This is a genomic window from Bacteroidota bacterium, assembly GCA_023957335.1.
Taxonomy (GTDB): domain Bacteria; phylum Bacteroidota; class Bacteroidia; order NS11-12g; family UBA955; genus JALOAG01.
Genome location: JAMLHC010000004.1, coordinates 115,343 through 344,810, shown reverse-complemented (window position 1 = coordinate 344,810; position 229,468 = coordinate 115,343). Strand labels below are relative to the sequence as shown.

The 229,468-nt window shown below is 36.3% G+C and carries 204 protein-coding genes, 2 tRNA genes, 1 pseudogene and 1 riboswitch (1 of these 208 only partly in view); of the genes and pseudogenes, 93 read left to right on the top strand and 114 right to left on the bottom strand.

The genetic code is table 11. The features are described 5' to 3' along the window. Positions 1-5: 5 nt before the first annotated feature. The 11 genes from M9892_09770 to M9892_09720 form a co-directional block, all read right to left on the bottom strand. Complete coding sequence (locus M9892_09770; protein ID MCO5254637.1) at positions 6-1,031, bottom strand: hypothetical protein; 1,026 nt, start codon at positions 1,029-1,031, stop codon at positions 6-8. After that, complete coding sequence (locus M9892_09765; protein ID MCO5254636.1) at positions 1,024-1,992, bottom strand: hypothetical protein; 969 nt, start codon at positions 1,990-1,992, stop codon at positions 1,024-1,026. Before M9892_09765 ends, M9892_09770 begins: the two co-directional genes overlap by 8 nt. A 2-nt stretch (positions 1,993-1,994) precedes the next feature. After that, on the bottom strand, positions 1,995-4,460 hold the full coding sequence (locus M9892_09760; protein ID MCO5254635.1) for a hypothetical protein: 2,466 nt from the start codon (positions 4,458-4,460) through the stop codon (positions 1,995-1,997). 1 nt (position 4,461) lies between these two features. Continuing rightward, a complete protein-coding gene (locus tag M9892_09755) occupies positions 4,462-4,680 on the bottom strand; it encodes a hypothetical protein (protein ID MCO5254634.1) in 219 nt (72 codons plus the stop codon). 2 nt (positions 4,681-4,682) lie between these two features. Continuing rightward, on the bottom strand, positions 4,683-4,895 hold the full coding sequence (locus M9892_09750; protein MCO5254633.1) for a KTSC domain-containing protein: 213 nt from the start codon (positions 4,893-4,895) through the stop codon (positions 4,683-4,685). Then, complete coding sequence (locus M9892_09745) at positions 4,892-5,938, bottom strand: DNA cytosine methyltransferase (GenBank protein ID MCO5254632.1); 1,047 nt, start codon at positions 5,936-5,938, stop codon at positions 4,892-4,894. Before M9892_09745 ends, M9892_09750 begins: the two co-directional genes overlap by 4 nt. After that, positions 5,908-7,347 carry a DUF3883 domain-containing protein gene (locus M9892_09740; GenBank protein MCO5254631.1) on the bottom strand — a complete coding sequence of 480 codons (1,440 nt, stop codon included), beginning with the start codon at positions 7,345-7,347 and terminating at the stop codon, positions 5,908-5,910. Before M9892_09740 ends, M9892_09745 begins: the two co-directional genes overlap by 31 nt. Beyond that, a complete protein-coding gene (locus tag M9892_09735) occupies positions 7,344-8,384 on the bottom strand; it encodes a DNA cytosine methyltransferase (protein ID MCO5254630.1) in 1,041 nt (346 codons plus the stop codon). The genes M9892_09740 and M9892_09735 overlap by 4 nt, the downstream gene beginning before the upstream one ends. Continuing rightward, positions 8,377-8,715, bottom strand: coding sequence for a helix-turn-helix domain-containing protein (locus M9892_09730; protein ID MCO5254629.1), 339 nt, complete (start codon positions 8,713-8,715; stop codon positions 8,377-8,379). The genes M9892_09735 and M9892_09730 overlap by 8 nt, the downstream gene beginning before the upstream one ends. Before the next feature lie 434 nt (positions 8,716-9,149). Beyond that, positions 9,150-10,172, bottom strand: a complete 1,023-nt coding sequence (locus M9892_09725) for a PD-(D/E)XK nuclease family protein (protein MCO5254628.1) — start codon at positions 10,170-10,172, stop codon at positions 9,150-9,152. Between the two features lies 1 nt (position 10,173). Further along, entirely contained in the window at positions 10,174-10,398 is a 225-nt protein-coding gene (locus M9892_09720; protein ID MCO5254627.1) for a hypothetical protein, read from the bottom strand. A 490-nt stretch (positions 10,399-10,888) separates the two neighbouring features. On the opposite strand from M9892_09720, the gene M9892_09715 reads away from it, so the two are divergent. Next, entirely contained in the window at positions 10,889-12,973 is a 2,085-nt protein-coding gene (locus M9892_09715; GenBank protein ID MCO5254626.1) for a gliding motility-associated C-terminal domain-containing protein, read from the top strand. A gap of 11 nt (positions 12,974-12,984) precedes the next feature. Here M9892_09715 and M9892_09710 read toward each other — a convergent pair whose 3' ends face one another. The 4 genes from M9892_09710 to M9892_09695 form a co-directional block, all read right to left on the bottom strand. Next, entirely contained in the window at positions 12,985-13,341 is a 357-nt protein-coding gene (locus M9892_09710; protein MCO5254625.1) for a translation initiation factor, read from the bottom strand. 3 nt (positions 13,342-13,344) lie between these two features. Continuing rightward, positions 13,345-13,998, bottom strand: a complete 654-nt coding sequence (locus M9892_09705) for a sigma-70 family RNA polymerase sigma factor (GenBank protein ID MCO5254624.1) — start codon at positions 13,996-13,998, stop codon at positions 13,345-13,347. 162 nt (positions 13,999-14,160) lie between these two features. After that, positions 14,161-15,948, bottom strand: a complete 1,788-nt coding sequence (locus tag M9892_09700) for a PDZ domain-containing protein (protein ID MCO5254623.1) — start codon at positions 15,946-15,948, stop codon at positions 14,161-14,163. A 1-nt stretch (position 15,949) separates the two neighbouring features. After that, positions 15,950-18,586 carry a zinc-dependent metalloprotease gene (locus tag M9892_09695; protein ID MCO5254622.1) on the bottom strand — a complete coding sequence of 879 codons (2,637 nt, stop codon included), beginning with the start codon at positions 18,584-18,586 and terminating at the stop codon, positions 15,950-15,952. A 337-nt stretch (positions 18,587-18,923) separates the two neighbouring features. On the opposite strand from M9892_09695, the gene M9892_09690 reads away from it, so the two are divergent. Then, positions 18,924-20,585 (top strand): DUF885 domain-containing protein, encoded by a 1,662-nt coding sequence (locus M9892_09690; GenBank protein ID MCO5254621.1) that lies wholly within the window; start codon positions 18,924-18,926, stop codon positions 20,583-20,585. Between the two features lie 7 nt (positions 20,586-20,592). Here M9892_09690 and M9892_09685 read toward each other — a convergent pair whose 3' ends face one another. Both M9892_09685 and M9892_09680 read right to left on the bottom strand, forming a co-directional pair. After that, positions 20,593-21,339 (bottom strand): phosphatase PAP2 family protein, encoded by a 747-nt coding sequence (locus M9892_09685; GenBank protein MCO5254620.1) that lies wholly within the window; start codon positions 21,337-21,339, stop codon positions 20,593-20,595. Position 21,340: 1 nt separating this feature from the next. After that, positions 21,341-21,967, bottom strand: coding sequence for a Crp/Fnr family transcriptional regulator (locus M9892_09680; GenBank protein ID MCO5254619.1), 627 nt, complete (start codon positions 21,965-21,967; stop codon positions 21,341-21,343). Positions 21,968-22,056: 89 nt separating this feature from the next. On the opposite strand from M9892_09680, the gene M9892_09675 reads away from it, so the two are divergent. Next, positions 22,057-22,425 carry a DMT family protein gene (locus tag M9892_09675; protein ID MCO5254618.1) on the top strand — a complete coding sequence of 123 codons (369 nt, stop codon included), beginning with the start codon at positions 22,057-22,059 and terminating at the stop codon, positions 22,423-22,425. A gap of 74 nt (positions 22,426-22,499) precedes the next feature. Here M9892_09675 and M9892_09670 read toward each other — a convergent pair whose 3' ends face one another. The 4 genes from M9892_09670 to M9892_09655 all read right to left on the bottom strand — a co-directional run bounded on the left by M9892_09670 (position 22,500) and on the right by M9892_09655 (position 31,643). After that, the gene (locus M9892_09670) at positions 22,500-24,590 is read right to left on the bottom strand and encodes a dipeptidyl peptidase 3 (GenBank protein ID MCO5254617.1); all 2,091 of its coding nucleotides are present in this window, start codon (positions 24,588-24,590) and stop codon (positions 22,500-22,502) included. Between the two features lie 192 nt (positions 24,591-24,782). Beyond that, positions 24,783-27,560, bottom strand: a complete 2,778-nt coding sequence (acnA, locus tag M9892_09665; GenBank protein ID MCO5254616.1) for an aconitate hydratase AcnA — start codon at positions 27,558-27,560, stop codon at positions 24,783-24,785. A 122-nt stretch (positions 27,561-27,682) separates the two neighbouring features. Further along, on the bottom strand, positions 27,683-28,999 hold the full coding sequence (locus M9892_09660) for an NAD-dependent succinate-semialdehyde dehydrogenase (protein ID MCO5254615.1): 1,317 nt from the start codon (positions 28,997-28,999) through the stop codon (positions 27,683-27,685). 298 nt (positions 29,000-29,297) lie between these two features. Beyond that, positions 29,298-31,643, bottom strand: a complete 2,346-nt coding sequence (locus M9892_09655) for a T9SS type A sorting domain-containing protein (GenBank protein MCO5254614.1) — start codon at positions 31,641-31,643, stop codon at positions 29,298-29,300. 240 nt (positions 31,644-31,883) lie between these two features. On the opposite strand from M9892_09655, the gene M9892_09650 reads away from it, so the two are divergent. The 3 genes and pseudogenes from M9892_09650 to trxB all read left to right on the top strand — a co-directional run bounded on the left by M9892_09650 (position 31,884) and on the right by trxB (position 34,264). Next, positions 31,884-32,360 (top strand): hypothetical protein, encoded by a 477-nt coding sequence (locus M9892_09650; GenBank protein MCO5254613.1) that lies wholly within the window; start codon positions 31,884-31,886, stop codon positions 32,358-32,360. 14 nt (positions 32,361-32,374) lie between these two features. Beyond that, positions 32,375-33,082, top strand: a pseudogene (locus tag M9892_09645) (VIT family protein). Positions 33,083-33,316: 234 nt separating this feature from the next. Beyond that, complete coding sequence (gene trxB / locus M9892_09640; GenBank protein ID MCO5254612.1) at positions 33,317-34,264, top strand: thioredoxin-disulfide reductase; 948 nt, start codon at positions 33,317-33,319, stop codon at positions 34,262-34,264. Between the two features lie 60 nt (positions 34,265-34,324). Here the strand turns inward: trxB and M9892_09635 are convergent. Next, positions 34,325-34,408: transfer RNA gene (locus tag M9892_09635), tRNA-Leu, on the bottom strand. 53 nt (positions 34,409-34,461) lie between these two features. Here M9892_09635 and M9892_09630 point away from each other — a divergent pair. The 7 genes from M9892_09630 (at position 34,462) to M9892_09600 (ending at position 44,026) form a co-directional block, all read left to right on the top strand. Further along, positions 34,462-36,312 (top strand): sulfatase-like hydrolase/transferase, encoded by a 1,851-nt coding sequence (locus tag M9892_09630; GenBank protein MCO5254611.1) that lies wholly within the window; start codon positions 34,462-34,464, stop codon positions 36,310-36,312. Between the two features lie 42 nt (positions 36,313-36,354). Further along, complete coding sequence (locus tag M9892_09625; protein ID MCO5254610.1) at positions 36,355-36,582, top strand: hypothetical protein; 228 nt, start codon at positions 36,355-36,357, stop codon at positions 36,580-36,582. A gap of 2 nt (positions 36,583-36,584) precedes the next feature. Next, a complete protein-coding gene (locus tag M9892_09620) occupies positions 36,585-37,658 on the top strand; it encodes a histidine kinase (GenBank protein ID MCO5254609.1) in 1,074 nt (357 codons plus the stop codon). A 7-nt stretch (positions 37,659-37,665) separates the two neighbouring features. After that, positions 37,666-38,394: a LytTR family DNA-binding domain-containing protein gene (locus tag M9892_09615; GenBank protein MCO5254608.1), complete on the top strand. Its 729-nt coding sequence runs from the start codon at positions 37,666-37,668 to the stop codon at positions 38,392-38,394. Continuing rightward, positions 38,395-39,171 (top strand): nucleoside triphosphate pyrophosphohydrolase, encoded by a 777-nt coding sequence (mazG, locus tag M9892_09610; protein MCO5254607.1) that lies wholly within the window; start codon positions 38,395-38,397, stop codon positions 39,169-39,171. A gap of 261 nt (positions 39,172-39,432) precedes the next feature. Then, the gene (locus M9892_09605) at positions 39,433-41,235 is read left to right on the top strand and encodes an ABC transporter ATP-binding protein/permease (protein MCO5254606.1); all 1,803 of its coding nucleotides are present in this window, start codon (positions 39,433-39,435) and stop codon (positions 41,233-41,235) included. A gap of 190 nt (positions 41,236-41,425) precedes the next feature. Next, entirely contained in the window at positions 41,426-44,026 is a 2,601-nt protein-coding gene (locus M9892_09600) for a lamin tail domain-containing protein (protein MCO5254605.1), read from the top strand. Positions 44,027-44,075: 49 nt separating this feature from the next. On the opposite strand, the gene M9892_09595 is transcribed toward M9892_09600, so the two are convergent. After that, positions 44,076-44,582, bottom strand: a complete 507-nt coding sequence (locus M9892_09595) for a DinB family protein (GenBank protein MCO5254604.1) — start codon at positions 44,580-44,582, stop codon at positions 44,076-44,078. 18 nt (positions 44,583-44,600) lie between these two features. Further along, entirely contained in the window at positions 44,601-46,115 is a 1,515-nt protein-coding gene (locus M9892_09590) for a peptide MFS transporter (GenBank protein ID MCO5254603.1), read from the bottom strand. Positions 46,116-46,342: 227 nt separating this feature from the next. Between M9892_09590 and rpmH the strand changes: the two genes are divergently transcribed. The 3 genes from rpmH (at position 46,343) to yidD (ending at position 47,125) form a co-directional block, all read left to right on the top strand. Continuing rightward, entirely contained in the window at positions 46,343-46,501 is a 159-nt protein-coding gene (rpmH, locus tag M9892_09585) for a 50S ribosomal protein L34 (GenBank protein MCO5254602.1), read from the top strand. An 83-nt stretch (positions 46,502-46,584) separates the two neighbouring features. After that, positions 46,585-46,923, top strand: coding sequence for a ribonuclease P protein component (locus M9892_09580; protein ID MCO5254601.1), 339 nt, complete (start codon positions 46,585-46,587; stop codon positions 46,921-46,923). Beyond that, positions 46,898-47,125 (top strand): membrane protein insertion efficiency factor YidD, encoded by a 228-nt coding sequence (gene yidD, locus M9892_09575; protein ID MCO5254600.1) that lies wholly within the window; start codon positions 46,898-46,900, stop codon positions 47,123-47,125. Before M9892_09580 ends, yidD begins: the two co-directional genes overlap by 26 nt. A gap of 104 nt (positions 47,126-47,229) precedes the next feature. Here the strand turns inward: yidD and M9892_09570 are convergent, their stop codons facing one another. The 3 genes from M9892_09570 to M9892_09560 all read right to left on the bottom strand — a co-directional run bounded on the left by M9892_09570 (position 47,230) and on the right by M9892_09560 (position 50,842). Next, positions 47,230-48,009, bottom strand: coding sequence for a thioredoxin domain-containing protein (locus tag M9892_09570; protein ID MCO5254599.1), 780 nt, complete (start codon positions 48,007-48,009; stop codon positions 47,230-47,232). Between the two features lie 96 nt (positions 48,010-48,105). After that, complete coding sequence (locus M9892_09565; protein MCO5254598.1) at positions 48,106-49,476, bottom strand: tryptophanase; 1,371 nt, start codon at positions 49,474-49,476, stop codon at positions 48,106-48,108. 214 nt (positions 49,477-49,690) lie between these two features. After that, a complete protein-coding gene (locus M9892_09560; GenBank protein MCO5254597.1) occupies positions 49,691-50,842 on the bottom strand; it encodes a glycosyltransferase family 4 protein in 1,152 nt (383 codons plus the stop codon). 225 nt (positions 50,843-51,067) lie between these two features. Between M9892_09560 and M9892_09555 the strand changes: the two genes are divergently transcribed. Both M9892_09555 and M9892_09550 read left to right on the top strand, forming a co-directional pair. After that, entirely contained in the window at positions 51,068-52,003 is a 936-nt protein-coding gene (locus tag M9892_09555; GenBank protein ID MCO5254596.1) for a radical SAM protein, read from the top strand. 23 nt (positions 52,004-52,026) lie between these two features. Continuing rightward, positions 52,027-52,212, top strand: coding sequence for a hypothetical protein (locus M9892_09550; GenBank protein ID MCO5254595.1), 186 nt, complete (start codon positions 52,027-52,029; stop codon positions 52,210-52,212). Between the two features lie 76 nt (positions 52,213-52,288). On the opposite strand, the gene M9892_09545 is transcribed toward M9892_09550, so the two are convergent. The 49 genes from M9892_09545 to M9892_09305 form a co-directional block, all read right to left on the bottom strand. Next, a complete protein-coding gene (locus M9892_09545) occupies positions 52,289-53,470 on the bottom strand; it encodes a glycosyltransferase family 4 protein (protein MCO5254594.1) in 1,182 nt (393 codons plus the stop codon). Positions 53,471-53,590: 120 nt separating this feature from the next. Further along, a complete protein-coding gene (locus M9892_09540; GenBank protein ID MCO5254593.1) occupies positions 53,591-53,968 on the bottom strand; it encodes a GxxExxY protein in 378 nt (125 codons plus the stop codon). Positions 53,969-54,289: 321 nt separating this feature from the next. After that, entirely contained in the window at positions 54,290-55,261 is a 972-nt protein-coding gene (locus tag M9892_09535) for a hypothetical protein (protein MCO5254592.1), read from the bottom strand. An 86-nt stretch (positions 55,262-55,347) separates the two neighbouring features. Continuing rightward, positions 55,348-56,565 (bottom strand): ATP-binding protein, encoded by a 1,218-nt coding sequence (locus M9892_09530; protein MCO5254591.1) that lies wholly within the window; start codon positions 56,563-56,565, stop codon positions 55,348-55,350. Between the two features lie 295 nt (positions 56,566-56,860). Beyond that, complete coding sequence (locus tag M9892_09525; protein MCO5254590.1) at positions 56,861-58,117, bottom strand: glycosyltransferase; 1,257 nt, start codon at positions 58,115-58,117, stop codon at positions 56,861-56,863. Positions 58,118-58,129: 12 nt separating this feature from the next. Next, positions 58,130-59,683, bottom strand: a complete 1,554-nt coding sequence (locus tag M9892_09520; GenBank protein MCO5254589.1) for a hypothetical protein — start codon at positions 59,681-59,683, stop codon at positions 58,130-58,132. Continuing rightward, the gene (locus M9892_09515; protein MCO5254588.1) at positions 59,680-60,369 is read right to left on the bottom strand and encodes an acylneuraminate cytidylyltransferase family protein; all 690 of its coding nucleotides are present in this window, start codon (positions 60,367-60,369) and stop codon (positions 59,680-59,682) included. Before M9892_09515 ends, M9892_09520 begins: the two co-directional genes overlap by 4 nt. Continuing rightward, entirely contained in the window at positions 60,366-60,995 is a 630-nt protein-coding gene (gene hisH, locus M9892_09510) for an imidazole glycerol phosphate synthase subunit HisH (GenBank protein MCO5254587.1), read from the bottom strand. Before hisH ends, M9892_09515 begins: the two co-directional genes overlap by 4 nt. Next, positions 60,992-61,750: an imidazole glycerol phosphate synthase cyclase subunit gene (locus M9892_09505; GenBank protein ID MCO5254586.1), complete on the bottom strand. Its 759-nt coding sequence runs from the start codon at positions 61,748-61,750 to the stop codon at positions 60,992-60,994. Before M9892_09505 ends, hisH begins: the two co-directional genes overlap by 4 nt. An 8-nt stretch (positions 61,751-61,758) precedes the next feature. Continuing rightward, positions 61,759-62,955 (bottom strand): N-acetyl sugar amidotransferase, encoded by a 1,197-nt coding sequence (locus M9892_09500; protein MCO5254585.1) that lies wholly within the window; start codon positions 62,953-62,955, stop codon positions 61,759-61,761. Positions 62,956-62,965: 10 nt separating this feature from the next. After that, positions 62,966-64,120 (bottom strand): UDP-N-acetylglucosamine 2-epimerase, encoded by a 1,155-nt coding sequence (gene neuC / locus M9892_09495; protein ID MCO5254584.1) that lies wholly within the window; start codon positions 64,118-64,120, stop codon positions 62,966-62,968. Between the two features lies 1 nt (position 64,121). Then, a complete protein-coding gene (gene asnB, locus M9892_09490; GenBank protein ID MCO5254583.1) occupies positions 64,122-65,765 on the bottom strand; it encodes an asparagine synthase (glutamine-hydrolyzing) in 1,644 nt (547 codons plus the stop codon). A 64-nt stretch (positions 65,766-65,829) separates the two neighbouring features. Further along, positions 65,830-66,837, bottom strand: coding sequence for an N-acetylneuraminate synthase family protein (locus M9892_09485; GenBank protein MCO5254582.1), 1,008 nt, complete (start codon positions 66,835-66,837; stop codon positions 65,830-65,832). Positions 66,838-67,068: 231 nt separating this feature from the next. Beyond that, positions 67,069-68,730 (bottom strand): putative DNA binding domain-containing protein, encoded by a 1,662-nt coding sequence (locus M9892_09480; GenBank protein ID MCO5254581.1) that lies wholly within the window; start codon positions 68,728-68,730, stop codon positions 67,069-67,071. 49 nt (positions 68,731-68,779) lie between these two features. Beyond that, complete coding sequence (locus M9892_09475) at positions 68,780-70,111, bottom strand: glycosyltransferase (protein ID MCO5254580.1); 1,332 nt, start codon at positions 70,109-70,111, stop codon at positions 68,780-68,782. Positions 70,112-70,113: 2 nt separating this feature from the next. Beyond that, positions 70,114-71,664, bottom strand: a complete 1,551-nt coding sequence (locus M9892_09470; protein ID MCO5254579.1) for a glycosyltransferase family 39 protein — start codon at positions 71,662-71,664, stop codon at positions 70,114-70,116. A 6-nt stretch (positions 71,665-71,670) separates the two neighbouring features. Beyond that, positions 71,671-72,807: a dTDP-4-amino-4,6-dideoxygalactose transaminase gene (gene rffA, locus M9892_09465; protein MCO5254578.1), complete on the bottom strand. Its 1,137-nt coding sequence runs from the start codon at positions 72,805-72,807 to the stop codon at positions 71,671-71,673. Positions 72,808-72,811: 4 nt separating this feature from the next. Continuing rightward, a complete protein-coding gene (locus tag M9892_09460; protein MCO5254577.1) occupies positions 72,812-74,149 on the bottom strand; it encodes a putative DNA binding domain-containing protein in 1,338 nt (445 codons plus the stop codon). 51 nt (positions 74,150-74,200) lie between these two features. After that, positions 74,201-74,839 (bottom strand): acetyltransferase, encoded by a 639-nt coding sequence (locus M9892_09455; protein MCO5254576.1) that lies wholly within the window; start codon positions 74,837-74,839, stop codon positions 74,201-74,203. Next, positions 74,836-75,759, bottom strand: coding sequence for a glycosyltransferase family 2 protein (locus M9892_09450; GenBank protein MCO5254575.1), 924 nt, complete (start codon positions 75,757-75,759; stop codon positions 74,836-74,838). Before M9892_09450 ends, M9892_09455 begins: the two co-directional genes overlap by 4 nt. A gap of 2 nt (positions 75,760-75,761) precedes the next feature. Continuing rightward, positions 75,762-76,391, bottom strand: coding sequence for an HAD family hydrolase (locus M9892_09445; GenBank protein ID MCO5254574.1), 630 nt, complete (start codon positions 76,389-76,391; stop codon positions 75,762-75,764). Between the two features lies 1 nt (position 76,392). Continuing rightward, positions 76,393-77,373: an ATP-grasp domain-containing protein gene (locus M9892_09440; protein ID MCO5254573.1), complete on the bottom strand. Its 981-nt coding sequence runs from the start codon at positions 77,371-77,373 to the stop codon at positions 76,393-76,395. Continuing rightward, positions 77,352-78,182, bottom strand: a complete 831-nt coding sequence (locus tag M9892_09435; GenBank protein MCO5254572.1) for an NAD(P)-dependent oxidoreductase — start codon at positions 78,180-78,182, stop codon at positions 77,352-77,354. Before M9892_09435 ends, M9892_09440 begins: the two co-directional genes overlap by 22 nt. Positions 78,183-78,442: 260 nt before the next feature. Continuing rightward, entirely contained in the window at positions 78,443-79,573 is a 1,131-nt protein-coding gene (locus tag M9892_09430; protein ID MCO5254571.1) for an acyltransferase, read from the bottom strand. A 331-nt stretch (positions 79,574-79,904) separates the two neighbouring features. Then, positions 79,905-81,083 carry an ATP-binding protein gene (locus M9892_09425; protein ID MCO5254570.1) on the bottom strand — a complete coding sequence of 393 codons (1,179 nt, stop codon included), beginning with the start codon at positions 81,081-81,083 and terminating at the stop codon, positions 79,905-79,907. Between the two features lie 382 nt (positions 81,084-81,465). Continuing rightward, positions 81,466-82,677 carry a hypothetical protein gene (locus tag M9892_09420; protein ID MCO5254569.1) on the bottom strand — a complete coding sequence of 404 codons (1,212 nt, stop codon included), beginning with the start codon at positions 82,675-82,677 and terminating at the stop codon, positions 81,466-81,468. 190 nt (positions 82,678-82,867) lie between these two features. Next, positions 82,868-83,479 carry a nucleotidyl transferase AbiEii/AbiGii toxin family protein gene (locus M9892_09415; protein MCO5254568.1) on the bottom strand — a complete coding sequence of 204 codons (612 nt, stop codon included), beginning with the start codon at positions 83,477-83,479 and terminating at the stop codon, positions 82,868-82,870. Beyond that, a complete protein-coding gene (locus M9892_09410) occupies positions 83,472-83,747 on the bottom strand; it encodes a hypothetical protein (GenBank protein ID MCO5254567.1) in 276 nt (91 codons plus the stop codon). The genes M9892_09415 and M9892_09410 overlap by 8 nt, the downstream gene beginning before the upstream one ends. Before the next feature lie 135 nt (positions 83,748-83,882). Next, a complete protein-coding gene (gene asnB, locus M9892_09405; GenBank protein MCO5254566.1) occupies positions 83,883-85,766 on the bottom strand; it encodes an asparagine synthase (glutamine-hydrolyzing) in 1,884 nt (627 codons plus the stop codon). Positions 85,767-86,010: 244 nt separating this feature from the next. After that, positions 86,011-86,322 carry a GIY-YIG nuclease family protein gene (locus M9892_09400; GenBank protein ID MCO5254565.1) on the bottom strand — a complete coding sequence of 104 codons (312 nt, stop codon included), beginning with the start codon at positions 86,320-86,322 and terminating at the stop codon, positions 86,011-86,013. A 131-nt stretch (positions 86,323-86,453) separates the two neighbouring features. Then, positions 86,454-87,602: a pyridoxal phosphate-dependent aminotransferase gene (locus tag M9892_09395; protein ID MCO5254564.1), complete on the bottom strand. Its 1,149-nt coding sequence runs from the start codon at positions 87,600-87,602 to the stop codon at positions 86,454-86,456. A gap of 178 nt (positions 87,603-87,780) precedes the next feature. Continuing rightward, on the bottom strand, positions 87,781-88,998 hold the full coding sequence (locus M9892_09390; protein MCO5254563.1) for a glycosyltransferase: 1,218 nt from the start codon (positions 88,996-88,998) through the stop codon (positions 87,781-87,783). Continuing rightward, a complete protein-coding gene (locus M9892_09385) occupies positions 88,986-90,122 on the bottom strand; it encodes a hypothetical protein (GenBank protein ID MCO5254562.1) in 1,137 nt (378 codons plus the stop codon). Before M9892_09385 ends, M9892_09390 begins: the two co-directional genes overlap by 13 nt. 195 nt (positions 90,123-90,317) lie before the next feature. Then, entirely contained in the window at positions 90,318-90,950 is a 633-nt protein-coding gene (locus M9892_09380) for a class I SAM-dependent methyltransferase (protein MCO5254561.1), read from the bottom strand. Positions 90,951-90,991: 41 nt separating this feature from the next. Next, positions 90,992-91,858: a hypothetical protein gene (locus M9892_09375; protein MCO5254560.1), complete on the bottom strand. Its 867-nt coding sequence runs from the start codon at positions 91,856-91,858 to the stop codon at positions 90,992-90,994. Beyond that, positions 91,855-92,886, bottom strand: a complete 1,032-nt coding sequence (locus M9892_09370; GenBank protein MCO5254559.1) for a DegT/DnrJ/EryC1/StrS family aminotransferase — start codon at positions 92,884-92,886, stop codon at positions 91,855-91,857. Before M9892_09370 ends, M9892_09375 begins: the two co-directional genes overlap by 4 nt. Positions 92,887-92,892: 6 nt before the next feature. Further along, positions 92,893-93,702 carry a phytanoyl-CoA dioxygenase family protein gene (locus tag M9892_09365; protein MCO5254558.1) on the bottom strand — a complete coding sequence of 270 codons (810 nt, stop codon included), beginning with the start codon at positions 93,700-93,702 and terminating at the stop codon, positions 92,893-92,895. Between the two features lie 12 nt (positions 93,703-93,714). Then, on the bottom strand, positions 93,715-94,902 hold the full coding sequence (locus tag M9892_09360; protein ID MCO5254557.1) for an ATP-grasp domain-containing protein: 1,188 nt from the start codon (positions 94,900-94,902) through the stop codon (positions 93,715-93,717). A gap of 14 nt (positions 94,903-94,916) precedes the next feature. Further along, positions 94,917-95,870: an NAD-dependent epimerase/dehydratase family protein gene (locus tag M9892_09355; protein ID MCO5254556.1), complete on the bottom strand. Its 954-nt coding sequence runs from the start codon at positions 95,868-95,870 to the stop codon at positions 94,917-94,919. Positions 95,871-95,874: 4 nt separating this feature from the next. Next, positions 95,875-96,975: a DegT/DnrJ/EryC1/StrS aminotransferase family protein gene (locus M9892_09350; GenBank protein MCO5254555.1), complete on the bottom strand. Its 1,101-nt coding sequence runs from the start codon at positions 96,973-96,975 to the stop codon at positions 95,875-95,877. Positions 96,976-96,986: 11 nt separating this feature from the next. Continuing rightward, complete coding sequence (locus tag M9892_09345; GenBank protein ID MCO5254554.1) at positions 96,987-98,276, bottom strand: ABC transporter ATP-binding protein; 1,290 nt, start codon at positions 98,274-98,276, stop codon at positions 96,987-96,989. Between the two features lie 33 nt (positions 98,277-98,309). Further along, positions 98,310-99,146: an ABC transporter permease gene (locus M9892_09340; protein MCO5254553.1), complete on the bottom strand. Its 837-nt coding sequence runs from the start codon at positions 99,144-99,146 to the stop codon at positions 98,310-98,312. Positions 99,147-99,250: 104 nt separating this feature from the next. Continuing rightward, positions 99,251-100,447, bottom strand: coding sequence for an AAA family ATPase (locus tag M9892_09335; protein MCO5254552.1), 1,197 nt, complete (start codon positions 100,445-100,447; stop codon positions 99,251-99,253). Positions 100,448-100,800: 353 nt separating this feature from the next. Further along, on the bottom strand, positions 100,801-102,108 hold the full coding sequence (locus M9892_09330) for a nucleotide sugar dehydrogenase (protein MCO5254551.1): 1,308 nt from the start codon (positions 102,106-102,108) through the stop codon (positions 100,801-100,803). Between the two features lie 29 nt (positions 102,109-102,137). Beyond that, positions 102,138-103,778, bottom strand: a complete 1,641-nt coding sequence (locus M9892_09325; protein ID MCO5254550.1) for a sulfatase-like hydrolase/transferase — start codon at positions 103,776-103,778, stop codon at positions 102,138-102,140. Between the two features lie 164 nt (positions 103,779-103,942). Then, a complete protein-coding gene (locus tag M9892_09320; GenBank protein MCO5254549.1) occupies positions 103,943-104,485 on the bottom strand; it encodes a UpxY family transcription antiterminator in 543 nt (180 codons plus the stop codon). Between the two features lie 97 nt (positions 104,486-104,582). Further along, positions 104,583-105,113: an ArsR family transcriptional regulator gene (locus M9892_09315; protein ID MCO5254548.1), complete on the bottom strand. Its 531-nt coding sequence runs from the start codon at positions 105,111-105,113 to the stop codon at positions 104,583-104,585. A gap of 66 nt (positions 105,114-105,179) precedes the next feature. Continuing rightward, the gene (locus M9892_09310) at positions 105,180-108,989 is read right to left on the bottom strand and encodes a DUF5723 family protein (GenBank protein MCO5254547.1); all 3,810 of its coding nucleotides are present in this window, start codon (positions 108,987-108,989) and stop codon (positions 105,180-105,182) included. 94 nt (positions 108,990-109,083) lie between these two features. Then, complete coding sequence (locus tag M9892_09305) at positions 109,084-111,597, bottom strand: hypothetical protein (GenBank protein ID MCO5254546.1); 2,514 nt, start codon at positions 111,595-111,597, stop codon at positions 109,084-109,086. 169 nt (positions 111,598-111,766) lie between these two features. Between M9892_09305 and M9892_09300 the strand changes: the two genes are divergently transcribed. Continuing rightward, positions 111,767-111,841 (top strand) — tRNA-Val (locus tag M9892_09300). 54 nt (positions 111,842-111,895) lie between these two features. On the opposite strand, the gene M9892_09295 is transcribed toward M9892_09300, so the two are convergent. Both M9892_09295 and purD read right to left on the bottom strand, forming a co-directional pair. Next, positions 111,896-112,465: a DUF502 domain-containing protein gene (locus M9892_09295; GenBank protein ID MCO5254545.1), complete on the bottom strand. Its 570-nt coding sequence runs from the start codon at positions 112,463-112,465 to the stop codon at positions 111,896-111,898. Between the two features lie 5 nt (positions 112,466-112,470). Beyond that, positions 112,471-113,748: a phosphoribosylamine--glycine ligase gene (purD, locus tag M9892_09290; protein MCO5254544.1), complete on the bottom strand. Its 1,278-nt coding sequence runs from the start codon at positions 113,746-113,748 to the stop codon at positions 112,471-112,473. Positions 113,749-113,816: 68 nt separating this feature from the next. On the opposite strand from purD, the gene crcB reads away from it, so the two are divergent. The 4 genes from crcB (at position 113,817) to M9892_09270 (ending at position 116,367) form a co-directional block, all read left to right on the top strand. Then, entirely contained in the window at positions 113,817-114,230 is a 414-nt protein-coding gene (crcB, locus tag M9892_09285; protein ID MCO5254543.1) for a fluoride efflux transporter CrcB, read from the top strand. A 66-nt stretch (positions 114,231-114,296) separates the two neighbouring features. Beyond that, positions 114,297-114,623: a multidrug efflux SMR transporter gene (locus M9892_09280; GenBank protein MCO5254542.1), complete on the top strand. Its 327-nt coding sequence runs from the start codon at positions 114,297-114,299 to the stop codon at positions 114,621-114,623. Positions 114,624-114,652: 29 nt separating this feature from the next. Next, positions 114,653-115,402 carry a 23S rRNA (guanosine(2251)-2'-O)-methyltransferase RlmB gene (gene rlmB, locus M9892_09275; protein MCO5254541.1) on the top strand — a complete coding sequence of 250 codons (750 nt, stop codon included), beginning with the start codon at positions 114,653-114,655 and terminating at the stop codon, positions 115,400-115,402. A gap of 5 nt (positions 115,403-115,407) precedes the next feature. Continuing rightward, positions 115,408-116,367, top strand: coding sequence for a glycosyltransferase (locus tag M9892_09270; GenBank protein MCO5254540.1), 960 nt, complete (start codon positions 115,408-115,410; stop codon positions 116,365-116,367). A gap of 57 nt (positions 116,368-116,424) precedes the next feature. On the opposite strand, the gene M9892_09265 is transcribed toward M9892_09270, so the two are convergent. The 3 genes from M9892_09265 to M9892_09255 all read right to left on the bottom strand — a co-directional run bounded on the left by M9892_09265 (position 116,425) and on the right by M9892_09255 (position 118,965). Beyond that, on the bottom strand, positions 116,425-116,844 hold the full coding sequence (locus M9892_09265) for a DUF3127 domain-containing protein (GenBank protein MCO5254539.1): 420 nt from the start codon (positions 116,842-116,844) through the stop codon (positions 116,425-116,427). Positions 116,845-116,933: 89 nt separating this feature from the next. Beyond that, a complete protein-coding gene (locus tag M9892_09260; protein MCO5254538.1) occupies positions 116,934-118,148 on the bottom strand; it encodes a 3-deoxy-D-manno-octulosonic acid transferase in 1,215 nt (404 codons plus the stop codon). 1 nt (position 118,149) lies between these two features. Continuing rightward, positions 118,150-118,965 (bottom strand): hypothetical protein, encoded by an 816-nt coding sequence (locus M9892_09255; GenBank protein ID MCO5254537.1) that lies wholly within the window; start codon positions 118,963-118,965, stop codon positions 118,150-118,152. A 206-nt stretch (positions 118,966-119,171) separates the two neighbouring features. Between M9892_09255 and M9892_09250 the strand changes: the two genes are divergently transcribed. The 3 genes from M9892_09250 (at position 119,172) to M9892_09240 (ending at position 123,295) form a co-directional block, all read left to right on the top strand. After that, positions 119,172-120,644 carry a glycosyltransferase family 39 protein gene (locus tag M9892_09250; GenBank protein ID MCO5254536.1) on the top strand — a complete coding sequence of 491 codons (1,473 nt, stop codon included), beginning with the start codon at positions 119,172-119,174 and terminating at the stop codon, positions 120,642-120,644. A 540-nt stretch (positions 120,645-121,184) separates the two neighbouring features. Beyond that, positions 121,185-121,622: a hypothetical protein gene (locus M9892_09245; GenBank protein ID MCO5254535.1), complete on the top strand. Its 438-nt coding sequence runs from the start codon at positions 121,185-121,187 to the stop codon at positions 121,620-121,622. Further along, complete coding sequence (locus M9892_09240; protein MCO5254534.1) at positions 121,619-123,295, top strand: hypothetical protein; 1,677 nt, start codon at positions 121,619-121,621, stop codon at positions 123,293-123,295. Before M9892_09245 ends, M9892_09240 begins: the two co-directional genes overlap by 4 nt. A gap of 163 nt (positions 123,296-123,458) precedes the next feature. On the opposite strand, the gene M9892_09235 is transcribed toward M9892_09240, so the two are convergent. Next, positions 123,459-123,728 (bottom strand): AAA family ATPase, encoded by a 270-nt coding sequence (locus M9892_09235; GenBank protein ID MCO5254533.1) that lies wholly within the window; start codon positions 123,726-123,728, stop codon positions 123,459-123,461. 227 nt (positions 123,729-123,955) lie between these two features. Between M9892_09235 and M9892_09230 the strand changes: the two genes are divergently transcribed. Together M9892_09230 and M9892_09225 are read left to right on the top strand one after the other, a co-directional pair. Next, positions 123,956-124,516 (top strand): NifU family protein, encoded by a 561-nt coding sequence (locus tag M9892_09230; GenBank protein ID MCO5254532.1) that lies wholly within the window; start codon positions 123,956-123,958, stop codon positions 124,514-124,516. Positions 124,517-124,534: 18 nt separating this feature from the next. Continuing rightward, a complete protein-coding gene (locus M9892_09225; GenBank protein ID MCO5254531.1) occupies positions 124,535-126,373 on the top strand; it encodes a tetratricopeptide repeat protein in 1,839 nt (612 codons plus the stop codon). 72 nt (positions 126,374-126,445) lie between these two features. On the opposite strand, the gene M9892_09220 is transcribed toward M9892_09225, so the two are convergent. After that, on the bottom strand, positions 126,446-127,186 hold the full coding sequence (locus M9892_09220; protein ID MCO5254530.1) for a site-specific DNA-methyltransferase: 741 nt from the start codon (positions 127,184-127,186) through the stop codon (positions 126,446-126,448). A 77-nt stretch (positions 127,187-127,263) separates the two neighbouring features. Here M9892_09220 and M9892_09215 point away from each other — a divergent pair, with 77 nt between their 5' ends. The 3 genes from M9892_09215 (at position 127,264) to M9892_09205 (ending at position 129,262) form a co-directional block, all read left to right on the top strand. Further along, entirely contained in the window at positions 127,264-127,491 is a 228-nt protein-coding gene (locus tag M9892_09215) for a helix-turn-helix domain-containing protein (GenBank protein ID MCO5254529.1), read from the top strand. Further along, a complete protein-coding gene (locus M9892_09210) occupies positions 127,488-128,231 on the top strand; it encodes an MvaI/BcnI family restriction endonuclease (protein MCO5254528.1) in 744 nt (247 codons plus the stop codon). The genes M9892_09215 and M9892_09210 overlap by 4 nt, the downstream gene beginning before the upstream one ends. 182 nt (positions 128,232-128,413) lie before the next feature. After that, a complete protein-coding gene (locus tag M9892_09205) occupies positions 128,414-129,262 on the top strand; it encodes an urea transporter (GenBank protein ID MCO5254527.1) in 849 nt (282 codons plus the stop codon). Positions 129,263-129,413: 151 nt separating this feature from the next. Here M9892_09205 and M9892_09200 read toward each other — a convergent pair whose 3' ends face one another. The 3 genes from M9892_09200 to pheS all read right to left on the bottom strand — a co-directional run bounded on the left by M9892_09200 (position 129,414) and on the right by pheS (position 132,561). After that, entirely contained in the window at positions 129,414-130,277 is an 864-nt protein-coding gene (locus M9892_09200; GenBank protein MCO5254526.1) for an RNA polymerase sigma factor RpoD/SigA, read from the bottom strand. A 97-nt stretch (positions 130,278-130,374) separates the two neighbouring features. Next, positions 130,375-131,523: a 5-(carboxyamino)imidazole ribonucleotide synthase gene (locus tag M9892_09195; GenBank protein MCO5254525.1), complete on the bottom strand. Its 1,149-nt coding sequence runs from the start codon at positions 131,521-131,523 to the stop codon at positions 130,375-130,377. Between the two features lie 24 nt (positions 131,524-131,547). Next, positions 131,548-132,561, bottom strand: a complete 1,014-nt coding sequence (gene pheS / locus M9892_09190; GenBank protein ID MCO5254524.1) for a phenylalanine--tRNA ligase subunit alpha — start codon at positions 132,559-132,561, stop codon at positions 131,548-131,550. 498 nt (positions 132,562-133,059) lie between these two features. Here pheS and M9892_09185 point away from each other — a divergent pair, with 498 nt between their 5' ends. After that, positions 133,060-133,749, top strand: a complete 690-nt coding sequence (locus M9892_09185; GenBank protein MCO5254523.1) for a hypothetical protein — start codon at positions 133,060-133,062, stop codon at positions 133,747-133,749. 16 nt (positions 133,750-133,765) lie between these two features. Here the strand turns inward: M9892_09185 and M9892_09180 are convergent, their stop codons facing one another. Continuing rightward, positions 133,766-134,479 carry a YggS family pyridoxal phosphate-dependent enzyme gene (locus M9892_09180; protein MCO5254522.1) on the bottom strand — a complete coding sequence of 238 codons (714 nt, stop codon included), beginning with the start codon at positions 134,477-134,479 and terminating at the stop codon, positions 133,766-133,768. A 136-nt stretch (positions 134,480-134,615) separates the two neighbouring features. Between M9892_09180 and M9892_09175 the strand changes: the two genes are divergently transcribed. From M9892_09175 to metF, 11 genes are all read left to right on the top strand, one after another. After that, positions 134,616-135,263 carry a DUF47 family protein gene (locus tag M9892_09175; protein ID MCO5254521.1) on the top strand — a complete coding sequence of 216 codons (648 nt, stop codon included), beginning with the start codon at positions 134,616-134,618 and terminating at the stop codon, positions 135,261-135,263. Beyond that, entirely contained in the window at positions 135,263-136,324 is a 1,062-nt protein-coding gene (locus M9892_09170; GenBank protein ID MCO5254520.1) for an inorganic phosphate transporter, read from the top strand. Before M9892_09175 ends, M9892_09170 begins: the two co-directional genes overlap by 1 nt. Positions 136,325-136,415: 91 nt before the next feature. After that, positions 136,416-137,567 carry a glycosyltransferase gene (locus M9892_09165; GenBank protein MCO5254519.1) on the top strand — a complete coding sequence of 384 codons (1,152 nt, stop codon included), beginning with the start codon at positions 136,416-136,418 and terminating at the stop codon, positions 137,565-137,567. Between the two features lie 88 nt (positions 137,568-137,655). Continuing rightward, the gene (rplM, locus tag M9892_09160) at positions 137,656-138,105 is read left to right on the top strand and encodes a 50S ribosomal protein L13 (GenBank protein ID MCO5254518.1); all 450 of its coding nucleotides are present in this window, start codon (positions 137,656-137,658) and stop codon (positions 138,103-138,105) included. 9 nt (positions 138,106-138,114) lie between these two features. Next, entirely contained in the window at positions 138,115-138,501 is a 387-nt protein-coding gene (gene rpsI / locus M9892_09155; GenBank protein MCO5254517.1) for a 30S ribosomal protein S9, read from the top strand. A 10-nt stretch (positions 138,502-138,511) separates the two neighbouring features. Then, a complete protein-coding gene (rpsB, locus tag M9892_09150) occupies positions 138,512-139,273 on the top strand; it encodes a 30S ribosomal protein S2 (protein ID MCO5254516.1) in 762 nt (253 codons plus the stop codon). A gap of 53 nt (positions 139,274-139,326) precedes the next feature. Beyond that, complete coding sequence (gene tsf / locus M9892_09145; protein ID MCO5254515.1) at positions 139,327-140,163, top strand: translation elongation factor Ts; 837 nt, start codon at positions 139,327-139,329, stop codon at positions 140,161-140,163. A 75-nt stretch (positions 140,164-140,238) separates the two neighbouring features. Then, positions 140,239-140,949, top strand: a complete 711-nt coding sequence (gene pyrH / locus M9892_09140; protein MCO5254514.1) for a UMP kinase — start codon at positions 140,239-140,241, stop codon at positions 140,947-140,949. Positions 140,950-140,960: 11 nt separating this feature from the next. Continuing rightward, positions 140,961-141,638: a uracil-DNA glycosylase gene (gene ung, locus M9892_09135; protein MCO5254513.1), complete on the top strand. Its 678-nt coding sequence runs from the start codon at positions 140,961-140,963 to the stop codon at positions 141,636-141,638. Between the two features lie 91 nt (positions 141,639-141,729). Then, positions 141,730-141,834, top strand: a riboswitch (SAM riboswitch). A 58-nt stretch (positions 141,835-141,892) separates the two neighbouring features. Next, positions 141,893-145,573 carry a methionine synthase gene (gene metH / locus M9892_09130; protein MCO5254512.1) on the top strand — a complete coding sequence of 1,227 codons (3,681 nt, stop codon included), beginning with the start codon at positions 141,893-141,895 and terminating at the stop codon, positions 145,571-145,573. Between the two features lie 18 nt (positions 145,574-145,591). After that, positions 145,592-146,548: a methylenetetrahydrofolate reductase [NAD(P)H] gene (gene metF / locus M9892_09125; GenBank protein MCO5254511.1), complete on the top strand. Its 957-nt coding sequence runs from the start codon at positions 145,592-145,594 to the stop codon at positions 146,546-146,548. A 72-nt stretch (positions 146,549-146,620) separates the two neighbouring features. Here metF and M9892_09120 read toward each other — a convergent pair whose 3' ends face one another. The 14 genes from M9892_09120 to M9892_09055 form a co-directional block, all read right to left on the bottom strand. Further along, positions 146,621-147,073, bottom strand: coding sequence for a GNAT family N-acetyltransferase (locus M9892_09120; protein ID MCO5254510.1), 453 nt, complete (start codon positions 147,071-147,073; stop codon positions 146,621-146,623). 143 nt (positions 147,074-147,216) lie between these two features. Next, the gene (locus tag M9892_09115) at positions 147,217-147,732 is read right to left on the bottom strand and encodes a hypothetical protein (protein MCO5254509.1); all 516 of its coding nucleotides are present in this window, start codon (positions 147,730-147,732) and stop codon (positions 147,217-147,219) included. 10 nt (positions 147,733-147,742) lie between these two features. Then, positions 147,743-148,060 carry a hypothetical protein gene (locus M9892_09110; protein MCO5254508.1) on the bottom strand — a complete coding sequence of 106 codons (318 nt, stop codon included), beginning with the start codon at positions 148,058-148,060 and terminating at the stop codon, positions 147,743-147,745. Beyond that, on the bottom strand, positions 148,053-149,450 hold the full coding sequence (locus M9892_09105) for a hypothetical protein (GenBank protein MCO5254507.1): 1,398 nt from the start codon (positions 149,448-149,450) through the stop codon (positions 148,053-148,055). Before M9892_09105 ends, M9892_09110 begins: the two co-directional genes overlap by 8 nt. Beyond that, the gene (locus M9892_09100) at positions 149,443-151,431 is read right to left on the bottom strand and encodes a hypothetical protein (protein MCO5254506.1); all 1,989 of its coding nucleotides are present in this window, start codon (positions 151,429-151,431) and stop codon (positions 149,443-149,445) included. Before M9892_09100 ends, M9892_09105 begins: the two co-directional genes overlap by 8 nt. Further along, positions 151,428-152,231, bottom strand: a complete 804-nt coding sequence (locus M9892_09095) for a nucleotidyl transferase AbiEii/AbiGii toxin family protein (GenBank protein MCO5254505.1) — start codon at positions 152,229-152,231, stop codon at positions 151,428-151,430. Before M9892_09095 ends, M9892_09100 begins: the two co-directional genes overlap by 4 nt. Further along, positions 152,228-153,049 (bottom strand): transcriptional regulator, encoded by an 822-nt coding sequence (locus M9892_09090; GenBank protein MCO5254504.1) that lies wholly within the window; start codon positions 153,047-153,049, stop codon positions 152,228-152,230. Before M9892_09090 ends, M9892_09095 begins: the two co-directional genes overlap by 4 nt. Before the next feature lie 437 nt (positions 153,050-153,486). After that, positions 153,487-155,055 (bottom strand): IS1182 family transposase, encoded by a 1,569-nt coding sequence (locus M9892_09085; protein ID MCO5254503.1) that lies wholly within the window; start codon positions 155,053-155,055, stop codon positions 153,487-153,489. A 195-nt stretch (positions 155,056-155,250) separates the two neighbouring features. Next, entirely contained in the window at positions 155,251-156,177 is a 927-nt protein-coding gene (locus M9892_09080) for a site-specific DNA-methyltransferase (protein MCO5254502.1), read from the bottom strand. Then, positions 156,174-156,695 carry a hypothetical protein gene (locus tag M9892_09075; protein ID MCO5254501.1) on the bottom strand — a complete coding sequence of 174 codons (522 nt, stop codon included), beginning with the start codon at positions 156,693-156,695 and terminating at the stop codon, positions 156,174-156,176. Before M9892_09075 ends, M9892_09080 begins: the two co-directional genes overlap by 4 nt. After that, entirely contained in the window at positions 156,692-157,606 is a 915-nt protein-coding gene (locus M9892_09070) for a DNA adenine methylase (protein MCO5254500.1), read from the bottom strand. Before M9892_09070 ends, M9892_09075 begins: the two co-directional genes overlap by 4 nt. 252 nt (positions 157,607-157,858) lie before the next feature. Continuing rightward, the gene (locus tag M9892_09065) at positions 157,859-158,599 is read right to left on the bottom strand and encodes an NYN domain-containing protein (protein ID MCO5254499.1); all 741 of its coding nucleotides are present in this window, start codon (positions 158,597-158,599) and stop codon (positions 157,859-157,861) included. 72 nt (positions 158,600-158,671) lie between these two features. After that, the gene (locus tag M9892_09060) at positions 158,672-159,016 is read right to left on the bottom strand and encodes a hypothetical protein (GenBank protein ID MCO5254498.1); all 345 of its coding nucleotides are present in this window, start codon (positions 159,014-159,016) and stop codon (positions 158,672-158,674) included. Between the two features lie 171 nt (positions 159,017-159,187). Then, positions 159,188-159,754 carry a hypothetical protein gene (locus M9892_09055; GenBank protein ID MCO5254497.1) on the bottom strand — a complete coding sequence of 189 codons (567 nt, stop codon included), beginning with the start codon at positions 159,752-159,754 and terminating at the stop codon, positions 159,188-159,190. 735 nt (positions 159,755-160,489) lie between these two features. Here M9892_09055 and M9892_09050 point away from each other — a divergent pair. Genes M9892_09050 through M9892_09040 form a run of 3 tightly spaced genes read left to right on the top strand, consistent with a single transcriptional unit; the run spans position 160,490 to position 162,089 of the window. Further along, on the top strand, positions 160,490-161,359 hold the full coding sequence (locus tag M9892_09050) for a transposase (GenBank protein ID MCO5254496.1): 870 nt from the start codon (positions 160,490-160,492) through the stop codon (positions 161,357-161,359). 45 nt (positions 161,360-161,404) lie between these two features. After that, a complete protein-coding gene (locus M9892_09045) occupies positions 161,405-161,806 on the top strand; it encodes a hypothetical protein (protein ID MCO5254495.1) in 402 nt (133 codons plus the stop codon). After that, a complete protein-coding gene (locus M9892_09040) occupies positions 161,715-162,089 on the top strand; it encodes a transposase (protein ID MCO5254494.1) in 375 nt (124 codons plus the stop codon). Before M9892_09045 ends, M9892_09040 begins: the two co-directional genes overlap by 92 nt. Before the next feature lie 105 nt (positions 162,090-162,194). Here the strand turns inward: M9892_09040 and M9892_09035 are convergent, their stop codons facing one another. The 5 genes from M9892_09035 to M9892_09015 form a co-directional block, all read right to left on the bottom strand. Further along, positions 162,195-162,725 carry a hypothetical protein gene (locus M9892_09035; protein ID MCO5254493.1) on the bottom strand — a complete coding sequence of 177 codons (531 nt, stop codon included), beginning with the start codon at positions 162,723-162,725 and terminating at the stop codon, positions 162,195-162,197. 166 nt (positions 162,726-162,891) lie between these two features. Next, positions 162,892-163,380: a hypothetical protein gene (locus M9892_09030; protein ID MCO5254492.1), complete on the bottom strand. Its 489-nt coding sequence runs from the start codon at positions 163,378-163,380 to the stop codon at positions 162,892-162,894. Next, on the bottom strand, positions 163,377-164,507 hold the full coding sequence (locus M9892_09025; protein ID MCO5254491.1) for a hypothetical protein: 1,131 nt from the start codon (positions 164,505-164,507) through the stop codon (positions 163,377-163,379). Before M9892_09025 ends, M9892_09030 begins: the two co-directional genes overlap by 4 nt. Then, positions 164,470-165,480 carry a hypothetical protein gene (locus M9892_09020; GenBank protein ID MCO5254490.1) on the bottom strand — a complete coding sequence of 337 codons (1,011 nt, stop codon included), beginning with the start codon at positions 165,478-165,480 and terminating at the stop codon, positions 164,470-164,472. The genes M9892_09025 and M9892_09020 overlap by 38 nt, the downstream gene beginning before the upstream one ends. A 137-nt stretch (positions 165,481-165,617) precedes the next feature. Then, a complete protein-coding gene (locus tag M9892_09015; protein ID MCO5254489.1) occupies positions 165,618-166,652 on the bottom strand; it encodes a site-specific integrase in 1,035 nt (344 codons plus the stop codon). 38 nt (positions 166,653-166,690) lie between these two features. On the opposite strand from M9892_09015, the gene M9892_09010 reads away from it, so the two are divergent. The 9 genes from M9892_09010 to M9892_08970 all read left to right on the top strand — a co-directional run bounded on the left by M9892_09010 (position 166,691) and on the right by M9892_08970 (position 178,420). Beyond that, a complete protein-coding gene (locus M9892_09010) occupies positions 166,691-166,984 on the top strand; it encodes a hypothetical protein (protein ID MCO5254488.1) in 294 nt (97 codons plus the stop codon). Positions 166,985-167,072: 88 nt separating this feature from the next. After that, complete coding sequence (locus M9892_09005; protein MCO5254487.1) at positions 167,073-168,320, top strand: insulinase family protein; 1,248 nt, start codon at positions 167,073-167,075, stop codon at positions 168,318-168,320. Continuing rightward, positions 168,317-169,600: an insulinase family protein gene (locus M9892_09000; GenBank protein ID MCO5254486.1), complete on the top strand. Its 1,284-nt coding sequence runs from the start codon at positions 168,317-168,319 to the stop codon at positions 169,598-169,600. Before M9892_09005 ends, M9892_09000 begins: the two co-directional genes overlap by 4 nt. A 23-nt stretch (positions 169,601-169,623) precedes the next feature. Continuing rightward, on the top strand, positions 169,624-171,360 hold the full coding sequence (locus M9892_08995) for a gliding motility-associated C-terminal domain-containing protein (GenBank protein MCO5254485.1): 1,737 nt from the start codon (positions 169,624-169,626) through the stop codon (positions 171,358-171,360). Position 171,361: 1 nt separating this feature from the next. Then, positions 171,362-171,790, top strand: a complete 429-nt coding sequence (gene ybeY / locus M9892_08990) for an rRNA maturation RNase YbeY (protein ID MCO5254484.1) — start codon at positions 171,362-171,364, stop codon at positions 171,788-171,790. 23 nt (positions 171,791-171,813) lie between these two features. Beyond that, positions 171,814-173,679 carry a tRNA uridine-5-carboxymethylaminomethyl(34) synthesis enzyme MnmG gene (gene mnmG, locus M9892_08985; protein MCO5254483.1) on the top strand — a complete coding sequence of 622 codons (1,866 nt, stop codon included), beginning with the start codon at positions 171,814-171,816 and terminating at the stop codon, positions 173,677-173,679. Between the two features lie 2 nt (positions 173,680-173,681). Next, positions 173,682-175,301 (top strand): Ig-like domain-containing protein, encoded by a 1,620-nt coding sequence (locus M9892_08980; protein ID MCO5254482.1) that lies wholly within the window; start codon positions 173,682-173,684, stop codon positions 175,299-175,301. A gap of 139 nt (positions 175,302-175,440) precedes the next feature. Beyond that, positions 175,441-176,940 carry a lysine--tRNA ligase gene (gene lysS, locus M9892_08975; protein ID MCO5254481.1) on the top strand — a complete coding sequence of 500 codons (1,500 nt, stop codon included), beginning with the start codon at positions 175,441-175,443 and terminating at the stop codon, positions 176,938-176,940. 94 nt (positions 176,941-177,034) lie between these two features. Beyond that, entirely contained in the window at positions 177,035-178,420 is a 1,386-nt protein-coding gene (locus tag M9892_08970; GenBank protein ID MCO5254480.1) for an SLC13 family permease, read from the top strand. Positions 178,421-178,436: 16 nt separating this feature from the next. Here M9892_08970 and M9892_08965 read toward each other — a convergent pair whose 3' ends face one another. After that, the gene (locus M9892_08965) at positions 178,437-179,510 is read right to left on the bottom strand and encodes a tetratricopeptide repeat protein (GenBank protein MCO5254479.1); all 1,074 of its coding nucleotides are present in this window, start codon (positions 179,508-179,510) and stop codon (positions 178,437-178,439) included. A 163-nt stretch (positions 179,511-179,673) separates the two neighbouring features. Between M9892_08965 and M9892_08960 the strand changes: the two genes are divergently transcribed. Next, a complete protein-coding gene (locus tag M9892_08960; GenBank protein ID MCO5254478.1) occupies positions 179,674-180,222 on the top strand; it encodes a hypothetical protein in 549 nt (182 codons plus the stop codon). Positions 180,223-180,310: 88 nt separating this feature from the next. On the opposite strand, the gene M9892_08955 is transcribed toward M9892_08960, so the two are convergent. Next, entirely contained in the window at positions 180,311-181,963 is a 1,653-nt protein-coding gene (locus tag M9892_08955) for a T9SS type A sorting domain-containing protein (protein ID MCO5254477.1), read from the bottom strand. Between the two features lie 130 nt (positions 181,964-182,093). Here M9892_08955 and M9892_08950 point away from each other — a divergent pair, with 130 nt between their 5' ends. The 6 genes from M9892_08950 (at position 182,094) to M9892_08925 (ending at position 189,938) form a co-directional block, all read left to right on the top strand. Further along, a complete protein-coding gene (locus M9892_08950; protein MCO5254476.1) occupies positions 182,094-183,269 on the top strand; it encodes an IS4 family transposase in 1,176 nt (391 codons plus the stop codon). 147 nt (positions 183,270-183,416) lie between these two features. Beyond that, the gene (locus tag M9892_08945; protein ID MCO5254475.1) at positions 183,417-186,014 is read left to right on the top strand and encodes a hypothetical protein; all 2,598 of its coding nucleotides are present in this window, start codon (positions 183,417-183,419) and stop codon (positions 186,012-186,014) included. Between the two features lie 15 nt (positions 186,015-186,029). Further along, a complete protein-coding gene (locus tag M9892_08940; GenBank protein ID MCO5254474.1) occupies positions 186,030-186,665 on the top strand; it encodes a hypothetical protein in 636 nt (211 codons plus the stop codon). A gap of 58 nt (positions 186,666-186,723) precedes the next feature. Then, positions 186,724-187,359 carry a hypothetical protein gene (locus tag M9892_08935; GenBank protein MCO5254473.1) on the top strand — a complete coding sequence of 212 codons (636 nt, stop codon included), beginning with the start codon at positions 186,724-186,726 and terminating at the stop codon, positions 187,357-187,359. Positions 187,360-187,454: 95 nt separating this feature from the next. Continuing rightward, positions 187,455-188,480, top strand: coding sequence for a hypothetical protein (locus tag M9892_08930; protein ID MCO5254472.1), 1,026 nt, complete (start codon positions 187,455-187,457; stop codon positions 188,478-188,480). A gap of 282 nt (positions 188,481-188,762) precedes the next feature. After that, the gene (locus M9892_08925) at positions 188,763-189,938 is read left to right on the top strand and encodes an IS4 family transposase (protein ID MCO5254471.1); all 1,176 of its coding nucleotides are present in this window, start codon (positions 188,763-188,765) and stop codon (positions 189,936-189,938) included. Between the two features lie 157 nt (positions 189,939-190,095). Here the strand turns inward: M9892_08925 and M9892_08920 are convergent, their stop codons facing one another. Then, complete coding sequence (locus M9892_08920) at positions 190,096-190,800, bottom strand: SDR family oxidoreductase (protein MCO5254470.1); 705 nt, start codon at positions 190,798-190,800, stop codon at positions 190,096-190,098. Between the two features lie 50 nt (positions 190,801-190,850). Here M9892_08920 and M9892_08915 point away from each other — a divergent pair, with 50 nt between their 5' ends. The 13 genes from M9892_08915 (at position 190,851) to M9892_08855 (ending at position 203,710) form a co-directional block, all read left to right on the top strand. Then, positions 190,851-191,597, top strand: coding sequence for an ABC transporter permease (locus M9892_08915; protein ID MCO5254469.1), 747 nt, complete (start codon positions 190,851-190,853; stop codon positions 191,595-191,597). Positions 191,598-191,611: 14 nt separating this feature from the next. Next, positions 191,612-192,349 carry an ATP-binding cassette domain-containing protein gene (locus M9892_08910; GenBank protein MCO5254468.1) on the top strand — a complete coding sequence of 246 codons (738 nt, stop codon included), beginning with the start codon at positions 191,612-191,614 and terminating at the stop codon, positions 192,347-192,349. A gap of 77 nt (positions 192,350-192,426) precedes the next feature. Continuing rightward, positions 192,427-193,428: a bifunctional oligoribonuclease/PAP phosphatase NrnA gene (locus M9892_08905; GenBank protein MCO5254467.1), complete on the top strand. Its 1,002-nt coding sequence runs from the start codon at positions 192,427-192,429 to the stop codon at positions 193,426-193,428. Continuing rightward, a complete protein-coding gene (locus M9892_08900) occupies positions 193,425-194,306 on the top strand; it encodes an FKBP-type peptidyl-prolyl cis-trans isomerase (protein MCO5254466.1) in 882 nt (293 codons plus the stop codon). The genes M9892_08905 and M9892_08900 overlap by 4 nt, the downstream gene beginning before the upstream one ends. 49 nt (positions 194,307-194,355) lie before the next feature. After that, positions 194,356-194,796 (top strand): hypothetical protein, encoded by a 441-nt coding sequence (locus M9892_08895; protein ID MCO5254465.1) that lies wholly within the window; start codon positions 194,356-194,358, stop codon positions 194,794-194,796. A gap of 75 nt (positions 194,797-194,871) precedes the next feature. Then, a complete protein-coding gene (gene rfbB, locus M9892_08890) occupies positions 194,872-195,927 on the top strand; it encodes a dTDP-glucose 4,6-dehydratase (protein ID MCO5254464.1) in 1,056 nt (351 codons plus the stop codon). A gap of 25 nt (positions 195,928-195,952) precedes the next feature. Beyond that, entirely contained in the window at positions 195,953-196,828 is an 876-nt protein-coding gene (rfbA, locus tag M9892_08885; protein ID MCO5254463.1) for a glucose-1-phosphate thymidylyltransferase RfbA, read from the top strand. After that, the gene (locus tag M9892_08880; GenBank protein ID MCO5254462.1) at positions 196,819-197,607 is read left to right on the top strand and encodes a polysaccharide biosynthesis/export family protein; all 789 of its coding nucleotides are present in this window, start codon (positions 196,819-196,821) and stop codon (positions 197,605-197,607) included. Before rfbA ends, M9892_08880 begins: the two co-directional genes overlap by 10 nt. Position 197,608: 1 nt before the next feature. Continuing rightward, on the top strand, positions 197,609-200,014 hold the full coding sequence (locus M9892_08875) for a polysaccharide biosynthesis tyrosine autokinase (GenBank protein ID MCO5254461.1): 2,406 nt from the start codon (positions 197,609-197,611) through the stop codon (positions 200,012-200,014). A gap of 62 nt (positions 200,015-200,076) precedes the next feature. Further along, complete coding sequence (locus M9892_08870; protein MCO5254460.1) at positions 200,077-200,757, top strand: capsular biosynthesis protein; 681 nt, start codon at positions 200,077-200,079, stop codon at positions 200,755-200,757. 19 nt (positions 200,758-200,776) lie between these two features. Next, the gene (locus M9892_08865; GenBank protein MCO5254459.1) at positions 200,777-202,252 is read left to right on the top strand and encodes an oligosaccharide flippase family protein; all 1,476 of its coding nucleotides are present in this window, start codon (positions 200,777-200,779) and stop codon (positions 202,250-202,252) included. Further along, positions 202,249-202,683, top strand: coding sequence for a dUTP diphosphatase (dut, locus tag M9892_08860; protein ID MCO5254458.1), 435 nt, complete (start codon positions 202,249-202,251; stop codon positions 202,681-202,683). Before M9892_08865 ends, dut begins: the two co-directional genes overlap by 4 nt. A gap of 25 nt (positions 202,684-202,708) precedes the next feature. Beyond that, positions 202,709-203,710, top strand: a complete 1,002-nt coding sequence (locus M9892_08855) for a sugar phosphate nucleotidyltransferase (protein ID MCO5254457.1) — start codon at positions 202,709-202,711, stop codon at positions 203,708-203,710. Positions 203,711-203,718: 8 nt separating this feature from the next. On the opposite strand, the gene M9892_08850 is transcribed toward M9892_08855, so the two are convergent. Next, entirely contained in the window at positions 203,719-204,018 is a 300-nt protein-coding gene (locus tag M9892_08850) for a helix-turn-helix domain-containing protein (GenBank protein ID MCO5254456.1), read from the bottom strand. A 126-nt stretch (positions 204,019-204,144) separates the two neighbouring features. Here M9892_08850 and M9892_08845 point away from each other — a divergent pair, with 126 nt between their 5' ends. Together M9892_08845 and M9892_08840 are read left to right on the top strand one after the other, a co-directional pair. Further along, positions 204,145-204,846, top strand: a complete 702-nt coding sequence (locus M9892_08845; protein MCO5254455.1) for a hypothetical protein — start codon at positions 204,145-204,147, stop codon at positions 204,844-204,846. Between the two features lie 28 nt (positions 204,847-204,874). Further along, positions 204,875-205,222, top strand: coding sequence for a hypothetical protein (locus M9892_08840; GenBank protein ID MCO5254454.1), 348 nt, complete (start codon positions 204,875-204,877; stop codon positions 205,220-205,222). A 262-nt stretch (positions 205,223-205,484) separates the two neighbouring features. Here M9892_08840 and M9892_08835 read toward each other — a convergent pair whose 3' ends face one another. After that, the gene (locus M9892_08835) at positions 205,485-205,712 is read right to left on the bottom strand and encodes a helix-turn-helix transcriptional regulator (GenBank protein ID MCO5254453.1); all 228 of its coding nucleotides are present in this window, start codon (positions 205,710-205,712) and stop codon (positions 205,485-205,487) included. A 203-nt stretch (positions 205,713-205,915) separates the two neighbouring features. On the opposite strand from M9892_08835, the gene M9892_08830 reads away from it, so the two are divergent. The 16 genes from M9892_08830 (at position 205,916) to M9892_08755 (ending at position 223,678) form a co-directional block, all read left to right on the top strand. Further along, the gene (locus M9892_08830) at positions 205,916-206,401 is read left to right on the top strand and encodes a hypothetical protein (protein ID MCO5254452.1); all 486 of its coding nucleotides are present in this window, start codon (positions 205,916-205,918) and stop codon (positions 206,399-206,401) included. Positions 206,402-206,500: 99 nt separating this feature from the next. After that, positions 206,501-207,646 (top strand): hypothetical protein, encoded by a 1,146-nt coding sequence (locus tag M9892_08825; GenBank protein ID MCO5254451.1) that lies wholly within the window; start codon positions 206,501-206,503, stop codon positions 207,644-207,646. Then, positions 207,619-208,068 carry a hypothetical protein gene (locus M9892_08820; GenBank protein MCO5254450.1) on the top strand — a complete coding sequence of 150 codons (450 nt, stop codon included), beginning with the start codon at positions 207,619-207,621 and terminating at the stop codon, positions 208,066-208,068. Before M9892_08825 ends, M9892_08820 begins: the two co-directional genes overlap by 28 nt. 150 nt (positions 208,069-208,218) lie before the next feature. Beyond that, positions 208,219-208,725, top strand: a complete 507-nt coding sequence (locus M9892_08815; protein ID MCO5254449.1) for a hypothetical protein — start codon at positions 208,219-208,221, stop codon at positions 208,723-208,725. Between the two features lie 331 nt (positions 208,726-209,056). After that, positions 209,057-210,046: an NAD(P)-dependent oxidoreductase gene (locus M9892_08810; GenBank protein ID MCO5254448.1), complete on the top strand. Its 990-nt coding sequence runs from the start codon at positions 209,057-209,059 to the stop codon at positions 210,044-210,046. Positions 210,047-210,113: 67 nt separating this feature from the next. Next, complete coding sequence (locus tag M9892_08805; GenBank protein ID MCO5254447.1) at positions 210,114-210,881, top strand: MBL fold metallo-hydrolase; 768 nt, start codon at positions 210,114-210,116, stop codon at positions 210,879-210,881. Next, entirely contained in the window at positions 210,871-212,163 is a 1,293-nt protein-coding gene (locus tag M9892_08800) for an adenylate synthase (GenBank protein ID MCO5254446.1), read from the top strand. The genes M9892_08805 and M9892_08800 overlap by 11 nt, the downstream gene beginning before the upstream one ends. Next, positions 212,141-213,136: a beta-ketoacyl-ACP synthase III gene (locus M9892_08795; protein MCO5254445.1), complete on the top strand. Its 996-nt coding sequence runs from the start codon at positions 212,141-212,143 to the stop codon at positions 213,134-213,136. Before M9892_08800 ends, M9892_08795 begins: the two co-directional genes overlap by 23 nt. Before the next feature lie 4 nt (positions 213,137-213,140). Further along, on the top strand, positions 213,141-214,259 hold the full coding sequence (locus tag M9892_08790; protein ID MCO5254444.1) for a sterol desaturase family protein: 1,119 nt from the start codon (positions 213,141-213,143) through the stop codon (positions 214,257-214,259). 244 nt (positions 214,260-214,503) lie between these two features. Beyond that, positions 214,504-215,100, top strand: coding sequence for a hypothetical protein (locus M9892_08785; protein ID MCO5254443.1), 597 nt, complete (start codon positions 214,504-214,506; stop codon positions 215,098-215,100). 1 nt (position 215,101) lies between these two features. Beyond that, positions 215,102-216,280: a beta-lactamase family protein gene (locus tag M9892_08780; protein MCO5254442.1), complete on the top strand. Its 1,179-nt coding sequence runs from the start codon at positions 215,102-215,104 to the stop codon at positions 216,278-216,280. Positions 216,281-216,632: 352 nt separating this feature from the next. Beyond that, positions 216,633-217,727, top strand: coding sequence for a Fic family protein (locus M9892_08775; protein MCO5254441.1), 1,095 nt, complete (start codon positions 216,633-216,635; stop codon positions 217,725-217,727). A 352-nt stretch (positions 217,728-218,079) separates the two neighbouring features. Beyond that, positions 218,080-218,481 carry a hypothetical protein gene (locus tag M9892_08770; protein ID MCO5254440.1) on the top strand — a complete coding sequence of 134 codons (402 nt, stop codon included), beginning with the start codon at positions 218,080-218,082 and terminating at the stop codon, positions 218,479-218,481. A 430-nt stretch (positions 218,482-218,911) separates the two neighbouring features. After that, positions 218,912-220,729, top strand: coding sequence for an FAD-dependent oxidoreductase (locus M9892_08765; GenBank protein MCO5254439.1), 1,818 nt, complete (start codon positions 218,912-218,914; stop codon positions 220,727-220,729). A 53-nt stretch (positions 220,730-220,782) separates the two neighbouring features. Continuing rightward, positions 220,783-222,603: a 2-oxoacid:acceptor oxidoreductase subunit alpha gene (locus M9892_08760; GenBank protein ID MCO5254438.1), complete on the top strand. Its 1,821-nt coding sequence runs from the start codon at positions 220,783-220,785 to the stop codon at positions 222,601-222,603. 22 nt (positions 222,604-222,625) lie between these two features. Continuing rightward, on the top strand, positions 222,626-223,678 hold the full coding sequence (locus M9892_08755; GenBank protein MCO5254437.1) for a 2-oxoacid:ferredoxin oxidoreductase subunit beta: 1,053 nt from the start codon (positions 222,626-222,628) through the stop codon (positions 223,676-223,678). A 117-nt stretch (positions 223,679-223,795) separates the two neighbouring features. Here M9892_08755 and M9892_08750 read toward each other — a convergent pair whose 3' ends face one another. The 3 genes in view from M9892_08750 to M9892_08740 are tightly spaced (at most 19 nt apart) and all read right to left on the bottom strand, a layout consistent with a single transcriptional unit that may run on beyond the window. Then, complete coding sequence (locus M9892_08750) at positions 223,796-225,214, bottom strand: TolC family protein (GenBank protein ID MCO5254436.1); 1,419 nt, start codon at positions 225,212-225,214, stop codon at positions 223,796-223,798. Between the two features lie 19 nt (positions 225,215-225,233). Continuing rightward, positions 225,234-228,368, bottom strand: coding sequence for an efflux RND transporter permease subunit (locus M9892_08745; protein ID MCO5254435.1), 3,135 nt, complete (start codon positions 228,366-228,368; stop codon positions 225,234-225,236). A gap of 18 nt (positions 228,369-228,386) precedes the next feature. Next, positions 228,387-229,468, bottom strand: partial view of an efflux RND transporter periplasmic adaptor subunit gene (locus M9892_08740; GenBank protein MCO5254434.1) — the 3' portion only. Its footprint extends 37 nt past the window's final position; the window shows 1,082 of its 1,119 coding nt (coding positions 38-1,119); its start codon lies off the right edge, out of view; it ends in the stop codon at positions 228,387-228,389.

Here is a 229,468-nt window from a genome sequence, read left to right as displayed (position 1 = left end):
CCTCTCTATAGTTCATTAATTTCCTTTTCAATTAAACGATACTTGTCTTTTACATCTTCTCCAGAATAGAAGCCTAGCAAGTCTTTCTTGGTTAATGTTCCTTGACTTAAAAAGCGTTTTAAATATTCTTGGTTGAACTCCATTAAAAGAATGGATTTTTCCAATTGTTTCAAAATTGCTTTGTTGTTTTCAATGTTGTTTTGAACCAAAGATTTTATTGTCAATACTTCGTTGATGTCTTTGATGATTCGGTTTACCATCATTGCTAATATGTCTTTGTCGAGTTCGATTTCTTTTGCGTTTAAAGCAATGTCTCTCGCTAACATATACGCAATAGCCAAATTGCTGTAATCTCCTTTTTGAGAATTTATAATTGCAACAAAACCAACACCAGGAATGTACCCTACATTTTCAAAATTCTTAAGAATGGAGTTTTCTACTAAGGAAATGTCAAAAACAATCAAACTTACTTTACTGTCTCTGTTAGCTTGTGCCTCAATTAGCTGACTCCAAGCAGTATCAGATTTTCGAGTAAAAACATCTTTGCTTTCAATGTCTCCTAAACGAACACTTTTGTCAAACTTGCATTCAATAGCTATTTTCAAATCAGGCGAACCATTTACTTCACAAATAATATCACCCGTTTTGTTATTCGGTAAATTCCCTGCTGTATTACCCGTTAAAAACGCTCTATCTTTTAGTTTTTTGTCTGCAAAATATTGGTTTAAAAACTCTGCAATTTCATCTTCTGCTAAAACGCCTTTGATGGTTGATTTATAGAAAAGTTCTTTCTTCATTTCAAAAATCATTTTCAAGCTTTCGAGTTCTGTTCCCAACTCATTGGATGTTTTTGATAGAAAAGAAGAAATTCTATCTTCCATTAAAGCCAACACACCAATGTAAATTGCTCTTAGCAATTTTTCATCTCGTTCGTTTGCAGGAAGATTATCAAAGTAATTGAAAACGATTTGATTTTCGATTTCAAATTCCTTGATTTCTATTCGTTTGAGTTGTTGATTTATTTTAAGCATTTTTAATCTGTTCTATTAAGTTTTCTATTTGACTGCATACTTTTTGATAGTTCTCAGTTTCATTTTCAATGGTTGAATTTGATAATTGCTTCAAACTTGCGGATAAATTAGTATAGTTATCAAGAATTTTACGACTGTCTAAAAATGTGTTGAACTGTGTTTTTTCATTCACTAACATTTCTGAAAAATCATTTAATGTATCACGAAACGAAGTACTGCTATGTATTTTGTGTTCCTGATTTAAATTACATTTGTTTAGTTCTTGTTTTATGTTCTCAAACAAACTCGAATAGAGCGTAAAATCCCCATTTCTAGAAATCTTTGTAATTGCAGATGGACTTAAATTAAAAAGTCTATTGATGGCTATTTGAAGAGTTATAGTTGAAATTTCTGGGTTTAGTTTATTCAGGTCGACTTGTATATTTTTTAAAGTTTCCTTTACGGTATCTATTGCTTCACTTTTTTCTAAGGCTATTTTAGTATTAGATATCAATGAATCAATAGTTTCTTTAGGTGGCATTTCTTTTAATTTTTCCCTTAAATCATTAACACTAAGTAGATTAACCAAGATAGGAACAAATATGCCAAAAAGCGTCATAAAGCCAATCCCAACTGCCATATATAAATTTAACCTATCAATATCTTTATCAATTATACTTTCAGCTCTATTTCTTTCATTAAAAATTTCTTCGGCTAATAAATTCAGGTTATTATTTATTTCTATTATAGCTTCCTTATTAAGTACCATTAATGAGTCCTTTTGCTCAATTTTGTCAACATCAATCAGGTTGGTTTTTATTTTGACTAAATGATTATATTGCTTATCCTTTTCAACCTTATATGAATTTAGATTGTCGGTGCTTTGCCACCAAAAAAATGTAAAAAGACATACAAAACAGAAAGCAAACCCAACAAATATTTTGGATTGCAAATCAAAATTTATTTTTTCCTTTGAACTCATAGTTAGTTAAATATTTTTATTTCTTTTGGAAGAGTATAAATTAGGTTCCAATATTTAGTTCCATCATTCATTGTTTCAGGCATATCTTTATCCTCTAGGCTGAACATCCTTGCTAATAATGTCTTTTTGTTTAGATTGATTTTATTTTCGGCACAATAATCTATGTCAGTGCTTTTCAAGTTGAATTCATCAATTGCATCTAATGCACTTCTAAAAATTAAATCATCGTGTGAGAATAATATAAATTGAAGAGGCATATCGGGTGTGTATTTATAGAATAGTCCAATAATTTTTTGTAAGAATATTGAAAATGAATTTTTACTAATAAAATCACTCGCAAAAAATAAGTCATCCATTACTAATGGTAAATTTACTTTGTATCTCATTCGTGTTGATAGAGCAATACTCAAGCTAATCATTAAACAAAATACTTTGTATCGAAAGGTATTGAAATAAATATCGGGAGTTGTAGATTTACCATTTTTCTGAACAATTTTCGCCATTATTACTTCTGTTTGAAATATTTCACCATCAATATTTCTGTCAATTTTTTCTAAACTTAGTACTAAGTTTATGGACTCTTTTTCGTCAATGAAATCATTCATTATTTCTTCGACAACTTCCTTAATTGATTTAAAGTAACTAGTAACGATTCTGTCCTTTTCTTCAATAAGTTTTAAATTGAAGAATTTAATCTCTTCTTTAATTCTTTTAAAATTTTGAACTTGTACATCCGCTGATTTTAATTGCAATTCCAAATCTTTGATTGCTTTTTCAATATTTGGTATGGATGCTTTATTTTCATTTATTTCTTTTTCAAGTGCTTTGATTTTTTCGTTGATAGTCAAATCAGAAGTATCACTTAATGTTTCAATGACTTTTTGAATCTGTTCTGCTCTATCTTTAATGAAAAAATTAATTTCGTCTATTTTCGATGGTATAAATTCACAAATGAGTTCTTTGTTGTCAATCAAAAAAATTGAAAGTTTACTAAATTCATTATCTGCAGGGAATTGTTTGTCAGATAATTGTTTTAAATAATCAAATAATTCATCATCAAGTAAATGAGGGGTTAATAACATCATCAATTCACCTTCTTTGTTTATTAAATTATCCAAACTCGTTTGTTTAGATAATATCGAGCGTTGATTAAAAAGTATTTCACTCAATTGCTTTAAAGATATTAATGAATCAAATAAATTATTTGATAGGTTTCTGTATGCAAGTTTTATTTTTCTTTCAGTTTCTTCGTGTTTTTTAAGGTTATCTATTCTTAATTTAACACTTCCCTTTATTTCCTCAATTGTCCTTTTTGAATCTTGGCAAAATGGACAATCATCTTTATTTTCAGATAAACTTAAGCCTTGTTCTAGAAATCCTTTTTCAATATTAATATCTTTAATACCTGAAATTGAAATGTATTCTTGAAATGATTTTTGAAATTCCTCAATATCTTCTTTCAGTTTTGATGAATCTAAGTTCCTTACGGATGATTCTTCAATAGTTTTCTTGAGTTCGTTTATTACTTCAATTTTATTTATTGAATTTGGTTTTATGTCTTCCCCCTTTTTAAATTCATCTAGTTCAATTTGCTTTGACTGAATTAAGGCAAGCCTATTTTTTTTAGTTTCCTCATTCGCTTTGATTTCAGTAGATAGTTTATTTAGTTGATTCAATTCTTTTCGTCTTGAATAAGTTGGTATTTGTTCAGTAATTGCCAATAGGTCTAAAAACTCATTTAACCCTAATGCTTTTGCAATTATGTTATGAAAAGAATAATCTAATTTTTGATCTGATGTTTCGTAATCAATCCTACCGTTTTCAATTATATCATATTCAGTAATAAAGTGGCTTATAGGGTTAAATATTTCAATGTAATCTTTGGAAAAAATTTTATTATCCAAGGTGTATTCACCTTCAAAAGTTTCAATTTTGCAGTTAGGTTTTCCTAAAAGAGGAAATCTTTTTAAGTAGTCCAAAAACTCACTTTCGCTTATATTATTTTTTTTAGTTCTTAATTTTTTTTCTCCAATTTCATTGGCAAAAATCATTTCTAAACCTGCAAAAAGAGAGGATTTTCCTGTGCCATTATTAGCTAAAACGATAGCATTATGACAAATTTCATCATCAATTAAGTTGATGCCAAATGGAATGTTTTCGCTTTCTTGAAGTGAAGGTATTCCTCTAAGATTTGAAATTTCGATATTTTTTATTCGGTAGTCCTTGTTTTTATATGTATCTGGATTTACGATACTTTGATTGGCTTCAATGTCTTCTTCTAATTTTCTAAAATCAAAGTCTTGTTTATCAGAAACATTAAGCAAACTCATTAAACTATCGAAAAAGGTGCTTTTGTCCTTTAAATCAAGACGAGGGTAATAAAAAGCTATTATTTTTGATACTACTCTTTCAACAGAATCTTTCTGAGCAATATCGATAAGAGTTTTTCTGAAATTTGCTGTTTCCATATTAAATAAATTTATCCCTTACATTTTTATTTATATAAGCACTTAAACCTTTCCCTCTTTGTGCATTTGATTTGAGTTGTGCCATATGACTGCTACCAGTTAAATATTCAGGATAAGTATATGCTTTGGGATTACCCTTAAACCAAACAGTAAGACTATCGGCATTAATTTGGTAATGGCTTATTGGTGAATTTCCACTTCGATTTAAGTATTTTTCCATAATTACATTTTTTGAAACTGATATCCTGCCTTTTTAATATTTCTGTCAAAATATTGACCGTGTGAATCTGCATTCATCAATTCTTCATAAACATTTTCGGGAACATCAAAATATTGATAAACACCACCGTGGTTAAATTCTATTTCAAGAACTTCGTTTTCTGCATCATATCCAATAGATGCGAGGTTTGAGGATTCTACTGATTGTCTGTTCATATCTCTTGATTTAAAAGTTCTTCTTTTTTCTCTTTTACTTCCTTTGGTTTTTCAACCGTACAACATTTTACCAAAGCGTTAGCAACGTGCCACATCAAAACTGGTGGAACTGCATTTCCGATTGCTCGATATTGTCTGTTTTCTGAAACCACATCTAAATTGAATGATTCAGGGAATGATTGAATATTTGCCGCTTCTCTCGGTGTAAATCTTCTGTATTTTCCGTCAACCATTAAAACGGGGTCTGTTCCGTTTAAACTAACTTTTGCCAAATGTGAACTAATGGTGTTACAAGGTTGCTCCAAATCTTGAACTCTACCTTTATTCATTTTTTCACGAACTCGAAGCATTCCGTCAACTGCTCTTTGACTGAAAAACCATTTATCATCAAGGTCTGCTTTGGTGTCAATCACTTGTTTTAGTTTAACTTTTGAGCCATTGAGTGTATTGGGTTGCGGAAATCGAAAATTGAAATAATCATCAAATTCTCTGAATCCAACAATAAACACTCTTTCTCGCTTTTGTGGCACACCAAATTCAGAAGCATTTAAAAGTTTGTGATGAATGTAATATCCTGCTTTTTCAAATTCTTTTACAATCATTGGAAATGCCTGTCCTTTGTTTGCTGATAAAAGACCTTTTACATTTTCGCCAATAAAAAAACGAGGTTTTTTTTCTTTTAAAACATTAACCATTTCAAAAAACAGTTTTCCTCTATCGTCTTTGTAGCCAAGTCGTGGCGGATTTTGAGCACTTATTGAAAATGATTGACAAGGAAAACCACCAAGTAAAATATCGTGGTCAGGAATTTTATTCGGCTCAATATCTCTAACATCTTTGGTTTCACATTTATGCTCAAAATTGCTGTTATAAATGGCGGTTGCATAACTGTCATTATCGGCTGCATATACAACTTCATACGGCAATTCAGCAAAGTGTTTTCCAAGGAAATTAAAGTCTCCTTGAATTCCTAAATCCATTCCTCCGCATCCGCAGAATAATGAAGTTACTTTTAGTTTCTTATTTCTAATAGCTTTTCCCATTGTCCTGATGTTTTAGAAAATTCAACAACTAAATTTTTATCAACTTTCAAATTACCTTGTTCATATTGTTTAACAGGGTTTTGAATCATAAATATGTTTTTGGTATCATCATTTACTACTAAGTAATAAATGAAATAATTATCGCCCATTGTTTCGGCTGTGTCCCATTCGTTTGGTGTAAGTTTAAAGCGATTGTTGTTAATGGCTTTTCTTGATTTTGTAGTTTTTACTTCGATATAGCGTTTCTTTTTTTCTAATTCAACACTTTGAATATCGTAACCAACCCCAAGCGGAGTAGGGATTTTATTTATCAAATGTTGTCTGTTTGATTTTTCTTTTGTTCTCAAATATTCGTGAGCCAAAATCAAACTTTCTCCATAATCTCCAATGATTTTTGTTGGCACTTTTCTATCGCCAGTCATTCGAGAATAATATTCTTGAATTAGTGCAGAAATATTCTCTTGCTCTGCTTGGTCAAGGTGTGGAGCAAAGGCTTCTATACCATCAAACTGATTAACAAAAGAAAACCAAGTTTCTTCAACTGCTGAAATTTCAGAATTTGAAATTTCTTGTTGTGTATAAAATCTGTAGTATTGGTTAAACCAAACGGCATTTCTCAAATGATAATCAATCGCTTCTTTGTTTTCGGTATTTATGTAGTAGTAATAACCAGTTCCTTTGTGTTGCAGAAGGTTTGCTAAAACCATATAATCCAAAATATCACCTGCATATCTGCAAACATCACCATTTGAAGGATATGCTCCCGTTTTTTCGTTTATTAATTGGTCGTAATGGTGGTCATATTCAATTTTATCAGCTCTGTGTTTGAGAATCATTTTAGCAACATCTTTTGGATGTTTTCCGTCTCGTGTAACTCTCAAATCAAAGTAAGCACATTGAGTTAATTCCTCTGCGGTAATGCTAAATGGCTTTCCTGTGAGTTTTTCGCCTTCAATTAATAACTGCAAAATAAAATTGCAAGGTTTAAATTTTACACCTGCTTCAATTTGCTTAATAATGTTGTGGGATTTAATGTGTCCGCCTGGATATTGGAATGAGTAAAGGAAGTAATTAAAGAACTCGTCCAAATATTGATTGTTTGCTAGTCTGATTGCCATTTTGCTTGGTTGAAGATGTTTATTTTCTTCTTGTATAAAAGCAAAAAGGGCTGAAATTTCAGTTCTCCAATTATCAATAGTTTTTTGAGTCGAAGAAGCATTTTTCTTAAACCCATAAAGTACATTGTTTAAAATTGCATTAAACTCTTTTTCGGGCAATACTTCCATTTCAGAAATAGAGGTTGCCACATAAAGTAAAACTTCTTCAACATCATTTTTAAAACGTGGTCTTACGTGATGCAAACGAAAAAAGTATTCGTCAGGAATTTTATATTTCTGTTGTTTACTCATAAATATTTTTTCAATGATTTTGCTAATACCTCTGCCAATAGGGGAGGAACAGCGTTACCAACTTGTTTATATTGACTTGTTTTGCTTCCTAAAAAAATGAAAGTGTCAGGAAATGATTGAATCCTTGCACTTTCTCGAACTGTTGGCACACGATTAAATTTATAATGGAAATGATGTCGGTGCCCTGTATCTATTGTGAAACTTGGTTTTTTACTGTTTAGCCTAGTCCAAGCAATATTTACATTTCGTGTTTTGTGAAGATGTTCGGGTAAGTTTTTGTAATTACCACCATCAGGAACCATAGAAATAATTTCAATTGTTTGGTCATTGTGGTTTGTAATTTCGTGATTAAACAAACCTTTTGAGCCTTCACGAATTTTTTCTTGAAATTCAGATTTTGCTTTTAGTGGATATTTCGCTCCGTCTGAAATTGACTTTTCGGGTAAATCAGAAATTGCTTCACTTGATGAAACAAATTCAAGTTTTTTAATTTCAGGGAATTTGAAATTTTCTTTTCCTTTTGTTCCTATAAAAAAAGCTCTTCTCCTGTTTTGGGGAACGCCAAATTCCGAAGCCAAAAGCACTTTGTAAACTACATTGTAACCCAATTTTTCAAAATCTTCAATGATGTTGTCTTTTACTACACCTTTGCCCATTGAAACAATGTTTGGCACGTTTTCCATTAGGAAAACTTGCGGTTTGTAAAACTCCACAAAACTCACAAATGATTTATAGAGCTTGTTTCTTTCGTCATCTACAATTCTTTTTCCTGCAATTGAAAATCCTTGACAAGGTGGACCTCCAATAATTATATCAGCTTTTTTTATTCCTGTCTTTTTACTTATTTCTATTGGTGTTTCGTTAAAAAGGTCTGCAACTAAACCTGTTGAGCCTTTGTGATTGTGTTCAAAGGTTTTTATGGCATCTTGCCAATGGTCAATACCAAGTACAACGTTATAACCAGCCTCAATAAAGCCATACGAAAGCCCTCCGCAACCGCAAAATAAATCTATGACTGTCGGTTTCACTTTACTCATTCGTGTTAAACTTTATTTCTCCTTGTTTTACATTTTTGCTTTTAAGGTAATTTACCTTTTCCTCTGCTACCATCAGCGTTTCCATTGAGCAATTATTTTCGTAAATCTTTTTGGCGAAAAGGTCGCTGAAAAATTCTGTTTTGATGTCGTCAAGTTTTAGACTGAAAACTATTGCAAGTTTTTCAAGTCGTTTTTCGTCAAACTCTCTTTTTCCGTTCTCAATCTTGCTCAAATTAGCTGAGTCCAATTCTAGTTGAGCGGCTAACTGTGTTAAAGTCATACCGTTCTCTGTCCTTAATTTCCTGATATATTCTCCAAAACTGGTTTTCATTCGACTTGTTAATTTAGACTTGTCAATATTTGACAAATATAAAACACTTTTTTGAAAGTGAATTAAATTTTTATTCTTTTTTTTGAGCGTTGGGAAATTGGCTCTTTTGCAAAACTTGGGTCGTGTGTCGGCTTGTGCGGTTTTGCAAATGTGCCATTGTGCGGCTGGTTAAAATTATTTTTTAAAATGTGCGGTGGGAAAAATTTTTAAAACATTCGGGTCGGAATGTGTGTCGCCAAAGTCAGTCCGTAAGTTCTTTTCAAGATGTCAAAGTTCGTTTTTCAGATGTCTGTTTTTTCGGAGTAATGTCGTTCTCTAGGCTTGCTTACAACGGTTTGCGGCTTTGCGATGGCGGGGATTTTTAGCACTAATGTTCATACGAATAACAAATGTTGAACTTTGCACAAACTTTCATACGAAGCACGTCAGCCCCGCTATTGCAAAACCGCTGTTACCTGCTGTGTTTCTTTGTCTTTGCAGTATTCGTCAAGAGTTTTTTCTAAGTTTTTTAACGTCATAATAAATTTATCAAGTTCAATGTTTCCGTCATTGTCAACCGTAAAAGCGTTTTGAACAATTGCTAATGTTGATGTCGAACCAGCTCGGTATTTGTCAGGTTTAGTAATTGTAAGTCCGTTTTTTTCTGCGTATGGTTTTATTTCATTTAATAAACGATACAAAGTGTCTGTGCTTGGTTCCCAGTCAGCAATTTTTATTACGAGTTTGATGCCATATTCAAAAGCATTTTCAATTTGAATATAAATCTCACCAATTTCATCAGTTCCTGTCCAGTGATACCAAAAGCCTAAAAAACCGCCCATTTGATTGGCAACATATCGCCAGTCTGTCCATTCGCTTATATGTTCTTGGAGCTTAATGTAAAAACCTTCACCTGCTTTCCATTCTGAAGTGATGTTGTCAAACTTGGTGAATGAGTTTGTTGCATTTTCAATTACGGTCAAATAGTCTTTGAAGTCATTAAATATTTCATTTGTTACTGGTCTTTTGTTTAGAACACTTAAAATGGTTTTTCTGTCAACTGTTGAGTAGCCTTTTTCAACGATTTTTTTGAGAGTAGATAAACTTTCATTGCCAGTTTTGAGGTAAACAAAAACAAGTTTGTGATTTTTGTCTTTGTAGTGATTGGTAGCAATGTCCTTGTAGCGTTCCAATTGTTCGGAGTGTTCCCCAGTATTTGTTTTGTCTTCAATACCGATGAAATACTCATCATTAACTTCTGCCCAAATGTCAATGTTGTTCCATTGTCTGCCAGCTTCAACTTTGTTGACTTGGTAGTCAGGTGTCTGCCCAAGTAACAACCTTACAAAGTCTTTTGCGGTTTCATTTAGATTTTGGTCGTGTTGTTTATGGTTGTTGTCTGCCCACTGTAAAAGCCAAGTAAAGAAGCCGTCTTGCGACAGCTCCTTTGTTGCAAGTCTAAATATGTTTGGTTTCATTTTACAGTTTTGTCCAAGTGTGCATACTGCCAGAAGGGCAATTAAATGAAGATGGCGAATTTTTGGATTTTACAAGCGTTCCGCACTTTTTACATTGATAGTTGTTGGGTCCGACTTCTCCCAAGTCTGTCCAAGTGTGCATTCCACCACCTGGGCAATTAAAACTGCTTGGTGATTTGTCATTAGTAATGTGTGTCTTACATTTTTTGCATTGGTAATTTTTCATTTTACTTTATTTTTTTGTTTGTGCTTACTCTGGTCGGTTTTCAGCTTCCCCGTTTTCTGCAAAGTTAGTTTGTCTGTCCGCCAAAGTATGTCGTTGTGAACGTTCGTCCTAACATAGCAGGTAACTCCTAAATATCTGCAATACTAAACTAAACTTTCCATTCACGCAAGCGAATGTATTTTTTGACACCAGTCTGTATTCAGCTTCATTGTTCTTGATTATCTTTGCAGATACTTTTTAAGAGAATAGAATTAGATATTAAATAATCGAAAGAATATGAATATTCAGAAAACGAAGATTGATTTGTTAAACCCCAATAGAATTGGAGTTGTTTTTTAGTCAGAAAAACACACAGTAGTTGGGGTGCATTTTTTAAATAAATTACTGTTTGAATTACCCGGTGAAGGATATCCGGACTAAGAGAACAGCCCTGCTTTCGGATTTTTTTTAAATATTATTAACAAACCTTTAAGCAAATTATCTTTGCAACGTGTTCAAAAGAGCAATCATGTCATACAGTGTTACTTGCCTATTCTTGCTGACCGGCATATCACTATTTGCTCAAAATCAGACCTCCAATACCGGCAAAGCCTTTTGGGTTGGGTTTATGGAAAATGCATCTACCCCGTCATCACTGAATCTGCATTTTGCAAGCCGTTATCCTTCCAACATCAACATTTCAGTACCTGTTCTGGGTAACATCAGTTTTTCGCTCAGGTCGAACAGAGACACCTTGGTTTCCCTTCCAGTCGCTCTTGTGTACGTTGCAGGGTCAGAGAGTGCTCAAAACAAAGGTATTTATATTAGTTCAGACACAGCTATCAGTGTCCTTGCCATAAACAATGCACCTAACAGTACTGATGCTATCAGTCTGGTACCGCTGGAATTTATACCACGGGGGGGGCGCTACATTATCAATACTTTCAGAGGCTCCAATTCTTTTTCTTCAGAGTTTATGGTGGTTGCAGTTGAAGACAACACTTCGGTGGAAATTACTCCTACACATGACACTCGATTGGGCAAAGTTGCCGGAATACCTTTTACCGTCATGCTGCAACGAGGAGAAACGTACCAAGTACAGAGTAAAGACAGCAATAGTATGGCAGGAACATTGATTCGAGTTGCCAATGGATGCAAAAAGTTGGTGGTTTTTTCAGGCTCGCAGTGTTCACAAGTCAATTACAATGTGGGTTGCTCAGGTTGCGACCATTTGTGGGAACAAGAGTTGCCCATAAGTTTTTGGGGTACGGATTTTTACAGTGTTCCACTTACGGGCATGTCCGGGTATATGTTGAGTATTGTCGCAAAAGAGAATGGCACAACGGTCAGCATTGACGGAGTGCCCACCTATACGATGAATAAAGGAGAGCAAGTTACACCTGACTACAGTACCAACAATGTTAGATGTATTCATGCTGACAAGCCTATTTCGGTGGTGCAACTGATTAAATCAAGCGAATGTAACGGGCATCCTCAACACATGGCAGATCCTTCAATGTTCAGACTTGTGCCCGAAGGACAGGAAGTGAAATCCACATTTTTGCGTGTTCCGCTTACTACCAATATTGCGTATGCTTTCTTGAGTGTGATTTGTATCAATCCTGCATATGTTTTACTGGATGGAGTCGCAATTAACAGTATTACAGGCAATACGGTTGCTGCAACGTGTGCGGGCAAACAAGTTGTTACCGTTCCGGTTTTGTCGCAATTCCATACTTTGGAATCTATTGACCCTTTTAGTGCTTATTTGTATGGTTACGGAAAAGATGAAAGTTATGCGCTGGCTATGGGTTCTGCCTATGAAAATTTAGAACTTAATTTTACCCTCAACCCTGCTGATTTTATGTATTGCAACACTCCTCAGAAATTTGATTTTACTGCCATTAACAAGGGTTATACAAATCTCAAATGGGACTTTGAGAATGGCAATACCGCAAGTGGAAATACAGCTTCTTTTACATTCACAAAATCCCGCAGATATGAAGTAAAACTCATGGGTAGCAAGCCGGACAGCGATTGTCCGGAAGATACGGTTTCAAAATTTATTACCCTATTCAGCCCGCCAGAATTAGACTTGGGGAATGATACTATTATTTGCAAACAACCGGACTATTTGGTTGTACCCAAAACCAATCCTAATTATGATTTTGAGTGGCATACAGGTTCGCACGCCAAAAACTATTTGTGTTCTCAAAATGAATTGGTAACACTCACAGTTACTGATGAACATGGTTGTCAGGCAACAGACTCTGTTGAGATTACGTTTAGTGAATGTTTAAAAAAGAAACTGGAATTCCCGAATGTATTTACGCCCGGCAAGGACGGTGTGAATGATGAGTTTAAAATTACGTTGGAGGTTTTTAATAATGCGCAATGTATCATATACAACCGTTGGGGAGTAGAGTTGTATAAGTACAATCCACAAGTGGACAAACCTTGGAATGGGGGCGTTTCCAATGACCCAAACCAGCCTTGTCCGGATGGTACCTATTATTTTTTATTGTATTATTCTGACCCGATTGATGGAAAGGATTATAGGGAAACGGGTGTCATCACGCTGATTCGCGAAAAATAAGGAGCTAAGAATTAGAGTGCTTTATTGGTTTTATATCCAAGTTTTTGCAAAAAATCCATGACTTTCTTTCTGTGTTCGCCTTGTATTAAGATTTCTCCTTCCACAATACTACCTCCAGCGCCACAATGTGTTTTGAGTTTTTTGCAAAGTGATTGCAACTCATCATCAGAGCCTTTAAACCCTTCTATCAAGGTTGCGGTCTTGCCTCCACGTCCTTTGTTTTCCATACGGATATTGAGTTTTTGTTGATTGGGTTTTACATTATCTTCGGTTTGCAGTTTGGCAAACAAGTCTGCAAATACAAAATCAGGTTCGGTGGAATATACGATTCCGTCTGTTTCTCTTTTGATTTTTTTGGGTTTAGACATAAATTAATGCTCGTTTATTATTTTCATAAGTTTGGCGGTGAATGGATTGCAATGAACCGCATGGAAGGTATAGAGTTCTTGAATATTATACGATTTCATCAGTTGGTTTTTGAGCATGGTCTTAGCTCTGTTGAGTCTGACTTTAACGTTGGACTCACTCAATCCGGTAAGTTCGGCTGTTTCGGATACGTTGAAACGATTCATTTCCCTGAACATAAATACCAAGCGATATTCGTTTGGGATACTGTGCAATGCCTTATGTAAAATGTTACTCAGTTCGTGGTTGTAAACTTGAGCATAAGTGTCATATTCTGCATGAGCAAACATGGGTGTTGCACTTTCTTTTAATTCATCGTATGCCTGTTCTTTGATAAAACTATACTTCTGTTTTCTATGGTAACAGTTATTCAGCATTATCTTCACTAACCATGTCTTAAAATTAGATTTTTTTTCAAACTGTGCTAAATTTTTGAATGCATCCAAATAGGTATCCTGCATCAAATCTTGTGTGTCATCGTGATTGTATCCATAAGCCATTCCTACTTTATAAAGATAGGAGTTGTATTTATTGACTAAAACTTCATATACAGATCTTTCGCCTTCCAAAACTTGTTCAATAACGCTCAAATCGTCTAATTTCTTTGCTTTACTTTCCATTTTTTTCTAATTCGTTTTAGTTCCAAAACAAATGAAACTATGATACGTGCAAAATAACATTATTAATATTGATTCGTGATTTAAGCGAAACCCAAAATAGACTGATGCTGCTTGCAAGTCCATCAGAAACAAGCGTCATCACTATTCTCCTTTTACACATTGCTACCCCGCTCTCTGCACCCATTTGTCAAACAACTTTTGCTGATTTGGAGTGATTTGAGCAGAAGGTGTCAATTTGAAAACTTTGTTGGGGTTTTCTTCAAATTCAAGCTTGAATTGCAACTCTTTGTCACCTCTTTTTATCTTCAATGTGAGTGTTTGCTTGGGTTCAAATACATTAAGAAACTCAGTAAAATTGTCGGCAGGTTCTATATCATTGACTGATAAGATGACATCGCCTGCTTCCAACCCTGACAAGGCTGCATTTGAATTTCTTAAAATGCTGCTGATTACGGTTTGCAACCCTTTTCTTGCAACCACCAATCCCAGATAAGGGTCTTGATTAGGTGTTGCACTGAAATCTATGCCGAAGGAGGCAAACAGTTCGGCATAGTCGGGTGTAGCAGTTCCATAAACTATTTGTTCAAAATACGAGTCCAAACTCATGCCCGCGACCTTTTCTGCGGCTGCTTTGAACTCTTGTTCGGTGAAACCTCGTTTTTTGTTCAGGTAATATTCTGCATACAGATATTGAAACAAATCATCCAAACATTTTTGACCGGAAGTGGCTTTGATAATGGTCAAATCAAGCAACGCTCCGGCAAGTGAGCCTTTTGTATAGTATGAGATGGACGAGTTCACACTGTTTTCGTTCGGTCTGTATGCCTTTATCCATGCGTCAAAAGAAGATTCTGCCAGGCTTTGATACTTGGCTCCCACTGTATTTTCTGAATATGAAATCATCCCTGCCACTCTTCCCAAAAATTCATCTTGAGTCAGAAATCCTGCGCGGTAGGACAGTTTTTTGTCATAGTAACTCGTAAAACCTTCTGCAATCCACAGTTGTTGCGTATAGTTTTCATTGTCATAATCAAAAGGACCCAATTCAATAGGACGCACTCTTTTTACATTCCATACATGGAAATACTCGTGTGCTACCAAGCCAAGAAACCCTTTGTATTTGACAGGGTCAGCGTAGTTATGGGGAGACATCCCAACCGAAACAGAGTTTCTGTGCTCAAGACCTCCTCCTGCATTCTCAACATGTTGAATAAAAAACCAATATTTATCCATGTCTGCTTTACCCACAACCTTAAAAGCCGCATTGCAAATCTTCTGCATATCCTTAGTCAATTGTTTTTTATTGGCATTATTGTCGCCAATCAACGCCACATAGTGAGGAATTCCCTGTACATCAAAGTTCAGTATATCAAAATTTCCTATTTGTATGGGACAGTCCACCAATTCATCATAATCAGAAAATGCAAAACAATTTGGCTCACCTTTGATTTCTTTCAATCCGGAAGCCATATTTTTCCAATGCTTAGGGCGTACAATCTCAATTTTACCCGCAGTTTTTTCAAAGCCTTCTACCGACATCAGCAGGCTTGTTCCCAATAAAAATGCAGTTTCGCTGTTGACAAAAGAAGTTCTGACCGATACTTCATTGGCATAAACACGATAGCGGATTACAAAATCCTTTGTGTTCCCGTTTTTTACCAACCATGCGTTTTTCCGGTCTTTTTTCCATTCCAAAGCATTCCCTTCGTTGTTATATGCACCAAAGGATTCAACATTTCTGGCAAACTCTCGAACCATATAAGAACCCGGAGTCCAAACAGGCATTTTTAAATGAGTTTCAGTTCTTGTGCAGTTTTTTACTTCAATCTGCACCGTTGCATAATGAGTTTGCGGATTTTCTATACTTACTTTATATACTATATCCTGCGCCTGACTTATCATGACAAAATTAAATACTAAAAAGGTTGATATGAGGGTGTGGCGCAACATTTTACTTGTTATAATCCAAAATACGGTCTATTCTGTACAACAAATATTTCTTGTGATTTTTGCTTTCTTCATTACCTGAATTCACGCCAGCTTGAACCATCTTTTTGATGTCTTGCAAAGCAATCGTCATGCGGGCAATAGACAGATTATCATAATACATTTTATAAATTGAGTTAATATTTCTGTCGAGCAAATCAATATAATAAATCTGCAAATTTTGTCTTTGCAAATTCACATTTCCATTGATATCCGCCTTAAAAATAGCGTTGTTCAAGTCGTTGAACAAATCATTAAGTGTATATTCATTTCCATACATTCGGGAATCTGAAATCCTTTTGAGCGTAGTGAAAGCGAGCAGATGTTCCAAGGGCATCGCCTGCATAGCGAGGTGTCTATCCAACAGTTTAGGGTCTTCGGTATTGGAGAAAAAACCGAATCCGCGTCTTTGGGGTTGTAAAAATGGCAACAAAGAGTCCGGAACGGGCAATGCATTGGGCACAAAGACATAATCCGTAAGCAGTTTCATGGCTCGTTTCTGGTCTTGCAAAGCAACCGGTGTCAAGGGTTTTGAGCCGGGTTTTTGTCCTGCCATAAATCTTTCAGCATATACTCCTCCAACATATCGTGAAATGACATCGCCTTGTTTGGCATATTCTCCTGTGAGCAACATATAGGCATTGCGCAATTCATGATAACTTTTTCCCTCTGATACATATTTTTGTTTAACACTTTCGAAAACTTTGTTTACCAACTTCATTCGGTTTTCGGCATACAGCATGGCATCGTTACTCTGGTCAAAAATATTTACGCGAGGGTCAATTCCTTTACCGGGTGAACGCATGTCATCCGCATCATTTCCATAAGCAAGGTCTTTTTCGATTGACCGCGCGAGTATTTTTTCTAACCTAGCTTCTTCTGCCGCTTCATCGTTCAGTCCTTGTGAATATCCGTATGTAATTGCCCAAATATCATAAGGACCGGGTTGGGTGTTGTACTGCTGTACTTCTTGTCCGGATACATTGGCAAAATTCATGGAAGGATAATCCATCACAGAAGCTGCAGTTCCTTTGATACGTGTAATATTAATATTTTGTAATTCCTCGGGCGATAACATTTGCGTAGCTCTCATGTTGTGCGTGAGTCCGAGCGTATGACCAACCTCATGCAACACAAGATAATACAAAGCTTCTTGTGAGAATCTGTCAATCTGTACTTGTGTTCCGCCCATGGCTCTGAGTGCTGTGATTCCAAACAAAGTTTGTTGTTGCAATATTTCACCCAAATTACAATGTGTAGTACCAAAATCATGGTCATGGTGGGTATGGTGCAACGAATCCATTAACATTTCAAGATATTCGGAAGGGTTATTGGTTGGCATAGCAGTAAGTTTAAAAAGTCTGTCACTGCTTAAACGGTTGGTCATAAAAACAAACTCAAACATGATGTCCGCACCTAAGATTTCACCCGTAAGTGGATTAACAAAACTGGGTCCATAGCCTCCAAAAGCAGGGTTTGGTGAGCTTGTCCAGCGCATCACATTATAGCGGATGTCACCGGCATCCCATGTTGCGGTGTCGGGTTGCACATAGACTTCAACAGCATTTTTGAAACCGGCTGCTTCAAATGCAATATTCCACTCCAAAATAGCTTTTTTGATAGTTTCTCTGTATTCGATGGGAGTAGTGTTCTCAATCCACCATACAATAGGCTTGACCGGCTCTGATACAGCAGCATTGGGGTCTTTTTTCTCAAGATTCCAACGATGGATATAATCGCGATAATTTACCGCTTCAAAAGTGGTCATATCATTTCTTTGGGTAGTAAAATAACCCACCCTCTGGTCATCACGTCTGGGTTTGAAATTGTTTTGCGGAACCTTAATAAAACTGTGTTGAATCACTGTCTCTGTATATCTTCTTTCAGTTGTGCCTGCACCTCCTACAGATTTTGGAAACGGGTCGTCATATACATATTTTACAATTATATCACTATTCTCCGGATAGCTTCTTACATTGACATATTTGGTCTTGGTGGGACTTAATGAACCTAAGGAATAACCCATAGGCAATGGTGTGGATTTGATTTGTTCAAGTGTTTCTTTCAAAAAAATATTATCTGCAGAAATCAAAAATTTGCTGAAATCTGTATTTGCCGCAATTATTTTTTCACTTGCCATCATACCCGGCACCACGTTAGCATCTCTAGCATGACTGAGCGCAGAGAGTGTGTCAAAATAAAAGCTGTTGTTTTGGGTATTAAATTCAATCTGATTGTAGTATCTGTCAATCTGAAAAACCTTGCTTCCTCTATACATTCCACGAATTAACCCTACACTGGCAGGTCCATTCTCAGAATAACTAAAATAGATAAACTTTTGTCCAATCTGATTATTATCAATGGACATATACATCGCACCTGTGGTTGTGTCTCTGTAAAAAGTAAATAAGCCTTCAATCTTTTGCATCCCTTTGACTTTTTTGTCAAAATTTTCATAACCGGGTCGGGATGCGGGGGCTTCTGCTACAGCTGCCGGTTTCTTTTTCTTTTTGAATAACTGAGCTTGTGCATCATGGCTCAATAACAGATTGATAGCGATGGCAAATCCTAGTGCCAATACATGCATAAAACGAAATTTCATGGTTCTGATTTATTAATTTGGCAAAAATGCATTAATTAAATGAATGTAAAAAGGGCTTAGGTTATAATGCTGTTTGGTACTGATAAACAGTAACATTATAGCTTATAGCCTAAATTCAAATAAAACACATGGGTGCCACTTTTTCCAATGGAAGAAAATGGAGTTTTTATTACATTTATATAACCCAATTCAAATTTTAACTTGGGCAACAAATGGTATTCTATAAAATAGATTTAAAAAAATTTGCTTTAGCTTTGTCTGCATGTTGAAACCCTTATGCATAAGCACGGTTGCCTTATTGATTGCAGCCTGCAGCAATCACAAAACAACAAATGAAATGAAAAACAATGTGGCTTTTGATGACTATCAAAACAAGTTTATAGAGCAGTTTTGGATACAGTACCCCGAATGGGCAACCAATGTAGGATATCACCACAATGATACACTACTCCAAATTCCTAATGAACAAACACGCCATGCACAAAGGCAATTTGCACAAAGTAATCTCGACAGTTTGCATGGTTTTGAATTAAACTCACTCGATAATTCTCAGAAAATTGATTATCACTTGATTGAAAATCAACTCAACAGAATCATTTGGCAAATAGATGAAGAAAAATCATATCAGTGGGATCCCTCACAATACAATGTGAGTGGACTAATTGCTTTTATGTTGTCAGAAAACTATGCTCCGTTGGATAAGCGTTTGCAAGATATCCGCCACCGATTGTACAAAATACCGGCTTATTATGAGGCTGCCAAAAGCAATTTGAAAGACCCTGTTATTATTTTGACTACACTTGCCAAACAACAAAATACAGGCGGCTTATCAGTTTTTGAAACCGACCTCAAAGATTCTGTGCAACACTCAACCTTGTCTGATGCTGACAAACAAACCATGTCAGACAATATTGCTAAAGTTGTTACTGCCATCAAAGACTTCATCCATTATTTGGATACCATGCCCAACCCCACTCCACGAGATTTCAGGATGGGAAACACACTTTATGAAAAGAAATTTGGATTTGATATACAGTCAATCTATACCGCTCAGCAGATTTATGATTCAGCCCTCATTCGCAAGAACTTCCTACATGAAGAAATGTTTAAGATTACACAACAATTGTGGTCAAAGTATTTTGGCAACAAACCCATGCCTGAGGACAAACTCAAAGCCATCCGTCAGATTATAGACACAATATCCCTCAACCATGTCCAAGCTTCTGAATATCAAGAATCCATTGCAGCACAACTGCCGTCATTAATTGCTTTTATTAAACAAAAGAATTTACTCTATATTGACGAATCAAAACCCTTGGTGGTCAGAAAAGAACCTGCATACATGGCAGGGATTTCAATAGCGTCTATCAGCGCTCCCGGTCCTTATGACAAGGGTGGCAACACATATTACAATGTCGGCAACATTGAAGCATGGACACCCGCAAGGGCAGAAAGCCATTTGAGGGAATACAACCATTATATTTTGCAAATTCTCAATATACACGAAGCCATTCCGGGACACTACACTCAGCTTGTTTATGCCAACCAAAACCCAAGTCTTGTCAAGAGTATTTTTGCAAACGGAGCCATGATAGAAGGCTGGGCAGTTTATACCGAACAGATGATGTTAGAAAACGGATATGGAAACAATGAACCCGAAATGTGGCTCATGTGGTACAAATGGCATCTGAGAACCGTTTGCAACGCTATTCTGGATTATAGTGTTCATGTAAAAGGAATGACCGAGCCGCAAGCATTGCATTTGTTAATGGATGAAGCATTTCAGCAAGAAGCAGAAGCACGTGGCAAATGGACGCGTGTAAGTGTTAGCAGTGTTCAGTTAATGAGTTATTTTACCGGATACAAAGAGATTTATGATTTGCGCGAGTTTGTTAAGAAAAAAGAGGGAAAGCATTTTGAATTGAAATCTTTCAATGAGAAATTCCTTAGCTATGGCAATGCTCCTGTAAAGTATATCCGAGAGATGATGTTGGAATAATTTGCACTCAAAACACAAAGCCCAAGCCTACACCCGGATGGTTGTGATTGTAAAAAGGTTTGAGGCTTATTCCCTTGTTGGCATGCAACTTTTTACTGATATATGGAAAAAGCCAATATACAATTTCAGTTGACAAAATCCCTATTCCTGCACCTGCAGCCACATCTCCCAACCAATGTCGGTTGTTTACCGTGCGCATCAGTCCGGTAGCAAAGGCAAAAGGATAACCCATCATTCCCAGCCAAATATTCTTGTCTTTGTATTCTCTGAACATTAAGTGAGCAGCCGAAAACGCGGTTACAGTGTGCCCTGAGGGAAATGAAGTTGTGCCGGTAGCATCAGGACGTTTTTCTCTGACAGTATGCTTGGTGGGTAATACCAATGCAGCCGAAACCATTTGTGTCATGGCATAGATAACAGTCAAATCCAATAATTTATGTTTTCCTTTGATACCCACAAGGTTGAGTCCATAAACTGTTATAATGGGAGCAAACTGGAGTCCATTATCTATTTTGGATTGATAAGGCAAATGCTGTTGAACATAAGATTGCCATTGCATATTGACTCGCTCTAACTTGCCAATCGTGAGACTTCCCACTCCATAACCTATTCCGATGGCGGGTATAATGAGTTTTGTGGCTGAAAAATGATATGCACTTGAATGTGATTGCAAAGTATCCGTATGAATGCTTGCATGGGTTGACAAAATGCCCAAGAGAAAAACAGAGAACAAGAGCATAGCTTTGTGTGCCATATTAGGAAAGCAGTTCGATTTTGTTTCTGCCGAGTTTCACAATGCCGGAATCTTCTAATTGCTTCAAAAGCCTTGATACTACGACTCTGGCAGTACCCAATTTTTGGGCAAGTTGTTCGTGTGTCATGACAATGGTATGAGAGCCGGTTACTTCAGCAGTTTTTTTGAGTAAATCAAACAACCTTTCATCCACTTTTTTAAATGCAATGTCATTTACCACTTCCAAGAGTTCTTCAAATCTTTTGTGATACAATTTAAAGATATAATCCAACCACTGAGGGAATTCTTTTATCAGAAAGGAAATTTTTTCAATCGGAATAAACAGAATCTCGGCATCTTCTTCAACCTCTGCCCTGACTTTGCTTGTTTCGTTATGTAATCCTCCTAAAAATGACATGATACAACTTTCTCCGGCTTTGATATAATAAAGCAGAATTTCGCGTCCGTCTTCTTCTTCTCTAAACACTTTGAGAATCCCTTGGGTTACAATCGGAATAGAACTGATGTGGGCATTGTCATCCAGCACAATATCCCCGGCTTTGAAATGCTTTACAATTCCGTATTGATATAGTTTTTCCACTAATTGCGGTGATGCCCTGAATGCTTCTATCTTGTCGAGAGTTTGCACGTAGCAAAGATAGTGGATTAGCTTAGTAAGGGAAAAAGTCGATTGGCTGAATAATTCCGATACATTTGTTGCCCATTATCCAAAATTATATGCGAGGAGTTTATACTATTTTGCTGCTACTATTGTCCAATATTTTCATGACCATTGCTTGGTATGGACATTTAAAACTGAAAGAATATTCGTGGTTTGCCAATATTGGTCTGGTCAAAGTAATTCTATTGAGTTGGTCAATCGCATTATTAGAATATTCTGCCCAAGTACCGGCAAACAAACTCGGATTTGAAGGCAACGGAGGTCCTTTCTCTATATGGCAACTCAAGGTGATTCAAGAAGTGATAACACTGATTGTGTTTACAGGTTTTACTCTCTTGGTTTTTAAGGGCGAATCATTGCGATTGAACCATCTCATCGGGTTTATTTTTTTGGTGCTTGCCGTTTATTTTATCTTCAAAAAATAACAAGCTTGATTTACGCTCATAAAAAAAGGGTTTTCGGAAAACCGAAAACCCTTTTTGTTCAATTGATTAAAGACTTAATTCATAATAGGCAGAAGAGAATAATCTCTGGCATATTCCATCATCTGACCGTAAAAAGATTCGGGATATTCTAATTTTACATCTATGATTTTATCTCCTTGCAATACCGGAACAAGTCTGGGTTGAATAAACCCTTTATAAGGTTTCAGATTGAGTTTGGCATATCTATCCAACACTTCTTTATGAAGTTCTTGGTTCACCTTAACACCATAAGTTTCAACAAGATTTTTACCTGCATTGTAATCTCCTTCTGATTTAATTCTTTGAATTTCACGCAACAACTGTCCGAACAAGTCTCTTAGTTTGTTGTAATCATTGATTCTCACATAAGTTTTGCCGTTTACTTTGTACATTTCAACCACATTGTCTGCTTTGCCTTTTTCATAGCACCAATAAGCAACCAAAGCCCTGTTACGCATGTGTGCTTCTTCGATTTCATCACCTAACTTAAGTCGGGTCAATTGGGTCATCAAGCCGTTTCTCATGTAGGAATCATATTCGGCTTTGCCCACTTCAATGGTTTCCATCACACCAATTTCAACTAATTTAGGGTCAATGGCATAATACAAACCTACCAAGTCAGCGCGAGCTTCTTCCAAAGTGGATGCATAATTTTTCAGAGTCTTGTCAGGAGTGGCAATACCCGGATTGATTTGACCCGAAGCATGTCCTATACATTCGTGCATATCAGTGTGAAGGTTACTTGCCAGTGTTCCCCATTTTTTGGCTCTTGCAATTTCTGCCGTATCAATCACAAATTCTTCAAGAAATCCACTGCTTTTGCTGCTTAGGTCATAAGCATCCACAATATTACCGAGCGATACAGATTTAGAACCATAGTCTTTACGCAACCAGTCTGAATTGGGAAGGTTGATACCTATAGGGGTGCTGGGTGCAGCATCTCCTGATTCAACTATGGTAGTAATAACTTTGGCACTGATTCCTTTTACCTCTTTTTTCTTGTGTTCGGGCATCAAGGGTGAATTGTCTTCAAACCATTGTGCTTGATCAGAAATGGCTTTGATTCTCTTAGTAGCTTCAAAATCTTTTAATGAAAGGACGGATTCAAAACTGCCTTTTTTGCCGAGCGCATCACCATAAACTTCAATAAAACCGGTAGTGAAATCGATAGTACTCTCTGTGTTTGCAACCCATTCAATGCTATACTCATCCCAAAGTTTCAAGTCACCGGTTTTGTAATATTGAACCAAAATCTCAAGTGCCTTTTTTTGATGTTCATTTTCGGACACAGGAATAGCTCTTTCAATCCAATAAATCATTTTTTCAATAGCAGCACCGTACATACCGTCTAATTTCCAAACTTTTTCAACTACTTTGCCATTCTCTTTGGTTGTTTTGCTGTTCAATCCCCATTCAGGGTCTTTGCCGGTATGAGGAAATTTGCTGTAATATTTTTCTACTTCTTTTTCTGTAACCCCTTCATAGAAATTGTTGGCAGATTCAACCACATGGTCAATACCTTCCTTGAGATTTACCATTTTGGGCATAAATGATTTGTCAAAGATAAGCTGGTTGAGAAAATCCAATAGATTATCAACGGTCTGTCCTTCTTGCAAAGGCAAGGTATTTGGGTTCACTTTCTTAACCAAACCTGCAAAATATTCATAAGAAAATTCCGGTGTAAATTTATCATTGGAATAATGGTGATAGATACCATTGCTAAACCAAACCTGACCTGCATAGGTTGCAAAATGCCCCCAGTCTGCCCCTGTTCTTTGAATAGTGGAATCAGCCCAAATTGCTTCAATTGTTTTTCTTAGTAATAGATTGTACTTTCCTCTCTGGTCATAAATAATATCTCTTCCACAAAGTGCAGCCTGATATAAATAATAAGCAAATTCTTTTTGTTGAAGTGTGAGTTTGTCCCATCCAGGAACTTGATAGCGTAATAATTGCAGGTCTGCAAAAGCTTCTGCATTCACATTAAAGGTGGAATCCTTAGGTGTAACTTGTGTTGTTTCTTTCATGTTTTTTTCTGATTTGTTTCCTGAGCAACCCGATAATACTCCCAGTCCAATCAATGAGCCGGAGAGTAAAATCAAGGCGGTTTTAGTAGTTTTTTTCATAACGCTTTGTCTTAATCGAGTGGCAAATCTAAGTGATATGATTTTGAATTGGTAAGAAGATTTTATGGAGAGTGGTTTTATGACTATTAACGAGAGAAACCCTAACAAGTATCATAACAGCGGGTCTTTTCAATCAATAAAAAAGCCCGACTTCATTCAGTCGGGCTTTAAATCTATATTGTACGAAACAGATTAGTTCTCTTTCAGATAGCTTCTCAACACATATTGAAGAATACCGTCATTTTTGTAATATTCAATCTCTATGTCAGAATCCATTCTGTTCATCACTTTGAATTGAGTTACTTTTCCATTAGAATGAGTAGCAGTAACATCAAGCAATTTGTGTGGAGTCAAGTTATCAGCCAGACCTTTGATATCAAAAGTTTCTGAACCATCTAACCCAAGACTTTGCGCATTTTGTCCATCCACAAAAGTCAAAGGAGCAATGCCCATTCCAACCAGATTACTTCTATGAATTCTCTCAAAACTTTCGGCAATTACCGCATGGATTCCAAGCAAGTAGGTTCCTTTTGCAGCCCAGTCACGAGAAGAACCGGAGCCGTATTCCTTGCCGGCAAGCACTACCAAAGGTGTTTTGTCTTTCATGTAGTCCATAGCTACTTCATATACGGTTTTCACTTCGCCTGTAGGTTGATAGATACTGTATCCGCCCTCTTTGTTTACGTTTGGAATCATGTTTTTGATACGAACATTAGCAAAAGTACCGCGCATCATCACCTCATGGTTTCCTCTGCGTGAACCATAAGAGTTGAACTCGGATTTTTCAATTCCATGAGCCAACAGATATTTACCGGCAGCACTTTCAGGTTTAAAACCGCCCGCAGGTGAAATATGGTCAGTAGTAACAGAGTTACCAAGGAATAGCAGTGCTTTTGCACCCATGATGTTTTTAATTTCTTTGGTGGCAGCACTGATATTTTCGAAGAAAGGAGCTTCTTTGATATAGGTTGAGTTTTCTCCCCATTTGAAATTTTCGTCCAAAGATATTTCCAGATTCTTCCAATCTTCTGAGCCATCAAAAATCACATCATATACTTCTTTGAAATCACTTTGTTTCACACATTCATTAATCGTGTCGGTAATTTCTTCTGTGCTGGGCCAAATATCTTTCAAATAAACAGGCTCTCCATTGGGGTCATAACCAAGCGGATCGTGAATTAAATCTACATCCACTCTACCCACCAAAGCATAAGCGACTACAAGCATGGGCGACATTAGAAAGTTCATTTTAACTTGTGGGTGTACCCTTGCTTCAAAGTTTCTGTTTCCTGACAATACAGACGCAGTAACCAGATTTCCTTTGTCAACTGCTTCTGCGATATGCGGAGGCAGCGGACCTGAGTTTCCTATACAAGAAGTACATCCATACCCAACGGTGTGGAATCTCAAAGCATCCAAATCTTTGTTTAATCCGGAACGCTCAAGGTAGTGTGTTACAACTTGAGAACCGGGAGCCAAAGATGTCTTAACCCATGGTTTGGTTCTCAGCCCTCTTTCAATTGCATTTCTTGCCAACAATCCTGCACCCATCATCACAGCAGGGTTAGAAGTGTTGGTACAACTTGTAATGGCGGCAATTACAATGCTTCCGTCACTCAACAAATATTCTTCATTTTTGAATTTAATTCTCACCGATTTTAATCCGTCTTTGATTACCTCTTTGTGGCTGGAATCATGGATTTCGTTGTAAGTAAACTCAGTGCCTGAACCGCCTTCACCAAGCCATGCACATTCTCTTCTTTCTAACAAGTCTTTATAATCTCTGGAGAACTCATCTTTGAGTGAGATAGAAAATTGGTTTTTAAGGTCTTTTACAAAAATTTTGTCTTGAGGGCGTTTAGGACCTGCCACAGTAGGCTCAAGTGTTGCTAAATCAAGTTCTACTATCTGTGAATACTTGATATTTTCACTACCTGTTCTCCACAATAAATTTTGTTTGCTATATTCTTCTACAATCTTTATCTGTTCTTCGCTTCTGTTGGTTTTGTGCATGTACTCCAGTGTGCGTTCGTCAATTGGAAAATAGGTTACGGTACAGCCAAACTCAGGTGACATATTTCCGATGGTTGCCCTGTCAGTAACTGATAGGTTTTTGAGTCCGTCACCAAATACCTCCACAAATTTTCCAACTACACCGGTGTCTCTGAGCAATCTGGTAATAGACAGTACAAGGTCAGTAGCAGTACAAGCAGCGGGGATTTTTCCGGTTAGTTTCAAACCGATTACCTCCGGACATGTAAAGAAACTGGGCTGTCCAAGCATGGCTGCTTCGGCTTCAATTCCGCCTACACCCCATGCAATCACTCCAATTCCGTTTACCATTGGGGTATGTGAGTCGGTTCCTACCAACGTGTCCGGAAACAACCATCCATCACGTGCAATCACCCCTTTGGACAAATATTCAAGGTTTACTTGGTGGCAGATTCCCATGCCCGGAGGCACAACGGTGAAGTTTTTCAATCCTTTCTGAGCCCATTTCAACAATTCATATCTCTCTTTGTTTCTGTGAAATTCAAGTTCTACGTTTTTATCAAAAGAATAATCTGTCCCATAGTAATCAACCTGTACAGAGTGGTCAATCACAAGATCCACAGGGATAGCAGGGTTAATTTTTTGACCGTCTTTTCCATGTCTGATAAATTCAGAACGCAGAGAAGCCATGTCCACCACCGCAGGAACTCCGGTGAAGTCTTGCATAAGAACTCGAGCCGGCATAAAGGGGATATCCTTGTCTGTTGCTTCAGGCGACCAATTCATCAATGTGTTTATATGATCGTCAGTAACGGTAAAACCGTCATGGTTTCTGAGCGCATTTTCTAATAAAATTCTGATACTGAAAGGCAGATGCTCGATGTTCTTTCCACCCGGCAAATCCTTGAGTGAACAATAGTTATAACTTTTCCCGTTAATACTGATTGTTTTTACTGATTGGGGCTTTTTATTACTCATGTCTGTTACAATTATTTTTTTAATGGGGTTGCAAATGTATTGATTTCTATGGTCTTTTAGGGATGAATTTAGTCCAATATCTAAATTAAAAAGATTCTATATAATGATTTATTGAGGTCATTTTATTTAGGGAAAAAAATTGTTTTTGTATTCACAAATTCACGTATTCCGTCTTCGGAAAGCTCTCTGCCAAATCCCGAATGTTTAACACCTCCAAAAGGAAGTCGGGGGTCTGAGCGCACCAACTGATTAAAAAATACAGAACCTTCTTCAAACAAATGTACTTTTTGCGCAATCTCTTTTACATTGCGTGTACAGATTGATACTCCCAGTCCAAAATTGGTTTGATTGCTCAGTTTGATAGCATCTTCAAATTTTTTAAATTTTATTATTGCAGCCACCGGACCAAATATTTCTTCTTTGAAAACCGGCATTTCGGGTGTAATTTCAGTAAGGATAGTGGGTTCGTAGAACCTATCTCCTCTGTGTCCGCCCACCCATACTTTGGCACCCATTTTAACCGACTGATTGACTTGTGTCTCCAATTTTTCTGCTAAATCTATTCGCGCCAAAGGTCCTATATCCGTTTCGGGGTCAAGCGGATCGCCCATTTTGAGAGCTTTGACTTTAGCTGCAAATTTTTCTAAAAACAGATTGTAAATACCTTCTTGAATCAGAAATCTTTTAGCAGCTATACAGCTTTGTCCAGCGTTGCGGTATCGGGCATTTACAGCTTTTTCTATGGCATTGTCCAAGTCTGCATCGTCCAACACAATGAAGGCATTACTTCCACCTAATTCCAAAACTGATTTCTTGATTACTTTGGCTGCCTGAGAAGCCACGATTGAACCGGCTCGTTCGCTACCGGTCAGAGAAACGGCTTTAACAAAGGGATGTTCTATGATTTGTACCACATTTTTTTCCTCTAAAGGCAGATTTTGAAACACCCCTTCGTCAAAACCGGCTTTGAGAAAAATCTCTTCCAGTATGCGTGCGCATTGAGGTACATTGTCTGCATGTTTAAGCAAAACGGTATTGCCCGCAAGAATTGTGGGAACAGCAAACCTAAATACTTGCCAGAAAGGAAAATTCCAAGGCATAATTCCCAGAATAACTCCCAGCGGCTCATATCGTATAATGGCATGGTAGTTATCAGTGTCGTATTCTCTGTCCTGAAGAAACTCATCGCAGTGGTCTGCATAATAATTACAGTTAAGAGCACATTTTTCAATCTCTGCGTTTGACTCTGAAACGGGTTTGCCCATTTCGGTAGAAATTATTTTGGCAAACTCTTGTTTGCGAGCTAACAAAATTTTTCCTGCTTTTCTGATTTGTGCAATGGGTCGTTTCTGAAATGAATTTAGGTTCTTGCGGTATGTATGATGGGCAATTTCAACTTTATGAATGGCTTCACGCGTTGATATATATTCGATTGACATGATGAATGTAGTTTATGTTATGGGTGTTCTAACACCACGGCAAATGTATTAAAAGACTTAGGCTATTGTTTTGAAATTGGACTAAAAGCATTTGTGAGCGGTAAGCACTTTTACTTATTATTGCTACATTATTCTGACATTCAAAAACAATAACTTGAAATGATTTTATTTTTGTTTTTTAAAAGCACACTGAAATAGTGGGGTACACTAAGTCAGACACAGATGTCCGGGTAATCATTGGTTTTGATTAAACTCATGCTTCGCTAAGGACACAATAATGCTGATACTGTTACTGTATTTACAGTTTAATAAATCTACCGTGATAATTACCAAAGTCTGTGCTTAGTATAATGGTGTAGGTGCCTTGCGGGAGTGTAGTTATACTAATCTCTGAGCTTGTCCTTACGTCTTCTATGTGGAATATCATTTTGCCATCAACAGCATAAATCTTCAATTCTCCCTTTTGTACTTGCAAATTGGCAGGAAGAATGAGTTTAATATTGTCTGCTGCGGGATTGGGGAAAATAGTAAGTGTGGTCAAAGAAGGATTGAAAACTCCGCCTTGTTGAGGAGCCTCTACCAAAGTATCAGACCACTCAGACCAACAATAATTATTGCTGACTCTCAAACTATAGAGCGTTGTATAGGCAAACCCGATAGTTCTTTGGCTGCCGGAGAACGTAGCACCATCCACCTTCCACTCGTACAATTCATTCACAGACAAAGAGCTGATACTGTCCTTGTCATTTGAAATCAGGAATAAAGGGGCATCGGGTATAGGGTGAAAGACAATCTCCACCGTATCATTCAGATTGCTTGGACAACCGTTGTAGTTCATAGTTTGGACAAAATAAACACCGCTTTCAAAGATAGCAATGACCGAATCTGCTTTGCCATTAGACCAAAGAATTGAATCCGCTGAAGACTGGCAATGTAAAAATGCTGTATCGCCATCACAAAAATGTTGACCACCGGGACTGGAAACAACCGGGTTGGAAGGTCGTGTCAAAACGTTTGTAATAATTTCGTTTGACCAATCGCTTACGCAATCATTACCATCAATGAACCGGTATTTAAAACTCCCTGATTGATACACATATCTTATAGCTTCATCAAACCCATCATTCCACTCCACAGATTTGATGTTAAATTGCATGGTAGGAGAGAGAGAAATACTATCTCCTGCACAAAAATCAGAACCAGGGAAAGCCACAATTTCGGGTTGTTCAGGTTTTGGAAAAACGCTGAGTGACACACTGTTTGAAATCGGGCTTGAACAACCGTCATTGCTGGTAACAAATAGGTTATAAGTTCCGGGTATAATGGTTTTTAGAATTTGACCTCCCTGACCATTACTCCAAGTATAATTTGTAAATCCCGGAGTACCGGTGAGTACAAAAGTATCGCCTTCGCAAAGTTTAAGTGCATTGGCTACAACCGTTGGTTTCTTTGGATTTTGATAAATCACAACCTTTACCGTATCATATCCTGCACATCCTAAATCAGAAGTCATGACTACGGCATATTGTCCGCTACTGCTTACTTCTATTCTATTCGCAGTTGAAATAATAGTACTTGACGGCAGATTTCTCCATTCATAAGTATGACCGGCTGGCAATCCGGCACTAAGTTTATATGTCAATCCTGAATCAAGACAAAGTGTGGTATCTATGCCCAGATTGGGTTTAGGAAAATCTTTTATCTGCAATTTGAAAGTGTCGCTCTTAGTACATCCATAAACGTCCGTGGCTTCTGCCCAAACAATCTTATTAAAAACCCCACGTGTGCTTAGGCTAAATGTAACATCAGCAGTAGTGTCTCCTGTACTCCATCTATAAGAATAAGCAGGATTAAGTGACTTGTTCACAGTCTGATTGCCACAAATGACGGTATCACTGCCTAACTCAATGTCAATCGGAAATGCTATACAAGGTTCAATAGTACCCAACGAAGCCACCTGAACCGGAGTATAGCAAGTGTCAAATATGGCGACAGAACTTACGTTGATAGGTCCATCTTCTCTATTGTTATCTCCAAAAAACAGAATATTATCAAAGAGTGCGTAGCGGTCATCTTTTATATCAGGCTTGCACGTGTGTACCAAATTTCCGTTTATATAAACTCTATAAAAAGAGTCGTTGCACACAGAAAGTACCATGCGGTACCACACATTAGTTGACAAAACGTGTGAAGAATAGGTTAATTGAGCTGTCCCAAAAGTACCCGGATTGGACTCTGTTATTGCTTTAATAAAAAACTCTCCATCATTGGAGTTTGTGGTATCTGTTTGGTAAAAGGTTGTCCAATTATTTATATTGTCAACCATAAAATCAAAGAGTAATGTATATCGATTCACCCTAGTCCCATTGCCATTAGGAGCAATATTGTGATAGCTTCTGTAAAAAGAACCGGTATCAATTTTTACCCCCCTATCACCATAATATGCGCCCGGCACAGATTGGTGTGTTCCAACGAGTAGTAAGTCATTGCCAACTGTGGCTTTGGTAAGGTTGTTGGTATCTTGAAATTGCCAATAACCTGTCAAATGGGGATGCAAAGCAGGATTAATATCTTGGGCTTGAATAGAAGGAATAACAAACAAAGTCAAGATAAAGCAGAGTGCATGATAGTAATGTTTATTCATTTTTTTGGTTTTAAGTGATTAACAATAACTTCAAATTGTTTGCAACAAACATAAGAAAAAAGCAAATTAGAATATTGCTGCGCAATATTTTAAATAACTATTCAAGCAGATTTTAACTATAGAGTGAAGCAAACAACTCATCGATCAACCCTAACAAGTATATTCAACATTTTTTCACGCTGTTCTTTACATCATATTAATTGCTTAATTTGCATATCAATTTAAAATAATATCCTTAAAATGAAAAAAACAGTTTTAGTCCTAACAACAGCCATTAGCTTTATGTTTTTCAGTTGTTCAAATAATGCTAATCAATCCTCCGAACACGAGCATGAAGTTACAGAAGAACATACAGACGACCATCATCATGACGCGGACGATAGTAGCGAAGCAATCGAACTCAACGATGGTGAAAAATGGAAAGTGAATGAAGAGATGAAACCCTTTATCATAAACGGAGAAGCATTAGTTGATAAGTTTATAACAGACAAAAGCACAGACTATAAAAAACTTGCCAAAGACCTTAAAGAACAAAATCAAAGCCTTATAAGCAGTTGTACAATGGATGGAAAGAGCCATGATGAACTACATAAATGGTTACACCCTCACTTAGAATTAGTTGATGAATTGGAAAGCGAGGATAATCAGGCAGAAGCCATCGCATTAGTGCATAAACTCCATGCTTCCTATATTCAATACCATGAATATTTTCAATAAAAAAATATTTGCCGGTGGAACAACTAAACATAGATAACTATTTAGACTCACATTATATTCAGCGCAGCAATTGGTTGCGTGCGGCAGTAATTGGAGCCAATGACGGTATTATTTCCGTTACCAGTCTTGCCATTGGGGTGGTAAGCGCAGGCGCGAGCCATGAATCTATTATGTTGGTGACCCTTGCCGGAGTAGTTGCAGGAGCATTGTCAATGGCGGCAGGTGAATATGTGTCCGTGAGTTCACAAACAGATATTGAACAATGTGACATTGCAAGGGAAAAAAAGGAATTGGAAGAAATGCCCGCGATGGAGATGCAGGCTCTGGCGCATATATATGAAAAACGCGGTTTAAAGAAAGAAACAGCCTTGCAGGTTGCCCAAGAATTGACCGAACACGATGCCCTAGCAGCCCATGTGAGGGACGAGTTAGGTATCACCTAAATCAATAAGGCAAATCCGTTTCAAGCTTCATTGGCTTCGGGCGCATCTTTTATTGCCGGAGGTGCTCTTCCCTTGTTGGTAACAATTTTTGGCACCACCACCAACCTTGAGTTTATGCTTTATGGCATCACTATCGTAGCTTTGATTGTTTTGGGCATTGTTTCTGCCAAAGCCGGTGGAGCCGGAGTAGGCAGAGCCATCTTGCGTATTGTGATTTGGGGCACGGTTGCAATGGGTTTATCCGCAGCGGTAGGATATATTTTTGGTGTGAATATGTAATCTACCCCGGTTCATTTTTAAATTAATCAAGAACAAGCTTCCACTGATTACAGTGTTTTTCTCATAAGTGCCCTGCGCAATGAATTGTATAGAAACGACTGTATTTATGGTACTTATCAGATAAGGATAACATCTCGGCAACTCACTATCAATAGGTTTATTTCAAAGACCAAAAACAACAAAATGGGCTTAATATTTAGTACCTTTGCATATTAAAAAATAGACAAAAAAAGTATGGCAGAAAAAGTAGAATGTTTGATTATCGGCTCAGGACCCGCGGGCTACACAGCCGCGATTTATGCAGCAAGAGCAGACTTAAAACCCGTTCTTTATGAAGGGCTTCAACCCGGAGGGCAATTAACAATTACTACGGAAGTGGAGAACTTCCCCGGCTTTCCTGAAGGGATAATGGGACCTGAAATGATGACTCAGTTTAAAAAACAAGCAGAAAGGCTTGGTACAGATGTTCGTTATGGTATTGTGACCAAAGTGGATTTTACAGGACCGGTACACAAAGTATGGGTTGATGAAAAAACGGAGATTCATTGTGACACCGTCATTATTTCGACCGGAGCTTCCGCCAAGTGGCTGGGCATTCCATCCGAGCAAAGACTGAACGGGAGTGGGGTGTCTGCGTGTGCGGTTTGTGACGGTTTTTTTCACAAAGGCAATGATGTAGCCATTGTTGGTGGTGGAGACACAGCGGCTGAAGAAGCCACCTATCTTGCTAAATTCTGCAATAAAGTTTATATGATAGTGCGTTCGGAGCTGAGAGCTTCCAAAGCCATGCAACACAGGGTCAATTCTATGCCCAATATAGAGGTTTTGTTGCATACAGAAACAGATGAAATATTAGGCGAACTTGCCGTTGAGGCAGTGAGAGTGAAGAACCGACAAAATGGTTCAACCCGTGAGCTACCCATCAGCGGTTTTTTTATTGCAATCGGACACACACCCAATACAGACATTTTCAAAGGTTGGATTGATATGGACGAACAGGGATATATCAAAACAATTCCCGGAACATCCAAAACCAATATACCCGGAGTATTTGCAGCGGGTGATGCACAAGACAAACATTATCGCCAAGCAGTTACTGCCGCAGGAAGTGGTTGTATGTCCGCGCTGGATGCCGAAAGGTATTTAGCCGATATCAAGAGTGGGTTAGTAGCAGAGAGATAATCCCCCCAATCACTTATTAATAAAAAAAGAGCCGTCAATACTGACGGCTCTTTTGCTTTGTGCCCGGGACAAGATTCGAACTTGCACACTCGTAAGAGCACCACCCCCTCAAAGTGGCGTGTCTACCAATTTCACCACCCGGGCTTTTGAAAGCGGGTGCAAATATAACCCGAGATTTCAAATATTTTTGCCGACAGATGAAGAGGAATTTTACTTTTTTTCTTATCCATTACTTTGTTATACTCATTGGTGCTGCCATAGCCCGTACCGCTTTTTTGCTTAGAAATATCCGCTTTGCCGATAATACCGGAGAAACATTAGCGAGTTTTTGGCATGGGCTTCCTTTGGACATTGCGCTTGCATCTTATGCTTTCGTGCCTGCTTTGATTCTTTTCAATCTCTTGAACAAGAAATACATAAAAACTGCATTGACTCTCTTTTATATCATTGTTCAATCACTGAGTTTTTTTATCAACTCCTTAGACGCAGAGCTTTTTGTGCATTGGGGCACAAGGGTTAATATGATGGCTTTGTTCTATTCACAACACCTTGGCGATGCATTTGCTTCGGTTGATTTGTCTATTTTAGGGATGTTTATACTAACACTGACGACTCAAATGGTGGTGTTCAATATATTTATTAAAAATGTATTTGTATATATCGCCAACTTATGGTCACAAGACAAGCGTTTTAATTGGTTATCAACCTTGACAATATTAGTTCTTTTGATGTTTTCTGTGGTGTTGATGCGAGGAGGAGTTGGCAAAGTGCCAATCAACCAGAGTCGCGTTGTCTATTCTTCAAATCCATTCCTTAATGCAGCTTCTATCAATGGTTTGTGGAATCTTTTTTATTATGTGTTAAACAAGTCAGACAGGGTAAAATATGAGGATTATAAGTTTGTTGATGATCGTACGTTAGAGGGTTTCTGCGAAACTCATTTTCAAACCGGACAACCCATTGAACCTGCTTTGTTTGATTCAAAGATAAAACCCAATATTATTTTGCTGATGATGGAAAGCTTGTCAGCAGAAACACTGCCCGGAATAGGTGGCACTTATGATTGGTCACCCAACATAAACCGGCTTATGGACAGTGTCTGGGTTTTTTCGAGGATGTATGCAAGCGGAAACCGAACAGACAAAGGGCTTGCGGCATTACTGAGCGGTTTTCCTGCACAACCTAGCACCTCTGTACTGCTCGAACCGGAGAAAGCAAGTGCACTCCCTTCTATCTCTTGTATGCTATCAAAACAAGGATACCACAACACTTTCATTTATGGCGGGGACATTTCATTTGCCAACATGGGATACTATCTGCAAAATATCTGTTTTGATGTAATTATTGACAAGGATAACATTTCATCCAAGACAGCCAAAGGTGCATGGGGCTATCACGATCAAGATATTTTTGCTGCACTCAAAACACAAATTCAACATCAAAGAAGTAATTTCTTCATTTCCACTTTGAGTTTAAGTGTGCACGAACCTTATGATATTCCGGTAAACAAATCTGGAAACAAAAAGATGAAAGCTGCCTATAAATACTCAGATAGTTGTGTTGCCGACTTTGTACAATGGTTTCAACAATCAGAATATTATGCAAATACAATACTAATCATTACAGGTGATCACGGACGCGATGTGGGAATTGATTACGGGCAATTTTTTGCTAAACAAAAATTTCAGATACCGGCAATTGTGCTGGGGGGGGCATTAAACCCATTTTACAAAGGGAAAAAAATGGCAAATCTTACTTCTCAGACAGCATTAATGCCATTCATTTTGCAAAACCTTCATTACTCGGTCAGCGCATTTCCATTTTATCACAATCCTGTTTCGGGACATCCCTTTGCAATCTATTTTTTTGACAATGGATTTGGACTGATTACCCCGGACGAATTTGTAGCATGGAATAATCCTACTCAGGAGTTGACCTCGTATGAACCCAAAACGCAAGCACTTGAGGAGTTCGAGAAAGAAGCAAATTTTGGAAGAACTTATCAGCAGATTTTAATGAAAAAATTTTTTGATTTAATCAGAAAATAGAATACCTTTGTCGTTGGAAAAAGAACTAAGCAGTATTGTACTATGCAAAGGTTTAGAATTAATAAAAGATTATTACCTATTCTATTAATCAGCTTGTTGATGGTTTTGAATTTTATTGCATTCAAAGTTACAAAATCATATTTTTCTAAATCCGGTTATCAAGAAGTTGAAGTACTCACAGAAAACAGCCAAAATGAACATAAGCCAATGCATATTCTTTCATGGACTTATGAATTATTCAAAAGTTTTCGTAGTATGAATAACCACTGACCTTGCATTCATTTATTTCATCTTCGATTTCTTCATTCAACACGGTAAAAGAGCAATTCTTTAAACTCAAGATTTACCGCTATTTATTTTGGGTCTTTTTTCTGTTTATTATAAATCGGCTGATTGGAGCGGATACGGGATTTGAAAAAAATCTACTTCCTGCACTCCTCTTTACTGTCATTCATATCATGGCATCCTACATAAATATTTATCTTTTTATCCCATTTCTGTTGTACAAGCGAAGATATCTATATTACCTGTTAGTATCCGGTCTTACGATTTTATTTTTCTGCTTTCCCTTAGCCATTCTTACCAATACTTTTTTCTTAGATAATAAGTTTCTGGCAGCTAATATATGGACACCTATGTTCTTCTTTATTAATTCCATGTACTTGTTGCTGACGGTTTCTATTACCTCATTTTTTCATATTTTCTCAGAATGGTATTCACAGGATAGAGAAAATAAATCTTTACAAGAACTCAATATCAGCAATGAACTCAAGCTTTTGAAAGCTCAAATTAACCCTCATTTTCTGTTTAACAGCTTGAACGGTCTATATGCATTGACCTTAAATAAGTCTGACAAGGCACCCGAAATGGTGATGAGTTTATCCAATATTCTGCGCTATCTTTTATATGAATCAAGTGAATCCAAGGTGCCATTAGAAAGAGAGGTTGAGTATTTGAATGACCTGATTAATTTGGAAAAAATCAGAATGGGAGACAGAATGTCAGTAGATTTTCAGGTTAATGGAGACATATCTGCCATAATGATTGAGCCTTTTTTGTTTATTAACTTTGTAGAAAACAGCATTAAACATGGTGTCAGTGCGCAAAATGAAAAATCATGGATTCACATCCTTTTAAAAGTAGAAAACGACCACAAAAAACTATACTTTGAGATAGAAAACTCAATGCCTGACGAAAATAAAACTCAGAAAAACGAAATACCGGGTGGTATAGGACTACAGAATATTAAAAAAAGACTAAAATTGCTCTACCCAAATAAGCATACCTTAGATATAACAGAGAATAATGGCACGTATTCTGTCATATTAAAGTTAGATTTAAAATAATATAATCATGGAAAAAGTAAAATTGATTCTTGTTGATGACGAACCATTAGCAACCGAAGTATTAAACTCACATATAAGTAAGTTTTCTCATCTGGAAATAGTAGGAAGATTCAGAAACACGCATGAAGCATTAGAATATATCGAAAATGAGCCGGTAGATGCCATTTTCTTGGATATACAAATGCCGCATGAAACCGGTTTGGAATTTATCAAGAAGATTGATAATAAGAGAATTCCTGTCATTTTTGTAACTGCCTATCCCGAACATGCCGTAGAGGCATTTGATTTAGATGCACTCGACTATCTGGTGAAACCCGTTTCTCTTGATAGATTTAAAAAATCACTGGATAGATTAGAAGAGTTTCTGAGAATCAAAAAATCCAAAGAAGAAGATAATACTAAGTTAGAAGACGGTCACATATTTGTAAAAGCTGATTTTAAATTTGTAAAACTCAATTATGAAGACATTATTTTCATTGAAGCATTTGCTGATTATGTAAAAATTCATATCCCCGATGACAAGCGTATTATTACCCTTCAAACCATGAAAAAAATGGAAGCAACCCTGCCCAAAGATAAATTTGTGAGGGTACACCGCTCATTCATTGTAGCAATCAATAAAGTTACATCCCTATCCGGAACCCATGTAACCATTGGAAACAAACATATTCCAATAGGTAAGAACTACAAAGAAGCATTCATGCAGGTAATGAATCAAAACAATTTTTTAAAGTAAATGGACCATAACAAAGCCAAAGAGGCTTTTGGAAGACTTTTAGAGATTATGGATGAACTGCGGGTAAAATGCCCGTGGGACAGGGAACAAACCATAGAATCTATTCGGCATTTATCAATTGAAGAAGTCCACGAACTGTCGGACGCCATATTGGTTAACAAGCCGGACGATATTAAAAAAGAAATAGGTGATTTGCTGTTGCACATTGTGTTCTATGGCAAAATTGCCGATGAACTCAAATGGTTTGACACCACAGACATTATAAACACACTTTGTGAAAAATTAATCAGAAGACATCCCCATATTTACGGGGAAGTTCAGGTCAATAATGCCAATGATGTCATGCATAATTGGGAGCAAATCAAACAGCAAGAGAAAGGTGCAAATGAGCCTAAATCATTCTTGTCTGGCGTACCTTCTTCTATGCCAAGTCTGATTAAAGCACTCCGAATGCAAGAAAAAGCCGCGCGAACCGGTTTTGACTGGAATAACAAAGAGGATGTATTAAAGAAAGTTTGGGAGGAATGGGATGAGTTTCAAAATGCATCCACAAGTCAAGAAAAACAAGCCGAGTTCGGTGATTTTATCTTCTCTTTGGTTAATTATGCACGATTTGAAGGGATTAACCCCGATGATGCTTTGGAAGCTACCAACAAAAAGTTCAAAAAGCGTTTTGAATATATAGAACAAAAGGCACGTTTGCAGGGTTTTAAATTAGAAGATTTGACCTTACAAGAAATGGACGTCTGGTGGAATGAAGCTAAAACTATTGAGTAGCACTTATATATCACGAGTTCTGATTCTATTTTTTCTTTGAGATTACATACCCAAAACATCCAAACTAAACCGGTTAAACAGTAATTTGACGTTTGATTTACCACCAATGACGGTGCATTGAACAAATGATGAGTTGTGGGGAGTAAAATGTTGTTGAATCTTCCGTTTTACCCTATGTATAAATATATACTATGTTCGAGAAAAAATAATTTTGCAATCTGATTAGTGCTAACTTAGCAAGCGTCATAATACTAAAACAATATGGCAAAAGATAATAAACCCTTTAGAGGACAAGACATCCCTAAGGCAAAAATCAATAAAGACTCACTCAAGCGACTGCTGAAACTCTTTAATTTTATGGGTAAACAAAAATGGCTGTTCTATTTTGGAACATTATTCTTGTTGGTGAGCGCAGGCACATCTCTTATTTTCCCAAAATTAACGGGAGACTTTGTGGATGCGAGCAGTATTTCCAAAGATCAAATCAATAAAATAGGCTACCTATTTGCCATCTTATTCATTGTGCAAGCCATCTCATCATATTTGCGTGTCTGGACTTTTGTAAAAGCTACGGAAGGAATGGTTTGGAGATTACGCAATCAACTTTACAGCAAAATTATTTCACTTCCCATGCACTTTTTTCATCAGAATAGGACTGGTGATTTGCTGAGTAGGTTTGGCAGTGATATTACACAGGTACAAGAAACCTTTGTTACATTTTTAGCTACTTTTATACGCCAGATATTAATCGGGATTGGAGGAGTGATATTGTTGTTTTTTACATCACCGGATTTAGCCTTAGTAATGTTATCCATCATTCCTCCGGTAGTCATCATTTCTCTTTTCTTTGGCAGGTATATCCGAAAAATATCAAGGACGATTCAAGACGAGACTGCGGATGCAGGGACTATCCTCGAAGAGAGTATTTCCGGAATTCAGATTGTAAAATCATTTGCCAATGAGTTATACGAAACTGTTCGATTTGGCAATAAAAGCATTCGTATTCGAGATATTTCCATTCGAAGAGGTATATACCGCGGGCTTTTCAGCTCGTTTATCATCATGTGTCTGTTTGGCGGCTTGATTTTTATTGCATGGCGCGCATTTCAGCTACAAGCGGAAGGTGTTTTGACCATTGGCGATATTTTAAAATTCATGATTTATACCATGTTTGTCGGGGCTTCAATTGGCGGAATTTCTGATCAATATGCACAGATTCAAAAGTCGGTGGGAGCAGCAGACCGCATTTTGGATATTCTTGAACAAGAATCAGAAACAGATTTGGCGACAGAAGAAAGCAGCAAACCCGTTCAGCACCTATTGAAAGGGAATCTGACAGTTAGTAATCTTGTTTTTGCCTATCCTTCAAGACCAGATTTGAATGTGTTGCAGGATATTTCTTTTGAAGCAAAAAGTGGTGAGAAAATTGCGATTGTAGGTGCAAGCGGTGCTGGAAAATCAACTATTGTTCAGTTGTTACTTGGTTTCTATACTCCTCAAAAGGGGGCTATTTTATTTGATGAAACTCAAATTACGGATATAGATTTTTATGATTTGCGAAAGCAAATAGGATTAGTGCCTCAAGACATAGGCTTGTTTGGAGGAACCATTTATAACAATATTCTCTATGGCAATACACAAGCGACTGAAAATGAAATCCATGAAGCTGCAAAACAAGCTAATGCATTAGAGTTTATTGAACGTTTCCCAGACAAGTATCAGACAGTAGTGGGTGACAGAGGAGTTCAACTCTCGGGTGGACAACGCCAAAGGATAGCCATTGCACGTGCTTTTCTTAAAAAACCTGTTTTTCTTATCCTTGATGAAGCTACCAGTTCATTAGATTCCGAATCCGAGCTTGTGGTTCAGGATGCGTTGGAAAAATTGATGGAAGGGCGTACTTCTATAATCATTGCACACCGTTTGAGTACTATTAAAAACTCAGATAAAATCATTGTGCTCGAAGCAGGTAAAATCATAGAGACAGGAAGCCCCGCAAGCCTATTGGACAATCCGGACAGCAAGTTCTATACGATGTGGAAGACACAGTTCGAATTGAGGTAAACTCATTCTTGAACAGATCCACACGCAGTCAACCTGCAAGTATTATTACCGACAACATTGGTTTATAAGAAATTATGACATCTTAATAATTTCTCTTTTGTGTTTTATTAATTCTTTTTCTGTATCATTGCGTAACTGTTATTGTACCTATTTAAATTGAAACTTATTTATAATTCAAAAAAGGGTTACTATGAAACATGCAGGGAAGATAGTATGGTTATTACTTCTGTGCTCTCAAGGGTTAACAGCTCAGATTGATGATAAATTTGATTATGACAGTCTCAACCAAAACCCAGCATGGACAGGAAATACAAATGATTTTATTATTGTAAATCATAGTCTTCGTTCCAATCTGGAACAAACCAACAGCAATTTTTATATCAGTCGCCCTACTTTTTTCAGTGACTCCACCGAATGGCTTATTACAATGGAATTGCAACTGAATACTTCATCTGCCAACTATGTGGACTGGTTTCTGATGGCGGATTCCGTTGATTTACTCAATACACAAAATGCATATTATGTAAGGATAGGTAACACGGCAGATGAAGTGAGTCTTTACAAAAAAATAAAGGGACAAACGCCTCAAATACTGATTAATGGAACAGATGGGATTTTGAATAGAAGTAATAATCCTTTGACAATTAGGGTATTGCGATATCCAAATGGAAAATGGTCAATGGATATTAATACACAAGGCTTGCTCGAACCCCTTATACACGAAGGGGACACAATAGACACGGAGTTAGAAAATCTTCCTTTTACGGGTTTGCTCATCCGTCAATCTACTGCTTCATTTTTTCAGAAACATTTCTTTCATCTGTATTACATGGGCAAGGAAATCAGAGACAGTATTCCGCCAAAACTCATTGCAGGGCAATGGATAGGAGATGACAGCATACACTTGATTTTTGATGAAAAAATAGATTCTGCTTCGGTTTTTGATTTGTTAAACTATAATTTCTCACCTTCTCTATCAATAGCTTCTATTGACTTTTCAGACACCAAAACTGAAATAGGATTGCGCTTCGTTTCTCCTCTCGTTTCGCTCACACACTATATCTTAAATCTTAGCGGTATCAAGGATTTGGAAGGCAACAAAATGTTGGACACAAGCCTGTCATATTTCTTTTTGCGCCCCGAACCCGCACAACCCTTCGATTTGGTTATAAATGAAATCATGGCAACCCCAACTCCATCTGCGGGATTGCCTGAATATATGTATGTTGAAGTCTATAACCGTTCAGACAAAGTCATTGAGTTAAATGGGTTTTCCCTGTCAGATAAGAGTATTACCGCTCAACTTAAATCTTTTCTCTTGCTTCCGGACAGTTTTATAGTGCTTTGTCCCAACAATGCCGTACCTGCTCTGTCTGCCTTCGGAACATGCATGGGAGTGAGTAATTTTCCTACATTCAACAAGACATCAGACGATGTGTATCTGCGAAGTGCTGATGGAACCTTGATACATGCAGTATTTTATTCGGACACATGGTACAAGGATGCTGTTAAAAAGAATGGTGGCTTCAGCCTCGAAATGATAGATATGGAGAACCCTTGCACGGGATACGAAAATTGGTCTGCAAGCAAGCATCCCAATGGAGGAACTCCTATGACTCATAATTCAGTAAAATCTAATAATGCAGACCAAGCTCCTCCTATATTACTCAACGCATACGCATTGGCACCCGACCTGATAGAACTACGTTTTAATGAATATATAGACTCCTTATCCGGTTTGGATTTGGACAACTATCACTTTGCAGAAGCTGAATTAAATCAATCCATTCCGCTTACAATCTCACTAAACAAAATACAACTCCGCCTGCCCAAGCCAATGGAATTGAACAAAGTCTATACACTGACCGTAAAAGGTTTGACCGATTGTTCAGGAAATTCCATGAATGAAACTACCATTATCATTGGTTTGCCGGACAAACCCGAACGAGGCGATTTGCTCATCAACGAAATTCTATTTAATCCCCCTACAGGATTGACAGAATTTGTTGAAATATATAACTACAGCAAAAAAATCCTTGATTTGAAAGATATCCGAATCGGCAACTTAAAAGATGATGGTTCGTTGCGTGACTTTGTAAATCCTGCTGCATCAGGATATTTGATTTTCCCCGGAGAATATCTTGCCTTTTCAACTTCGGGTGCAGGGTTGTGTAGATATTATGATTGCAAGAATCCTAAGGGAATTTTTCAAATAAATTTACTTCCCTCATATCCCCAAAAAAGCGGTGGCGTTGTGCTTACTGACTATGCAGGTGTAGTCATTGACAGTTTCTTATATAACGAAAAAATGCATTTTCAACTCATCACAGACCGCAAAGGAGTGAGCCTTGAACGCATAGAATTTGCAAGACCTACCACAGACCAAGGGAATTGGGCTTCTGCCACCGGAAGCGCTGGGTATGCAACACCCGGATACAAAAACTCACAAGCCTATACTCCCACAGTACAAAACCAGTTAGTCTGGTTAGATTCTGATGTTTTTTCTCCTGATGGGGACGGGATTGACGACAAACTCAATATCAGGTTTGACCTAAAAAATAACAACTTTGTTGCAAACGTTTATATATACAGCTCATCAGGTGTATTTGTTGCACAGCCAATAGCTAACCTCACCCTCAACAGCACAGGTGTTGTAAGTTGGGATGGTTTTTATAAAAACTCCAGCGAGCATCTTCCCTTCGGTATTTATATTGTGATTTTTGAAGCTTTTAATGACAAAGGTGAAGTTGTGAAGAAGAAATTTGCATGTACGCTGGTGGGGAAATACTGACAATGAAATACTTGGTTTGTCAACATAACCAATATGTTTGCATGAGGTATTACAAATACCTTTCTTTCAGAAAATTCACATGGTGTTGCCAATGCCCAAGTAAAAAATAAAACAATGCTCTGGCACTCACACTCTTGTTGGAAGCGGTTCCAATATGCAGCAAATCTCCGGGTTTGAGGGTTTTGTAGAAACTTATGACACTTTTTCTGAGCCAAACAAACTCATCCAGTAAATCACTCATATCTCTATCATTAAAATCTGTAGCCGCCACATACGCATCTTCATCAAAACCGGGTAATGGAGTTGTGTCCTTGCGTGCAATTCTAAAAGCTCTGTGAAACATAATCCTCTCAGTATCAGTAATGTGTCCAATCACTTCTTTTACTGTCCACTTGCCGGGTGCATAACTAAACAGTTCTTTTTCCTTGGAGATAGAATTTATAAATTTTGAATATGATTCAAGTTGAGTATTCAATTCTTGTAATATGTCTTTGTCCACCAATTTCAAATACATCTCAAAATAGGCAGGACATTCATTTATAGGTAGTGTAACCATGATATTTAAATGATAATTTTATTTAACGTCACCCATGAGTTTTCTAACCAAAGGAGAGATTAGTATAATCAAGGCTCCTGCAATCAGCGCATAGATAGCAAATTGCTGATACCCGGTAGAATAAATTGCTAATTTTTCAGCAGATGTGGCGGTTTCGCTGGGAGAAATAGATGCCCCAAATAACCCTGCTACATATTGTCCATAAGCACTTGCCAAAAACCACATTCCCATCATAAATCCTTGCAGTTTTGGTGTTGCCAACTTGGTCATCAAGGACAAGCCTATGGGCGACAATGCCAATTCACCGAAAGTAACAACAAAATAACCGAGTGTAAAGATGTTCAAAGAAGCTAAACCGGGAACAGAACTAAAGAACTGTCCAGTAAAGAAAGTATAAAATCCCAATCCCAACAACAAGAATCCGATTCCGAATTTGACAACTCCGTTGGGTTCCATTTTCCTTTTTCCCAACAGTAGCCATAATATTCCAACTAATGGTGCGAATATTATCACAAACAGCGAGTTGGCAGAGTTGTTCACTATATTAGGATCTACTCCATTAATACCCAAAAGACTTTTGTTGAGATGTTCTGCAGCATATAAACTCAAAGAACCTCCCGCTTGTTCAAAAATTGCCCAAAAAACCACCGAGAACACAATTACAATCAAAGCTGCAATGAGTTTGTTTCTTTCTTCAATGCTAACCTTGGTCATTTCATAAACCAAATACAAAATACTAAAGGGACCAATGAAATACATGAAATAATCAGTATATAATGTATTCGAAACCATTATTTCAATCAATGGAACTGCAAAAATGGCACCCACATACACTGCGTACATATACCATTTTTTGTTTTTAAATCGGTCATAGTCAATAGGAGGAAGTCCGATAGGACCCAGTGTCCTTTGAGTGAAAACAAAAATGAGCAAGCTTATTGTCATTACCAATGCCACCAATCCAAATGCCACGTTCCATCTCAAGCTCTCAGGAATTAACTCTACCAAAATCTTTCCTTTTCCAACACCAATCATCAGCATGCCACCAAAAAAAGCACCTATGTTGATACCAGAATAGAACATAGAAAAACCGGCATCTCTTCTGTTATCTCCGGAGCGATAAAGTTGACCAACCATAGAAGAAATATTAGGTTTGAAAAACCCGGTTCCTATAATCAAAAATGCAATTCCTATAAAAAAGAATGAGTGCGGGTCAATCATTAGAATAACGCTCCCTGTAATCATCAATAATCCACCCCAGAACAAAGATTTTCTAAATCCTAAAATCTTATCAGCAAACATTCCTCCAATAAAAGTAAAAGCATAAACCCACGCTTGCGTAGCACCATATTGAAGATTGGCAAGATCTTTCTCCATTCCGAGTTGGTACACCATGAAAAAAGTGAGCATTCCTCGCATTCCATAGAAGCAGAAACGCTCCCACATTTCTGAGAAAAATAAAGACCATAGTTGCTTAGGGTATTTACCCTCAAAATCGTGGATTTCGTCTATTGTAAGTTCTTTGTGACTCATATAAATTGTTTAGATACTTGAAAATCAGCCTTGTAGTGATTTTTTTCGCATTGCTAAATAACATCTTAATTTTGAGAAATCAGGATTTTTTTAAGTTATTTTGAGATAAATACCCAGTCTAAGGACAAGCTCAAACTATCTTGTTACAACAAGAATGAATATTTGAGAAAAAAGTTTTTTATACAAAATAAAAGTTTACTTTTGCAGTCCTTTTTTGAATCATAGTCATGAAAAGAACATTTCAACCCTCCAATAGAAAAAGAAGAAACAAGCACGGTTTCAGAGAAAGAATGGCAACAGCTAACGGCAGAAAAGTGCTTGCCGCCCGCAGAAAAAGAGGCAGAAAGAGACTTACAGTTTCTTGCGAAGCCAGACACAAAAGATAATTAACGGCTCTTTATGAGAATGGGTCGTGGATTTTTCTTTTTCCAAAAACGAGAAGCTTTGCAGTAAAAAAAATATTCAAACAGTGTTTGAAAAGGGTGAGAAGTTTACTTCTTACCCTTTCTTTTTTGTATATATATTAAATGCTCATATTGAGCCAACCCCTCCCGTCAAAGTGCTGATATCCGTTTCCAAAAAGAAATTTAACCGAGCCGTTGACCGCAATCGAATCAAACGTTTGTGCAGAGAAACATACCGACTCAACAAACATATTCTATTTGACGGCATCAAAGGAACCGAACAAGAAGTACATCTAACTATTCACTTCATTGCAACTGAAGAAAAACCTTTTGCTTTTATCCATGAACAAATGAAGAAAGCGCTCACACAATTGGTAAATGAAATTAAAAAACATCTTAGCTAAACCTTTTATCGGGTTGGTAAGGTTGTATCAACTCCTGCTTTCTCCGCTATTACCCAACGCTTGTCGGTTTGACCCAACCTGCTCTGAGTATAGCATACAGGCTTTCAAAAAACACGGGGTTTTCAAAGGATTCATTCTTTCCATCAAACGAATTTCACGTTGTCATCCATGGGGAGGACATGGGCATGACCCGGTGCCATAATCACACTTTTTATTGCAAAAAAAAAGATTGTTCATGGAACAATCTTTTTCAATATTACCATCAGAGATAAATCTGAAAGTTAATTAATTCTAAGCAGTTGTAGCTTAAAGATATTTATTTATCTCTTTAGTCAAATCTTCTTTGGAGATTATACCATTATGTTTCCACACTTCTTTTCCGTTTTTGAAGATAATAAATACAGGAACACCACTGATATTATTGGCTTTGCCTACTTCTTTGCTTTGGTCCACATCAATCCTTTTTACAATCGCTTTTGTGCCAAATTCATCCTCGATTTGGTCAACAACTGGAGCCATTTTGATACATGGTGCACACCAAACTGTGTGAAAATCAATCAACACCGGCTTATCTGTTTTAATTAATTCATTAAAATCATTCAAAGTCATAGCTTTGATATTGGGGTCAGGTTTGGAAGTAGGTGCCGTTACGGGATAGCCCATATTTTGCCAAGCGCCTATGCCTCCCTGCAGATTATATACCCTGTCAAAACCATTTTGACTCAGCATTTGTGCTGCTTGTGAACTTCTTGTACCGGAACGGCAATAGACATAAATAATCTTGTCCTTTTGCATCAGGTTAATTTTTTGGGCAAAGTCAGGATCATACAAGTTAATAGTACTTGCATTGGGGATTTGCCCTTCTGCAACCTCTTGTGGCGTGCGCACATCCAAAATGATTCCGTCACCTTTTTCAATGAGATTTTTAAAAGTGGCGGCATCAATGTTCTTGACAAATTTTTCTGTTGGAACTTGAACAGTTTCAACAGGTGCACTGGTTGGGGCTGTTGGTTGAGCGGTGTTTTGGCTGCTCCCACAACCGTAGAATACAAGAGCAGCAACGAAAGTTAAATTAAGGTATTTCATTTGATAAATATATTTGAGTAGCGTAAGTGATCTCATTCGCAAGTTTTGTGTCGGCTCAAAATTGATTTTTGATCAATATATTGCTTGTATTCAGCCTTATAAAGCCTCCATGTGAGCCGTGAAGTGCCTTAGCAAAGGTGATTCATAAGTGATTTTATAGCCTTTGTATTGTTCTCGTTTTTTATAAACATCAATAATCACATCACACATATAGTCCATGTGACTTTGAGTATATACCCTTCTTGGAATAGCTAATCTAACCAATTCCAATGTTGCCGGCACATAATCTCCGTTTTCATCATATTTTCCGAACATTAAAGAACCAATTTCTACTCCTCTAATGCCACCCTCAATATAAAGTGCATTTGTCAGTGCAATTCCCGGTAGTTCGTGTGGAGGGATATGCGACATAAATGCTTTTGCATCTAAATAGACAGCATGACCACCTGTTGGTTTCAAAATCGGCACACCGGCAGCAGTGAGTTTTTCGCCAATATATTTCATGGTACCTATTCTGTATTCAAGATAATCTTCTTCTAAAACCTCTGTCAAACCTTGTGCAATGGCTTCTAAATCTCTGCCGGCAAGCCCTCCATAAGTTGGAAATCCTTCCATGATAATAAGCAGATTTTTTGCCTCCATTGCCATCTTATCATCATTCATGCAGAGAAAACCACCAATATTAACCAATGCATCTTTCTTTGCACTCATAGTACATCCGTCTGCATAAGAAAAGGTTTCACGGCAGATTTCAAGTATTGATTTGTTCTCATATCCTTTTTCACGTGTTTTGATAAAGTAAGCATTTTCTGCAAAACGGCAGGCATCAATGAAAAATGGAATTCCATATTTTTTGCAAACAGCAGAAGTCTCTTTAATATTCTGCATAGAAACAGGTTGTCCTCCACCGGAATTGTTGGTGATGGTGAGTACACACATGGGAATATTTTGAGCTCCGGTTTCTTGAATATATTTTTCGAGAGCCGGTATGTTCATATTGCCTTTAAAATCTGCAATCAGAGCAGGCTGTTTGCCTTCATCAGTTAAAAAGTCAACGGCTTCTGCCCCCGAAAATTCTATATTTCCGCGGGTGGTATCAAAAAATGAATTGCTTACAAATGTTTTACCTTTTCCACCAAAAAGAGAGCCTATGATTTTCTCCGCTGCCCTGCCTTGGTGTGTAGGAATCACATGTTTGAAACCCATGATATTTTGCACAGCTTCTTCAAAATGATAATAACTTTCTGCTCCCGCATAAGACTCATCTCCTATCATCATTGCCCCCCACTGCTGTGAACTCATGGCAGAAGTGCCACTATCCGTCAAAAGGTCAATCAATACATTTTTGGCTTTAATCAAAAACACATTGTTATGTGCTTCTTTAAGGTATTTGACTCTGTTTTCTTTGGTTGTAAACTTAATGGGTTCAACAGATTTGATTCTGAAAGGTTCAAATATTCTGGTCATATCAATAAAAGGTTGGTCTAAGTGGTTATTTTCTAAAATGAGGTGCAAAGTTAGGAATTCAAAAGCTATATTTCAGACATTACTTGTGTTAAAATACCGAGAGGGTTTGAACCTTTATTTTTTCATACCTAAAGTATGAGATAGCAAGCAAAATTTAATACACACGGATCTCCCAGCTCGGTTACACCGAGTAAACAATTTTTTCAAGAAAAACTTACTTTACTTCAAATGCTTGAAGTGTTTTCCGGGCTACAGAAGACCAGAGAAAATTCTGTTGAATCTTTTCAAAAGAAGAGGTTTGAAACTGAGATAACTCCTCTTCTGAAATGGAAAGAATCTTTTTGAAAGCGAGCTCAAATTCAGCAATATTTCCTGGTGAAATTAAAATACCATTTTCTGCACCCACCAATTCACTCACTGCTCCTACATCCGTTGCAATAATAGCACACCGGCAAGCCATTGCCTCCAAAATAACGGTTGGCATCCCTTCTGAAAAACTAGGACATACCAAGACATCGGATTGAATGAGTATTTCTCTGATTTTTTTAGGTTCTGAAATTGAACCTAAATAAGTAATATCAACGGATTTATCCGTAGTTTGAATTTGCTTTTCCTTAGGAATATCACCAATAAATGAGAAGGAAAACTCAAAACCGGAATTCAAGAATTTATTTATTACCTGATTGATTAATTCAATGCCTTTTCTCAACTCATATCTACCCACAAAAACAAAATTTCTTTTTCCATTTGATGGAAAGTCTATGTCATTTTTTTGAATCCATTCTGCATCTATGGCATTAGGAATTTCTATGACTGAACTTGGCTTTGCTCCTTGTTCATTCAAAATTGACGTTAATTTTCCTCCTAAAGAAATCTGTCTAAAGGAGTTTTTAATAATAAAATCTGAGGCAATTCTCAGTAGTTTATGCTCCAGCTTATTTTTGGAGTTGACCGACCATTGATACATTTCCAATCCATGCAAATTAGTTATAATCCTCTTATCAAAAGGATTTTTTTTGAGAAAATACCAAGCTGTAAATCCCTGAGCATAAATCCTTTCACACGGTATTCCTTTCAAATGCAGGTAAATATTTTTTGCATAGCGAAAACTATTATACAAATAATGTCCGGGGAATTTTGGCGAACTCGGAAACTCTACAAACTGAAAATCAAGATACTGTAATTCCTCATGGCTAAAAGCTCTGTTCCGCTTATTTTTTGTAATTTTATGCGGATGGATTACTGTTACCGAAACTTGCTGTCTTGCCCATTCTTTGGCAAGATGATAGCTATGTTTCTGCATTCCTCCGATAGAAAAAGGGAAAATGCCATCGGTGAGAAGGGTGATATGTTTAGCAGAAATCACTGAGATATTGGTTATTGGCAATGAGTAATCAAGGGGTATTAGGCTGTAAAATAAAAATAATATCTTTGCGCCAACCTAACGAGCGTTAGTTTTAGTTAAAATAATATAGTGAGAACCCTATCTGTTTATAAAAAATATGCATTCTACTTTTACAAGTACGGGAGCATTCATAAGTTTCAGAACATCATTCTGAACAACAAAGAATTTAAAAAGAAAGTGGTTAACATGAAAAGTTTACCATATAAAATCACCATTGACCCGGGGAATGTATGCAACCTCAGATGTCCCGGCTGCCATACAGGAATCAAACACCCTGAAATGATTCAACCCCAAATGCTTTCTTTTAAGAATTACAAAACCTTCCTCAAGAATTTTGAAAATCATGCACTAAGTATCGCCCTTTACAATTGGGGAGAGCCTTTTTTGAACAAAGATCTCTTTAGTATGATTGACCTTACAAGAGAGAAAAGAATTGGAACAACACTTCACTCCAACTTCAATTTGTTCAGTGAAAAAATGGCGGAAGATTGTGTAAAGTCCGGATTGACTCACGTTTATTTATCCATTGATGGAAATACACAGGAAGCATATAGCCAATATCGAGTTAAAGGCAATATTGACACTGTTTTTGATCATGTAAAAATGCTCATTGCTGCTAAAAAAAGGCTCAAAAGCAAGTATCCTATTGTTACATGGAAGTTCTTAGTTTTTGAACATAATAAACATGAGGTGGAAGATGCACGAAAACATGCACACGAATTAGGAGTGGATTCATTTGAAGTATTTATGGCAACTCCAAAAATTATGGATATTTATGATATAGCTCAAGAGAATAGAAATAATCCAAACTTTGTGCAAGATGAAGACGGTTGCAAAAGCTTATGGTCAAGTATTTATGTTAATGCAAACGGGATGGTATTGCCATGTTCTCTTTCTTATAGAAATGAAGAGAGTTTTGGGAATCTTTTAGAAAATGATTTGCAGACTATTTGGAATAATAGAAACTATACAACTGCCAGAAGAATGTTCACGGATGATGTCCCCGATGAAGTTCCTTTGGCTTGCGCAGGTTGCTCATACTCTATCGGAAAGAAATGCCATAAAGAAATTATTCCGGGAGTTCCTTTGTCAAAACAGTTGGAAGGAACTATGGTGAAGTAAAGAGTTGTTTCACCACGGAGGACATGGAGAAGGTTTCACGCAAAGAACGCCAAGAGTTTCTCGCAAAGGGCGCAAAGAGAAAACTTACGCAAAGAAGGATTGAGAGTAGTTATTTTTCTTATATTTCTTTGTTTAACCACAGAAGACACAGAGAAGGCACGGAGGGCGCAAAGAGAAAACTTACGCAAAGAAAGAATCATCCAATATAAAACTCAGAATAATCTTATCGAGTGAATGCTGAACGACTTGCCCTGAGCGTAGTCGAAGGGTAGTCGAAGCGCCCGCCTAATCCACAATCATCTCTGCTGCATGTTTCCACTGATATTCTCTTATTATTTTTTCTTTAAAAGATTGACCTAGTCTTTCACGGTAATCTTTATCAATAATCAGTTTCTCTAATGCCTGAGCAATATCTTTTTTATTTTGTTCAACCAAAATGCCATCTACACCGTCTGTCATCACTTCTGAAACCGGTTCTGTACGTGGTGCAATAACCGATTTCCCTAAAATACCATATTCAAAAATCTTGATTGGAGAGCCATACCAATTCGAACCGGACATTACACAAATATCCATACAATTAATGATAGCCGGCACCTGCTCAAAGGGTACTTTCCCGGTAAAAATCACCCTGTCTTCTACCTTTCTTTGCTTGACCAATTCCTGAAGAACATCCCTGTGAGTTCCTTCGCCCACTATTAAAAGATTAGCTTCTAAACCTTTATGAATAATCTCTGCAAAACCTTCAATTAATAAATCTAAATGATGGTGTGGCAAAATAGAACCAACAAATCCAATGATAGGTGCTTCATTCCTAAAATTGACTTCGAAAGACAGCGGGAGTGCAGCTCTTTCTAAAAACTTCTCTTTGTTTATTCTATTAGGAGATACTACAATTTTGTGTGAATCTACCTTATATCGTCTTATCAGAAAATCTTTGAGGCCAGTGGAGACCACAAAGATTTTGTCTGCTGCTTTGTATTTCTTTCTTTCCTTACGGTGTCCCAGCCACAACCAAATGCTATAACCTTGCATGGCTTTCATTTCCTCTACAAAAGGGGCATTGACTTCCAAATAATATTTAATTCTGTGTTTCTGAGCAGGTTTGATTCCGCTGTCTTGCAGATACTCAGAGCGTTCATAAATCAAATCCGGCTGGAATTCTTGAATTGCTTTTTCTAATCTTTCACCCGCATGTGTGTCATGTCGCATCACCAATAAATCCCGAATACTAACCCAAATAAAGGATGGAAGCAATCTTTTTAGAAATCCTCTAAACCCGGAAGGGTCAGATGCTTTACCACCTTCATATAATAAATCCTCACGCGTTGCACCACCCATTATCACAGGCAGAACTTCATGCCCTAATTGTTCTAGAGCAATAATAGTTTCACGTTGGTGAGTGGCATAGCCGACTTCTGAGACTATGTCATGAGTTGGGTGGGGGGAGTAATATAAGATTTTCATTTTTATTTTCTCGCAAAGACCGCAAAGGATAATTTAGCGCGAAGACAGACAATACCTATAAAATTTCTCGCAAAGAACGCTAAGGTTAATGAAACGCGAAGAACGCGAAGATGATTTAGCTTATAAATTATTTACTAATCTATGAATCCCATCTTTGAGATATTTAGAATTAAAATTGATAAGTAAACCAAGTTTAATTCCCGATAATTTAAGATAGGTAAGAGTTTGGGCAAAATGTACTGGAGCTAAATTCTCTATAGATTTAATTTCAATCAATACTTTATCTTCTATTAATAAATCTATTCGATAACCTACTTCTAAACGGACTTCTTTATAAATAAAAGGTAATTCAACTTGCTGCAAAACCTTCAAACCTGCCTCCCTTAAATCATAAGCAAAGGCACTTTCATAAGCAGATTCTAACAGACCTGCTCCAACTGATTTATGCAGTTCAATAGCAACCCCAATTATCTTATTTGAAAGTTCATTCTCTGTCATCATTATTTAATTATAAAGCTTCTACAAAATTATTACTGTAAAGCCTAAGTAACAAATTATCATATTCAACTTGCAACCGTTGTGTTAAATAACTTTGCGGTCTTTGCGTGAAAACAGCTTCGTGTGAAACAACTTTGCGCTCTTAGCGACAATTGCCTCTCTGCGGTCTTTGCGTGAAAACAGCTTCGTGTGAAACAACTTTGCGCTCTTAGCGACAATTGCCTCTCTGCGGTCTTTGCGCGAAAACAGCTTCGTGTGAAACAACTTTGCGCTCTTAGCGACAATTGCCTCTCTGCGGTCTTTGCGTGAAAACAGCTTGTATTAAGCCTGCTCTATATCCTCTCTAAAATACGTCTTCTGAGGTACATTAATTACTGTTCTGTGATAAACATCCGAAATCTGTTCTCCAGAGGCACACATATCTATAAACTTATGATAATAACTTGGGATAATATTTATGTGTTCTTTAAAGAACTCTTCATCAAACAATCCTGCTCTCTGTATGAATGCAAATATCATTTGTGCAGAATACTCATCTACCTTAGGACCTTTATCCGCTTTGGTTGGTGCAAAATATTCTCCTTCTTCTATTCCCTTAAAACCTTTTCCATTAGGATTTGGATAAAACTGATACGTTTTTTCTGCCGCTAACCCAAAAGAGTTTGTCAAACCAACTTTGTGAATGAGCCAACGCAAAGGAGCTTTTACAGATTTTAACAATGGATTTTGTCTTAGGGTATCTGTAGTTCTTTTTTTATCCGGTGACCAAATAATCAAGGTTGCAGAAAGTACCTTGGGAATAAATACTACATGGGGCTCCCAGCTATCTACCATACTTGGATTCCAATCTTTTTGATGGAAGTGTTTAGTGATTTTCAAGTCCACATCCAATGTTTTGGGGTCGGTTATTGGATTCTTTTCAAAGAGAAAACTTTCATAACCGGTTCCAAAGAATGCATTGGTGGTGATAATGTAATTATTGTGGTGATGAATACAATGTGCTGCCACGTTATCGCGACCGTCTTTTTCCGGTGGGAAAAGGTGTACTTTGAGGTAGAAATTCTCATTTTCATACACATAAAGGAAAGGAATATTGTATCCGGACCAAACCTGTTTAAGATATCCTTCGTCCGAGAAATTTCTTTTGACAATATCTTTCATAAACTCTTTGTCTGCCGTCATTTCTAATAAAAGAGGAGATAGCATTTTATGAAATTCCCTGCGATCAGGATAATCTCTATCCAGCTTGAGTAGCTTTTGGATATGTTCGTATTTTTCTAGTAAGTGTTGCATGTTATTTAATTTTAAAATTTTTTCCTTTTGTTTAACCACGGAGGGCACGGAGAAGGCACAGAGGAGTTTTAGACTCATTAAAACCCTCAATACAATTCATTTTGTAAAAAATCAATTATATGCAAATGCCTTACACCTTCGATGGATTCTTGCCAAAAATCATCCATAGTTATTACCATTTTGGGATATTGATCATGAATCGCTAATAATGGCGAAAACTCTCTTTCTACTACCTGCTCATTATCAAGCTTATAAGCTACTTGTAAATATATTTTTTCGGATTGTTTTTCAGCGATAAAATCTATCTCTCTCGAATCTAATTTACCTACATAAACCTTATATCCCCGTCTTCTTAATTCAAGAAAAACTATATTTTCTAAAATACCTGAAATCATTCTATTTCGGAAACCCATCGTTGCATAGAGCAATGATACATCACTCACATAAAACTTCTCTTGCGTTTTAAGAATCTCCTTACCTCTTATATCATAACGAGGAACACGATATAATACAAATGCACCTTCTAAAGCATGCAAATAATTATATACGGTGTTTAAATCAATCTTCCTTTGCTGACTTTTAAAATAGTCCGCCACATTTTTACCAGAAAATGTATTCCCTACATTATCAAAGGCATATTTAACAACGCGTTCCAACAATTCAATATCTCTAATTTTATACCTTTGTACTGTATCGCGTAGTATAACCGATGAATAAATATCATATACAACCTTGTAGGCTGTTTCCTCCGTATAATGAGCTGTATGAATAACAGGAAAGCCACCTAAATGCAAATAAGACAAATAACTTTCTTGTGTATTTGTTACTTCACCTTGAGAATAATGAGCCTTAAAATCCAAAAATTCATTAAATGAAAGAGTAAACACAGGTATCTCTATATATCTACCAGCAAGATAAGTCGCTAATTCAGATGATAGCAGATGAGAATTAGACCCCGTTAAATAAATATCTACATCAAAATCCACTAGAAATGAATTAATTGCCTTTTCCCACTGATCAACTTCCTGAATTTCATCTAATAATAGATAATACTTCTTATCAGCTTTAATTTTGTCTTTTATAAAATCATAAAAAGCTGTGGCAGAATTAATTTCAGAAAATGAGAAACTTTCAAAGTTCACATATAATATATTATCCTGCTTAATACCTTGTGCTATCAGCTCTTCTTTGAGTAACTTTAGAACTGTGGATTTGCCACAACGTCTAATACCTGTAAGAATCTTGACAAAGGGTTTGTCTATAAACTTACTTAGTTCTTGAATGTAACTTGCTCTTAAAATCATTTATATGGTTACAACCGCAAATTTAATATTTTAAAGCAATTTTTTATGGATATAACCGTAAACTCTCAATTACTTCATTTAACCACAGAGGAGGCACGGAGAAGAAGCTTTCTCGCAAAGAACGCAAAGAAAAGAAACGCAAAGAACGCAAAGAAGGATTGAGAGTAGTTACTTTGTTTAACCACAGAGGACACGGAGAAGGCACGGAGAGCGCTGAGAATTTCTCGCTAAGAACACAAAGTGAAAACAGACGCTAAGATAGAATGAGTAAGCACAAAGTAATTTCTTTCTCGTATTATTTTAATAAAGGAATTAGTTCCTCTACAGTTATTCTCTCTATATCATGTTTTTCTATATCGTATGCAGGATTGAAAACTAGGTTGTCTGTCTCCCAATCTTGAAAGATTTTTACAATCTTATTTTTCATCTCCTCTATGGTACAATTATATCCAATTCCATTAGCTTGAACATACTCTCCGGTTTTGCCACCGCTTGAAAAAACTGCAATTGGGGTTTTAAAGGAAACATATTCATGAAACTTTGTGCTAAAAGAATAAGTTATATCATCTGTCAAGATTAACATTGCCACCTGTGAGGACTGTATTTCCGTTAATGCAGTTTCCTTGTCAACTTCTCCATTGAAACAAATACATTCAATTTCTCTCGCTAAATTTTTAAACTCTTGTGGTGCATGTCCATAAAAATCAAATTGAAGCTTAGAATAGATATTTGAATTAGTCTCTTTGATTTCTTTTAACACTTGACATAATTTCTCGAATACATGTATTGCCTGATTATACAATGTGCCGGCATAGATAAAGGTTAACTTGTCTTCCTTCTTATTTTTATCTTTAGAATTGACTAGTTGAATATCCTCTCTATCAAAACCATTCTGTACGGTTAGAAAAGTATTATCGCTATTTGAAAGGCTTTTAAATCTTTGCGTCATCTCTTCCGAAACAGAAAGTATGGTATCATACTGATTTACTACCATTCTTTCTACTTCCTTTTCTATTTTCAGTCTTTTGGAAGAAATAGTAGTAAACCCAAAACTAGTTTTGTTATCTGTCCAAGGGTCTCTAAAATCCAAGATGAAATTTACTTCCGGATATTTATTTTTTAATTCAATCACAAATCGAGAACTAGCAAAGGGTGCGCAAGATACCACTACATTATTATACCCTTGTTTTATCTTCTGTTCTACTTGATTTACTAAGGTATTAGCCCACAAAGAAGAGTGGTCGAAATAATTCCCTTTTACCTTTGCTTTCACATATTGTAAAGCAATTTTATATCGAATCTTTTCTAAAAGTGTTTGAGGAATCCGGGTTAGAATATCAGGGTAATGAGAAGGCAGAAAATCTATTTTGTTAACAAACTCTTGTATGTCCTTCTCCCATAAGGAACGTGAATTTAGAGACTTCTTGGCAGCAATGACAGCAACATCTACTCCCTGTCTATTTAGATACTTTGCAAATTTTGCCCATCTCCGACCTCCAATACCGGGATAAGGAGGAAAAGTATAACAGATGATTAGGACCTTTTTATTCAAACTATCTCTTTACTAATTAGGGTTCAACATTGAAGAAAGCATAATCTCACTAACAAGTTCCTTTCTACTTTGCCTTGCTTGTTTGTCTTTATTTAACAACTCGTGAATCATTCTTTTCTCCAAAACCTCTGTCTTTACTATCATTTCTCCATCCACTGCATAAATCAAGCTTTCAGGTCTTTTTTCTACTGTTATGCATGGAACTCCAAACCATTTGCTTTCTAAAGCAATCGTAGAGCCAAAGCAAATACTCAAATCACTGATGCTTAGTTGGTCATATAAAGTGGTTTTTGAATTTTCAGGCGTTGAATTTATCCAATAAACATTTTTCAATTCAGCAGAAGACATAATCTTTTCTTCTTCAGTTTCGGATGGGTGTGGACGTAAGAGAAATACTAATTCAGAATCTAATTCAGCTAATTTGTATATAAAGTTAAATGTTTGACGCTTTTCTTCACATAGTTCAGGGATTGAAAAAACAGATATTACTGTTTTGCCTTCTAATTGTATTTTGTCAATTCCTAAACTGTTTTGAAATTGAAAATCTCTTACTTCATCTTCCATTAAGTGCCCTGACACCAATAGTTTTGAAGAATCCAATCCACACTTATCTCGCAAAAGTGATTTCAATTGCTCATCCCAAACAAACCAATAATCAAAGTTAATAAAAGCATCTTGCGCTTGTCCCGCTTTCATTCCGTTCATGGTATTAAAAGTCTTAATTCCATTTTTACCAAGCACTTCTCCCATTACTGCTCCAAAAACTCCATTTTCTGCTTCATTCATTAGAAGACTAGAAACACCTGATTTAGTAATAGTCTCAGCAATTTCAACCCATTGCCCGAACTCCTGCCAATGAATCAATAACTGATTTAGTACAAACCAATCTTCATTTTTGAGTTTAATAAGATTTACATGCGGAAAAGTAAAAGTTATATTCTGTTGTTCTATAAAAACCAAGTTCTCACTATGCCAACCCATATCAGAAAGCCGGTTATAACAATCTTTATCTAAAGTCAGCACCTTGTAATCATCAATATTCTTTAAGGCTTCCTTCATAACATGTTTGTACAATTTAAGCTGAAAGGTGTTTTTAATAAAAATTCCCTTTTGTTTTGACTTTGGAAAATTATTGAGTTCCTCTACTTTTCGTGATGATTTGAGCCTTTGTATTGTATATTTCAGCTTTGTTTTCCATTTATTATACGGGTGCATAGGCTCCATATAAAGAACCTTTTCTTCACTAAAGTATTTTTCTTTTGTATAATGTAAAAATCCGGTTTTTTGATTTGACCAATACAAAGCTTTTTGATAGGCTAAGGTCATATCATATTTACCCCATTTAAAAAAAGAAGGGAATTTCTCTTTAAAGGATATCAGCACTTTATTATTGACTTTCCATGTAAACCAACTGCTGGCAATTCTATTATCAGAACAATTAATAAATGCTATTTGAGCTATATTCTGAAAATCTATTTTGGTTTCACAAAACAAGATAGAATCAACCTTATTTCTTAAAGCAAATTCTATTGATTCCTTATCAAGAATAGTTTTAGCAAAAATCATTTTGATGAAATTATTCTCTCAGCCTTAACCCAGTCCTCCATAGTATCAATATTTACAAATTCTTGGCTTTTATTAATCCAATAGCTGATTGTCTCCCCATATAGAGTTTTTTTCTCTTTCAACACCATACTATTAACCATATAAATAGCACCGTCTCTATAGTATGCTCTCGGCAAATCTTGTCTTCTTTTTATGATTTCTTTTTCTCCGGTAGCAATTGATAAAAATCCTATTGACTTTTCTTCAAAAACCCAATGTGGATTAAACTCATGCGGTACTTCACGAACAGAGATGAGGGAATCAGAATCTGAATTATTAAACTTATTTATACATTCATTTATATCTTTATAAGTTCTGAATGGGGTTGTTGGTTGCAACAACATGACCGCTTCATAATCATTCATATCGTCTTCAACTTCTGTTAAAGTATGTAAAACAACATCAATCGATGAAGCGGTATCGGAGGCTAACTCCGCGGGACGCATAAAAGGTACTTCTGCTCCATATTGTCTAGACACTTCAGCAATTTCTTCGTCATCTGTGGAAACAATCACTTTAGTTAGTTGGGATTGCAAAGCTGCTTCAATCGTATAAGCAATTAAAGGTTTGTCTCCTAATAGTTTAATATTTTTTCTTGGAACTCCTTTTGAGCCACCTCGTGCAGGAATAACTCCTAAGATTCTCATAATGTAAGAAAGGTTTTTAAAAGGTTAAGTCCTTCTTTTCCGCTTTTTTCAGGATGAAATTGTGTGCCAAAAACATTGTCTTTCTTGATGGCAGAAGCGAATCTAAAACTACCAAACTCTGTATTTGCTAAAACTTCATTGTTATGTTTCGGTTTGGCAAAAAATGAATGAACAAAATAGAAGCATGCATGAGGATTTGTATTGTGTAATATTGTTTCCTTCCATTTATTCTCAGATGGTTCTTCTATCTCATGCCAGTTGATATTAGGAACCTTACAATCCTCTAATCCATCAGGGAGAAGCAAAACATCTCCTTCAATCAACCCCAATCCTTTTGATTCTTCAAATTCATATCCTTTTGTCAACAGCATTTGCATTCCAAGGCAAATTCCCATAAATGGTTTCCCGGTATTTACATAGCTATCAATTCCTTCTTTAAATCTCTTTTTGTTAAGCATTGCCATACCTGTGTGAAATGCTCCGACTCCGGGTAGAACCAACAAGTCTGTATTTGCTATTTGCTCCGGTTCTGATATGGTTATCACTTTCGCACCCACATATTCCAATGCTCTGCTAAGGCTTAACAGATTCCCCATACCATAATCTATAATACCTACTTTAATCATTCTGTCTTTCTTACCTTTATGTTTGAAGCCAAAGCAACTGATTTAATTTCTTTTACGGAGGTTTTCCCATAGTGCAAAGCCTTTGCTATAGCAACCGCATCTGCTCCGGATTGAATTGAGCGCACAAAATCTGAAGGATTTGAAAAGCCACCACAGGCGATAACAGGGACTGTTACTGCCTTTGATACTTTCTCAATCAATTCTGTGTCCATTCCTTTTTCTGTTCCCTCCCTGTCCACTGATGTCAATAATATTTCTCCTGCACCCAACTCTTCGGCTTCCTGCACCCATTCTACAACATCTTTTTCCGTTTTTTCCCTTGCTACATCATACCAAATCTTATAGTTTCCTGCTTGGTCTTTTTTTGCCTGAACAGACAAAACCATACATTGTACACCAAACTTCTCTGCCACCCTACTGATGATTTCGGGGGTTCTCACCGCCTGAGTACAAATCGCTATTTTGTCTGCACCGCAACGTAATATTTCCTTAGCATCTTCGATTGTTCTGATTCCACCTCCAACCGTAATGGGAATAAAAACATTATCTGTTGTCCTTTTAATAATCTCTCTCAAAGAGTTTCGATTGTATAGACTTGCTACTGCATCTATATAAATAATCTCATCAATTCCCTCTGTGTAATATTGGTAACAATATTCATTTGGACTATGAGGCAAGAATCTCCATCCCTCTAGGTGAATCCCCTTGACAAGCCTATTCTCTTTTATGTCTAATCGAGCAATTACTCTTTTCATAAAAACTCTTAGCTTACCTTATGCTTCAACACCCACTCTCCATTTTTTTGTTCCCAAAGGTGAGGCGACCTTGCATTATTTATCACTTCCCAATACTTTTCTTCTGTGATATCTAAATATTCAAGAACTTCCTTAAAGTATTTCTTGGGGAACTCACCATCATATTTATTTATTAACTCTACACCTTCTTCTCTTGTAATAAAACCGTCCCGTATATCTCTGTTTACATCATTCATGGCTCTACCCTGTCCAAACTTAATGAACATGGTATAATAATGTTGTCCGTCTATTTTGTCATCTAAGCTGGCAAACTTTGTATAAGTTCCTTCGCTTCTTCCATCCGGGTTAGACTTAAAGCCTGAATGTTCCATTGCATAGTAGTAGTTTTCTTGTGGAGACCAGTTATTATAAAAACTAAAGAAATGTACCTCTATCCCCGCCTCTCTAATGTGTTTTTCATCTAAAGGCTTGTATAGATACATATCCTTATCCTCAATTCCATATTGACCCAAATCTTTGATATTTACGCCTCCGAAATAAAGTTCTTCTCCCTCTTTTTTACAAAAATGTTTTATATCCATTAGAGGGCTTAAGTTTTCATCAAACTTATTATGTGCTTCTGCTTGGTTTTCACCATACATTATTAATTGAACCCCATATTGTAAAGCTGCTCTTGGAGCAACATTCTTCTGACCAATAATAAAAGGTTGAAATGGATTCACTAAATTTTCAAATGCTAAACGCGTGAGTTTTCTATGTACTTTGCCATTAGGAGTAACCAAAATATTATCAAAGCCATTATCATTCATACTTTGAAAATTCTCCCAACCAATCTGAGTGTACTTATGGGGTGCCCAAGTAACGGTTAATGGATTCATATTATATTTATGTTTCAGTATATGTGCCACATAAAAACTATCTTTTCCTCCACTTGAAGGGATAATGACATCATACGTGCCATCATTTCTTCTAAATCGATTACAAAGTTCCTCTAATTGTTTTTCTCTTGCTACCCAATCAATAGTCTTTTTGTATTCAAACCATTTGCAAGAATCGCAAATGCCATCTTCTCCAAACCCCACTGTTTCTGTATCTGCACTCGTTTTCTTTGAAAACTCCCTTTTGGTGCTAGGACGTTGATTTGAGATACAACATTTCTTACAAAAAATAACTTCTTCCGGTAGTCCGTGCAATGTTTTTGTCATATTCTTTTTTTTAATAACTAATTACTTTTCTTACTTCCAATTTAACTTTTGCTAATACATCTGCAATATTTACCCCAGCATTTCCATCTCCATACAGTTTTTCTTTCTCAAACTTCCCATGATTCATTTGAGTACGAATTGCATTTTTTAATTCTTCTTCTTTAAAATCTATGTCTATTACATTTTTACCTCTTAGCCTTCTGTTTTGTCTAGTACCAATATTCACGACCGGTACTCCAAGATAAGAACACTCTCTTATACCCACACTGCTATTTCCTATAATGCATCTGGAATGAACCAATAGCCTAAGGAAATCTTTTCCTTCCATATTTTTAAAAAAACGAATTTTATTTATTGGATTCTCTTCTCTATAGGTTCTTAAGGCACCGCTTGTTCCATCACTCCCTGCATCAGGATTTGGCCAAAACCAAAAAGTTGGAATATCTAATTGGTGGATGATATTAACCAACATGGCTGCCTGTTCTCTCGACTTTTGGTATTCTGTTGTAACCGGGTGTTGCATCACAACCAAATAAGGTTCTTCTGGGTTAATTTCATACCCTACTCCACCATATTTTTCACAAGGGTTAAAATCCAATTCGGGATTTTCTGCCACCTCTCGAGCAATATCAATGCTGGGACAACCTGTAATATGAATTTTATCCTCATACTCTCCCATTTTAATCAACCTCTGCCGAGCATCTTCATTGGAAACCAAATGCACATCTGCTAATTTACTAATGGCGTGTCTCACCTTCTCATCAATATTTCCTGTCACCTCTCCTCCCTGTATATGAACAAGGGGAATATTCATATAACTCGCTGCAATTGCAGTTGCCATCGTTTCATACCTATCTCCAATAGTACAAACCACATCTGGTCTTAGATTATCGAAAGTTGTAGAAAGTTCCATGATTCCAATTCCAGTTGTTTTGGCAGAAGTCGTCAGAGTAGCTCCTTCTATTACCATATACACTCTCTCTGCAATCGTAAATCCATCTTCTTCAATATAGTTAACTGCTGAACCATATCTCTCTAACAAAGCACTTGCTCCAATTACTAATTGCAATTCCAAATCAGGATGGTCATGGATTGCTTTTAAAGCAGTTTTAACTCTGCTATAACTTGGTCTTGCCGTAACAACAACACAAACTTTTCTTTTCATTTTACTTTAACATTAATCCTATATTAACCCATTGCCATATATAAAAACTATTGCTATGGTCTCTGGTTAAGAAATTGTCTAATTCTTTCCTTACTTCTTTCCTATCCAACCAATTAGATTTAACTATTGCAACATTTGTCATTTCAACAACCCATTCCTTTAAATTACTACTCAACCACTCTCTTTGTGGTGTTTGAATCGGCCTCTTAGGGGCTTGCGCTATTGCCTTGCCTATATACTGTAAAAGGATTTCCCTCATTATCCATTTAGTTCGATTATTTCTATATTTAAAATCATCCGGTAGAGAAAAACTCTTTTCGACCAAGTTGTGATTTAAGAAAGGCTCTCTCATCTCCGTACTAAATGCCATAGAAATTCGGTCTGTCATCCTCAAATCTCTTGGTAATTTAGTATAAAATATATCTCTAAATTGTAAATTCTGTAGATTTGAAGTAAATGGTTTCGGAAACTCTTTTTTTGAAGCTAATTTTCTAAAGTCTGGATTTATCGCATTACCTCTAAGCGGGCTTGAATTTACACCTTGAACAATACTATCGTTATTATTATAATAATAATCATAACCTCCTATCTGTTCATCCATTCCACTACCATCTAAAATCACTTTATACCCTTGCGACCTCGCACTTTCAAAAGTTTTAGCGTAAGCTAAAGTTGCTATTCCCGAATATGGTTCATCTTGAAAATATTGTATCTTTTCTGCATAATCCGGAATATCAGAAGATTTTAACAGACATTGTTCTAATTCAAATTCAGAATCCTTTATAATTTGCTTCACCCAGTTGATTTCATCATATCTTTCATCATTACAATAAAAGGTAAATGCTTTAGTATCTGCTGGACTTAGTTCATTTCTAATAAGAGAAAACAACAAGGTAGAGTCCATACCTCCACTCAAATTGAAGCCTCTTTTTACATCTGCCAATAATCTGAGTCTAATACTGCTTGTCAACTCCTTTTTCAGCTCTTCTTCTATACTTTGCTGATTTCTGTTCTCCCAGCTATACTTTCTAACTCTCTTGGAGAAATCATAGTATTGATGTTGGGTATAATTCTTATCTTTAAGGTTATAAATGAAATAATTACCTGCCTCCAATTGGTAAATTTCTTTATAAAAAGTTAATTTATCGGACGGGTAATAACCAAATTCTAAGTAGTTTGCCCAAACCTCATTGTTCCAGCTCTTCTCAACATATCGACTTGCTAAAATTGCTTTTATTTCACTTGCAAAAACAAACCCTTCGTTAAAAATATGATAATAAAAAGGCTTTACTCCAAATCTATCTCTTGCTCCAAATAATATTTCTTTTTTAATATCATAAACTGCAAATGAAAACATCCCATTAAGTTTATCCAAGCAAGATATCCCCCATGTTATATATGCTGCCAACAATACCTCTGAATCACTTGAAGTAATAAAGGGATAATCTATTTGTTTCCTTAACTCCTGATAATTATAAATCTCACCATTAAATGACAAAATATAATTTCCACAATGCGAAACTAAAGGTTGATTTGACACATGGGATAAATCAATTATACTCAACCTATTATGTCCAATAGAATAAGTATCACCTTCGGATTTTCCTGTAAAATCCGGACCCCTATGCTTTTGACTTTCTAACATTTGAGTCAAGCGCATTGTTCTTCCTCCTTTTATATTACTAATAATTCCCGCTATACCACACATATTATTCTAAATCTTCTTTTCTTAAAAAATCCCATTTACGTTTGGGGTATTTCAGTTTTTTTCCAATTACATTTTTAAAATCTCTGGCCGATATTCCCTCGTTTGCAGGTTTTTTGGATTCTAAAAAATCAAATTGTATTCTTTCGCCTGCTTCCAGGTCTTTATTAACCGCAAGAGACTTCCCAAACATTGTTTTTAATTCTTGTTGTGATGTACTAATTATCTTCTGAACCGGATTTTGCCTTGCTTTTTCAATGGCTCTCACACCTTTAACCAACTCTTCTATTTGTGAAATAGTCAAAGAACTAGTGGCATCGGGACCGAACATTCTTTTATCAAAAACAGCGTGAAACTCTAAAATCTCAGCTCCTAATGCAGAAGCTGCGAGGCAAGCATATATTTCTCCGGAATGATCCGAAAATCCAATTTTTACACCAAAGCTTTCTTTTAATTCTTGTAGCACATTCAATCCCCAACTTTCGGGTGGAGCAGGATAAGAAGTAGCACATTGCAATACAGAAATATCAATTTTTTGTTCTTTTAGAAAATTGACAGCTTGCTCCAATTCAGACCAGTCACTAAGTCCGGAGCTTAAAATCACAGGTTTCCCGGTTTTAGCAATTTTTTCGAGTAATAAAAGATTACTTACCTCTCCGGAACCAATCTTATATCGCTTCACTCCAAGTTCTTCAAGCAAATCCACCGCCTTCAACGAAAAAGGAGAGGACATAAATTCCAAACCTTTTTCATCGCAATGTGCTTTGATTCCCTTCCATTGTTCCGGTGAAAACTCCATTCTTTTCCAATAATCGTATCGCGTTCTATCCTCATAAGAGAAGTTCACTCTAAAAGGTTCTTGTGCACTACTTTCTGCTTCGGCAATATGGGTTTGAAATTTTATTGCATCTACCCCAGTATCTGCTAAAGCATCAATATAGGAATGAAGAATACCCAGACTACCATCGTGTGCCTGAGCTATTTCTGCTATTATAAATGTGGGATTTGTCATTGTTTATTCTTTTTTTTCACTGTCTAACACAGCAATGTATTTCTCTTAAATTTGTCATAATACTCGTAATTCCTCAAACAACCTCTTATAATTTTATTATCCCCTATACTAAGAGCATTTCTGCTTCCTCTTCTCGCAACTAATAATTCTCTTAGACCACTATGTAACACTGTGTAAAACACCGAGTAACGCTGTGGAATCAGTACAATATCAATCTCTAAATACTTACTTTTACTCTTTCAAAAAATATCCTCCCGTTTTGGGAGCTCCTTTAAATTCGATTTTCCCTTCATTTCGTAATTGTTCTATCCAACGCTCCACCGTTCTTTGAGTAACATCAAAATTGAAAGAAATTCCTTTTGAATTTATCCCCGGAGTTTTCTCTATGATTTCCAAAACATTATTTACACCGACATTTATTCCGACATCCACACCGACATTTACACCGACATTCGATTTGTCATTAGTAATAGGTTTAACATAGTATCCTCCCGTTTTGGGAGCTCCTTTAAATTCGATTTTTCCTTCATTACGCAGTTCTTCTATCCAACGCTCCACCGTTCTTTTAGTAACATCAAAATTGGAAAAAATTCCTTTTGAATTTATCCCCGGAGTTTTCTCTATGATTTCCAAAACATTATTTACACCGACATTTATTCCGACATCTACACCGACATTTTCGTCATTAATAACTTCGTCAATCTTCATTTTTATAATTACAGAATCGAAGTCAATATTATATTCAGGTTTTGTATGGTTATAGCGTTTCCAATTACTTTCAATTTTATCAAAACCATAACCTGCATTTTCAGCTAATTTTACCATGCGAAAAAGTTTTGCTAGGATGGGATTTCGAGGAATTGATAAATCTTTTTCCTTTAGTTCTTTCAATGGTTTTGGCAATCCCCCCGGATTATAAAATTCTATATGATTGGTAAAAATACGTATTCTTGGGCAACTCGTTGAATAATAATCGGCATGCATTAACATATTTACTAATACCTCACGTACTGCATTCAATCCCGGAGACAATTCTTCTCCAAAACCTTCGGAAGTTAATTGAAACTGAATATCTACTGTTTTTCTTAAACGTCTAAAACATTCAAAATAAGCTTCCCATAAATTTTCATAATCATCCTCATTTAAGCGAAAGGTATATCGTGAAGAAGAACTATTATATGATATTCCTGGTATTTCTAATAAATCTATTCTAAAATCAGGAAAAAACTGCTCTATTTGTTCTCTTTGTCCGAAGAAGAGCAATCCAGCAACTGTACAATGCTCGGTTTCTTTATCTATAATGCGCAAACTAGTCAAGAAATCATTTAATTCTTTTTGATTATAACCTACTGTAGGATTAAATCGAGACATATAATCCCTGTATTCATGAACTGATTTTACTTTTAAAGAGGAGGAACTTGTATCTTCTAATATTTCAGAAGTTCTAACTCCAAAAGTCTGATCTCTATATAGGTAATCAACTTCAGATTTTGACGCTCTTAAATCGGCACTTCCTTTTCGAATGAAAGTATTGTGTTGATTGTTATTAAAATAAATTGGTTTTTGTCCTGATGGAGAAATATAAAACCCAAGTACTGTTTTATCCTCAAACTTATATCGTTTGCATTCTGGAGTAATTATTGTGTTAAACTTCTCTCCGCTACGTAGTGTTACCAAAAAGTCTTGTTCAATTTTTTCTGAATTATGAACGCCTGTAATATTAAATTTCTTACCTATTTGCTCAATTCCAAAAATTAACCAACCACCAGACGAATTTGAAAAAGCACTAACAGATTCCCAAGCCGATTTTGGAACAGAAGATTCTGCAGTTTTTACTTCAAAATCTTCCCATTCTAAGTCAACTATTTTTTGTATGAGCTCTTGTTTAGTCATCTAAAACTTATTCTTTAGTTCCACAGTGTAACACTGTGATATTTCTCCTTTATCCAACTATCTCCTCAAACAATTTCCCGTAATTCTTATCCGCATCAAAATGTTCCTCCCAAAATCTTCTTACTCCTTCTCTAAATTCAATTGTATTTTTTGAAGAATCCTTGAATTCCGTTATAATCTCTGCTACCTCTTTCATAGAAGTTTCCAAAGGTATTAAGACTCCAGTTTTTTCATTTACAATTTCTTTGCAGCCTCCTACATCTGTTGAGAGTATGGGAATCCCAAAACTAATCGCCTCCATCATACTGACTGGAATACCCTCTGCTTCTGACAAGCTAATAAACAGATTGATTGGAGTATTTTTATACAGATTTAAAACTTCTTGATTATTCATCAAACCTTGGGTCACAACAGTAACATTAGGATTCTGGTTGAGTTTTTCTTTATTCTTTAGATAAATGGAAATGGTCGGGTCATTCTTTGCTTCCAAGTTTTCCGAACCAATATGAATCCATGTTATAGGAAAGGAAATAAATTGAAGCATCTCCGCTATTTTATGTATGCGCTTAATATTACGCACTCTCGCACAACTTACTATTGTAAAACTTTTTTTTTCAAATGGATTCTCTCCGGCATCTTGGCTTCCCAGAAATACAGTCTTAATCTTGTTTTTTGCTTTAGGATACCTTTTTTTAAGGTATTCTGTTCCTTCATCTGAAACAGATAAAACAGCATCAAGGTATTTAGTTTGAAAGTTTCTCAATAAAGTTTTCCCATTTAATGAACCTCTTTCTTCAAATAAATCTCCTCCATGTGCCCGTGTAACTGCTTTATCAATCCATCCTTTCTTTCTCATCCAAGCTAGGTAGATGCAGTCGTAGAACCAGAAGGAGTAGTAGGCGGGCGCTTCGACTACGCTCAGCGACCGCGGTGTAGGTTTGCTCAGCGATTGTGATGTAACTTCCGTTTGAGCATATAGACCACTATTAATGCTCGTGAGTTCGTACCCTGACCGTAGTTCGTACCCTGAGCGTAGTCGAAGGGTACGAACTATATCTAAAATTTGTTCTGCTTTGAAAATATTAGAACTTATCAATGCAATTGTTTTCTTGAAAGGCAGAAACTTTTTTAATGCCCAAGATTCTGAAATGTAAATCCCTAAGATAGAAAACAAATTCTTTATGACAATCTGCATAGGCTTAAACTGTTTCCAATCCAAGAAATCCTCATACACAATTACATTCTCGGGTAGATTTTCTTTCCCTTCTAACTTTTCTACAGAAAACAAATAGACCACTTCAAAACGAGCGGCTATTCTCCTGATGTCCTCTGCAACAAAAGGAGTTCGGATTTCATCAACGAAGTAATGGATAATTCTCAAGTTTATTTCTTAAAGTATAAACCTATATCTTTTAGTCTTGGATCATTAGAATAAAGTAATATTTCATATAATTCAAATCCGTTATCCTTCATAGCCATTTCAATTGTATCACTATAATCGTATACAGAACCCTTGGCTTTGAGAGTTTTATTAGAATCACGCATTAACTTACTTTCAATATCGCCTTTATTATAGAAAGAATATTTATTTAACGTTGGTATTATATCATTATACAAGGAAAAAGAATAAGACCAACCCCCAACAAATATTTCATTATCATATTCTCTTAGTTTTATCATTGCTTCTTTATGGTTAAATGTGGGTATCGAATATACATACAAATAATCTTTCTTCAAAGAGTCAATTGCTGAAAACACAAACAAAATAAATAGTGGGATGAATAACAAAAATTTTAGTCTAATACTGTAATTTAAAATTAAATCAAAACAATGAATCAATATGTAAACAACCAGTGGCAAAATAAAAACAAGTTTACGTAGTCCATAGTCATTAATGAATGCAGTCTGAATAAAAAATAAAGTTATAAATAAAAATACTAGAATATCAGCATGTTTGCCCAACTTTCTTACACAAGATTTCAATATGTCAAAAATAAAAAGTAAATATGCTAAAACAAAAAATAAGAAGAAAGGTAGATTGCCAAAGAAATAGGAAGCACCATATATACCTTTAAGATTATGAATCATTTTGCCAAATAAAGATTGTTCTGTTTGACCTACAGCCGTTCTAACAAAATATGAAGAAAGAAAATACTTAAAATCAATGGTATCAGAAACAGCAATAGCAATAAGTATAAAAATCAAGACCGCAACTAGTAATCCAAGAATAACATAAAGAAGGTTGTAAAAAGATATGCTAAAGTTATAATCGTCTTGTTTTAAAGATGGAATAAAAGGCAATAATAAAGTCACTAAGATTAAAAAGGCATTTGTTGGATAAATATAAATAAAACAGCTAGTACCGATAAGACCGACAATGAAATACCTGTACTTTGATCTATGGGTGTTAACCCTTTTTAAAAGATAATATAATAAAATAAACATTGCCATCATTCTGAATATTGTTGGTTCGTTAATTCTTGAAGCCAACAAAAAATTAAAATTAACCAACAAAAATAAAGCAGATATCACAGCCCATATCCCTCCAAATCTATCTTTAACTATAGAAAAGAATAAAACCAACACTATTAACCCAGCAAAAACAGATGGCATTCGCAAACCATAATAGTTTTTGCCAAATATTTTTAAAGATAAAAAAACCGAATATTGTTGAAGTAGGTTAAGTGGTGCCAAGTAATCATTCTCAAAATATTCTTTATCTTTAATCTTTAATTTAGATTTGTTAATTAGCTGAATTGCTTTTATAGCGTAGTATGCCTCATCATTTTGTGTGTATTCTGCAATATTTTTAGGAGGGACATCGCTCTCTAAATATGCTATTCTAGTAGCGAGAAAGGTAAAAACTATAACACCTAAAATATACTTAGAATAAGAATTAACAAATACCTCCAGTTGTTTTATTTTTTCAATCATAAAAAATTACTTATATCCCGGTATCAACTTACAAATCCTCTCCACATCTACCTCATTCAACTCATAATACATAGGCAATCTCAACAAGGTTTCTGCATAGGAATCTGTTAAAGGTAATACTCTGCCATCATGTTTATCGGTATAGAAAGGGCTTTTGTGCAAACTCAAATAGTGAAACACCGCATGGATTTCGTTTTCTCTAAGTTGGTTGATAATTGCAGTCCTCTCTTCAATATTTCTGCAAATCACATAAAACATGTGGGCATTATTGGTTGCATAGTCCGGAACAATAGGCAATTGCAATATTCCTTTATCTTGCAAAGGTTTTAGAAGTTTATAATATTGCTCCCACAGTGCAATTCGCTTTTGTTGGATATCATCCAAATTCTCTAATTGTGCCCAAAGAAAAGCAGCCACAATCTCTGAAGGCAAAAAGGAAGAGCCCATGTCCACCCAGCCATATTTGTCTATTTCTCCTCTGAAAAATGCAGAACGATTTGTTCCTTTTTCCCAGATGATTTCTGAACGTTTTACAAATTGCTCATCGTTTACAACTAACATTCCTCCTTCACCGGAAATGATATTTTTGGTCTCGTGAAAGCTAAAAGCTGCCAAATGACCAATACTGCCCAAAGGTCTTTTTACTCCATCTTTTCCGGTATAAAAACTATCTATAGCCTGTGCAGCGTCTTCTACCACAAAGAGATTATGCTTATTTGCAATCTCCATCACCCTATCCATATCACAAGCAATTCCCGCATAATGCACCACCACAATGGCTTTGGTTTTAGGCGTAATCAGGCCTTCCAATTGCTCAGCGTCAACGTTTGGGTTTTGTTCCATAGAATCAGCAAATACAATTCTTGCTCCTCTCAACACAAAAGCATTGGCAGTACTCACAAAAGTGTAAGAAGGAATGATGACCTCATCTCCTTCCTTAATATTCAACAGAATAGCTGCCATTTCCAAAGCATCTGTACAAGATGTAGTAAGTAAGCATTTTTGAAAGCCGTATTTCTGCTCAAAGACTTTTTGGCAGAGTTGGGTGTATTTACCGTTGCCGGAAATTTTTCCAGAGTTTACTGCATCGGCAATATATTCGTATTCTTTGCCTGTTACATAAGGTTTATTGAAGCCTATCATTATGTTATCTTTTTGTTTTTTTTGTGATTTCCCAAAAACCTCCTTTTGCCGATCCTACACGTTTTATTAAGCCCAATTTTTTTAGTTTATTGGTATTATTCGTGATGGCGCGTCTTGATATCCCTACTTTGGCAGCCATTTCATCTACTGTAACGGTAGGTTTTCTTTTTATCAGTTCAAGTATTTGTTTCAGGTTTTCAGTGAAGTTTTCAGTGAAGTTTTCAGTGAAGTTTTCAGTGAAGTTTTCGTTCGTTCTGTGAAAGAGTATAGAGAAAAAGTGGTCGTTGGCTGTAAATTCAGGTTCTTTCAATCCCGCCCTAACACAATCCTCTACTATTTTGAGTGTTCCCCTGCCCCAGCTTTCTATTAGCCCAGCCTTGTAAAAAGTATCAGCAAGCAACCTGTTTTGCGGTTTGGACAAATGCGGTTTCTTTAAGTCTTGTACATTCAGGGTATCAGACATATTACATTCGTTCATTATTTCTACTTCCTGCTCTGTAATACGGATTTGTATGGTAGATGTAGTGGAATAAACGCGGTGTATCAAGGCATTAATAACAGCTTCTCTGAGGGCTGTAAAGGGTATTTCGAGTTTTTCCCTTCTGTGAACTCCTTCATAAGAAACAGGGCTTAACAGGTATTTTGTCCGCAGAATTTCCAGTGTTTGCTCCATTTGTTGAAACAAGTTTCCCTCTATCAAATCAACAGACAGCATATCTGTATGGGAGGTAAACAACCCGATTTTTACCCGTGCCTGCAAGAAAAACCGTTGCACATTGTTGCCAAAGAGCAAAATAGCAGCACGTTTCAGTTTTCCTGCTTCGCTCAGGTTCAGTTTTTCCAAAACTGCCATGTCATCATTTTCTGAACGAATAAAAGGCAATCTGTCAGCAGCCATACTCTTAAAGCGTTCTATTGTTTTGGGGTCAATATCTTTGCCGGAAAAGTTGGGTTCGATGACACCGTCCCAAGACCTGCCCATTTTCTTCAGTATAAAGTCATTCAGCGCGGAGCCTTTTAATTCCTGTAAAGTGCTGCCCGACCTCAAATAATATTTACCCTTGTATGAAATGGGAATTTCGTGCTGCAAAACGCTGATTTCAAGATAATGCAGCCCCTTGTAGTCAAGAAGGTTTATCTCTGCATATATTCCCAATAAATCCCTAAATTTATTAGGCAACTGTTCCAACAATAAGGTGCTGTTGTCAATTCCACAAACACTTCCATCGTCTTTAACACCAACATACAATTTCCCTCCTGAGGCATTGGCAAAACCACAAAGACCTTTCAGGTATTCGTCTTTCCAGATTGTTTTGTATTCTATGTTCTGGTGTTCGGGCATATTGCGGTTACTGTTGGGACTTATTAAGAAAGGTTTATAAAAGTAATCATATTAAAATCTTTTTTTAAGTTTTGCAGGAACACCTGCATACATACCTGAAATAGTTAAATTTTCTATAACCACAGTACCGCCTGCTATTTGAATAAATGGCTCAATGGTAATATTATCAATAATGGTTGAGTTTATTCCTATTATACAACATTCTTTTATATGTGTCTTTCCTGCTATACTTACTGATGGAGATAGGAAACAATGATTATCAACTTGAGTATCATGTGAGATCACTGCTCCAACATTTAATAGAACATTTGCTCCAATTTTTACATGTTTGTCAACAATGCATCCCGGCAGAATGAAACAACCTTCTCCTATCTCTGCTGAATTGTCAATATAAGATGAAGAGTGTATTAGCGTTGCAAATGGGATTTTACCACTCAATTTTTCATAAAGTTCTTTTCTTACTTGCATATGTTTATAGCCAATCCCAATCATTAAGCAATCAAAATCTCCTTTTCTAAACATGTCCTCAACTTCGGCAATTGCACCCAAAATAAGGATTTGATTCTTAAGCGTTCCTTTGACTTCATAATCATCAAAAAAACCAACAACTTCATGTTTCCCATCTTGAACTGCATGATGAGCGATGTGTTGTCCTAAATCTCCTGAACCAATGATTGCAAGTCTTTTCATAAGTTTGTTAAATCTTTAATAGAATACAGAGGTCTTCTTTTGCTCTCTTTGTATATTTTTCCGATATAAATAGCAGCGATACCAATAAAAAAGAGTTGGATGCCAAAACCCAAAATAATAGCACTAATTAACGAAGGCCATCCAAGTTCAAAGTCAATGAAAAATAATTTTAAAATAACCAACAGTACAAGGGCAACTAAACCAAACAATGAGAAAAACATTCCTAATTTCACTGCAAGTTTCAATGGTAATTCCGAAAAATCAAAAATAGCGTCAAATGCTAATTGCATTTTTCTTTTAAAATTAAACTTACTTCTTCCGGCAAATCTTTTTCTCTGCGAAACTTCAATCTGCGTTCTTTTCATACCAATATGAATAAAAATACCTTCTATAAATCTATTTTGCTCTGCATATTCCAAAAATTTATCTGCAAATTTTCTGTTAAAAATCCGCATTACAGCCAAACCTTTGGGTATTTCTAATCCCGTAAATTTATTGAGAGTTCCCCAAAATATCTTTGAGTACAGCTTGTTTAATGTACTGTCAATTTTTTCTTTTCGAACACCAAAAACCAAATCATATCCTTGTTCTATTTCTCTTACAAAATGAGGAATTTCGTCAGGTGGGTCTTGCAAGTCCGGATCCATATACAGCAAATAGTCTCCGGTGGCATAGCGAATACCGGCACTTACAGCAGCTTGCTTTCCTTGGTTATATGAAAACTCTACTAATTTAATCCTGTTTTCTTTTGTTGCTTCTTCCTTGATTAATTCTACCGTTTTGTCTTTGCTTCCATCATCCACAAATACTATTTCCCAATCTAAACCCAGTGCTGATAATACAGGAATGGTTTCTTTGAGGTATTGAAGAATACATTCTTCCTCAAAATACACTGGGACAACTAATGATAATTTCTTCATTTTTATAAGAGTTCTTTTAGTTCGTATAACGAGTTAAGCCTTTGGGAACAATACGGATAATCATTATATCTATCTATCAAATAAGCGTTCATGCCCACTAATAAAGCAGGCTCTAAATCCAGTTTTATAGAATCTCCAATATATATTATCTCTTTAGGGTTTATTTTTAGTTTGCTAATTGCTCTTAAATAAAATTCAATATCAGGTTTTCTTAGTTCCTCATTCTCTGAAACTAATAATTCCTGAAATAAAGAACCAAAATGTTTTTCCAGAATTGAATTTAATCCTCCATGAAAATTAGATAAAACTGCATATTTATTATCAAGTTCTTTAAGGACATCTGTATCTTCAAACTTTTCCCATGGCAAATAAGAACAAGCAGAATAAATAGCATCCAACATCGCTTTGGGAGTAATAATACCAAGAGAATTAAGCCATTCTTTATTGAATGTCATATAAAATTCTTTTGAGGTTCGGTCTGGAAATATAATGAGTTCGGAAATCAATTTATGATTCTTTCTAAGATTTTCTATTTCAACCCTAAACCCAAATTTGCTCAATACTTCCTTTACTTTTGTAAACAAAAGAGGCTTATGTATCAATGTATTTGCGGCATCAAATAAAATAACCATACTAAAATAATTTAAAATTATCTTGATTAGTTCCTTTTAGACCTGAATTTTCAGGATAAATCACATCTGACAAATATCTATAAGCAAACCCTTTAGTTATAACAGGGCTTTGTGGCTGTTTTCCCCACAAGAGTTCTTCAATTGTATATTGCACATCCTTAAATCCAAAATGAGCTCTAATCGAATTTGTACCCGATATCCTACAGTTAATTTCAAATGGTATAACCATATTATCGTCCGTTACTATAGATTGAATATTGAAAGAACCTTTTAATCCCGGTTGCGTTTCACACATCTTTTTTGCAATCTTCATTACTTCGGTATCATGCTCATCGATAACTCTGCAAAAAGTAGTTGCTCCATTTTCTAAACTTCTTTCCATAGTTAATAAACCATGAATCTCTCCGTCATTATATCTTCTATAAACAGCTGAGGTAATTTCTTTCCCCTTGTGCAATTCTTGAATCATATATTCCTCGTCATTCAACAAAGAAAAATCTTTAGGGTTAATCATCAAACCTCTTGAACCTCTCCCTTTTCTTGGTTTTGCAATAAAGTTTTCAAATTTATTAGGATAAGCAGAAGGGATATAACTCTCAGCAAAAGGTATTTTATTTTCTTTATGAAATTCAAACGTCAAAAACTTATCTAAATATCTCTCTGTAACCTTATGGGAAGAGCCTGCAATTACACATTCAATTTCATTACTATATAAAGATAGATAGTATGACTCATAATCCGTTGATGGAATTATTAAATCAACATGCTCATCACTAACTATTTTTTTTATTAAAGGAACAAACGAAGCATCATATCCATAGGGAGTTTGGTAAAAAGTATCTACTAAGTGATTTCCTGCTGAAAATGGGGTTATATTAGTGCCTATAATTCTTATATTATACTTCATTTCTTGGATATTGCGTATAATACCCTGACCAACATTGCCTCCAATTCCTGTTACTAAAATTGTTTTTTCTTCCATTGAATATATTCTTTTATTCCTTCTCTAAAATCTTTCGTATTCTTTATTGACAAGGTATTTCTTGTCATTTTATTATCTACCTGAATAGAGATTGAATTATCAGTCTCTTTAAAATTAATCATAGCACCTGTTTCTTCTGCTACAAGTTTTGCAAGTTCAATATTACTAACTTCAGTTTCATTAGAGGCAACAAAAATTCCTTTTTCTTGTGTTGAAATTAAATTTTCAATATACCTAACCACGTCTTCTACGTGAATATAGTTTTGCCTTCTTTCTCCTTGACCCCAAACTTCAATTTCCCCTGTTAATAATGCTTGATTAATATAGTTTGGAATAATTGTATTTTCTTTCATTCCTTTTCCATAAAGCGAGGTCAACCTTACAATAGCATAATTCTTTGCTTGACTTACACACTTCTCTCCCCATAGTTTAGAAATTGCATACTCGGTCTCAGGAGTTGGGGATGTTTGTTCTGTCAATATGTTCTGATTGTTTCCATAAACAGAAATGGAGGAAATATAGATAAGAAAACTATTGGAAAAGTGTTGAACCATTTGTTGGGTTGTCAGCACATTTGATTCAATCAAATGATTCATATCCTTAGTGTCGTTGCCTGATGCAACCGCAGCATGACACATGATAACCACATCGGGGTGTTCATCTATAGAAGATAGCTGACTAATCTCATAGACGTTTTTGTCACTGTTTTCTTTTTGTCTGACAAGACCCGTCAACTTGTGTTTGTCGGATAAAAAGTCCCAAAGCGCAGAACCCAAAAAACCTTTAGAGCCGGTAATTAAAATTTTCATTGAGGTTATATATCACTTTCAAAGACTTCCCCATTTGAGGTTGTCAAGAAAAGAATCTTAATATTTAATTTTATTAAGTCAAACATGGACTTATTAGTCATTCAACCGATATACTTTCAAAGTGTTATTAAAAACCAAATCTTTTGATTTGAAACCGGACAAATAATAACTGCTTATTCAATTTTGTTCTTCAGTACTGGTATTGCAGAAGGCATTTATTTATTGGCATTTTCAATTATGCTAACCATAATAAAGATTGTTTAATTTTGTTTTCTGTTTCCGCTCATTACAATAGAAAACTTTTCTTTATACCGTAAGAAAAATGATTCAAAATATTGATATGAAAGACCAGCCATTAATATAGTTAAGATAATACTGAAGGGGTAAATGAGCCAATTTGAAAGATTGATAAAACTACATATATACAATGCTAATATAATTCCGATTGGGTGATACATATATAATCCGTATGAAATATTACCCAAGTAATTGAGAGCCCTATTTTCAAGAGATATATTAATTGTATTGTTGGATGCAAAGTTTAGGATAATGATACCAAAAAGAACCGAATAAAATTCGTAATGAAATTTTGGTATGTATATACCCTTTACCATTAAAAATATTGTAACACAGATTGTTAGGTAGAATAGTATATTATTCTGTAGCAGTTTTAAAAGTTTATTTTTTTGAAATAATAAGATTGCAAAAAGTCCTCCAATTGCCATGCAGTCTATATTAAATGTTGACCAAAATGCACGTATCACATTCTTATATGGAATAAAGTCGGAATAATGTGATTGTAGAAAGGTGCCAAATGCAATGTAAAAAGCTATTATAAAAAACATTAAACCGATTCGGTACTTTTTCACTAGCTTAAGGATAACTGGCCAAACCAAATAAAATTGCTCTTCTGTTCCAATTGACCATGTGTGTGATGCATAAGGCACTACTCCTAAAATAGATAAGACAAGGTTTGGAAAGAATATTGCGTACAAAACTAATTTAGGTAATAAGTTAGAATAGATTACTTCTTTGCTATAATTGGGTAGGACAAATAAATCAATATTGGGTAGCACTAAGAATGCAAGAATGATAATTAAATAGTATAGCGGCCAAATTCTCAAAATTCTTCTTATGTAAAACTTACCTATATTTATCTTTTTAAATGAATATTCTTCTGTCAAAAGCAAGTAAGTTATTAAAAAACCACTCAACACAAAAAATAAAACGACACCGAGTTTGCCAATAATGCCTATAAATGGCACTGTCCCCCAATAATTATCTATTTTTGAGATTGATTTTAGTTGTTCAATGTGGTGTATGATTACTAACAATGCAGCAATAAACCGAAGCCCGTTAAGATTTGGAAAATAAATTTTTTGTTTGTACATTATTGTCGTTCTGTGTGTTCTGTAATCCTATAGGATGACAGTTGATATGTATTTTCCATTTCTCTGAATTAAACGGATTTTTTATTTATAATGTTAGGTTGAAAGAGTTAGGATATTTGTTTTAGTTTCCAAAAAACAGTAATAATGCCCCGGGTTCAACCGCTTCTGAAACAAGTATAGAGTTACGGACATTGTCATCCTGAGTGACCGAACGGACGTTGTCAGCCTGAGTGATTTTTATTGCAGCAAATCGGAAATAAAAATCGCCTGCCCTGAGTATAATCGAAGGGTATCGAAGGCGGACAAAGGGCGAATGATAATCTACCCCTAATCATGGTTCCATAATATTTTCTTGAACAAAATTTCTCCAATTCAAAACAGAAACGCCTTCCTCTTTTCTTGACTCTATTTCACCTCCATAGATTAGATAAGATTTATCTATCTGAGCCAGTGTATGAAAGTAATTTAAAGATTTAGCCATTTCAGGATGATATGTTCTTCCAGATTTAATTTCAACCGGAAGTTGAGTTGTTATTGAATCTAAAATCAAATCTACTTCATTCTTATTTTTATCTCTCCAAAAGAATATTCTATCCGGCTTGAGTCCCTTATTAAAACTCTGTTTATGTAACTCAGAAACTACCATAGTTTCAAAAATCGCTCCTCGCAATGGATAGCTATACAACATATCTTTGTTTGATAAACCCAAAAGCGAACAGACTAAGGCTGTATCATAAAAATAGAGTTTAGGTCGTTTGACAACAGTTTTATTAAAGTTTTTATAAAAGGGCGCCAGCAAAAACACTATAAAGCTATTAGCCAAAATGCTTATCCAAGATTGAATGGTCTTTGTATCTACACCCACTTCATTTGCAATCGCAGAATAGTTTAGTTCTTGACCTGTTCGACCTGCTAAGATGCGTATAAAACGTTCAAATACTAATAAGTCCGATACATTTTGAATTTGCCTAACATCTCTTTCAATATAGGTTCGCAGATAGTTGTTAGTCCAGTCTTGCGGTAAAAGTTTGAGATTATCATATAATGCAGGATAAAATCCTCTAAACATCAAATCATCATCCTCCTCGGGCAATTTCCCGGATTCCTTTAACTCTGAAATTGAAAGTGGTAGTAAATTAAGAAAAGCAATTCTACCGGCTAATGACTGTGAGATATTTTGATGTAATAAAAAATTATCAGAACCTGTCAAAATAAACAGTCCATGCTCTTTGGAATTATCTAATATCTCTTGAAGATAGGAGAAGATTTGCGGGGCGCGTTGAATCTCATCCAAAACAGCACCGGATTTAGTATATTGATCCAAAAACGCTCTTGGATCATCTAAAGCTAACAGTCTGGTGTCCGGATTTTCAAGCGATACATAAGGCTTCTTTTCAAATACCTTTCTAACCAGCGTTGTTTTCCCGGACTGTCGAGGTCCGGTAACCGCTACACTCTTGAAACTATGACTAAGTTGTAATAATTTATTTTCAGCTTGCCTTGGAATCATTTTTCAAAGATATAGAATTTTATGGAATCGAATTCCATAAAATTCTAATTATCGCCTGTGGTTTATTTTGTTCAAACTATTCAAAAGAAAATCCCTTGTTCATGGTTCGATATCCTTCGATTATACTCAGAACAGGCTATTTTGCTCGGAGCAACAAAATCACTTCCCGTATTGACGGGACTGTAAGCACCATGACATTACGGAACTTGTCAGCCTGAGTGACCGAACGTAGTGAGGTTGTATCGAAGGCGACAAGGGCGAATGATAAACTTAAACATTATTACTCGCTATTCATGGTTCGATACTATTCCGCTTAAGCGGAATCACTCACCATGACATCGTGAACGAACGGGACTGTATGCACCATGACAGAAATAAAACCCTAATTCTTCAACTTTCCCAATTCCTCCGCCAGCCTCCTCATCTTTACCTCATAATCCAAATATTGCTCTGCATAAGCTCTCATCTTTTGTGGATGCTCCGGATCGGATAAAACTCTCTGAGCAAAATCAATTACCTTCTGCATATCTATTAGGCTATCATCATTAGAAAATTGAAGTGCAAATTCCTTAGAGGATTCGATCATATCAGGGTCTTCATGCCCATAAATAAAAGGAAGCCCACGAGCAAAATACTCTCTGGCTTTTATGGTACTATTCGAATTTAAGTTCTTTCTATAAATCCCAAATTGAGAAACCCCTAAATGCATTGTATCTATTAGCAAATCCAGTTCTTCTCCTCCCATAAATCCATTGAAAAATACTTGCTCATCAGATAGAGAACATTCTTTTGCTAAACTCTTTTCATATTCTAAGTTTCTACCTAACAAGTACAGTTTAATCTGCATTTCTCCTTGATAGTTTTTTATGGATTTAAAAATTCTATCTATACCGTTATAGTCAGCCGAAGTTGCTGCTCCTTTAAGAAAAATAAGATTTAATTCTTGAGTGAAAAAGGGTGATTTTCTCAGAGTAAAGGAACTTGTCTCTACTGCATCTCCTCCTAGAATTGTTTTATACTTGCCCCCAGATACTTTTTCCTGCCATTCTGCAATATCCTTAGAATTACAAATGCCTAAAGCTGAATTTTTTCTAATCGTTTTTCCAAATAGTTTTTCTCGCCACAAGGGTAACCAATAGTATTCTGCCCTACTAAAAATTTTTGAGGGAGAAAGACCAAACGGATTCTCCTGAGAACCCAATCTTATTTCGGATTCTTCAATACTCAAATGTTCAAAAACTGTTTTCTTACCAAACTTCTTGGAGAACTGTTTCAGCAAGCTACCTGCTCCCGGATATCTAAAATAAAATAAGTCTGTTTCAGTAAAATTTTCATTTGCATACTTTAACACCGCTTCCATTACTTTTCTCTTTCTCCCAGAGGCTTGAAAATATTTCCAAGTACATTTCTCTACCGGGATGAGTTCTACAAATTCGTTTAAAAGGGTTACTTCCTTAACTTCGGTGCTAAAGAAAGCTCCTTTACATTCTGCCCCTGCTTTGTTTAGGTATTTTATCTGGTTCAGCACTTTGGTTTGTACAGAAGAACCTTTGAGGGAGGGAGAGGTAAAGAGATATAGGATTTTTAGGGACATGATTTATACAATTTTGCTAAAACGGAATCACTCACCATGACAGTGCGGCAAGGTGGGGACAATGATTTTTCGGGCGCTTCGACTACGCTCAGCGACCGAAAAACTACGCTCAGCGACCGAAAAACTACGCTCAGCGACCGAAAAACTATTCACTCTCAGCCTTTCGCCTTTATAATCAATAAAAATTACTTTAAAATTGGACAGCCAGCTCTGTCAAGGTATTTCGAATCTCTTTTTGAGAAATTTCTTTTCCCATATAAATCACTTCTTCTGTGTAATCAATATCTTCAAAAAAACAAAGTTGTGCTCTAAACTGTTTTTCAGAAAAAAGTCCTTCAAAAATTTCGGTAGCACGTTTTGATATTACACTCACAGAAAAATACTTAGTAATAATAAAATATAAATCCACATAATCCTTCCATTTTGATCTTCTTCCTAGTGCATAAGCCTTCATAGCCGCTAGGTCAATCAAAGCAGGCATTAAAATAATGTCATCTAAACCCTCTGTTTTATTAATCTCAAATGGGTACTGAAAAAAAGTCAGTTTCACATTATTAATAACAAGATTAATTTGTTCCTCTACTCTACGAGTAATCAATGGAGTATATTGATGTGACTTTATTTTATCTATAATTAGTTTATGGTTCAGTGGCTTATCCCTAAACAAATCAAAATCAATAGAACGTCTATGCCCTATTTGCAAAGCAATAGCAGTTCCTCCTACCAAATAAAAAGTTCTTTTGAACTCTTTTATGAGCGGTAATAACTCTAATTGATTCTTATCAAGTATATCCTTATACATTTCGATTAAAATATTCAGAAAATAAAGCGTAGATTTCAGGATAAATATTATTCTTTTTTCTACCGGTCAGGTTCTTAAAAATCCGACTGGCATTATTTAACCCAACAATTTCAAAGTATTCTTTAATGGTTGGCAAATCAGCATAGTTCAACACCTGCTCCAAAAGTAATTCTTCGCTTATATCTTCTTTGAGATTCTCAGGTGTGTACCAAAACAAATGAGAGTTTCTTTTGATAAATGTACTAAGTTCAGAATTTTGATGTTTCATTTTATGATTGTTTTAACGCAATAGACCGGAGAGATAATTAGAAATTTAGTTAAATAATGAGCCGGCTCTATAGCCAATTTTCACACATTTCAATTCTCAGGAATAACCTCCATATTAATTACAAATTTAAGCCTCTTACAAACTTCCTCCTATCGCCTCCACATTCAACTTTAACCACACATTTCTAACCAGGGCTGTACTTAGCTTCCCTTGTTTATATGCCTCCAAAACTTCTTGTTTGACACTTTCTTGTTTGATTGCATTGATAACATCGTCTTTCAACACTCCGTTAAACCAATGTTCCAAGGGGCTGCTTATACCTACTTTAAAAGTTCTGGTGCGGATTTCCTCATCCAGCTTTCCTTTCATGGCTTCTCTCAACAGAAGTTTGGTAAAGCCTAATCCTATCTTGGCGGTTAACGGAAGTGAAAACACGTAACAAACCAAACGCCAGTCCATAAAAGGCATGCGAATTTCTATGCCGTTCATCATGGAAGCCCTGTCGAAGTTGCGAAGCAGGGCAGGGAGTGTATGTTGAAAAAATTGATTGTAAACCATCCTTTCGGGCAAGGGTTTTTGTGAAAAATCATAAGCGCTGTCGCTGAGTGATGGAAGTCTCACCGGCACAAATTCCATGTTATCCTTGCTCTTTTTATTCAACAGCTTCTTTAGTCGGAATGTAAGCCCGGCTTCTCTTTTAATTTTGTCTGCCAATGCTCGCTCAAACTTTACTTTCTGCTCGGACTGAACATCGGGATGATACATGTTTTGTAAAACTTGGGCATAATCGGCAACCTGCGTTTCTGTGCCATTCCACAAGGCGTCATTGTATAATGCATACACCATATCCCTATATCCGTATAGCATTTCGTCCACCCCGTGTCCGTCCATAGAAACCGTGATACCTTTCTTTTTCATTCCGGCATAAACCGCAGCCACTGATGTGATGGGAGACGAACTAATAAAATCAGCTAATTCTGTTTCATGTTTAATGGATTTCCAAAGCGTCTTGGTTTCAGTCTCAATAGTTTCAATTTTGCCACCGCAGAAGGCGGATGCTTTTTGTGCATATTCTTGTTCATCTTGCGGCAAACCCGGGAAAACGGCTGTAAATGCCCTGTTGGAATCATGATGTGTTCTGTCGGGGTGCTCCTTTTGTAACAAATCAGAAACCACCGCATACACCGAACTGGAATCCAGACCGCCACTCAAGGCAGTTGCCACGGGCACATCGCTGACTAAACGTAATCTGCATGCATCTTCAAACAATGTATAGAACTTTTGTGCTTGCTCTTCCAAGGTGTTGGAAATATCCTTTTGCAAATGCTCTTCTATGTCCCACCAACGTTTTTGCTGTATGGGTTCTCCTTTCTTCACCACCAAATAGTGTCCCGGCAAGACCTGATAAATATCTTTAAAAATAGTATAGCCCAGACCCTCCAAGGCATAAGGGTCATTGAGGGTCATCTCCAACAACTTGTCATCAATCTCTCTCTTAAAACCCTCTAAGAACTTAAAAGCACGGGTTTCTGAGGCAAAAACAAACCGTCTGTTGTCCTGATACAAATAATACAGGGGCTTCACACCAAAACGGTCTCTGGACAAAAAGAGTTCTTTCTTTTCATCATCCCAAATAGCAAATGCCCAATCACCATTGAATTTTTTCAAACAATCCTTACCCCATTCTGCATAAGCCGCCAACAATACTTCCGTATCGGATTGAGACAAGAAATGATGCCCCTTTTGTTCCAGTTCAGAACGGATTTCAGAGAAATTATAAATTTCACCATTATAACAAATCCAATACCTTTGATTCGCATAGCTCATGGGCTGTTTTCCGGCTTCGGAAAGGTCTAGAGTGGCTAAACGCCTGTGACCCAATACCAATGAACGGTTATCCAACCAAACATAGCCCTCTCCGTCCGGACCTCTATGAGTCATGGAACGGGTGAAGTGATGGATTTTGCTTTCACTCACCATCGTGCTTTTTAAGTTATATATTCCTGATATTCCGCACATGGGGATTTGATGTTATTTGTTTTCGGGCGCTTCGGATTCCTTTGGTTTTACGGGCACTTCGACTACGCTCAGCGACCGAAAAACCGACTACGCTCAGCGACCGAAAAACCGACTACGCTCAGCGACCGAAAAACCGACTACGCTCAGCGACCGAAAACCGTACCCTGAGCGTAGTCGAAGGGTACATTTTTGAGAGTGTTGTCGAAGGAAGTCGAAGGACACATCATGCGTAGTCGAAGGGTACTTATTCCTTTTTATAATTCTTGGAATGTGTTTCGTTAATACACTCTGCAAGCTCCTTTAATTCTTCTGTTAGACCTGCAATTAAAGCCTCTTTTTTCTTTCTACTCCAACCTTGAATTTGCTTTTCTCTATAGAAAGCTTCATCAATTCTTCCATATTCTTCAAAATATACCAACTTGACAGGCAAATGTTTAGCTGTATAGTTTGCTCCTTCACCAGACTGATGTTGAGCAATACGTATGTCCAAATCCTTTGTACTGCCTGTGTAATAACTGCCGTCCGCACATTGTAGAATGTAGGTATAGCCTTTCATTGTTTATTAGATCGTACCTTGAGCGTTCGTAACCCGTACCCTGAGCGTTCGTAACCCGTACCCTGAGCGTAGTCGAAGGGTACAATATTAAGAACGGAATCGAAGTAAGTCGAAGGGTAAATTACGGAACTTTATTTAGTTTTATCAATTAACTCCTTAATTTTCAACAAACCTCTTTTGATTTCATCCATTGGAGCTACTCCAATAGAAACACGTATGAATTTATCACAACTTTCTCCATAACCTATACCGGGAACCACTGCAATATATTCTTCCTGCAACAGTTTAGTGCAAAAATCCACAGAATTTAATTTAGATGGAGAAATTGAAACAAAGAAATAGAAAGTTGAGGAGCCTTCTATTGGGTTTAAGCCAATTTTTTGCATATAAGTCGCCACATCTTTTCTCTTTTGTACAACTGCTTTTATTTGAGGATTTGTATGTTCTAAAATGTCATAAAAGTAATGTTCAACATAATACTGTAAAATTGTTGCAGGGCAAGTTATTAAATGTTGATTTATCTTTAAAATTGCATCAATTAGATTTTCATTTGCAATTACATAACCCATTCTCCAACCTGAAATTCCATAATTTTTAGATATAGAATTGAACACAACAGTGTGCTTTTTTTCTCTATCTAATTTACCGGGAGAAATGAACGTATTATCATTTACAAATTCACTATATGCCTCATCACTGAATATATACAAATCATACTTTTCAGCCAAAGCAAGTAAATGTTTTATTTCTTTCTCTGTATAAACATATCCTGTAGGATTATGAGGGTTATTAATGACTATGACCTTGGTTTTATCTGTAATATATTTTTCAAAATCATATACTGATTCATTATGAGGTACCGCCACAGGAATGCCATAGCATAATTTTACTTGCTCCGGATAACTAACCCAATATGGTTCCGGAACGATTACTTCATCTCCGGGGTTTAAAACCGCCATAAAAGCGAAATGAACTGCCGCCTTAGAGCCGGCTGTAATCAAAATCTCTTTTTCATAATCAATAGGGATATCATAATTCTTTAAAAAGAACTCAGATAGTTTCCTCCTTAACTCAGGAATTCCTCGAGAATTAGAGTAGTGATATATAGTAGGAAACGGGAGTGGGTCAAATGAAAATAATGGGATATCAAAAAAGGCTTCTCCCAGACTAAGAACTAAAACATCCTTACCTGCTCGTTGAAGCTCATATACCATTGTGTTAAACTTGATTGAAATAGCTTGTTCTGAATGAATTGCTATTTCTGAAAGTGATTTATTCATTGTTGTTGTTCTTAATTTTAGTTTTATTTGTTTTGAGGTTTCTCGGGCGCTTCGACTACTTCTGCTGCTGTTTTGTCGGGCATTTCGACTACGCTCAATGACCGAAAAACGACTTCGCTCAGGACAAACCGATCAGCGACCGAGAAAACAACTACGCTCAGTGACTACGAAACCAAGGTCAGTTTTTTAATATCTCAACAAACTCAGCATAGTTCCTTTCTGCGTTAAAATTCTCTCTCCAGAATTCTTTAACTCCTTGTCTATATTGTGCATCACGGGACTTTTCTTTTAAGAAAATCTCTATTCTTTGAGCAACTTGCTTTGGGTCAAAATACTCTTCCAAAAGTATTCCCGTTTGTTCATTTACTATTTCCGGAAGTCCACATACATCACAACCTGTTACCGGAATGCCAAAGCTAATCGCTTCCATAATACTAACCGGCAAACCCTCTAAAGTACTGACATTCATAAAAAGGTCAAAAGGTGTTTGGCTATATTCTTCCATCAGGTCTTTATTAGCAACATAGCCTCTAAAAGTATAATGTTGTTCAGGCAGGATTGATTTTACTTTGCTTATAACATCTTCCATTTCCTTACCTATTCCGTAATGTGTCCAATGATATGGTACATTTAGATGACTTAATATTTGAGATATTGAATCTACTCTTTTTAATGCTACAAAATTTGAACAGGAAATTATCTGAAATTCCTTTTCATTATTTATCGGATTAGTTCCTTTATCATTAACACCTAAATAAGACAGAACTATATTAGAATCTCGAAACCTTTGTTTCATGTAGTTCACACCATATTTAGAAATTTGAATCACTTTTCTAAACTTAGCAATTTCAAAATACCTGAATGGATGATATTTTCTTGATTGTTGCTGTTCGTCAAAGTCGTATCCATGGGCTCTTGTAACAAGTTCATTCTTTAGTCCGAGTACTTTAGACAATGCCAATATTGTAGCCCACTCATTAAACCAATATGAGTAGCATACAAACTCAGTTTCTTGGTTCGCCTTTATATCTTTATCAAGTTCTTCTTTTAGGAAAACCGCATTGTTTATACATCCTATCAAATGATTAAAATTCCACTTGAATTGATTAACATACTTCCATCTATGCGGAGATTTTATAAATTCAGTTATGAAAGCTTTTGCAATTAGAAATAAATTTCCTGAAACCAACTTTCGCAAATATACTGGTCTGTTTAAATCAAACTGTCTTACTTCTATATTACCAGGAATTGGTAGTTGCACTTTGTCAAAGCCGCGTGATGGATAGATAACAATTTTATCAAATGCATTTGAAAGATAATGTATTTCTGTTTCCAAAAAAGATTCACTTCCTATAAATGGGAATTGGGCTGTAAATAAGTAAACTACTTTTTCCACTCTAAAATAGATTGTTTTAAAAAATTGTTCTTTGTTGACAGCACTAACTTATTCAATATAGCCCAAAAATCTATTTTTATTTCGGTTATTTTAATTCTAAAATTTGACAAAAATCTCAAGCTTTTATTTTGTTGATTATTATGAATGGCTGCTTCTATTTGCTCCATAGTTTTAGTGTAGTTATATTCCATTAGCCAATCAAACGCCTTTTGGGTTTCCAATTCAACTTTATTTCTATTGCTTACAAAATACTCAAGTTGTTTTGCAACTTCTTCCGGGGAGTTGGCATTTAACATTGGATATAACTCACAATGATGTTTCTTGTTAAACACATCGTTTCTGTATGCCAGATATGTAACTTTAGATGCTATTATTTCTGCATTGGAACAATATAGATAATGCCCCTCATTTTCAAATTGTCCTATTCCAATATCTGCAAAAGATAGGATCGCAAGCAATTCTTTTCGAAGAAGCGTTGGGAACCATTCAATATTATGTTCAATACCTAATTCCTTAATTAGCTTTTTAGATTCTTCAACATCAGAGCCGTATTCCAACAAGACAGCTTTAACATTTAATTCAGGATTCTTTTCTATAAACCGAGCAAAACCTTTAAAAAAAACATCATTGCCTTTTGAAATAGTTTGTGGAGCTGTTTTCCACCATTGTCTGCTCTGTTGGAAAAGTACACAATCAGAAGATTCTTTTATTTTCTTCATCTTTTGAACCCACTCGCCATCAACACTTTTATTTTTTTCAAACTCCGGATAATATAGAAAAGGTAGCGGGTTTGTAATCTCACCTCTAAATCCTATACTTTTAATAGCATCTAAAATAAAATCATTATTCAGACTCATAGGTATCATACGAGCATTTTTAATTCCTTCAAACTGTAAAACAGCTGTCATTATTTTATCTCCCTCCCATAATTGCGGTATGCGAAAAGCTGATTTATAAAAGGGCCAATCAAATAAATCCGTTCCTGCCCAAGTAAAAATATCTAATCGCTTATTAATTCGAGCAAGTATGGCTGGTGCATAGTCAATTCCAATATAAAAATCGTAGTGTTCTAATTTCTCTTTGATTGTTTTTAAAGGAATATCCATTACTTTCCCAAAATCCATATTCAAATTTTTGATTGCGAATTTAATATCCGTCTCATCTTCATAGTCAGCAGATGGAGCAAAGTGGTCATATTCATGCAATAAGAACAAATCAACCTCATGTCCTTTTTTTGCCAAATACTGTGCAGTAGGGGACATAATATTATTCATATTTCCAAGGCAAGCGATTTTCATATATTTGTGATATATAATCAACTACATATTCCAACCATCAAAATCTTTGTATAAGTATATGCAGAAGTCAAATACAGGCATATCGTGTTTCAGTACCACTCTTTTAGTTATACTTTTGGCAATAGAAAAGATTTTTTCAGGAGAATAATAAAAGAACTCGTTTTCATCAAGTTTGTAATCCACATATTCTGTCAGAAAATCAATTGCAACGCCCTTGTTAGCAATGTCGTAGCTTTTTCTCAACATCTTCGTTACAAAAGAGTAGTTATCTATATCATATAGTTTAAGATTAAATGCTTGTGATGAAACAACATAGTCAAATCCTCCGTTTATTTCTTCATTTAGTATATCTGCAACAAGAAAGGTTGCTCCTTTGTGTATTTTCTGTGCATGTTCAATTAATCGTGGATTTATATCAACCCCGCAATATTTAAAATTCCCTTTTCCAAGATTTTTATTTAAAAAGTCATAAAAATCACCAAATCCACATCCTATATCTAAGATGCTATTACCTTTCTCTATTCCACATTGATACAATGTTTCAAATCTAATTTGTCTTCGGGACTCAACTCCCCCTGCTAAAGCCTGAATAGAAATACCATGCTCATCTATTCTCTTATTATATTTCTCAATTATACGCTGATTGTCGCTCATATTCATATTGCTTAAAATGGTTATTTATGGTTTTTGAAGATTCATACTATTTGCTTTTTAACATACTCGGAAGCAACAACGAAGTTAAAGCCAATCTGTTCCATTGTTTGTATATTTTGCTCAAAAGCCTCTATCGCAAAAGCCAACATTTCATGACCAATATCTGACTTCAGTAACTCATATGGATGTGTTAATGTGTTTATAAAACTTCCACTGCTATTTGTAAGCCCTTTATTAAAATAATGTGGTCTATATGCAGGATTTAGATTTCTGATTACTTCTTTATCAGTATCTGTTTTTGAAGGTAATACAATAGTGGTGATTGGTATCTGCAGCAGGTCGTGTTGTGGTTCACCACTAACTCTATAATCTGATTTCGAAGGATAGTAAGGTTTATTTCCGGTAGTTGACCAATCTTTTAAAGGATTATCCCATTGGTAGTTAGGTCTGGGAAAAGCAGTAAAGTCAAATTCTAATCCAAAGGAAGCTAAAGTTTCCATTGTTTTATTGGTATGATAAGTCCAGCCCATACGACTGAATTTTAGCTTATGTTTTTGGATGAATGGCAACATCTCGCTCATCTCTTCACATACCAAATCCTCATTTTCATTTTGTGTCCACTTTCCTTCTCTTTGAACATAACTATGAAAGTGCCAACCCACTTCATGTCCATTATTTTTTAGCCAATCAATCTTATCGGCATGTTTAATAAAAATATAATCCGGTGAGCCATACAAAAGACCTATTTGCCTATCTATTCTAATAAACCATGTGGATTTAAAGGTAGGTATGCTTTCACAAAAAGACAAAAATACATCCCAACAAGCCTCCATTTCATCCTGTAATCGCGCTCCACCTACATAGTCGGTAAAATCTAAATCAAAAGTGACAACAACCGATTTTTTCATAAGACTTGCTTAATATATAATTCATTTACTGCTTCTATTACCAAATCTACTTCTTCTTCTGTCATTTGTGGCAGAATGGGAATAGATACTGCTTCTTGAAATTTCCTTTCTGTCAGGAGAAAATATTTATTATCTAATCCCAAACTTCTATGGATTAGAGTATCAACTCCTTTTCGGACTGCAATTCCTTTAGATTCAAATGAGTTTCTAATTTGGTTAAAATCTTTAGTTGATTCCAGCACATAGCGAAAAAAAGTAGTATCTAAATCATTGTTTCTCATTTCTTTTGTCAAAGTTGCTGGAAGCGTTTTATTATATTTCTCTGCAATTTCTTTTCTCCTCCTTAAGTTTTGGTCTATTCTATCAAATTGAGCCAATGCAAACGCTGAAACCAAATCCGTTCCTGATGTAAAAAATCCATCTTGGTATTTAATTTTCAAAGCCTGTTCATACAATGAATCATTATTCATAAACAACATTCCACCTTCTCCTGCACCAATCATTTTGGTTCCATGAAAGGAGGTAAATGCAAAATCAGAATTAGACCCACTCACATTTCCTTTGATAGTTTTGCCAAAACTCTGACAAATATCTTCTATAATTGGCACACCCAATGATTTTAATGATTCATTATAAGCATTTATTCCAAAAATATGTACCAAAATAATTGCTTTAGTCTTATCAGAAATCTTATCTGATATTGTTTCTGTATTCATTACCCAGTTTTCTCCAATATCACACAAAACCGGAGTTGCCCCAACAGCTAATACACCTTTTAGCACTTTATCACATACATAAGAAGGGAAAATGACTTCATCTCCTTTTCCAATGCCTAATACTTTGAGTAAAAGCATTTGTGCTTGAGTTCCATTGCCGGTCATTAGGGCATACTTCTTATTCAAAAAAGCGGACAATCGTTCCTCCAATTGAATGGATAAAGTACCTTTGCTAAGCATTTTATTTTTAATGATAGCTGAAAGATAGGAAATATCCTCTTCTATTACCCAAGGCTGACTGTGAGGAATCATTTTAATTTATTTTAAATACGTATTTGACATATCGTACTGCCCACTTTTAAACTTTCTTAAAGACTGTTCCCATACTCTATTCTCAAGATAATCATGCGGAACTCTAACATTCCAGCCCAATCTTTGCTTCACGATATCCGGAGCAGTTTCAATGTCATTATTACTCAAATAAAACTCAATTTGCTGTTTAAAGGGAGCTAAAGTATATTTTATAACAATCATTGGTCTTTGCTCTCCACTTTGATTATCCCCAGCACGATGCCAAGTAGTACTATCTATCATAAAGGCTTCGCCTGCTTTTCCAGTTGCGGTAACTGCGTGTTTAAGCATAAATTCTTCACTTGGCATGTCTCGGAATAAATGTGAACCTGGCACAAACTGAGTTGCTCCATTCTTCACCCCATAATCCACTAACGGAATCATAATAATTATACTAGTTCTACACTCCGGAAACCAAGGCATGTCTCTATGAAATCTATGTCCAACCATTTCACTCCGGGTTCCTTGACTCGCTAAAATTATAGCATTATAGGAGTGTATTACAGCCTTGTCATTGAGGGTTTGGTTGACAACTTCGTTTAAACTAGTATTAGAAATTAAATCATAGTATTTCCCGGCAAACCTACCTAAATCTGACACCGTCTCAAGTGAAAAATTTGCATTCAATGTTTCAATACCAAATCGATCAATATCATCTTGCTTTTTTTGTAGCAAATCCATTTTATACCATTCTATTTGCTCCTGACTTAGAATAGAGCCGATATTGGTAGCTCCATAATATTTCAGCTCTTCTTTTATTCTATTGATTTCCCTCATAATTTTAATTTTTTAAATATGTTCAATTATAAATTCAATTTTACTTTCAACTTGATTGGCAAGTTTCACTGCTTCCTGCCTGTTTTTTCCGGATGTTACAACAAAACCTGCTCTTTCAAGAGAGTTCTTAAGATTTCCTACCTCATCTCCCGATTTCTTAATAATCCCAATATCCAAAACTCCATTTAACATTTTAGCTTCTTCCACTCCCTTAACTTCTTTAAGAATTCCATGTGGAGGATTAAAAAACCTGTACACCGCTCCATTACTTTGGATGGAAGTTAAATCCGGATTTGAACCGGTAAGAATCTGCGCGCAAACTACAGGCGCATTTTTCCCTGAAACTGCTTTAATAATAGTATGATAAATATGTCCTCCGCCTCCTCTCGCCCCTGTTTCAACCATATAAACATTTTCATCCTTGATAATTACCTCTGTATGTGCCATGCCAACAACAATCCCAAGAGCCAAAACAGCTTTCTTGACAGTTTCTTCAACAATCTCCCTTTGCTTTTCAGTCAAATTTGCAGGGTAATTTAAAGACGTTGCAACTCTTGTTCTAAGCTCCGGTTTCTCTTTGTCACTCATTGCCAAAACATAAACCTGCCCTTCTTTAGAAATAGTTTCTATAGTTAGTTCTGTACCTTCCACAAAGCCCTCACATATAAATCTCCCGTTTCTTGCATAAGGCTTAGCAAACTCGAACGCCCAATCCAAATCATCCTTACTTTTGAGTACAGAAATACCTCTCCCTGAACCACCACTGTCTGTGGGCTTCACCACACAAGGAAATCCTACTTTATCTATTTGAGCAAAAAGTTCATCTTCATTTTCAAAAACAAAATATTTTGGATTTGGCAATCCGTTCTCTCTCCAGCAATCACGCATTCGTCCTTTATCAGTTGCCAAAATAGCACTTGCTTCATTTATCCCAACAAGTCCCAATTTCTCGCTGACATAAGCTGCCGAAACAGTTCCCCAATCATTTATTGGCAGTATGGCATCCACTTTATTTTGTGATAGATACTCCAAAAGTTGCTTTTTATCAGAAAAGTTTAGAACAACTGATTCATCAGCAAATTCAAAACAAGGAGCTTTAGGATTACCATCGATAGCAATGGTATAAAATCCTCCTGTTTTGAGTTCTTTATATACTCCAATATTATAGAGCCCTGCTCCTAATACAGCAATTTTTTTCACTTAATTTAAAGTGTTTAGATACGATGTTCTTTAAAGTATTGCGCAGTTTTCAGAATTCCTTCTTCCAAATCCACTTTTGCCTTAAACCCTAAAACTTCTTTAGCCTTTTCTACACTCGGTATTCTCAATGCAATATCCGCAGAAAGTGGCGGCTTAAATTCAATTTTAGAACTTGAATTTAATACTCGGCAAACGGTCTGAGCTAGTCCTAGAATCGTTATCACTGCACGTGCATTTCCAATATTAAAACTCTGACCAATTGCCTTTTCATTTTCCAAACATTCAAATAGACAGTCCACAAAATCATCTACATAACACCATGCTCTTATTTGATTACCATCTCCATCTATATAAATGGTTTCATTATTGAGTGCCTTTTTGATGAAAATCTGCAAAGCACCTTCTCCAGTTTGACCCGGTCCATAAACATTAAAAGGTCTTACAGTAGTTATAGGCAAATTATACTTTTCATAATATGCAAAAGTTAAATGCTCTCCTGCCAATTTGCTAACAGCATAAGTCCAACGTGCCTCACCTGTTGTGCCGGCAACAGTCTGATCAGTTTCTGACGACCTGAAAGCCATAGAACCAAAAACTTCTGAGGTAGAAAAATCTATTAACCTCTCAATACCTCCAACTTGATGCGCAGCTTCCAATATATTAGCTGTTCCAATCATATTAACTCTCATAGTTCTCACAGGGTCTTTGATAACTGTATCAATACCCGCAATCCCTGCAGCATGAACAATTATATTATGTCCCTTTACAGATTCAGCCAAAAATGGATAATCTAATACATCCCCTTTGATAACTTTCATATTGGGATGGTTCGCATACCCACTCTCTGTAAGAGTGTCTCTGTGAAAATTATCATAAACGGTAATTTGATTATCGTGAATCAACCTTCTGATTAGCGTATTGGCAATAAAGCCTGCACCGCCAGTAATAAATATTTTTTTATTTTTCATTTTCTTATAAACTGTTTATTGATTGAATAACATGGGTAATTTCTTCTGAAGTCATTTGAGGGTACAATGGAATAACTAAACCTTTGTGAAACGCTTTGTGAGCGTTTGGAAACTCTTTCTCCGGTTCAAAACCATATTTGTTCTTATAGAAATCTACTTCGGGAATACATTGTGCTCCATAATTAGCACCAATACCACTCTTTCGCAATTTTTCTACAGCTTCCGTTTGGCTCAAATGATTAACAATAATATGAAAAGACTGCCAAGAATGTCTATATCCTTTAGGAATAACCGGCAACTCAATGGAAGGATGCACTATCTCATTCAAATATCTTTCTACAATCTTGTCTTTTGCGCTCATAATCTCCTCTAAGCGTGGTAGCTGAGAAAGCAATAATGCGGCTTGAAAATCTGTCATTCTATAATTAAATCCAGCCTCTACAAATCCGGTCTTTCCCTTATTAGAATCAATTCCATGATTTCTTAGTATTCTACACTTTTCTGCTAAGTCGCTATCATCGGTAACTATCATACCTCCTTCCCCCGAAGTAATCGCCTTTCTAGGATGAAAAGAGAATGAAGCAGCATTACCAAGAGTGCCTGTTTTCTTTTGCTCCAAACTGGCTCCCAAAGCGCAAGCTGCATCTTCAATCAATAATAAATTATACTTCTCACATAACTGCATCAATGCTTTCGCATCAGATGCCAATCCAAATTCATGTACCGGAATGATTGCTTTAGTTCTATCCGTTATTTTCTCCTCAATTCGAGCTATATCAATATTGAGTGTTTCTATATTTATATCTACAAATACAGGCTTTGCACCAACAAGTTCAACCACATTGGCAGTAGCAACAAAAGAGAATGCCGGAACAATAACTTCATCACCTTCGCTTATTCCATAAGCTTTTAGAATTAGGTGTAAAGTAGCTGTTCCACTAGATACTGCAACAGCTTCTTTTGTGCCCAAATATTTTGATACTTGATATTCAAGTTCAGCAACTTTTGCTCCCTGAACTAACATTCCCGTTCTAAGAACATCTGTAACAGCTTGGATATCACCTTCCGTTATCCAAGGTCTGGTGATTGGAATAAAATTTTGCATATAAGATTTATTTAATTGTTCATCATTGACCATTTACCCTCTATAAGAGATGAAGCATGAACCCATTGAGACCTATAGCTATTTGATGCATCTCTTGCCGCACTATCAACTACAAATCTCAACACTTCCTCATGTTGATCTATAGTCATATAAGTTGATGAATTATGTATTCCTATGGAGAGATAGAATACCCCAGGTAACAAGAAGTTAGGGATTTCAACTGAAAAATAATTTTTTCCTTTTTTTAATTCTAGTTTATAACCGCTCATTATGCTTTGAATATAAAATAATGAATTAGCATTTTTATCAAGTATTTTAATATCTACAGCCAATGATTCCAGATTGATTTTAGAATCAACATGAATATTCAATTTTATTGACTCCTTAAAAAGAATAATATCAGAATATTCATTTAGTTCATTGATTAGTTCAACAAAATAAATTCGGGCCTCACCAGTACCTGTTATTCCATTATCATCAATAATTGCACGACCATTTGAACTTTGTACTATATTGGATTGAATATAGTGATTTACTATTTCATCGACAGTGCCTTCGGTTTTTACTACTCCATCTTCTAATAATATTCCGCGTGAACATAAAGTTTTGACAGCCCCCATATTATGGCTCACAAATAATACGGTTCTTCCCTCACCACTTACTGATTTCATCTTGCCAAGACATTTTCTCTGAAATTCCACATCTCCAACTGCCAGCACTTCATCTACAATAAGGATTTCCGGCTCTAAATGTGCGGCAACTGCAAAACCTAAACGAACATGCATGCCTGAAGAGTATCTTTTTACCGGGGTATCAATATATCTCTCAACTCCGGCAAAATCAACAATTTCATCAAATTTAGATTTAATCTCAGCTTTATTCATTCCCATTATTGCACCATTTAAAAATACATTCTCTCTTCCTGTTAATTCTGGATGAAAACCTGTTCCAACCTCTAATAATGCAGCAAGACGCCCTTTTATACTCATGGCTCCCGTTGTTGGAGTTGTAACTCTTGAAAGTAGTTTTAATAAAGTACTCTTTCCTGCTCCATTTTTACCAATAATTCCTAATACTTCTCCTTGTCTAACTTCAAAATTAATATCTTTAAGTGCCCAAACATATTCTGATAGTCCAGATTTAGTCCTATCATTTACCTCTCCAATTTTTAGAAAAGGGTCTTCTTTACCTCTGGTCTTATACCACCAGCGCTTTAAATCTCCCGAAAGAGTTTTGGAAGAAACCTGTCCCAAACGATACTGCTTGGAGACATTTTCAACTTTTATTACTACTTCACTCATTATTTTACAAAGTCAACTCGTTTATTTAATATTTTACACCGTATCCATAAAGCTTTTTTCTACTCTATGGAAAAGTACTATTCCAACGAATAGCAATATACACATATACAAAAAGCTTATAGCCAAATAAGTTGGGCTAAAAACTCCTTGTCCCAAAAAACCATATTTTAATGCTTCAATAATGGAGCTCATCGGATTCAAGAGGTTTAGCACCATACGCCATTTGGGTTCTAATAAACTGAAAGGGTAAATAATTGGAGAAGCATACATCAACAACTGGATTCCAAAACCTACCAAAAAAGAAAAATCCCTATATTTTGTGGTTAAAGAGCTGATTAAAATTCCAAAACCCAATCCCAAACCTGCCATCATCGCAATAAACAAGGGCAAGAAAACCAAAGTCCAATTGGGTTGTACCGCTCCGTCTGCCCAATAATAGAAGAATACTGCTAAGAATAAAAGAAACTGAATACCAAACTTTATGAGGTTAGATATGGTAATAGAAATTGGAGTAATCAGTCTCGGAAAATATACTTTTCCAAAAATTCCTGCATTGGATACAAAAGTATTACTAGTTCCTTGCAAGCAACCTGCAAAATAGTTCCAAAATGTAAGACCACTAAGATAAAAAATTATGGGAGGTACTCCATCTGTAGGTATTTTTGCAAAATTCCCAAAGATGAATGTAAAGGTGATGGTTGTCAAGATTGGTTGTACAAAGAACCAAATGGGACCCAGCACAGTTTGTTTATATACAGCCACAAAATCTCTACGCACAAAGAGCATCAGCAAATCCCTGTACTGCCATAGGGATTTGAAGTCTATGTCATACCATTTTGATTTTGGTTTGATAACGGTTGTCCAATTCATTTCTTAATTTTAAAATTTATATATGTATGTTTTTAATGCAATAGGCTGGAGGGTGAAGGCGTGAGGTTGTATCGAAAGCGACAGGAGCGAAAACCTTAATCACTTCAATACAAAAACCCAAATAGCCATAGCGGAATGGTTCTATCGCGTCCTATTTCAATATTATCTAATACCAAAAATGAGTCTTCAAGGTCTTTTATTTGTTCATTCATTTTATTCTTACCACCAATTTCGAATTTGAATTTTTCATTTACTAAAAAATCCGTTTGCTCTATGAAGTTTATACTATTTTGATAGGAAACTTGATTTGCAAAAAAGGTTTCTCTAAGGTTTCCTGTATTGGTATTTTCCTTTGCTAATAGATACATTAGATTGGTGTTTTCCAAAAAGACTTTCATTGGCTTTTGCAAAAGACTTATTCCGGTGTTTTCTTTAAATAAATTCTGTGTCAACCCTATCTCATCCAAATAATGGAAATATGATAATAATGTATTTCTATTTATATCAATCTTCTGACTCAGTTTTGAAACATTGGGAATAAAAGGAACTGCAGAAGCAATGATTGACAAAAGTTGTTTGATTTTAGGAATATACGCAACTTCTACCTTTCTGAGCATTGGCAATTCAATTTCCAACATAAGGTTTACCACCTCTCCAAGTCGCAAATAATACAGTTCTTTCTCTTCTTTGTAAAAAGGATAATATCCAAACTTTAGATATGCTTCAAAATACTGAAACGGCTTAATTTCTTTTAAAATATCACGAGAAACATCTGAACTATTCTCAAGTATATCATTTAAGGAAACTGTATTTAATTCAACTCCCGTTTCAATGCTCAAGTATTCTCTAAAAGACAATCCTTTCATTTCATATACTACAGCTCTTCTGCTCAAATCAGCTCTAGAGTTAAGTATTTCCAACAATGAAGAACCGGTAAATACCACTTTTAGAGAAGGTAGTGTGTCATATATGTTTTTAATCTCTTGTGACCAATTTGGATATTTATGTACTTCATCAAGAAACAGGTATTTACCACCGGATTTCTCAAATGTTATTGCTAAATCAATGAGTCTATTATTGTTAAACCAGACATTATCTAAACTTACATAAAGGACTTTATTTAGTTCATTTGTTAAGTTTATCTTTATGTACTGCAGAAGCAAAGTAGTCTTTCCAATTCCTCTTGCGCCACGTATCCCAATCAATCGGGCATTCCAATTTATTGTAGAAATTACACTTCTAACAAATGTTATATCTGTTGCTGCTATTTGCCTTTCAAATATATCAATGAGTTCATTCATGATTCTTTTTGCTTAATAGAAACAGCAAATATAGTTTATTTTGCTTAATGTAATAAGCACATTCCGTGTAATTAGCAATTTTCTTAGCTTTTATGAATGTATTGAGAATGTGTTGAATAGAGTTGATTGAAAAGCTGTCGCTGAGAAGCCTGTCCAGAGCGCAGTCGAAGGATAGTCGAAGTGCCCACATAGTTGGATATCATTATTCCTCCTATTCATGGTTCGATACAATTTTGCTAAAGCAAAATCACTCACCATGACATCTCGAAAAAACCGTAAGCACCATGACAGTTGGACACTCTACCGCCTACATCCCTTCAGCCTGTGCCCTTCAGCCTAACGCCTTCAGCTCCCTACAACCTCGCATCCACAATCTCTCGTGGCAAGAATGATTTTGTGTCAAAAATCACAGCTTCCGGTTCGGAGAGTTTTGCAAAGTCTAAGCTCAAAAATTCATTGTGAGAGACTGCTAAGATGATTGCATTATACTTTTTGCCGTTGATTTCCGGAATCAAATTTATTCCGTATTCATGTTTCACTTCATCTGCACTAGCCCATGGGTCATATACATCCACGTTTAAGCCAAATTGAGTTAGTTCATTGTAAATGTCAGTTACTTTGGTATTGCGAATATCCGGGCAGTTTTCTTTGAATGTTACTCCTAAAATCAACACATTTTCTCCTTTCACTTTATGCCCTTTTTCTATCATCAGTTTCACGGTTCTGTTGGCAACAAATAAGCCCATATTGTCATTCACTCTTCTGCCAGATAAAATCACTTGAGGATAATATCCCACTGCTTCTGCTTTGTGTGCCAAATAATATGGATCTACGCCAATGCAGTGTCCACCCACTAATCCTGGTCTATATTTCAAGAAATTCCATTTAGTTCCGGCTGCTTCAATTACGTCTGTGGTGTCAATTCCAAGTTTTTCAAAAATCAAAGAAAGTTCGTTCATAAAGCTGATATTCAAATCACGTTGGGCGTTTTCAATCGCTTTGGACGCCTCTGCCACTTTCATGCTTGGAGCTAAATGTGTTCCGGCTGTGATAATAGATTTATATAGATTGTTTACTTCAATCGCAATTTCGGGAGTGGAACCGGAGGTTACTTTCTTGATTTTGGTCAGTGTGTTTACTTTGTCTCCGGGGTTAATCCTCTCCGGTGAATATCCGCAGAAGAAATCTTGGTTGAATTTCAAACCGGAAAATTTTTCTAAAACCGGTACACAATCTTCCTCTGTACATCCCGGGTAAACTGTTGATTCATAAATCACAATATCTCCTTTTTTGAGATGTTTGCCAATGGTTTCAGATGCTTTGATGAGTGGAGTCAAGTCGGGTGCCTTGAAGTTGTTGATTGGAGTTGGAACAGTTACGATGTAAACATTACAATTTTCTAAATCTTCTTCATTATACGAAAAGGTCAGTCCAAGTGCTTCTGCTTGAGTATTGCCTTTGTGATGTTCGCCAAGAGCAATCGCTTTTTTAAGCTCGTCTGTATCCGCTTCTTTGGTATGGTCTTCTCCGCGTTTGAGTTCTTCAATACGGTTTTTGTTAATATCAAATCCGAGTACCGGATGATGTTTTGAAAATTCTAATGCGAGTGGCATTCCTACATATCCGAGGCCTATCACTGCTATCTTTTTATGTTTTGACATAAATACTATTTATTAAATTATTAGATTTTTTATTTGATTAATTCTAAGCTTGTGTTTTCGTTTTTTTGAGAAAAAAGTTTGTCGTAGTCCTGTCCATTCTTAACCATACGCGGTTTTGCAATAAATGCTGCACTAAAAATACTTTTCTCGGGGGTCATTCCACCAAAACTAATGTTCAATACATCTGCCACAGAGTAAATGAGATTATCGCTTACATAAGCTCGGTTGGTATAACCCTGATATTCCTGAACTTTTTCACTTTGGTTGGACCAATAAATAAAAGGAATCTCAAACATTGGTTGAGAAGCTATTGCATCTGCATGTCCCTCAAAGTTCATAGTCTGATACACTTCTTCTCCATGGTCAGAAAAGTATATCAAATGCTGTTCTTCTTCTGTTTGAGCATGTTCATTCAAGATGGTAATAATTTGGCTCACTACAAAATCATTGTATAAGACTGCATTATCATATTGGTTTATCACTTCGTGAGACTTAGAAGAAGGAAATTTTGTTTGGGGCTTATCTGTAAAAACTTGATATTCTTTCGGGTATCGCAAATCATAAAGAGAATGAGTGCCGAGAATATGAACAAAGATTACTTTTTTGGCAGCTTTGTCTTCCAATGCTTTTTCAATAAAAGGAAAAAGATTTTCATCATAAGAGTGTTGCACTTCCGCACTTCCCATGTTTATAAAAAAACTTTGGTCTGCTGTTTTGCCAATCATGGTTACAAGTGTTTCATATAATCCCAAAGGAATTTGGTTGGAAATCCAAAAGGTTTTAAAACCTGCATTTTTTACTAATTGAACTATACTTCCTTGCCGAATATCTTCCGGATTTGATACGGATGCAAAAGTCAAAACATTTTCTAAAGAAGGAATGGTGCTGTTAAACGGGCTTATCACGTCTCGGAAAACTGCAAGCTGTCCGCTCATTGCTTCTAATCCGGGTGTGGTATTGCGATAGTATCCATAAATTCCAAAATGGCTTCGGGTACTCGCTTCTCCAATCAGAAAAATCAAGGTTTTACGTGAAGAGTCTGCTTGTTTCACAACAGAGTTTAGAAACTTGCTTTCTTTTGAATTAGCAATAAAATCCGCATATTGTCGAGATTCTTTTTTGTACATTTCAATCCCTGTAATGATTTTATTCAGAACATGATGCTCAAAATGATGGGCATTGATGTAAATGATAGTTCCAAGCGATGCGAAAAGAAAGAGAAAAGATTTCTTTATTCGTTTTTCATGATTCTTTAAAAAAGAAGGAATCTTAGTTTGTTCTGTTTTAATACCTTCGTTTATATCCCAAGTGGAACTCTTATTTTTGTTGTTTAGCAACCATCTCACTCCTTTGAAAATAAAAATGGAAGGAATCAGATAAACCAAGAACAATATTAGTATTTGCCAATTCAAATAGATGCTAAGATATCCTTTGGCTTCAGAAAAATTAGTTTCTAATAAAATATAGGCAATGGAAGTGGTGATCGTGTCTTTGTATATCAGGGCATAAGCGGTTTCAACAAAAATAAAGAAAGTTGAAATAACATAGAATCCTTTGATATAAACCGAACGCCATGTTTTTGTCGGCAATAATAAAGCTGAGGCATAAAATAAAGCATGTAAAAAAATCAATCGCTCCGGCAAAACCGGTGACACCGTACAATTGCTCATGATGTACCACCATATTGCAATGGGAAAAAAGAGCGAAAGAAAGATAAGAGCACGCATTTTATGATTGCAATCCGGAATTTAGCAATTTTTCAATATTCTCAAAAGTCATTTGACTCTGGTCAAAATCCCCAGAAAGGGGTACTGAACATTGTTCTAAAATATCTTCATGTTTCATCCGGCATTTTAATTAAAACTTCTTTAGGAACTTTTACTTTTATCACTTGTCCGATTCCTTCTACAGCTATCATAAAATAGGATTCTCCTTGCGATTCGATTACGGTTCCTTCTAATCCTTTCAATGTACCTGATGCTATTGCGACTTTATCACCTTTTTCCAAGTCTTCTTTTGAAGCAGCTTCGACATGATACCCCTTTTCAATAAACTCTTGAATGATTTTAAGTTCAACTTGCTTTATTTCTGCACGCTTCCCGTTATAGTTCACATAACCAACGACTCCCGGTATGTATAAAAATTTGTCGGCATCTTTCAGCCTTTGCGGAACAAAAATATATCCTCTAAAAAGAGGGTCTTCAACCCATTTTTTTCTGTCAGACCAAACGCTCAGTCTTTTTGCTAATGGCAGATAAAAATCAAGTCCGAATTTTTCATATTCTCTTGCTACTTTCTTTTCTTGTCTGGACTTCAGATAGAGTGCATTCCAAATCAGGTATTTGTCTAAGATGTGCAATAGTGGCGTTTTTATCAAAAAAAATTCTTTATCCTTCTTTCACTGCTCCGCCTCCTCAGTCACATTTGACCAAGCAGGCTGTTCATTTTCAATATATTACAAAAACGGCTTTAAGCTACTTTTTCCACAACAGCAGTGGTTCAGCTAATCCGTCTTTGATTTTTTCAATAGAAAATTCTGCCGTGTCAAAAGTAACAAAGCGAATTTTTCTATTTATTTTATTTTCAGCTTTTTCTACCAATTCCAACAAGTAATTTTTGTCCACTTGTCCCACAAAAACAAGGTCAATAATTTCGCTGTCCAAGCCGCGCGCAAAGTTTCCGATTACATATACTTCTTCCAAGTCTCCAAGCCTGTTTATGATAGACTCTACAATCTTGTCAAGTCCTACAAATTTGAGGACGATATTATGTAAATCATGAAAAAGCGGATGTCCGGTATTTACCTTAAAAAACTTCTTGTTTCCTTTGGAAAAGGTCTTGAGCATGCCGGCTTCTGACAACCGGTTTAACTCAACTCTGATTCCGTTTGTGGACTCTCCAAATTCTTCTTCCAATCCGCGCAAATAAGCAGTGGTACTTGCGTTCAAAAAGAATTTGAGCAGCAGTTTAATACGTGTTTTAGAAGATATGAGTGCGTCTATCACCTAATCACAAGTTTGAGCAACAAAATTACTCAAACTTGTGATAAAACAAATATGTTTTGAAAAAAATTACCTCCTGCCACCCCGATTGGAGTTGGAGTTGTTTTGGTTATTGGATTCTGTACCGCTCCCTGCGCCCGAATCCCTTCCTCCGGATTTGTTGGTTTGCGTGCTGTTATTGCTGTTCCTGCTGCTTGAAGAACTGCTGTTACTTCCATTTATTCCGGAAGGAATATTTGTAGTCCTGTTTGTTGAGGAGTTTGAACCGGTATTGGTTGAACCTGCGCCATTATTTTCGGCAGGTTTATTTGTTCCGGGAATAACACTGCCCTGACCTCCTTTGCCTTGTTCACAGTTTCGCAAATCATTTTGCAGCTTGATATTGGCACGTTGGATGGAATCTTTGTCGTGCATTACCTTGTTATATAGGTTTTGAGTTCTCTTACATTCCTCTAACTGACCTTTTTGACTTTGTACTTGTTGATTGAGATTAGCAATCTCGGTTTCTTTGGCTTGAACTTGTTTTTTAGTATCATCTAACTGTTTTTGCAAGTCAGCTACTTTTTTAGTCAGCTCATCAGAAGAAGTGTTTCCTGCTCCCAGCTTGGTTTTTTCATCTTCGCAGGCTTTTATCTTAGCTTCGAGCTCTGTTTGTTTGGTCTTGGATTGGGTAAGCTCTGTTTGTGTACTTGTCAATTTGGATTGCAATTCAGCCACTTTGTTTTCCAATTCTTTGATTTTGGCGCTTTGGTCATTATTCGTTTTTGAGTCTTCGCATTCTTTTACTTTTTTGCTTAACTCATCTTGTTTTTTCTGCAAAGTTGAAATCTGTGTTTCTTGTTCTGCAACCTTAGTTTCAAGCGTTTTTACTTTGTCTTGCGCATCTTGTAGTTTTTTCTGCAAATCTTGTATTTGTGCATCATTTGAACCGCTTGAACCTGTGCCTTTTTGGTCTTGACATTCTTTGAGTTGTTTTTGCAAGTCTTGTACTTTTTGCATTGCAAATTGGTACTCTTTCAAAGCATTGTCGTATTGGTCTTTGCACGATTTCAGACTATTGGTAATGCTGCTCAGAGAGTCGCTCAATTCTTTGATACGCTTGTCTTTGCTGTCAATAGTCTTTTTGTAACTTTCTTCTAAATCCTTCTTTTGATTTTGGCAATCAGTTACTTGTTTTTCAAGTGTTGCCACTCTATCCTGTGCATCTTGGAGTTTTTTCTGCAAGTCTTTTATTTGGGCATCATCTGTTCCACCGCTATTGTCGCCTTTGGCTGCTTTGTCTTGACAATCTTTGAGTTGTTTTTGCAAGTCTTGTACTTTTTGCATTGCATATTGGTACTCTTTCAAAGCATTGTCATATTGGTCTTTGCATGTTTTAAGATTGATGGTAATATTGTTGAGTGAGTCGCTCAGTTCTTGGATGCGTTTGTCTTTCTGTGCATTATTATCATTGCATTTTTTCTTTTCAGCTTCGAGTGTTGCAATCTTTTTGTTCAGTTCATCCAACTGTTTAGAGCAATCTTGTTCTTTTACTTTGGCTTGATAAAAAATGATGCTGTCGCGTGCTGCTGTAATGTCAGCATAGAGTTTGTCATTTTCTTTGGTTAGCTTGTCCACTTTGGCTTTGTATTCTGCCAAGTCTTTTTTGCATTTGTCTGCATCATTTTGCAATTGGGTTATTTTAACGGTCAAATCATCTTGGGTTTGCTTGCACTTATCTCTTTGGTTCTCGAGGTCTTTTTTCTCGTTTTCGAGTTGAGTGATTTTGATGTTCAGCCTTTTTACTTCTTCATCCGGAGTTTCGGGTGAGGTTCGTTTTCTGCAATCATCCAACTCTTTCTGGATAGCAATGATTTTCTTTTGAAGATTATCAATCTCTCTGGCATTTCTATCTCTGTCGGATTCGCATTTTATTTTTTCGGTTTCTATTACTTTTAACTTGTCTTTGAGCCAAATATTCTCTCTTTCCAAATTGTTGTTTTTGTCTTTTTCATAAGTCAAATCTTTGCGGATTTTGTCATTCTCCAATCGCTCATTACGCAAGTTTTTCTCACATTCAATACAATTTGTTTGTGTGCCGGGTTTGTTTTTTTCTAAGTCTTGAATACGTTTCTCCAATTCTTTTTGTCTGGCAATATACTCTTGCTCTTTCTTCTTCCAAGTTGTATCTTGTTGTGGAACAGAAACGGTATCTTTAACTGTAATAAAAACAGTATCCGGTTTTTGTTGTTGTTGGGTGGAATCCGGTTTTTGTTCATTTTGAGGTTTTTCTTCGGGTTTTTGTTCATCCGGATGTCTTATAATAGTTCTGTCGGTTTTGTGTTCAAACCAAGAACCACCGGTGCAGTAAGGGATGGGGAGTGAAAATCCACCGTAAAGTGAAGCACCGGTAAACGCCTTGTTGGTGCTTAGTTTGAACAAACCGCCAAGGTTGTCTGACCCAATATGGAATATCCATAGTTTGGCAAAGAATCCTACATTAAGAGTCTGAAAAGTATTAGAAACTGTAATAGGTAAAGCTGCTTCGGCAAAATATCCTTCAATTCGCGGAATAAAAGAAATAAAATTAGCAGCATTTAATCCATTGGAAGTAATTGATTTGATACTCTGTTGATAGTTTACTCCTAAGTATGTTCTGTTTCCAAGTCTGAAATCTCCTTGTGCTGTGAAAGCCGCAGGAAGATATGTGGTAAAGGTGTTTTTTTCGGTAACGGATGAAGAGGGCATTTTGTTGATTACATCTGCATCAATATCATCAAATCCATCGCGGTATTTGTTATTAAAACCGGTAAACATTCCGCTTCTTGTACCTAATCCAAAGGGTGAAGCAAAGTCAACATTATAGGCTTTGACATCTTTTCCATGTTGAATAAATCCCAAATCCATAAATGCAGCCCCAAACTTCCAATCATATTGCTGATAATAATCACAGCCCCAATCCCAAAAAGCATTGTGTTTGAATGAACTACGGCTTCGTTTTTTTATCCAATTAAATCCTAAATCAAAACCTACACCATGTCCGGTTGTAACTTGGTCAAACCAATCAATAGGATTCATCAGCGGTCCCATCATGGCATCTTCGGATGTGTGAGCATAATCAAGGCTTCCGGAGTTAAAGGTTATAGAGTCTCCATTTTCGACAGTAAACTTCATGTCGCTGCTACTCAAATGCCCCATTCCCATTCCTCTCAAATATTTGATTGTAAAACCTCCGGAAAGAATATGGGTCTTATCCTCCTTCATCACAGCCCCATAAGAAAAGCTGTATTCCTGCCAAGATTCGAAATGGGCTTTGAAACCTTTATCTGTTCCATAGCTTTGTCCATACTGCAGTTGGTCGCTTCCGCTGCCAAAGAGGGTATTTTTGGAGTTATTGATTCCATATCGGGCAATGCGGGCAATGTTTTCGTCCAAACCCAAAATCTGAATTCCGGTTCTTTGGCGAAGGTTCAACGAGATGAATGATTTATTGGAAACAGGAAGCATTAAAGAGAATGTCCTGATATCTTGATTAAAGTTAAATGATTTTGCATTGCCGTTGAGGTTTAATGGTTGCAACCAAGGTTGTTTTAAATCTAAATTACCGTAGTTCAAATACTGATCGGGTATTGTACCGTTTGCCCATTTGTTTATTTTAAACGGAGCATTGTATTTCATAAAATTATTCTGAAAGCCAATGCCTCTGGACCAAAAATTTACATAGGCGATGTTTGCAGGAGTAGCAATGTTAGCAGGATTCAGATAAATTGCGTTGGTTCCAGAAAAATTAGAATTGATTAACCCTAACTGTTCCTGTGCATTTGCATTGGGAGTCAGCAGGAAAGCTGAAAAGATGGTTAATACAGTGCCTCTGAGGCATAGGTTTGTATAGTCTTTCATATAGATATCATTTAAATTGAACGATTTTGACATTAAAAATTCAAAATTCATACCAATATTTTTTTCGGTTACAAATAAAATTCAAAAAAACCACTCATTCATCCCAATCAACTTTCTCATTTTCAGCTTCTTGTTTTTTCTTTTCTTCTCTTGTTTCAATAGAAAATTCTTGTTTTATGGTTTGTTTAAATTCTTCTCGAGCATTTTTAATTTCTGTTTTAACTGACTCTTGGGTTATCAATGGTTTAATTCCTACTTTTTCAAAGTTAAACTTCAGATTATCAGGATATCCCGTCATTCGAATATAGAGTGCAACACCTTTTTCACCCAAGTCCTCAAAATCTTCTTTATTCTTTTTAGAGCGTAAATGATATTTAGCCGCCAACGCATCTGATAATCTTACCCTAAAAGTGTAATCCATATAGTTATCAAACTTGTGATTTCCTTTGATTTTAATATTGAGAATACTATTACCCATATCCATAAAAGGGAAGTTAATTTCTCCATCTTTGATTTCGATGGTGTTGGTGAGTACCCCAAATTTGATATTTTCTAATTCAGATATTTCAGCATAATCAGACAATGACTTCATGGGTTCGTAGTTTTTCAATACCCCATTTTTTATTGTGAGTTCGGAAAATGCATACATATTTTCTTTTGCCATCGAACCATCTCTCCCAATGATGAGTACCATTTGGGTATTGATATCGAGTTTGCCTTCAAGGTTTTTATAGGTAATCTCTTCTTGCCCAAAATTATCAAAGGTCTTAAACAATTCATAAATGTTCAATCCTTTACCATCAAGGTCAATACTGCTAAAGAGGGTGTTGTCTTCACGTTTTTGAATGAGAACAGAGCCTTCAAACTCCCCTTCAATACTTTTGCCTGAAACTTTTTTAAATTTGATTTGGCTTTCGCTGGCATACAAGGAACCTTTGAGATTTGCTACTGATACACCACGTGCTTTAAAGTCTGCGATATTAAAAGTTAAATCAATTGTGGTATTTGCAGGAAACATCGTATATAAATCGGTTGTTGTATCAGCTTCGCTCTCGCCCGTTTCTCCTTGCCCTGTAAGCGATGCGGGTAATTCAATCTTATCAGCAGCAATATCTGCATATATTTCTGCTTTGCTATTGCTGAAAATATAAGGCAGAATATGGTCTAAGGAGATGTTCATCTTAAAGCCGGCATTGTTTACTTTTCCAATAATATTATTGGCAAAAATCTGATTTCCATTCATTTTCCAGCTTGCATCACACGCAGTCAAGACCCAGTCTTTCAGCACTTCATCTTTGCTTTTGAAGGAGAGTTGTTCCCATTGCATCATACCAAAAATTCCTTTTTCCTGAAACTGCTTGCCTGTACTAAGTTCAGAAATTTTACCTTTCACATTAAAGTCACAACTCATCAATCCCGACATTTCAACTCCCTCAAAATCAAACAAATCTCTCAAATATCCAAGGTCAATCTTACCTTTAAAATTGCCGTCAATATAAGGGTCGCTCAAACCATTCATATCAAAATTACCACTGAAAGAATGTTCGCCAAGTTTAAAACTGAATACCGGAATCTGAATGTATGATTTGTTCTTGTTCAGAATAATATGGGCATTCAGGTTAATTTTTTCCATCGGTTTTTGACCTTTATTAGGAAAGATTTTGCCCTCATTTATTTTAAGTTGCGCTTCGGTTGTAGGTATATTATTTCCTCCAAAAACACCGGCTATTCTGGCTTTGATATTCAAATCACCCTCGGACTTTAAACTGCTCAACTTATCTCCAATGTCTTTGGGCATCAATCCTGCAATCCGGCTGATTTTGCTTTCATGTGATTCAAATCTTAAATCCATTGAATCTCGATCGGCAAATACAAAGAAGCCATCTACGTTAAAGTCGGTTTTATCAATGCTAAAACTTCCATTCTTCAACACAAGTTCTTCTTTTGGGATATTGTATTCAACAAGCACATTCAAAGTGCTTGTTTTATCAATGGGTAGCGTATCATTTGTAAGAACAAATGTGTTGCCCTTGCCTTTTGCGTCTAACTTGAACTTTATTTTATCCGTTTCTATTTCACCTTTTGATTTGATTCTATCGAAATCATAAACAATAGTGGTGGTATCTAGTAAATCATGATACTCAATAATGGCATTGTTGAGATGAATGGCTTTTAAGTCAATTTTAATTCTCTTGTCATTGATGGAGTCTGTGTTGTTACTTTTGAAGAGCATATAATTCTCTTTATCTCCTTTCACAGCAAGGCGAATCACAATATCATCGGCAGAAACTTTTTCCAACTCATACTTGCCGAGAATGGCTTCTATCAAATTGAATTGGAGATAAAATTCATCCGCTTCTAATAAGAATTTTTTCAATAAAGGAGACGACTCCTTGAGTGTAAGTTTTTCCATACGCAATCCCACTTTGGGGAAAGTTTGCCAGAATGTTATATCTACTTTTTTGAAAGAGCCTTCTACCGCAAGTTGCTCATTGATTTCTTTTAATAAAACCTGTTGAATTTTATCTGACATGTAATAAACCGTTGCAGTAAGTGAAACTGCAATGATACAAAGCGAAAATGCTATGATTTTAAGTGCTTTTTTCAAAATGAAAATTTCTTTCTACAAGAAAACGCAAAACAACACAAGAGTAGTGTCTCCCATAAAAAACTAATGCACAAATCAACACTCTAATTTATATCTTAAATTTTTTTTTGGAAATTGAATTACAGACTTATATTTGCAGCCCCTTAGACAAGGGAAGTTCTTTAAAAAAGGGAGTTTAGCTCAGTTGGTTCAGAGCATCTGCCTTACAAGCAGAGGGTCGGGGGTTCGAGCCCCTCAACTCCCACACAAAAAAAGGGTTTTCGACAAGTCGAAAACCTTTTTTTTTTACACTTAACTCTTATAGCTGTGTTACACCACCGGAAGCCACAAACTTCATCAAATCTGCGGGGTTGCCGTCAATAGGCTTGATTTTGCTTGTATGTACTATGTAAAGATGACCGGAAAATGTATAAGAAAAAGGAATATAAACCGAGCAATAACCCTCCATATTCAAGTCTTTAAGACTTTCTGAGGTTATAAATCCGATTTTGTAAACAGATTCTCCTTCTACATTAATCATCACCGGTTTGTTAAATTTCTTTTTGTCACCTACAAATGCCGCTAATAAGTCTTTGATAGAGGTATAAATCAATTTGATTCCGGGTGTTTTCTCTATCAATGTTTCTATCAAATTAATAAACGGTTTTGTGATAAGGCTGGTGCCAAACATCCCGATTACAATTATGATTGCAAACAATAATAAGACGCCAAGTCCGGTATGTTTGAATCCCAATAAACCATCAAGCCACGAAAAAATGGAGATAAGTAAATAAATGGTAACGGATATGGGTAGAACAATTAACAATCCTCTGAAAAACCATGTCAGAAGTTTGTTGGAGATATTTGAATATTTATTGTTGAGGCTCATATTAGTTATAGATAATCTATCAGGTCTTTGCCAATATCGTTGCGGTAATATTTGCCTTGGAATGTAACAGTGTGTGCAGCTTTATAGGATTTAATCAAAGCCTCCATCATGTTATTGTCAAGCGCAGTGAGCGCAATCACCCTGCCTCCCGATGTTATAATTTTGCCGTTTGATTCTTGGGTTCCGGCATGAAATGCAAGGCAATCTTTCATGTATTCCAAACCGGTTATTTCCATTCCTTTTTTATAATCTGCCGGATAGCCTCCGCTTACGGTGAAAACGGTCGTGGCAACCTCTTTTTTGATTTTTATTTTATGTTTGTCAAGACCTTTGGTACAGCTTGCAACAAGCAGTTCCACCAAATCATTTTCAACACGAGGAATAACCACTTCGGTTTCGGGATCTCCCATACGAGCGTTGTATTCAATAACATAGGGTTCGCCCATATAGTTTATCAATCCAAAAAAGATAAATCCTTTGTAGTTGAGTTTGTCTTTGCGAATACCGGCAATGGTAGGTTTCACAATATTGTTAATGACCTTATCCATAAATGGCTTGTCTGCAAAAGGAACCGGAGAAACTGCGCCCATACCTCCCGTATTTAATCCTGTATCACCTTCGCCAATTCGTTTGTAATCTTTGGCTTCGGGCAAAAGCACATAGTTTTTTCCGTCTGTCAAAACAAAGCAAGAAAGTTCTATTCCGGTCAAAAATTCTTCAATCACTACTTTTTCAGAAGCTTTGCCAAATCTATTGTTTTCGAGCATGTCAGCCAAATTCGTTTTTGCCTCTTCGAGTGTAGCACAAATCAAAACCCCTTTTCCGGCAGCAAGACCATCCGCTTTAAGTACATAAGGTGCTGTGAGTGTTTCCAAGAACTGATAGGCTTGGCTAATGGTTGATTTAGTAAAGGTCGAGAAACGCGCTGTCGGAATATTATGTTTGAGCATAAACTCTTTGGCAAAATCCTTACTTCCTTCTAATTGCGCTCCTTTTTTGGAGGGTCCCGCCACCATGATTCCTTCAATCTTTTTCTCAAGATAATCTGTAATTCCCATTACCAAGGGATCTTCATTTCCGGGTACTACCAAATCAATCTTTTTTTCAATACAAAAAGCTGCTATGGATTCAAAATCATTCGGGTTGATATTAATGTTTGTGCCGTGTTGTGCGGTTCCTGCATTGCCGCTTGCAATATAAAGCTTGGTACACAATGGGCTTTGGCTGATTTTCCATGCAAAAACGTGTTCTCTTGCGCCTGTACCCAAGATGAGGATATTCATGCTGCAAAGGTAATTCAAAGGATGGGTTTTATAAAAAAACTAAGCTTTGTTATTATAAACAGATTAGCATGATTAACAGTATTTTTGTCGCAATTATTGAAAGAACGATGTTCAGAATGTTGTTAATCATAGGGATAGGAGGAGCCTTAGGAAGTATCTGCCGTTTTCTGACCGATATGGCCGCTTCAAAGCTCATTCCTTCAGTATTTCCATTTGGCACTTTTGCGGTCAATATTTTGGGGTGTTTGCTGATTGGAATTGCTTTTGGATTGCTGGAACAAACCGATTGGTTTGGTCTGGAATGGCGCTTATTTGTGATTACCGGATTCTGTGGAGGTTACACCACTTTTTCAACCTTTGCTGCCGACAATATCAGGTTGTTGCACGATGGACAATACCTGAATTTTGCTACCTATACCATTGCAAGTGTTGTTTTGGGAATAGCTGCTTTGATGTTTGGTTTGTGGTTGATTGAGAAGTAAGTGTTTTTTACCGGAGTTCATTCCGAGCGGTTTTATTATCCGATATAATTTATTGATTTTTGCCGAATGAATTGGGTATTTATCATCATTGCGGGTTTGTTTGAAGTAGGATTTGCATCTTGTCTTGGCAAAGCCAAAGAAACCACGGGAATGGAATCATTCTGGTGGTACACCGGATTTGTTGTATCACTTACTGTCAGTATGATTTTGTTGGTAAAGGCAACCCAAACACTTCCTATTGGCACTGCCTATGCGGTTTGGACAGGAATTGGTGCGGTGGGAACTGTATTGGTAGGGATTTTTGTTTTTGATGAACCTACCGACTTCTGGCGTTTATTCTTTTTGACAACCTTAATTGCCTCTATTGCGGGTCTTAAATTTGTCTCTCACTGACCTGCAAAACGGCTACATTTGCAACGCTGATGACACATCAAGAAAAAGATAACCTGGTTATATATGGCATCCATCCCGTAGAAGAAGCTTTGGAAAACCCCGATAATGTTGAGAAGGTTTTTGTTAAAGACGATATTTCAGGACAAGGAATAAAAGAGCTTATCAAAAAGAGCAGAGGATTAAAAATACCCTGTTTTGTGGTGGATTCGCGCAAACTTGACCGCATAGCCGGAACACGCAACCATCAAGGAGTTGTAGCATATATCAGCCCGATTGCTTATGGAGACATCGAAAATTTGATTCCTGATATTATCGAAAGGGGAGAAGCTCCCAAAATCATGGTGTTAGACGGTGTTACTGATGTTAGAAATTTTGGTGCTATTGCCCGGACTGCATTGTTTTTGGGCTTCCATGCTTTGGTTATTCCTGCAAGAGGCAATGCAAGATTCAATGAAGAAGCGGTCAAGGCATCTGCAGGAGCTTTACTCAAAATTCCTGTGTGTAGAACACATGTTCTCAAACAAGCTGTTTTTTTTATGAAACATTCGGGTTTGCGCATAGTGGGTGCTTCCGAAAAAGCCGAAAAACCCATTTGGGATATTGACCTGAGCGCTCCGGTGGCTTTGGTTGTGGGGTCAGAGGACGAAGGTATTTCAAATGCTGTACTCAAACTTTGTGACAACTTAGTTCAAATTCCTAGGACCGGAGATTTGGATAGTCTTAACGTGTCTGTTGCCGCAGGGATTTTGGCTTACGAAGTGTTCAAACAATCTCAATAAATCAAATGCAGCCTACCCCCTTGGTATCGGTTCTTATGCCTGTTTACAATGGGGAAAAATTCATTGCAGAAGCCATTCAATCTGTTCTCAATCAAAGCTATTCCCATTTTGAATTACTCATTTGCAATGACGGCTCTGACGACAATACGGCTCAAATCATTCAATCATTTGATGACAATAGGATTTGCGTATTTACACATGATTCAAGATTAGGGATTCCCGTGTCCAGAAACGAACTTTTGCAAAAATCTACCGGCACTTTAGTAGCTTGGTTAGATGCTGATGATATTGCCTGTCCCGAAAGGATTGAAAAACAAGTGCAATTTATGGCAGCTAAGCCCCGTATGAGTGCGTGTTTCACGGATGTTACAGTGTTTGATGATTCTCATAGTTATGTTGCCCGATTCCCTAACAAGCCTGCACTAATCAAACATATTCTTTTTTTTAAACAACCCGTTTTCTTTAGCTCCTGTATGGCAAGGAAATATGAGGATATTGGTTTTGACCTTTTTCTTAAACGCACACAAGATTTTGCTTATTTGTGGTTGTTAAGTCAAAAGGGGGATATAGGAATCATTGAGCAGCCTTTGGTTAAATACCGTTTGGTTCAATCTGCTCAGAAACCCGATTTTGAACATACGATTGATGAGCAGCTTTATACCCAAAAACAAAAATTACAGCAAATCGGAATTACTTGTGATGACAAGCAAATTCACGCATTAAACAAGTTTTTGAGAGATATGCGCTCCTGCAATAAAACCGAAATGAAGCAAGCATTTGATATACTGAAAGTGATTGTTGAATCTAAGGAGCTAAGTAATTTTGATTTGGAAAAACGATATCTGAGAGCATTTTATACTTATCAGGTTCTGAAAGCGGTTCGTTTTCATTCTATTTTCTATTTAAGCAAAATAAAGTGCGCAAACGCAGGATTTATAAGAGATTTAATAAGGATTAAAGTTTAATGCAAAAAAAAGGGAACAAACACTTGCTCCCTTTTCATACTAAAATATCGTTACTGCTTAGAATGGCAGGTCGTCTTCTTGAGATTTTGAGGGGTCGTTGTTGTCACCAAAAGGATTGTTGTTTTGGTCAGCCGGAGAGTCAAACGGGGATGGGTTGTTGACTGCATTGTTATTGGTTGGAGCATTGCTGCTTGGGGCAGTTGTAGTAGTACCTGCTTTTTCTATCTTCCATGCTCTGATGTCTGTGTACCATCTTTCGTTGTATTCTCTGGATTCAATATCAATCTGGGCTTTGATTTCTTGTCCCAAACCTAAGGATTGAACTTCTTGTGCTTTTTCATTCCAAGCAGACAGAGCTACTTTTTTGGGATATGTTCCGGGAACTTCAATTACAAATTCCTGTTTTCTCCATTCTCCCTTAGTGCTTGTTCCAGACTGCATTGGCAATACTTTGATGATTTTTCCTGTTAATTCCATGTTACTTTTACTCTTTTCGTGAAGTCATGCAAAAATAAACAAATAAGACAGAAAAACCGCAAGCTATGTTTCAGGTTTAATACACAAATTTACCCCAACAACTCATTAGATATCCGCAGGCAAATACCTTTGTTTTCGTTGAAAAATCTTATGGATTTATCCTTGACCTCTTTGTAAAACGAATCCGCAGCAAGGGTATAATTGTAAATTTCCCCGGAAGTTGTTACCTGAAAACCTATTCCTTTCTCCGCAAACAATGAGGCTTCAGGGTATTTGGGCGCATTGTTGCCATAGAGCACCGGAATACCATATACAGACGGTTCATAAATATTGTGCAATGCGTTGTGATAACCCCCTCCAACCAAGGCAATATTGGCAATTCTGTATAGCTTTGATAAGTTACCTATGCTGTCTATTATCAGAACCCTTGTTTCTGCTTCTGCGTTCCATTGTGAAAATAATGCGGTGCTATATTTTGCAAATTTTTTCTGAATTTCTGCACTGCGTTTGATATCGTGTGGGGCAATGATTAACTTGACAAACAGGGGAAGTTTTGCCAAAGCCTCCAACAACAAATTTTCTTCGTGTTGCCAAGTGCTTCCGCCCATCAACACTTTGCAACCCTGTATAAAGGACTGAAACTGACTTGTGTCAAAATCCTGTGCGGCTATTCCCAACACCCTGTCCACCCTTGTATCACCCGATAATTCAATTTGTGTAAATCCTTCCTTTTTGAGCAATACATACGAACTGTTGTCTTGCAAATAAATCTTCTTGATGCCTTTGAGCAAGGGCAGGAAATACGGTTTGATTAAAGGGTTCAACAACCCGCCTTCTCGGAATTTGGCGGAAATAAGATAGGTGGCAAGGGCGTATTTATGAAGCTCTTTGAGCAAAAAATACCAGATTTCATATTTCACATAAACAGCTTTGTCAGGTTGCAGCAGATTGATAAATTTTCTTGCATTTTGTTTGGTATCCTTTGGCAGATAGCCCATCCAGTCTGCGTGTTTGTATTGTTTAGATGATTCGTATCCCGATGGGGAAAAGAATGAAACAGCAATAAATACGTGGGGTTGTTTTTGTTTGAGTTTTTCGATTATCGGTTTTACTTGCTCAAACTCGCCCAAAGAAGCGCAGTGAAACCAAATTCTACTGCTTGATTTGGGTGGCAGTGCGGCTAATGAAGCGAATGTTTTCGCGCGCCCGATAAGAAAAAGTGTCGCTTTTTTGTTAAAAGGCGAAACTATACGCACAAGCAAAAAATACAATTCAATACCTATGCGATACAACAACCCAAACATATCAATCAAAATAAATTTCAGTGCCTTCTTTTTCGCCTCTTCCGTAGCTGTAAATAGGAATCATAAATCCGAGGCGAAAGCTTATCAAATTGTCGTGCCTCAACTTAGTATCAAACTGACGGGTGTCGTAATTAAAGCCTCTGCGGTTTTTGGTAAACCCTTCGGAGAATTCAATTCCACCCCAAAAATGTATCTTCCTTAAATAGGAACTATATTGATAACCTATAAACTGCGTTAGCATCCACCCACTTGTGAGTCTGTCATAGCCTTTGTACATACCATTCTCCAACTGCGGCATGATATTCATCGTGTGCTGATACTTGATTTTGTGTTCCAAATATCCGGCACCGGCTCGGAAAACAATGCCCGAATTGGGGTTTTTCTTTTTCAAGTTAAGTAAATAGCCCACATAAGCATTTGTGTGATATCCCCTCGAGAAAAGCCTGATGATAGCCAAATTTCCATTATTGTCAATCAGGTTTTGCGAAGGACCTATTATCGTATCTAAGGCTGCATTGTCTTTGACACCGCCCCCCCACATCGCACCGAAGTTGAAACCTGCCATCCATTTGTTTTCCCAGCGATAGCTTGCTCCGGCACCAAATCCGCTAAAATTGGTAAAACGCTCATTCAGTAAGCCAAAGGGCTGATGAAAAGCATAGTTAAATTCGAGTTGTACTACCGGTAAGTTAGGTTCCTTTGTAAATCTTTTGCTTTGTGAACGTGGTTTTTTCCCGGATGTTTGAGAAAACAAAGTTCCTACCATTCCCAATAATAGAAAAGAACCCAATAAAATTGATTTGATAATGATACGCATCGATTACAGCCGCAAAGATATTGTGCAATAGTAATTTTCCTAAGAGTAAAATAGTTGGGGATTCGGAATTAAACCTTTGGTTAATCGCCATTTCCCCCACCCCCGTCACATTCCACAACAATATTCTCTACTTGTTCTGCAAAAGTACAGGTGCAATTACATTTGTGTACATCAGCAAAAATCTCCAATATTGCTTTTGCTTATCAATGTTTGTTACCATACAAAAATATTGGGCTTATTTTTCTTTCTTTTTCCTTGCAAGCATTGCTCTTTTTGCAAATTTGGTAACAGACCCTCTGGCGTGTTGGGATGAAAGCAGACAAGCGGTAAATGCAGTGGAAATGTTAGACCACAAAAATCCATTCATTACAACCTATGAAGGCGAGGTGGATTTGTGGAACACAAAGCCCTCTCTTCTTGTTGCCACTCAATCTCTTTCTTTTGCAGTATTGGGAATCAGTGAGTTTGCGCTTAGACTTCCAACCGCTCTTGCAGCTTTGCTATTATGTTTGGGGGTCTTCCGTTTTTTTATCCATGAATACAAAAGCTATTGGGGAGCTTTTATCGCTGTTTCCATCCTGCTTTCCATATCGGGTTACAATGGTTACCACGGAGTGCGAACGGGGGATTATGAAGGTTTTTTGACCCTGTTTGCAACCTTGTTTATTCTCTATTTTTACAAATTCTTAAAAAAGGAGGATAAAAACTCTCTTTTCCTCTTTTTTATATTTTTTACATTGAGTGTATTGAGCAAAGGGATTACCGCATTTATGTTCCTTCCCGGATTGTTTCTTTATGCTTTATTTTCCGGAAAAATTTTTTCCATCACTCGTATGCCTGTTTTCTGGATCGTACTCTTATCTTCTCTCTTAGTGATTATACTTTATTACGGGTACAGAGAGTATCATTCACAGGGATTTTTACAAGTTATTTATGACAATGAGCTGGGAGGCAGATTTAACAAAGTAAAGGAGGGAAATAGCGGAGCATGGAATTACTATCTCATTGGATTGCTAAGTGAAAGAGCATTGCCATGGGTTCCTATTATTTTACTTTCTTACACCTTGCGGCTTTTTACTATCAAAAGAAAACACATTTGGCTCACTCCCTTGGTGTATTTTGGGGTTTTAAACTTTTCTTGGCTCTTTTTCATCAGCATAGCAAAAACAAAGTTAGTATGGTATGATGTACCTATGTTTCCTCTGACTGCTATCTTGGGTGGGTTGCTATTTTGTGAATTGGAACAGAAATACAAACAGTCTCATTCTAAAGTCTTGCAAAAAAGCTTTCCGGTCTTTTGCATTATTGTTATCCTAATATCTGGAAAACAAATTTCAGAAAATATACTGAAGGGTATCCCTACTTGTGAGTACTGTACAGAATCCAATCAAATAGCATTTTTTTTAAAAGAAGGAATCCAAAATGGGAAGAACTATGCAGGATACATTATGAGTACTCAATTCGCATACAAAGCAATTCCTGTTTTTTATAAAGAAATGTATCAACGAAAATACAATCAAGCAATGGTTTTTAAGACTCCGGCAGAGTGGGAAGATGGAGATAGAGTTCTCCTGCTCCAAGCAAATTTATTGGATGAAATTCCATCTCATTTAGGAGCAAATATTGTAGAAGAAAGATATGGTATTTTAGCGATTGAGGTTTTTAGTCAGAATAAATAATTCCCTTCATTTCAATTTTAAGAAAACACATTAGGAAACAACAGGCGTGTTTTTGCGCTTGGGTAGCCTGTTGAGTCAATGCCCAAAGAGTCTTTGTAAAACGTGTAGGTGCTTTCGGGCAGGCGGCTAAGGTAGCCTCCTATTATCTTTTTACTGTGAATGGTTTGGTAATACAGTTGGCTACTGTTGAAGTTTTGTTGATAAGTAATTTGTTTTTATTTGGTTTTTTACAAGGGGGGGGGGTAGCTTTGCTTTACTTAAACAATTAAAAAACAAAGTAACGATTGGTGGTAATTTGTCAAAAGGTTTTGAAAACCTGCGGGCTGCAGACCAAAGGCGGACAGAGCAAGGCAACAAAGAGCAAAACAGGCTTCCAGCAAAAACACAAAAGCGAAGCAAAAACAAAACTGCTCTTTTGCACAGGACAGAAAGCCAAAAAAGGTGAAACATGGCAACTAAGCACCAAGCCAATAAAAAGGGGTTAGCCCCGCACACGAGAGCGGTCAATTCTCTATTTTAAAAACTTAATAAATCAGAAAAATGAAAAAGTTATTTAAATCTCCAAAAATTCAAAAAGGCTTTAAACTGCTTGTTGCAAGTTTTGTTTTAGCCTTAGTGCCAAATGTTGCAAAATCTCAAAATTGTAATGCAATTACAAATCTTAATCAATTTTATGCAAACCCTGTTTTCTACGGAGTTACCTATTTGCATATAGAGGTTAGAAATGGCAATCCTTATGCTTATGTTTATGATGTTAGCTGCTACGGACAAGGGAAGTTTATGAGAAAGTGCAGAAAGAAAGATGGTCTTTGCGCCAGGGGTAAAGTTTGGGCAGATTTATCTGGTTCGGGAGACATCTTAGAGATGACATTTGCGCTACCAACCGAAACAGGCTATTTCGACCCTGAGAATCAAATTCAGACTGAAATATACGAATGTGAAGACGAGGAAGGTGTTTATGTAACTTATGAATTATGATTGAGGGATTACGACAACTGTTTAAAAGGGGAGCTATTATTGCTCTCCTTTTATTTTCTTCAACGGGATACTCAATAAATGGGAATACTCCCAAGCCCATAAACAAACATACTGATTGCATAACCTTGTTTGTTTACTTTGATATTGATAACACCGCCCAATCTTACTTTAACAACATTACATATTTCCTGAATGTGTGCAATGATATTTTGCCAAAGGTAAAGAATACTGTAAACATTGTTCTGCCTGAATATGTTTTTGAAAATAGTAAAGAACAAGCGGAGTTTAAATCTCGGTTTGTAGTAGATACAAACCTTTGGAACATCAATATTATATTGTCTGATTCGCTTTTCAATTCGTTTCCTGATGTAAAAGGGTTGGCAAAATACCGCTTTTACAAATCAGGTATTCCGATAGCTTTAGGCACATGCAAATGGGACGATAATCTGTCCGAGTTTAAGGATAAAATCACTTGTGAGCAAGGAAAAACCAACGTAGAAATAACATTGTTAGATAAAACCAACATACGGAAAAAGGTTTTTTCGGATAATAATGGAATTGAAGTGATTGATTCAAATAAGGTTTTGCTGTTAGATGATTATTACAATAAGATCATCCTGCTTGACTATGCAAACAAAAAACTAACCTTAAAAGAATACCCATGCAATTTTTTTAACCCGATAGAGGTTTACTGCAAATACTATTCAAAGAATGAGGAGGATTGCAATATTGCCAAATCGCACGCAGGCTCATTAAAGAGAATAGCTAAGGAGGCTTCTTTTTTCACAAGCGCCTATATTGGAGATTCTAACATATTTATTGCAGCTAATTTTTTTGCTCACAGGGTAAACCAAGCCGACCATACATTTATTAACGATATTGGCAAACGAGATACTATAAAAAAAGGCGAAGTGGTTGGTAATCAGCTATCCGTGATCTTAAAGTTTGACAGAGAGCTAAATTTCATTGAATACATTCCCATTTTAGATGACGACCTATACAATACGAAAGGTAAACGTATTGTTGCAGGAGTGGATTTTGGCTTTCTTATTGATAATTCGGGTGTAATGTACAGCTATTTGACACCGTATGAAACAGAAAGTACAGACAAGGATTTAGACTACTGTATCGGCAAGTTTTCTCTTAACAAGGATTCTTGTTATGTATTCAATTCTTTGTGCAAATTCCCATACCCCAAAAATTTTAAACAGAGAGAAATTTTTAATGCTTATATTAAAATAAAAAGAATAAATGAGCATTTGACGTATTCTTTTGGTACTTATGACTATTACTTTGTTGATTCCAATGCTGTCCTGATTGATATAGTAAGGGACAAAAATACCCTGAAAAAAGAAAACATACTTGAAAATCTTTCTTACAATGAAGCCTTATATTGCAATTATTATATTCTCGGGATTAACAAAGATATTAATAGTAATCATATTATGGTGTTTTTTAGGGTGGATAACCAGTTTTGCATAGAGGTATTTGATTCAGAATATAAAAGCATAGGATATACAGTGTTAAATAACTACGAGTTTTTTCCAAACCCTGATAGCCTTATGGAGTTAATTGGTGTTAGTTTTAAAGATAACATCCTGTCATTTAATTACAGGGATAGGGGTAATATTTTCCTTGTTAGATATAAAATTGAAGTTGCTACCATAGACTAAAAACCCACTCCACCAAGTACACATTAGGTAACAATAGGCGTGTTTTTGTTGAAGGAACACCCAATCCCGACTCTTTGAAATTTGTTCTTAACATTTCGCGGCTTTGCGAAGTGGCGGTTTTTATCACAAAAGTTCAAACGGTGCAATTTACTCCTGCTTGTGTTCAAACCGCTGTGAGTTTCGCCCTTATATTTCTGTCTTTGTCAGCCAATCCAATGCGTTTATTTTTTTCTGCCAAAAACCGAAATTCGGACATATCCATATTGATTGCCAAAATGGAGACTTTGGCATTTTCTTTACGCAACAAGTCTTGAAATTGTGTCATTAAAGTTGATTTACCACAACGCCTAACGCCCGTGGCAACCTTAATTAAATTCTTGTCTTTGAGTACTTGAAGTGTTTCTAAATACCGTTTTCTGGGTATTTCTTTCATAAGACTAAGGTAAACTAAATTCCTAAAACTTTGCAAAAACAAATACTTTTAGGAATTTTGATTAATGTCTGTTTTCTTCAAACCGCAGCTTACTATATTCACCCACCACACAAACAATATGCTCCTTGACGGTTCGACAAAAGGATGTTTATTATCAATCATTGCATAGACTTTTGTGGTGTTTTGTACAGTATCTTTGCAAGTCAATTTAATTATCTATCAAAAAAATGATGAACCTACAAACAATCAGCGTTTTTGTTGAAGGAACACCCAATCCCGACTCTTTGAAATTTGTTCTTAACAAAATGATATTACCCAATGACAGTGCCGATTTTAGAAGCAAATCAGACGCAAGTAACTCTCCCCTCGCACTTGCTCTTTTTGCATACTCGGATGTGGATGGCATTTTTATTATGAATAACTTTGTTTCTGTTACCAAAAAACCCTCTGCAGATTGGCAAGAGCTTGCTCCTGTTATTAAAGAAGCGGTGAAGAACTTAGTCGAAAGCGGTATTGAAATAGTGTCCCAATCACACTCTTTGAGCGATGAAGAAGAAAGTGAAGTGGTTATGAAAATCAAGCAACTGTTAGACGACCATGTAAAACCTGCCGTTGAAATGGACGGGGGGGCAATTTCATTCAAATCTTTTCACGATGGTGTTGTAACAGTTGTCATGAAAGGCTCTTGCAGCGGCTGTCCTTCATCTACATTTACGTTGAAAGCAGGTATAGAAAGCTTGCTCAAGCGTATGGTGCCCGAAGTGAGGGCTGTGGAAGCAGAAATCTAAATTCATTTGACAAAATTTGTGTTTTATAGCAGACTGTGTGTCGTTTCGGTGGTACTGACCTTGGCAGGATTGCAACACGCTTTTGCCCAATCAAACCCAAATGACAACAAAGAAAGGCTTGCTGCCACGTATTTTGCTTCGGGTGAATACGAGAAAGCATTGACACTGTATGAAGAATTGCTCAGCAAAAACCGCTATTCTTATACCTATTACGAAAACTACCTGCAATGTTTGGTAAAACTTGATAATTACAAGGATGCCATAAAATTTACCCAGAAACAATCTAAGCATTTTCCTGACAACCCCGCACTTAAGGTTGATATGGGTTGGACTTTGGACAAATCGGGAGATAACAAAAAAGCCCAGAAGGTTTTTTCGGAATTACTCTCAGATGAAAATATTTATTACAAAGGACAAGCGCCTCAAGTAGCCACTGCCTTTGAAAAAAGGGGTTATACAGATTTGGCAATCCAAACCTATATGGAGGCGCGTAAATACAGCAAAAACGATCGGGCTTATACCATGGAGTTGGCGGATTTGTATGCAAACAAAGGCGAATATGGGGCTGTGTTTGGCGAATATTTGCAATATCTCGAATTCAATTCCTTTTACTTGGATCAGGTCAAATCGAGGTTGCAGCTCTATCTGACCGAAGACAAACACTATGAACAACTTAAAAAAGAGCTTATTTCCCGACTGCAAAAAAACCCGGACAATGAAGCCTATCAAGAATTGCTGTTCTGGACTTTTGTGCAACAAAAAGACTGGGAAGGAGCCTTTTTGCAAACACGCGCATTAGACTTGCGTAGCGGAAAATCAGGGCGCAAACTGATTGAACTCGCTCAAACTTGTTTGGACAACGAGGCATATGCAACCGCTATCAAATGCTATCAAAATCTGGTGGAAAGGGGCGAGGATTTTTATTATTACAACAACGCCATGAGCGGAATGCTCAAAACCCGCTTGCTCAAAATCCAAAAAGGTGCCGGAGCTGACAAACAAGAATTAGAAAAACTGGCACAGGATTATATTGTTTTCCTTGAAAACAGAGGGTATTTGCCCGGAGCAGAAAACGCCCGTCTTGACCTTGCAGACCTTTATATTCAATATCTGAATCAGCCTCAAAAAGGAATAGCAGAACTCCAAAAATACATAGAAACAGGTTCCTTGTCTAAGCTACAAAAAGGTTCTGCCAAACTCAAATTAGCAGATGCTTATCTGATTGCCGGTGAAGAATGGGATGCTCACTTGCTCTACAAACAAATTGAAACCGATTTTAAGGATGACCCTCTGGGACAAGAAGCGCGATTTAAGTTTGCAAGACTTTGTTATTTCCGTGGAGATTTTGAATGGGCGCTCACACAACTTGAAGTGCTCAAAGGCGCTACAACACAGTTAATTTCAAATAATGCGATAGAATTGTCCTTGCAAATTATTGAAAACACAGGGCTTGACACCACCGAAGAACCCTTGAAAATGTATGCGCGTGCAGAATTTTTACTGTTTCAGAATAAGATTTCTCAAAGTATTGCGGTGCTTGATTCTTTGCAAGCAACATACAGCTATAATGAGCTTTCAGATGACATCCTTTTTCTGAAAGCCCGAATAGCCGAAAAAACCGGCAATCTTGATTCAGCCGTAAGTCTTTACAAAGACTTGGTACAGAAATATTACTTTGATATTTTGGCAGACGATGCCTTGATTTCATTAGCCAGACTCTATGATTTCAGGTTGGGCGACAAACAAAAAGCAATAGAAACCTATGAGAAAATTCTATTAGACTATAGTGGCAGCTTGTATTCATTTGAAGCCCGCAACCGATACCGCACACTCAAAGGGCAAGGCAATGTGCAATAAATGTTTTTTTTAACGTGCTTGGTGTTGTTACCAACTATGAATAGGCAAAAAAGTGTATCTTAAACGAAATACTTAAAAAAGTTCATTTTCAAATACTTGCAATCTTTCGCTTATGACTTTGAAATATTTTTCTGTCAATTCACTTCCTAAATAATTACGATTTAATTTCTTTGCGACAATCGCAGTAGTTCCCGTTCCCATAAATGGGTCATAAACCAAATCGCCTTCATTAGAAAAATTTTCAATTATTGTTTTAACTAATTCTTCAGGAAAAACAGCAGAATGACTATCTATGACTTTTTTACCTCTTTTAATTAGCCATAAATCGTCTAACGTACCTCTTTCAAAGTTAGCTTTCTCAAACTGACGACTAATACCGTTATCTCTGTCAAAAACTAAAATCAATTCTGTTCTACGATTTAAAACTTTTGGAGCCATTGCAGGTTGTGCATAGCCTTTGTCCCAAACAATTATATCTTTCAAATAATCAGATAATTCTCCTATTATCTTAAAAATTGCTCTTTTACTGCCTGTAACAATTTGAATATTGTAAAAAATAACATTTGAAGTTCTTAGCAATTCTTTTAAGACACTTAAATGAAATTTAAAATATTCTTCGATTGGCAAATTATCATCAAATCCTTCATATTTGGTACTAAACTCTTTTACAATTTGACGTGAACAATACTCACCATTACGGATTCGCAAATTCATATTGTAAGGTGGCGATGTTATAACCAAATCAATGGAATTGTCAGGAATGCGCTTGAGCGTATCCAAACAACTTTCGTTATAGACTTTATTTACTTCCATTTAAAAAAACACTTACTCATAGTAAGTTGCAAAAATACACCATATAATAGAAGTTCGTAAGTTTCCTAATAGAAAATATGCTAACAGAAATAGAATTATTTGTCATCAACAAAGTAAGGGAATCTAGAACAGAAAAAAAAGTTTCACAAGCCGAATTATCTGACAGGATTGGTGTGTCGTTTGGTTTTATAGGTAAAATAGAGAGTTTAAAATACAATTCAAAATACAACCTTAACCACATTAACAAAATTTCAAAGGCATTAGGAATCAGCCCAAAAGATTTATTACCAAAAGAAAGTTTATGAAGAATTTAGTTACGTTGAAGAAAGAATTTAACCGAATTAAAAAATTGGGTTTTGTAGAATGTACAAGACCAAATAATACGGATGGTGGGATTGGAAATACGTTTGAAGATTTATTGGGCGTTACCGAAAATAATAAAAAAGAAGCTGATTTTAAAGGGTTTGAAGTAAAAAGCAAAAGACTTTTTAACAGTTCTTTCGTTTCATTATTTACCAAATCACCTGACAACCCTAAACAAGCTAATTCTTATCTACGTGAAAATTTTGCGGAAATTCGCGATGAAAACCATTCCAACAAGAAAAAATTGTATGCATCAGTTTTTGGACATCGTGCATCAACAATATATTCAAAGTACAAAATGAAACTAAAAGTTGATAGACGAAACAAAAAATTAGATCTTGTAATCAGCGACTTAAAAGACAGAAATCTTTCAACAGTTTCGTGGGATTTTGAAACTTTGAAAAAGGCATCTTCAAAAATGAAAGATTTATTTTTGGTTTTTGCAGATACAAAAACAGTAAAAAAGAAAAATCAATATCATTTTACCGCAGGCGAAATTTATAAGGATTTTGACTTTGACAAATTTTTGAAAGAAATTGAAAAGGGAGGAATAATGTTTGACATCAGAATTGGTGTGTACAATTCCGGCAAAAACTATGGCAAAACCCACGACCACGGAAGTGGTTTCAGAGTGAAGGCGGCAAACTTCAAGAATTTGTACGACACTTACGAAACAATATAAAAAACGTATTGCTAATATCAGCAACCGCAATTCAACCATGACATCGGGCAAAATAAAAGCAAAACGCAACCGATACCGCACGCTAAAAGGTCAAGGCAATGTGCAATAAATATGATTTTGAATCTGATATACCGTGGACGATTATTAATAAATAGGGTATCAATCGTTAATAAACTTCCAAAATGGAAATTTCTATTTCAAAATTCATAAAAAGTGGTTTTAACAGCATCAGTCAGATTATGCTGCAAGAAAACATTTATACCGGTATGCTTTTTTTGCTTGGTATATTCTTTGGCTCTACATATATGGGATTAGGCGCAATTTTGGCAACATCAACTGCTACTGTTACCGCTCATCTATTCAAATACGAAAAAGATAATATAGAAAAAGGCTTATATGGATTCAGTCCTGCTTTGGTGGGTGTAGCTGTCATGCTGTTTTTTAAACCTGTTTTGCTTAGTTGGATTATTATTATGTTAGGTTCAGTAATGGCAGTTGTGATTCAGCACTTCTTTTTCAAACGCAAAATACCCGTGTTTACTTTACCCTTTGTATTGGTTACTTGGTTTTTTATCTATTTGGCAATCTATGTTTATCCAAGCATTTTAAATGATAAAACATTGTTCACCTCCTCTCAAATAGACAATTATTTATTTGCTGTTAAAGGATTTGGACAAGTCATTTTTCAAGTCGGTATTTGGTCCGGGGGCTTATTTATACTTGGGGTATTCATTCATTCTCCAATTGCCGGCATATATGGTTTGACGGGGGCGCTTTTAGCAGGAATTCTTGCTTATCCTTTTGTACCAACAGAAACAATAGCTAACGGATTGATAAGTTACAATGCTGTACTGTGCGCAATAGTTTTTGCCGGAAAGGATTATAAAAATTTTTTTAGCGCAATGCTATCCGTTGTGTTCTCCGTAATTTTTACGGTTCTTATGATGAAATTCAACATTATTGCTTTGACCTTCCCTTTTGTTTTGGGAGCTTGTTTGACATTATTATTAAAGCCACTTAACCCATCATAATCTCAAGTTGATTTGTATTATGGACATGTTTTTAATAGGAGCCTACCAATTTCTTGTAAATACGGGTTACAACAAAGACAGGCGATGTACTGCGATTATGTTATTTGTAAATAAAAAAGGGAGCGTTTTTTTGCTCCCTTCTTTATTTTGTTTATCCCAAATAGGTTTTAAGTATTTTACTTTTTGATGATTTTCGGAGCCTTCTGAGCGCTTTCTCTTTGATTTGTCTTACACGCTCTCTGGTAAGTCCTACCTTTTCGCTGATATCTTCTAAGGTATGAACAGGACCTCCGTCAAGTCCGTAATAATATCTCAACACATCTCTTTCTTTGTCGGAAAGCGTGCTAATAACACGGTTAATTTCTTTTTGCAAAGATTCATTTAGCAAAGGTGAATCGGGATCGGGTTCGTCATTGTTGTCCAATATTCCCAATAGGGTATTATCTTCTCCTTCGGTCAAAGGAGCATCAATGGATAAATGACGTCCTGAGGATTTGAAAGCATTTTCAACTTCTACAACAGAAATATCCAATTCTTTTGCAATCTCTTCTGATGTTGGCGGTCTTTCTAGTTCTTGTTCTAATTTGGCTGCTGCTGCAGCAATTTTACCTATTGAACTAACTTTATTTAGCGGTAATCTAACAATTCTTGACTGGTCTGCTAATGCCTGAAGAATGGATTGGCGAATCCACCATACTGCATACGAAATGAATTTAAAACCACGGGTTTCATCAAATCTTCTGGCTGCTTTTATCAATCCAAAGTTTCCTTCGTTGATAAGGTCGCCCAATGTTAATCCTTGGTTTTGATATTGTTTGGAAACGGAAACTACGAATCTGAGGTTAGCGTTTACCAATTTTTCTAATGCTTTTTGGTCGCCTTCTCTAATTCTTCTTGCAAGTTCCACCTCTTCTTGCGCATCAATCATTGGAACTTTACTGATTTCGTTGAGGTATTTGTCGAGGGATTTATTTTCCCTATTCGTAAACTGTTTACTTATTTTGAGTTGTCTCATTCGTACCGGCTGTGATTAAAATTTATGTTTGAATAAAACCTATTTTGCTTGCTTTTATTGCAAGGGTGCAAAATTACATAATTTACCTATGCAAATTTCACTTGGCTATGGCTTTAATTTTTTGTGCCAATTTTACCTTCTCAAAAAGAGCTTGTTTGTCTTTTGCTAACACTGTTATATGTCCTAATTTTCGGTGAGGTCTGCTCTCGGTTTTGCCATATAAGTGCACATAAATTCCTGGTTCTGCGAGTGCTTCATCAGTTTGACTAAGCGTATATTTTCCCGAAAAATCTTCCGGTCCCACAAGATTTAACATGGCTGCAGCACAAATTTTTTCTGTGTTTCCAAGAGGTAAACCAAGTAGTATTCGGTTCAATTGTTCAAACTGAGATGTATAACAAGCTTCAATGGTGTGATGACCTGAGTTATGTGGTCGTGGAGCAATTTCGTTTACCAAAACCTGACTGCCTTTTACAAATAATTCTACAGCAAACAATCCGGGCGAATGGAATGATAGTGCAGCTTTTTGCGAAATATCTTTACATTCTGCTTGAACAGCTGCGGGCAAATCAACTTCCGTGTGAAGAAACATAACCAGATTACTTATCGGGTCAAACTCCATAGCCACTAATGGAAATGTGCAAGAATTCCCTTTTTGATCGATGGCAACTATGACCGAAATTTCTATAACATTTTCTATGAATTGCTCAAAGAGTGTATTTTGGGTGGTGGCAAAGGGTCTGGCTCCTTTTCTTATTTTTTCTTTTGTCATGATGCTTACTCCTTTGCCATCATAACCTCCTTTGCGGGATTTTACTACTATCTTTTCTCCTGAAAATATTTCTAATTTTTCTACCCAGTCTTTTTCTTCTGTGAGATTATAAAATTTAGGAATAGCAATTCCTTTCTTTTCCAAATATTCGTTTTGAATCCCTTTATCATTAATGATTTGAAGCACAGATGGTTTTGGAATAATTTGTTTTCCTTCTTTTTCCAAACCGGCAATGGCTTCTGTATTGATATGTTCGATTTCAAATGTCAAAATATCTGAGGCTTCTGACAGTCTTCTTATATCTTCTTCGGATGTAATTTTTCCTTCAATAAAGTTTCCTCCCATTAACGAGCATGGTGAATTTGCAGCATCTAAAAAATTGTACTTAACTAACCACGGAGAACCGGCTTCTGCCAACATTTTTCCCAATTGTCCTCCTCCTATTATCCCTATTCTTTTTTCCGATGGCAACATGTTAGCGCTTTGGTTTATGTTATTTTAAAAGTGAGAGAATTGTGACAAGAATCGGATATCATTATAAAACATAGTTCGGATATCTTTAATACCATATTTGAGCATCGCTATTCTATCAACACCTAATCCAAATGCAAAACCTGAATATTGTTCTGTGTCTATATTTACATTCTTCAAAACACTTACATCTACCATTCCACAACCAAGTATTTCAAGCCAACCGGTTCCTTTTGTCAAACGGTAATCTTCTTCGGTTTCAGTTCCTAAAAAAACATCCATTTCTGCGCTTGGTTCTGTGAATGGAAAATAGGATGCTCTAAACCTTACGGGAAGGTCTTTTCCAAAAAATTCTCTTACAAAAAAGTATAAAGTTTGTTTAAGGTCAGCAAAACTTACATTCTTGTCCACATACAAACCTTCAATCTGATGAAAAAAACAGTTGGAACGTGCTGATACATCTTCATTTCTGTAAACTCTTCCGGGACAAATTACCCTTATGGGAGGTTTTTGTTTTTCCATTACCCTGATTTGAACAGAGGATGTATGTGTTCTGATAGCAAAATTATCATCCACAAAAAATGTGTCTTGCATATCTCTTGCCGGATGGTTTTCTGCAAAATTCAAGGCTGAGAAATTGTGATAATCGTCTTCAATATCTGGACCTTCTTCTGTTGAAAAACCTATTCTTTTAAAAATTTCGCTTATTTCCTGCATCACTACTGAAATTGGGTGTTTTCCACCAAAATTCATACTGTTTACAGGTAACGATAAATCTATTTTTTTATCTTGTTTAACCGCAGCTCCTTCATATTTTTCTTTTGCTTCTTCCCACTTTATTCTCGCTTTTTCTTTTAATTGATTAAGCGTTTTTCCAACTTCTTTTTTTTGATTGTTGTCAATATTTCGGAAGTCTTCAACCAACTCGTTTACCAAACCTTTTTTTACTAAAAATTTTATTCTGAAATCTTCGTTTGATTTAGCAGAGTCAATAACAAACTCATCAACCTGTTGTAAAACCTCTTTAATTTTCTCAATCATTTTTTTGGTGTGTAAGAGAGTGCAAAAATAACCAAGCTTTTGTTTTTTGCGGACTTATTCATCAAGAGTGGTCAATTACGATTCCAACAAAAGAAAATAATAATAAAGAAATTTAAATTTATTATTTGTTAGTTACCGATGTGAATAGTGGTAAAAATTGTTTCATCATCATTTGATTATATGAAAATCAACAAATCATTAACGCTAGAACAGGGTAAAACTCCTTGAATAATAACACTATTCACAATCTCATCAACCTGTGAATAAAGATAAATGTGGTATTCTTTTGCCAACAAATAATGTGGGTAGGGTGTAGGTATATGTGAGTTTCATCCACAGAGATTAACAAAGGATTTTTTGAAAACGTGAAAAAAGTCACTTATCCAAACTTATACCCAAATATTAACAAGATATGTGGGTAAACATGGGAGCGCTTAGTTGTGCAACAAATTTACCTTTAAAACAACAAAAGAATTAATATTTGCAAATCAAAATCAAATGAAAAAGGTACTGTTTCTATTGTTATCTCTATTTCTACTCTCTTGTTTTCAGGAGAATCATTATTACACAAATACTGTGGAAGAAAGTTCAAAAGAAAAAATTGATTCATTGAAGAGGGTTATAGAAGAAATGCAGAAAAATAATAAAGCACAGGTGCAAGATAGTATTAAAGGCACTGTCAAGCAGGATAGTATAAATAAAAAGCAACCCAAACCTGAAAAGAAGCCTAAAAAGAAAGAAGAAAAAAAACCGGTTAAGTTGTCAAAACCAACGATAAATACCCAAACCGACACAAACACAATAAAACTGAAAGATGGAAGAATATCAGTAACTTTTGGAGTCAGAAGAGAAAACCGGCAACTTATCAGAATATATGGTATGCAAGGGCAAATCATATACACATTTGAAAACATCAACCTAAGTTATAGAATTTCAACAAGTTTGGGATTAAGAGAAGACAATACGGTAAAAACAGCAATAACAAGCACCAATCCAGGTGCAAGCATGTATTGGTATGAAACGTACTACACTTTTGACCAAGACAATGAGCCATTAACAAAAGTAGAAAAACGGCTTCCGGCAAAGACTATAGAGGATTCAAAGGGAGAAAAATACTTCTGGAAAAAAGACAAGAAAAAATGGATAAAGCAAGAGATAGTGCTAGAGACCAATCCTATTCCTCACTAAAAGAAACAATAGCTAATTAATGCCAAACTTGGTTTCCGGGAATTCTATTGCCAAAGATGGCGGAGCCGACACGCACCATATTTGTACCCTCTTCAATCGCTATTTCAATATCGTGAGACATTCCCATCGAAAGCATAAGAGAGTCAATCCCCTCAATCCCTTGATTCAGAACATTATCTCGCGTTTTTTTGAGTAGTTTCAAGCAAGGACGCATAACTTCAAAATCAGAATCCAAAAGACCTATTGTCATCAACCCCCTTACTTTGAGCGTTTCAAAAGGCTTTAATTCCTTAATAAATGAAATTGCCCTTTCAGGCGGGATGCCAAATTTACTTTCTTCATTCGAGGTATTTATCTGAACAAATATATCTATGCTCTTAGCCAAATTCTGTAAGCGTCTGTCAAGTTGTTCAGCAACATCTATCCTATCCAAAGATTGAATACAATCTGCATATTTAATTACTTCTTTGATTTTATTGGTTTGCAGATTACCTATAAAATGTCTTTCAATATTGAGTTTTGATAATACCTCATCTTTATCTTTCAGTTCCTGCACTTTATTTTCGCCAATGAGTTTCTCACCGGCATCAACAGCAATTTTAATTCTTTCAGGATCAACAGTCTTTGTTGCCAGCAACAATCTGACATCAGCAGGATTTCTTCCGAATTTTTTACAAGCGTTTTCAATACGTTGATGAACCACTTTAAGGTTGTGAACAATATCATCCATAGCACCTGCAAAGTTAGTCAATAGCCATAGTATCCGGTTATTAATAATGGATGGAAATCAAGTAATTTTCTAAAAAACTTTCCTTCATTTTATTGGTTAAATCTGTTTAGCTTTGCACCATTCTTAAAAATGAATTATGGGATTTTCTCTCAATGATATCTTTCAGTTTTTAGTTCCCAAAGACAAAAAGTTTTTTCCTTTATTTGAACAAGCAACCACCAAGCTTGTAAAACTAACATCCAATCTCAATGATGCAGCAAATGCAACGGTAGAAGAAAGAGAAATGCACTATCAACAGATAGTAGAGTTGGATGCAGAAATCGAAAAAATAACACACAAAACACTCATTGAACTGAGCAAAAACTTTCTCACACCCTTTGATCGAGAAGACATCCATGCCATGATAACATCCATTGACGGTGTTACTGATTTTATGCACGACTCTGCCAGCAGAATGAGAATGTATCAAGTAGAGAAAATCACCAAACCGATAAAGAAGCTCACCGAATTAAATTTAGAAGCCACAAAACTTATTGCAGAATGTGTCATTGACCTTAGAGACCATAGGTTTGACAGGGTAGCCGTTAATTGTAAAAAAATAAACAAACTTGAAACAAAAGCGGATGAGATATTTGATAAAGCGATAGAGAAACTATTTGAGAATGAAACAGATGCAAAAAAGATTATTCAATACAAAGAAGTTCTTTCCGCTTTAGAATCTGCAACAGACAAATGCAAAAGTGTCTCCCATGTTTTGGAAGCTATTTCGGTTAAATATTCATAATGGAATTAACATTATTAACCATCGTCATCGTTGTAGCTCTTGTCTTTGATTATCTAAATGGCTTTCATGACGCTGCCAATTCTATTGCCACAATAGTTGCCACACGTGTTCTAACTCCTTTACAGGCGGTTTTATGGGCTGCATTTTTCAATTTTATGGCGTATTTTATTTCTCTATATTGGATAGGGGGATTTAAAATAGGAAATACCATTGCCAAAACTGTACACCCCGATTTTATTAATCTTGAGGTTATTTTAGCCGGTTTATTAGCTGCTATATCATGGAGTCTGATAACATGGAAATTCGGTATCCCTTCTTCTTCCTCGCATACCCTTATTGGAGGTTTTATGGGTGCGGCACTCATGCATGCATACATGTCGGGTGGTGATATGGGAGATGTGGTCAATTACGCCAAAGTAATCCCCATCGTACTTTTTATTTTTCTGGCACCCAATATCGGGCTCGTTATCGCTTATTTTATTACCGTTGCCATCATGTGGATTTGCCGAAATACAGTATTCTATAAGGCAGAAAAATGGTTTAGAGGGCTTCAACTCGTATCTTCTGCTTTGTTTAGCTTAGGGCATGGCGCCAACGATGCACAAAAAGTAATGGGTATTATTGGTGCTGCCGTAATTTATTACCATGTTCAGGGAGGGCACACAGAATGGGTTAATGCTCCGGACCAATTTGGACACTTTGTTGAAGAATGGGGCTGGGTTCCCTTAGTGAGTTTTGTTGTAATAGGACTCGGAACGATGTCGGGCGGATGGAAAATCATTAAAACAATGGGTTCCAAAATTACCAGAGTAAACTCTTTGGAGGGTGTAGGAGCAGAAACTGCCGGTGCTATCACACTCTATGTAGCCGAACATTTCGGAATACCTGTTTCTACTACGCATGTCATCACAGGAGGTATCATTGGCGTGGGAGTTACCAAGCGCGTATCGGCTGTTCGTTGGGGTATTACCATCAAATTACTCTGGGCTTGGATTCTCACCATTCCCGTCTCTGCCATCATAGCCGGAATTTTTTATATGATGCTCAATGCATTTCTTTGAGCTTGTATAATTTAATCCCCCAATAAATCTTACCTTTCAATTTATTCTTGAATTAAGTCGGGAATAATTCATTAATGAAATAGTCTTTTCTTTGCAGCCGAAAGCAGAGTACTTGGAATTAGTGTATTCAACCAATACCCCAACAGTTTGTCAACTCAGCTCATTACATTATGCGCTGGATACTCGTATTTTTTATAAATACGCGCTTAGTCTTGTCCAAAAATATAAAGTTGTTGTTGTGGGAATTCACTCCCAAAAAGAAACAATCAAAGGGGTTCAAATTATACCATTCAGAGAATACAGAAACAGAAGTTTGAGAATATTTACTTCTTGGCTTTTAATGTTTTTTAAAGCCCTGAGAATCAAAGCCGATTTGTATCATATTCATGATCCGGAATTGATGCCTTGTGCCATCTTACTTCGTTTGATTGGCAAGAAAGTAATCATAGATGTACATGAAAATATTGCAGACGATATATTCGATAAAGAATGGGTACACAACAAAAGAGCAACATTCAGAATATTTGACTATGTGGAGCGTATTGCTTGCAAAAATGTTCCCGTTGTTTTAGCAGAAGAATCCTATTTGAAAAGATATTCTGAGTTTGCACCCAATATAACCGTAATTCAAAATTATGTTGAACCCGAATTATTTGAACAGTTTAAAAGCAACAACAGAAACCCCCTGCATCTTTTTTACATTGGAATAATTTTGGAAAGCCGATGTATTAGTGAAATAATGGAATCTATGAACGAACTGCATACAAAAAATTTGCCCGTTCATTTTCATTGTGTCGGACGTTTGTACTCTCGCATAGAAAGCAGCATCATTTCGCACCGATATTATCCTAAGCTCAAACCTTATTTGCACTTCTACGGCAGAATGAATCTCGAGGCCGGATACACTATTTCTAAACAATGTGGCATTGGTTTATGTCTTATCAAACCCATGAAAAACTCTGTGGAATCCAAACCCACTAAACTATTTGAATATATGGCATGCGGACTTCCGATTATTACCAGCCATTTTCCACTTTATCGTAAGTTAGTGGAAGAAACAGAAACAGGTTTAACAGTCAACCCGGAAAACATAAAACAAATTTCAGATGCTATTCAAAAGTTGATTGCAGACGAAGAATTAATAAAAAAGTTCTCACAAAATGCAATCTATTGCGCCCAAAAAAAGTTCAATTGGGAATCAGAAAAGGCTAAACTCCTTGATTTATATGAGAACTATGTTTGAAAAAATGTTTACAAAATAATTTTCAAAGTTCATTTGTTTAGTATTTATAGTCTTTCTATATTTGCAACCCCAAAAAAATAGGTTAGACGTGAATACCCTGAGCTACAAAACAATATCAGCAAATTCTGCGACAGTAAACAAGAGATGGTTTATTGTAGATGCTGAAGGTCAAAACTTGGGAAGATTATCTTCTCAGATTGCAAGTGTCCTAAGAGGCAAAAACAAGCCCGACTTTACACCCCACGTAGATTGTGGAGATTATGTAATAGTTGTCAATGCAGAGAAAGTCCACATTCCGGATGGAAGAATGACCCAAAAGGAATATATCTCCCACTCAGGATACCCCGGTGGACAAAGAAGAATAACACCCCAAGAGCTTTTAAACAAGAAGCCTTTTGCCCTTGTAGAAGAAGCAGTTAGAGGTATGTTGCCCAAAAACAGATTGGGAAGAAAAATATTCCACAACATGTTTGTATATGTTGGTAGCGAACACCCACATCAGGCTCAAAAACCACAAGAATTAAAATTTGATATCTAATATAATAAAATGGAAGCAATAAACACCATTGGCAGAAGAAAATCCTCAATTGCAAGGATTTATTTTAAACCCGGTAAAGGAAAAGTCCAAATAAACAGCAAAACGCTGAAAGAGTACTTTCCTGTTGCAACTCACCAAAACATGGTGACATTACCACTTTCACTTCTTAACGCAAACGAATCTTTTGATATAGATGTAAATGTTTCAGGAGGCGGAATTACCGGACAGGCAGACGCAATTAAGCTTGCTATCGCAAGAGCATTATGCGAAATCGACCCTGAAAATCGTCCGGTTCTTAAACAACACAAACTTCTTACCAGAGACCCACGCATGGTAGAAAGAAAGAAATTCGGTCAAAAGAAAGCAAGAAAACGCTTCCAATTCTCTAAACGTTAAGATTATTACAATGTCACAAATAAGCACAAAAGATTTATTAGACGCAGGTTGTCACTTTGGACACCTTACCCATAAATGGAGCCCTAAGATGGCACCCTATATCTTTATGGAAAAAGACGGTATCCACTTGATTGACCTCAACAAAACCCTTGTTAAGATTGAAGAAGCTAAACAAGTGATTAAAAACATGGTTAAATCAGGCAGAAAAGTACTGTTTGTTGCAACCAAAAAACAAGCTAAAGAAATTGTTGCAGAAGCTGCTAAGTCTGTTGACATGCCTTATGTCACCGAAAGATGGCTGGGGGGTATGCTAACTAATTTTGCTACTGTTAAGAAGTCTATCAAAAAGATGCAAACCATCGAAAAGAACATGAAAGACGGAACTTTTGAAGCCTTGGCTAAAAAAGAGAAGTTGGTTCTTTCAAGAGAGCAAGAAAAACTGGTTAAATTCTTCAGTGGAATCGAAAACATGCACAAATTGCCTGCATTGATTTTCATAGTTGATGTGAAAAAAGAACATATTGCGGTTGCAGAGGCTTTGAAACTTAATATTCCTACCATTGGCATGGTGGACACTAACTCAGACCCTACTAAGATTGACTATGTTATCCCTGCTAATGACGACTCTGCTAACTCAATTCAATTTATTGTAAACCAGATTGTGGACACAATAAAAGAAGCAGCTCAAGAACACAAAGCAGAAAAGGACGAAGAAGTAGCAAAGAAAAAGGCTGAAAAGGATTCAGCTAAAGAACTTGAAACAGAAGCGTAATAGCAACTCTTTCGGGTATCATTCATTTTGTATTTTAAAGTATTAATTCATTTATGACAACAATAAGTGCATCTGACGTAAACAAACTCAGACAAATGACAGGAGCAGGTATGATGGACTGCAAAAAAGCTCTTGTAGAAGCAGGTGGTGATTTTGACAAAGCCATTGAACTGCTTAGAAAAAAAGGACAAAAAATTTCTATGAACAGAGCAGACAGAGATGCTCAAGAAGGAGCCGTTATAGCGCTTACCTCTGCTGATAAAAAATCCGGAGTGGTTATTGAGCTAAACTGCGAAACTGACTTTGTGGCAAAGAATGCTGATTTTGTTGCTTTTGCTAACCAAATTGCCAATCTTGCATTAACCAAAAAGCCTTCTGATATTGCAGCTCTCAAAGCTCTTTCTATTGATAACCTCACTGTAGAGCAAAAAATAGTAGAAGAAATGGGAAAGACCGGTGAGAAAATGGATATCTCTTCTTATGAGGTTTTGGAAGGCAATAACATCATTTCTTATATCCATGCAGGAAACAGAATTGGTGTGTTGGTTGCTTTGTCTAACGCTCCATCAGATGCAAATACTGCTGCAGGAAAGGACGTAGCTATGCAAATTGCAGCTATGAACCCCATTGCTTTGGACGAAACATCTGTTTCTGAAGAAGTGAAACAACGCGAAATTAACCTTGGAAAGGAACAAGCAATCCAAGAAGGAAAACCTGCTGAAATGGCTGAAAAAATCGCAATGGGAAGACTTTCTAAATTCTACAAAGAATACACTTTGATTAATCAGGAATTTGTTAAAGACTCTTCTAAATCTATCAAGAAAATGCTTGCCGATACTGAATCAAATCTTGCAGTTGTAGGATTTAAGCGTGTTGGCTTAGGTGCATAATATTAATTAAGAAAAACTTGAAAAGCTCCCAAAGGAGCTTTTTTTTTGCCCAAACATTCAAGTACAGTTTTAAACATGAAAAAATACAATAGAATCCTTCTTAAACTCAGTGGAGAATCCTTGATGGGAAATAACCAATTTGGTATAGATCCCAATATTCTTGAACAATATGCAAACGAGGTTAAATCCGTTGTGGACTTGGGAGTAGAGGTTGCTATTGTAATTGGAGGTGGCAATATTTTTAGAGGTGTGCAAGGGGTTCAAAAAGGACTGGCAGACAGAGCCCAAGCAGATTATATGGGGATGCTGGCAACTGTTATCAATGCAATGGCTTTGCAAGGCGCATTAGAAAAAGTAGGACTTTCAACTCGTTTGCAATCCGCTATCAAAATGGAACAAATTTGTGAGCCTTTTATCCGCAGAAAAGCAGTCAGACACCTTGAAAAAGGACGTGTTGTGATTTTTGGTGCAGGAACCGGAAACCCTTATTTTACCACAGACTCTGCCGCTTCTTTGAGAGCCGTTGAAATAGAAGCAAATGTAATTTTAAAAGGTACACGTGTGGATGGTGTTTATTCTGCCGACCCCGAGAAAGACGCTTCGGCTACAAAGTTTGATAATATTAGCTTTGCGGAAGTATATAGCAAAGGGTTGAACATTATGGACTTAACCGCTATTACGCTTTGTCAGGAGAACAACCTGCCTATTCTTGTGTTTGATATGAACAAACCCGGAAACTTGTTGCGACTCATGAAAGGCGAAGCTGTTGGTACTCTTGTATCTTAATAAGTTTACCCATGTCTGTGGTAAAGCTTCATGAATCATGGCTCGAACATCTCAAACAAGAGTTTGAATCCGAGTATATGATAAACCTGAAAGCCTTTTTGCAAAAGGAAAGAGAATCGGGAAAGAACATATATCCGCCCAATAATCAAATCTTCCAAGCCCTTAATTTGACACCATTAAACAAAGTCAAAGTTCTTATTCTGGGACAAGACCCCTATCATGGCATTGGACAAGCGCATGGTTTGAGCTTCTCGGTTCCGGATAATATAAAGTTTCCTCCTTCTTTACAGAATATTTTTAAAGAGTTAGGAGCAGATTTGGCAATACCTTTTCCACGCTCGGGAAACCTCACAAATTGGGCAGAACAGGGTGTGTTGTTATTAAACGCTACTTTGACTGTGCGACAGTCCGAAGCCGGCTCACATCAAAACAAAGGCTGGGAACAGTTTACAGACAAAATTATCAAAACAGTCAGCGAACGAAATGAACATGTTGTTTTTATACTCTGGGGAAAATTTGCCCAAGACAAAATCCCCTTGATTGACCCTGACAAACACCTGATACTCGCATCTGCACACCCATCGCCATTCTCAGCTGACAGAGGTTTCTTTGGCAGCAGACATTTCTCTAAAACCAATGCGTATTTGTCTCAAAACGGGATAAAACCCATTGATTGGAGACTTGGATAGTCATCAACCCCATATTTCTATTGACAAACAGGATTTTATTTAAGGAATATTTACTTACTTTTGCACCCGTATTCGCTCATTTACATTCGAAATGTTATCAAGAAAGGTGGAGGGAATGGACCCTATGAAACCTTGGCAACCTCTTTTTTAAAAGAACGGTGCTACATTCTACTTGAGAAATCAGGAGAGATAACCCATAATTTCAAGACCCAATCACTTCTTGACAACATTTCGGTTTATAAATAAATATTGAAATGAACACAAAGAAGAAGATATCAGACTTATTAGAACAAAGAATTTTAATTCTCGATGGTGCTATGGGCACCATGATTCAGCGCTATAAACTCACCGAAGATGATTATAGAGGCGAAAGATTTAAGGATTGGAAACATTCACTCAAAGGCAATAATGATTTACTGTCTCTCACACAACCGCACATAATCGGGGCAATACACAGAGCATATCTTGAAGCCGGTTCGGACATTATAGAAACCAACACCTTTTCTTCTACAACCGTGGCTATGGCTGATTATCACATGGAAGAATTTGTCTATGAACTGAATTATCAATCTGCCAAAATTGCACGAGAGGCTTGTGATGAATTTACTGCCAAAAATCCATCAAAGCCCAGATTTGTTGCAGGAGCTATGGGTCCAACCAATAGAACCGCTTCGCTATCACCCAATATTAACGATCCCGGATTTCGGGCTATTACCTTTGAAGATTTGCGTAAAGCTTATAAACAGCAAGCAGAAGCATTGATAGACGGTGGTGCAGATATCTTGCTTGTCGAAACCATTTTTGACACCCTCAATGCCAAAGCTGCCCTCTTTGCCATAGACCAAATACAAGAAGAAAAAGGAATTGAAATTCCCATTATGGTGAGCGGAACCATCACAGATGCTTCCGGCAGAACACTCTCCGGACAAACAGCAGAAGCATTTTTAATATCCATTTCACATCTTGATTTATTGAGTGTCGGATTCAATTGTGCTTTAGGTGCAAAACAGTTGACACCTTACTTAGAATCTATTGCAAATAAAACAAGCTATTACACCTCAGTGTATCCCAATGCCGGATTGCCCAATGCTTTTGGACAATATGATGACACACCGGAATTTATGTTGGAGCAAGTCAAAGAATACATTGACAAAGGTTTGGTCAATATTCTCGGGGGGTGTTGCGGAACCACCCCGGATCATATCAAAGCTTTTGCAGATTATGTGGCACACACTTCCTACAAGTTACGCAATACCAATCAACAACAAACCGAGCAAACTAAGCCCCTGCGTTTATCCGGTTTAGAACCCTTGGTAATTACCGCAGAATCCAACTTTATCAATGTGGGAGAGAGAACCAATGTTGCCGGCTCAAAAAAATTCTTAAGACTGATTAAAGAAGAAAAATATGCCGAAGCACTTGATATTGCAAGAGAACAAGTAGAAGGAGGTGCGCAAATATTGGATGTGAATATGGATGATGGTTTGTTGGACGGGGTTTATGCCATGAGAAAATTTCTGAATCTGATTGCTTCTGAACCGGACATCGCCAAAATTCCCATGATGATTGATTCTTCCAAATGGGAAATTCTTGAAACCGGACTACAAGTGATGCAGGGCAAGTGTGTGGTAAATTCAATTTCTTTAAAAGAAGGAGAAGAAAAATTTGTGCACGAAGCCACTGTTATCAAAAGATATGGCGCGGCAGTCATTGTTATGGCTTTTGACGAAACCGGACAAGCTGATAATTTGAGCAGAAGAATTGAAATTTGTAAACGCTCCTATAATTTGCTGGTCAACAAAGTACATTTTCCGGCAGAGGATATTATCATTGACTTAAATATATTTCCGGTTGCAACCGGTTTAGAAGAACACAAACGAAACGCCCTTGATTTTATTGAAGCTACACAATGGGTGCGCCAGAATTTGCCTTATGTATCGGTGAGTGGAGGTGTTTCTAACGTTTCTTTTTCATTTAGAGGAAATGATACCGTTCGAGAAGCTATGCACTCGGTTTTTTTGTTTCATGCCATCAAAGCCGGAATGAATATGGGTATTGTGAACCCATCTTTGTTGACAGTATATGATGATATTCCTAAAGAATTATTAAAATTGGTTGAAGACGTTATGCTCAACCGCAATGAAGATGCAACAGAAAGATTATTGCAGTATTCGGAAACAATTCAATCAGTCAAAAAAGAAAAAGTAGAAGACCTTGCATGGAGAAATCAAGATGTGCAAAGCAAAATAACACACGCATTGGTCAAGGGCATTGATAAATTTATAATTGAAGATGTTGAAGCAGCCAGACTACAAGCCTCAAAACCCTTAGATGTCATAGAAATTAATCTGATGAACGGGATGAGCGTAGTAGGAGATTTGTTTGGAAGCGGAAAAATGTTCTTGCCACAAGTGGTCAAATCTGCAAGGGTAATGAAAAAGGCTGTAGCCTACTTGCAACCCTTTATTGAAGCTGAAAAAGACCTGGCAAAACCCTCTGCAGGGAAGATTGTGATGGCAACCGTAAAGGGAGATGTACACGACATAGGCAAAAACATTGTGTCTGTTGTGTTGGGTTGCAACAACTACGAAATTGTGGACTTAGGTGTCATGGTTCCGGCTGAAAAAATCATTCAAACTGCAATTGACGAGAATGCAGATGCCATTGGGCTGAGCGGTTTGATTACACCCAGCTTAGATGAAATGGTGCATGTTGCTTCCGAATTAGAAAGAAAACAATTAAAATTCCCTTTACTGATTGGTGGTGCTACCACATCAAAGGCTCACACTTCCGTTAAGATTGACCCTGTTTATACTCAAACTGTTGTTCATGTGAATGATGCTTCCAGAGCGGTGGGCGTAGTATCTAATCTGTTAAACAAGGATAAAAATGCAGATTACGGATTAGCAATTAAAAACGAATATCAGGATTTTAGACAACAATTTCTGAATCGCAGGAGTAACAAAGAATACGTCAGTCTTGAATTTGCAAGAGAAAACAGATATAAAATTGAGTTTAGACAAGAGGACATTATAACCCCAAATATGCTCGGAATTACCATCATTGAAGACCAAGACTTGGAAAAATTGTTGGAGTTCTTCGATTGGTCGCCTTTTTTCAGAAGCTGGGAACTGCACGGGAAATATCCGGATATTTTGAATGATGAGAAAATTGGAAAACAAGCCACCGAAGTGTTTAATGATGCGCAAGTTATCATTCGCGACATCATTCAAAATAAGAGGTTGAAAGCAAGGGCAATTTTTGGTCTTTTTCCTGCCAACTCTGTCAATGATGATCTTTTTGTGAAAGATGAAAAAGGAAATAAAATAGCCAAGTTTATTACCCTGCGCCAACAATACAAGAAATCAGACAATAGCTACCTTGCCTTAGCCGATTTTGTAGCACCCGAAAACACCGGAATCACTGACTATATGGGTTGTTTCTGTGTGAGTGCGGGATTTGGCACAGAAGAAATGGTTGCAGAATACAAAAACAAACTGGATGATTATAATGCCATATTGGTTCAGGCGTTGGCAGACCGCTTTGCAGAAGCATTTGCAGAGTATTTGCATCATCAGATTAGAACACAATACTGGGGATATGCAGCCACAGAGAAATTGAGTAATACAGAAATTATCCGTGAGGCTTACAGAGGCATCAGACCGGCTCCCGGCTATCCCGCTTGTCCCGACCATTTGGACAAAAAAACCATTTGGGATTTGCTTCAAGTGGAAGAAAAAATTGGAGTTAAACTCACCCACGGTTTTGCTATGTGGCCCGCAGCCAGCGTGAGTGGATATTATTTTGCCCACCCGGAAAGTAAGTATTTTGGCGTTGGAAAAATTCAGCCGGACCAGTTTCAAGAATATATCCAAAGAAGAGGCATAACAGAGGATGAAGCCAAAAAATGGCTGAATGCAAACCTTGTTGATTAAACCCACAAAAAATTCAGAATGAAAATTACAGAACATATTAAAAATGCAAAGGGTAAGACCCTTTTTTCCGCAGAAATTGTCCCCCCTACCAAAGGAACAAGCATTGAAGATTTATATAATAATATAGACCCCTTGATGGAGTTTAAACCCCCTTTTATTGATGTTACTACTTCCAGAGAAGAGTATGTCTTTATTGACAGAGGAAATGGTTTAATGGAGCGCAAAATCACCCGAATGAGACCGGGAACCTTGGGAATCTGTGCCTCCATACAACACAAATACAACGTGGATACAGTGCCCCATGTGCTTTGTGGAGGGTTTACCAAGGAAGAAACGGAGTACTTGCTCATAGACTGTCTGTATTTGGGAATCGAAAACATAATGGCTCTTAGAGGAGATGCCATGAAAGGTCAAACACACTTTCAACCCACAGAAGGCGGACATACTTATGCAAAAGACTTGGTCAAACATCTTAACGATTTGTGTGATGGCAAATACCTGAGCGGAGAAATTACACATGAATACGAAAAAAAATTCTGCATTGGTGTAGCCGGTTATCCGGAGAAACACATTGAAGCACCTTCTCTGAAATATGATTTGCAAAGGTTGAAAGAAAAAGTTGACGCAGGAGCGCATTATGTTGTTACCCAAATGTTTTTTGACAATAAAAAATTCTTTCGTTTTGTAAATGAAGCAAGAGCATTGGGAATTACTGTCCCCATTATTCCGGGAATCAAACCCATTGCCACCAAAACACACCTGAAAATGCTTCCCAAAGTATTTAAAATAGACTTGCCAGAAGACTTGATAAATGCAGTAGAATCAGCCAAAGACAACCATGCTATCAAACAAATAGGAATAGAGTGGGCAATAAATCAGTGCAAGGAACTCATTGAATTTGGTGTGCCCGTTCTGCATTTTTATTCAATGGGCAAAAGCGACAATATCAGACAGATTGCGAAGGCAGTGTTTTAGTCTTGTAGGGTGACGAGTGGGGCTTCCTTCGACTAACTCAGGACGCCTAACAGTTCCTGTATCTTTTGGTTTTTAACCTTTAAACACCATATTGTACATATCAATGCCTTTTGCCCAAAAATCCTTTTTTATTTCTGTTAATTCAAATCCGCTTTTTTCATAGAATTTGTAAGCGAATTGGGAAGTCCTGACCGTTACTTTTTTAATGGTATTAATTGATTTTAGTTTTTCGATTCTATAATTTAAGAGTTGAGTTCCTAAATGTTTTCCTTGATAATCAGGATGAAATATATCCCAACTAATTTTGCCTATTGACTTGTCGTCTGTAAAGTTGATTCCACCACATCCAACAATTTTTTTGTCATAAAGTAAAACAAAATAAAGTTCTCTTTCCGTTTCTAAATATTTCTTTAAGTCGTCTTCTTCTTCAGGTGCAAAAAACTTTGGTGTATTTAACTTGATTAAATTAATTACGTCATTCTTGTCATTTGTTTGGTATTCTCTTATCGTAATCAAATTATGAATTGTTTTAAACGTAATTGCAAAATACGTGTTTTGTGTCTTGTCTTTTATAGCCGTGGTTGGTGTTGTCACCAACCACTCCTAAAATGGCGAGTATCCATATTTTATTGAATGATTGTGGCATAATTGATTGTTTGAATGTAAAATTAAAACCGTTCAAACGTTTTTTGTTTATTCATTTTCATCATAGCCCACGGTTTAAACCGTGGGCTATGAATGTACACGAATATATTTACAATGGTTTTAACCATTTTATGCTGATTTTTAAAGTTTTGTGATAATGCAGGTTTTAGGTAAGGGTATTCGGTTGGTTTTTCTTGGTGTGGTTGGTGACAACACCAACCACGGCTAGAAATATTGAAGTTTTTAATATATTTTCTAATCCCCCATCGTGTGCTAAAAGAAAGTGGAAAAGCGCTATACCCATCGCTTTCAAAGTCAGGATTTAGCAATAAACTAAAACCAGAGCCAGCTATTTCTATTTTTAGCTCTTTGTAACTTATCAGTTCAATTACATATGAAACAGTCACTCCATCAAGACTTTTTACTGTTTGGAAGTTTCTGAAATATAGCTTGTCAAATACATTGCTAACCTCGCTAAAGTAAGCGGGAAGCCGGTCTGACGATATTAACTTTGATACTCGGGGATAGAATTTAGGCATAAGTTATTAATTAAGAAACCCTGAAAATGTTAAAATCCACAAATTCGGTTAGAAGAAAAATCAATGAAATAACAAAAAAGAAAGTATTAATTGTCCAAATAATAGGTGAAGACTTTGTAATGTGATGTTTTTTTAATTGCCACAAAACAATCCATACAATAGGATAACCATAAATAAAGGCATAACCAAACAAATCACCAATTCTTTCTGAAAGAGTGTAAGCTGCATAACGAGTTGGAGATATAAATAATGTAAATATAAATAACGCAAAAATTACTATATTGATAATAAACAATGCCCAGTCAATATATTTTAAATATTTAATCATTTGTGAGTGTTATGTCTGTTATGTCTGTGAGGATTTTTGCCTTTAACCAAGGTAAAAATTTAGTCTCAAAAAAATATTTCTTGTTGTTTTCAATATTTGTTAAATCAGTAGCGTTTAACATATCATTAGAAGAGTCAAATTTAAATATTTTGTATCCCAAAAAAGGAATAGCAAAGGGATCTAAATTAGCAGCCATCGTAACTCCAATGTCTGCCACCCTCAATCCTTCACTTTTTTTCTTCCCCCACATCCAAAAAGCATCCTTGCCGTAAAAGGGTAATATTGTAGCCCAAAACTCAGCGAACAAAGTTAACCTTTCATTCAAAGACTTATGATTAATATGATTTGATTCCTTTGTAGTTTCAGTTAAAAAAATATGCCATGCTTCGCTTTCAGGTATCCATTGAAACTTATTCATACCTATATATTTAGCAAACCCAAAATGAATGCTAAATATCAACCATCTTTTATCTGCTGTATGTGACATAGGTTGAGGTTCTCCTGGTATAAATGCAGCTAGGTGGTTGAATTTTAAGCGAGATTTACCTGTGTAGTATAATTCAAAAACGTCAGATAATCTGGGTTTTTCGCTATTATTATTTAAATAATAACTTTCTAATTTTTTATATGCGTAATAGATACCTATTGCATCCACATTTCCAAATAAATCAGCATCAGGAGCTGATATTTCATAATATCTATCTCTTTCTGTTTCTGAAGCAGGTGGATTTTTTATTTTTTTGTCATCTTTATACTTAGACTCTCCATTTATTCTATGTTGTAATACCTCTGATATTGGTGTTGCAACATTTGCTAACCAGCCCGCTAAATCATTAATCCTTCTTAAAGGTATTGAATTATAGGATCTGCTATATGTTTTTGGACTTCTATTAGGATTAGGTTCCTGATATGTATCATATTCCTTGTAATCCCCGACATCTTTTTGATAAACCAATGATTCAAACCCATATAGAACCTGACCTAAATCTATTTTATTCCCGTTGTGTACCAAATAAGGACTAGGATTATCTCCTATTCCATTCTCACTTGCTTGCGATGTTAATCTTTCATAAACTATTGATTTATTCATTAAAAAGAAGTGTTCCCAATAAAGTCTTCTTTCATTATTCACTGAATCATAATAAGATGCTAATGGGATAGTATTGTTAAAAACATCTCCTATAAATGGTGCTTGAATAGAATTAAATTTTATTGCATCACCATAATAATGTACTCTAATTCTTGTACAGGTCTTTTTTAAATCTTTATCATCAAAAACATTGAAATATATATCTTCTACAACTTTCAAATCACTGATAAATTGCGCAATGCTGATATTTGGGTTCACAGCCTTTTTGTCATTCTGTATGTTTAAATAGTTGTTAGACATTATATGAGGTATTGGTTATACTGTAAATCTGGAGGGAGGGAGAGGCAGGCTTCCTAACAAAGGAGTCAGACAAGCCTGTACCTAAAATGCTTATGGAAGCGGAGATGTATCGTTGGTCGCTGTCATCGCTCAACATCTCTTCACCTGTTATTCCAACTCTCGGGATTGAGTGAGGCAAGCTTAAATCACTGTCTGTTCCTATCTGGGTAATAAAATCCATATATTGGCTTTTAATCAGCCCTATACTGAACATTATCCCAGTTCTTTCAGATTTGTTGTGTCCGTTGATTACAAAGGAATCTCGTTTCGGCAATTTAGAATCATCAATTTTTAATGCTGTGTTGTCAGATGAAGAAAGATTGTATGCAAGCTCATTTCCTGCAAAATTTTCGTTCTCAACTTTTATGTAAAAATCGGTATTTATTGCCGTTTTTTCGGGTAAAAACCAACGAGCATTGAGTGATGTTTTTTTAGAAAGAAATATCTTTTCGTCAGTTCCTTTGTATTGTAAATACACGGTTTCATTGCCGTCTGAATTGATAATTTCAACTTCCGGCAAAAAGTTATTGGTGTACGTTCTGAAACTCACTTTTAGTCCACCAACCAACTCAATCCGTTTTTCAGTGTAGAGCGTAAGAATTGAAATTTCAGAAAGACCTTGTGTTGGATTGCGAAACCAAAACAGCGAATAGTTTTCAGGCAAACCATCAAAATCTTCTTTTTTAAAATTTCCGTTGCTAAATGTTTTTCCCCAATCTTCTATTTCTTTTTGTTTCCCATTTTTGCATAACAAATACATTCGGTCTGTTTTTGAAAGAACGTCTGTTTCAATCCAAAAATCATTACTTAATTGTTGTGTTCCCGCACTTACAAATAATCTTACATCACGGTCAGGGAATTTTGCAATCCATTTATTGAAATTGTCTTTGAGTTCAAGTCCTTCTGTGAAATCAAGCGGAAGCGTTTTAGACCAACCATTTATTTCATACAAGTTTTCAAGTGTATCAAATTTCAAATCTTCGGGATAATCATTAGAAGAATACATTCTGTACGAAAACTTAATTTCTTCATCATTGGTATTTACTTTGAATTGAAGGAACAAAGGTGCAATCGTGTAATTTCTTTTCTTTCGTAGTGTTGTTCCCTCTTCAATTTCTTCGTGAGTTTCGCCTGTCCATTTCCTATATTGGCGTTGTATGGTTTGAATGATAGAATTTGCTAACTCATCATCTTTTTTCAAAAAGTCTAATGTGTTTTTAGGAATTAAATCCGTTCTGCTGTTTTTGATTTTTTCTTGCAAAAAACGGTCTTCGTAAAAAGTATCAGGAACTAACCCGATAGCTTCAAATAATTCCGGTAAACGGTTTAAAAACTTTGGCGGTAAAACGCATTGCGAAAAAACTTTCCCAACATAAATCCAATTAGTATTTGAAAACGGAATGAGGTTGAATACTCCCAAATCTCCGTTGTTTTTTATATTTGCCCAAGTTGCTAAATCTTCCCACAAACAATTTATTTGATTGCTGTTAAAATCGTTTGTCCCGATGTTTTCATTTATTTGATGATTTTGTAAAAAGGCATTCAGTCTGCCATAATAGTTGTTTGCTCTTAAGTTAGTGTCATCTACATTTTCTACTAACGGTAATACAATGAAAATTAGGAATGAAATGTACGGTGGAAAAATAACAGGAACATCATCTATTGTAGCAAATGTTCCGTCCGATTTCTTTAAGCCAACAAGGTTGTTTTTTGAATGAGCAAATTTTGCTTTTGCAATAGTATTTCCGTTTGAACCCGGAATGCCACGCTTGATAGAAGTGATAAAATCATTCCAAATATTTTCTTCTGTTTCATCAGTAAAATGTGGCCTCCCAATGTTTATGATGTCGTTCTTGGTTAGGTACAAATAAATGTCCCTACCTGCGTTGGCAGGATTGAAAAAGTATTCTGATATGATATTATTCCACTCTAAGTATTTCATAGTTTCACATTCCTAAAACAACGTAATGTTTCTCTCTCTACTTGTTCAAAGTCGGGCAGGTCTTTTATTTGTTCTTTCAACGAAGATTGCCAACGCCCTTTGTATTGAGGTAAACGCTCGTTTAGTTTTGTTGAAAAATCTTCTGCTTTCAAGCCCTTACTTTCGCATTTGGTTTTAAATTCGTTTAAGTAGAAATCAACTTCCATTTCGTATTGTGTAAGCAAATACCATAAGTCGTAAAAATCTCTTGCTTGCATTCGTTGCATTACCGAACGCATTTTTTCAACCAACACTTCTTCCAACGGATAGCACAACAGTTGATGCACTTCCAAGTCGGTGTAATCCGTGAATACGTTTTTCATCACAGAATCAAAAACCAATTGCTCACTTCGTGAAATGTCCACTTTCACTCGCTTGTTGCTGCCTTGTCCGCCAAGCGGACCAATGTAGCTGATGTAAAAATTGATTCCACCGTCTTCGTGTTGGTTGTCGTCAATAATTTCAAGGGGAATATTTGCTTCTTCTTTTATGAAGTCAAATGTTTGTTTGAACCAATCAAAAATTTGTTCGTTGGTTGTTTCGTTGTTCAGCAAAGTGAAATCAAGGTCTTCCGAAAAACGGTAATCTTCAAAATAGATTTTCTTCAACACCGTTCCGCCTTTGAACACAATTGCTTTTGAAAGCTGTTCGTGCTTTGCAACGCCAAACAAAATCCACGAAAGAATATAATCCTTTTCAATCTGTTGGTCTCGAACGCCTGCTGTTCTTGCTTTTTGTTGTATTTCGCCCGGTTTTATCACGTGTATATTGCTGATTTAATTGTTTCTGTTTCCAAATTTTGTAACACACTCCAACGTGTGTTGTATTTTCCCGTTTTTGGTAATTCTGTATCAAGCGTGATGTATGAAACCGTTTTTAGTTTCTGTAATTCATCAATGATGTTAGTTTTTATTTCCAACAATTCTAACAAAAAACCTAACCGCTTTATCACAGCTTGCGAATTAAAACGCTTTGCGTATTCAAGTAAAGTGTCGTATTTTATTTTGTCTTTTGAAACGAAGATTGCTCTTGCTATTTCAACAATTCCTCCTGCGTAGTTAGGTTTGAACAAACAATCAATAAAAGTTTTTTCTAAGTCGGAACACAACACTTTGTGAAAACTGTCAATCCACATTTTTTTTGCACCGAAAAAATGTTTCTCGTTGTGATAGATGAATTGAAAAGGGACTTCTTTGATTTTAATTTCCGAAGGTCGTAATTGTTTTGAAACAACGATTTGTTCTTTCAAAGAAGGCTGTGTAATCAAGTTGTGAATTTGCAAAGCCGAATAATAACCGATGTAATGCTGTGCATCGTTTACGATGTATTCGGCAATCAAATGCCAATCGGGCATAAATGTTTCTGCGTTGGCTTCATAAGGAATGACGTGATAAATTCCTTCTTTCAAACGCATCAATAGTCCACGCTTGGTCATATCACTCAACAACTCTCGAATTGCTCCCGCTTTTGAATTTGGCAATGCTTTTTGAGCCAAAGCAAAGTCAAAACAAGGCTGCTGCTGCTCGTTGCAATACGACAACAATTCGTTTGATTGTGTTGATATGTATTTATTTCTCATAGAAACAATATCAGGAATTTGCTGACTACAAAGATATGAAAAATGTAATTAGAAGCAATAAAAATATTGTCTGATGTTGAAAAATCAGATTTTAACTGATAATTAAGATATGAAACATATTTGTCGGTGGGTGGCAAAAAACGGCTCTTTTGCAAACTTTGGGTGGTGGGTGGGCTTGGTGCGGTTTGCAAATGTGCCGTTTGTGCGTTGGTTTTAGAACTTCAAAATTTTTCTGTGTGGTGGGAAAAAATAAATCTTAAATTAAAATTCAGCTTTGCTGTCCGCTGTCAAAATGGTTTGCAATTTATTGTCTGCACTTTTTCGCCAAGATGTCGCTTGGTTCGTAGCTGTGTCCTACGCTTGCCCATAACGTCAGTCCGTCTAATAACCTAATTTCTCATTAATCCTTTCGCAATACTATGCAAATAACTCCACTTTCAGGAACTTAAAATGAGATTTATTTTAGAAGATGATCCCCACTTTTTGAAAAAGAAAGTGTCGTAAAACGCCTTAAATTGACTCCTCTGAATGGAAAAAATAAAGCCAAGTTCTTTGAGGAACTTTTTAAGCAGATTTGGGTCAAGAAGATTAAAGATTCTACGTAGGTTAAAGGCGGTGAAAATCAAGCCTACATCGGCAGAGGCTCTTGATATTCCTTGTTTGGTCATGACATAGTAAAAATCCCACTGGCGTTTGATAATCCCGAAAGGGTGTTCCACAATGGCTTGTCGTTTTCTGTAGAGATCACCGGCTTGTTGCATACGAAGTTTGTTTTTTTCTATGTATGGTGCAAATTCTGTTCGCTCAATAACTCTGCCTCTACCTCTTGTGTTTTTGGTGCAGGAGTTGATGAGTGGACAGGTTTTGCAGGCTGTTGTTTTGTAATGCTGAACCAAAATCGGTGGCTGCTTTTTTCTTCCTTCATAATTGCGGTCTTTTTTGTACCATTTACCATTGGTAGAAAGTGCGTTTCCCTGCGGACAGATGTAAACGTTTTCTTCTTCATTGAAAACAAAGTTGGCTACGTTGTATGAAGGGTCAGGAGCCATAGAAGAGGAAGAAATATCGGGAATAGCCACCACCACATCTACGCCCAGTCCATCTGCTTTTTTGAACTCACTTCCGGTGTGGTAGCCTTTGTCAAAAACGGCAGTAAATTCATTATTTCCTAATACTTCAACGGCTTGCTGGAGCATGCTTCCCATGGCTTTGGAATCATTCTCATTGGTAACTTCGTAATTAATTGGAATGTTGAGTTTGGCATCCACGGTACTTTGGATGTTATAAGCCACCTCGGTAATGTTGTTGCGAACAATCATTTGTCTGGATTCAGGGTCAGAAGTAGAAATTTGAACTTCACCTGTTGCCTCTAATTGCTTTTGAAAATCTTGGTATTGTTTTTTATGCAGCTGATGCTTATTGATTTTGCTGTTGATTTCTTGCTTTTTCTCCTCACTTAAATCCTTGTCTTCGCTTGCTAATATAGAGTTGTACTCATCAAGTTTGTTATCGATATAGGCAATGTGCCGCTCTATTTTTTTTTCGTTAAAGTTGTTTTTCTTGGAGTTTTGTGCACGGAGTTTGGTTCCGTCACCGGCAATCAACTTACCGCCAATCAACTGAAAATGTTGTGCGAGTTTGACGGTTGAACGAAACACATTTTTAATGGCTTGAGGATTGTCTTTTCTAAAGTTGGCAATGGTATTGTGATCAGGAACAAGACCACGCATGAGCCACATCAATTCTATGTTTCGTTTACATTCTTTTTCCAACTGACGCGAGGAGCGTATGCGGTTCAAATAACCATACAAAAACAGCTTCAACAAATCAGCAGGGTGATAGGCGGGACGCCCATTTTCAATAAAGTCCAATTTAAAACCCGCATCAGCTAAATTGATGCTGTTCACAAACAGCTCAATAAACCTGATTTCATTATTATGCTCAATTTGCTCTTCCAAACAAAAGAAAGTGATTTGATTTCTGTCCTTGCCTTGTATGAATTTCATGCAGTAAATATACTGACAATCAATTCGTTAAGCAACTAATTTCGATATAACTTATTAACAATCTGTGTGTTAAAAAGTAAGAGGTTATTAGACAGTTTGACGGTTTTTGGCTTTGCGAGGGAGCGGATTTTTAGCACAAATGCTCAATCGAAGAACCGAAGTTCAAATTTAGCAAAAAGTTTCATACGAAGCACTTCACCCGCTCTCTTGCAAAACCGATGTTAGCAGATCGCCCCGTTTTCGGTCAAAGTTTATTTCTGTTTTATATTCTGTTCTTGGTTCTTCGACAAGGAATAATTCAAGTTCTTTTTTATTGTTGAACCCGCCAATTTTTTGTCTGTATGTTGTTGCAATTTTCGGATTTTCTATTTCAAGTTTACGGTTTTTGCTAATTGTCAAAAATTCTTCTTCTTGGTCAATGCCTAAAAATCTTCTATTCGCTAAATTAGCTGCAATTCCTGTTGTTGAACTACCTGCAAATGGGTCTAAAATCCAAGCGTTTGGTTTTGTAGAAGCTAAGATAAGTCGTGTCAAAACCGATAATGGTTTTTGTGTCGGGTGTTTGCCACAAGATTTTTCCCAAGGTGCAATGGCAGGTAATTTCCAAACATCTTTCATTTGTTTGTCGCCATTGAGTTGCTTCATTAAGTCATAGTTGAAGTAATGCGGTACTTTTTCGCTTTTTCTTGCCCAAATAATTTGTTCGGTTGAATAAGTGAAATAACGACACGAAAAATTTGGAGGTGGATTGGTCTTTTCCCAAGTTACAATATTCAATATTTTAAAGCCTAATTCGGTCAAGATTTGTCCAACCGAAAAAATATTGTGCATTGTTCCGCTTATCCAAATGGTTGCGTCATCTTTCATTTTATCACGAACCAATGAAAGCCATTTTCTGTTGAAGTCATTAATAAACTCAAACCCTTCGGATTTGTCCCATTTTCCTTTGTTTACACTTACAATTTCTCCATTTTGTATTGACAGTCCGTTGTTCGATAAAAAATAGGGTGGATCAGCAAAAATCATATCGAACTTGTGATCAAATTGAGGCAAAAGATTCATTGTATCTCCTTTTAGAAGATAGAAGTTTTTGTCGTCAGATTTGAAAAATGGCTCAATCATTTTGGAACTGGTAAACCAAGTTTAACTAATGGAATATATTCAAAAAAGTAATAACAATGAACGCTATGAATGTAATCTAAAACATCCTTGTATTCCGGTTTTCTAAACCAATCACTCAACAGATAGATATACTCAACTTCAATGTTTGCTGGTGCTAAAAGTTTTTGATACTGCTTTCTTTTAAAATCGCAAGTTTGTAACTTTTCATCAACTGAACCTGCAACTTGTTGAAATTTGCACTCTATAATAAAAAGTGTATTAGCTATGATAACAAAAATGCTATCATCAGGAAGCAATCGCTTAGAAATTAAACCTTTCCATTCAATGTTTAATTCATCAAGAAATTTATAAAAACCGTGTTTCTTAAAAATTCTGCCGACAAGTTCGTTATTGTAAGAAACATTTCCATCTTGAACCTTGTAACCTTTTTGCGAATTTAAAAATTCAGAAAGGTCTGTCGTTCCTTCAAATACTAATCCTGTTTTGGTGTTTCCACCTCCTTTACCTCCAAAAATCATATTGTTAAAGCTACTGCGTTGTTTGTAATTAATAATTCTGTCAATAATCCTCTTTTTTCAGGATTTGCGTTAATACTCCTTTTTGTGTTCACTCTCGAAATTGAAAAGTCAGCATACAAATCGTCAAAGAAATTATCGTTTTCATCTTTGCCTTTTACATCTGAATTACTTAAAATCCAAGTGTGATTTAATCCGTCTAATTTTGAGCAAAAAGCCTTTAAGCGAATTTGTTCGCTGTCGTTAAATTCATCTTTTGCATACGAATTGAAACTTGAAGTTTCGCTTAACGGCTTGTATGGTGGGTCAAAATAAAACAATGAATTATTGTCCACATAATTTAGTGTCTGCTCAAAATCGCCACACAAAATTTCTACTTTTTGTAATACTTCGCTTACTGCCAAAATATTCTCTTTGTCGCAAATAGTTGGCTTTTTGTAACCGCCCATTGGAACATTGTATTCGTTCTTGCGATTAACTCGATACAAACCATTGAAGCAAGTGCGATTAAGAAAAATAAACAAAGCGGCTTGTCCGCTTTGTTCTTCTTTTCTTATGTTGTACAATTCTCTTTTTTGATAGTAATAGAGCTTTTTGTTGTCTTCGTTTCCCTCCAAATTGTGATACTCGTTTTGCAGAACTTGCAGAATTGAAATTAACTCTTTTGGTTGTGAAGCAATCGTTTTATAAGTGTTTATTAAATCCTCGTTGATGTCGTTGACTACCGCTTTTTTTAGTTTTGGGAAGTTGTCCAAGACCCAAAAAAGTACCGCACCACTCCCAACAAATGGTTCGATGTATGTAAAATTCGTCTGCGTTATGTCTGTCGGCAAAGTCCGTTCAATGTCGTTAATGAGTTGGGTTTTTCCACCTGCCCACTTCAAAAACGGTTTTGCTATTTTATTATTTGTCATTTTACTCAATTTCGTAAGTTACGCCTCAAATTTACGATTTTAATTTCTGTTTGAAGTCAGTCCGATGTAGAAATTTGTCAGACTGTTGATATTTGCACGGTCGCTCGTGGGGTGTCTGCTAACGGAAAAGGGCTTTGCGATGGTGGGGCAATCGAAGAACGTCAGTTGATGTTGCACTAAATCTCAATAGTAGTACAAATGCTGAACCCATAACTTTCAGCCCCACTATTGCAAAACCTTTGTTAGCGGTAGTTATTTTTGCCTTATGTAGATATGTCTAACGTTACCTACTACTGTTTCTCGTTCATCAATATCAAACTTTTTTGTGTCTTTTATTAGGGGTAATAATTTAGCAAACCCATAATTCCTTGGGTCAAAATTGGGTTTCTTCTTAAGAATATAATTGCCGAGGTTTGCCAAAAATGTCCAGCCTGTTTCGTCTGCCAAATCGTTCACACTTTCTGTTAGAATTCTAATTGTTTCAGCATCTACTTTACTGAGTGGTTTTTCACTTTGAGCTTTTGCAACAGCTTTAGTATTAGTGGCGCTTTCTAAAACTGGCATTTTCAAAATTTCTATATAAATAAATTTGTCGCAGGCTGAAATGAAAGGCTGTGGTGTTTTCTTCTCTCCAAATCCAATTACAGTCATTCCTGCTTCTCTAAGACGAGTAGCTAATCTAGTAAAGTCACTGTCACTAGATACAATACAAAAACCGTTCACTTTTCCAGAGTAAAGAATGTCCATTGCATCAATTATCATTGCACTATCACTAGAATTCTTTCCTGTAGTATAGCTGTATTGTTGAATCGGTGTGATTGCATTTTCCAAAAGGACATTTTTCCAGCCAGCAACCGTTGGTTTAGTCCAGTCCGCATAGATTCGCTTTATAGTTGGTGTTCCATTTTTTGCAATTTCTTCGAGCATCTCTTTCACATTTGCGTATGGAACATTATCTGCGTCAATTAATACTGCTAGTTTATCCTCCGTCATTATAATATTTTTTTCATTGATTGTAGTTGTCCGCTATAATTCTGACTAACGTTTTTTTATTGTTGTTCATAATCAGGTTGTTGCCAATCCTAAGTCTTGATTAGTGAGTTCAAATTTAGTAATTTGTTTTCGGATACGCTTCACTAAACCGAGTTTTCTTTTTTCGTCAAGGAACAGGTAATCTGTTGGTGGTTTATAAGGCATATTTTTCACCACCATATTCCAAAGTATAACGGCAAGTTTTCTGGCAGTTGCACTCACGGCTACGGTTCTGCCTTTGCGGTAACACACCCTGCTGAAGAAGTTGGACAGGTGTGTGTCTTTGAGATTTCCTATTGCATTGGCTGCATTGCGAAGAGCAATTTTAAGTCTGTTGCTTCCTTTTGGTGTTTTGGAACTGAGCAGTTTTCCCAACACTTTATTGTTCGGTGCAAGTCTTAACCAACTTGTAAAATGCTTTGCTGTTTCAAACTTATGAAAACCTTCGGGTCTATTTCACTGATGATGCTTAGGATAGTTGCGTGGCTCATTCCTTCAATCTCATCAAATCAACTCCGCCAAAATATTGGTAAGCGGCTTGATTCAGGTCTATTCCTTTAATGGCATTTTTATTGATTCTTTTGTGAGTTTATCTGTGGTTTTAGGTTTTTTCTTCTCAGGGTCGGTGTTGATTTGTTGTTTAAAGGCTCCGATTTGTTTATCACATTCAGCGATTTTCTTTTGGTAAAACTGATACGATTCCAACTCCTGTTTCAAGCCAAATAGATAATCTTCCCTGTTGTTTCCTTTTAAGGCTTTGGCAATTTCCTCTTTCGATTTTCTGCAATTGCCGTGTCGGTGGTCTGATAATTTTTCAGGGTCGAGATTGCCTTTGCAGATGTCGGTAATGATTGCCATTCCGGTAAGTCCGCAAATATCATTGACCACTACATCCAATCGGAAGTGAGTATTTTGAGATACTTCTGCATTTTGTGCGATGCTTCGGCTGCCAGAGTAAGCATATTTTGTCTTTGACGGCATGGTGCGTAATTTTTCGGTAGTTTCATCGGGCAGAAAACTGCTTGTGAGTAAACCTATACTATGCAGTTTTTGAATCCACGGGCATCTTTTTACATCGGTCTTTTTTGCCCTTGATGTTTTTGGTGAATTTGCCATTGGCAAGGGTCACTTCAAAACCGTGCTTAATAAGTTCTACATACAGATTTTGCCAATAATTGCCTGTACTTTTCCATTGCCACCGAAGTAACTTCGTGTTCTTTCAGGTGCAAACAGATGTCCGGTTAAATCATCGGCATATACGCCAGTCCTTAAGCATCTTCGAGAGCTTGCCCAACAGCCACATAGTGGCTTCTGCTCCCAATGTCAATGCCTGCACAATGCGGATGGATAATGTCCATTTCCATTTTTTTCTTTGCCATTTTCTTTTTTTTAATTGGTTAATAAAAATGGCTCAAAGAGAATGTATATTTGCACTGAAAATTATTCTGAACGGGGTCTTCGCCAAGGCGAGCCACCACTGAAATTATCACCAAGTCCGAATTGCGAGTTCGGACTTTTTACATTCCAACCAGAATGACGCACGAGCTTCAAAGCACCAATGCTTAAAAGGGTCTTTCAATGAGCCGTGGCAAATTTAACAAGAGTTGTTGTCGGGTGGCACTCCCGTTAGCACGAGAAATTATTTTCTTGCGGAAAAATGGGGAATTACCTATAACGTCCGGGTATTGCCGAAGTGGCGGATTTTCAGCACCAAAGTTCATTCGAAGCATTGAACCGCCAATTTTACCAAACCGATGTACCTGTTGCACGACTCAAAAGTAAAATAAAAATTAGAATACAAAAAATGTCATAACAATTTGATAGTTAGTTAAATATGTATATTTTTGCACTATGCAGGGACATAAAAAATTCAATCCGCAACTCTTTTACGAACTCAGCTTAGATGGCTTGGTTCCTCAAGACAATTTCTACCGCAAAGTAAACCGTGAATTAGAGTTTGGATTTTTATATTCCGAAACCAAAAAATACTATGGTACAGAAGGTCAGCAGAGCATTGATCCGGTAGTTTTCTTTAAGATATTATTAGTTGGCTATTTGAACAATATCAACAGCGACAGGGCTTTGCTTCGCTATTGCAGCAACTGCTTAGATGTGCGATTGTTTTTAGGTTACGACTTGAATGAAGAGTTGCCTTGGCATTCCACTATATCAAGAACAAGGCAACTATTGGGAGAAGAAGTATTTCTTGCTCTGTTTCGTAAAATACTTTCAAAATGTGTAGAAAAAGGGATGGTACGCGGCAAACGCCAAGCAGTTGACAGCGCCTACATTAAAGCCAATGCCAGTATGGATAGTTTGGTAGAAAAGCTTGTGGTGAGCGAAGTCGAATCAGAAGTATTGGAAGATGCCTCCGCCTTTGTAAAGGAACTGGAAGAAAACAGTGAGTTTAAGGTAACAACAGAAAGGAAAAAGTTGGTAGAGCGGCATCACAAATGGAAAGAAGAAGCCTACAAAGGCATGCCCGGCAACACCAAGAGCGAGCGCAAAGATGAAGACGGGGAAGAAATACGCCCTAAATTCCTTTCCAACCACACGCATTATTCACCCACCGACCCGGATGCCAAAATCAGTGTAAAACCGGGCAAAGCCAGGCAACTGAATTACGCAGGACAGTTAGCCGTAGATGATGCCCACCATGTTATTACAGGCGCTTGTGCCAGCACTGCAGGGAGTAAAGACGGTGCGGTACACCAGAAGTAATGGACCAAACCATAGAGAACTTTGAACAAAATCATTTGCAGTTAGATGAAGTTTTTGGCTGATGCCGGTTACAGCAGTGGTGAAGCATTGCAGTATTTAGAAGAAAACAATATCAATACCTGCATCCCAAACTTTGGTCAGTACAAAGCAGAACGAGAAGGATTTATTTACAACAAAGAACAGAACCAATATGAATGTATTAAAACAGGCGGCAACAAGCCATACTCACCTTCAAAGGCATTAAAACTGATAGCAAAGGATATCAAAAAGTATATCGCAGCAGCGAAAGTAGTTGTGGAAATGTCTCAGCTGCGGGAAGCTTGTTGTGGCAAGGTAAATAAGTTCAAGAAAATCGATGACAGCATTCATAAACCGCTCTACGACAAGATGCATACAAAAGCTGAACAGAACCAAAACTACCCGTTTTCTCACCAAACGCAGAAGTAGCACGGTAGAACCCGTTTTAGGCACACTCATCAACTTTATGGGCATGAAAAAAGTATATGCACGGGGCATGAAAGCAGCCAATAAACATGTATTGATGGCAGCTTTAGCCTACAACCTGAAAAAACTATTGAAATTTGTGCCTAAAAAAGTCCGGAGCAATGCCCAAGAATTAGCAGTTCCGCAAGGAATATTCGGGTTTATTCAAAACACGCTGCTCCAAATTGAAATAAGTCTTTTTAGCGCCACTCAAAAACACAGCTATTTTTCTCCGCTCCTCAACTAAACCTTGCTTAAATCGCTTCTAATAAAGCCGTTTTTTAGGTGTTTTTGATACTGGTTTGCTTAATGAGGTGGTTGTGCAACGGTTACCGCTGTTAGGCACAGTTTTTTAACACCCACAATAGTAGTCTATCATTAAATTACCTTTTTGATTTTTCTTAATAGTCATATAACAACCTGGATTTGCTTCTTTTGGGCTATAATGTGTTTTATCTTTATTCCATTCATTTTCTTCCGAATGATGGAACCATTCAATAAATTTGATTAATTCATCTTTACAATAACCTGGCAACGTAATTTGAACGTCTGCACCTGTTTCACCGCAATCATCATATTCATAAACAATACCTTCAGCAAATTTTTGCTTCCATTGACAAGGTATATTATCTTCAAACGATTTAGAAATTACTTTTTCTGAAGATATTCCAAAGTATTTCTCAAAATATTCAATTTCAATATTATCTGACTCAGAATTTGTTTTTAAAAAGTCATCTGTCGGTTTAGGTAGCAATTTGTTACATGTAGTTGTAATATTTTTTCGATTTTTATTCAACCCTTTTTCGCTTGCTTCATTGTGTTTGTCACTTGAGCACGAGGATATAAAAGTGATGAGTACTAAAAAAATAACTTCAATTTTCATTTTCGTTGTATTAAAATTGTGCCTAACGTTTTGCGGCTTGCCGAAGGCGGGGGTTCGGAGCGACAAACTGTCGGCTGGTGGTAAAGTTAATTAAATGCACTAAACTTTCGGCTTCCACGTCACCCCCGCTTTTGGCAAGGTGCTGTTAGCACCAGTAAGATTTCCACTAATCAAAACAAAGGCTATAATTTATGTTTAACTTCTCTGTCCTTTTAATAAAGTCATTTGCCTTTAAACAGTTATCTTTTATTGATTTTGTCGCAACGAGGTATTCATAGACAAAATTCACTCTTATAGAATTGTCTTTACTCCTTTTGTAAGGAATAGTAATGACAATAGATTTATTAGGCTCTAACAAGTCAAGATTAACTATGGATTGGTAATAATGAGGGTTTCCTTTACCAATTTTTGAATTTGTTAAGTCGAGTAAAACTTCATTGTTATTTGGAAAAAAAATCAATTCAGAATAACCGCCTTTGGGCAAATAAATTAAAGAACTTGAAATATTTTTTAATTCTATTGTAGATAGTAAAACAGTATCATTTTGGAAATGAGAGTTGACTATTATTTCCAAATTCTTATTTGAGAACTTAAACGATTGAGCAATTGAACTATTTACAACTCCCAATAACAATATAAAAATTATATTTCTCATTTTGTCGGGGTGAATTGCCAATTTTGTCCTGTACCAGAGGCCCCATTAGTTGAAATGCCAAGTTGTTTGGAATTTGTTTTACCTACATTACCTGCTGCTTGATGTGCTCCTCCTGTTAAAGAAGATGAATTATTGGAATAATACATACCTCCATTAGGAGCATAAGAGTATCCACTTTGTTGGGTTTGATTTGTCTCTGTTCTTAAAAAATTTTCTTTCAACTCATGGAATACGACTGTAGGTCTATCTACTGAAACTGCTGTATTTGTAAAGACATTTTCAACAGTGAAATTACCTTGAGGAATTCTGACAGAACCATCAAATCCATCACCAGGTTGATATTGAGCATTTGGGTTATCAGGCCAATAAGGTGTTTTAGAAAAGTTTTGAATAGCTCCATTTGCATTGTTAGCATCTGTCCCTGTAGGGTCATAAACAATTTGACCAGTCGAATTAGTTACAGGGTCAAAACCGATTATTGTGTTCCCTGCTGTATATTGATAGTTTTTTTGAGAGTTTATCATATTATTTAGCAAAGAAACACCTTCATATTTTTTTATATTCTCTGGTAAGTTTTCATATCCTTGAAAAACTATCATATTGCTATTAACGACCTTTATCATACTTTGATAGTCCTTCGGTATCAGCGATTGTAAGTCAGAAAGGGAAGCTGAAGAAGCATCATTGCTAATTCTTAATGTATCTCCATTGGGGTCAGTTATTAAAATGGGATTTCCACCAAAAGCCGAGTAAGGAGACATTGAAGGGTACTTTCTAGCGGCTGGGTCTGTTGATAACCAAATAAATTGATTAGTAGGTAAAACACTATATGAATGAAGTAAAATATTGTCATCGCCATACAGATATAGTTTTCTCTCCTCAGCATTGTAAACTATTTTCTTTGTCAAAGATGTGCTATCAGGATTTTCTAATGTAAATAAATCATTGTCGACATAATTTACTGTTGTTTTATGTCCGAAAATCGCATAAGGATTATCGTTCTGAGCATTAGCAGCGAAGCTGCTAATTGCTAATAAGATTAAAAGAATTTTTGTTTTCATTTTGTTATGAAATTTAGTGTAAATATAATTATTTTTTAGTTGTTTGATTTCTTTTTGCCTTCTCATTGTCAACCGATTTTACCCACTCTTGATACAGTTCTGTTGGCATATCTTTATGCCCTAAACTGTCTATTGTTCCAACTGTCTTTTTGTAAAGAGCAATGTTGCTATTAATTTGTTCTTTGTTAGGGTTTGCCTTTTTCTTTTCTGCTTCTATTTTATCTCGAATGCAATTTGCTTTCATCATTATTAAAGGAATGCAATTTGGAAAATATTCTAATGCTGTGTTGGCTGCTTGTAAAACAAAATCATCATTACCAAATTGAAACTCATAAGCACTTGCTAAATCAAACATTGTCATTGCAATGCTTTCTTTTTGAGAAAGTGGGTTCATATAAATTCCGCTTTTTATAGCTTCTACCGAAATTGCCATTTGCTTAATAATCCATTGGTCTCTCGGAAAACCTCCATTTGTAAGTTCTACGTTTGACCATTGACCTTTTTCGTCAATGTGTTTTATATAAACGTGGTTTGGTGCAAGTGCTAAACTTGCTTTTCCTCCTATTTCTTCGCAAAGTATTTTGTAGTAATAAGGCAAGGAGTGGCAGTTGCCACTTCTTGTTTTTATTAGTTTGGTTACAAACATTTTAGTCCAGTCTTTGTCACCCATAAAATCGTCAAAGTCATAAGTGCAAGGCTTAAAATTGTTGATTGGTAGGCTGTCTGTCATATAGCTGAAAACCGCCCAATTACCTGCGGTCTTATAGTTTTGAAGTCCACGTTGTTTGATGAGTTCTTTCAATTGTTGTCCGGTTACTGTTATTCCATGGCAAAAGGTTTGATAGTTCAATTGTCCTTTGTGGTAAGCGTTCTCGGTCAAAAATACCGCTCGTTTAAAGTCAATTGGTTTCTGTCCTTTGAGCATTTGTAGCTGTTCGCTGAATGCTTGTTTGTAAATGGCTTTGGGGTCTGCCGTTTGTCCAAAGGTCAAAACTGTTCCGAAGCAGAAAATAGTCAATGTTGTGATTAGTTTGTTCATTGCTGTGTCGTCTTTACTTATTGGTGCTAACTCATTTATACCCCTCACAAAATGTCGCCAATCCAACCAAAATTAGTTGGCTTTGCGCCATAAACGTGAGGATTTATTTCGGGTCAAATATACATATTTTTTTGATTTTACAAATCATCAAACGGACTTTTTATGTTTTTTAGACTTTTAGTGCTTACGTGAGTATATATTTCCGTTGTTTTGCTGCTGTTGTGTCCCAAAAGTTCTTGAATAAAACGCAAATCTGTTCCATTTTCCAAAAGGTGTGTGGCATAGCTGTGCCGTAACCAATGTAAACTTACGGGTTTTTTAATGTTGGCTTTTTGAAGTGCTTGTTTCAATACGTTTTCTAAGCTTTTTTCACTGTATTGTTCACCTTTGGTTTGTCCTTCAAAAAGCCACGTTTGAGGTTTATAGGCTTTGTAATATTGTCGTAATAGCTCAATTATCTTTTCCGAAATTGGTGCTATACGGTCTTTTTTCCCTTTTGCTTGTTTGATGAGCAATATGCATCTTTTGCTGTCAATAGCTGTAAATTTTAAGTTTAATAGTTCGCTTCTTCTCAAACCACAAGCGTATATCAAGCTCAACATTGTGCGGTGTTTGATGTTTCCGTGTGCTTCCAAAATGGCTTTTATTTCTTCTTTGCTCAATACATTGGGTAATGTTTTCGGCTTTTTGGGTCGGTGTATTTGCTCGATATTGAGTTTACGGGTTTGAACAGTTTGAAAAAACAATTTCACGGCATTTACCATTTGATTTTGATAGGACGCAGAAAGTTTGTTCTTCAAAATATAGTCGTTGTTGAATGTGATAATATCTTCATTCCCGATTTCACTCAAAGCCTTTTCAGAAAAGAATTGCAGAAAAATCCGAATGGCTTCGGTATAGGTTTTTATGGTGCTTTCGCTGTATCGCTTACTTCGTAGCCATTGCACAAACTTTTCTATCTGTTGCAGTGCTTCGGCAGATAATTGTTTTTCGGCAGGTATTTTGAATTTTTGGCGATATTCTGCCGTGTCGGGCAAATGCCACGTTTTTAAAGTAGCACTCCATTTTGCACCGTCTAATTTTTTGAAACGGTTTATCAGTTCTTGATTTTTTTCAAAAGTAACTGCAATGCGTTTTGTGCCTTTGTATTTGATGATCTTGGCTGTGTACATATTTCTACAATACTAAACCAAATTCTACATTCATTCAAGTGATTTTAAGTCAGCATGCTGCTTCATTGTTATTGATTATAATTACAGATATCTTTCAAGCGAATAAAGTTAGATATTTATTAAATAGAGGAAAGAATCTGGATATTCAGAATTCGAAGATAGATTTGATAAACCCCAATAGAGTGGGTGTTGTTTTTGAGGTAGGTAAATACAAAGAACAAAATGTGATTTTGATGGATACATTGATAGCACAAAACGTATTTAGAGATATAAGTTTTACTGAGATTATCGGGAGTAGTATTTATATTGAAATAGAACAGCGGATTTTGTGAATAGGCATACAATAACTCCACGAATTCTGCCGGCAACTTGCTAAAAGTAACTTATACTTATGCATGCTATTATGTACCTTTGCAGCCCATGATAAAGTATTCGGAGTTTGTTTTGGACAATGGTTTACGCGTGATTCATTACCACAATCCAAACACCCCTCTTGCGGTTTTGAATGTATTGTATAATGTGGGTTCAAGAGATGAAAACCCAACACACACGGGTTTGGCTCATTTGTTTGAACATCTGATGTTCAGCGGTTCTGTCAATATCGAAGATTTTGATACTCATTTGCAAAAAGCGGGTGGAAACAACAATGCTTTTACCAACACTGATATCACCAACTATTATCAAACCCTGCCGGCTGAAAATATAGAAACCGCTTTTTGGTTAGAATCGGATAGAATGTTGTCTTTGTCTTTTAAGCAAGAAGCATTGGATGTGCAAAAGGGTGTTGTAGTGCAAGAGTTCAGGCAACGATATTTGAATCAGCCTTATGGGGATCTTTGGCTTAAAATAAGACCTTTGGTTTATAAAACTCATCCTTATAATTGGGCAACAATTGGTAAATCAGTAGAAGATATAGAGAAAACCACATTGGATGATATTCGTAGTTTTTTCGCAAAATATTATAATCCTACCAATGCAATTCTTTGTGTAGCAGGCAATGTGAGCCTTGAAAAAACCAAAGATCTTTGTCATAAATGGTTTGCACCTATTCCAGCGGGTGCAGCCAACCCTAATTACTACCCCAAAGAGTTGGAACAAACAAAAGCGGTCGTAGAAACGGTTTATGAAGAAGTTCCTCAGGATATGGTAGCCATTGTTTTTAAGTCAGTAGCACGAATGGATAAAAGATATTATGCTTCGGATTTGCTTTCAGATGTATTGGGTAGAGCAGAATCCTCGCGTCTATTTGACAATCTGGTGCGAAAACAACAGCTTTTCAGCACCATTTCAGCCTATATTTCAGGAGAATCAGATGAAGGTACATTTGTGATTCAGGGCAGAATCAGTCAGGGCATAAGACCAGAACAGGCTTCAGAAGCAATATGGGAGCAAATTGAAATCATTAAACAGGAAGGAAACCTAAGTAAAAATGAACTTGAAAAAGTAAAAAACAAATCAGAAACAGTCTATCAATTTGGTTTGACCCAAATGTTAAATGTAGCTACGGCATTGTGTGTTGCAAAAAATCAAGGAGAAATAGAACTCATAAACACCGAACCCGAACTAACCCGTGCAGTGAGCGTAAATGATGTGGTTGAATTTGCTAAACAATTTTTGACCAAAGAAAGAAGCGTTACCCTTTATTACCTTAGCAAAGAAAGAAGATGAACAACTCAAATTTAAGACAATCACAGCCGCCCATTTATCCTTTGACTCTTCCCTTGTTAAGCAATCCGGAAAAGCTCTCAAAAGGGATTTTTGGATTTTTCAAGGCAGATACTTCTGTTTTTAGATTGGATATAGTTTTTCCAAATGCCGGCATAGGAAACAGCACTCAACGTGCAACTAATATTTTTTGTGGAGATTTGTTGATGTCGGGTACTGCAAATTTTTCGGCTCAAGAACTTAATGAACAACTTGATTTCTTTGGTGCTTATACCTCTGTAACAACCAATTATTTCAAAACCGTAATGTCTGTTTATGGGCTTGAAAGATATTTTGATTCAATTCTGCATCTGATTACAGAAGCTGTAAACCACTCCAATTTTCCTGAAGAAGAACTTGAAATTTTGAAGAAGCAGAAAATTCAAAATCTACGCATTCAAAAACAAAAAACCACACATCAAAGTACGGTTTTGATGAATAAATTGTGGTATGGAGAAAATTCAATTTTGGGAAAAACCTCAACAGAAGAAGATTACAGCCGTATTACACGTGAAATGGTTTTGAGTGAATTTAAAAAGAATTTCTCCGAATTATTTGTGATTTTGACCTCCTCACCGGAATTGAAAAGTAAAGTTTCGATTCTTCAAACAGACTTAGGTGATAAATTGTCTGACAATACAAATTTTGCAGTTGAAAAAATTGTTTTTACAAAACAAATGCCTAACCAAGCACAAGAGTTTTTCGAACTTCCTAATACAAATCAAACCAGCTTTAGAGCAAGGCTTGAAGTAATACCACGAACTGCTGAAAACTATGTTAACATTGCATTTTTAAACTTGATTTTAGGAGGATATTTCGGCTCCAGGTTGATGAAAAATATACGCGAAGACAAGGGTTGGACTTATGGTATTTCGAGCTCAATTATCAATTTTGAAAACAATGCTTATATTGAAATATCAGGCGATATCAATATTGACAAAGCCAAAGCTGTCAAAGAAGAGATTTTCAAAGAGTTTGAAAAACTTTGCAATACCCCAATAGATAAAACAGAGTTTGAAAATGCCAAAAACTACTATTTGGGAAATCTTCAAAGCATGTTTGACGAGTTCTTAACCTATTCAGAAAGGCAAATAGCGCTATTAGAAACAAAACAAACACTCGAATGGTATAATTTGTTTGGAAAACAAATTAATGAGCTTAAACCCGAAAATATTCGCCAAGCAGCACAAAATTATTTAGATTCAAAATCGTTAATCTATACGTGGTCAGGTCCCAATCCATAAGAAATTGTACAATCCTCTTTCTCTTGCTTGTATCAGTTTGTACTCGTATTGATGGGATAGACAAACCGGTTCATATTACAAGTGTTTGCTTAAACAAAGCTGACTCAAGTGCTACACTCAAATGGATAACCACTCCGGACGCATGTAACTCCTTTGTTTCTTATCAAATATACGGTAGAGACGAAGCTTCTTCGCCTTATGAACTGATTGCAACTGAAAGTCTTTTGAATCAATCTACCGCAACACTAAAACTTAAAAATAACAAAGAATGGGAGTTTTTTATTGTAACTCGGTATACGTGCAACGGAACAGACACACTTGTTTCAGACACAATAAAAGTTGATACTGAACAACCCGTTGAATGGGAGTTGGATTCTGTCAGCGTGGACTTAAAAACCCAAAAAACAATCATTGGTTGGAAACCTCATCCCGCTAAGGACAGCAAAGGATTCTATGTATATTATATGGGAGTTACCAATATTTTGCTTGCAGACACAACCGGACTCTATTTTCAGGACTCATTCTATGGCAAACCAAATCAAAAGTCTGAACAATATGCTTTGGCTACTTATGACAGTTGTGGAAATGCTTCACCCATATCTAATGGAATGAAAACCATTTATTTAAATGGAAATTTGGATACGTGTGGTAGGAAAATTAATTTATATTGGACTCATTATCAGGGAGTAAACATAAAAAATTATTTTGTCAAAGTAAGTTCGGATTCTTTTTCAAACTATTCCATAGCCACGACACTTGATAGCAATATAGATTCATTTAAGATTGAAAATTTAGACCCCGGAAGAAGGTATTGTATTGTTACTCAGATGATTGGAGATTCAGGAATTTCCAGCACTTCAAACCGACTTTGCTTTGAAACACCAACGCCTGTTGGAGCCACAAACAATATTTTCACAACCACGGTAAGAGAAGATAAAACCATTCAAATTGATTTTATGAGCAATTTGAAACAAGGCACCATTAATCTGCTTAAATCCTCAGATGGAAACCAATATTCGGTATTCAAAATATATGATGCAAAAGATTTTCCGGGAAATGTTTCAGTTATTGACAATGCTGTGAATGTTGATTCCAATATATATTACTATCAAATTACCCATCGAGATCAATGCAACTATGTAATCCCGCAAGATTCAAGCCCTGTTTCTAATTCGATTTTATTAAAAGTTACAGCATCGGACATAGAATCCGAACTTAACTGGAACAATTATAACACTTTTGCTTCAGGAGTTGGCCAATACCAAGTGCACAAGGAGTTTGGTTTAGAAATTCACCCTCGTTTCACGTGGAACTTGACGGACGTATTAAACCCAAACCAAACTACATCTTTTGATGTTTATCAGCATCAGGAATATGCTTATAAACTTTGTTATGTTGTTTCTGCAATAGAAGATAAGCTTAACCAATTTAATAGACAAGATACAGCATTTTCCAATTCTTCATGTTTTATCAGAGAGCTTGTTGTTTATTTTCCAAATGCATTTGCACCCAGAGGGATTAATACATTTTTTAAACCCATAGGAATAGGAATTATTGAAAAAGATAATGCTTCTATTTTGCAGGTTTATAACCGATGGGGAGAAAAAATATTTGAAACCTACAATGTTAGTCTAGGCTGGGATGGCAAAGACCGTGCAGGCAATATTTGTCAGTCGGGTACCTACGTTTATTATGCCAAAATAAAAGGAGAATTAGGCGAAGCCGTAGAATTTAAAGGAACTTTTTATTTGATAGATTAATATGATAGAACTAAACAATACGTATAATTTAGAATTTCCTAATTCGGTAAGAGAAGTTTACAAAAAAGGAATTGAAGCAATTATGATTGACCATAAAAAAGATTTTGCGAGCATTACTGTTACCTTATTAACAGATGATGCATTATTAGAAATCAATCAGAATTTTTTGAAGCATGATTTTTATACTGATATTATTACTTTTACCTATTCAGAAGAAAATGAACCAATTGAAGCAGAATTGTTTATCAGTGCAGACATGGTTGCAAGTAATGCCAAAAAGTATAATGTTACCTATCATAAAGAGTTATTAAGAGTAATTTTTCATGGATGTTTACACTTGTGCGGTTTTAATGATTATACTGAAAAAGAAAAAAGAGAGATGAAAAGAGAAGAAAACTTCTATGTAATGAAATACGCTCTGAAGTATTAGTTTCACGTGAAACAGAAATAAAAATGATTTTTGAAAAATATGATATAATTGTAGTTGGAGCGGGACATGCCGGCAGTGAAGCCGCTCATGCAGCGGGCAAACTTGGTTCAAAAGTTCTGCTCATTACGATGAATATGGAGGTAATAGCTAAAATGAGTTGCAACCCGGCAATGGGTGGAGTGGCAAAAGGTCAGATTGTACGTGAGATTGATGCACTCGGAGGAATGTCCGGAATTATTACGGACAATACCATGATACAATTCAGAATGCTAAACCGTTCCAAAGGTGCTGCCATGTGGAGCCCTCGCGCACAAAGTGATAGAATGCGATTTAGCGAAGAGTGGAGGTTGGCATTAGAACACAATCCCAATGTAGATTTCTTCCAAGATTCAGTTACCGAAATCCTTGTTGAAAATAACAAAGTTATAGGTGTAAAAACTCAGATGGGGCAAACCATTCATACAAAGTCTGTTATAGTAACCAGTGGAACTTTTTTGAATGGGAAAATTCATATAGGGCGAAAGAGTTATGGTGGAGGTAGAATGGGAGAAAAAGCTTCGACCGGAATCACAGCTAGTCTTGAAAACTTTGGTTTTGAATCAGGGAGAATGAAGACAGGTACTCCTCCGCGTTTGGATGGGCGCACAATTAATTATGCCGTGATGGAAGAACAGAAAGGAGATGAAAATCCCGGCAAGTTTTCTTTTTCTGATGTAACCAAACCGCTCACCCACCAAAAAAGTTGTTTTATTACCTATACCAATGAGACAGTGCATGAAATTTTGCGTGAAGGGTTTGCTGATAGCCCAATGTTTGCCGGTGATATTCATGGAATAGGTCCTCGTTACTGCCCATCTATTGAAGATAAAATCAATAGATTTGCTGAGCGAAACAGACATCAAATATTTGTTGAGCCTGAAGGCTGGAATACAATAGAGGTTTATGTAAATGGTTTTTCATCTTCTTTGCCGGAAGCTATTCAACAAAGAGCATTACAACAAATTAAAGGATTTGAAAATGTCAAAATGTTTAGACCCGGTTATGCAATCGAATATGATTATTTTCCACCTACACAATTGAAGTTGAGTTTGGAAACCAAACTAATTGATAATCTGTATTTTGCAGGTCAAATTAACGGAACGACCGGATATGAAGAAGCAGCTTGCCAAGGATTAATGGCGGGTATCAATGCACATCAAAAGTTGAAAGAAAATGATCCACTTATTCTGGATAGATCAGAGGCTTACATTGGTGTACTGATTGATGATTTAATAAACAAAGGAACCGAAGAACCGTATCGAATGTTTACATCAAGGGCTGAATATCGTATCTTGCTTAGACAAGACAATGCCGACATCCGTCTGACACCCTTAGGAAGAAAGATTGGATTGGCTGAAGAATCGCGTGAAAATAGATTAGAACAAAAACTAAAAAATATTGGAGAACTAACACATGAGCTTGACAGTCAAAACTTTACACCTGATGACATAAACCCTGTTTTAGAAAAATTAGGCACCCCTCTTGTAGAACAGAAAATTAAAGCCTCTAAAATCTTGTTAAGACCTCAAGTAAGCATGCAGGATTTAAAACAAGTAGAATCTCTGAACAAGGTTATAAGTTCTATGCCCGAAGATGATATCACTCAAACTGAAATCAGCATTAAATACGCCTCCTATATTGCAAAAGAAAAAGAAACTGCAGACAAGATAAAGCGCTTAGAAAATGTGAAATTAAATCCCGATTTTGACTATGGCAAAATTGTGTCTCTAAGTTCCGAATCACGTCAGAAACTGAGCAAAATAAGACCTGAGACATTGGGGCAAGCAAGCAGAATAAGCGGAGTTTCACCGGCAGATATTTCGGTTTTATTGGTTTATTTTGGACGCTGATAATGAAGCAGGTCAATATTCTTTCTTTATTCTTTTTAATGGTACTATGGGGTTGTGCCAATATGCTTGCACCCACTGGGGGTCCAAAGGATACGAAGCCACCCAAAGTTACCAAAGCCGAACCGAAAAAAAACCAGACTTCTTATCATAAATCATATATCAAACTCACTTTTGATGAATATGTAAGTATTGACAATTTAAACAATGAATTGATTGTTTCTCCTCCACTCAAATACAAGCCTATTTCAAAAATCTCAGGTAAAACTGCCATTATTTCATGGACAGATACGTTGATACCTAACACTACATATACGTTTAATTTTGGAGGAAGTATCAAGGATATTAATGAAGGAAATGTATATGAGAATTTTACGCTAACATTCTCAACCGGAACAGAGATAGATTCAGCCGAGTATTCGGGTAAAATTATGAAGACAGATAAGGCAGAACCGCTCAAAGCCGCTTATGTTTATTTGTCAAACCTGCCCATTACAGATTCTACTTTTTTTTCGGTTAAAGCACTCTATCAAACCAAGACAAATTCACAAGGAGACTTTCATTTTCAGGGTTTGAAACCTTCGCAGTATTTTCTCTATTTTTTGGAAGATAAGAATTCAAATAAAAGTGCAGACAATGGCGAGTATGTTGGATTTGCCGATACTCAAATAGTTGTCAAATATCCTCTTCAGGTTGAAAAGGCAGACACAACACTCAATTCATTTACATCATCTCAAAAGAATGTCTTTCTTTCATTTCCATATTATACACCTGCGAAAAGGGTTTTTAAGAGTATAAGCGCTGAAAATTCAGGACAAATTGCTTTGCTCTGGCAGGACCAAGTATTTAGTCCGGAAATTGTTGTCAAAACAAAATCCGGTGAACCATTATTAGCATTGAATAATAGAGATACACTATTGGTTTTTGTGCATCATAAAGACTCGCTTCAGATTGAAGTGCAAAATATAAAGGGAGAAAGATTGTTTTTGAGTGATACTATTAGAATGTTGTCTAAACCCATGCCTTTACGTTTGTTCACTACTCCAAACGATATTGGTGTTCGATACGATTCAATGTTTAAAATCACTTCAAATCACTTCATACAAGCCATTGATAGCTCCAAGATTTGGCTCAAATATGACTCTGTTTCTATCCAACCGAGGGTAACGTGGAACCCTCATGAAATTTTTGTATGGTTTCAATTTGAAGAAGGTAAAAAATATGAAATTACATTGCATGACAGTGCTATTCGATACCAAGACTCAATTTGGAGTTCCAAAATTGCTCCTTTTAAGAAAGAAATAGCCGAGCAAAAGGAGCTGAGCCACTATGAATTGAAGTTCAAACGTGAAAGTATGGAATTCAATAATATGGCACTCATTATTGAAATCACTTATAACAACGAAAAATACTACCGCTATTTGAAACCGGAAGATAGTATTTTGACCTTATCCAATTTACAATCCGGTTCATATTCATTAAAAGTAATTGCAGATAGAAACGAAAATGGGATTTGGGATACAGGCGATATTTCAACCCTAACCCAAGCAGAAAAAATGCTGATTATTGCTCAACCTGTCGAAGTGAAAAAGGGCTGGGATGGAGATGCAGAAATTGTACTATAATCAATCAAGAGCTTCCTTGAATTGTGCAACATATGTACAAATAATTACTTGAAAAATCGTAATCGATTCACCTAAAATACTTTCCGACTTCTTTTTCTGCCTGATTCGCTCGTATATTTGCACCCTTTAAAATTCAGCAATGGATCTCAACGAACATCAGTTACTCAGAAGACAAGCTCTGGAAGAAATAAAAAAAGCGGGTATAGACCCGTATCCCGCAGCAGAGTACGTAATAAATACTTCTGCTCAAGACATTTTGACTAATTATCAAAATGAAAAAAGTGCTTTTAAGAATATTTCAATTGCCGGTCGTTTGATGACACGCAGGATTATGGGCAAAGCATCTTTTGCAGTTTTGCAGGACAGCACAGGCAAAATTCAACTGTATTTTAACCGCGATGAAATTTGTCCCGGTGAAGACAAAATGCTCTATAATGATTTATTCAAAAAATGGTTAGATATTGGTGATATTATTGGAGTTAAGGGTTATGTATTTACTACACAAACCGGTGAAATATCAATTCACGTACAAGCATTTCAATTGTTATCCAAATCACTGAATCCGTTGCCATTACCAAAAGAAAAAGATGGTGTTATTCATGATGCTTTTACAGATCCCGAATTGCGTTATCGAATGCGTTATGTGGATTTGATTGTTAACCCACAAATCAAGGAGACTTTTATCAAACGCAGCAAGTTAGTACAATCTCTGAGAGAGACCTTTAATGGACATGGATATACTGAGGTAGAAACTCCTATTCTGCAACCCATACACGGAGGAGCTGCTGCCCGACCTTTTGTTACACATCACAATGCGCTGGACATGACTTTGTATTTGCGTATTGCCAATGAGTTGTATCTAAAAAGGCTGATTGTGGGCGGTTTTGAAGGGGTTTACGAATTTGCCAAAAACTTTAGAAACGAAGGTATTGACCGCACTCACAACCCTGAATTTACAGGACTTGAAATCTATGTTGCATACAAAGATTACAACTGGATGATGAATTTTGTGGAAGAAATGCTAGAAAAAGCTGCCCTTGATGTGAATGCAACAACGGATGCCAAAGTTGGAAACAATACAATAAGTTTTGCACGCCCATACAAACGTATCAGCATGTATGATGCTATCAAAGAACACACCGGCATCGATATCAGCAATATGGATGAAAATCAGCTACGTGAAACATGTAAAAAATTGGGACTTGTGGTTGACGACAGCATGGGGAAAGGCAAGTTGGTGGATGAACTATTCAGCGAAAAATGTGAGCACAACTATATTCAGCCTACTTTTATCACAGATTACCCCATTGAAATGAGTCCATTGACCAAAAAGCATAGAACCAAAGCAGGACTTGTGGAACGTTTTGAACTGTTTGTGAATGGAAAAGAAATTGCCAATGCATATTCCGAGCTAAATGACCCCATTGACCAGCGCGAACGTTTTGAAGACCAGCTTAAATTAGCCGGCAGAGGCGATGATGAAGCAATGCCTTTGGATGAGGATTTCCTGCGTGCATTGGAATATGCTATGCCTCCCACATCGGGTTTGGGCATAGGAATTGACCGCTTGACTATGATGCTGACCAATCAGAGCAGTATTCAAGAAGTATTGTTCTTCCCGCAGATGAGACCTGAATAAATAGTAACAGTTTTTCGATAGAAGAACTATTGTTTTTAAAGAAACTCCAACTAAAGAGTGTAACATTCGTTTTTTTCTATTTTTGTCATCTTCCATGGACAAAAAGAAACTACGCTTATTTAATCTTTTGTTTGGTCCCCTGCTTTTTGTAATAGTTTACTTAGTGGATATACACGGACTTTCGCATGAAGGGAAGGCAGTATTAGCATGTACGCTCTGGGTGGCATGGTGGTGGATTACGGAGGCTGTAGAATTGGCAATTACTTCTTTGATTCCCATTATTTTATTTCCGCTCTCAGGCGCGCTGCCAATAAAAACAACTTCTGCAGAATATGGAAACCCATTTATTTTCCTTTTCATGGGCGGATTTATGATTGGTTTAGCAATCGAAAAATGGAACCTGCATATACGTATTGCTTTTACTATTATTCAGAAAATAGGTACTCGAGAACGCAGTGTTTTATTGGGTTTTATGGTTGCCACAGCATTTATTTCCATGTGGATTTCAAACACTGCAACGGTCGTAATGATGCTTCCTATCGGAATGTCAGTTGTTACACGTTTTGAAGGAGATACTCAGTTTGGAAAAAGTCTCATGCTCGGAATCGCTTATGCAGCATCTATTGGAGGTATAGCGACACTGATTGGTACACCGCCTAACATCATATTAGCAGGTGTACTTAAAGAATCAGCAGGGATTGAAATTTCTTTTTTTCACTGGATGCTGTTTGCCACGCCATTCAGCTTTATTTTGTTGATGATTTGCTGGTGGTTTTTGAGCAGAAATCTCAAAAGAGAAGTAGGACACAATATGAACATTCAATCAGAAGAATTAGGCAAAATATCTACACCTGAAAAGAGGGTACTCTTAGTATTTAGTACGGTCGCATTCTTTTGGATAACCCGAACATTTTTATGGAACAAACTTATTCCGGAACTTGATGACACCTTAATAGCGTTGGTCGGAGCCATTCTATTATTTATTATTCCGTCCGGACAAAGCGGAGACAAGCTATTGAATTGGCATTCTGCTAAAAAACTTCCATGGGATGTGCTTTTGATTTTTGGGGCTGGTTTGGCGATTGCTAAGGGTTTCTCAGAAACAGACCTTACCCAATGGATGGCTCATCACTTTGCCAATGTTAACACATTTCCATGGTTGATTTTGCTAATGGTTATTGCTGCAATTAATTTCTTGACCGAAATTACGTCCAATACCGCCACAGCAAGCATTTTATTGCCTATTCTTTACTCCATGAGTTCTTCATTGCAAATCAGTCCGCTTGCATTGCTGGTGGGTGCAGCGCTTGCTTCGAGTTGTGCTTTTATGTTGCCGGTTGCAACACCGCCCAACGCGATTGTATTCAGCAGTGGTGAAATCAGAATGAAAGACATGATCCGAGCGGGATTTTTTCTCAATATCACATCTATTATATTGATTTATGCGTTTGTGGAACTGATGCTTGGCGTATTGAGCTAACAATTAGAAAGTTGCATTAATTCTTATTGTCTTTGAATGACTCCCATTTGAATTCGCTATTCCATTGATAGAAAGCATCGGTCGCTTTCTTATTTTTCTTTATCCATTTAGCTACGACTTTGCTATTCGTGCCGGACAAGGCAATATAACTGAACGTCAATGTAAAACCGTTTTCTTTCATTTCAATAAAATAGGGTACATAGTAATTCCAATAAAAACCATCATTACTTTTTTGATGTTCTATGAAGGCATCGCATACAAGGTCAAGCATGGAAGATAGCCTTTCAGCCTCGGATTTTTTCTTGTTTATTTTGTCAGATTGATGATTGTTATACTCCGATAACAGTGTTACAATTGATGAAAAATCGTTTTCCTTCTTCCCAGATTGGGATGTGTCATCAGCCATATTGATATTTAAACTGATAGCATTTTCTTCATTTTGTTTTAAGGTTGATTTCACTAACCTTTGCATATTAGCAATATTGGTAACAGCCCTACTTCCCTGATGTTCAAGCGCAAGGAATCTCAAATAGGCAAGCAAAGCAGGAATTATTTCCCCTTTCATATCTAAAACCCTTGCGATTGCATTGTGAGAACTTGAATGTGAAGGGTTGTAAATCATTGATTTTTGAAAACAGAGCACCGCCTCGTCATATTTTTTGATACTTGTTAATGAAACTCCTTTGTTGAAGTACAAAAGGAAGAAATCAGGGAACATCGCAATACCCTCATCAAATATTTCAATGGCTTTTTTTGTTTTACCGGACTCATCATATGCGTTTCCACAGATAACAAAAATATCTTTCAAATCATCTTCCTTCGGATGGTATTTAATGGCTTGAAGGCAGTTATCAATACAATCAGAGTATTTTTTTAGTGTAAATAGGGTAATGGATTTCTCGGAAAGTGCAAATAAGTTATTGGAATCAAGTTTGAGCGCTTCGTCATATTTTATAATAGCTTCTTCATAATTGCCTATCTTGTGAAAGTCTATACCGGCTTTAACTAGCACTTCTGCATCTGCTTTTTGCTGTGCAAAAACAACAGAACAAAGCATAGACAGTAAAATCAATGCGAGAAGTTTTTTCATTTAAAATCTAATATTTAATCTTAGGCAATACTATAAAACATTCATTATAATTCAAAATGCAGCTCGCAATCATAATCAGTTAGTAGTGAGTGCTAGTGTGCAATTGATTTAAATTAGATTTGTGCCAAAATAAAGAGTTCATCATTACACCCCCCTATCAATTATGACTAAATCATTTCTGACATTCATGAGTATTGCTATTGTGTTAATAGCATGCAGTCAACCAGGTTACAAAAACTCAGAATCCAAAGCAGGCGCAGACTGGAAAACAGTCGAAGATTCTACCTTTACAGTTCAATACCCGCCAGATTGGGAATTGAATAACACAGGGGCGATGTCTACATCCTTTGTCTTGTTTGCCCCACCCGAAACAAGCAATCAAATATTCAGAACCAATATCAACCTGATGGTTGAAGATTTAAGCGATATAGAAATTGATTTGGAACAATACGTACAAGCCTCTGAAGAGCAGATTCAATCATTGATTACAAATGCCAAAATATTGAACAGTAAAAGACAAAAATCAGACAATGATGAGTTTCATCAATTAGAATTTACGGCTGAACAAGGCGAATATCATTTGTGGTTTGAACAGCAATACAGAATAAAAAATAATAAAGCCTATGTATTAACATTCACTTGTGAGGAAGCAACCTACAAGCAATATAAAGAAGCAGGCGAGGCTATCTTAAGTACGTTTATATTAAGATAATATTGTCAACAAATACACTAAAAGTAGTGATAACAAAAAAAGCCTTCTCAATGTTGAGAAGGCTTTTTTTATAAAAGATTTGTCTTACTTATTTGATAATTACTTTGCCTGTAGCATTGTAATTAACAGCATCCATTGTATAGAAATATACTCCTGAGTTTAGACCTGCAGTAGGGATTTCAACAAAGTTGTTTCCGGCAACATACTCAGCAGAGATTGTTTTAACAGTTCTTCCTGTAATATCTTTTACAGTAAAAGTAACAGTTTGAGCAGCACCTAAAGAGAAAGGAATTGAAAAACTGAGTGCATTGTCAGTAGGGTTAGGATAAGCATCTCCCATTCCATAACCATTTGTATTAGGAGTAACTACATCCAAATTGCTTCCAGGAGTAATATGGAAAAATGTTCCGGAGAATCCAGAAAGATAAGGGCGATAAGATTTCCAACCGCCTTGTCCTGTGGCTCCGTATCTCAAATCGCTATTTGTTGTAAACATGTTGTTGATAGCCTCTGGATCAACAATTCTTAGCACTTGTCCATCTTGAGAATAATAAGAAATAGCAAGTACATTGTGTTTATTTGCAACTGAAACATTTTTGTTTACAGAAAGTAAGGTGTCATTAAAAGAATATTTCTTCATTGGCTTAAAAACAAAAGTAACTCCATAAAGTGTGTTCGGAATATCATTGCTACCGGTCATCTGTTTTCCAATATACATAGACAAACCTCTTGATCTAAACTTCAAATCTTCTGTCATAGAATCCTGCATATCTTTGGTAAGTAGAACTGTATCTGTTTTGAATGCTCCGGTATTCATAAGAGTATTAGGAACATACTTATCAATTGCTGGCATACCTGCATAATATGTTTGAGCATCGCCTTGGAAAGTTAAGCCGCGAATTTCTATATTGTTAGATTCACCTGTGAAATGTTGGATATAAAGGGTATCCACAATTTCAATTTTAGTGATATTGTCTGCACCACCGGAAAATTGGCTTGTAATTTCCAATTCAGGTTTACTGCAAAAAATTGAATAAGCGTTACCATTAACACCAATAACTTTTGCTTTGATTGTGATAATGCTGTCAACAACTGTTGCATCATAGCCGGATGCAACAAGCGCATCTTTAATAGAGGTTGCAGTTGCATAATTATCTCCTGCAGCATTCCATTCTGAACCTTCTTCCAAAGTTAAGAAAGTAGGACTCACTCCAATATTAATTACAGCACCAGTAAGTTGGGTATAATCAAGAACGGTTACTGTTGCGGTTGCATAGACAGAATTAACAACATCCATTGAGTCCACCTGACGGATATAAGCTTGGCTCCAATACATAGAATCCACAGTATAGTTTGTCCAACGACTGAGGTATCTGGGAGTTCCTGCATCCGCGTCAATAAAAACATGATCTTTAGGGTCAAATATTGTTCCTACAACCTGAGTATTTGATCTTCCTAATTGTTCGTCATACATAACATGAACGCTATCAGGGAAAACAAACATCACATAAGGAGTGTAAGAAAGCCCGTTTGAATTTGCATAATCACCTGCAAACTGATACCAGCCACCTGCTTCTCTACGGTTGGCGTTTTGATTAAATTTTTTGGAAAAATCACCATGATCCATAACCTGATAACGATAAGGATTGTTATCTAAAGTTAATACGTTTGTACTATTCTGCGCTTTTGATAAAGTTGAAAAGCCCAGAATGACGGCTAACGATAAAATTACTTTTTTCATATTCAATTTTCTTTAAGGTTGCAAATATACAATATAATTCCACATCTGTCCAAGATAAATTTCAGTAAAAAGGGCATGGATTAAATTTTAACCCAAAACATTTATTTTGGGGTGTACAAAAAAAAACACCATGCCCACGACAAATGTAAATCTGTTTTCTCAAATTCTTGGCTTAATAGACAGGAATTCTTTCACAAAAATTGTAAACAACCACGACTCTGACAGACACTGCAAAGGCGTGAACACTTGGACTCATTTAGTGTCAATGTTGTTTTGTCAATTTGCCAAGGCAAATAGTGTAAGAGAAATATCGAATGGACTTAAGAGTGCTACTGGTAATTTAAATCACTTAGGAGTTTCATGTTCACCGAGTAAATCCACCATTTCTTATCAAAATCAACAACGCAATTGGCAAGTTTTCAAGGATCTTTATTTTGAACTTTTCAACTCGCTCAATAGCGGACTTCAAAAGAAACGACAGTTTGCAAGAATGCTGAAACGTAAAATTTTCATAGTAGACTCCACCGTTATTTCTCTTTGCTTAAGTTTGTTTGATTGGGCTCAATACCGCAAAAGAAAAGGAGCAATAAAGCTTCATACTGTATTAGATTACGACACCTGCCTTCCTGTTTACATGCACATGACAGACGGGCTTAAACACGATGTGGCAATAGCAAAAACACTTAATATTCCCTCAGGCTCTGTTTTGGTTATGGACAGAGCTTATGTAGATTTTAATTGGCTGAATGTTTTGGACAGCAGAAGGATTACGTTTGTAAGCAGATTAAAGAAAAACATACAATACAGTGTGGTAAAAGAAAATGAGATTAAAGACAAAACGGGATTAATAGTCAAAGACCAAATTATAGTATTGACGGGAGTTAAGACAGCAATTAACTACCCCAAAGAACTAAGGATAGTAGTGGTTTATGATCCAGTAAAAAAAGCAGAACTGACTTTCCTCACCAACAACACATCTTGGACAGCAGAAACAATATCGCAACTCTATAAAGCCAGATGGGAGATTGAGACCTTCTTCAAACAGATTAAACAAGTACTAAAAATCAAAACTTTTATAGGCACAAGTCCCAATGCTATACTTATCCAAGTTTGGTCTGCTTTAATCACCATTCTCTTACTCAAATATCTTCAGAATAAGGCAAAGTATGCATGGCATCTGTCCAATTTGGTGGGACTTATAAGGGTAAATCTTTTTGCTAAAATAGATTTATGGTATTGGCTTAATCATCCTTTTATTAAAATGAAGCCTCCAGCTAGCCAACAATTAAGCATTTTTATAACATAAAATCGGAGGGGTAGATTTGACAAAACAACATTTTTAGATCGTAACTTACTCATTTTCTAATCGTTTCATTGGTGTTTAAAAATATATTGGACAGCAATGAGAAAAAATAGGTATTATTGCCAAACTAAATACCAAGATTAAAACCAAATGAAAAATAAAATATTCCGAATTTTAAGATCTCTTACAATCTTACTTTTTGTTTTTTCCTTTATTTTGACTTTCGCACAAGAAAAAATACCAAACAAGATAAAATCAAGTAATGATGATGTATATTATCAGAAGGAGGCACCTTCTAATACAATTAGAACCTTTGATTTTAGTAAAATACACGCACCTACAACAGTTTCAACCCAAAAAAGAAAATTAGAATTAACTCCCTTTATATTAGATAGTGGTCAAGTCCAATATTTAAATCTTATTTTTCTTTCTATTAGTAATAATGGCAAAACGGCACTTGCTGTAAATACATTAATTGAAGCTCAGCCCACAATAAAATATGGATATATTATTGACCTGAATGATGGACATGCTATACATAAGTTCAGCTTCAATAATATCTCAAATTACTTTTTTAATCCAGAGGATACCAAATTGTTTTACTACGATAATAACTACATAAAACAACTAGACCTTATTAACTATGAAACAAAAAATCTTTTTGAATTAACACGAAATGGACTTGATGTAAAGGCAATATTCTTTGAAAATAATAAAATCCATGCATCATTAGTCAATTGTTGTCATCCAAGAAAATATCATCACTACTCTTATGATTTATCATCTAACGAAATGGAGCTTAAATTATATGATGACTTTACATACCCTATAAAGAATGATATAGAAAAAGAGTTTAAAGCAATTACGGGGAGTAGTGAACAAAAAGCATTAATGCTAAAATTGATTTATGGCGATGATATTAAAGTCAAACCTTTAAAACCAAGTTCAAAAGATGAATATTTTATTTTGAAATTCCCCAAAATCTATATATTTAAAAAAGAGCAATTAGTATACAGTTCTCAGTTAAAAGAATATTACGTTGACAAGGAAGGTTTTTTTAATGAAAAAGATTGGGATATTAATAATGAAAAGCCAATTCAATTAACTGATGATTTGAATATTATCTTTTATGCCTATAAAACTCTAATAGTATTGAAGATGGATATTGAATATTCATATCCTGCTTACAAAGATATTTCTAGTGTAACATTCTTGCCATCTGAGATTTTATATGATGGAAGGTTTGCGCATTATGATGATAATTCTGGTCAACTCTATTACGGAGGATTAACAATAGCCGAAATTTCTTATTCTAAAAATAAAATTTATTTCATTAAACAAAATCTAAACATGAAATATAAAATACTAAAACAGCTTGAATACATAGATAGCTCGCTGTATAGTTATTATAATGCCAATATAAACTCAGAGACTATTAAAAATCAAATACTTGAAAGTGATTTTGAAAAGTATATGAGAATTCGAGATGTAAATAACAAAATCACACCAATCTTTCATATAATGCAAGATAGCTTGATTAACACTCTAAATGATGTAATTAAGGATTCTATAAAAATACACAAACCTGCTGTTGACAAAATTTTCAATATTTCAAATTATATCCAAGATATTGAGGCATGGAGGCTTGTTTTTGAAAATCCATATTCTGGAAAAGATTTTAGTTTGATTTATCCACAAGCGAAGTCAGAAGCAAAGTCAAATATTTTAAATAATTTTTCCGATATAGTTGTTGAGGTTAAGTATTTTTTTAATCTATTGAGTTTCACATATGAGCCATTCTTAGTTTTAATTTCGAATGTAAATTTAGGCACAAGTGATGAATTTATTATACCATTGAAAGATGGGTCTTTGCTTAAAAATTTATACTTAACAAATAATTCATATCTGGTGAATTTAAAAAGTCTTCATTATACATACAATTATAATTTCGAACGAAGTGAAACTACCAGATATTTTGGTTTGGAAAATGGATTAAGAAATGGAAATTTAAATTATGATGAGAATATAATGCGGTATTTTGTCAATAATGGAAAACCTAAGTATTTTTTCAATTATGACTTCAATACACCTTTAATCTCTAATCCTTCAAAAATAAAAGGCGTTCGGATTAGAAATTTAGACAGTTCTAATATTGACTTTACATTTCAAAGTAAGTTTTTTAATTGTTGCCCTTATACATCTAAATATTATCAAAACCATTCCGATGGTGATTATTTTGAATATTTAAGATTTGACGAAATCCCTTATTTTATAAATAAGACTTCAGCATTTCAGGAAACGGATATTACTTCAGTTTATGGAATAAATAAAACAGAATCTCTTGGGACTATTAATGAGGTAAATTTTACAGGAAAATACAACGCTATATATAATCTAGTTATATCAACTAATATTAAAGATGACATTGATTTGGGATTAACTAGCGCCAACATAGAGATATTAGATTTGAAATCTAAATCTAAAATTAAAGAATTTAATATTATTGAACTTGGCTCATATAAAGAGAGAATTAAAAGTGTAAATTGGGATGCTTCATTCAGCCCAAATGGTAAATATCTTGCCATTAGATCCAACACGAAAACATATCTTTACGAAACACTTAATTGGAATAATATTTTAGTATTGGAAAATACTTCTGGTAAATTATATTGGGATTGTAATTCTTATTATTTGGGGGTAGGTAACGATGTTATATCAGTTAATATTCTTGACTTGTTGAATGATTAATTAAAAATAGCAACAATGAGTATTAAACATAGATTTATTGATGAACTTGAATCAATTGAACAATCACAAATGTTTTGTGGTGAAAGTATAAGTCAAAAATGCAACCTCTTAATTATTGGAACTTTTAATCCCGATAACAAAAGTTATAATGGCAAAGATGGAAATAATGCGACTTGGTTCTACGGCAGGGAAAAGAATTATTTTTGGAAATATTTGCCTGAATGTTTGATTGGCAAAAGTCTTCATATAAAACAAGGTTTCTCAAAGAAAGATTGGGAGTTGTTCTGTATCGAAAACAAAATTGTTATTGTTGATTTAATTAAGGAAATCAAACATGATTCGAAGCTAGAAGACTTTAAAGATAAAAGACTCAATGATAGAATTAATGATAGTATGGATAACGTTATTGTTTTTGATTTTAAAAGTGCGTTTAAGAATATTAAATTCGAGAAAGTTATTTATTCTCGGAAGGGTTGGTGTTCTGGCAGAGACAGTGATATATCTAAGTTAATTCATATTAAGTGTAAAGTAAATGATATTTTATTAGGTAACAAAATAATTAATGATTTAAATCAAATAAAATACTGCCCATCACCTTGGCAGCAAAGACAGACTACACAAAGTCAATGGAACGAGGCAATTAACACTTAAACTAGAATTTTTCTTTTACCTTTCCATCCTCCCGCTCCCCCCAACCCATCAAATATTTTTGGAAAATCCAAAAATTGGTAGTACCTTTACCAAACTTGCCAAAAAAGCGCACAATAGGTTAAGGAGTACAAACATGGAGTTCAAATCAAACACATATAAGTTTATATACAAAACAACCTCGTCAACATCCGTTGCTGTTTGGGCAGTGTTTACAACGCTTAGTGTGGTTTTGACAAGTGTTTGGGCAACATCCAAAACACTTCCGTCAAGCTCCAAAACACAATCTGCAACATCCAAAAGTGTTTCTGCAACATCCAAAAGTCATACATTAATATCCAAAAATGAATCGTCAATATCAACAATTCATGTTTTTAGCTCCAAAACACGTTCGGCAACATCCAAAAGTCAATCATTAACATCCAAAAATGCTTCGTCAACATTAACGGACCATTTTTGGATGTTGCCCAAAGAGAATAGGATGCTGACGAAACACTTTTGGATGTTGCCGAACAAGGTTTTGAAAACAACTTTTGTGGCAACAAAGGCAGTCAAAGTGTCTAAAAAATGGTTTGAAAACAAATCAATTTTGCCGCAGTTGGCAATATTGCCAACTTGTGTAAATGGCTACTCACACAATGCATGGCGGATTATTCGCACACCCATTTTCATGTATTTTATTCGCGACCGACCTTGAAACAGGGTTTGCAGAAAAACCCTTAACTGCATGAGTAGTTTTACACATTGGCGATTTTGACCAATGTATTGTTTCACCTTTAGAACCAAATAATTATGGCAAAAAATGCAAGAATTATTATTCCTAGAAAAATCGAGGAGTTTTTGATTTTGGCTGCTAATGTGCTGTTAAAAAATGATGAGGTTGGGGTTGATAGCCCGCTCAAAGTTTTGGATATGGAAGACATGGAAGCCAAGTTGGATTATGCCGTAGAAAAGAATAGTTTGGGTAAACAATTGGCGCTGAACCGCAAAACTGCCACTCAACAACGCAACCTTGCGTTAGGCAAACAGTCGGGTCAGAAGACCTACACGCCCGGAACCGTTTTATTCTACATTAGTGGAATCCGCGATTTCTTATTAGGACAGTTTCGCGGAGAAGAGCAACTTCTCGGAGACTGGGGTTTTGATGTAAAGACTAACAGCAAGGCGGGGGTTTCGGTAGAAATTCCAAGCAATGTTGTTGATCTGTTGTTACTCACAAAAGCGGTGTTGGACAAAAATACAGCCGATGGAGTGGACAGCCCTCTTGAAGACTTTGATATGGCGGATTTGCAAGTCAAATACGACATTGCCAAAGCAAAGCAAGACCTTACTGTTAAGCTGAATCGCGACCGCGAAACAGCTTTTCAGCAAAGAGACCTTGCAATGGGTAGGGGCAGAAAACAAATCAGTGTTACCAAAGGTACACTGAAATTCTACCTTACTTCGGCAAGAGATATTCTGTTGGGATACAACCGTGGTGAGGAGCAAAATTTGGGAGACTGGGGCTTTGATGTTGACACATCTCAACCCAGCAACCCAACGCCTCCAACACCTGCGGACACAACAGCTAGCGGCTCGGTTATCAATGCTATTACTTTGGCACCAGTTGCAGAAGTAAACATTAGCTTTAATACCAGTAGCGGAGTTATTGTGGCTACATCAAATCCAATTGGGGAGTATGAGGCAACACTCGAAATTCCAGAAATGGAGTTGGTAGCGGTAATGGTAAACCACCCTGGTTTCCAACCCTACAACGAGGTTCAGCCAATTACCCCAAATATTGATAACGAGATTGATATTATGTTACAGCCTCTGTAACAGAGTTAATCTTATCTATTTCTTTTCTGAGTCCGCAGCGGTGCTGCGGACTTTGTTGTTATGGGGGAAAGTTGGGATTTTTGGGGAAAGGGAGTATGTTTGTGGGGGATAAAAAGCCCTTAATATGTAAGGTTTTTATTTATATTGTATTTGAAGTGAAAAAAAACCTATTAACTTATTTATGATTGGACATACATCTGTCCAAGATAAATTTCAGTAAAAAGGGCATGGATTAAATTTTAACCCAAAACATTTATTTTGGGGTGTACAAAAAAAAACACCATGCCCACGACAAATGTAAATCTGTTTTCTCAAATTCTTGGCTTAATAGACAGGAATTCTTTCACAAAAATTGTAAACAACCACGACTCTGACAGACACTGCAAAGGAGTTAACACTTGGACTCATTTAGTGTCAATGTTGTTTTGTCAATTTGCCAAGGCAAATAGTGTAAGAGAAATATCGAATGGACTTAAGAGTGCTACTGGTAATTTAAATCACTTAGGAGTTTCATGTTCACCGAGTAAATCCACCATTTCTTATCAAAATCAACAACGCAATTGGCAAGTTTTCAAGGATCTTTATTTTGAACTTTTCAACTCGCTCAATAGCGGACTTCAAAAGAAACGACAGTTTGCAAGAATGCTGAAACGTAAAATTTTCATAGTAGACTCCACAGTTATTTCTCTTTGCTTAAGTTTGTTTGATTGGGCTCAATACCGCAAAAGAAAAGGAGCAATAAAGCTTCATACTGTATTAGATTACGACACCTGCCTTCCTGTTTACATGCACATGACAGACGGGCTTAAACACGATGTGGCAATAGCAAAAACACTTAATATTCCCTCAGGCTCTGTTTTGGTTATGGACAGAGCTTATGTAGATTTTAATTGGCTGAATGTTTTGGACAGCAGAAGGATTACGTTTGTAAGCAGATTAAAGAAAAACATACAATACAGTGTGGTAAAAGAAAATGAGATTAAAGACAAAACGGGATTAATAGTCAAAGACCAAATTATAGTATTGACGGGAGTTAAGACAGCAATTAACTACCCCAAAGAACTAAGGATAGTAGTGGTTTATGATCCAGTAAAAAAAGCAGAACTGACTTTCCTCACCAACAACACATCTTGGACAGCAGAAACAATATCGCAACTCTATAAAGCCAGATGGGAGATTGAGACCTTCTTCAAACAGATTAAACAAGTACTAAAAATCAAAACTTTTATAGGCACAAGTCCCAATGCTATACTTATCCAAGTTTGGTCTGCTTTAATCACCATTCTCTTACTCAAATATCTTCAGAATAAGGCAAAGTATGCATGGCATCTGTCCAATTTGGTGGGACTTATAAGGGTAAATCTTTTTGCTAAAATAGATTTATGGTATTGGCTTAATCATCCTTTTATTAAAATGAAGCCTCCAGCTAGCCAACAATTAAGCATTTTTATAACATGAAATCGGAGGGATAGATTTGACAAAACAACATTTTTAGAGCGTAACTTGCTCATTTTCAAAACAATTTATTGGTGTTTAAAAATATCTTGGACAGCAATGATATAATTCAAGAAATTAACGGTTGCAATAACTTGATAATACTTCAAACAAATTATTGCTATATATCACCCAAATAGGGTCGCAAAATTATTTCTTCAAGTACAGTATAGGTGCGGTTGTACCATGCAGCTAAAATAAAATTGGCAATATCTTCGGGCTGCATAAATCTTTCGGGTGGCAAATCCGACTCAGCCCAACTATTGGTCAAGGTTGCACCCGGCATGAGTGCGCTCACACCAATTTTAGAATGTTTGAGCTCTTGTCGTAATATTTTGGTAAACCCAAGCAAACCATATTTGCTGATTGCGTATGAACCTCCATTGGAGTGAGAGCTGATGGATGCTGTTGAACACATATTGAATATGTAGCCATCTTTGCCTATTTCTATTAATGGCAATAATTTTCTGACCAGATAATACGGTGCAGCCAGATTAACTGCCATTTCTGTTTCATACACTCCTTCTTCTTCTTCGGTGGTTGCGCCCGGCATGAAAATGCCCGCATTATTTATCAATACATTTAGATGAGAAAATGTTTGACAAACAAAATCACCAAATGCTAAAACTTGTTCTTTGTGTTCAAAATCTGCCTTAAAAGTATGAATACGAGCCCCTGTTTCAGACAACACGGTATCTTGCAGTATTTGCAAATCTTTTGAGCTGCGACTATTGGTAATAATTTCAAAACCTTCTCGTGCAAAAGCCATTACCAAACTTCTTCCTATTCCTTTAGTCCCGCCTGTTATAACGGCTGTTTTTTTCATGTGTCAAAAGTAAATAGAAACTATCTAATTTCGCAAACTCAAATTAGAAGATGAAATTTAATTATATCTATCAACTCGGAAGATATGTTCTCTTTCTCAGAAGTATGTTTTCTAAGCCAGAAAAAACCAAGATTTTCGTCAATCAAGTTTTTATTGAAATGAACAACATCGGAATAGGTTCCTTACCTATTGTTGCCATTATCTCGGTATTTATTGGCGCAGTTACTACCGTTCAAACCGCATATCAGCTTGTGTCTCCACTTGTTCCCGCTTCTATTATAGGACAGATTGTGAGCGACTCATCTATATTGGAATTGTCGCCAACTATTATGTCTTTGGTGCTTGCAGGCAAAGTAGGCTCGCATATCGCTTCTGAAATAGGAACGATGAGGGTTACCGAACAGATAGATGCCTTGGAAGTGATGGGAATTAATGCGTCAGGATATTTGATATTACCCAAAATAATTGCAGCCCTTCTCATGTTTCCTATGCTCAATATAATTTCAATCACACTCAGTATCTGGGGAGGTATCACTGCAGGTGAATTGACCGGTGCACTTTCGCAAGAGGAATTTTTGTTTGGTGCCAGAGAAACCTTTAAAGGGTTTGTAGTATTTTTCTCTATTCTAAAAGCCTTCTCATTTGCATTTATCATTACTTCTATTTCTGCATACCAAGGTTTTTATACTCACGGAGGAGCTTTGGAAGTGGGTGCCTCCAGTACAAGGGCTGTCGTATATAGTTGTGTGATGGTTCTTTTTGCAGATTATATTTTGGCACAACTTCTTCTCAAATAAACACCGCTAAAACAATGATAGAATTACAAAATATTAATAAGTCATTTGAAGGAGTTCAGGTTTTGAATGACATCAATATTAAGTTCAATGCCGGTGAGCTAAATTACGTAATTGGTTCGTCAGGAGGCGGTAAAAGTGTGATGATGAAATGTATGGTCGGATTAGTCAGACCAGACTCCGGCAGTATTTTGTATGACGGAAGAGATTTTTTGGCTAAAAATGAAGAGGAGGTTAGACAAGTCAGAAAAGAATTAGGTATGCTATTTCAGGGTACTGCGTTATTTGATTCTTTGACTGTGGAAGAGAATGTAGGGTTTCCACTCAAAATGCTCTCTAACATGACTAAATCAGACATATTGGATAGGGTAAACTTTTGTCTGAGACGAGTTAATCTTGATAATATTAACAAAAAATTTCCTGCAGAAATAAGTGGTGGAATGAAAAAAAGAGTCGGAATCGCTAGAGCCATTGCGCTAAACATAAAATACTTGTATTGCGATGAACCTAATTCGGGACTTGATCCGCTAACCTCACGTGTAATTGATGAACTTTTGAAAGATATCACAGAAGAATTTCAAATAACTACAGTCATTAATTCTCACGATATGAAATCAGTGTTTGATACTGCCGATAAAGTGGCTTTTATCTATAAAGGTGCAGTCAAATGGCAAGGTAGTAGACACAATATTAATGATTCTCTCAAAGATATACCTGAATTAGACGCCTTTGCCAAAGCCTCTTTCCTCAGTTAATATGGGTTAGGTCAATATACTTCGCAAAAATTCATCTGTCCTTATTACATTTGTACCCCATAAAAATTGCATTCAAATTGGATAAAATTATTCCACTGATTCAACAATCACCTTCGAAAAACATTGTTATAACCACACACCATAAACCCGATGGCGATGCGATGGGTTCTACCCTTGCATTGTATCATTTTTTGAAAAATTTGGGACTGCATTCAACCGTGATTACGCCAACAGATTATGCGGATTTTCTGACTTGGTTGCCGGGCAATAATCAGGTTGTGATTTTTGAAGAAGCAAAAGACAAATGCAGAGCATTAGTTGCAAATGCAGATTTTATTTTTTGTCTGGATTTCAATAAACTCACAAGAATCAATGAAATGGGAGTAGAAGTTGAAAAATCAAAAGCAAAGAAAATCTTGATGGATCACCACCCTGAGCCCAATCAGTTTGATGACATGCAGTGGTGGAACTCTGCGGCTACATCTACTTGCGAACAAGTCTATAAATTTATTCTGGCAGAAGGATATCACGACAAAATGGATGCAAATGTTGCCGCTTGCATTTATACAGGCATGATGACAGACACGGGCGGATTCAGATTCCGAGGGGTTAGTTCTGAAACCCATTTGATAGTAGCGGATTTGCTCAAAACAGGGATTATTCCTGCTGATATCCATGCCAAAGTTTATGACAGTTTTACCGAGGATCGTCTTAGACTCATTGGGTTTTCATTGTCTGAGCGCATGGAGGTTTTGCATGAATACAAAACCGTTTTAATTCACCTGACAAAGGAAGATTTACAAAGATTTAATGTAAAGACCGGAGATACTGAAGGTTTGGTTAACTATGGACTCGGAATTGACGGTACCATACTGTCTGCCCTCATCATCGATAGAACAGTAATGGTCAAAATGAGCTTCCGTTCCAAAGGCAATTTTGATGTAAATTACTTAGCCAAAAATCTTTTTGGTGGCGGTGGTCATGTCAATGCTGCCGGAGCTAACAGTTATGACACACTTGAAAATGTGATTTCTACGTTTAAAAATAGTTTAGCAGATTATAAAGACCAACTAAAATGAAAAGAACTCTAAGCATCGGAATGCTAATGATTGCATTCTTATTTGTGGTTTCATGTAGCAAAAGAGCCGGATTTGAGAAAACAAAAGACGGGCTACAATTCAAATATTTGTATAGAAGTGACAGCAAAATTTTACCCCAGATAGGACAAATTCTTTTTGTCAATTACACCATAAAAACAGAAGATGACAGTATGTTGTTCAGCACTTACCAAGATTTGCGCAGACAAGATAAAATAGAACTTCAGGAACCCATGTTCAAAGGTGGTGATATTTATAGCGCATTGGCAATGATGTCTGAAGGAGACAGTATTGCCTTCCTTATTTCTGCAGATTCTTTTTATATCAAAACAAGAGGAGAGTCGCAATTACCGGCAGAAATCAAACCGGGTTCGTTTTTACAGTTTGTGATTAAATTAGAAAAAATTGTAAATGCACAAGATTATGAAGCGATTAAAAACAGAGAAAGATATGAAAAATTGGTAAAAGAAGTAGGCAATATAGACAGCTTCTTTAAATCCAAAAACTGGGAAGACACAAAACTCGAAAACGGAATCAGATATTACATAACCGATCACACAGAAGGAAAGAAAGTGCAACTCGGAAACGAAGTTGAATTTCACTATGTAGGGACTTTGTTGGACAATGGGGCAGAGTTTGTCAACTCTTATCTTGCAGGAGGACGTGCAAGGTTTATTGTGGGTGATGAAAATATCAAACCCGAAGCGATGAATTATATGTTGATGCAAATGCGCGAAGGAGAAAAAGCTACCTTTGTAGTGCCTTTTGATCTTGCGTTTGGAGAATATGGAGTGGCAAACCTCGTACCTCCTTTTGCTACCGTTATATATGAAATCTTTTTAGTTAAAGTGAAAGACTAAACTGAAAAAACTATTGATTACTTTTGACAACCCTTAAAAAAATAATATTATGACAAAAAAAATCCTAACCCTTCTGATGCTTGTTTCAGTAATGACCTTTTTTACTGCAAATCTTACTTCATGTAAAAAAGAAGATAAAACCGGAACAACCGATGATCAAAAATCTGATGGACCTGCCGACTCTCTAATTATTGCAAGTTGGACACTAAACAAAGCCACATTGGGTGGTGCAGATGTTACAAGCGCATATTTGACTGCTCAAAAATCCTTTGATATTACATTCAACGCTAATGGAACTTGTGCTGTAAACAGAGGCGGTGCCAGTCTCCCGGCTAACTATGATTTTAATAAAGACAAAACCCAGTTAAATATCACTTACTATAATAATGATATAGAACGCTATCAAATTATAAAAATAACCAAGTCTGAACTCGTGATGAAAATGACCAGTGGTTCTGAAAACCATGAGTTTACTTTTAAGAAAAAATAAAATTTAGTGGTAGAATACAGTAGGTTTATTTAGATAAAATCTCACTGTATTGCCTCTAATTTTGTAATACACAAAATGAATAGTCCCCAAAAAATACTCATCACCGGTGGAGCCGGGTTTATTGGCTCTCATGTTGTCCGCAGATTTGTAAATGAATATCCTCAATATTCCATTTTTAACCTTGACAAACTCACTTATGCAGGGAATCTTGAGAATCTGAGAGATGTTGAAAATGCACCAAACTACAAATTTATTAAAGGCGATATTACCGAAGAAACCTTTATAGCTGAGCTTTTTGAGAAAGAAAAATTTGACGCTGTCATTCATTTAGCGGCAGAATCCCATGTTGACAGGTCGATTCTTTTTCCATTAGAGTTTTTGAAAACCAATATTTTAGGAACTACCATTCTGTTAGAAGCGTTTAAGAAGTTTGGAAACATAAGCAAAGGCTTGTTTTACCATATTTCTACGGACGAAGTTTATGGAGAACTTGATGATCATGGTAAGTTTGTAGAAACAACACCTTATTCACCCAATTCTCCTTACTCTGCTTCCAAAGCCTCATCAGACCACTTTGTGAGGGCATACCACAGAACCTTTGGAATTCCGGTTGTAGTTTCCAATTGTTCCAATAACTACGGCTCTCATCAATTTCCGGAAAAACTAATACCTCTATTTATCAATAATATTCAAAACAATCTTCCATTACCGGTTTATGGCAAAGGAGAAAATGTACGTGATTGGCTTTGGGTAAATGACCATGCGAGAGCCATTGATGTGATTTTTCACAAGGGAAAAGTTGGCGAAACATATAATATAGGTGGCAATAATGAATGGAAAAACATAGACTTAGTGCGTCTGATGTGTCAGTTATTGGATGAAAAACTCGGCAGAACAAAAGGTAGTTCTGAAAAACTCATTACTTATGTAAAAGACAGAGCCGGGCATGATTTCAGATATGCCATTGATTCATCCAAATTGATGAAAGAATTGGGCTGGAAACCATCCGTTGATTTTGAACAAGGACTCTCTCTTACCATTGATTGGTATTTACAAAACAATCAATGGCTTAACAACGTGACAAGTGGTGCATACAAAAGCTACTACCAAACGCAATATAACAACAGATAATCAAATAAATGTAAATTTGCACCCGATGAAAGGGATAATACTTGCCGGAGGTTCAGGAACACGACTGCATCCGCTCACGCTCGCCATCAGCAAACAACTCATGCCGGTGTATGACAAGCCCATGATTTATTATCCTTTGTCTGTGCTTATGATGGCAGGAATAAGAGAAGTTTTAATCATTAGTACTCCGCATGATTTACCCTTATTTCAAAAACTTTTAGGAGATGGAAGTGCTATTGGTTGCAAATTTGAATATGCCCTTCAAGAAGTTCCCAACGGGCTTGCTCAAGCTTTTGTGATTGGAAAAAAATTTATTGCTAAAGACAATGTTGCGTTGATTTTGGGAGACAATATTTTCTTTGGAGAAAGCCTGCAAGATTTACTACACGCATGTAAAAACCCTGAAGGAGGAATCGTATTTGCATATCACGTATCAGACCCACAACGCTATGGAGTGGTGGAATTTGACAGCAAAATGAATGCGGTTTCTATTGAAGAAAAACCAATGCACCCTAAATCCAATTTTGCAGTTCCTGGGTTGTATTTCTATGACAATGAGGTTGTAGCAATCAGCGAATCACTTAAACCCTCCGCAAGAGGCGAATATGAGATTACCGATGTCAACAAAATTTATTTAGAAAGAAAAAAACTCAAAGTGGGTCTTATGCATAGAGGTACAGCATGGTTAGACACAGGTACATTTAGTTCGCTCATGCAGGCTGGACAGTTTGTGCAAGTAATAGAAGAAAGACAAGGATTGAAAATAGGTTGTATAGAAGAAATTGCTTGGAGGATGGGTTTTATTGATGATGAACAATTATTGAAGGTAGCAAAACCGCTCGAAAAATCAGGCTATGGAACGTATTTAATAAATCTTTTAAAGAACAAACAATGGAAATAAGAAAACATATAACAATATTGCTCATAGGTTTGATGTTCGTGTGGGGAGGGTGTAAAAAATATACTTCCAATACAATGCTCAAAACAAAAAAAGGTGATATCAATTGGTCCGTAGAATATAAAAAAGTGGTGGATGAATACAAACTCAGACCCGGTGACAAAATTCAATATAGTATTTATACAAACTTGGGTGAAGCCATTATTGACCCTTCCGGCAATTTGGTTTCTGCCAATACCGCAGCACCCACGGATGCTCAAGGAGGTGTTGACGGAAAACCCACATACGAAATTTCAGAATCCGGTTTTTGTTTTTTTCCCGTAATAGGCAAGTTAAATGTTGCCGGTCTGAAGATATCCGAGCTTGACAGCTTGCTGTCAACTAATTACGAAAAGTATTATAACCAAGTATATATCATATCAAGAGTAACCAACAAAAGAGTAATTGTATTGGGAGGTAGTGGCAGCAAAATTATTCCTTTGGTAAACTATAACACAAGTTTACTTGAAATCATTGCAATATATGGCGGAATAGGAAATGATGCGCGTGCATATAATATCAGGGTAGTGAGAGGGGATTTAAAAAACCCCGAAGTTACGGTTGTCAACCTCCGAACCGTTGATGATATGAAAAACACTATCATCAATATCAAACCCGATGATATTGTCTATATTGAACCTGTGAGACAACCCGTAATGGAGGGATTGAGAGAATACCGAGAAATTTTTTACATAACGAATTCCCTTCTTACAATCTTTCTTTTAATAGATAGACTTAAATAATATGCAAGAATACGAGTTAGAAGAACTGCAGTCCAGAGACGATGATTCAGGGTTTGATGGAATAGAATTATTTCGACTGATTCTTGTTGTAAAAAAGACGATTATTTGGGTAATCATCTTTATGTTGATTGCCATTACTTCCTGCTACTACTATCTTCGCTATACGCAACCTATCTATAAAGCATCTTCTATTATAAAATTAGATGTACAATCAGAGGCAGCCGATATCGGAATGGGCAATGTAGCCACACCTTTTGCTAAACAAATAGACAATCTTGTAGGAGAAACAGAATTAATCAAATCATCTCTTGTAGCTGCAGAAGTGGCAGACTATCTTGACATAGGAATATCATACTATGCTATCGGTAATATTCTTACTACTGAACTATACAGAACAAATCCTTTTGAGGTTAAGATTATATCAGGCGATCAATCGGGGATGCAAGATATCAACTACTATGTTTCTTTTGTCTCAGAATCAGAATTTTCACTATCCACTGTTGAAAATAGTATAGAGACAAGCACCTATCATATTGGAGATGTTATTGAAATGCAAGGGCTAAAGTTTGCTTTGATTTGGAACCAGGCAATCAAAGGGGGAATAGGCAACCAAAAAGAATATTATTTTAGAATTAACAGCAAATCTGCACTTATATCTTTCTTAAGAAATGGTTTAGAAGCGAGCACTGCTGTCAAAGAAGCAAGAACTATTGCAATTGAATTTACGGATTTTAACAGGTCAAAAGCAATGGCTATTGTAAACGCCTTCGACACAGTTTATATGAAACATTCTCTTGCCAAAAAACAAGCATCCCAAGAGCAGACAATATTATTTTTGGAAAATCAACTTCAAGAAACTTCCAAAAAATTAGATGACTCAGAGAAGGAAATAGAACAGTTTGTTAGAAGTAATAAAACAGCAGATCCGGGCTCAGAGTTCACTTCTATCATTCAAAAATCACAAGAACAGGAAGATAAAAAAGCACAACTTGAATTGCAAAATAAACAAGTTGCAGAAATTCTGAATTTTATTCAACGTGATGCGGTTAAGGATAATGTTTTTCCCTTGGTTTTTGGAATTGACAATCAGCAAATTACAGATGGAGTAAACAAATTAAATGAATTGTATAAACAAAGAGAGTTGCTCAAAATCTCCAGCAAAACCACTACTACTCCATTCAAAAAAATTGATTTAGAAATATCTATTATTAAATCACAACTATTAGACTATGTGATTGAATACAAGAATTCTTTGATATCACAGATTACCGAAATAAATACAAGAATAACTGAGTACAAAAGCTCCTTTGATGAACTTCCGACATTGGAAACCGAGTTAAACCGATTGAAGCGTTATCAAAGTTTATATGAAAAATTTTATTTATCACTCTTAGACAAACACATAGAATTCCAAATTTCCAAAGCAGGAACTGTTCCGGAGTTTACCATTTTGAGTGCAGCAACCTCGCCCTATGAGCCTATTCACCCGGATAAGAATAAGATTTGGTCTTATTTTCTCATAGGTGGAATTATTCCGGGATTACTTTTGATTATATCCAGATATATGATGATGAATCTTGTGTTAGATCCAAGAGCAGTTGAGAAGAAGATTTATGCTCCTATTCTGGGTTTGGTGCCTTCTTATAAGAAAAAGATGGATGCCTCTACCCTCATAGTGGATCACAATCCCAAATCGTCAATAAGTGAATCTTTGCGCACCATTCGTTCAAACGCTGATTTCATGTTAGAAAACAAGCCCAATCACTTTATTGCTGTTACCTCTACGGTGAGTGGTGAAGGGAAAACTATGTTTGCAATTAACTATGCAGCCATAACTGCATTGAGCGGAAAAAAAGTAATAATACTGGACTTTGACATGCGCAAACCCAAAATACATATTGGTTTTGGTGTTGCCAATACTTCCGGTATCAGCACTATACTCGTTGGACAAACACAGTGGCAGGATGCCATACATAAAACCAGAATTGCAAATCTTGATTTCATTACTTCCGGACCTACTCCACCTAATCCTTCGGAGTTAATTCTCAGAAAAGAATTTGACCAACTTATTTATGGGTTATTTGAAAAATATGATGTTGTAATGGTTGACACTCCACCAATTGGCTTGGTTACGGATGCAAGTACAATTATGACAAAGACCGATTTATCTGTTTATGTTATTCGTTCCGGATATTCTCACAAAAACACTATATCTAACGTAAATAAACTTTACGCCAGCAAAAAACTCAATAAACTATCTGTTATTATTAATGATATTAAGGTGGGAAATAAATACGGCTATGGTTATGGGTACGGATACGGGTACGGCTATGGATATGGCTATGGATACTACGATGAAGATAAAAAGCAAAAGAAAAGCTTTTGGAAACGCTTATTGGGTAGATAATGAGCAGTCTATTTTCATTTTTTTCTAAAAACAAAGTTCTTTCTTCACCACTGACGTGGGATATGCACGATCATCTGCTGTTTGGCTTAGATGATGGTTCTGAGTCTTTGACAAAATCTGTGGAGATGGCTAAAAAGTATGTTGACTTAGGCTACACGCATATCACTTGTACACCTCATATTATCTCCAATTTCTATCCTAATACCAGGCCTTTAATTGCTGAAAAGGCAGAGCTTTTACAAGCCGAACTGAACAAACTCTCCATTCCTTTGACACTAGATTTTGCCGCAGAATATTTCATTGACGACAGTTTTGTTAAGAAACTCAAAGACAAAGAACCCTTGCTAAGCTTTGCGGGTAACCATGTGTTGGTGGAAACAGGATTCTTGAATATGCCGCGAAATCTGCATGATATTTTTTTTGAAATGTTTGCAAACGGCTACACACCGGTTTTTGCACATCCGGATAGGTATGTTTATTTTCATACAAATTTTGACTTGGCAGAGCAGGTTTTTCAAACCGGTGCTAAATTTCAACTAAACCTATTGTCGTTTATTGGATATTATTCTGCTATCAGCAAGAAATTTGTGGAATGGTTGCTTGAAAAGCAATTCTATCACTTTTTAGGAACGGATGCACATAACATGAAACACCTCGAACTGATTCCTCAAATATGGCAATCTAAAGCTTTTTCTAAAATCCATTGGGACAGAGTGGAGAATATAAAAAAGCCCTTAATTTGAAGCAAAATACAGGATTCATTTGTCAGCAATCAAGAAATTAGCAGCCCAAACCCTCACTTATGGACTTCCAAATATTGTTGGAAGATTTATTAATGTGTTGCTGGTCCCGCTTTATACTGCCTATTTAAGTACTGCGGCTGATTATGGTATTGTTACGATAGTTTTCACATTGGCTTCTTTTCTGAACGTAGTTTATACACACGGCATGGAGACAGCTTTTTTCAACTTTGCCCGTACAGAAATTGGTGATAAGAAATCATTTGCTACCACATTTAATTCGGTTCTGATTACAGGACTGATATTAACCGGAATCGGTTTTGTATTTGCTGATTCTTTGGCTAAAGTCATGGATTATGAAAATCAGACTGTGATTTTTAGATTGTTAGCAGGAATTTTGTTTTTTGATGCATTGGCAGCGATTCCTTTTGCATGGTTGAGACAACAAGAAAAAACCAAGAAATATGTACTTATCAGATTGGTAGGCATTTTTCTAAATATTGGTTTAAACTTGCTATTGATACCCGGATTTTTATGGGCTTATTCCCAAGGATACATTGGATTTGACCCACAACCTCATTTTATTAGTTATATTTTTTGGTCAAACCTTGTTTCGAGTGCTTGTATTTTCTTATTGCTACTACCCGAAGTATTAAAAAACAGAATATCTATTCCCAAAGGATTATGGCGCAAAATGTTGGCTTATGCGCTCCCCCTGATTCTGGTGGGTTTGGCAGGTATTGTGAACGAAACTCTTGATAGAATACTGTTGAAGTTTTTGTTGCCAGCGGGTATTGCAGACACCGAAGTTGGGATTTATAGCGCATTCTACAAGATTAGCCTTGTCATTACTCTTTTTATTCAATCATTTAGGTATGCTGCCGAACCTTTCTTTTTTAACCATGCCAAGAATGAAAACCCTCAGAAAACCTATGCCCAGGTAATGGATTATTTTGTATGGATTTGTGGTTTTATTCTGATTCTAACCTTGGTATTCCTTCCTCTTATTGCCAAAATACTGATACGCAACAAAGTATATTTTGAAGATGGTCGCGGAATAACCATTGTTCCACTTCTATTGCTTGCCAATCTTTTTTTAGGAGTTTACTACAATCTGTCAATTTGGTATAAGCTTTCAAACAAAACCATGATGGGTGGAGTGATTGCCTCATTGGGCGCATGTATAACCATTCTGCTGAATATATTATTAATTCCAAAACTTGGTTTTGTGGGTTCTGCTTGGGCTACTTTGGGGGCATATTTTGGGATGACTGTAATTAGCTTTATTGTGGGCGAAAAATACTACCCTGTACCTTATTCTTATGGAAAATTAGCCATGAACTTTGTTTTATTAGGTGCAATATGTCTTTGGTTTTATGTTTCCCCTCCCGGTATTTTATTCACAATCTTGGCAGCCCTATGCTACGGTGGATTCTTTTGGTGGGTTGAAAGGCCCGACAAAAACCCTACATTTGCACAACTTTTCAGAAGAAAATGACAAAAATTAATGTAATCAATAAATCCGGCAACCCACTCCCTGCATATCAAACCACCGGCTCTGCAGGAATGGATTTGATGGCTTTTCTGGAAAAGGATATTGAAATTGCATCAGGCAAAACTGCCCTCATTCCTACAGGACTGTTTTTTGAATTGCCGCAAGACATGGAAGCACAAATACGTCCACGTAGCGGCCTGGCATTCAAACATGGAATTACGGTACTTAATTCACCGGGAACCATTGACAGCGACTACAGAGGAGAAATAAAAGTGTTGCTCATCAACCATTCTGACACTCCTTTTACCATTCAAAATGGAGAGCGAATTGCACAAGTAATTTTTGCAAAAGTTACCCAAATCTCTTGGGTTGAAACACAGAACATCAGCCAAACCGAAAGAGGTGCAGGCGGCTACGGACATACAGGAAAATAAATATAATTAAGCAGCAAACGATAGTATGAAGATAATAGTTCCCATGGCGGGTCAAGGCAAACGAATGAGACCCTTTACTTTAACAGTCCCAAAACCATTGATTCCTATTGCAGGCAAACCCATTGTGCAACGATTAGTAGAAGATATTGCCGAAATTTGTGGTGAAACCATTGACGAAGTAGCCTTTATCATTGGCGATTTTGGCAAAGAGACCGAAAAATCATTAATCTCAATAGCAGAAAGTGTGGGGGCAAAAGGAACTATTTGCTACCAAGACGTTGCGCTGGGAACAGCCCATGCAGTGCTGTGTGCAAAACATGCATTAGAAGGAGAAGTGATTATTGCCTTTGCAGACACTTTGTTTCGTGCGCAATTTGACTTTGACCGAAATACAGATGGAATGATTTGGGTTCATTCTGTGAAAGACCCCAGCGCATTTGGGGTGGTGAAACTCAATGCAGAAGGCGTTATTACCGATTTTATTGAAAAACCGCAACAATTCGTTTCAGACCTTGCAATCATCGGAATCTATTATTTCAAAGACGGGAATAATCTCAAAAATGAATTGCAGTATCTGATTGACAATGATATCAAGGAGAAAGGTGAATATCAACTCACCAACGCGCTTGAGAACATGAAAACCAAAGGATTGCGTTTTGTTCCCGGCAAAGTAGAAGAATGGCTCGACTGCGGAAATAAAAATGCTACTGTTTATACCAATCAACGGGTGCTCATCAACAACAGCCACAAGGTGGCTACTCCTTTAGGACGCTTTGGTTCTGATGTAAAAATTATTGAACCTTGTTACATAGCAGAAGGGGTAGAAATCAGCCAGGCAGAGATAGGTCCTTATGTTTCCATAGGCAAGAACAGCAAAATCAGCAATGCCCACATCAGCAATAGCATTATCCAAGCCAATGCATGCATCAACAACATTTCATTTACCAACTCAATGATTGGAAATTTTGCCGAACTCAACGGAGAAAAAAATGAATTTGGACTGGGCGATTACAGCACAATGGGCTAAGACCGGATTCAGAGTTTGTCTGTCAACTTTTCCAAAACCTTAATCAGTTCAGGCGGAAATTGATGATAGACAACAATACCCGCTCCCGGACAATTATTAAATTCCACATTCATAGGCAAATGTAAGAGCTTGGCAAGAGGCTCTTCCAAAGTTTCTGATATTTTTAGCAGTTCTTCAATATTTACTTCTCTGTTACCTGCTTCCATTTCGCTTATGACACTCTGTTTTACCCCTATTTTACTTCCGAGATATTCCTGAGAGAACCCTTTTTTTGTACGGGCTTGCCTTATTTTTTCGCCTGTATTCATGGGGCAAATATCGTATTTTCTGATAATTTATCGTGTAGCACCATAATTTAATGCTCTATGCGATTATTTATAGCTTGCGAGAAAGTAAAAAAGTATTTTGCTTTGTTGGTGAAATTAATAAATATTATGAAAAGAATAAGTATGAAAATTATACTAACAATTATAATTGTTAGTGGTTGCTTTACCATGATTTCTTCTTGCACAAAAGAAAGAAAAACAGAACAAGAAGGGGAGAACGTATTGAATGAAAACAATAACAATGAAACAAGTTTAAATGTTTTAACCTTGATTACGATTGACAGTTTAAGTAAAGAAGTTAGTTTATTAATTTATGAAATTGGTCAACTTGATAGTGAATCCTTTTGTTTATTCAATTCAATAATTAACACCCCTGTTGATAACATGGTAAAAGTAAGTCAGTTATCATCAATAACAACATTTTATAATATTATTTCAAAAATGAATCAAATAGACAGTTTTGTTTTAACACACCCCGAACTTGAGAATAATTTATTAGAAATAGAAAATAAGATATATTTTGGGAATGCTGTATTGAATTACTTGGGTTATGAAGAAGTGGATTATATTAATATTCCAAATTGTAATGCTTATAGAGCTGGTATAAACAATTGTGCATATGGTTTCGCAACTTGTTTACTTGGTGCTGCTTTTACTGGACCTGCAGCAGGGCTTATGGCATCTGCTTGTGGAATAAGTCTATTGTTTTGCGTAAATGCAATGGATGCAGCATATCCAGATTGCGTTCCTACTGGTAGCTCTTCAATTAAACAATTATGGTCACCCAAGATAAATAATAATTGTATGTAATAATTAACAAAGCACTTACATTTGCATTATGAAAAAAGCAAACATTATCCTATGGATGACAAGAATAGTCATATTTGCTGCCCTCATTAGCTCTATGGCGTTTATGCTTGCGCCTGTGCGTTTTAAAGAAAGTCTTTTTGATGCTCGAATCGTCCAATATATTGGTCTTGTAGTAATAGCTCTTATTTTGGCTGCATATAATATTGGGAAGTTCTATGCCAAAATACTCAATACAAGCTTTGATTTGACTGACTACTTCACGAGGAGATTGAAGATATCTCACAAACAAAATGAACGAATTGCTATTATTAATACTTTCATAATTTTTGTCATAGTAATTATGGTGGGATTCGTTTTGATAAGTCGTCTTGGTTAATTCAAAAAGTCACAAAATTATATTTTACGTTATTCAAAGTAACTCCCATCATAGGTGTTATGTAAAACCCCACCAATAAGTATTCATACTTCAAAAGCTCCAAAATACGTAATGCCCACATCAGCAACAGTATTATCCAATCCAATGCATGCATCAACAACATTTCATTTACCAACTCAATGATTCGAAATTTTGCCGAACTCAACGGAGAAAAAAATGAATTTGGACTGGGTGATTACAGCACAATGGGCTAAGACCGGATTCAGAGTTTGTCTGCCAACTTTTCCAAAACCTTAATCAGTTCAGGCGGAAATTGATGATAGACAACAATACCCGCTCCCGGACAATTATTAAATTCCACATTCATAGGCAAATGTAAGAGCTTGGCAAGAGGCTCTTCCAAAGTTTCTGATATTTTTAGCAGTTCTTCAATATTTACTTCTCTGTTACCTGCTTCCATTTCGCTTATGACACTCTGTTTTACCCCTATTTTACTTCCGAGATATTCCTGAGAGAACCCTTTTTTTGTACGGGCTTGCCTTATTTTTTAGCCTGTATTCATGGGGCAAATATCGTATTTTCTGATAATTTATCGTGTAGCACCATAATTTAATGCTCTATGCGATTATTTATAGCTTGCGAGAAAGTAAAAAAGTATTTTGCTTTGTTGGTATACAAAAAAATAAATAAATTATGAAAACAAAAATTAAAAATTTAGTTAAACTCACTTTCGGAATTATTGTAATGACTACTTTGTTTAACACCCAGCTTTATGCCAAAGAGAAATTAGGAGATGTTAAAATTAAAGGTGGAACAAAGTTAAGTGATGGTACAATGGGCTATGAAAAAGTAATTAACAAAAGGCATAATGATGATAACGGTACAACAATTGTAGATTTAACATGTACTGGTCAAGGCTATAATCCATGTGTTATTTATAAGGTAAAACTTGAAGAAATGGGTATTCCCGAAACAGAATTTGACGAAATTGATGTAAATTCTACAAACTACCTTATTGTCTATGCAACCAATAGAATTTACGACAATAATGAGCCAACCGGTTCTTATAATTATACCATAGTTACACCTGACAATGAAACACGCATTTATTCTGTATCATGGTCTCCAATTGTAGGTGATCCTGATGGCGATTACTTAATAGAAGTTTTCAAGTACTAACTATTTCCAGTCTTGAAACATATTTATCTTATCTTTGCGTTTTTGAACCGAATATTGATGAGACATGCTGCCATATTAATTCTTTATTGCTTGTTATCCTTGTCGAGAATACAAGCACAATGTACTAAAGAAAATGAGATTGTACATTTCAAGATAGATACTATTTACGAAGACCTAAAAATTGCCAAGCACCTCAAGGGGACATTAGAAGATTTGGTATGGAACCGCGAAGAAAACCATTTTTATTTTCTTCACAATCATTCCAAAGAAATTGGTGTAATGGACTTAAGATTCGGAAAAATTGAGTATTATCAATACTATCAAGAACCTGGTTACACCATCTCTAAAATATACTGCAACAAAGAATGGTTGATATTGGCATCAGATGAAACCAATAAAATTATCATACAGTCCTTTAACACGACTCAAAAAAAGTTTGTTAAACGCGGAGACTTGATAATTAAAGACGCTTGGTTCTTTTATATTCTGAACGAAAGACTTTATACATTAAAAACATATCCGGGTGATGAAATCTATCGGTCAGATTCAACTATAATTCTCACAGAAGTAAATCTAAATAATTTAAAAATTGAAAATAGTACTGCATATTCTTCACTTCTCCCAGAGATGTATTATTTTTATGATGTTACCCCCTTCCGCTTTTATCATGATAAATTATATTGGATAGAGAATAATGCCCCTTTATTGAATGTAGTTTACCTGAAAGACAGGACACATCAACAATTTCAGATAACTTCTTTAGCTTGTGATTCTATATATTTCTCAGATTCGGTAATGAAAATTATAAAGAATAAAAGGGTGCTGCATTATCCCGCCAATTCTATACAAGCACTCTATGATGCAATAACCCCCAAAATTATTTTTTATAACTCACTTTTTATTACGGATTCTTCATTGTATTTATGTATATCGCAAGATTATTTTAAGGGGTTTCCAAACAGTTTTGTAGAATTAAAATGGAGCTCTCAGGAACATGGATACTTCATCAGCAAGTCTCAACCTTTTAACTATTGGGCGCGTCAATCTGTGAAATTGACTCAAGAATATATTGTTCCACAGTATGGGATTGTGTCTTTTGATAGCAAGGGGTTGTTGTCTATTGATGTGGTTCGAAAAAAAGACAAAACGTCACAATTAGATAATATTAAACTTGGTAAATACAGAAACGAAAATGCTAAAATTAAATCACCTAAAATATGGATTATAAAAAGTTCAGCATTTTAGTAGTGGGTTTATTCTGCTTGTTTGCTTTTGCACACAAGGAACAAACAGACGAAATCTATATTATTTTTAACACTCCGTCTTGCCATCAATGCAATGTCGAATTAAATAAATATTTTAAAGAAGCCGGAAGAAAGTTGCGAAAAAGAGTCATTGTTACGCCTATTGAAGATAATGACTTTTTGGTTCAACGCGCCAAAATATTATATCCCAATCTTAAGGTTAAATATTCTCCTTCAGTCATTGATTCTATTCCTGCATCTCTTTTAAACAAACGTACTATGTATTTTCCATTTATTGTTTATAGAAAATCCGGTGAATTTGTCATCTTAACATACAACCGTTTATATAATTCAAACAATGGCAATCCCAATATTGCGTTGTTAGATAGTCTGTTCAAACAGAATAATACCAAGAAACACTAATTGCAATCAATCTTATAAGTTATTACAGAACATTTGAATCTGCTCCGGTTTTTCAAAACGCATTGAATAACATTCAATCTGACTTAAATAATTATGTAAATATGTCCCGAGCACAGATATTTGTATCGCTGAACCCTTAAGTTATCAGATATGCAAAAAAATATACCTACCAAAATCAGATTAGCTGTATTGTTTGTTGCTTTTCTAAAGGTTGTGTCTTGTAGTAATCATTGCATGGAGAAGCCGGCACTGAAACCGATTGTACCCGGCAAATACACACTCGTGAATTTAAGCAAGTCTGAGAAGCAAGCTTTAATAAAGCAATATGGAGACCACTTCAAAGTTGGTTTTGAAATGGTTTTGGACTTAAAATCTGATAGTACCTTTAGAGTGGGGTATTGCGACAGAAAGGTAAGCTATAGGGGCAAATGGCGTGTTGAAAACGATTCCGTGATACTTTATGATAAGTTCTATGGTAAAGATGGAAACAAGCCAAAGGGTGCAAGAATTAGCCTTTATTATACAAAATATGGTCAAATTTTCATGCCATTTGGTTGTGCAGATGGTTATGATATTACCGTTCTTGCAATTGGAGGCGAACTTTTTGACGGCATACTGGAAGGCGATGAGGGCTATGAAAAATTGATACAAAAATAGGCTGTTGTATTTGGTCTTTTTTTCAGCCGTGCTTGGTGTTGTCAACAAGCACACAAAATCAAACAACACGGTTTCCATAGCCCACGGTTTAAACCGTGGGCTATGGAATTTTACCCTTTATTTTTGGATTCTGATAACACAATTTAAAGCGTTTTACGACACTTTCTTTTCCCAAAAAATCGACTTCTTCTAAAACAAACCTCATTTTAATTGCCTTAAATTGAAATTATATGCATTGCTTTGCGATACAATCATTGAGAAAATTAAGTTTTTATACAGAATGACGTTATAAGGCATTTAGCAACTACTAAATCAACCAATTAGTATTAAAATGAAAATCCTATTGACAGGAGCCACCGGTTTTTTGGGTTATAGAACCTTAGAGAAACTAATAACATTAGATTGGGTTAAAACTGTAATAGCTAACGGTACAAAATTGTTGGACTATCGTGGCATTGAAAACACAAAAGTAATTTACAAACTTGGAAGATTAGAAAATTCGGTTTTTGTTGATGAATTGGTTAATGGCGTTGACATGATTATTCATGCAGCTTCGTTTTCCTCTCCTTGGGGAAAAGCTGCTGAATTTAATTCGTCCAACATCATCACTCAACAGAATATTTTAAGCAGTGCAAAAAAGTATGGGGTACAAAAAATAATTTATATCTCTTCGCCAAGTGTTTATTTTGATGGAACTCACCGCTTGAACATTAAAGAAACAGACCCACTACCACTTAAATTTGTGAATCATTATGCAAGAACAAAAAGAGAAGCGGAAATTTTATTGGAGCAATCCAATATCCCGTTTGTAATACTTCGTCCAAGAGCATTGATAGGAAGAGGCGATAGTATTATTATGCCCCGATTGATTAGGGCACAACATGAAGGTAAGTTACGGGTAATAGGAAATGGAAAAAACAAGGTGGATTTAACTGCCGTTGAGAACGTAGTAGAAGCAATTATTCTTTCGTGCTTGGTCAAAAATGAAGGGTTAAATCAATGTTACAATATTACAAATGACGAGCCTGTAATCTTGTGGGAACAAATCAAATATGTGCTAAACGCCTTAGAAACACCGTTGGTAGATAAAAGCATTTCATATCGAACAGCACATCTGATAGCGCGCTTTTTAGAAACTAAATCCGTTTTGACCAACTACAAAGAGCCACCTCTCACCTGCTACAGTGTAGGAACTTTAGGTTTGTCTTTCACATTAGATATAACAAAAGCAAAACAATTACTCGGCTACCGCCCAACCATAAACACCCAACAAGCCATTGATGAGTTTTTAAACTGGTATAAATCAAATGCAAAACTGTAAATTATATCTCAACTATGCCGGTTATTGTATAGCCAAGGCACACCATGCCGTAAGGGGCGAACCCAAAATGGATATTAAATTTCATGCATTGTTTGGGCTTATAAAACATCCAACTAAAGGGTGGATACTTTTTGATACGGGTTATACCAACAGATTTTTTGAAGCAACAAAATATTTTCCAAATAAAATTTATGCTTTAACAACAAAAGTATTCATACAAGAAAAAGACGAATTAAAACAGCAACTATTAAAGATTGGAATTCAGCCAAAAGACATCAAACATATTATTATTTCTCACTTCCATGCCGACCATATTGGTGGACTTCGTGACTTTGAAAACGCAACCATTTACTGTTCGGAAGTAGCCTATCAGCAAGTAAAAAGCATGGCAAGGTTATTAGCTTTTTCAAAAGGTATCCTAAAATCATTGCTTCCGAGTGATATAGAAACAAGGTTGCAGTTTATTGAAAAAATTTCGATGACAACCAATGATAAAATATTCGGAACTATATACGACCTGTTTAATGATAATACAATTATTGTGTATAAGCTTCCCGGTCATGCAGCCGGGCAAATTGGCATTCGCTTACAAACTGAAAAAGCACAGTATTTTTTAATTGCTGACGCTGTATGGAACGAAAAAGCATATAAATATTTAATGCTACCCCATCCCATTGTTAAATTGTTTTTTGATTCTTGGAAAGATAGTAAAAAGACCATTTACAATATCAAAGCATTTTATGAAAGCAATCCTGAAGTTATAATTGTACCAACACATTGCGAAACCACAACAAGAAATTTTGTAGATAATAAATTTGATATAGATGCGCTTTAAGTTAAAAATATTGTACTTCTATGTTAAACTAAAAGTATCTAAATGGATATATAGGCATAATTATGTCTTGCTTCAACAAAAAAGATGGAAGCAGCAAATGAAGCGATTGGAAGCATCTCCTTTTTATAAGCAACTATTAAAAGAAAAAACAACCATTCAAGAATTACCCATTCTTAATAAAACGGTTTTTATGCAAAACTTTAATTCCATAAATACTTGTGGTATTGATGTAAATGAGGCATTACAGGTTGCCATGCAGGCTGAAAATTCACGAAATTTTAGCCCGCAAATAGATGGAATCACAGTTGGTTTGTCAACCGGCACCAGTGGCAACAGGGGTTGCTTTTTGGTAAGCGAAAACGAAAGAGCTTTATGGGTAGCTTGCATTTTAGACCGTGTAATTGGTTTTTCTCTACGAAAACGAAAAGTGGCTTTTTTTATGAGAGCCAACAGTAATTTATATCAATCTGTTCAATCTCAATTACTATCATTTCATTTCTTTGATATTCTTCAAGACAATAGCGAAAACATAACTTCTTTAGACAAATTAAAACCTGATATAATTGTGGGTCAACCAAGCTTACTTTTTTTAATAGCGAAAGAAATTGAAGGAAAAAAATTGAATATTGCTCCACAAAAAATAATTTCTATTGCAGAAGTGCTTGCCTCTGAAGATAAAATTTATCTTGAAAAAGTATTTGCTCAAACCATTCACCAAGTATATCAATGCACCGAAGGCTTATTGGCTACAACATGCAAGTATGGTGTGTTGCACTTTAATGAAGATTTTTTAGTCATAGAGAAAAAATTCATAAACACAGAGCAAACTAAATTTCATCCTATCATTACCGATTTGTTCCGCATAAGCCAACCTATTATTCGCTATGAATTGAATGATATTATAACCTTGCAAAATAAATGCAAGTGTGGCAGCACTATGCTTGCAATTAATCAAATTGAAGGCAGGCAAGATGATGTGCTGGTTTTTCATACAATCAAAAAAGAAGAAATATTGATTTTCCCTGATGCAATACGAAAAGCAATTGTTATGGCCGATGAAACCATTTCAGATTATGCTGTAATACAAAACTCAGAACAAAAAGTATCTTTGTTTATACAAAGTGAAAATAATAATTCATTCAATAAAGCAGAAACAGCATTACAAAGCTTGTTTTTTCAACGCGGCTTATTAAGCATTACTATCCATAAATTAAATAATGACCCCCATACAATTGGACATAAAAAAAGGAGAGTAAAAAATGAAAGCAGGAAAAGGAATTAAAATCTTAGGCTCAGGCATTTATTTGCCTAAAGCTATTTCATCTGAAGAAATTAAAACCAAATTCAATATTCCGAATGGTTTTGCTGAAAATTTTTCGGGCGTAAAAAGCAGGCATCATATAACTTTTGAAACCAACGGATATATGGGTGCAAAAGCATTAGAAAACGCACTAATAGATGCTGAATTAGATTTAAAAGATATTGATATAATCATATCTGCAGGTGCTACTTTTGATTATATCATACCTAATCAATCAAGTGTTATCCTTTCCGAAATGCAGGGTGCGAAGGATTATAAAAAAACAACCATTGATGTTAATACAACTTGTTTAAGTTTTTTATCTGCATTTGAGGTAGCATCAAAAATGCTGGATGGCTTGCAATACAAACGAATTGCTATTGTAAGTTCAGAAATAGCCTCAAAAGGGCTTAATCCTAATAACCCCGAAACGATAACACTTTTTGGTGATGGTGCTGCAGCATTTATTATCGGCTATGATGAATTTGAAAATTCTATTTATTATAAAGGATGTTTTCAAACCTATACAGAAGGCATTAACGATACAATTATAAAAGGCGGTGGAAACAAATATCATTTTAAAGATTATTCATACGACACTAAACTCCATTCTTTTGATATGAACGGGTTAAAGCTTTTAAAGCTGGCTAAAAAAATACTTCCCGGTTTTATAAACTCATTCTTAAATGAACTTCAAATTGAGCTAAGCGATATCAATGCAATTATCCCTCATCAAGCATCCAAGGCTGGGCTTACTATTCTTAAAAATTCATTCAACTTACGAAAAGAACAATTAATGGAAAATATAGAAACACATGGTAATTGTATTGCCGCTTCCATTCCTATTTTACTGCATGAATCCATCAAAGACGGGAAAATAAAAAGAGGCGACACTTGTTTTTTAATAGGCACATCTGCGGGGTTTTCGATTGGAGCTATTCTTATAAAATATTAACATTATGGAATTAGTAATTGGAAATAGTTTGCTGTTGGTTTTTGTTATCATCGAAATCATGATATTGTATTTCTACAAGAAAGAAACAATACCTTGGAAGGAAATAATTACAAATTTAAACTCCGGACATATTTTACTTTGGGTATTTAGAGGCTTAGAAGTTGCTGCATATTACACTACCTATAAGTTTTTTAGTTTAGATTTATTACAATCGCTCCCTTATTGGGCAATATGGTTGTTAGCTTTTGTGCTTTGGGATTTTTGCTTTTATTGGCTACACAGATTGCATCATAAATATAGCCTGCTGTGGGGTGTACACTCGGTTCACCATGAAGGCGAGCATTTTAGTCTATCCTTAGGCATTAGAAATTCGTGGTATTCGTCTTTAACATCTTTCCCATTTTTTTTGGTGATGGCTGTAATAGGCTTTCCGGTTGATGTGTTTGTTGCCGTTGCATCTATTCACTATTTTATTCAGTTTTATAATCACAATCATTTAATAAAGAAGAGTGGCTGGCTGGAGTATTTTATGGTAACTCCTGCACATCATCGGGTTCATCATGGTAAAAACGACCCTTATAGAGACAAAAATTTCTCCGGAACATTTATAATATGGGATAAGTTGTTTAACACCTTTCAAGAAGAACTAGAAAACGAACTTGTTGTCTGCGGTGTTGACAATGTTCCCAAATCCAATAACCCGATAATAGTTAATAATGCTCCATTTGCAAGATTATATAAACTCAAGATATTTAGCATGAATAGCAAAAAAGAAAACCTTTTTGTCTATCCAAATTGGATTCTTGTTTCAAGCTCTTTATTACTCTTTATACTTTTACTTTTTTACATTTACTTTGAAAATCAACATCATAATACACTATCACTTATTCTTTTTTTTGTGGTGTTTATTGGGACTATAGGCAATGGGCTTATGACAGATGGAAATCAGATAGGACTTTATATTTGGCTTATTAATTTTACAGTAGGATGCATTCTGATATTTTTTCAGTACAACCCCAATATATTATTGTTTGATACTGTAATTTTGGCTTGCATTGTACAAACTGTATTAATCATAGTTTTTTCAGTAAAAACATTGACAGGTTTGAAAAAAAGCCCCTAATACCAATTACACAACCACCTCATCCAACAAACTAAAAACATACCCAAAACGACTATATTAGAAACAATTTTAAGGCATTATTCTGAATTTTATTTTTTCCGGAAAACAAATAGTTACTTGAAAAAAGCAAGTATTAAACAGCGTGCAATTGAAATTAAACATCTAAAATTGAATGCCGTTTTGAAACTGAAAAGAGTTATTAGACGGACTGCCATTATGGGCTATTATATAACGAAAGCATAAAATGAAAATACTACTAATAATTTTGACTTTCATTACCCCGACAGTTGTATTCGGACAAGGGAAAGCAATTCCAATAAATGTTTCAATTTTCAATGAATCTTCAGCCATACCATTTACAAGGTTTGTAACAACACCAATCCACCCCGGACTTCAATTAGGGACAGAATTTAATTATAAAGTTAAAGAACATTCCCGACTATTTCAGACTGCAAACATCAGCTACTTTTTCCACAACTATTTGGCTCAAGGAATTGGACTCAATACAGAACTAGGATATGAATATCGCCTAAAATTTGGACTTGCTTTTGAAGGTCTTCTTGGTCTTGGGTATATGCACACATTTGCAACTACCAAAGAGTTTATTTTTACAAACGGACTTTATGAAAAGAAAGCAGATAGAGGCAATGCTAGATTGTATCCATCATTCTCTATAGATATTGGTTATTATCTAAAAAAATCCGAAACGAATAGCCCTAAAATATTTCTGCGATATCAATCTTGGGCAGAATATCCTTATTCACCTGACTTTATTCCTGTAATGACACATATCAACCTTCATGTTGGTACGAAGTTTTGTATCAATACAAAGGCTAAATAAAATGAATAAAAAACTATTTTTTATACTTGCAATAACGCTTCTTAACTCTTGTCACAAAGGGGAGGACATAAATCCAACATTTTATGAATGTAATTTTAATTTTGCTGACAGCAGTTATGCAAATCCAAACAACAATAAATACCGGTCATTAATAAATGATATGACTTCAAGCGGTGTTGTTGGTGTAACAATGTCGGTCTATCACCCGCAAACGGGTATCTGGATTGGAGCAAGTGGAAAGGCAGATTTGTATAATGATATTGATATGAAATCTTGTAATATTTCCAGAGTTGGATCAACGGTTAAGATGTTCACTGCGACCACTATCTTAAAACTTGCAGAAGAAGGAAAGCTAAGTTTGGACGATAAAATTTCATCTTACCTACAAGGCGATGTAATTGATAAAATTGAAAATGCCAACAAAGCAACCATCCGACAATTGCTTCAACATTCAAGTGGCATTTACAACTACATTCAAAATCTAAAGTTCCAAACCGCTTCACTCAATGATTTTATACGAGAGTGGAAACCTGAGGACTTATTAAAATATGCATATAATCAAAAATCATACTTTCAGCCCGGAGAGGATGTGCGATACTCAAATACCGGATACATTATGCTTGGAATGTTAATTGAAAAAATAGAAGGCAAACCATTTTATAAGGTATTCGAGGACAAAATATTTTCCCCGCTTGGGTTAACAATGACAAAGTTTGCAGCCGAAGACCATATTCCAAGTGGTACTGTGAGAGGATATATTGATATGTACAGTAATTTGCAAGTAGTAGAAAGTACTTATTTCAGTGGTTGGGATTATTACACAGCAGATGGTGGATTAATTTCAAACCCTTATGATATGAATGTTTTCTTTCGTGCATTAATGAGTGGTCAAATTATAAATTCAAATTCTTTGGCAGAAATGCTTACCTGGAAAAACGAGAAATATCCAGACCCTGATTTCTTCCCGATATCTTATGGATTAGGAATTTTTAAGATTCAGACAGAAAAGGGAATTGCCTTTATGCATAGTGGGGATGCAGTTGGTTATTATGCAAATATGCTTTATTTCCCAAGCGACAGTACAACTATTGTTTATGCAGTAAACAGTAACTATGGTAAAATAGACCAATTTGTTTCAACTAAAGTAGCAATAGAGAAAATTATTTCAGAGATTAAGTAGTGACAATAAATACAGCCTATATCATCGGTAACCGTTGCACAACTCCCTTTTCCAACCAGCAAAACTAAAAACACCTTAAAAACGGCTTCATTAAAAGATTTAAGCGAGGGTTAGTTGAGGAATATGGAAAAATAGTTGGTTTTTTGGGATAGCTCTCAAAAGACATATTTCAATTTGGAGCAGCGTGTTTTTAATAAATCCAAATATTCCCTCTGCGGAACTGCTAATTTTTGGGCATTGCTCTTGACTTTGTCTGGCAAAAACTTTTATAATTTGCGGTGAATAAGTAAATTATATGCCGCAATATTGCGGTGAACAATTCGTATATTTGCCGCATAATTGATTTTGAGTAATGGCAAAATACATCTATGAACATAAAAAATGGACAGATTTCACTTGGAATGAAAAAGCCATCAATGCTGTATTTGGCGAAGTAAAACTAATACAGGGAAAAATCATCGGACAAATGAACGCCTTAGGTTTTTCAGCCAAAGAAGAAGCCACACTTACGGCTCTTACCTTAGACGTTGTAAAATCAAGCGAAATTGAAGGTGAATTACTCAACTACGACCAAGTGCGTTCTTCCATTGCAAGGCGTTTGGGGATTAACACCGCAGGACTCGTTCCAAGCAGCCGCCACATAGAAGGCGTTGTAGAAATGATGCTTGATGCGACTCAACGCTACAACATACCTTTAAGTGAAAAGCGGTTGTTTGGTTGGCATGCAGCACTTTTTCCCACAGGACATAGCGGACCTTATGAAATAGAAGTTGGAAAATTCCGAACAGGTGAAATGCGGATAGTTTCAGGTGCAATGGGCAATGAGAAAATACACTATGAAGCCGTAAAACCCAATTTAGTCAAAACTGAAATGGACAAGTTTTTGGATTGGTTCAACAATGACAACCAACTTGACTTCGTGATAAAAGCTGCCATTGCTCACTTATGGTTTATCATTATTCACCCGTTTGATGACGGAAATGGACGTATTGGACGAGCCATAACCGATATGTTACTTGCACGTGCAGAAAGTAGTGGCGAACGTTTTTACAGTATGTCAAGCCAAATTTTGGTAGAACGTAAACGCTATTATGAAGTATTACAAAAAGTGCAACATAGCACGGGTGACATAACTGAATGGATTGAATGGTTTTTGCATTGTTTGAAAAAAGCAATGTTTGCTACTGAAAATACAACACAACGTATTTTGCGAAAAGCCGAATTTTGGAAAAAGAACGAAAACACCGCAATCAATGAACGCCAACGAACAATGTTAAACATGCTCTTTGACGGCTTTGAGGGAAAATTACAATCATCAAAATGGGCAAAGATTACCAAAGTTTCAACTGACACGGCATTGCGTGACATAAAAAACCTGATAGAAAAAGGAATTTTAAAAGAAACCAACGAAGGCGGACGAAGCGCTAATTATGAACTTGTCGAGTAAAAAACGGTTAAAATAATGCACAAATATCTCCTCAAATAACTTGGCATTTATTTTTTGGCTCTGATCACACATTTTAAAGCATTTTACGATACTTTCTTTTTTAAAAAATGGGATTCATCTTCTAAAATAAATCTCATTTTATGTGTCTGAAATTTGAGATAATTGCGTAGTCTTGCGGAAGAATTTATGAGAAAATTAAGTTTTTAGTCAGACTGACGTTATAAGGCAGCTTAAAGGACGACTAAGCAAACGAAAGACAAAAAGCTAAATAAATACGAGAACAAGAAAAGCTATAAGAGTATTTTGGATTGATTCTATCAAAACTTTAATACTACATAGACAATAAGAAAATATGACATATATGATAAATTGGGAGCAGGACAACGAAGATTTTTTCACGGTTAATTCAGAGGCAAACGACCTGATTCATTTAGAAAATGAACTAACAGAAACAATTGCTAGAATAATAGAACTACAATTATTCAGAAAGGATTTCGTTGAGTTCTATTCGGACGCAACGAATGGAAGTTTTTTCGTAAATGAACTAGATGAAAACAAAGAACGAACTGATAACTCAAAGACAGTTCATTTTTGCGCCTTAAAAATATGTGAGGATTATGAGGACTCAAATGAATTTGATTCAGATATGAAGGCTACGCTTCACAACTCAATTGAAAATCTGACAAAGAGGAAAATAGAAATTCCGTTTAGAATTATCTTAAGAGACGAGCTTGGTGACGAGGAAGAAATTTAAAAGATGACAAATTAAAGCTATGGCAATTATGACAGCAAAAGGTCGAGCAAGCCGTCCACATAACTTCGGTAACCGTTGCACAACTCCCTTTTCCAACCGGCTAAAAGTAAAAACATCGTAAAAACGGCTTCATTAGAAGCGATTTTAAGGCATTATCCTGCATTATCTTTTTTCCGGAAAACAAATAGTTACTTGAAAAAAAGCAAGAAGACAAAGTGGAAAATGGTTAAAACCATTGTAAACACATTCATGCATATTCATAGCCCACGGTTTAAACCGTGGGCTATGATTGTTAATAGCCACCATTCATTATTTATTTTCTTTTTAAATTAGTCCGCATTTATTGCAGCTTAGTTATATTGATATATTTGCCATTTGAAAACAAACATTCATGAGAAGAAATTCTCTTTAAACATAACAATCTATATCCATGAAACCGACAGATATTAAGAATCCTGAATATTTCCATAAAGTAGTTGACTGTCAGTATGCTTGTCCTTCGCATACACCGGTCCCTCAATACTTGCGGCTGATTGCACAAGGCAGATACAGTGAATCATATATGGTAAATTGGGATTCCAATGTATTTCCCGGAATTTTAGGGCGAACCTGCGACCGCCCTTGTGAACCTGCGTGCAGACGTGGACGTGTGGAAGAAAAGCCGGTTGCCATTTGTCGTCTCAAAAGAGTAGCGGCAGACCACAAAGATGACGTGAAAAGAATGATGCCACAGGGACCCTTTCCTCCCAATGGGAAAAAAATTGCCCTTATTGGAGGCGGACCTTCGTCTTTGACTGTTGCCAGAGACCTTGCCCCCATAGGTTATGAAATACATTTATTTGATGACCAATCCAAAGCCGGAGGTTTCATGCGCAGTCAGATTCCTTCTTTCAGACTACCCGATGAAGTGCTGGATGAAGAGGTGGGATATATCCTTGATTTGGGGATTCACACCCATTTCAACCAATATGTTGCTTCTTTGAAAGAGGTATTGGAAAAGGATTATGATGCTATTTATGTAGGAACTGGTGCGCCCAGAGGGCGTGATTTACCCGATTTACCGGGAAGATGGGATGCCAAAGACAATATTCACGTTGGTATTAACTGGTTGGCAAGCGTAGCTTTTGAGCATATTAAATCAATCGGGAAAAAAGTTCTGGTATTGGGCGGAGGAAATACCGCCATGGATTGTTGCAGGACTTCAAGAAGATTGGGTGGAACAGAAGTAAGGGTGGTGGTAAGAAGCCCTCAAGCTGAAATGAAAGCATCCGAATGGGAGATAGAAGATGCACTACATGAAGATATTCCGATTTTTGACAATCATGTTCCTAAATCCTTTGTTACAAAAGAAGGCAAGCTGACGGGTATGATGTTCGAGAAAGTGAAAGCGGTGTACGATGATTCAGGCAAAAGAAAACTTGTTCCGACAGGCGAGCCGGATGTGTTTATGGAAGCAGATGATGTCATTGTTGCCATTGGTCAGGAAAATAGTTTTCCTTGGATAGAAAGAGATTTGGGAATTGAATTTGATCAATGGGGGATGCCGATTTTAGATGCAAAAATATTTGCTTCAACGCACCCCAAGGTGTTTTTTGGCGGTGATGCATCTTTGGGTCCAAAAAACATTATTACATCTGTAGCACAAGGTCATCAGGCTGCCATATCCATACATTTGTTGTGCGAAGGACAAGATATAAAACAAGACCGTCCTTCTCCTTTTGTAAACCTTCACAGTATGAAGATGGGCATACATGAGTGGGGATATGACAGCAAGGTAGAAAATTTCAAACGACATCTTGTACCACAAGCTGACAAATCTGAAACCTTGCACAATATCAAAAAAGAAGTGGAACTCGGTTTTGAAGAATTGGAAGCATTCAACGAAGCCCAACGTTGTCTCAACTGCGATATGCAAACCGTTTTCGAAGAAAATAAATGTATAGAATGTGATGCTTGTGTGGATGTTTGCCCAACGGATTGTATTACATTCACTTTTAATGAAGAAGATGAAACCGATTTGCGTGCAAAACTCATTATGCCTGCTCACAATACAGAGCAAAGCTTGTATGTATCAGACAAAGTCAAAACAGGCAGAATCATGGTAAAAGATGAAAATGTGTGTTTGCATTGTGGATTGTGTGCAGAGCGCTGTCCTACATCTGCTTGGGATATGCAGCAATTTTATTACAATATCACAAAAGCACTTAATACCGGAGAAAATGGACTTCCGCCTACTATAATTTATTAATTTCCACACGATTAAACTCATTTTTTAGAAACCCAATTTTTTTAAGACAATATATGCTCGACCCTCAAGCCCTAACAGCAGAAAAGACACACACCAACAAAGTAAATGACTTTGTAATCCGTTTTGCCAATGTGAACGGAACAGGCTCTGCGAGTGCAAATTTTCTTTTTGCCAAGGCAATTTTCAGAATGGGAGTGCCGGTTACTCCCAAAAATATTTTCCCGTCAAATATTCAAGGCTTACCCACTTGGTACGAGGTAAGAGTGAACGAAAACGGATGGTTAGGCAGACGCGAAGGCGTTGATTTTATGGTTTGTATGAACCCTCAAAGCATGCCACAAGATGTGGCTTGTGTAAAACCTGGCGGCTATTTTCTCTATGACAGTTCTAAGTATTTGCATGAAGAATTCATACGCGAAGATATTACCTATTTGGGCATTCCATTGATGGATATGTCCAATGCGGCTTTTGCAGACCCACGCCAGAGACAATTATTCAAAAACGTGATTTATGTAGGCGCTCTATCTGCTCTATTGAGTATTGAATTTAGTGCACTCGAAGATGTCTTGCAGTCTCAGTTCAAAGGAAAAGAGAAGTTGATTGCTCCCAATGTCAAGGCATTGCAAATGGGTGTAGATTATGTAAAAGAACATTTTAGCTATCCTTTGGAAATGCGTGTAGAACGCAGGGATTTGGTCAAAGATTCCATCATGATAGACGGCAATACAGCGTGCGGAATCGGTGCTGTGTATGGCGGGGCAACCGTTTGTGCTTGGTATCCCATTACGCCTTCCACATCTGTGCCGGAGGCTTTTAATGAATATGGATTAAAATTCCGTATAGACCCCATTACCGGCAAGAAAAACTATGCTTTTGTACAATCCGAAGATGAACTTGCGGCAATTGGTATGGCAATAGGTGCGGGTTGGAACGGTGCACGCTCTTTTACCGCCACCAGCGGACCGGGTGTGTCATTGATGAACGAATTTTTGGGTTTAGCTTATTTTGCAGAAATTCCGGTTGTTTTGATTGATATTCAACGCACAGGACCCTCCACAGGAATGCCAACACGCACACAGCAAAGTGATGTGATGGAAGCCGCTTATGCTTCTCATGGAGATACCAAACAGATAGTACTGTTTCCGTCCACTCCCGTTGAGTGCTTTGAACTGACTGCCGAAGCTTTTGACCTTGCGGAGCAGCTGCAAACTCCCGTGCTTTTGCTCTCTGACCTTGATTTGGGCATGAATGACCACATGTCTGCCCCTCTCACTTGGGATGATAAAAAAACATACAAACGCGGGAAAGTCCTTTCTACGGAAGACCTTGAAAAAATTGAAAATTTTGGACGTTATCTCGATATTGACGGTGATGGAATTCCATATAGAACCTATCCCGGAACACACCCAAGCAAAGGCTCATACTTTACCAGAGGTACATCCAAAGATGAATATGCAAAATATACCGAAGACAGTGATGCCTATAAAAGAAATATGGACAGATTGCTGCACAAATTCAATACTGCCAAAGAAATGGTGCCTGCACCACACTTCTATCAAGCAAACAAAGAAAATGAGTTGGGTATAATTTTTTATGGTACCTCAATCTATGCAGCAGAAGAAGCCATGCATACTTTGAAACAACAAGGACTCAAAATGGATGCTATGCGTATCAAGGCATTCCCTTTTAGCCAAGCGGTTTATGATTTTGTTTCTTCACACGACAAAATATATGTGGTTGAACAAAACAGAGATGCACAACTCCGTAGCTTGATGATGATTGAAATGGGAATTAATCCTGCCAAATTGATTCCTGTTTTGAATTATAGCGGTATGCCTATCACAGCCGATGACATTATTTCACAGATTAAATAACCCTTAAAGAATCGTACCTAAAATGACTTTTTATAAACCCGTTTTTCGACATCCTGAACTCCCCAAAAATAAGTTGGGCTACACTTCTGCTGAATACGAAGGAACAATTTCTACACTTTGTGCCGGTTGTGGACATGACTCTATTAGTACAGCTATTGTACAGGCTTGTTTTGAGCTTGATATTGAGCCTCATAAAGTGGCAAAACTATCGGGCATTGGATGTTCTTCCAAGACTCCGGCTTATTTTTTAAGTAACTCTCATGGGTTTAATTCTGTTCACGGGCGTATGCCGGCAGTGGCTACAGGTGCAAACCTTGCCAACAAAGATTTGTTGTATATAGGAGTTTCGGGAGACGGAGATTCTGCTTCAATTGGAATGGGACAATTTGTTCATGTAATACGCAAGAACCTAAACATGGTTTATATCTGTATGAACAACGGAGTGTACGGTTTGACCAAAGGACAAGATTCAGCCACAGCCGATGTTGGCTCCATCAGTAAAGCAGGAAGTGTGAACCCTTATCCGCCAATAGATTTGGCGAGTCTTGCCATTGAATTAGGAGCTTCATTTGTAGCACAAAGTTTCTCGGGCGACAAGGACCAGTTGAATCCTTTGCTCAAAGCAGCTATTAACCACCCCGGATTTGCATTTTTGAATATTGTATCGCCTTGTGTTACTTTTAATAATAATCCGGGCTCCACAAAATCCTATCAGTTTGTGCGCGAACATGCTGCCTGCACGGGCAGAACCGATTATGTGCCTGTGATGGACACAATTACTAAGTCTTATGCTGAGGGAGAGTTGACTTCCATAGAATTGCATGACGGAAGTGTATTGCAGTTTCACAAATTGGATAATGACTGGAATCCCGAAGACCGCCTATCTGCCATTGCAGCACTCAAAAAAGCAGAGGCAAAGCAAGAGGTACTGACAGGATTGTTGTACATTAATCGCAACCCCAAAGAACTGCACCAAATTTTGAATACCTCCGACACCCCGCTCAACCGTCTCAATGAGGGGGCGCTATGTCCGGGCAATGATATTTTGCGGGATATCAATGAGGGGTTTAGGTAATTTGCAATGAAATTTAACCTGCAACCTTGCCTTGAAAATGACCTTGTACGGTTGATTCTGCTATGTCAATATTGACTTTGAGTTTAATGCGAGGAAACAAATGACAATACAGCCTTTTTATTGCCAACCTCCACCCAATGAACAATACAGATTGACAACTGCATTGAGTTTACCTAATTTTGCACTTACCAAATTCAACTCGGCATTGAGCATATTTTGCTGTGCGGTAAGTACTTCCAAATAAGTTGCCAGACCATTTTGAAGCAGTCGGTTTGACATGGTAACCGCAATTTGGTTAGCTTCAAATTTGCTTTGATTAAGTGCGATTGACTCTGTTTGAGTCTGATATTCAATTAGGGCGTTTGAAACATCAATTCCCGCGTTCAGTATAGCCAACTGATAACCCAAATAAGCTTTTTCTTGTTGGGTTTTAGCCACTTCATAAGCAGTTTGTATTTGTCTTTGGTTGAAAATCGGCTGGATAAAGCCTGCAGCAAGGTTTGCAAACAAAGAACTTGGATCAAGCCATTTGGCGAGCTCCATGCTTTGCAGTCCACCGGAGGCAGTTATATTGAATGAGGGATAGAAATTACTTCTGGCAAGGTTTGTCAGTTCGAATGTTTGTCTGAAAATGTATTCAGCTTGAAGCACATCAGGGCGATTTGCCAACAATTTTGCCGGTACACCTATACTCAATTTGGAATCAAAATGCTGCTCATCAATAGCGTTTCGTTCAATGGAGTGAGGAGCTTCATTGAGAAGCAGACAAAAGGTGTTTTCAAGAAACTTTTCCTGTTTTTGGAGATTCAAAAGAATCAATTTAGCATCATATAATTGAGACTCGGACTGTTTGACAGCAACTTCGGTGAGTTGTCCGGCATCTTTGAGTGCTTGAGTTGTCTTAACACTGCTATCACGTGTTGCAACACTTCTTTGGGCAATTTTAATCTGAGCACTGATGGCAGCAAGTTGATAATAGGTGTTTGCAACGGCAGCAATAAGACTTGTTTTGACGGCTTTGTGTGCTTCTACACTTTGCAAATAAACGGCTTGTGCAGCTCTCTGGCGGCTTTTAATTTTGCCCCAGATATCCGCTTCCCAGCCTGCGCTTGCCCCGATTTGAAATTGGTTGAATGTAAATGCGCCAAACCTGCTGCTGCTGGATGTTTTGGTAATACTATAATCCAAATCTGCATTTACTGATGGTAGAAAACCCGCTTTGCTTTGCTTTACATAAGATTCGGCAGCTTCAATGTTTGCAACCGCTATACGAATATCCAAATTATTGTCTAAGGCTTTTTGTATATAGCTTTTGAGCAGTTCATCCGAAAACATATTTTTCCATGAAATGTCTGCAATGGAACCGGTGTCCATCCCATCAAACGCATTGTCATGAATATAATCCGTCCTAAAAAGATGTTCTGTATTAACTGAGGGTTTCTCATACTTTTTGATTGCAAGACAAGAAGACAAGAAGAGCATTAGCCCCATTATTCCCCATATACGTACAATGTTTCTATTTTTAATTTTATGCATCACTTTCACTTTTTTCAAATCAATTTTGTTCAACTTCTACAATTGGAGCTTTTCTGGTAACTTTTTCCTGTAGCCATTGGAAAAACATAAACAATGGCGGAACAACAAACACTCCGATGACTGTTCCAACCAAAAGTCCACCCACTGCCGCTGTTCCGATAGAACGGTCTCCCACAGCCCCTACGCCTCTTGAAAACACAAGTGGAAGCAGTCCGAATATAAAGGCAAAAGAGGTCATCAGAATGGGCCTGAAACGCACTTTGGCACCGTCAATGGCAGCCATCAGCAGTGATTCTCCGGCTTTGCGTTTTTGTATAGATAATTCCACAATCAAAATAGCATTCTTTGCCAGCAATCCAATGAGCATAATCAATGCAATCTGAAAATAGATATTGATTTCCAATCCCATCAGCTTGGTAGTCAAATAGGCTCCCATCATGCCTACAGGCAATGAAAGCATTACCGCAAGCGGAAGAAGGTAACTCTCATACTGTCCTGACAGAATAAAATACACAAAAAGAATAACAAGCAAAAGGATAAACAGAGTCTGATTTCCGGATTCAATTTCCTCCTTGGTCAAACCCGAAAAAGCAATATCATAATTAGCAGGCAGGTTTTTGGTTACTTCTAAAACCGCTTTGATAGCATCTCCGGAAGAGTATCCGGGGTTGGTAGCGCCCGTAACGTGAACCGCATTAAACAAATTAAAACGGGTAACTGACTGAGGCCCATAAATTCTCTCTAATTTAATAAACTCTGTGATGGGTGCCATTTCGCCATTATTGTTTTTGACATAAATAGAGTTCAAATCATCTGTACTTGCTCTTGTATTAGGTAAAGATTGAACATATACCCTGTATTGCTTCCCAAAACGTGAAAAATCAGCCGCATAGATACCTCCGATATAACCTTGCAGGGTATTGAAAATACTGTTGATTGAAACTCCTGCTTCTTTTGCTCTTGGAACATTTATGTCTAATTGATATTGAGGATATCCCGTGTTGAAAGAAGTTTGTGCATAAAGAATTTCAGGTCTTTCTGAAAGCTCTTTTAGATATTCTTTGGCTTGTGCATCCAAGTCTTTGAAATCTCCTCCGAACTTATCCAACAGTTCAAGCTGAAATCCCTCTGCTACCCCGTAGCCCCGTATGCTTGGCGGTTCAAAAAACAACATTTGCGCACCTGGAATTGTGGAAGCAACTCTAAAAAGTTTGCCAATGATTGCACCGGAAGAAAGAGAATCCGCCTTGCGGTCGTCCCACTTGTCAAGGATAATAAAACCAAGTCCAAAATTACTGCCTGCACCACCCAACAAGCTGGAACCTGCGGTAAATGACATACCCCTGATTCCTTTGATTTTTTTAACTTCAGCACTGAGTTTGGATATGATGGCTGTAGTTCTGTCAAGCGAAGCGCCCGCGGGCAATTCAATATTGGTCATAATAACTGCGCGGTCTTCTTTGGGTACAAACCCTTTGGAAGTTGTATTTGCAGACCAAAGAATTAAACCTGTTGACACAATGAGAATAGCAGCTGTAATCCATTTGTGTTTTAACAAAAACTTCAAACCGGCTGTATATTTGTGTGTAGTATGGGTAAAACCCACGTTAAATGCTGCATAGAACCTTTGAACGATGTTCTTTTTCTTGCCGTTTTCTTCATGTGGTTTCAGTACCAAAGCACACAGAGCGGGGCTGAGGGTAAGCGCATTTAAGGCAGAAATTGCAATAGCCACAATCAATGTAACACCAAACTGCTTGTAGAACACACCCGCAGGACCGGAAATAAAAGTAATAGGAATAAACACAGAAGCCATCACAAGTGTGATAGAAATAATAGCTCCTGTGATTTCGCTCATAGCAGCATAACTAGCTTCAATGCCTGATTTTGCACCACCTTCCAATTTAGCATGCACCGCTTCGACCACCACAATGGCATCGTCCACCACTATTCCTATTGCAAGCACCAGCGCAAACAAGGTCAATAAGTTGATAGAAAAACCAAACAGACTGATAAAGAAGAATGTGCCTATAATAGAAACCGGAACTGCAATAGCCGGAATTAGCGTAGAACGAAAATCTTGAAGAAAAATAAAAACCACAATAAACACTAATACAAAAGCTTCAATCAGTGTTTTGATTACCTTGGCAATTGATGCTTCCAAAAACAAGTTAGTGTCATAATTAACAAGATAGTCAATGCCGGGAGGAAATGAGGTTTTGAGCTCTTTAAGGCTCTTATGGATATTCTTAATAATTTCTTGTGCATTAGAGCCGGGAGTTTGAAAAATACCCATGCTCACGGCAGGGTTGCCATTGGCAGTAGAAACTACATTGTATCCTTGAGCATCTAATTCAACTTTGGCAACATCTTCTAATTTTAGAAACTGACCATTACCCAATGCTTTGATGACAATGGCTTTGTATTGCTCAGGACTTCTGAAACGCCCGCTGTATCTGATAACATATTCAAAAGCATTGGCATCATTTTGTCCGAGTGTTCCGGCAGCAGCCTCTTGACTTTGTTCATTAATTGCCTGAACCACATCCGCAGGAACTAATTTATAAGAAGCCAGTTTAACGGGGTCCAGCCAAATACGCATGGCATAGTTCCTAATGGCTGCGGAGTTTACATCACTGACACCGGAAATTCTTTTAATCTCAGGAATAATATTAATGTTCAGATAGTTTTGGATAAATGTAGCATCATACTCCGGATTGGTAGAATAAAACGAAATCCACATCAATGCATCGGTAGATTGCTTTTGGGTGGTAACTCCTGAACGAGTAACATCTGCCGGAAGCAATGGAAGCGCGCGTGATACCCGATTTTGCACGTGAACGGCTGCAATATCCGGGTCCACACCTTGTTCAAAGAACACTTGTATAGAAGCACTTCCGTTGTTGCTGGCTGTTGAGGTAATGTATTTCATGTGTTCTACCCCGTTGACTTGTTCTTCTATAGGGATAATGACACTCTCCAAAACCGTTTGGGCATTGGCGCCCGGAAAGTTGGCTGAAATCTGAACCGTAGGAGGGGCAATGTCAGGGTATTGTGCAATAGGAAGCACATAAATTCCCAGAATACCGAGTATGGTGATTATAATGGATATAACCGTTGATAATACAGGTCGTTCAATAAATATCTTAAACATCTCTTTTCTGTTAAATGACTATTTAAAAGCAGGTTTAAGTTCCTCAATCAGTGCTTCAAAAGATTTGGCAACGGGGTTGATGAGTGTGCCATTCTGCAACTTAGAAGCACCTTGACCCACAATCTTATCCCCGGCTTTCACACCCGATTTGACCACCAAAATATTGCCAATCCGCTCTTGTACTTCTATCACGTGTTGTTCAACTTTGTTGTCATCTTTTACTATGAAAATATACACTTTGCCCTGCATCTCAAAAGTTGCTTCCTCCGGTACCAAAACAGCATTCGTATAGGTTTTAGGAATCAGTATCGTTCCGCTGCTTCCGTTTGCCAAAAGATGTGCTGGATTTGGAAAAACTGCCCTGAAATTTACCGAACCCGTCCCCGGGTCAACTTGTGCTGTAACGGTTTGAATTGTTCCTTCGTGTTCATATATTTCTCCATTTGCCATTTTTAGTTGCACTTTGGGAAAATGTTTGATTTTTTCCTGCAAGGTGGCACCTTCAGATTTTTGTAGAAAGTCAAGATAATTGGCTTCGTTCATAGCAAAATAGGCAAATATCTCATTGGTATTGGAAACAATTGTAAGTGGTAAAGGGTTAGAAGGGTTGACAAGAGAGCCTTGACGATAAGTAATCCTGCCTACATAACCTGCAACCGGACTGCTTATATTAGCATAGCCAATATTTGCAGTGATACTTTTGTAAGCCGCTTTTGCTTGGGCAAGTTTTGCCTCGGCAGTCTGAAGCTGAATGGGGCTTACAATCTTTTGTTCTACAAGTGGTCTGAGTTGGTCAACACCCACTTGGGCAGCTTCTACATTGGCTTTGGCTGCCTCTGCATCTTCGGTCAAAGCGTCTGTCTCCAAACGGAATAAAGGCTGTCCTTGACTAACATACTGCCCTTCGTCCACTAAGACAGCAGTAACATATCCGGCAATTTTGGCTCTGACTTCTGCATTGACAATGCCTTCCAAACTCACCGGGTATGAACTAAGCCCGGTTATTGATTTGCTCGGAATTTGAATGACCGGCAAGGTAGGAGTTTGCGCTCCTTTGGTTTGTTGATTGTTATTTTTGTTGGAGCAGGATGCAAATAGTA

Bases quoted from the DNA above. Each gene is read 5' to 3' on its own strand.
- M9892_09770 (MCO5254637.1), bottom strand. From the start codon at position 1,031: ATGCTTAAAATAAATCAACAACTCAAACGAATAGAAATCAAGGAATTT.
- M9892_09765 (MCO5254636.1), bottom strand. From the start codon at position 1,992: ATGAGTTCAAAGGAAAAAATAAATTTTGATTTGCAATCCAAAATATTT.
- M9892_09760 (MCO5254635.1), bottom strand. From the start codon at position 4,460: ATGGAAACAGCAAATTTCAGAAAAACTCTTATCGATATTGCTCAGAAA.
- M9892_09755 (MCO5254634.1), bottom strand. From the start codon at position 4,680: ATGGAAAAATACTTAAATCGAAGTGGAAATTCACCAATAAGCCATTAC.
- M9892_09750 (MCO5254633.1), bottom strand. From the start codon at position 4,895: ATGAACAGACAATCAGTAGAATCCTCAAACCTCGCATCTATTGGATAT.
- M9892_09745 (MCO5254632.1), bottom strand. From the start codon at position 5,938: ATGGGAAAAGCTATTAGAAATAAGAAACTAAAAGTAACTTCATTATTC.
- M9892_09740 (MCO5254631.1), bottom strand. From the start codon at position 7,347: ATGAGTAAACAACAGAAATATAAAATTCCTGACGAATACTTTTTTCGT.
- M9892_09735 (MCO5254630.1), bottom strand. From the start codon at position 8,384: ATGAGTAAAGTGAAACCGACAGTCATAGATTTATTTTGCGGTTGCGGA.
- M9892_09730 (MCO5254629.1), bottom strand. From the start codon at position 8,715: ATGAAAACCAGTTTTGGAGAATATATCAGGAAATTAAGGACAGAGAAC.
- M9892_09725 (MCO5254628.1), bottom strand. From the start codon at position 10,172: ATGAAACCAAACATATTTAGACTTGCAACAAAGGAGCTGTCGCAAGAC.
- M9892_09720 (MCO5254627.1), bottom strand. From the start codon at position 10,398: ATGAAAAATTACCAATGCAAAAAATGTAAGACACACATTACTAATGAC.
- M9892_09710 (MCO5254625.1), bottom strand. From the start codon at position 13,341: ATGTCTAAACCCAAAAAAATCAAAAGAGAAACAGACGGAATCGTATAT.
- M9892_09705 (MCO5254624.1), bottom strand. From the start codon at position 13,998: ATGGAAAGTAAAGCAAAGAAATTAGACGATTTGAGCGTTATTGAACAA.
- M9892_09700 (MCO5254623.1), bottom strand. From the start codon at position 15,948: ATGTTGCGCCACACCCTCATATCAACCTTTTTAGTATTTAATTTTGTC.
- M9892_09695 (MCO5254622.1), bottom strand. From the start codon at position 18,586: ATGAAATTTCGTTTTATGCATGTATTGGCACTAGGATTTGCCATCGCT.
- M9892_09690 (MCO5254621.1), top strand. From the start codon at position 18,924: ATGAAAAACAATGTGGCTTTTGATGACTATCAAAACAAGTTTATAGAG.
- M9892_09685 (MCO5254620.1), bottom strand. From the start codon at position 21,339: ATGGCACACAAAGCTATGCTCTTGTTCTCTGTTTTTCTCTTGGGCATT.
- M9892_09675 (MCO5254618.1), top strand. From the start codon at position 22,057: ATGCGAGGAGTTTATACTATTTTGCTGCTACTATTGTCCAATATTTTC.
- M9892_09670 (MCO5254617.1), bottom strand. From the start codon at position 24,590: ATGAAAAAAACTACTAAAACCGCCTTGATTTTACTCTCCGGCTCATTG.
- acnA (MCO5254616.1), bottom strand. From the start codon at position 27,560: ATGAGTAATAAAAAGCCCCAATCAGTAAAAACAATCAGTATTAACGGG.
- M9892_09660 (MCO5254615.1), bottom strand. From the start codon at position 28,999: ATGTCAATCGAATATATATCAACGCGTGAAGCCATTCATAAAGTTGAA.
- M9892_09655 (MCO5254614.1), bottom strand. From the start codon at position 31,643: ATGAATAAACATTACTATCATGCACTCTGCTTTATCTTGACTTTGTTT.
- M9892_09650 (MCO5254613.1), top strand. From the start codon at position 31,884: ATGAAAAAAACAGTTTTAGTCCTAACAACAGCCATTAGCTTTATGTTT.
- trxB (MCO5254612.1), top strand. From the start codon at position 33,317: ATGGCAGAAAAAGTAGAATGTTTGATTATCGGCTCAGGACCCGCGGGC.
- M9892_09630 (MCO5254611.1), top strand. From the start codon at position 34,462: ATGAAGAGGAATTTTACTTTTTTTCTTATCCATTACTTTGTTATACTC.
- M9892_09625 (MCO5254610.1), top strand. From the start codon at position 36,355: ATGCAAAGGTTTAGAATTAATAAAAGATTATTACCTATTCTATTAATC.
- M9892_09615 (MCO5254608.1), top strand. From the start codon at position 37,666: ATGGAAAAAGTAAAATTGATTCTTGTTGATGACGAACCATTAGCAACC.
- mazG (MCO5254607.1), top strand. From the start codon at position 38,395: ATGGACCATAACAAAGCCAAAGAGGCTTTTGGAAGACTTTTAGAGATT.
- M9892_09605 (MCO5254606.1), top strand. From the start codon at position 39,433: ATGGCAAAAGATAATAAACCCTTTAGAGGACAAGACATCCCTAAGGCA.
- M9892_09600 (MCO5254605.1), top strand. From the start codon at position 41,426: ATGAAACATGCAGGGAAGATAGTATGGTTATTACTTCTGTGCTCTCAA.
- M9892_09595 (MCO5254604.1), bottom strand. From the start codon at position 44,582: ATGGTTACACTACCTATAAATGAATGTCCTGCCTATTTTGAGATGTAT.
- M9892_09590 (MCO5254603.1), bottom strand. From the start codon at position 46,115: ATGAGTCACAAAGAACTTACAATAGACGAAATCCACGATTTTGAGGGT.
- rpmH (MCO5254602.1), top strand. From the start codon at position 46,343: ATGAAAAGAACATTTCAACCCTCCAATAGAAAAAGAAGAAACAAGCAC.
- yidD (MCO5254600.1), top strand. From the start codon at position 46,898: ATGAAATTAAAAAACATCTTAGCTAAACCTTTTATCGGGTTGGTAAGG.
- M9892_09570 (MCO5254599.1), bottom strand. From the start codon at position 48,009: ATGAAATACCTTAATTTAACTTTCGTTGCTGCTCTTGTATTCTACGGT.
- M9892_09565 (MCO5254598.1), bottom strand. From the start codon at position 49,476: ATGACCAGAATATTTGAACCTTTCAGAATCAAATCTGTTGAACCCATT.
- M9892_09555 (MCO5254596.1), top strand. From the start codon at position 51,068: ATGAAAAGTTTACCATATAAAATCACCATTGACCCGGGGAATGTATGC.
- M9892_09550 (MCO5254595.1), top strand. From the start codon at position 52,027: ATGGAGAAGGTTTCACGCAAAGAACGCCAAGAGTTTCTCGCAAAGGGC.
- M9892_09545 (MCO5254594.1), bottom strand. From the start codon at position 53,470: ATGAAAATCTTATATTACTCCCCCCACCCAACTCATGACATAGTCTCA.
- M9892_09540 (MCO5254593.1), bottom strand. From the start codon at position 53,968: ATGACAGAGAATGAACTTTCAAATAAGATAATTGGGGTTGCTATTGAA.
- M9892_09535 (MCO5254592.1), bottom strand. From the start codon at position 55,261: ATGCAACACTTACTAGAAAAATACGAACATATCCAAAAGCTACTCAAG.
- M9892_09530 (MCO5254591.1), bottom strand. From the start codon at position 56,565: ATGATTTTAAGAGCAAGTTACATTCAAGAACTAAGTAAGTTTATAGAC.
- M9892_09520 (MCO5254589.1), bottom strand. From the start codon at position 59,683: ATGATTTTTGCTAAAACTATTCTTGATAAGGAATCAATAGAATTTGCT.
- M9892_09515 (MCO5254588.1), bottom strand. From the start codon at position 60,369: ATGAGAATCTTAGGAGTTATTCCTGCACGAGGTGGCTCAAAAGGAGTT.
- hisH (MCO5254587.1), bottom strand. From the start codon at position 60,995: ATGATTAAAGTAGGTATTATAGATTATGGTATGGGGAATCTGTTAAGC.
- M9892_09505 (MCO5254586.1), bottom strand. From the start codon at position 61,750: ATGAAAAGAGTAATTGCTCGATTAGACATAAAAGAGAATAGGCTTGTC.
- M9892_09500 (MCO5254585.1), bottom strand. From the start codon at position 62,955: ATGACAAAAACATTGCACGGACTACCGGAAGAAGTTATTTTTTGTAAG.
- neuC (MCO5254584.1), bottom strand. From the start codon at position 64,120: ATGAAAAGAAAAGTTTGTGTTGTTGTTACGGCAAGACCAAGTTATAGC.
- asnB (MCO5254583.1), bottom strand. From the start codon at position 65,765: ATGTTAGAAAGTCAAAAGCATAGGGGTCCGGATTTTACAGGAAAATCC.
- M9892_09485 (MCO5254582.1), bottom strand. From the start codon at position 66,837: ATGACAAATCCCACATTTATAATAGCAGAAATAGCTCAGGCACACGAT.
- M9892_09480 (MCO5254581.1), bottom strand. From the start codon at position 68,730: ATGACTAAACAAGAGCTCATACAAAAAATAGTTGACTTAGAATGGGAA.
- M9892_09470 (MCO5254579.1), bottom strand. From the start codon at position 71,664: ATGATTGAAAAAATAAAACAACTGGAGGTATTTGTTAATTCTTATTCT.
- rffA (MCO5254578.1), bottom strand. From the start codon at position 72,807: ATGATAGGCTTCAATAAACCTTATGTAACAGGCAAAGAATACGAATAT.
- M9892_09460 (MCO5254577.1), bottom strand. From the start codon at position 74,149: ATGCCCGAACACCAGAACATAGAATACAAAACAATCTGGAAAGACGAA.
- M9892_09455 (MCO5254576.1), bottom strand. From the start codon at position 74,839: ATGAAAAGACTTGCAATCATTGGTTCAGGAGATTTAGGACAACACATC.
- M9892_09450 (MCO5254575.1), bottom strand. From the start codon at position 75,759: ATGAAGAAATTATCATTAGTTGTCCCAGTGTATTTTGAGGAAGAATGT.
- M9892_09445 (MCO5254574.1), bottom strand. From the start codon at position 76,391: ATGGTTATTTTATTTGATGCCGCAAATACATTGATACATAAGCCTCTT.
- M9892_09440 (MCO5254573.1), bottom strand. From the start codon at position 77,373: ATGGAAGAAAAAACAATTTTAGTAACAGGAATTGGAGGCAATGTTGGT.
- M9892_09435 (MCO5254572.1), bottom strand. From the start codon at position 78,182: ATGAAAATTTTAATTACCGGCTCTAAAGGTTTTTTGGGTTCTGCGCTT.
- M9892_09430 (MCO5254571.1), bottom strand. From the start codon at position 79,573: ATGTACAAACAAAAAATTTATTTTCCAAATCTTAACGGGCTTCGGTTT.
- M9892_09425 (MCO5254570.1), bottom strand. From the start codon at position 81,083: ATGATTCCAAGGCAAGCTGAAAATAAATTATTACAACTTAGTCATAGT.
- M9892_09420 (MCO5254569.1), bottom strand. From the start codon at position 82,677: ATGTCCCTAAAAATCCTATATCTCTTTACCTCTCCCTCCCTCAAAGGT.
- M9892_09415 (MCO5254568.1), bottom strand. From the start codon at position 83,479: ATGTATAAGGATATACTTGATAAGAATCAATTAGAGTTATTACCGCTC.
- M9892_09410 (MCO5254567.1), bottom strand. From the start codon at position 83,747: ATGAAACATCAAAATTCTGAACTTAGTACATTTATCAAAAGAAACTCT.
- asnB (MCO5254566.1), bottom strand. From the start codon at position 85,766: ATGTGCGGAATATCAGGAATATATAACTTAAAAAGCACGATGGTGAGT.
- M9892_09400 (MCO5254565.1), bottom strand. From the start codon at position 86,322: ATGAAAGGCTATACCTACATTCTACAATGTGCGGACGGCAGTTATTAC.
- M9892_09395 (MCO5254564.1), bottom strand. From the start codon at position 87,602: ATGAATAAATCACTTTCAGAAATAGCAATTCATTCAGAACAAGCTATT.
- M9892_09385 (MCO5254562.1), bottom strand. From the start codon at position 90,122: ATGGATTTTGGGAAAGTAATGGATATTCCTTTAAAAACAATCAAAGAG.
- M9892_09380 (MCO5254561.1), bottom strand. From the start codon at position 90,950: ATGAGCGACAATCAGCGTATAATTGAGAAATATAATAAGAGAATAGAT.
- M9892_09375 (MCO5254560.1), bottom strand. From the start codon at position 91,858: ATGAAAAAATCGGTTGTTGTCACTTTTGATTTAGATTTTACCGACTAT.
- M9892_09370 (MCO5254559.1), bottom strand. From the start codon at position 92,886: ATGATTCCTCACAGTCAGCCTTGGGTAATAGAAGAGGATATTTCCTAT.
- M9892_09365 (MCO5254558.1), bottom strand. From the start codon at position 93,702: ATGAGGGAAATCAATAGAATAAAAGAAGAGCTGAAATATTATGGAGCT.
- M9892_09355 (MCO5254556.1), bottom strand. From the start codon at position 95,870: ATGAAAAATAAAAAAATATTTATTACTGGCGGTGCAGGCTTTATTGCC.
- M9892_09350 (MCO5254555.1), bottom strand. From the start codon at position 96,975: ATGCAAAATTTTATTCCAATCACCAGACCTTGGATAACGGAAGGTGAT.
- M9892_09345 (MCO5254554.1), bottom strand. From the start codon at position 98,276: ATGAGTGAAGTAGTAATAAAAGTTGAAAATGTCTCCAAGCAGTATCGT.
- M9892_09340 (MCO5254553.1), bottom strand. From the start codon at position 99,146: ATGAATTGGACAACCGTTATCAAACCAAAATCAAAATGGTATGACATA.
- M9892_09335 (MCO5254552.1), bottom strand. From the start codon at position 100,447: ATGAATGAACTCATTGATATATTTGAAAGGCAAATAGCAGCAACAGAT.
- M9892_09330 (MCO5254551.1), bottom strand. From the start codon at position 102,108: ATGTCAAAACATAAAAAGATAGCAGTGATAGGCCTCGGATATGTAGGA.
- M9892_09325 (MCO5254550.1), bottom strand. From the start codon at position 103,778: ATGAGCAATTGTACGGTGTCACCGGTTTTGCCGGAGCGATTGATTTTT.
- M9892_09310 (MCO5254547.1), bottom strand. From the start codon at position 108,989: ATGAAAGACTATACAAACCTATGCCTCAGAGGCACTGTATTAACCATC.
- M9892_09295 (MCO5254545.1), bottom strand. From the start codon at position 112,465: ATGAGCCTCAACAATAAATATTCAAATATCTCCAACAAACTTCTGACA.
- purD (MCO5254544.1), bottom strand. From the start codon at position 113,748: ATGAATATCCTCATCTTGGGTACAGGCGCAAGAGAACACGTTTTTGCA.
- crcB (MCO5254543.1), top strand. From the start codon at position 113,817: ATGATTAACAGTATTTTTGTCGCAATTATTGAAAGAACGATGTTCAGA.
- M9892_09280 (MCO5254542.1), top strand. From the start codon at position 114,297: ATGAATTGGGTATTTATCATCATTGCGGGTTTGTTTGAAGTAGGATTT.
- rlmB (MCO5254541.1), top strand. From the start codon at position 114,653: ATGACACATCAAGAAAAAGATAACCTGGTTATATATGGCATCCATCCC.
- M9892_09270 (MCO5254540.1), top strand. From the start codon at position 115,408: ATGCAGCCTACCCCCTTGGTATCGGTTCTTATGCCTGTTTACAATGGG.
- M9892_09265 (MCO5254539.1), bottom strand. From the start codon at position 116,844: ATGGAATTAACAGGAAAAATCATCAAAGTATTGCCAATGCAGTCTGGA.
- M9892_09260 (MCO5254538.1), bottom strand. From the start codon at position 118,148: ATGTTTGGGTTGTTGTATCGCATAGGTATTGAATTGTATTTTTTGCTT.
- M9892_09255 (MCO5254537.1), bottom strand. From the start codon at position 118,965: ATGCGTATCATTATCAAATCAATTTTATTGGGTTCTTTTCTATTATTG.
- M9892_09250 (MCO5254536.1), top strand. From the start codon at position 119,172: ATGTTTGTTACCATACAAAAATATTGGGCTTATTTTTCTTTCTTTTTC.
- M9892_09245 (MCO5254535.1), top strand. From the start codon at position 121,185: ATGAAAAAGTTATTTAAATCTCCAAAAATTCAAAAAGGCTTTAAACTG.
- M9892_09240 (MCO5254534.1), top strand. From the start codon at position 121,619: ATGATTGAGGGATTACGACAACTGTTTAAAAGGGGAGCTATTATTGCT.
- M9892_09235 (MCO5254533.1), bottom strand. From the start codon at position 123,728: ATGAAAGAAATACCCAGAAAACGGTATTTAGAAACACTTCAAGTACTC.
- M9892_09230 (MCO5254532.1), top strand. From the start codon at position 123,956: ATGATGAACCTACAAACAATCAGCGTTTTTGTTGAAGGAACACCCAAT.
- M9892_09220 (MCO5254530.1), bottom strand. From the start codon at position 127,186: ATGGAAGTAAATAAAGTCTATAACGAAAGTTGTTTGGATACGCTCAAG.
- M9892_09215 (MCO5254529.1), top strand. From the start codon at position 127,264: ATGCTAACAGAAATAGAATTATTTGTCATCAACAAAGTAAGGGAATCT.
- M9892_09210 (MCO5254528.1), top strand. From the start codon at position 127,488: ATGAAGAATTTAGTTACGTTGAAGAAAGAATTTAACCGAATTAAAAAA.
- M9892_09205 (MCO5254527.1), top strand. From the start codon at position 128,414: ATGGAAATTTCTATTTCAAAATTCATAAAAAGTGGTTTTAACAGCATC.
- M9892_09200 (MCO5254526.1), bottom strand. From the start codon at position 130,277: ATGAGACAACTCAAAATAAGTAAACAGTTTACGAATAGGGAAAATAAA.
- M9892_09195 (MCO5254525.1), bottom strand. From the start codon at position 131,523: ATGTTGCCATCGGAAAAAAGAATAGGGATAATAGGAGGAGGACAATTG.
- pheS (MCO5254524.1), bottom strand. From the start codon at position 132,561: ATGATTGAGAAAATTAAAGAGGTTTTACAACAGGTTGATGAGTTTGTT.
- M9892_09185 (MCO5254523.1), top strand. From the start codon at position 133,060: ATGAAAAAGGTACTGTTTCTATTGTTATCTCTATTTCTACTCTCTTGT.
- M9892_09180 (MCO5254522.1), bottom strand. From the start codon at position 134,479: ATGGATGATATTGTTCACAACCTTAAAGTGGTTCATCAACGTATTGAA.
- M9892_09175 (MCO5254521.1), top strand. From the start codon at position 134,616: ATGGGATTTTCTCTCAATGATATCTTTCAGTTTTTAGTTCCCAAAGAC.
- M9892_09170 (MCO5254520.1), top strand. From the start codon at position 135,263: ATGGAATTAACATTATTAACCATCGTCATCGTTGTAGCTCTTGTCTTT.
- rpsI (MCO5254517.1), top strand. From the start codon at position 138,115: ATGGAAGCAATAAACACCATTGGCAGAAGAAAATCCTCAATTGCAAGG.
- rpsB (MCO5254516.1), top strand. From the start codon at position 138,512: ATGTCACAAATAAGCACAAAAGATTTATTAGACGCAGGTTGTCACTTT.
- tsf (MCO5254515.1), top strand. From the start codon at position 139,327: ATGACAACAATAAGTGCATCTGACGTAAACAAACTCAGACAAATGACA.
- pyrH (MCO5254514.1), top strand. From the start codon at position 140,239: ATGAAAAAATACAATAGAATCCTTCTTAAACTCAGTGGAGAATCCTTG.
- ung (MCO5254513.1), top strand. From the start codon at position 140,961: ATGTCTGTGGTAAAGCTTCATGAATCATGGCTCGAACATCTCAAACAA.
- metH (MCO5254512.1), top strand. From the start codon at position 141,893: ATGAACACAAAGAAGAAGATATCAGACTTATTAGAACAAAGAATTTTA.
- metF (MCO5254511.1), top strand. From the start codon at position 145,592: ATGAAAATTACAGAACATATTAAAAATGCAAAGGGTAAGACCCTTTTT.
- M9892_09115 (MCO5254509.1), bottom strand. From the start codon at position 147,732: ATGCCTAAATTCTATCCCCGAGTATCAAAGTTAATATCGTCAGACCGG.
- M9892_09110 (MCO5254508.1), bottom strand. From the start codon at position 148,060: ATGATTAAATATTTAAAATATATTGACTGGGCATTGTTTATTATCAAT.
- M9892_09105 (MCO5254507.1), bottom strand. From the start codon at position 149,450: ATGTCTAACAACTATTTAAACATACAGAATGACAAAAAGGCTGTGAAC.
- M9892_09100 (MCO5254506.1), bottom strand. From the start codon at position 151,431: ATGAAATACTTAGAGTGGAATAATATCATATCAGAATACTTTTTCAAT.
- M9892_09090 (MCO5254504.1), bottom strand. From the start codon at position 153,049: ATGAGAAATAAATACATATCAACACAATCAAACGAATTGTTGTCGTAT.
- M9892_09085 (MCO5254503.1), bottom strand. From the start codon at position 155,055: ATGAAATTCATACAAGGCAAGGACAGAAATCAAATCACTTTCTTTTGT.
- M9892_09080 (MCO5254502.1), bottom strand. From the start codon at position 156,177: ATGATTGAGCCATTTTTCAAATCTGACGACAAAAACTTCTATCTTCTA.
- M9892_09075 (MCO5254501.1), bottom strand. From the start codon at position 156,695: ATGATTTTTGGAGGTAAAGGAGGTGGAAACACCAAAACAGGATTAGTA.
- M9892_09070 (MCO5254500.1), bottom strand. From the start codon at position 157,606: ATGACAAATAATAAAATAGCAAAACCGTTTTTGAAGTGGGCAGGTGGA.
- M9892_09065 (MCO5254499.1), bottom strand. From the start codon at position 158,599: ATGACGGAGGATAAACTAGCAGTATTAATTGACGCAGATAATGTTCCA.
- M9892_09055 (MCO5254497.1), bottom strand. From the start codon at position 159,754: ATGGCAAATTCACCAAAAACATCAAGGGCAAAAAAGACCGATGTAAAA.
- M9892_09050 (MCO5254496.1), top strand. From the start codon at position 160,490: ATGCAGGGACATAAAAAATTCAATCCGCAACTCTTTTACGAACTCAGC.
- M9892_09045 (MCO5254495.1), top strand. From the start codon at position 161,405: ATGAAGTTTTTGGCTGATGCCGGTTACAGCAGTGGTGAAGCATTGCAG.
- M9892_09040 (MCO5254494.1), top strand. From the start codon at position 161,715: ATGACAGCATTCATAAACCGCTCTACGACAAGATGCATACAAAAGCTG.
- M9892_09035 (MCO5254493.1), bottom strand. From the start codon at position 162,725: ATGAAAATTGAAGTTATTTTTTTAGTACTCATCACTTTTATATCCTCG.
- M9892_09030 (MCO5254492.1), bottom strand. From the start codon at position 163,380: ATGAGAAATATAATTTTTATATTGTTATTGGGAGTTGTAAATAGTTCA.
- M9892_09025 (MCO5254491.1), bottom strand. From the start codon at position 164,507: ATGAGAAGGCAAAAAGAAATCAAACAACTAAAAAATAATTATATTTAC.
- M9892_09020 (MCO5254490.1), bottom strand. From the start codon at position 165,480: ATGAACAAACTAATCACAACATTGACTATTTTCTGCTTCGGAACAGTT.
- M9892_09015 (MCO5254489.1), bottom strand. From the start codon at position 166,652: ATGTACACAGCCAAGATCATCAAATACAAAGGCACAAAACGCATTGCA.
- M9892_09005 (MCO5254487.1), top strand. From the start codon at position 167,073: ATGATAAAGTATTCGGAGTTTGTTTTGGACAATGGTTTACGCGTGATT.
- M9892_09000 (MCO5254486.1), top strand. From the start codon at position 168,317: ATGAACAACTCAAATTTAAGACAATCACAGCCGCCCATTTATCCTTTG.
- ybeY (MCO5254484.1), top strand. From the start codon at position 171,362: ATGATAGAACTAAACAATACGTATAATTTAGAATTTCCTAATTCGGTA.
- mnmG (MCO5254483.1), top strand. From the start codon at position 171,814: ATGATTTTTGAAAAATATGATATAATTGTAGTTGGAGCGGGACATGCC.
- M9892_08980 (MCO5254482.1), top strand. From the start codon at position 173,682: ATGAAGCAGGTCAATATTCTTTCTTTATTCTTTTTAATGGTACTATGG.
- lysS (MCO5254481.1), top strand. From the start codon at position 175,441: ATGGATCTCAACGAACATCAGTTACTCAGAAGACAAGCTCTGGAAGAA.
- M9892_08970 (MCO5254480.1), top strand. From the start codon at position 177,035: ATGGACAAAAAGAAACTACGCTTATTTAATCTTTTGTTTGGTCCCCTG.
- M9892_08965 (MCO5254479.1), bottom strand. From the start codon at position 179,510: ATGAAAAAACTTCTCGCATTGATTTTACTGTCTATGCTTTGTTCTGTT.
- M9892_08960 (MCO5254478.1), top strand. From the start codon at position 179,674: ATGACTAAATCATTTCTGACATTCATGAGTATTGCTATTGTGTTAATA.
- M9892_08955 (MCO5254477.1), bottom strand. From the start codon at position 181,963: ATGAAAAAAGTAATTTTATCGTTAGCCGTCATTCTGGGCTTTTCAACT.
- M9892_08950 (MCO5254476.1), top strand. From the start codon at position 182,094: ATGCCCACGACAAATGTAAATCTGTTTTCTCAAATTCTTGGCTTAATA.
- M9892_08945 (MCO5254475.1), top strand. From the start codon at position 183,417: ATGAAAAATAAAATATTCCGAATTTTAAGATCTCTTACAATCTTACTT.
- M9892_08940 (MCO5254474.1), top strand. From the start codon at position 186,030: ATGAGTATTAAACATAGATTTATTGATGAACTTGAATCAATTGAACAA.
- M9892_08930 (MCO5254472.1), top strand. From the start codon at position 187,455: ATGGCAAAAAATGCAAGAATTATTATTCCTAGAAAAATCGAGGAGTTT.
- M9892_08925 (MCO5254471.1), top strand. From the start codon at position 188,763: ATGCCCACGACAAATGTAAATCTGTTTTCTCAAATTCTTGGCTTAATA.
- M9892_08920 (MCO5254470.1), bottom strand. From the start codon at position 190,800: ATGAAAAAAACAGCCGTTATAACAGGCGGGACTAAAGGAATAGGAAGA.
- M9892_08915 (MCO5254469.1), top strand. From the start codon at position 190,851: ATGAAATTTAATTATATCTATCAACTCGGAAGATATGTTCTCTTTCTC.
- M9892_08910 (MCO5254468.1), top strand. From the start codon at position 191,612: ATGATAGAATTACAAAATATTAATAAGTCATTTGAAGGAGTTCAGGTT.
- M9892_08900 (MCO5254466.1), top strand. From the start codon at position 193,425: ATGAAAAGAACTCTAAGCATCGGAATGCTAATGATTGCATTCTTATTT.
- M9892_08895 (MCO5254465.1), top strand. From the start codon at position 194,356: ATGACAAAAAAAATCCTAACCCTTCTGATGCTTGTTTCAGTAATGACC.
- rfbB (MCO5254464.1), top strand. From the start codon at position 194,872: ATGAATAGTCCCCAAAAAATACTCATCACCGGTGGAGCCGGGTTTATT.
- rfbA (MCO5254463.1), top strand. From the start codon at position 195,953: ATGAAAGGGATAATACTTGCCGGAGGTTCAGGAACACGACTGCATCCG.
- M9892_08880 (MCO5254462.1), top strand. From the start codon at position 196,819: ATGGAAATAAGAAAACATATAACAATATTGCTCATAGGTTTGATGTTC.
- M9892_08875 (MCO5254461.1), top strand. From the start codon at position 197,609: ATGCAAGAATACGAGTTAGAAGAACTGCAGTCCAGAGACGATGATTCA.
- M9892_08870 (MCO5254460.1), top strand. From the start codon at position 200,077: ATGCACGATCATCTGCTGTTTGGCTTAGATGATGGTTCTGAGTCTTTG.
- dut (MCO5254458.1), top strand. From the start codon at position 202,249: ATGACAAAAATTAATGTAATCAATAAATCCGGCAACCCACTCCCTGCA.
- M9892_08855 (MCO5254457.1), top strand. From the start codon at position 202,709: ATGAAGATAATAGTTCCCATGGCGGGTCAAGGCAAACGAATGAGACCC.
- M9892_08850 (MCO5254456.1), bottom strand. From the start codon at position 204,018: ATGAATACAGGCGAAAAAATAAGGCAAGCCCGTACAAAAAAAGGGTTC.
- M9892_08845 (MCO5254455.1), top strand. From the start codon at position 204,145: ATGAAAAGAATAAGTATGAAAATTATACTAACAATTATAATTGTTAGT.
- M9892_08840 (MCO5254454.1), top strand. From the start codon at position 204,875: ATGAAAAAAGCAAACATTATCCTATGGATGACAAGAATAGTCATATTT.
- M9892_08830 (MCO5254452.1), top strand. From the start codon at position 205,916: ATGAAAACAAAAATTAAAAATTTAGTTAAACTCACTTTCGGAATTATT.
- M9892_08820 (MCO5254450.1), top strand. From the start codon at position 207,619: ATGGATTATAAAAAGTTCAGCATTTTAGTAGTGGGTTTATTCTGCTTG.
- M9892_08815 (MCO5254449.1), top strand. From the start codon at position 208,219: ATGCAAAAAAATATACCTACCAAAATCAGATTAGCTGTATTGTTTGTT.
- M9892_08810 (MCO5254448.1), top strand. From the start codon at position 209,057: ATGAAAATCCTATTGACAGGAGCCACCGGTTTTTTGGGTTATAGAACC.
- M9892_08805 (MCO5254447.1), top strand. From the start codon at position 210,114: ATGGATATTAAATTTCATGCATTGTTTGGGCTTATAAAACATCCAACT.
- M9892_08800 (MCO5254446.1), top strand. From the start codon at position 210,871: ATGCGCTTTAAGTTAAAAATATTGTACTTCTATGTTAAACTAAAAGTA.
- M9892_08795 (MCO5254445.1), top strand. From the start codon at position 212,141: ATGAAAGCAGGAAAAGGAATTAAAATCTTAGGCTCAGGCATTTATTTG.
- M9892_08790 (MCO5254444.1), top strand. From the start codon at position 213,141: ATGGAATTAGTAATTGGAAATAGTTTGCTGTTGGTTTTTGTTATCATC.
- M9892_08785 (MCO5254443.1), top strand. From the start codon at position 214,504: ATGAAAATACTACTAATAATTTTGACTTTCATTACCCCGACAGTTGTA.
- M9892_08780 (MCO5254442.1), top strand. From the start codon at position 215,102: ATGAATAAAAAACTATTTTTTATACTTGCAATAACGCTTCTTAACTCT.
- M9892_08775 (MCO5254441.1), top strand. From the start codon at position 216,633: ATGGCAAAATACATCTATGAACATAAAAAATGGACAGATTTCACTTGG.
- M9892_08770 (MCO5254440.1), top strand. From the start codon at position 218,080: ATGACATATATGATAAATTGGGAGCAGGACAACGAAGATTTTTTCACG.
- M9892_08765 (MCO5254439.1), top strand. From the start codon at position 218,912: ATGAAACCGACAGATATTAAGAATCCTGAATATTTCCATAAAGTAGTT.
- M9892_08760 (MCO5254438.1), top strand. From the start codon at position 220,783: ATGCTCGACCCTCAAGCCCTAACAGCAGAAAAGACACACACCAACAAA.
- M9892_08755 (MCO5254437.1), top strand. From the start codon at position 222,626: ATGACTTTTTATAAACCCGTTTTTCGACATCCTGAACTCCCCAAAAAT.
- M9892_08750 (MCO5254436.1), bottom strand. From the start codon at position 225,214: ATGCATAAAATTAAAAATAGAAACATTGTACGTATATGGGGAATAATG.
- M9892_08745 (MCO5254435.1), bottom strand. From the start codon at position 228,368: ATGTTTAAGATATTTATTGAACGACCTGTATTATCAACGGTTATATCC.